This window comes from Polaromonas sp. UC242_47, assembly GCF_044452385.1.
Taxonomy (GTDB): Bacteria; Pseudomonadota; Gammaproteobacteria; order Burkholderiales; family Burkholderiaceae_C; genus Polaromonas.
Genome location: NZ_JBIOAO010000001.1, coordinates 3214483 through 3440010, shown reverse-complemented (window position 1 = coordinate 3440010; position 225528 = coordinate 3214483). Strand labels below are relative to the sequence as shown.

The 225528-nt window shown below is 62.1% G+C and carries 199 protein-coding genes, 2 tRNA genes, 8 pseudogenes and 1 riboswitch (2 of these 210 cut by a window edge); of the genes and pseudogenes, 96 read left to right on the top strand and 113 right to left on the bottom strand.

Going from position 1 to position 225528, the window contains the following annotated elements:
• Nucleotides 1-547, top strand: the 3' portion of a protein-coding gene (gene trmD, locus ACHMXK_RS16600; protein ID WP_397441635.1) for a tRNA (guanosine(37)-N1)-methyltransferase TrmD. The gene continues 233 nt to the left of window position 1, outside the view; 547 of the gene's 780 nt are visible here — the last part of the coding sequence; the start codon falls outside the window, past its left edge; its stop codon occupies nucleotides 545-547.
• A gap of 280 nt (nucleotides 548-827) precedes the next feature.
• Complete coding sequence (rplS, locus tag ACHMXK_RS16595) at nucleotides 828-1193, top strand: 50S ribosomal protein L19 (protein ID WP_397441634.1); 366 nt, start codon at nucleotides 828-830, stop codon at nucleotides 1191-1193.
• A gap of 139 nt (nucleotides 1194-1332) precedes the next feature.
• On the opposite strand, the gene ACHMXK_RS16590 is transcribed toward rplS, so the two are convergent.
• The gene (locus ACHMXK_RS16590) at nucleotides 1333-1779 is read right to left on the bottom strand and encodes a winged helix-turn-helix transcriptional regulator (protein WP_397441633.1); all 447 of its coding nucleotides are present in this window, start codon (nucleotides 1777-1779) and stop codon (nucleotides 1333-1335) included.
• Between the two features lie 96 nt (nucleotides 1780-1875).
• Between ACHMXK_RS16590 and ACHMXK_RS16585 the strand changes: the two genes are divergently transcribed.
• From ACHMXK_RS16585 to hisC, 4 genes are all read left to right on the top strand, one after another.
• A complete protein-coding gene (locus tag ACHMXK_RS16585; RefSeq protein ID WP_397441632.1) occupies nucleotides 1876-3141 on the top strand; it encodes an MFS transporter in 1266 nt (421 codons plus the stop codon).
• 39 nt (nucleotides 3142-3180) lie between these two features.
• On the top strand, nucleotides 3181-3885 hold the full coding sequence (locus ACHMXK_RS16580; RefSeq protein WP_397441631.1) for a CoA pyrophosphatase: 705 nt from the start codon (nucleotides 3181-3183) through the stop codon (nucleotides 3883-3885).
• Between the two features lie 135 nt (nucleotides 3886-4020).
• Nucleotides 4021-5022, top strand: a complete 1002-nt coding sequence (locus ACHMXK_RS16575; RefSeq protein ID WP_397441630.1) for a CobD/CbiB family protein — start codon at nucleotides 4021-4023, stop codon at nucleotides 5020-5022.
• A 22-nt stretch (nucleotides 5023-5044) separates the two neighbouring features.
• A complete protein-coding gene (gene hisC, locus ACHMXK_RS16570) occupies nucleotides 5045-6106 on the top strand; it encodes a histidinol-phosphate transaminase (RefSeq protein ID WP_397441629.1) in 1062 nt (353 codons plus the stop codon).
• A 7-nt stretch (nucleotides 6107-6113) separates the two neighbouring features.
• Here the strand turns inward: hisC and rsgA are convergent, their stop codons facing one another.
• The 3 genes and pseudogenes from rsgA to ACHMXK_RS16555 form a co-directional block, all read right to left on the bottom strand.
• The gene (rsgA, locus tag ACHMXK_RS16565; protein WP_397441628.1) at nucleotides 6114-7061 is read right to left on the bottom strand and encodes a ribosome small subunit-dependent GTPase A; all 948 of its coding nucleotides are present in this window, start codon (nucleotides 7059-7061) and stop codon (nucleotides 6114-6116) included.
• Nucleotides 7058-7378 carry a 4a-hydroxytetrahydrobiopterin dehydratase gene (locus ACHMXK_RS16560; protein ID WP_397442547.1) on the bottom strand — a complete coding sequence of 107 codons (321 nt, stop codon included), beginning with the start codon at nucleotides 7376-7378 and terminating at the stop codon, nucleotides 7058-7060. The genes rsgA and ACHMXK_RS16560 overlap by 4 nt, the downstream gene beginning before the upstream one ends.
• Before the next feature lie 18 nt (nucleotides 7379-7396).
• Nucleotides 7397-8662 (bottom strand): annotated as a pseudogene (locus ACHMXK_RS16555) (M48 family metallopeptidase); the annotation flags it as partial.
• A 35-nt stretch (nucleotides 8663-8697) separates the two neighbouring features.
• On the opposite strand from ACHMXK_RS16555, the gene orn reads away from it, so the two are divergent.
• On the top strand, nucleotides 8698-9261 hold the full coding sequence (orn, locus tag ACHMXK_RS16550) for an oligoribonuclease (RefSeq protein WP_397441627.1): 564 nt from the start codon (nucleotides 8698-8700) through the stop codon (nucleotides 9259-9261).
• 387 nt (nucleotides 9262-9648) lie between these two features.
• Complete coding sequence (locus ACHMXK_RS16545; RefSeq protein ID WP_397441626.1) at nucleotides 9649-11586, top strand: DEAD/DEAH box helicase; 1938 nt, start codon at nucleotides 9649-9651, stop codon at nucleotides 11584-11586.
• Nucleotides 11587-11653: 67 nt separating this feature from the next.
• On the opposite strand, the gene ACHMXK_RS16540 is transcribed toward ACHMXK_RS16545, so the two are convergent.
• The 4 genes from ACHMXK_RS16540 to ACHMXK_RS16525 form a co-directional block, all read right to left on the bottom strand.
• Nucleotides 11654-12550 (bottom strand): NAD(P)-dependent oxidoreductase, encoded by an 897-nt coding sequence (locus ACHMXK_RS16540; protein ID WP_397441625.1) that lies wholly within the window; start codon nucleotides 12548-12550, stop codon nucleotides 11654-11656.
• 61 nt (nucleotides 12551-12611) lie between these two features.
• Nucleotides 12612-13970, bottom strand: a complete 1359-nt coding sequence (locus ACHMXK_RS16535; protein ID WP_397441624.1) for an NAD(P)H-dependent oxidoreductase — start codon at nucleotides 13968-13970, stop codon at nucleotides 12612-12614.
• Between the two features lie 19 nt (nucleotides 13971-13989).
• Nucleotides 13990-14871 carry a phytanoyl-CoA dioxygenase family protein gene (locus tag ACHMXK_RS16530; RefSeq protein ID WP_397441623.1) on the bottom strand — a complete coding sequence of 294 codons (882 nt, stop codon included), beginning with the start codon at nucleotides 14869-14871 and terminating at the stop codon, nucleotides 13990-13992.
• A complete protein-coding gene (locus tag ACHMXK_RS16525; RefSeq protein ID WP_397441622.1) occupies nucleotides 14868-15554 on the bottom strand; it encodes a GntR family transcriptional regulator in 687 nt (228 codons plus the stop codon). Before ACHMXK_RS16525 ends, ACHMXK_RS16530 begins: the two co-directional genes overlap by 4 nt.
• 147 nt (nucleotides 15555-15701) lie before the next feature.
• Here ACHMXK_RS16525 and ACHMXK_RS16520 point away from each other — a divergent pair, with 147 nt between their 5' ends.
• On the top strand, nucleotides 15702-16568 hold the full coding sequence (locus ACHMXK_RS16520) for an alpha/beta hydrolase (protein ID WP_397441621.1): 867 nt from the start codon (nucleotides 15702-15704) through the stop codon (nucleotides 16566-16568).
• A 4-nt stretch (nucleotides 16569-16572) separates the two neighbouring features.
• On the opposite strand, the gene ACHMXK_RS16515 is transcribed toward ACHMXK_RS16520, so the two are convergent.
• The 5 genes from ACHMXK_RS16515 to ACHMXK_RS16495 all read right to left on the bottom strand — a co-directional run bounded on the left by ACHMXK_RS16515 (nucleotide 16573) and on the right by ACHMXK_RS16495 (nucleotide 24717).
• Nucleotides 16573-17550 (bottom strand): GMP reductase, encoded by a 978-nt coding sequence (locus ACHMXK_RS16515; protein ID WP_397441620.1) that lies wholly within the window; start codon nucleotides 17548-17550, stop codon nucleotides 16573-16575.
• Nucleotides 17551-17889: 339 nt separating this feature from the next.
• Entirely contained in the window at nucleotides 17890-20979 is a 3090-nt protein-coding gene (locus ACHMXK_RS16510; protein WP_397441619.1) for an efflux RND transporter permease subunit, read from the bottom strand.
• A gap of 10 nt (nucleotides 20980-20989) precedes the next feature.
• Nucleotides 20990-22162, bottom strand: coding sequence for an efflux RND transporter periplasmic adaptor subunit (locus ACHMXK_RS16505; protein WP_397441618.1), 1173 nt, complete (start codon nucleotides 22160-22162; stop codon nucleotides 20990-20992).
• Between the two features lie 34 nt (nucleotides 22163-22196).
• The gene (locus ACHMXK_RS16500) at nucleotides 22197-23780 is read right to left on the bottom strand and encodes an efflux transporter outer membrane subunit (protein WP_397441617.1); all 1584 of its coding nucleotides are present in this window, start codon (nucleotides 23778-23780) and stop codon (nucleotides 22197-22199) included.
• A gap of 214 nt (nucleotides 23781-23994) precedes the next feature.
• Entirely contained in the window at nucleotides 23995-24717 is a 723-nt protein-coding gene (locus tag ACHMXK_RS16495; RefSeq protein ID WP_397441616.1) for a hypothetical protein, read from the bottom strand.
• A gap of 22 nt (nucleotides 24718-24739) precedes the next feature.
• On the opposite strand from ACHMXK_RS16495, the gene ACHMXK_RS16490 reads away from it, so the two are divergent.
• Nucleotides 24740-27175, top strand: coding sequence for a UvrD-helicase domain-containing protein (locus ACHMXK_RS16490; protein WP_397441615.1), 2436 nt, complete (start codon nucleotides 24740-24742; stop codon nucleotides 27173-27175).
• 80 nt (nucleotides 27176-27255) lie between these two features.
• On the top strand, nucleotides 27256-27615 hold the full coding sequence (locus ACHMXK_RS16485; RefSeq protein WP_397441614.1) for a hypothetical protein: 360 nt from the start codon (nucleotides 27256-27258) through the stop codon (nucleotides 27613-27615).
• A gap of 19 nt (nucleotides 27616-27634) precedes the next feature.
• Here the strand turns inward: ACHMXK_RS16485 and ACHMXK_RS16480 are convergent, their stop codons facing one another.
• The 3 genes from ACHMXK_RS16480 to ACHMXK_RS16470 all read right to left on the bottom strand — a co-directional run bounded on the left by ACHMXK_RS16480 (nucleotide 27635) and on the right by ACHMXK_RS16470 (nucleotide 29959).
• Nucleotides 27635-28408, bottom strand: coding sequence for a BPSS1780 family membrane protein (locus tag ACHMXK_RS16480; RefSeq protein ID WP_397441613.1), 774 nt, complete (start codon nucleotides 28406-28408; stop codon nucleotides 27635-27637).
• A gap of 159 nt (nucleotides 28409-28567) precedes the next feature.
• The gene (locus ACHMXK_RS16475) at nucleotides 28568-29554 is read right to left on the bottom strand and encodes a homoserine kinase (RefSeq protein ID WP_397441612.1); all 987 of its coding nucleotides are present in this window, start codon (nucleotides 29552-29554) and stop codon (nucleotides 28568-28570) included.
• 33 nt (nucleotides 29555-29587) lie between these two features.
• Nucleotides 29588-29959 carry a hypothetical protein gene (locus ACHMXK_RS16470; protein ID WP_397441611.1) on the bottom strand — a complete coding sequence of 124 codons (372 nt, stop codon included), beginning with the start codon at nucleotides 29957-29959 and terminating at the stop codon, nucleotides 29588-29590.
• A 214-nt stretch (nucleotides 29960-30173) separates the two neighbouring features.
• Between ACHMXK_RS16470 and polA the strand changes: the two genes are divergently transcribed.
• The 5 genes from polA (at nucleotide 30174) to ACHMXK_RS16445 (ending at nucleotide 36881) form a co-directional block, all read left to right on the top strand.
• Nucleotides 30174-33008 carry a DNA polymerase I gene (gene polA / locus ACHMXK_RS16465; protein WP_397441610.1) on the top strand — a complete coding sequence of 945 codons (2835 nt, stop codon included), beginning with the start codon at nucleotides 30174-30176 and terminating at the stop codon, nucleotides 33006-33008.
• A 21-nt stretch (nucleotides 33009-33029) separates the two neighbouring features.
• Nucleotides 33030-33968 (top strand): helix-turn-helix transcriptional regulator, encoded by a 939-nt coding sequence (locus ACHMXK_RS16460; RefSeq protein WP_397441609.1) that lies wholly within the window; start codon nucleotides 33030-33032, stop codon nucleotides 33966-33968.
• 98 nt (nucleotides 33969-34066) lie between these two features.
• Nucleotides 34067-34861 carry a fumarylacetoacetate hydrolase family protein gene (locus tag ACHMXK_RS16455; RefSeq protein ID WP_397441608.1) on the top strand — a complete coding sequence of 265 codons (795 nt, stop codon included), beginning with the start codon at nucleotides 34067-34069 and terminating at the stop codon, nucleotides 34859-34861.
• A 108-nt stretch (nucleotides 34862-34969) separates the two neighbouring features.
• On the top strand, nucleotides 34970-35869 hold the full coding sequence (locus tag ACHMXK_RS16450) for a dienelactone hydrolase family protein (RefSeq protein WP_397441607.1): 900 nt from the start codon (nucleotides 34970-34972) through the stop codon (nucleotides 35867-35869).
• 127 nt (nucleotides 35870-35996) lie between these two features.
• Nucleotides 35997-36881 carry a ZIP family metal transporter gene (locus ACHMXK_RS16445; protein ID WP_397441606.1) on the top strand — a complete coding sequence of 295 codons (885 nt, stop codon included), beginning with the start codon at nucleotides 35997-35999 and terminating at the stop codon, nucleotides 36879-36881.
• An 80-nt stretch (nucleotides 36882-36961) separates the two neighbouring features.
• Here the strand turns inward: ACHMXK_RS16445 and ACHMXK_RS16440 are convergent, their stop codons facing one another.
• The 10 genes and pseudogenes from ACHMXK_RS16440 to ACHMXK_RS16395 all read right to left on the bottom strand — a co-directional run bounded on the left by ACHMXK_RS16440 (nucleotide 36962) and on the right by ACHMXK_RS16395 (nucleotide 46180).
• On the bottom strand, nucleotides 36962-38026 hold the full coding sequence (locus ACHMXK_RS16440) for a threonine aldolase family protein (protein WP_397442546.1): 1065 nt from the start codon (nucleotides 38024-38026) through the stop codon (nucleotides 36962-36964).
• The gene (locus ACHMXK_RS16435; RefSeq protein WP_397441605.1) at nucleotides 38023-39000 is read right to left on the bottom strand and encodes a tripartite tricarboxylate transporter substrate binding protein; all 978 of its coding nucleotides are present in this window, start codon (nucleotides 38998-39000) and stop codon (nucleotides 38023-38025) included. Before ACHMXK_RS16435 ends, ACHMXK_RS16440 begins: the two co-directional genes overlap by 4 nt.
• Before the next feature lie 45 nt (nucleotides 39001-39045).
• On the bottom strand, nucleotides 39046-39717 hold the full coding sequence (locus tag ACHMXK_RS16430) for a GntR family transcriptional regulator (RefSeq protein ID WP_397441604.1): 672 nt from the start codon (nucleotides 39715-39717) through the stop codon (nucleotides 39046-39048).
• A gap of 235 nt (nucleotides 39718-39952) precedes the next feature.
• Nucleotides 39953-40936 (bottom strand): 2-hydroxyacid dehydrogenase, encoded by a 984-nt coding sequence (locus tag ACHMXK_RS16425; RefSeq protein ID WP_397441603.1) that lies wholly within the window; start codon nucleotides 40934-40936, stop codon nucleotides 39953-39955.
• 17 nt (nucleotides 40937-40953) lie between these two features.
• Nucleotides 40954-41889, bottom strand: a complete 936-nt coding sequence (locus ACHMXK_RS16420; RefSeq protein WP_397441602.1) for a sugar kinase — start codon at nucleotides 41887-41889, stop codon at nucleotides 40954-40956.
• A 22-nt stretch (nucleotides 41890-41911) separates the two neighbouring features.
• Complete coding sequence (locus ACHMXK_RS16415; protein ID WP_397441601.1) at nucleotides 41912-42694, bottom strand: amino acid ABC transporter ATP-binding protein; 783 nt, start codon at nucleotides 42692-42694, stop codon at nucleotides 41912-41914.
• Between the two features lie 44 nt (nucleotides 42695-42738).
• Complete coding sequence (locus ACHMXK_RS16410; RefSeq protein ID WP_397441600.1) at nucleotides 42739-43545, bottom strand: transporter substrate-binding domain-containing protein; 807 nt, start codon at nucleotides 43543-43545, stop codon at nucleotides 42739-42741.
• Between the two features lie 55 nt (nucleotides 43546-43600).
• Nucleotides 43601-44254: an amino acid ABC transporter permease gene (locus ACHMXK_RS16405; RefSeq protein ID WP_397441599.1), complete on the bottom strand. Its 654-nt coding sequence runs from the start codon at nucleotides 44252-44254 to the stop codon at nucleotides 43601-43603.
• Nucleotides 44254-44926, bottom strand: a pseudogene (locus ACHMXK_RS16400) (amino acid ABC transporter permease). Before ACHMXK_RS16400 ends, ACHMXK_RS16405 begins: the two are co-directional and overlap by 1 nt.
• Before the next feature lie 180 nt (nucleotides 44927-45106).
• Nucleotides 45107-46180, bottom strand: a complete 1074-nt coding sequence (locus ACHMXK_RS16395; protein ID WP_397441598.1) for a LacI family DNA-binding transcriptional regulator — start codon at nucleotides 46178-46180, stop codon at nucleotides 45107-45109.
• A gap of 221 nt (nucleotides 46181-46401) precedes the next feature.
• Here ACHMXK_RS16395 and ACHMXK_RS16390 point away from each other — a divergent pair, with 221 nt between their 5' ends.
• Nucleotides 46402-47637 carry an FAD-dependent oxidoreductase gene (locus ACHMXK_RS16390; RefSeq protein WP_397441597.1) on the top strand — a complete coding sequence of 412 codons (1236 nt, stop codon included), beginning with the start codon at nucleotides 46402-46404 and terminating at the stop codon, nucleotides 47635-47637.
• Here ACHMXK_RS16390 and ACHMXK_RS16385 read toward each other — a convergent pair.
• Nucleotides 47623-48594 (bottom strand): LysR family transcriptional regulator, encoded by a 972-nt coding sequence (locus tag ACHMXK_RS16385; protein ID WP_397441596.1) that lies wholly within the window; start codon nucleotides 48592-48594, stop codon nucleotides 47623-47625. The genes ACHMXK_RS16390 and ACHMXK_RS16385 overlap by 15 nt on opposite strands.
• A 69-nt stretch (nucleotides 48595-48663) precedes the next feature.
• Between ACHMXK_RS16385 and add the strand changes: the two are divergent.
• Together add and ACHMXK_RS16375 are read left to right on the top strand one after the other, a co-directional pair.
• Nucleotides 48664-49735, top strand: a pseudogene (gene add, locus ACHMXK_RS16380) (adenosine deaminase).
• A 2-nt stretch (nucleotides 49736-49737) separates the two neighbouring features.
• Nucleotides 49738-50719, top strand: a pseudogene (locus ACHMXK_RS16375) (Bug family tripartite tricarboxylate transporter substrate binding protein).
• Between the two features lie 187 nt (nucleotides 50720-50906).
• On the opposite strand, the gene ACHMXK_RS16370 reads toward ACHMXK_RS16375, so the two are convergent.
• The 4 genes from ACHMXK_RS16370 to ACHMXK_RS16355 all read right to left on the bottom strand — a co-directional run bounded on the left by ACHMXK_RS16370 (nucleotide 50907) and on the right by ACHMXK_RS16355 (nucleotide 56817).
• Nucleotides 50907-53507 carry a PAS domain S-box protein gene (locus tag ACHMXK_RS16370; RefSeq protein ID WP_397441595.1) on the bottom strand — a complete coding sequence of 867 codons (2601 nt, stop codon included), beginning with the start codon at nucleotides 53505-53507 and terminating at the stop codon, nucleotides 50907-50909.
• A gap of 41 nt (nucleotides 53508-53548) precedes the next feature.
• On the bottom strand, nucleotides 53549-54445 hold the full coding sequence (locus tag ACHMXK_RS16365) for a sulfurtransferase (RefSeq protein WP_397441593.1): 897 nt from the start codon (nucleotides 54443-54445) through the stop codon (nucleotides 53549-53551).
• Between the two features lie 117 nt (nucleotides 54446-54562).
• Nucleotides 54563-55594, bottom strand: a complete 1032-nt coding sequence (locus tag ACHMXK_RS16360) for a DMT family transporter (protein ID WP_397441592.1) — start codon at nucleotides 55592-55594, stop codon at nucleotides 54563-54565.
• A gap of 104 nt (nucleotides 55595-55698) precedes the next feature.
• Nucleotides 55699-56817, bottom strand: a complete 1119-nt coding sequence (locus ACHMXK_RS16355) for an aromatic ring-hydroxylating dioxygenase subunit alpha (RefSeq protein ID WP_397441591.1) — start codon at nucleotides 56815-56817, stop codon at nucleotides 55699-55701.
• Between the two features lie 219 nt (nucleotides 56818-57036).
• On the opposite strand from ACHMXK_RS16355, the gene ACHMXK_RS16350 reads away from it, so the two are divergent.
• From ACHMXK_RS16350 to ACHMXK_RS16330, 5 genes and pseudogenes are all read left to right on the top strand, one after another.
• Nucleotides 57037-57276: an exodeoxyribonuclease VII small subunit gene (locus tag ACHMXK_RS16350; RefSeq protein ID WP_318406586.1), complete on the top strand. Its 240-nt coding sequence runs from the start codon at nucleotides 57037-57039 to the stop codon at nucleotides 57274-57276.
• Between the two features lie 5 nt (nucleotides 57277-57281).
• The gene (locus ACHMXK_RS16345; protein ID WP_397441590.1) at nucleotides 57282-58193 is read left to right on the top strand and encodes a polyprenyl synthetase family protein; all 912 of its coding nucleotides are present in this window, start codon (nucleotides 57282-57284) and stop codon (nucleotides 58191-58193) included.
• Nucleotides 58194-58252: 59 nt separating this feature from the next.
• Entirely contained in the window at nucleotides 58253-60148 is a 1896-nt protein-coding gene (gene dxs, locus ACHMXK_RS16340) for a 1-deoxy-D-xylulose-5-phosphate synthase (protein WP_397441589.1), read from the top strand.
• A gap of 187 nt (nucleotides 60149-60335) precedes the next feature.
• Nucleotides 60336-61416: pseudogene (locus ACHMXK_RS16335) on the top strand (TRAP transporter substrate-binding protein).
• Nucleotides 61417-61604: 188 nt separating this feature from the next.
• Nucleotides 61605-62687: a TRAP transporter substrate-binding protein gene (locus tag ACHMXK_RS16330; protein ID WP_397441588.1), complete on the top strand. Its 1083-nt coding sequence runs from the start codon at nucleotides 61605-61607 to the stop codon at nucleotides 62685-62687.
• Between the two features lie 100 nt (nucleotides 62688-62787).
• Here ACHMXK_RS16330 and ACHMXK_RS16325 read toward each other — a convergent pair whose 3' ends face one another.
• The 4 genes from ACHMXK_RS16325 to senB all read right to left on the bottom strand — a co-directional run bounded on the left by ACHMXK_RS16325 (nucleotide 62788) and on the right by senB (nucleotide 67594).
• The gene (locus ACHMXK_RS16325) at nucleotides 62788-64620 is read right to left on the bottom strand and encodes a TRAP transporter large permease subunit (RefSeq protein WP_397441587.1); all 1833 of its coding nucleotides are present in this window, start codon (nucleotides 64618-64620) and stop codon (nucleotides 62788-62790) included.
• A gap of 19 nt (nucleotides 64621-64639) precedes the next feature.
• Complete coding sequence (locus ACHMXK_RS16320; protein ID WP_397441586.1) at nucleotides 64640-65278, bottom strand: TRAP transporter small permease subunit; 639 nt, start codon at nucleotides 65276-65278, stop codon at nucleotides 64640-64642.
• A gap of 182 nt (nucleotides 65279-65460) precedes the next feature.
• Entirely contained in the window at nucleotides 65461-66534 is a 1074-nt protein-coding gene (gene selD / locus ACHMXK_RS16315; protein WP_397441585.1) for a selenide, water dikinase SelD, read from the bottom strand.
• A 22-nt stretch (nucleotides 66535-66556) separates the two neighbouring features.
• On the bottom strand, nucleotides 66557-67594 hold the full coding sequence (senB, locus tag ACHMXK_RS16310; protein WP_397441584.1) for a selenoneine biosynthesis selenosugar synthase SenB: 1038 nt from the start codon (nucleotides 67592-67594) through the stop codon (nucleotides 66557-66559).
• Nucleotides 67595-67622: 28 nt separating this feature from the next.
• Between senB and senA the strand changes: the two genes are divergently transcribed.
• A complete protein-coding gene (senA, locus tag ACHMXK_RS16305; protein WP_397442545.1) occupies nucleotides 67623-68852 on the top strand; it encodes a selenoneine synthase SenA in 1230 nt (409 codons plus the stop codon).
• Nucleotides 68853-69485: 633 nt separating this feature from the next.
• On the opposite strand, the gene ACHMXK_RS16300 is transcribed toward senA, so the two are convergent.
• A complete protein-coding gene (locus tag ACHMXK_RS16300) occupies nucleotides 69486-70592 on the bottom strand; it encodes a substrate-binding domain-containing protein (RefSeq protein ID WP_397441583.1) in 1107 nt (368 codons plus the stop codon).
• A 157-nt stretch (nucleotides 70593-70749) separates the two neighbouring features.
• Between ACHMXK_RS16300 and ACHMXK_RS16295 the strand changes: the two genes are divergently transcribed.
• From ACHMXK_RS16295 to ACHMXK_RS16285, 3 genes are read left to right on the top strand one after another with little or no spacing between them, the layout of a single operon-like run.
• Nucleotides 70750-71511 carry an ABC transporter permease gene (locus ACHMXK_RS16295; RefSeq protein WP_397441582.1) on the top strand — a complete coding sequence of 254 codons (762 nt, stop codon included), beginning with the start codon at nucleotides 70750-70752 and terminating at the stop codon, nucleotides 71509-71511.
• On the top strand, nucleotides 71508-72197 hold the full coding sequence (locus ACHMXK_RS16290) for a phosphate ABC transporter ATP-binding protein (protein ID WP_397441581.1): 690 nt from the start codon (nucleotides 71508-71510) through the stop codon (nucleotides 72195-72197). Before ACHMXK_RS16295 ends, ACHMXK_RS16290 begins: the two co-directional genes overlap by 4 nt.
• Nucleotides 72194-73030 (top strand): substrate-binding domain-containing protein, encoded by an 837-nt coding sequence (locus ACHMXK_RS16285; protein WP_397441580.1) that lies wholly within the window; start codon nucleotides 72194-72196, stop codon nucleotides 73028-73030. The genes ACHMXK_RS16290 and ACHMXK_RS16285 overlap by 4 nt, the downstream gene beginning before the upstream one ends.
• A gap of 6 nt (nucleotides 73031-73036) precedes the next feature.
• Here the strand turns inward: ACHMXK_RS16285 and ACHMXK_RS16280 are convergent, their stop codons facing one another.
• Nucleotides 73037-73942 carry an AEC family transporter gene (locus ACHMXK_RS16280; RefSeq protein WP_397441579.1) on the bottom strand — a complete coding sequence of 302 codons (906 nt, stop codon included), beginning with the start codon at nucleotides 73940-73942 and terminating at the stop codon, nucleotides 73037-73039.
• Nucleotides 73943-74064: 122 nt separating this feature from the next.
• Between ACHMXK_RS16280 and ACHMXK_RS16275 the strand changes: the two genes are divergently transcribed.
• From ACHMXK_RS16275 to ACHMXK_RS16260, 4 genes are all read left to right on the top strand, one after another.
• On the top strand, nucleotides 74065-75039 hold the full coding sequence (locus ACHMXK_RS16275) for a tripartite tricarboxylate transporter substrate binding protein BugE (RefSeq protein ID WP_397441578.1): 975 nt from the start codon (nucleotides 74065-74067) through the stop codon (nucleotides 75037-75039).
• Nucleotides 75040-75146: 107 nt separating this feature from the next.
• Complete coding sequence (xerD, locus tag ACHMXK_RS16270; protein ID WP_397441577.1) at nucleotides 75147-76049, top strand: site-specific tyrosine recombinase XerD; 903 nt, start codon at nucleotides 75147-75149, stop codon at nucleotides 76047-76049.
• Nucleotides 76050-76243: 194 nt separating this feature from the next.
• Nucleotides 76244-77233 carry a Bug family tripartite tricarboxylate transporter substrate binding protein gene (locus ACHMXK_RS16265; RefSeq protein ID WP_397441576.1) on the top strand — a complete coding sequence of 330 codons (990 nt, stop codon included), beginning with the start codon at nucleotides 76244-76246 and terminating at the stop codon, nucleotides 77231-77233.
• A gap of 48 nt (nucleotides 77234-77281) precedes the next feature.
• Entirely contained in the window at nucleotides 77282-78259 is a 978-nt protein-coding gene (locus tag ACHMXK_RS16260) for a Bug family tripartite tricarboxylate transporter substrate binding protein (protein ID WP_397441575.1), read from the top strand.
• Nucleotides 78260-78286: 27 nt separating this feature from the next.
• On the opposite strand, the gene ACHMXK_RS16255 is transcribed toward ACHMXK_RS16260, so the two are convergent.
• Together ACHMXK_RS16255 and ACHMXK_RS16250 are read right to left on the bottom strand one after the other, a co-directional pair.
• Nucleotides 78287-79552, bottom strand: coding sequence for a class I SAM-dependent methyltransferase (locus tag ACHMXK_RS16255; protein WP_397441574.1), 1266 nt, complete (start codon nucleotides 79550-79552; stop codon nucleotides 78287-78289).
• A 188-nt stretch (nucleotides 79553-79740) separates the two neighbouring features.
• Nucleotides 79741-80526: a ferritin-like domain-containing protein gene (locus ACHMXK_RS16250; protein ID WP_397441573.1), complete on the bottom strand. Its 786-nt coding sequence runs from the start codon at nucleotides 80524-80526 to the stop codon at nucleotides 79741-79743.
• A gap of 220 nt (nucleotides 80527-80746) precedes the next feature.
• On the opposite strand from ACHMXK_RS16250, the gene ACHMXK_RS16245 reads away from it, so the two are divergent.
• Together ACHMXK_RS16245 and ACHMXK_RS16240 are read left to right on the top strand one after the other, a co-directional pair.
• Entirely contained in the window at nucleotides 80747-81271 is a 525-nt protein-coding gene (locus tag ACHMXK_RS16245; RefSeq protein WP_397441572.1) for a gamma carbonic anhydrase family protein, read from the top strand.
• 139 nt (nucleotides 81272-81410) lie between these two features.
• A complete protein-coding gene (locus ACHMXK_RS16240; protein ID WP_397441571.1) occupies nucleotides 81411-82379 on the top strand; it encodes an Hsp33 family molecular chaperone HslO in 969 nt (322 codons plus the stop codon).
• Between the two features lie 37 nt (nucleotides 82380-82416).
• Here ACHMXK_RS16240 and ACHMXK_RS16235 read toward each other — a convergent pair whose 3' ends face one another.
• The 6 genes and pseudogenes from ACHMXK_RS16235 to ACHMXK_RS16210 all read right to left on the bottom strand — a co-directional run bounded on the left by ACHMXK_RS16235 (nucleotide 82417) and on the right by ACHMXK_RS16210 (nucleotide 87665).
• Nucleotides 82417-83070 carry an AAA family ATPase gene (locus tag ACHMXK_RS16235; RefSeq protein WP_397441570.1) on the bottom strand — a complete coding sequence of 218 codons (654 nt, stop codon included), beginning with the start codon at nucleotides 83068-83070 and terminating at the stop codon, nucleotides 82417-82419.
• 53 nt (nucleotides 83071-83123) lie between these two features.
• Nucleotides 83124-83400: pseudogene (locus ACHMXK_RS16230) on the bottom strand (septum formation initiator family protein).
• A gap of 18 nt (nucleotides 83401-83418) precedes the next feature.
• A complete protein-coding gene (gene eno, locus ACHMXK_RS16225) occupies nucleotides 83419-84705 on the bottom strand; it encodes a phosphopyruvate hydratase (protein WP_397441569.1) in 1287 nt (428 codons plus the stop codon).
• A gap of 42 nt (nucleotides 84706-84747) precedes the next feature.
• Nucleotides 84748-85038, bottom strand: coding sequence for a DUF1330 domain-containing protein (locus ACHMXK_RS16220; protein ID WP_397441568.1), 291 nt, complete (start codon nucleotides 85036-85038; stop codon nucleotides 84748-84750).
• 4 nt (nucleotides 85039-85042) lie between these two features.
• A complete protein-coding gene (gene kdsA, locus ACHMXK_RS16215; RefSeq protein ID WP_397441567.1) occupies nucleotides 85043-85900 on the bottom strand; it encodes a 3-deoxy-8-phosphooctulonate synthase in 858 nt (285 codons plus the stop codon).
• Between the two features lie 81 nt (nucleotides 85901-85981).
• A pseudogene (locus tag ACHMXK_RS16210) lies at nucleotides 85982-87665 on the bottom strand (CTP synthase).
• A 117-nt stretch (nucleotides 87666-87782) separates the two neighbouring features.
• Between ACHMXK_RS16210 and coaBC the strand changes: the two are divergent.
• The 4 genes from coaBC (at nucleotide 87783) to ACHMXK_RS16190 (ending at nucleotide 90634) form a co-directional block, all read left to right on the top strand.
• Complete coding sequence (gene coaBC, locus ACHMXK_RS16205; protein ID WP_397441566.1) at nucleotides 87783-89051, top strand: bifunctional phosphopantothenoylcysteine decarboxylase/phosphopantothenate--cysteine ligase CoaBC; 1269 nt, start codon at nucleotides 87783-87785, stop codon at nucleotides 89049-89051.
• 5 nt (nucleotides 89052-89056) lie between these two features.
• Nucleotides 89057-89449 (top strand): hypothetical protein, encoded by a 393-nt coding sequence (locus tag ACHMXK_RS16200; protein ID WP_397441565.1) that lies wholly within the window; start codon nucleotides 89057-89059, stop codon nucleotides 89447-89449.
• A gap of 1 nt (nucleotide 89450) precedes the next feature.
• Nucleotides 89451-89897, top strand: coding sequence for a dUTP diphosphatase (dut, locus tag ACHMXK_RS16195; protein ID WP_397441564.1), 447 nt, complete (start codon nucleotides 89451-89453; stop codon nucleotides 89895-89897).
• 203 nt (nucleotides 89898-90100) lie between these two features.
• Complete coding sequence (locus ACHMXK_RS16190) at nucleotides 90101-90634, top strand: glycine zipper 2TM domain-containing protein (protein ID WP_397441563.1); 534 nt, start codon at nucleotides 90101-90103, stop codon at nucleotides 90632-90634.
• A 73-nt stretch (nucleotides 90635-90707) separates the two neighbouring features.
• On the opposite strand, the gene ACHMXK_RS16185 is transcribed toward ACHMXK_RS16190, so the two are convergent.
• Entirely contained in the window at nucleotides 90708-91232 is a 525-nt protein-coding gene (locus ACHMXK_RS16185; protein WP_397441562.1) for a peptidylprolyl isomerase, read from the bottom strand.
• 14 nt (nucleotides 91233-91246) lie between these two features.
• Here ACHMXK_RS16185 and ACHMXK_RS16180 point away from each other — a divergent pair, with 14 nt between their 5' ends.
• Complete coding sequence (locus tag ACHMXK_RS16180; protein WP_397441561.1) at nucleotides 91247-92422, top strand: JmjC domain-containing protein; 1176 nt, start codon at nucleotides 91247-91249, stop codon at nucleotides 92420-92422.
• Between the two features lie 49 nt (nucleotides 92423-92471).
• Entirely contained in the window at nucleotides 92472-92975 is a 504-nt protein-coding gene (locus tag ACHMXK_RS16175) for a hypothetical protein (protein WP_397441560.1), read from the top strand.
• On the opposite strand, the gene ACHMXK_RS16170 is transcribed toward ACHMXK_RS16175, so the two are convergent.
• From ACHMXK_RS16170 to ACHMXK_RS16150, 5 genes are all read right to left on the bottom strand, one after another.
• Nucleotides 92972-93463 carry a hypothetical protein gene (locus ACHMXK_RS16170; protein WP_397441559.1) on the bottom strand — a complete coding sequence of 164 codons (492 nt, stop codon included), beginning with the start codon at nucleotides 93461-93463 and terminating at the stop codon, nucleotides 92972-92974. The genes ACHMXK_RS16175 and ACHMXK_RS16170 overlap by 4 nt on opposite strands.
• Before the next feature lie 63 nt (nucleotides 93464-93526).
• Nucleotides 93527-94300 carry an MBL fold metallo-hydrolase gene (locus ACHMXK_RS16165; protein ID WP_397441558.1) on the bottom strand — a complete coding sequence of 258 codons (774 nt, stop codon included), beginning with the start codon at nucleotides 94298-94300 and terminating at the stop codon, nucleotides 93527-93529.
• Between the two features lie 24 nt (nucleotides 94301-94324).
• Nucleotides 94325-95452 carry an outer membrane protein assembly factor BamC gene (gene bamC, locus ACHMXK_RS16160; RefSeq protein WP_397441557.1) on the bottom strand — a complete coding sequence of 376 codons (1128 nt, stop codon included), beginning with the start codon at nucleotides 95450-95452 and terminating at the stop codon, nucleotides 94325-94327.
• A 36-nt stretch (nucleotides 95453-95488) separates the two neighbouring features.
• On the bottom strand, nucleotides 95489-96382 hold the full coding sequence (dapA, locus tag ACHMXK_RS16155) for a 4-hydroxy-tetrahydrodipicolinate synthase (protein WP_397441556.1): 894 nt from the start codon (nucleotides 96380-96382) through the stop codon (nucleotides 95489-95491).
• Between the two features lie 91 nt (nucleotides 96383-96473).
• On the bottom strand, nucleotides 96474-97154 hold the full coding sequence (locus ACHMXK_RS16150; protein ID WP_397441555.1) for a GntR family transcriptional regulator: 681 nt from the start codon (nucleotides 97152-97154) through the stop codon (nucleotides 96474-96476).
• 186 nt (nucleotides 97155-97340) lie between these two features.
• Between ACHMXK_RS16150 and ACHMXK_RS16145 the strand changes: the two genes are divergently transcribed.
• The 4 genes from ACHMXK_RS16145 to ACHMXK_RS16130 are packed head-to-tail and all read left to right on the top strand — an operon-like array spanning nucleotide 97341 to nucleotide 101384.
• Nucleotides 97341-98531 (top strand): CaiB/BaiF CoA transferase family protein, encoded by a 1191-nt coding sequence (locus tag ACHMXK_RS16145; RefSeq protein ID WP_397441554.1) that lies wholly within the window; start codon nucleotides 97341-97343, stop codon nucleotides 98529-98531.
• The gene (locus ACHMXK_RS16140; protein ID WP_397441553.1) at nucleotides 98532-99341 is read left to right on the top strand and encodes an enoyl-CoA hydratase; all 810 of its coding nucleotides are present in this window, start codon (nucleotides 98532-98534) and stop codon (nucleotides 99339-99341) included.
• A gap of 44 nt (nucleotides 99342-99385) precedes the next feature.
• Entirely contained in the window at nucleotides 99386-100372 is a 987-nt protein-coding gene (locus ACHMXK_RS16135) for a zinc-binding dehydrogenase (RefSeq protein ID WP_397441552.1), read from the top strand.
• A 40-nt stretch (nucleotides 100373-100412) separates the two neighbouring features.
• The gene (locus ACHMXK_RS16130; protein ID WP_397441551.1) at nucleotides 100413-101384 is read left to right on the top strand and encodes a tripartite tricarboxylate transporter substrate binding protein; all 972 of its coding nucleotides are present in this window, start codon (nucleotides 100413-100415) and stop codon (nucleotides 101382-101384) included.
• 21 nt (nucleotides 101385-101405) lie between these two features.
• Here ACHMXK_RS16130 and ACHMXK_RS16125 read toward each other — a convergent pair whose 3' ends face one another.
• Both ACHMXK_RS16125 and ACHMXK_RS16120 read right to left on the bottom strand, forming a co-directional pair.
• Nucleotides 101406-101963: a class I SAM-dependent methyltransferase gene (locus ACHMXK_RS16125; protein WP_397442544.1), complete on the bottom strand. Its 558-nt coding sequence runs from the start codon at nucleotides 101961-101963 to the stop codon at nucleotides 101406-101408.
• Between the two features lie 17 nt (nucleotides 101964-101980).
• A complete protein-coding gene (locus ACHMXK_RS16120) occupies nucleotides 101981-102793 on the bottom strand; it encodes an SDR family oxidoreductase (RefSeq protein ID WP_397441550.1) in 813 nt (270 codons plus the stop codon).
• A gap of 160 nt (nucleotides 102794-102953) precedes the next feature.
• On the opposite strand from ACHMXK_RS16120, the gene fusA reads away from it, so the two are divergent.
• Nucleotides 102954-105005: an elongation factor G gene (fusA, locus tag ACHMXK_RS16115; protein WP_397441549.1), complete on the top strand. Its 2052-nt coding sequence runs from the start codon at nucleotides 102954-102956 to the stop codon at nucleotides 105003-105005.
• A gap of 4 nt (nucleotides 105006-105009) precedes the next feature.
• Here fusA and ACHMXK_RS16110 read toward each other — a convergent pair whose 3' ends face one another.
• Nucleotides 105010-105132 carry a hypothetical protein gene (locus ACHMXK_RS16110; protein WP_397442583.1) on the bottom strand — a complete coding sequence of 41 codons (123 nt, stop codon included), beginning with the start codon at nucleotides 105130-105132 and terminating at the stop codon, nucleotides 105010-105012.
• 1 nt (nucleotide 105133) lies between these two features.
• Entirely contained in the window at nucleotides 105134-106360 is a 1227-nt protein-coding gene (locus ACHMXK_RS16105) for an MFS transporter (RefSeq protein WP_397441548.1), read from the bottom strand.
• A gap of 145 nt (nucleotides 106361-106505) precedes the next feature.
• Between ACHMXK_RS16105 and ACHMXK_RS16100 the strand changes: the two genes are divergently transcribed.
• Genes ACHMXK_RS16100 through parC form a run of 3 tightly spaced genes read left to right on the top strand, consistent with a single transcriptional unit; the run spans nucleotide 106506 to nucleotide 111775 of the window.
• Nucleotides 106506-108476 carry a DNA topoisomerase IV subunit B gene (locus ACHMXK_RS16100; RefSeq protein ID WP_397441547.1) on the top strand — a complete coding sequence of 657 codons (1971 nt, stop codon included), beginning with the start codon at nucleotides 106506-106508 and terminating at the stop codon, nucleotides 108474-108476.
• 46 nt (nucleotides 108477-108522) lie between these two features.
• The gene (locus ACHMXK_RS16095) at nucleotides 108523-109362 is read left to right on the top strand and encodes a lytic transglycosylase domain-containing protein (RefSeq protein ID WP_397441546.1); all 840 of its coding nucleotides are present in this window, start codon (nucleotides 108523-108525) and stop codon (nucleotides 109360-109362) included.
• 55 nt (nucleotides 109363-109417) lie between these two features.
• The gene (gene parC / locus ACHMXK_RS16090; protein WP_397441545.1) at nucleotides 109418-111775 is read left to right on the top strand and encodes a DNA topoisomerase IV subunit A; all 2358 of its coding nucleotides are present in this window, start codon (nucleotides 109418-109420) and stop codon (nucleotides 111773-111775) included.
• A gap of 627 nt (nucleotides 111776-112402) precedes the next feature.
• Here parC and egtD read toward each other — a convergent pair.
• Nucleotides 112403-113422: an L-histidine N(alpha)-methyltransferase gene (gene egtD / locus ACHMXK_RS16085; RefSeq protein WP_397441544.1), complete on the bottom strand. Its 1020-nt coding sequence runs from the start codon at nucleotides 113420-113422 to the stop codon at nucleotides 112403-112405.
• A 161-nt stretch (nucleotides 113423-113583) separates the two neighbouring features.
• Between egtD and ACHMXK_RS16080 the strand changes: the two genes are divergently transcribed.
• A complete protein-coding gene (locus ACHMXK_RS16080) occupies nucleotides 113584-114135 on the top strand; it encodes a TlpA family protein disulfide reductase (RefSeq protein ID WP_397441543.1) in 552 nt (183 codons plus the stop codon).
• A 17-nt stretch (nucleotides 114136-114152) separates the two neighbouring features.
• On the opposite strand, the gene ACHMXK_RS16075 is transcribed toward ACHMXK_RS16080, so the two are convergent.
• Complete coding sequence (locus tag ACHMXK_RS16075) at nucleotides 114153-115229, bottom strand: hypothetical protein (protein ID WP_397441542.1); 1077 nt, start codon at nucleotides 115227-115229, stop codon at nucleotides 114153-114155.
• Between the two features lie 341 nt (nucleotides 115230-115570).
• Here ACHMXK_RS16075 and ACHMXK_RS16070 point away from each other — a divergent pair, with 341 nt between their 5' ends.
• A complete protein-coding gene (locus ACHMXK_RS16070; RefSeq protein ID WP_397441541.1) occupies nucleotides 115571-116674 on the top strand; it encodes a transglutaminase-like domain-containing protein in 1104 nt (367 codons plus the stop codon).
• Nucleotides 116675-116796: 122 nt separating this feature from the next.
• Here the strand turns inward: ACHMXK_RS16070 and ACHMXK_RS16065 are convergent, their stop codons facing one another.
• The 5 genes from ACHMXK_RS16065 to ACHMXK_RS16045 form a co-directional block, all read right to left on the bottom strand.
• The gene (locus tag ACHMXK_RS16065) at nucleotides 116797-117705 is read right to left on the bottom strand and encodes a pseudouridine synthase (protein ID WP_397441540.1); all 909 of its coding nucleotides are present in this window, start codon (nucleotides 117703-117705) and stop codon (nucleotides 116797-116799) included.
• Nucleotides 117702-118433 carry a tRNA (guanosine(46)-N7)-methyltransferase TrmB gene (gene trmB / locus ACHMXK_RS16060; protein ID WP_397441539.1) on the bottom strand — a complete coding sequence of 244 codons (732 nt, stop codon included), beginning with the start codon at nucleotides 118431-118433 and terminating at the stop codon, nucleotides 117702-117704. Before trmB ends, ACHMXK_RS16065 begins: the two co-directional genes overlap by 4 nt.
• A 10-nt stretch (nucleotides 118434-118443) precedes the next feature.
• Nucleotides 118444-119406, bottom strand: coding sequence for a tRNA glutamyl-Q(34) synthetase GluQRS (gene gluQRS, locus ACHMXK_RS16055; RefSeq protein ID WP_397441538.1), 963 nt, complete (start codon nucleotides 119404-119406; stop codon nucleotides 118444-118446).
• 161 nt (nucleotides 119407-119567) lie between these two features.
• Nucleotides 119568-120701 (bottom strand): NAD(P)/FAD-dependent oxidoreductase, encoded by a 1134-nt coding sequence (locus tag ACHMXK_RS16050; protein WP_397441537.1) that lies wholly within the window; start codon nucleotides 120699-120701, stop codon nucleotides 119568-119570.
• Nucleotides 120702-120710: 9 nt separating this feature from the next.
• Nucleotides 120711-121709 (bottom strand): LysR family transcriptional regulator, encoded by a 999-nt coding sequence (locus ACHMXK_RS16045; RefSeq protein ID WP_397441536.1) that lies wholly within the window; start codon nucleotides 121707-121709, stop codon nucleotides 120711-120713.
• 115 nt (nucleotides 121710-121824) lie between these two features.
• On the opposite strand from ACHMXK_RS16045, the gene ACHMXK_RS16040 reads away from it, so the two are divergent.
• The 6 genes from ACHMXK_RS16040 to ACHMXK_RS16015 all read left to right on the top strand — a co-directional run bounded on the left by ACHMXK_RS16040 (nucleotide 121825) and on the right by ACHMXK_RS16015 (nucleotide 125768).
• Nucleotides 121825-122526, top strand: a complete 702-nt coding sequence (locus ACHMXK_RS16040) for a pirin family protein (RefSeq protein WP_397441535.1) — start codon at nucleotides 121825-121827, stop codon at nucleotides 122524-122526.
• 109 nt (nucleotides 122527-122635) lie between these two features.
• Nucleotides 122636-123046: a DoxX family protein gene (locus tag ACHMXK_RS16035; protein ID WP_397441534.1), complete on the top strand. Its 411-nt coding sequence runs from the start codon at nucleotides 122636-122638 to the stop codon at nucleotides 123044-123046.
• Between the two features lie 97 nt (nucleotides 123047-123143).
• Nucleotides 123144-123698 carry a flavodoxin family protein gene (locus ACHMXK_RS16030; RefSeq protein WP_397441533.1) on the top strand — a complete coding sequence of 185 codons (555 nt, stop codon included), beginning with the start codon at nucleotides 123144-123146 and terminating at the stop codon, nucleotides 123696-123698.
• 56 nt (nucleotides 123699-123754) lie between these two features.
• On the top strand, nucleotides 123755-124162 hold the full coding sequence (locus ACHMXK_RS16025; RefSeq protein ID WP_397441531.1) for an OsmC family protein: 408 nt from the start codon (nucleotides 123755-123757) through the stop codon (nucleotides 124160-124162).
• On the top strand, nucleotides 124159-125043 hold the full coding sequence (locus ACHMXK_RS16020; protein ID WP_397441530.1) for a pirin family protein: 885 nt from the start codon (nucleotides 124159-124161) through the stop codon (nucleotides 125041-125043). The genes ACHMXK_RS16025 and ACHMXK_RS16020 overlap by 4 nt, the downstream gene beginning before the upstream one ends.
• A gap of 29 nt (nucleotides 125044-125072) precedes the next feature.
• Nucleotides 125073-125768, top strand: a complete 696-nt coding sequence (locus tag ACHMXK_RS16015) for a DUF599 domain-containing protein (protein ID WP_397441529.1) — start codon at nucleotides 125073-125075, stop codon at nucleotides 125766-125768.
• A gap of 21 nt (nucleotides 125769-125789) precedes the next feature.
• On the opposite strand, the gene egtB is transcribed toward ACHMXK_RS16015, so the two are convergent.
• The 3 genes from egtB to ACHMXK_RS16000 all read right to left on the bottom strand — a co-directional run bounded on the left by egtB (nucleotide 125790) and on the right by ACHMXK_RS16000 (nucleotide 128313).
• The gene (egtB, locus tag ACHMXK_RS16010) at nucleotides 125790-127118 is read right to left on the bottom strand and encodes an ergothioneine biosynthesis protein EgtB (RefSeq protein ID WP_397441528.1); all 1329 of its coding nucleotides are present in this window, start codon (nucleotides 127116-127118) and stop codon (nucleotides 125790-125792) included.
• A gap of 73 nt (nucleotides 127119-127191) precedes the next feature.
• The gene (locus ACHMXK_RS16005; protein ID WP_397441527.1) at nucleotides 127192-127947 is read right to left on the bottom strand and encodes a sulfurtransferase; all 756 of its coding nucleotides are present in this window, start codon (nucleotides 127945-127947) and stop codon (nucleotides 127192-127194) included.
• Nucleotides 127948-128004: 57 nt separating this feature from the next.
• Nucleotides 128005-128313, bottom strand: a complete 309-nt coding sequence (locus ACHMXK_RS16000) for a hypothetical protein (protein WP_397441526.1) — start codon at nucleotides 128311-128313, stop codon at nucleotides 128005-128007.
• Between ACHMXK_RS16000 and dnaE the strand changes: the two genes are divergently transcribed.
• Nucleotides 128302-131817 carry a DNA polymerase III subunit alpha gene (gene dnaE, locus ACHMXK_RS15995; protein ID WP_397441525.1) on the top strand — a complete coding sequence of 1172 codons (3516 nt, stop codon included), beginning with the start codon at nucleotides 128302-128304 and terminating at the stop codon, nucleotides 131815-131817. The two genes, ACHMXK_RS16000 and dnaE, sit on opposite strands and share 12 nt — an antisense overlap.
• 103 nt (nucleotides 131818-131920) lie before the next feature.
• On the opposite strand, the gene ACHMXK_RS15990 is transcribed toward dnaE, so the two are convergent.
• From ACHMXK_RS15990 to ACHMXK_RS15900, 19 genes and pseudogenes are all read right to left on the bottom strand, one after another.
• Nucleotides 131921-132835 (bottom strand): TonB C-terminal domain-containing protein, encoded by a 915-nt coding sequence (locus ACHMXK_RS15990; protein ID WP_397441524.1) that lies wholly within the window; start codon nucleotides 132833-132835, stop codon nucleotides 131921-131923.
• Between the two features lie 14 nt (nucleotides 132836-132849).
• Nucleotides 132850-133281 carry a biopolymer transporter ExbD gene (locus tag ACHMXK_RS15985; RefSeq protein WP_397441523.1) on the bottom strand — a complete coding sequence of 144 codons (432 nt, stop codon included), beginning with the start codon at nucleotides 133279-133281 and terminating at the stop codon, nucleotides 132850-132852.
• A gap of 14 nt (nucleotides 133282-133295) precedes the next feature.
• Complete coding sequence (gene tolQ, locus ACHMXK_RS15980; protein ID WP_397441522.1) at nucleotides 133296-133988, bottom strand: protein TolQ; 693 nt, start codon at nucleotides 133986-133988, stop codon at nucleotides 133296-133298.
• The gene (ybgC, locus tag ACHMXK_RS15975) at nucleotides 133985-134473 is read right to left on the bottom strand and encodes a tol-pal system-associated acyl-CoA thioesterase (RefSeq protein WP_397442543.1); all 489 of its coding nucleotides are present in this window, start codon (nucleotides 134471-134473) and stop codon (nucleotides 133985-133987) included. Before ybgC ends, tolQ begins: the two co-directional genes overlap by 4 nt.
• 34 nt (nucleotides 134474-134507) lie before the next feature.
• Complete coding sequence (locus tag ACHMXK_RS15970; RefSeq protein WP_397442542.1) at nucleotides 134508-135716, bottom strand: pyridoxal phosphate-dependent aminotransferase; 1209 nt, start codon at nucleotides 135714-135716, stop codon at nucleotides 134508-134510.
• Nucleotides 135717-135739: 23 nt separating this feature from the next.
• A complete protein-coding gene (gene nusB, locus ACHMXK_RS15965) occupies nucleotides 135740-136255 on the bottom strand; it encodes a transcription antitermination factor NusB (RefSeq protein ID WP_397441521.1) in 516 nt (171 codons plus the stop codon).
• Nucleotides 136256-136289: 34 nt separating this feature from the next.
• Nucleotides 136290-136753, bottom strand: a pseudogene (gene ribH, locus ACHMXK_RS15960) (6,7-dimethyl-8-ribityllumazine synthase).
• 3 nt (nucleotides 136754-136756) lie between these two features.
• Complete coding sequence (gene ribBA / locus ACHMXK_RS15955) at nucleotides 136757-137869, bottom strand: bifunctional 3,4-dihydroxy-2-butanone-4-phosphate synthase/GTP cyclohydrolase II (protein WP_397441520.1); 1113 nt, start codon at nucleotides 137867-137869, stop codon at nucleotides 136757-136759.
• A gap of 3 nt (nucleotides 137870-137872) precedes the next feature.
• Entirely contained in the window at nucleotides 137873-138508 is a 636-nt protein-coding gene (locus ACHMXK_RS15950) for a riboflavin synthase (RefSeq protein WP_397441519.1), read from the bottom strand.
• A 57-nt stretch (nucleotides 138509-138565) separates the two neighbouring features.
• Complete coding sequence (gene ribD, locus ACHMXK_RS15945; RefSeq protein ID WP_397441518.1) at nucleotides 138566-139663, bottom strand: bifunctional diaminohydroxyphosphoribosylaminopyrimidine deaminase/5-amino-6-(5-phosphoribosylamino)uracil reductase RibD; 1098 nt, start codon at nucleotides 139661-139663, stop codon at nucleotides 138566-138568.
• A gap of 36 nt (nucleotides 139664-139699) precedes the next feature.
• Nucleotides 139700-140275: a GspH/FimT family pseudopilin gene (locus tag ACHMXK_RS15940; protein WP_397441517.1), complete on the bottom strand. Its 576-nt coding sequence runs from the start codon at nucleotides 140273-140275 to the stop codon at nucleotides 139700-139702.
• The gene (locus ACHMXK_RS15935; RefSeq protein WP_397441516.1) at nucleotides 140272-140775 is read right to left on the bottom strand and encodes a type IV pilin protein; all 504 of its coding nucleotides are present in this window, start codon (nucleotides 140773-140775) and stop codon (nucleotides 140272-140274) included. Before ACHMXK_RS15935 ends, ACHMXK_RS15940 begins: the two co-directional genes overlap by 4 nt.
• Nucleotides 140772-145430, bottom strand: coding sequence for a pilus assembly protein (locus ACHMXK_RS15930; RefSeq protein WP_397441515.1), 4659 nt, complete (start codon nucleotides 145428-145430; stop codon nucleotides 140772-140774). Before ACHMXK_RS15930 ends, ACHMXK_RS15935 begins: the two co-directional genes overlap by 4 nt.
• A 15-nt stretch (nucleotides 145431-145445) precedes the next feature.
• A complete protein-coding gene (locus tag ACHMXK_RS15925) occupies nucleotides 145446-146081 on the bottom strand; it encodes a PilX N-terminal domain-containing pilus assembly protein (RefSeq protein ID WP_397441514.1) in 636 nt (211 codons plus the stop codon).
• Nucleotides 146065-147081 (bottom strand): PilW family protein, encoded by a 1017-nt coding sequence (locus tag ACHMXK_RS15920; RefSeq protein ID WP_397442541.1) that lies wholly within the window; start codon nucleotides 147079-147081, stop codon nucleotides 146065-146067. Before ACHMXK_RS15920 ends, ACHMXK_RS15925 begins: the two co-directional genes overlap by 17 nt.
• Before the next feature lie 46 nt (nucleotides 147082-147127).
• A complete protein-coding gene (pilV, locus tag ACHMXK_RS15915; RefSeq protein WP_397441513.1) occupies nucleotides 147128-147781 on the bottom strand; it encodes a type IV pilus modification protein PilV in 654 nt (217 codons plus the stop codon).
• A 100-nt stretch (nucleotides 147782-147881) separates the two neighbouring features.
• Nucleotides 147882-148331 carry a transcriptional regulator NrdR gene (gene nrdR / locus ACHMXK_RS15910; RefSeq protein ID WP_397441512.1) on the bottom strand — a complete coding sequence of 150 codons (450 nt, stop codon included), beginning with the start codon at nucleotides 148329-148331 and terminating at the stop codon, nucleotides 147882-147884.
• Nucleotides 148332-148429: 98 nt separating this feature from the next.
• On the bottom strand, nucleotides 148430-149674 hold the full coding sequence (gene glyA, locus ACHMXK_RS15905; protein WP_397441511.1) for a serine hydroxymethyltransferase: 1245 nt from the start codon (nucleotides 149672-149674) through the stop codon (nucleotides 148430-148432).
• A 45-nt stretch (nucleotides 149675-149719) separates the two neighbouring features.
• Nucleotides 149720-149856: riboswitch (ZMP/ZTP riboswitch) on the bottom strand.
• A gap of 50 nt (nucleotides 149857-149906) precedes the next feature.
• Nucleotides 149907-150731 (bottom strand): transglycosylase SLT domain-containing protein, encoded by an 825-nt coding sequence (locus ACHMXK_RS15900; protein ID WP_397441510.1) that lies wholly within the window; start codon nucleotides 150729-150731, stop codon nucleotides 149907-149909.
• 407 nt (nucleotides 150732-151138) lie between these two features.
• Here ACHMXK_RS15900 and ACHMXK_RS15895 point away from each other — a divergent pair, with 407 nt between their 5' ends.
• From ACHMXK_RS15895 to ACHMXK_RS15880, 4 genes are all read left to right on the top strand, one after another.
• Complete coding sequence (locus ACHMXK_RS15895; protein WP_397441509.1) at nucleotides 151139-151336, top strand: hypothetical protein; 198 nt, start codon at nucleotides 151139-151141, stop codon at nucleotides 151334-151336.
• 246 nt (nucleotides 151337-151582) lie between these two features.
• Nucleotides 151583-155503 (top strand): DUF748 domain-containing protein, encoded by a 3921-nt coding sequence (locus ACHMXK_RS15890; RefSeq protein ID WP_397441508.1) that lies wholly within the window; start codon nucleotides 151583-151585, stop codon nucleotides 155501-155503.
• A 143-nt stretch (nucleotides 155504-155646) separates the two neighbouring features.
• The gene (locus ACHMXK_RS15885) at nucleotides 155647-158430 is read left to right on the top strand and encodes a DUF349 domain-containing protein (RefSeq protein ID WP_397441507.1); all 2784 of its coding nucleotides are present in this window, start codon (nucleotides 155647-155649) and stop codon (nucleotides 158428-158430) included.
• A 173-nt stretch (nucleotides 158431-158603) separates the two neighbouring features.
• Nucleotides 158604-159251, top strand: a complete 648-nt coding sequence (locus ACHMXK_RS15880; RefSeq protein ID WP_397441506.1) for a hemolysin III family protein — start codon at nucleotides 158604-158606, stop codon at nucleotides 159249-159251.
• A 55-nt stretch (nucleotides 159252-159306) separates the two neighbouring features.
• On the opposite strand, the gene ACHMXK_RS15875 is transcribed toward ACHMXK_RS15880, so the two are convergent.
• The 6 genes from ACHMXK_RS15875 to ACHMXK_RS15850 form a co-directional block, all read right to left on the bottom strand.
• On the bottom strand, nucleotides 159307-160089 hold the full coding sequence (locus tag ACHMXK_RS15875; protein WP_397441505.1) for a zinc-dependent peptidase: 783 nt from the start codon (nucleotides 160087-160089) through the stop codon (nucleotides 159307-159309).
• 9 nt (nucleotides 160090-160098) lie between these two features.
• Nucleotides 160099-160905 carry a UDP-2,3-diacylglucosamine diphosphatase gene (locus ACHMXK_RS15870; RefSeq protein WP_397441504.1) on the bottom strand — a complete coding sequence of 269 codons (807 nt, stop codon included), beginning with the start codon at nucleotides 160903-160905 and terminating at the stop codon, nucleotides 160099-160101.
• A gap of 28 nt (nucleotides 160906-160933) precedes the next feature.
• Nucleotides 160934-161440 carry a peptidylprolyl isomerase gene (locus tag ACHMXK_RS15865; RefSeq protein ID WP_397441503.1) on the bottom strand — a complete coding sequence of 169 codons (507 nt, stop codon included), beginning with the start codon at nucleotides 161438-161440 and terminating at the stop codon, nucleotides 160934-160936.
• A gap of 6 nt (nucleotides 161441-161446) precedes the next feature.
• On the bottom strand, nucleotides 161447-162142 hold the full coding sequence (locus tag ACHMXK_RS15860) for a peptidylprolyl isomerase (protein WP_397441502.1): 696 nt from the start codon (nucleotides 162140-162142) through the stop codon (nucleotides 161447-161449).
• The gene (locus ACHMXK_RS15855) at nucleotides 162139-163407 is read right to left on the bottom strand and encodes a L,D-transpeptidase family protein (RefSeq protein WP_397441501.1); all 1269 of its coding nucleotides are present in this window, start codon (nucleotides 163405-163407) and stop codon (nucleotides 162139-162141) included. Before ACHMXK_RS15855 ends, ACHMXK_RS15860 begins: the two co-directional genes overlap by 4 nt.
• 68 nt (nucleotides 163408-163475) lie before the next feature.
• A complete protein-coding gene (locus ACHMXK_RS15850) occupies nucleotides 163476-164504 on the bottom strand; it encodes a tetratricopeptide repeat protein (RefSeq protein ID WP_397441500.1) in 1029 nt (342 codons plus the stop codon).
• 204 nt (nucleotides 164505-164708) lie between these two features.
• On the opposite strand from ACHMXK_RS15850, the gene cysS reads away from it, so the two are divergent.
• From cysS to ACHMXK_RS15820, 6 genes are all read left to right on the top strand, one after another.
• Nucleotides 164709-166085, top strand: a complete 1377-nt coding sequence (cysS, locus tag ACHMXK_RS15845) for a cysteine--tRNA ligase (protein ID WP_397441499.1) — start codon at nucleotides 164709-164711, stop codon at nucleotides 166083-166085.
• 55 nt (nucleotides 166086-166140) lie between these two features.
• Nucleotides 166141-166839 carry a DNA-3-methyladenine glycosylase family protein gene (locus tag ACHMXK_RS15840; RefSeq protein WP_397441498.1) on the top strand — a complete coding sequence of 233 codons (699 nt, stop codon included), beginning with the start codon at nucleotides 166141-166143 and terminating at the stop codon, nucleotides 166837-166839.
• Between the two features lie 30 nt (nucleotides 166840-166869).
• Nucleotides 166870-167847, top strand: a complete 978-nt coding sequence (locus tag ACHMXK_RS15835; protein ID WP_318406999.1) for an acetyl-CoA carboxylase carboxyltransferase subunit alpha — start codon at nucleotides 166870-166872, stop codon at nucleotides 167845-167847.
• A complete protein-coding gene (gene tilS, locus ACHMXK_RS15830; RefSeq protein ID WP_397441497.1) occupies nucleotides 167810-168823 on the top strand; it encodes a tRNA lysidine(34) synthetase TilS in 1014 nt (337 codons plus the stop codon). The genes ACHMXK_RS15835 and tilS overlap by 38 nt, the downstream gene beginning before the upstream one ends.
• Before the next feature lie 204 nt (nucleotides 168824-169027).
• Nucleotides 169028-170296, top strand: a complete 1269-nt coding sequence (locus ACHMXK_RS15825) for an aspartate kinase (RefSeq protein WP_397441496.1) — start codon at nucleotides 169028-169030, stop codon at nucleotides 170294-170296.
• A 62-nt stretch (nucleotides 170297-170358) separates the two neighbouring features.
• A tRNA-Ser gene (locus ACHMXK_RS15820) sits at nucleotides 170359-170451 on the top strand.
• 167 nt (nucleotides 170452-170618) lie between these two features.
• Here the strand turns inward: ACHMXK_RS15820 and ACHMXK_RS15815 are convergent.
• The 3 genes from ACHMXK_RS15815 to ACHMXK_RS15805 form a co-directional block, all read right to left on the bottom strand.
• Nucleotides 170619-171983 (bottom strand): serine hydrolase domain-containing protein, encoded by a 1365-nt coding sequence (locus ACHMXK_RS15815; protein ID WP_397441495.1) that lies wholly within the window; start codon nucleotides 171981-171983, stop codon nucleotides 170619-170621.
• 65 nt (nucleotides 171984-172048) lie between these two features.
• Nucleotides 172049-173491, bottom strand: coding sequence for an alginate export family protein (locus ACHMXK_RS15810; RefSeq protein WP_397441494.1), 1443 nt, complete (start codon nucleotides 173489-173491; stop codon nucleotides 172049-172051).
• A gap of 358 nt (nucleotides 173492-173849) precedes the next feature.
• On the bottom strand, nucleotides 173850-174161 hold the full coding sequence (locus ACHMXK_RS15805; RefSeq protein ID WP_397441493.1) for a hypothetical protein: 312 nt from the start codon (nucleotides 174159-174161) through the stop codon (nucleotides 173850-173852).
• A 179-nt stretch (nucleotides 174162-174340) separates the two neighbouring features.
• Between ACHMXK_RS15805 and ACHMXK_RS15800 the strand changes: the two genes are divergently transcribed.
• The 5 genes from ACHMXK_RS15800 to ACHMXK_RS15780 all read left to right on the top strand — a co-directional run bounded on the left by ACHMXK_RS15800 (nucleotide 174341) and on the right by ACHMXK_RS15780 (nucleotide 180735).
• Nucleotides 174341-174658 carry an I78 family peptidase inhibitor gene (locus ACHMXK_RS15800; protein WP_397441492.1) on the top strand — a complete coding sequence of 106 codons (318 nt, stop codon included), beginning with the start codon at nucleotides 174341-174343 and terminating at the stop codon, nucleotides 174656-174658.
• A 112-nt stretch (nucleotides 174659-174770) separates the two neighbouring features.
• On the top strand, nucleotides 174771-175682 hold the full coding sequence (locus tag ACHMXK_RS15795) for a MurR/RpiR family transcriptional regulator (protein ID WP_397441491.1): 912 nt from the start codon (nucleotides 174771-174773) through the stop codon (nucleotides 175680-175682).
• A 5-nt stretch (nucleotides 175683-175687) separates the two neighbouring features.
• Complete coding sequence (locus tag ACHMXK_RS15790; protein ID WP_397441490.1) at nucleotides 175688-177031, top strand: aspartate aminotransferase family protein; 1344 nt, start codon at nucleotides 175688-175690, stop codon at nucleotides 177029-177031.
• A 29-nt stretch (nucleotides 177032-177060) separates the two neighbouring features.
• Nucleotides 177061-178038, top strand: a complete 978-nt coding sequence (locus ACHMXK_RS15785) for a TAXI family TRAP transporter solute-binding subunit (RefSeq protein ID WP_397441489.1) — start codon at nucleotides 177061-177063, stop codon at nucleotides 178036-178038.
• A gap of 93 nt (nucleotides 178039-178131) precedes the next feature.
• Nucleotides 178132-180735 carry a TRAP transporter permease gene (locus tag ACHMXK_RS15780; RefSeq protein ID WP_397441488.1) on the top strand — a complete coding sequence of 868 codons (2604 nt, stop codon included), beginning with the start codon at nucleotides 178132-178134 and terminating at the stop codon, nucleotides 180733-180735.
• A gap of 100 nt (nucleotides 180736-180835) precedes the next feature.
• On the opposite strand, the gene ACHMXK_RS15775 is transcribed toward ACHMXK_RS15780, so the two are convergent.
• The 4 genes from ACHMXK_RS15775 to ACHMXK_RS15760 all read right to left on the bottom strand — a co-directional run bounded on the left by ACHMXK_RS15775 (nucleotide 180836) and on the right by ACHMXK_RS15760 (nucleotide 184827).
• Nucleotides 180836-182038, bottom strand: coding sequence for a multidrug effflux MFS transporter (locus tag ACHMXK_RS15775; RefSeq protein ID WP_397441487.1), 1203 nt, complete (start codon nucleotides 182036-182038; stop codon nucleotides 180836-180838).
• Between the two features lie 202 nt (nucleotides 182039-182240).
• Complete coding sequence (locus ACHMXK_RS15770) at nucleotides 182241-182648, bottom strand: RNA-binding S4 domain-containing protein (RefSeq protein ID WP_397441486.1); 408 nt, start codon at nucleotides 182646-182648, stop codon at nucleotides 182241-182243.
• Nucleotides 182649-182711: 63 nt separating this feature from the next.
• Nucleotides 182712-184109, bottom strand: coding sequence for a sensor histidine kinase (locus ACHMXK_RS15765; protein ID WP_397441485.1), 1398 nt, complete (start codon nucleotides 184107-184109; stop codon nucleotides 182712-182714).
• 37 nt (nucleotides 184110-184146) lie between these two features.
• Nucleotides 184147-184827 carry a response regulator gene (locus tag ACHMXK_RS15760; protein WP_397441484.1) on the bottom strand — a complete coding sequence of 227 codons (681 nt, stop codon included), beginning with the start codon at nucleotides 184825-184827 and terminating at the stop codon, nucleotides 184147-184149.
• A 97-nt stretch (nucleotides 184828-184924) separates the two neighbouring features.
• Here ACHMXK_RS15760 and ACHMXK_RS15755 point away from each other — a divergent pair, with 97 nt between their 5' ends.
• The 11 genes from ACHMXK_RS15755 to ACHMXK_RS15705 all read left to right on the top strand — a co-directional run bounded on the left by ACHMXK_RS15755 (nucleotide 184925) and on the right by ACHMXK_RS15705 (nucleotide 196741).
• Entirely contained in the window at nucleotides 184925-185884 is a 960-nt protein-coding gene (locus tag ACHMXK_RS15755; protein WP_397441483.1) for a Bug family tripartite tricarboxylate transporter substrate binding protein, read from the top strand.
• A 126-nt stretch (nucleotides 185885-186010) separates the two neighbouring features.
• On the top strand, nucleotides 186011-186532 hold the full coding sequence (locus tag ACHMXK_RS15750; protein ID WP_397441482.1) for a tripartite tricarboxylate transporter TctB family protein: 522 nt from the start codon (nucleotides 186011-186013) through the stop codon (nucleotides 186530-186532).
• Nucleotides 186533-188041, top strand: coding sequence for a tripartite tricarboxylate transporter permease (locus ACHMXK_RS15745; protein WP_397441481.1), 1509 nt, complete (start codon nucleotides 186533-186535; stop codon nucleotides 188039-188041).
• Nucleotides 188042-188069: 28 nt separating this feature from the next.
• The gene (locus tag ACHMXK_RS15740) at nucleotides 188070-189569 is read left to right on the top strand and encodes a sigma-54 interaction domain-containing protein (protein ID WP_397441480.1); all 1500 of its coding nucleotides are present in this window, start codon (nucleotides 188070-188072) and stop codon (nucleotides 189567-189569) included.
• A 145-nt stretch (nucleotides 189570-189714) separates the two neighbouring features.
• Nucleotides 189715-190905 carry a substrate-binding domain-containing protein gene (locus ACHMXK_RS15735; RefSeq protein ID WP_397441479.1) on the top strand — a complete coding sequence of 397 codons (1191 nt, stop codon included), beginning with the start codon at nucleotides 189715-189717 and terminating at the stop codon, nucleotides 190903-190905.
• Nucleotides 190906-191060: 155 nt separating this feature from the next.
• Nucleotides 191061-191837 carry an ABC transporter ATP-binding protein gene (locus tag ACHMXK_RS15730; protein WP_397441478.1) on the top strand — a complete coding sequence of 259 codons (777 nt, stop codon included), beginning with the start codon at nucleotides 191061-191063 and terminating at the stop codon, nucleotides 191835-191837.
• A complete protein-coding gene (locus tag ACHMXK_RS15725) occupies nucleotides 191834-192556 on the top strand; it encodes an ABC transporter ATP-binding protein (protein ID WP_397441477.1) in 723 nt (240 codons plus the stop codon). Before ACHMXK_RS15730 ends, ACHMXK_RS15725 begins: the two co-directional genes overlap by 4 nt.
• A complete protein-coding gene (locus tag ACHMXK_RS15720) occupies nucleotides 192553-193533 on the top strand; it encodes a branched-chain amino acid ABC transporter permease (RefSeq protein ID WP_397441476.1) in 981 nt (326 codons plus the stop codon). The genes ACHMXK_RS15725 and ACHMXK_RS15720 overlap by 4 nt, the downstream gene beginning before the upstream one ends.
• A 10-nt stretch (nucleotides 193534-193543) precedes the next feature.
• Nucleotides 193544-194620: a branched-chain amino acid ABC transporter permease gene (locus ACHMXK_RS15715; protein WP_397441475.1), complete on the top strand. Its 1077-nt coding sequence runs from the start codon at nucleotides 193544-193546 to the stop codon at nucleotides 194618-194620.
• Nucleotides 194621-194678: 58 nt separating this feature from the next.
• Complete coding sequence (locus ACHMXK_RS15710) at nucleotides 194679-195821, top strand: ABC transporter substrate-binding protein (protein WP_397441474.1); 1143 nt, start codon at nucleotides 194679-194681, stop codon at nucleotides 195819-195821.
• 47 nt (nucleotides 195822-195868) lie between these two features.
• Nucleotides 195869-196741, top strand: coding sequence for an alpha/beta fold hydrolase (locus ACHMXK_RS15705; protein WP_397441473.1), 873 nt, complete (start codon nucleotides 195869-195871; stop codon nucleotides 196739-196741).
• A 104-nt stretch (nucleotides 196742-196845) separates the two neighbouring features.
• Here the strand turns inward: ACHMXK_RS15705 and ACHMXK_RS15700 are convergent, their stop codons facing one another.
• The 6 genes from ACHMXK_RS15700 to hemH form a co-directional block, all read right to left on the bottom strand.
• Complete coding sequence (locus ACHMXK_RS15700; RefSeq protein WP_397441472.1) at nucleotides 196846-197277, bottom strand: GNAT family N-acetyltransferase; 432 nt, start codon at nucleotides 197275-197277, stop codon at nucleotides 196846-196848.
• Nucleotides 197278-197318: 41 nt separating this feature from the next.
• Complete coding sequence (locus ACHMXK_RS15695; protein WP_397441471.1) at nucleotides 197319-197510, bottom strand: hypothetical protein; 192 nt, start codon at nucleotides 197508-197510, stop codon at nucleotides 197319-197321.
• Nucleotides 197511-197628: 118 nt separating this feature from the next.
• Nucleotides 197629-197949 (bottom strand): SGNH/GDSL hydrolase family protein, encoded by a 321-nt coding sequence (locus ACHMXK_RS15690; protein WP_397441470.1) that lies wholly within the window; start codon nucleotides 197947-197949, stop codon nucleotides 197629-197631.
• A gap of 214 nt (nucleotides 197950-198163) precedes the next feature.
• Nucleotides 198164-198385 carry a SlyX family protein gene (locus ACHMXK_RS15685; RefSeq protein WP_397441469.1) on the bottom strand — a complete coding sequence of 74 codons (222 nt, stop codon included), beginning with the start codon at nucleotides 198383-198385 and terminating at the stop codon, nucleotides 198164-198166.
• A gap of 20 nt (nucleotides 198386-198405) precedes the next feature.
• Nucleotides 198406-198639 (bottom strand): hypothetical protein, encoded by a 234-nt coding sequence (locus ACHMXK_RS15680; protein ID WP_397441468.1) that lies wholly within the window; start codon nucleotides 198637-198639, stop codon nucleotides 198406-198408.
• A 19-nt stretch (nucleotides 198640-198658) separates the two neighbouring features.
• Nucleotides 198659-199762 (bottom strand): ferrochelatase, encoded by a 1104-nt coding sequence (gene hemH, locus ACHMXK_RS15675; RefSeq protein WP_397441467.1) that lies wholly within the window; start codon nucleotides 199760-199762, stop codon nucleotides 198659-198661.
• A 19-nt stretch (nucleotides 199763-199781) separates the two neighbouring features.
• Here hemH and ACHMXK_RS15670 point away from each other — a divergent pair, with 19 nt between their 5' ends.
• Together ACHMXK_RS15670 and ACHMXK_RS15665 are read left to right on the top strand one after the other, a co-directional pair.
• A complete protein-coding gene (locus ACHMXK_RS15670) occupies nucleotides 199782-200492 on the top strand; it encodes an HAD family hydrolase (protein WP_397441466.1) in 711 nt (236 codons plus the stop codon).
• Nucleotides 200489-201127 carry a glutathione S-transferase family protein gene (locus ACHMXK_RS15665; RefSeq protein WP_397441465.1) on the top strand — a complete coding sequence of 213 codons (639 nt, stop codon included), beginning with the start codon at nucleotides 200489-200491 and terminating at the stop codon, nucleotides 201125-201127. The genes ACHMXK_RS15670 and ACHMXK_RS15665 overlap by 4 nt, the downstream gene beginning before the upstream one ends.
• 76 nt (nucleotides 201128-201203) lie before the next feature.
• Here the strand turns inward: ACHMXK_RS15665 and ACHMXK_RS15660 are convergent, their stop codons facing one another.
• The 4 genes from ACHMXK_RS15660 to ACHMXK_RS15645 all read right to left on the bottom strand — a co-directional run bounded on the left by ACHMXK_RS15660 (nucleotide 201204) and on the right by ACHMXK_RS15645 (nucleotide 204468).
• Nucleotides 201204-201713, bottom strand: coding sequence for a hypothetical protein (locus ACHMXK_RS15660; protein ID WP_397441464.1), 510 nt, complete (start codon nucleotides 201711-201713; stop codon nucleotides 201204-201206).
• A complete protein-coding gene (locus ACHMXK_RS15655) occupies nucleotides 201713-202393 on the bottom strand; it encodes a C39 family peptidase (protein WP_397441463.1) in 681 nt (226 codons plus the stop codon). Before ACHMXK_RS15655 ends, ACHMXK_RS15660 begins: the two co-directional genes overlap by 1 nt.
• 11 nt (nucleotides 202394-202404) lie before the next feature.
• Entirely contained in the window at nucleotides 202405-202773 is a 369-nt protein-coding gene (locus ACHMXK_RS15650) for a hypothetical protein (RefSeq protein ID WP_397441462.1), read from the bottom strand.
• An 81-nt stretch (nucleotides 202774-202854) separates the two neighbouring features.
• The gene (locus tag ACHMXK_RS15645; protein ID WP_397441461.1) at nucleotides 202855-204468 is read right to left on the bottom strand and encodes a hypothetical protein; all 1614 of its coding nucleotides are present in this window, start codon (nucleotides 204466-204468) and stop codon (nucleotides 202855-202857) included.
• Nucleotides 204469-205087: 619 nt separating this feature from the next.
• Between ACHMXK_RS15645 and ACHMXK_RS15640 the strand changes: the two genes are divergently transcribed.
• Complete coding sequence (locus tag ACHMXK_RS15640; RefSeq protein ID WP_397441460.1) at nucleotides 205088-206407, top strand: acetate kinase; 1320 nt, start codon at nucleotides 205088-205090, stop codon at nucleotides 206405-206407.
• Nucleotides 206408-206417: 10 nt separating this feature from the next.
• A complete protein-coding gene (locus tag ACHMXK_RS15635; protein WP_397441459.1) occupies nucleotides 206418-207758 on the top strand; it encodes a sigma-54 interaction domain-containing protein in 1341 nt (446 codons plus the stop codon).
• A 4-nt stretch (nucleotides 207759-207762) separates the two neighbouring features.
• Here the strand turns inward: ACHMXK_RS15635 and hpnE are convergent, their stop codons facing one another.
• The 5 genes from hpnE to ACHMXK_RS15610 form a co-directional block, all read right to left on the bottom strand.
• Nucleotides 207763-209040, bottom strand: coding sequence for a hydroxysqualene dehydroxylase HpnE (gene hpnE, locus ACHMXK_RS15630; RefSeq protein WP_397441458.1), 1278 nt, complete (start codon nucleotides 209038-209040; stop codon nucleotides 207763-207765).
• Nucleotides 209037-209879 (bottom strand): presqualene diphosphate synthase HpnD, encoded by an 843-nt coding sequence (gene hpnD / locus ACHMXK_RS15625; RefSeq protein ID WP_397441457.1) that lies wholly within the window; start codon nucleotides 209877-209879, stop codon nucleotides 209037-209039. The genes hpnE and hpnD overlap by 4 nt, the downstream gene beginning before the upstream one ends.
• Nucleotides 209880-209975: 96 nt before the next feature.
• Nucleotides 209976-210959, bottom strand: a complete 984-nt coding sequence (locus ACHMXK_RS15620; RefSeq protein WP_318406911.1) for an ABC transporter substrate-binding protein — start codon at nucleotides 210957-210959, stop codon at nucleotides 209976-209978.
• Between the two features lie 37 nt (nucleotides 210960-210996).
• Nucleotides 210997-212643 (bottom strand): ABC transporter permease, encoded by a 1647-nt coding sequence (locus ACHMXK_RS15615; RefSeq protein ID WP_397441456.1) that lies wholly within the window; start codon nucleotides 212641-212643, stop codon nucleotides 210997-210999.
• Nucleotides 212644-212654: 11 nt separating this feature from the next.
• Nucleotides 212655-213740, bottom strand: a complete 1086-nt coding sequence (locus tag ACHMXK_RS15610) for an ABC transporter ATP-binding protein (RefSeq protein WP_397441455.1) — start codon at nucleotides 213738-213740, stop codon at nucleotides 212655-212657.
• A 284-nt stretch (nucleotides 213741-214024) separates the two neighbouring features.
• Here ACHMXK_RS15610 and ACHMXK_RS15605 point away from each other — a divergent pair, with 284 nt between their 5' ends.
• Both ACHMXK_RS15605 and serB read left to right on the top strand, forming a co-directional pair.
• On the top strand, nucleotides 214025-214936 hold the full coding sequence (locus tag ACHMXK_RS15605) for a LysR substrate-binding domain-containing protein (protein WP_397441454.1): 912 nt from the start codon (nucleotides 214025-214027) through the stop codon (nucleotides 214934-214936).
• Entirely contained in the window at nucleotides 214936-215646 is a 711-nt protein-coding gene (gene serB, locus ACHMXK_RS15600) for a phosphoserine phosphatase SerB (protein ID WP_397441453.1), read from the top strand. Before ACHMXK_RS15605 ends, serB begins: the two co-directional genes overlap by 1 nt.
• 31 nt (nucleotides 215647-215677) lie before the next feature.
• Here the strand turns inward: serB and hpnC are convergent, their stop codons facing one another.
• Nucleotides 215678-216538: a squalene synthase HpnC gene (hpnC, locus tag ACHMXK_RS15595; RefSeq protein WP_397441452.1), complete on the bottom strand. Its 861-nt coding sequence runs from the start codon at nucleotides 216536-216538 to the stop codon at nucleotides 215678-215680.
• A 122-nt stretch (nucleotides 216539-216660) separates the two neighbouring features.
• Between hpnC and ACHMXK_RS15590 the strand changes: the two genes are divergently transcribed.
• The 7 genes from ACHMXK_RS15590 to lon form a co-directional block, all read left to right on the top strand.
• Nucleotides 216661-217809: an efflux RND transporter periplasmic adaptor subunit gene (locus tag ACHMXK_RS15590; RefSeq protein WP_397441451.1), complete on the top strand. Its 1149-nt coding sequence runs from the start codon at nucleotides 216661-216663 to the stop codon at nucleotides 217807-217809.
• Between the two features lie 7 nt (nucleotides 217810-217816).
• Complete coding sequence (locus tag ACHMXK_RS15585) at nucleotides 217817-220981, top strand: efflux RND transporter permease subunit (RefSeq protein WP_397441450.1); 3165 nt, start codon at nucleotides 217817-217819, stop codon at nucleotides 220979-220981.
• 124 nt (nucleotides 220982-221105) lie between these two features.
• Nucleotides 221106-221192 (top strand) — tRNA-Leu (locus tag ACHMXK_RS15580).
• A gap of 90 nt (nucleotides 221193-221282) precedes the next feature.
• Nucleotides 221283-222593 carry a trigger factor gene (gene tig / locus ACHMXK_RS15575; RefSeq protein ID WP_397441449.1) on the top strand — a complete coding sequence of 437 codons (1311 nt, stop codon included), beginning with the start codon at nucleotides 221283-221285 and terminating at the stop codon, nucleotides 222591-222593.
• A 116-nt stretch (nucleotides 222594-222709) separates the two neighbouring features.
• Nucleotides 222710-223330 (top strand): ATP-dependent Clp endopeptidase proteolytic subunit ClpP, encoded by a 621-nt coding sequence (gene clpP / locus ACHMXK_RS15570; RefSeq protein WP_318406897.1) that lies wholly within the window; start codon nucleotides 222710-222712, stop codon nucleotides 223328-223330.
• A gap of 124 nt (nucleotides 223331-223454) precedes the next feature.
• Complete coding sequence (gene clpX / locus ACHMXK_RS15565) at nucleotides 223455-224720, top strand: ATP-dependent Clp protease ATP-binding subunit ClpX (protein ID WP_397441448.1); 1266 nt, start codon at nucleotides 223455-223457, stop codon at nucleotides 224718-224720.
• Nucleotides 224721-224902: 182 nt separating this feature from the next.
• On the top strand, nucleotides 224903-225528 hold the start of the coding sequence (lon, locus tag ACHMXK_RS15560) for an endopeptidase La (RefSeq protein ID WP_397441447.1). The gene runs 1804 nt beyond the window's last position; 626 of the gene's 2430 nt are visible here — the first part of the coding sequence; it begins with the start codon at nucleotides 224903-224905; the stop codon falls past the right edge of the window.

Sequence of the window (225528 nt, the reverse complement as noted above, 5' to 3'; positions counted from 1 at the left end):
CGCCGAGCCTGCCGGCCAGCAGGCCCCGGTGGTGCTGTTTTCGCCGATCGGCCGTGCGCTGGACCACAGCGGGGTGGAAGCCTGGTCGGCCAGCAGCGGCGCGGTGCTGATTTGCGGCCGTTACGAAGGCCTGGACCAGCGTTTTATCGACACCTATGTGGACCAGCAAATCAGCCTGGGCGACTTTGTGCTGTCGGGCGGCGAAATTGTGGCCATGGCCTTGCTGGACGCGGTGGCGCGGCTGCAGCCGGGTGTGCTCAATGACGAAGGCAGCCACCAGTTCGACAGCTTCAACCCGGCCCTGGACGGCCTGCTCGATTGCCCGCATTACACACGGCCCGAGACCTGGCGTGAGCAAGCCGTGCCGGACAAACTTTTGTCGGGCAACCATGCGCATATCGAGCGCTGGCGCCGCGAGCAGCGGCTGGCCCTGACCCAGCGCCATCGCCCGGAACTGGTACAAAAAGCGCGAATTGCCGGCCATTTGAGCGCCAGCGATGAGGTTTTTCTGGCTGATTTGATCGAAGACCCCGAGCAAGACGCGTGAATTGCCTCGTGGCATTTCCAGAAATTCAGGGTTTCGGGATGAAGTGCTAGGCGCACGGAGCGCAGCACCCGGAATGTACTTGGGTACATGAGGATTGCGAGCACCGCGCAACGACGCAATTCGCCCGAAAAATGGATTTATGGAAGTGCCATATAATCAAAGGCTTTTCGGTCCTCTGGCGGCCACTGCAACCATCTTGACCATCAACGATGTGTCCATGGATTTGCGGTCTTTAGTGCAGCGCGTGTATGAACGAAAAAACAAGTGAGATGGAATTTTTATGAATCTGATCGAAACTCTTGAGTTGGAAGAAATTGCCCGCTTGAACAAGACCATCCCTGTGTACGCCCCCGGCGACACCGTGATTGTCAGCGTCAATGTGGTTGAAGGTACACGCAAGCGTGTGCAGGCCTTTGAAGGCGTCGTGATTGCCAAGCGCAACCGCGGTCTGAACTCCAGCTTCATCGTGCGCAAAATCTCCAATGGCGAAGGCGTCGAGCGGACCTTCCAGGTCTACAGCCCCCTGATCGCCAAGATCGAAGTCAAACGTCGTGGTGACGTGCGTCGCGCCAAGTTGTACTACCTGCGCGAGCGCAGCGGCAAGTCGGCACGTATCAAGGAAAAGCTGGGCGCCAAGGCTGCGTAAAAGCAGTTCTGCCCTCGAAAAGCCGCTCATCCGAGCGGCTTTTTTGTGCCCGCTCGCAGGGCGGCTCGCCATGGCGAGTTCCCGGAGAGATCACCGCAGGCCGGCGTTTTCCTCGCCGTTCCTTATGCGCTGGCCGCCATTACTGAACTTTTCTCACGCTCACTGCGCCCGGCGCAATAACACGACCGTCCGCCGCCATGGGCTGCATCCAGCCTAGAGGTTTTCCTGAGCTTGTTTCGACCAATTGCGAATGCGCTTGGCCAGGCTCGAACAAATGTTGTTCACCCCATTGCCGAAGCGCGACCACGACCGGGAAAAGCTGCTCGCCCTGGGGCGTCAGAACGTATTCCTGGTAGGACGTCCCATCGGACGCCGGCTGCACTTCGAAAATACCGGCCTCGACCAGACCGCGCAAGCGATCCGCCAGGATGCTGCGCGCCACGCCCAAGCCGCGTTGGAAATCGCTGAACCGGCGCGTGCCATCGAAGGCGTCACGCACCAGCAGCAAGGACCAGCGATCCCCCACAAGATCGACTGCGCGCGCCACGGGGCAGGTTTCGTCTGGCTTGTCTTGACGTTTGGCCATATAAGCACCTTTTTTGTGATTGGTTTCATTTTAAGACTGGTTTGGCTACAATCAAACTGGTCTTTATTTGAAACTAGATGAATGAAAGGATGGCTCATGCGTGCCCATCAAGACGCACGGTCCGGTGCGGCGGCCGCCATGCCGTTTTTTCTGGTCGCCCTGTTGGCCTGCGCCAGTGGCCTGAGCGTGGCGAATGTTTATTACGCCCAGCCACTGCTGGATACACTGGCCGCAGACTTTGCCATCAGCCATGCGGCCGTCGGCGGCGTCATCACGGCCACCCAGGTCGGTTGCGGGCTGGCCCTGCTGTTGTTGGTGCCGCTGGGGGATCGGATGGATAGGCGGCGCCTGATGCTGATGCAGTTGGCGGCGCTGGTGGTGGCACTGGTGGGCGTCGGTTTGGCGAGCTCATCCATGACCTTGTTGATGGGCATGTTGGCCGTCGGCCTGCTGGGTACGGCGATGACGCAAGGGTTGATCGCCTACGCCGCCACCGCCGCCGCACCGTCCGAGCGCGGTCGGGTGGTGGGTGTCGCCCAGGGTGGCGTGGTCATCGGCTTGTTGCTGGCGCGTGTGCAGGCTGGGGTGATCGCCGATCTGGCCGGATGGCGCGGGGTCTATTTTTTCTCGGCCGTCGTGATGCTGGTGCTGGGTGTGATGTTGTGGCGGGTGTTGCCCGCGCAGCTTCCGCCTTCGCGGCGGCTGTCCTATGGACAGTTGATTCTGTCGATGTTCACGCTGCTGCGCCATGAACGGGTGCTGCAAATCCGTGGCTTGATCGCCTTGTTGATGTTTGCGGCGTTCAGCGTTTTCTGGAGTGCATTGGTTTTGCCCTTGCGCGCGCCGCCTTATGCGTTCTCGTACACGCTCATCGGGGCGTTCGGACTGGTGGGTGTGGTGGGGGCCTTGGCCGCGGCGCGGGCAGGGCACTGGGCCGATCGCGGTCTGGGTCAGCGAACCAGTGGCATGGCGTTGTTGCTGCTGCTGGCCTCCTGGCTGCCGCTGTGGTTCGGCACCCACTCGCTGTGGTGGCTGGTGATCGGCATCGTCGCGCTGGACTTGGGCGGCCAAGCCATCCATGTGACCAACCAGAGCATGATTTTCAGGACGCAGCCGCAAGCCCATAGCCGGCTGGTGGCTGGCTACATGCTGTTTTATTCGGTCGGCAGCGGTCTCGGGGCCATGGCTTCGACCGCCGCCTATGCGGCTTTCGGTTGGACGGGCGTCTGCCTGCTGGGCGCGGGAGTGAGCGGACTGGCGCTGGCGCTCTGGGCGCTGACCTTGCGTTACATGCCGAAGGCGGGTGTGCCCCCATCCGCACACATGGGGGCGCCACACGATGCCCTGGAAGGTGCCCACTAGCGCGCAGGGGATTCATACACTGTTACCCTTGGATTCTGTATGAGCAGCACCCCCTTCACCAAGCCTCTGCCCGCCTTCGATCCCCGCAGCATCCCGGTGATCGGCATTGACACGCATTTGTCTGGCGTGCCGGCAGAGGCGCTGACGCCGCAGGCCTTGCGCCAGCGTTTTCGGCACCCGCCGTTCTGGACGCCGGAGCACAGCGTCGAGAAAAAGTTTTCCAACCGCGAGCCGGCGCTGGCGGCGGTACTGATTCCGCTGGTGATGCGCGATGAACTCACGCTGCTGCTGACCGAACGGGCCGGCCACATGACAACCCACGCCGGCCAGGTTGCGTTCCCCGGCGGCAAGACCGACGCGACCGACCACGATGCCGTGGACACGGCCTTGCGCGAGGCGCATGAGGAAATCGGTCTGATCCGCGAACATGTGGAAGTGCTGGGCATACTCCCGACCTACGTCACCGGCACCGCCTTCATCATCACGCCGGTGGTCGCGCTGGTGCAGCCTGGCTTTGTCTTGCAGCCCAACCCGGCCGAGGTGGCCGATGTTTTTGAGGTGCCCCTGCGTTACCTGATGAACCCTGCTAATCACCAGCGTCACGAGTTCGAGTTTGATGGCAGCACCCGCCAGTGGCTGTCCATGCCCTACACCGGCACGGACGTCGGCGACAGCAAGGAGCGTTACATCTGGGGCGCCACCGCCGGCATGTTGCGCAACCTCTACCGCTTCCTAAGCGCCTGAAGATCGGATGATGAGGGGCTCTCCCCTTCAAGCAGGGGTCGCGGGACTGGCTCCGCCAGACCGCAGGCGCAGCGGCCCCCTAGGGGGGCAGGGAGCGACACGCAGTGCGCGACCGTGGGGGCGTTATGATTTGGCATGAGTTTTTTCGCCGTTTTGCTCGCTCTCATCATTGAACAGGCCAGGCCGCTGGCCCGTGGCAATGTCATCCACGCCAGTTTGCGCCGCTGGGTGCGTTGGGCCAGCCGCAGCCTGGACGCCGGTCAGCCGCAGCATGGCTGGTTGGTCTGGACCATGGCGGTGGTGGTGCCGTCAGTGCTCACACTGGCGATTCACTGGCTGCTGTGGAGCGTCAACGTGGTGCTGGCCTTGGCCTGGAGCGTGGGCGTGCTTTATGTCACCCTGGGTTTTCGCCAGTTCAGCCACTATTTCACCGACATACGCGACGCGCTGGACGACGGCGACGAGGACAGTGCACGCGAGTTGCTGGCGCAGTGGCGCCAGGTCGATGCCAGCGAGTTGCCGCGCAGCGAAATTGTCCGCCACGTGATCGAGTATTCGGTGCTGGCCGCACACCGCCATGTGTTTGGCGTGCTGGCCTGGTTCTCGGTGCTGGCCGCGCTGGGCCTGGGGCCGGCCGGCGCGGTCTTGTACCGCCTGAGCGAGTTTGTGTCCCGGTATTGGGCCTACAAAAGCAAATCGACCGGCGAGGGCGCCAGTCCGGCCCTGCAACATGCCGCGGCGCAAGCCTGGCAGGTGATCGACTATGTGCCGGCCCGCCTGACCTCGCTGGGTTTTGCGGTGGTGGGCAGTTTTGAAGACGCGATCGACGGCTGGCGCAATTACGCGCAACGTTTGCCGGCCGATGCGGGCAATCGCAACGACGGCGTGATCCTGGCCGCGACCTCCGGCGCGGTCAATGTGCGGCTGGGCGGCGAAGCCTTGAAAACCACGTTTGCGACCGATACCGCCCAGGGTTTTCAGGCCAACGGTGATGCCGGCCCTGCCGCCACCGAAAGCACCCCCGGCCGCGAGCCCGAAGTGGCCCATTTGCGTAGCATTGTGGGCCTGGTCTGGCGCTCCGTGGTGCTCTGGATGGTGTTGCTGGCCTTGCTGACCCTGGCGCGCCTGCTGGGTTGAGCGTGCCTCCCGCCTGCTGACCATGTCCTCGTTCTGGAGTCCCTCGGTTCGGGAACTGGTGCCTTACACACCGGGCGAGCAGCCCGCCATCGCTGGCCTGATCAAGCTCAACACCAACGAAAATCCTTACCTGCCCTCGCCCCGGGTCATAGCCGCCATCACGGCGGCAGCGCAAGACGGTTTGCAACTCTATCCCGATCCGCAGGCCAAGGCCTTCCGGCAGGCGGTGGCAAGCTGCCATGGTCTGGATATGGGCCAGGTGTTTGCAGGCAACGGCTCGGACGAAGTGCTGGCGCACGCCTTCTTTGCGTTTTTCCGCCAGGACTTGCCCCTCCTGATGCCGGACATCAGCTACAGCTTTTACAAGGTCTACTGCGGGCTGTACGACATAGCGGTGACGCAGGTCCCGCTGGATGCGGCCATGGGTATTGATGTGACGCAGTATCAGGCGGCTTGCGGCGGTGTGGTGATCGCGAACCCGAATGCGCCCACCGGCTGCGGTTTGCCGCTGGCGCAGATCGAGTTGTTGCTGCAGCTGCAGCCCAATCGGGTGGTGCTGGTGGACGAAGCGTATGTGGATTTTGGCGGCGAGAGCGCCTTGGGTCTGATTCAGCGTTACCCCAACCTGCTGGTGGTCCAGACCTTGTCCAAGTCGCGTTCGCTGGCGGGTTTGCGGGTGGGTTTTGCTGCCGGCCAGCGCCATTTGATTGAGGCGCTGGAGCGGGTCAAAGACAGCTTCAACTCCTACCCGCTGGACCGGCTGGCGCTGACCGGCGCGGTGGCGGCTTACGAAGACAGCGCTTATTTTGAAACCACCCGGGCGGCCGTGATCGCGTCCCGCGAGTTGTTGCGCCAGCAACTGCAGGCCCTGGGTTTTGAGGTCTTGCCTTCGCAGACCAATTTCCTGATGGTGCGCCATCCTGACCATGATGCGGCGACCCTGGCCGCGGGCCTGCGGGTACAACGTATTTTGGTGCGTCATTTCAGGCTGCCGCGTATCGAGCAGCACCTGCGCATCAGCATAGGCACACCGGCACAATGCGCGGCGCTGGTGGACGCTTGCCGCAGCTTGCTGGGCGCCTGATCGTTTTTTAGTAGCGCCGCTCTTGCGACAATTCGGCAAACAGATCGCTATACAAACGATAGCGGCTTGCGCTGATACTACCTGGGCCAGAGGCCGATTTGACCTCTGAAATAACGCCGCAGCCGGGTTCGTGCAGATGGGTGCAGTTGTAGAACTTGCAATCCTGCGCATGGGCTTTGAGGTCCGGCATGTAGTTGGCCAGGTGCATGGGGTCTATGTGGTGCAGGCCAAACTCCTGGAAGCCCGGCGAGTCGATCAGCGCGGTGGTTCGTTCGGCGTCTATCCAGTACAAGGTGGTGCTGGTGGTTGTGTGTTTGCCCGAGTTCAGCGCTTGCGAGATTTCGGCCGTCAGCACTTGGGCGTCGGGCACCAACAGATTGGTCAAGCTGCTTTTGCCGGCGCCCGAGGGCCCGAGCACTAATGTCTTTTTGCCGCGCAGCAGCGCCTGCAGTTGCTGGTACTGCGCATCGTTGGCCACCGGCGTATCGGTTTTGGGTTTGATGGCCAGCGGCAAGACCTGATAACCCATGGCGCGGTAAGGCGCCAGCTTGGTCCAGGCGCGGCCAAAAGGTTCGACCAGGTCGCTTTTGTTCAGCGCAATGATGGGCGTGATACGTTCGGCTTCGGCGGCAATCAGCGCCCGCGTGAGCTGGGTTTCCGAAAACTCGGGCTCGGCGGCAATCAGGATCAGCACCTGGTCCAGGTTGGCGGCGAAGGACTTGGTGCGCATTTCGTCCTGCCGGTAAAACAGGTTGCTGCGCGGCTCGACTTTTTCGACCGTGCCTTCGTCTTGCGAGGGCAACCACTGGATACGGTCACCGACCACGACCTGGCTTTTTTTGCCACGGGGGTGGCAGATGATGCGTTCGCCGCTGGGTGTTTCCACCAGGCAATGCCGGCCAAAACCGGCAACCACCAGGCCGGGCAAGGTCCCGGCGGATGACACAGTGGTCAAGCGAGCAAGGCGTCGACTTTGGACGCGCAGAAAAAGTCACTGATCGAAATACCGTTCACGTCGTGCGTGTTGAAACGCACCGTGCATTTGCCGTAACTCAGGGCCAGGTCCGGGTGGTGATCCTCGGCATTGGCGATAAACGCCACGGCATTGGCGAAACCCATGGTCTCGTGGAAGTTTTTGAAGGTATAGGTTTTTTCCAGCGAACCGTCGATCAGCCGCCAGCCCAGGGCTTGTTCGCCGTTGAGCTGGCTCAGTTGCGTGACGATTTCGGTGGCACTCAAGGCGCGCCGGTTTTGGTGGATGGGGTTGCTCATGCGGAGGCTCCAGTGGGGGGCACCCATGCGGGCCAGTCTTTCGGAGGCCGGTGGGTGGGAATAATAAAATTTCACAAACACCGGGTCGGGCGTCAGCGTGCTGGCATTGTCCTGGTAGAGCTTGAGCAGGGCGCTTTGCAAGTCCTTGCCATCGGTCTGCGCCACGGCGTAGGCATCGGCCTCGAACTCATGTTTGCGCGAGAACTGGGCAAACAGCGGCGAGATGAAAAAGCTGAAGACCGGCACCACCAGCAGGAACAGCAGCAGGGCCAGCGCGTCGTTGCTGCCTTGCAGGTTGGGGCGCACGCCCAGGCCGGTGTAAAACCAGACCTGCGTCGACAGCCAGCCCAGCAGCGCGAAGCCGGCCAGGCTCATGGCAAACATCGAGACAATACGTTTGATGATGTGTTTGTGTTTGAAGTGGCCCAGCTCATGGGCCAGCACGGCATCGACTTCGGCCGGGCTCAACTGCTTGAGCAGGGTGTCGTAAAAAACCACACGTTTGGACGCGCCAAAACCGGTGAAATAGGCGTTGGCATGGGCCGACCGTTTGCTGCCGTCCATCACGAACAGGCCCTTGGCGGCAAAGCCGCAACGCTGCATCAGCGCCGTGACACGCGCCTTGAGGGTTTCATCTTCCAGTGGCTGGAACTTGTTGAACAGCGGCGCAATCACCGTGGGATAGAGCACCAGGATCAGCAGGTTGAAACCCATCCAGGTGCCCCAGGCCCAGAGCCACCACCAACTGCCGGTGCTGCCCATGATCCAGAGGATCAGCGCCACGATGGGCAAGCCGATCAACACGCCGACCAGGGTGGATTTCAGCAGGTCCGTCAGCCACAGCTTGAAGGTCATTTTGTTGAAGCCAAAACGTTCTTCGATGCGGAAGGTGCTGTACAGCGTGAAGGGCAAATCCAGCAGGCCGCTGATCAGACCAAAAGCGGCGAGCAGGGCCAGTTGCGGCACCAGGCTGCCGTAGCGGTCCAGGCCGCTGCCGGCCAGGGCCTGGTTCAAGGTGTCGATGCCGCCCAGCAGGGTCCAGCCCAGCAGCAGGGCGGTGCCATAAGCCAGTTCCAGCAGACCGAAACGGGCCTTGGTGAGGGTGTAGTCGGCGGCCTTCTGGTGGGCGTCCAGCGAAATGGTCGCGGCGAAGGCCGCCGGCACTGCGTTGCGGTGCCGCGCCACGTGACGGATCTGGCGCGACGCTAGGTAAAACTTCAGCACCACGCCCAGCACCAGCGCGGCACAGAAGACGAGGGTGAAAACCAGGGAATAGTCGTTCATCTGGGGAAGTTTAGGCGATCAGCGAGAATCGCAAGATGTCTGACCTTGAAACCACACTCAAAAAATCCGACCAGAACCTGATCTGGCTCGACTGCGAAATGACCGGCCTGGACCCGGAAAAAGAACGCCTGCTGGAAATCGCCGTGATCGTGACCGGCCCGCAACTCACGCCGCGCATCGAAGGCCCGGTGCTGGTGATTCATCAATCGGATGAGTTGCTGGACAAAATGGACAACTGGAACAAAGGCACACATGGCCGCAGCGGCCTGATCGACAAGGTCAAGGCCAGTTCGGTGACCGAAGAAGATGCGGAAAAGCAGTTGCTGGCTTTCATGGCCAAATACGTGCCCAAAGGCGTCACGCCCATGTGTGGCAACACCATCAGCCAGGACCGGCGTTTCCTGGTGAAATACATGCCCAAGCTGGAGGCGTATTTTCATTACCGCAATGTCGATGTCAGCACCTTCAAGGAGCTGGCCAAACGCTGGCGCCCCGAGGTGTACAGCGCTTTCAAGAAGCGGCAAAGTCACACGGCGCTGGCCGACGTGCACGAGTCGATCGACGAGCTGGAACACTACCGCACGCATTTTCTCAAGTGATTTTGGCCCCTGGCCCATGTCTCATGGGCGTAAGCAGCTATCAAAAATAGAGCGAATGAACAAGCTCCCAAGCCAGTTCCGGCGCAGTTTGGGGTCTTTCGTTCACGGGGGACTGGTAGAAACCCGTAAGCCGTGGCATAATTGAAGGCTTGACGGATGCACAGGGTGTGCACCGCATTTGTACATCTACCTCACACTTTTGGGCTCTACCAACAGAGTCATCGCTTCAGGCACCGGTTTTTCCGCCTGAGCCGAAATATTCGTTTGATGGTTGATGTTTTATTAACCATGAACGAAGCCTTCCGCTACGCGGCAGGTGGTAGTTTCTTGTTCGCCAGCCCACACCACAAGCGTGGCGGCGTGGACAAGTGTTTAGTGAGAAAAAACATGACTGACTCTTTTGAGGCTCGCGGCGACTTTATGGCCGAAGCAAACACCGATACCGACACCAACCTCGTTCCGGATTTTTCCGAAGCGACCGCCGCGCCTGAAAGCTCGCTGGAAGCCATTGTTGCGGAGCCCAACGGTTTCGTGACACTGGGCCTGGCCAAGGAACTGCTGCAAGCCGTGGCCGACATGGGTTTCACCAAGCCGACCGCCGTGCAGATGGCCACCATCCCCAAAGCCATGCAGGCCCTGGATGCAGACCCGAAAGCCACCAAATTCACCGACTTGCTGGTTTCCAGCCAGACCGGTAGCGGCAAAACCGCCGCCTTCCTGTTGCCCGTGTTGCACACCCTGCTCAAGCAGCAGGAAGAAAACGAGCGCAGCGAACGTGCCGAGTTTGAGCGTCAAAGCGCTGAAGCCGTGGCCCGTGGCGAAGCCCCGCTGAAAAAACCCAAGCGCAAAGACCCGACCAGCCCACGCAACTTCAAGGCCGCCACCCCTGGCGCCCTGATCCTGTGCCCGACCCGCGAGTTGGCCCAGCAGGTTTGCGCCGACGCGATCGATCTGGTACGCCATTGCCGCGGCCTGCGCGTGGCCAACGTGGTGGGTGGTATTCCTTACCAGCTGCAAATTGCCAAGCTGCAAAACGCCGACCTCGTCGTGGCGACGCCCGGCCGTCTGCTGGACTTGCAGCGCAGCATGCAGATCAAACTGGACCAGGTCCAGTTCCTGGTGGTGGACGAAGCCGACCGTATGTTGGACCTCGGCTTTGCCGACGACCTGACCGAAGTCAACCAGCTCACCATCGAGCGCAAGCAGACCATGATGTTCAGCGCGACTTTTGCGCCCCGCATCATGCAACTGGCGACCCGTGTGATGCGTACGCCGCAGCGTGTCGAGATCGACTCACCGCACGAAAAACACACGTCCATCACGCAGTCCCTGCTGTGGGCCGACAACATGAGCCACAAGCGCAAGCTGCTGGACCACATGCTGCGCGACACCACCATCAACCAGGCCATCGTGTTTGCGAGCACCCAGGTTGAATGTGACGGTCTGGCCAACGATCTGGTGCAAGAAGGCTTTAGCGCCGTGGCACTGCATGGTGCCCTGGGTCAAGGCCTGCGCAATCGCCGCCTGATGGCTTTCCGTGATGGCCGCGTGCAGATTCTGGTCGCCACCGACGTGGCCGCCCGTGGTCTGGACGTGCCGCACATCACCCACGTGATCAACTATGGTCTGCCCATGAAAGCCGAAGACTATGTGCACCGCATTGGCCGTACCGGCCGTGCTGGCCGCACCGGTCAGGCTATGACCATTGCCGAGTTCCGCGATCGCCGCAAGATCCAGGACATCGAGTTCTACATGAAGCAAAGCCTCAAGCCCAGCGTGATCGCCGGTCTGGAGCCGCAGCAACGTTTTGCACCTACCTCCGATCGCCCCCGTGGCAATTTCGGTGGCGGTCGTGACGACCGTGGTGGTGGCCGCAGTTTCGGCGGCGGCGGTGGTGGCTATGCAGGCCGCAAGCCTGCCGGTGGTGGCGGCTTCGGCGGCAACCGCGACGACCGTGGTGGCTTCGGCGGTGGTAACCGTGATGACCGCGGTGCTGGCGGTGGTTTTGGTGGCGGCAATCGCGATGACCGCGGTGGCTCCTTCCAGGGTCGTCCTCCTGCGCCTCAAGGCAACAACTATGCAGACCGTTCCGGTTTTAATGACCGCGGTCCGCGTCGTCAGGATGACCGTGGCTTCGGCAATAACAACAACGCTGGTTTCGCACCGCGTGAAGACCGCAACTTTGGTGGTGGCGCGCCGCGCAACGAAGGTTTTGCACCACGCCCTGACTTCGCCAACCGCAAGCCTGCTGGTTTTGCCAAGCCGGCCGGCAAGGTGTTTGTTCCCCGTGATGCCCAAAAGCGTCCGGCACGCCCCGCACGTTAAATCGTGCTGAGGTAAAAAAGAAACCCGCGCAAGCGGGTTTTTTTATGGGCGCTGAAAGCTTGATCGATCAGCTCATGCCGTTGCGGCTGGCCAATTCGACAAACAGGCCGGAATGGTCGAGGTCGCTCAGGCCGTGCTTGATGCCGTCGGCGTAGAGCTGCTCAAACAAGGCCGTCACAGGCGCCTCAAATCCGATTTCTTCGGCCGTGGCCAGGGCATTGCGCATGTCCTTCAGCTGTATCGACAGGCGGGCACGCGGCGCAAAATCGCGTTCCACCATGCGCTGGCCGTGCAGCTGCAGGACGCGGCTGTCGGCAAACCCGCCGCCGATGGCTTCCCTGACCTTGGCCATGTCGGCGCCGCCCTTGCTGGCAAATAGCAAAGCCTCGGCGACCGCGCCTATGGTGATGCCGACAATCATCTGGTTGGCCAATTTGGTCAGTTGGCCCGCGCCGTGCGAGCCCACGTGGGTGGCGCGCCCGAAGATCTGAAAAATGGGCAGGGCGCGTTCAAAAGCGGGCGCCTTGCCGCCGGCCATGATGGCCAGCGTGCCCTGTTCGGCGCCCACCGTGCCGCCCGAAACCGGGGCATCCAGATGCGCAATGCCCAAGGCTCCCAGGCGCGCGGCGTGGTCGCGTGCCTCACGCGGCTTGATCGATGCCATGTCTATCCACAGCGCGCCCGGTTTCATCGCGGCGGCAACGCCTTGTACAAACAACACGTCTTCCACCACGGCGCCGTTTTCCAGCATGCCGATCACGATGTCTGCCTCGGCGACGGCCGCATTGGCTTGTGTATGGAGTACAGCCCCCAGCGCCGTCAGTGAAGCGGCTTTGGCCGCTGTGCGGTTCCAGACCTGCAAGGCATGACCGGCTTCACACAGTCGTTTGGCCATGGGCAGGCCCATGCTGCCTGTGCCCAGAAAGGCGATGCGGGGGGCGGGTGGCTTGGGGGTCAAACTCATTCAAATTCCAGGGAGAGGGTGGTATTGCCACCATCATGCGGCACGCCGCAAAAAAAAGCTGTCAGGCAGCTTGCTTCATGGCCGGTGCGAACAGGGTTTCCATTTCGTTGCGCACCTTGTAGGCCGGGGTGGTGATGTCCATCGCCACATCGGCCCAGCTCAGGCTTTGGCCTTTTTTGACCGCACGCACGACCTTGACGTTGTGCGCCAGGCCCAAAGGCAGGCCGCCCATTTTCAGCGAGGTGTGCGCCGGCAGCAGCTTGCCCCACACGGTGTAACCGCCTTCGCCGTCCAGCATGTCGCCGGGTTTCAGGTCACGTTTGGCGGTGGCCACCACGTCGGCGTTCCAGCAGGTGGCCACACCGGTCGGTTCGCCGCGCAAGGCGACGCTGGCCACCGACACGCCGACTTCGAGACCGATCAGGTGCCAGCGTTTGTAGAGTGTGAAATAACGCCCGCTGGGGTCGGTGTGGGCGTTGTATTCTTCAAAACAGTTCTTGATGTAGTCGGTTTCGGCTTCTACCGTGACCCAGACGCCCATACGGATGTCGTAGGGAATTTTTCGGCCATCGGCTTCCAGCGAAGAAATGACTTCGACCATGCCTTTGCGTTCCAGCACGCCGCCCTCAGACATGGGCCGGGTCACAAACGGAATGTCTTCCACACTGGCCGGCGGGTAAAGCAGACCGTTGCTGGGCACGGTCAGGCCGGTGGCATTGGCCACGGCGGTGGACTCTATGGAGGGTTTGGAGCCGTCGAGGAAACTGTTGAACATCTTGGGGTTGAGCCCGCCGCGCGCGGCCTGCTCGGGACTCAAGCCGTAATTGGCCCAGACCGTTTCGGGTGTGGATTCGCAAAAATGCGGCAACCATTTGTGGCCACGGCCTGCCGCCACCACGGGAAAACCGCAGGTGCGCGCCCAGTCCACCAGATCGCAGATCAGGGCCGGCTGGTCGCCGAAAGCCAGGGAGTAAACAACGCCGGCCTCGGCCGCCTTGCGTGCCAGCAGCGGGCCACAAAAGGCATCGGCCTCCACCGTGACGTTGACCACGTGTTTGCCGTGCGCAAAAGCCTGCAGGCAATGTTCGACCGCAGCCACAGGGTTGCCGGTGCATTCCACAATGATGTCGATTTGCGGGTGGGTGACCACCGCCTGCCAGTCCTCGGTGATCCAGGTTGCTCCTGTTTTAATAGCTGCTTGCGCAGATTTCGCCTGGGTCAAGGCCGGATTCCATCCCACACGTGCGAGGTTGGTGCGGGCCGCAGCGGGCGACAGGTCGGCTATCGCCACCAGGTGCACACCGGGCGTCTTGGGAATCTGCGCCAGGTACATGGAACCGAATTTGCCCGCGCCTATCAGGCCGATGCGAATGGGATTGCCGTCGGCGGCGCGTTGCTGGAGTTTGGTAAAGAGATTCATGAGAATGGTTTTGTGTAGGTCAGGCCGCTCTGCGCTCAGGCGCGATTTCTTCCATCGAGGTTTGCAAGGCCGTCGCCGGCACACCGTCTTTCCACGGCAGGTCCACCGGGTAGTTGTTCAGCAGGCAATCGTCCGGCAGGCAGGTGATGGGGGTGAAGTCGCGGTGGGCGATGTATTCGGGGCGTTTGTGGCAGCGGATGTGGTTGCTGACCGCGCACAGGCTCAGGTAGACACTGACGCGGTTGAAGGGCGAGAGGTTGCTGCCCGAGGCATGGACCAGGCAGGAGTGAAACAAAATCATGGAGCCGGCCGGACCCTTGGGGCTGACGATGCCGCCCAGTTTGCCGCCGGCGCGCTGCACCAGTTGACGGATCAGGTCGTTGTCCACGGTCCACAGCGGGTAGCTGGTGGTGGTGAGGTCGTGTTTCGCATCGACCACCCCTTTTTTGTGGCTGCCGGGAATAAACATCAGCGGGCCGTTGTGTTCGTTCACGTCGTCGAGAAAAATCGCCACGTTCATCGCGCGTTCGGTCGGCATCAGGTCGTCGTTGAGCCAGGTGCCGTAATCCTGGTGCCATTGCCAGACGTCGCCTTCAAACGCCATCTTGCCGTTGATTTTGAACTGGTGCATGTAGAGCTGCTCGCCCAGCAGGTCTTGCACCGGTTCTATCATGCGCGGATGGCGCGCCAGTTTGGCGAAAGGTGTGCTGTACATGTGGGCGGCGAAGTTGGTGCGCACCGCGTCCTTGCCTTTTTCGCGCACGTTGTAGTCCTCGCGCCGGTTGTACAGGGCAGGGACTTCATCGTTCAGGGTTTGGGTTTCTTCCGGCGTGAACAGGCCGGGAAAAAACAGATAACCATCGCGCTCAAATTGGGCGAGTTGTTCGGGGCTCAGGTTCATGCTTTGTCTCCAGTCTTTTTTTGATTCAAGGCACTGGACAGCAGGCTGGCCAGGTTGCGGTTGGCGTCTTCGCCGTGCTGGCGGATCAGGGTCTCGGCCCGGTCTTCATCCCCTGCGCTGATGGCCTGGGCAATGGCTTCGTGTTCGTCCCAGATGGATTCACGCATGGTGGACACTTGCAGCACCGCCCCCATGGCGCGGCGTATGTGTTGCCAGTGCAGTTGCGCGCTTTGTGCAATCAAGGGGTTGCCCGAGGCGGCGTAAATGGCCGCATGAAACTGCGCGTCGGCCGCCATCATGGCCTTGATCTTGTGGCTGCGTGTGGCGGCGCGGCCCTGGCTGATCAGCCGCGGGTCCATCTTGTAACGGTTGCGCGCAGCCAGCCGGGCGGCCAGCCCATCCAGCGCGCTGCGCACCTGGTAAATCTGCGCCAGCCGGTCCACGTCCAGCGGCGCCACCAGCACGCCGCGGCCGGGCGCGTCCAGCACAAAACCGTCTTTTTTCAACAGGCGCAACGCCTGCAGCACCGGCTGACGCGACACCGCCAGTTGTTCGGCAATGTCTTCCTGCATGATGCGTTCGCCTGGCGCCATGGCCCCTTCGCTGATGGCGTCCAGCAGGCTGCGGTAGACCTGATCGACCAGGTCAGGTGTGGACTCGATTTTGATGAGTTGGGGTGGCATGTGTGTACTCTGTATACAGAATACTCTGATGTGGTTTTCTTGTATTCCGGGTTTTCCCGATGCTGACGGGTGTGACGCCAGGTACGGGTCTGACTGTGCCAAGATGGCAGCCGTTTGACGATGGCATTCATATTTTCAGGAGCAAGCATGAGCCGACCCGATCCCGCCTGGCTGGACCGCATGTACAACAACCGCGCGTTGGTGCCCGACCATCCCGCATTTTTCAGCCGCTGGGCGGCCTTGTCCGCGCAGGTCCGGGCCACGCAGCCTTGTACCGTGGACATCCCCTATGGGCCTAGTGCTCTCCAGACCCTGGATGTTTTTCCGGCTACCAAGGCCGCCAAGGCAGGTGCCCCGGTGGTGGTGTTTATTCACGGCGGGTATTGGCGCGGACTGGACAAGTCCGAACATTCTTTTCTGGCGCCGGCTTTCAGCGCTTCAGGTGCTTGTGTGGTGGTGCCGAATTACGATTTGTGCCCGGCCGTGACGATTCCCGAGATCACCGCGCAAATGGTCAAGGCGCTGGCCTGGACTTATCGCAACATCGCACGTTTCGGCGGCGACCCCGGTCGCATCACAGTGGTCGGCCATTCCGCCGGCGGCCACCTGGCGGCCATGCTGCTGGCCTGTTTGTGGCCAGTCTATGCCCAAGATCTGCCGGCCGACCTGGTGAAAAACGCGCTGTCAATTTCCGGCCTGTATGAGCTCGACTCCGTCATGCACACGCCGTTTCTCAAAGATGCGCTGCGTCTGACGCCGGCGCAGGTGGCGCAGGCCAGCCCGGCCTGGTTGCCGGCGCCCCAACAAGGCCAGTTGTACAGCGTGGCTGGCGGCGAGGAAAGCCCGGAGTTTTTACGCCAGAACGCGCTGATCGCCCAGGTCTGGGGCCAACGCGTGGTGCCGGTGTGTGAGGACTTGCCGGGGCTGAACCACTTCAGCATCGTGGATGCCTTGGCCCAGCCCGGCCACCGGCTGAACCAGTTGGCGCTGCAACTGGTCGCCGGTACCGCCTAGTTTTTTACATCAGCAGGTGTTCGCCGGCGTTGTCGCCGCCCAGGATGACGTAGTTGACCTTGCGGATGTCCATCAGTTTTTTGCCGCCTGAATAACTGATGGCGCTTTGCACGTCTTCTTCCATCTCGCGCAAGGTGTCCTTGAGGCTGCCCTTGACCGGCTCCAGGATACGTTTGCCTTCGACGTGTTTGTATTCGCCCTTGTTGAAGTCCGAGGCGCTGCCGTAATACTCCTTGAAGAGTTTGCCGTCGACCTCCACGGTTTTGCCGGGGCTTTCTTCCAGGCCGGCCAGCATGGAGCCAATCATCACCATGGTGGCGCCAAAACGGATGGACTTGGCAATGTCACCGTGTTCGCGGATGCCGCCGTCGGCAATGATGGGTTTGGTCGCCACACGGGCGCACCACTTGAGCGCCGACAACTGCCAGCCGCCGGTGCCAAAACCGGTTTTCATCTTGGTGATACAAACCTTGCCCGGGCCGATGCCGACCTTGGTCGCGTCCGCGCCCCAGTTTTCCAGGTCGATGATGGCCTCGGGTGTGCCGACGTTGCCGGCAATCACAAACGAGGACGGCAGTTTTTCTTTCAGGCAGGCAATCATGCGCTGCACCGTGTCGGCATGGCCGTGGGCGATGTCGATGGTGATGTAGTCGGGCACCAGGCCCTCGGCGACCAGTTTGTCCACCGTGTCGTAGTCGGCTTGTTTGACGCCCAGCGAGATCGAGGAGTACACGCCCTGGGCCGCCATGCGTTTGACGAAGGCGACGTTGTCCAGGTCGAAGCGGTGCATCACGTAGAAATAACCGTTTTGCGCCATCCAGACGCAGATTTCTTCGTTGATCACGGTTTTCATGTTGGCCGGCACCACCGGGATGCGGAAGGTGCGGCCGCCCAGCGTGACGCCGGCGTCACACTCGGAGCGGCTTTCCACGCGGCATTTGCGTGGCAGCAGCAAGACATTGTCGTAGTCGAAGATTTCCATGATTCCCAAGCTCCTCAAAAAAACTGCTGATGAACAGAAGGCGCTTGGATTGAACCCGGTCTTGTTGGCCGGCTGAGGCCGGCCGTCACGGCGATGGTGACGCTGAAAACAAAAAACCGGGCGCAATTGCTTGGGCCCGGTGACTGATTCTAAGCGCTCTGGCAGGGCGCCGGAATGGTGCCGCGCATATAGCCGTTATATGCGCAGGTTAATGGCGCTGCGAGGACGAAACAGGCCATGGCCATCGCTCGAAATTCAAGGAAATGGTTTTGCTCTTCTTTTGATAGCTCCTTGCGCTTTGCCCATAAGCGCTTGAGACTGTTTTTGCCCTATATTGACTCAGGGCCGTTGCGCGCCGGCGATCGGGCCAGGGTCGGTCGCTGGCGGCACCGCCGGTTGGGCGGGCTCGGCCTGGTGTTCGCTGGCCAGCAGCATGTACATGGCCGGCACCACGAACAGGGTGAACAGGGTGCCGATCGACAGGCCGGTGAAGATCACCAGGCCCATGGCCTGGCGGCCGGCCGCGCCGGCGCCCGAGGCGATCACCAGCGGCACCACGCCGAACACCATGGCGGCGGTCGTCATCAGGATAGGCCGCAGGCGCAGCGACGTGGCTTCCTGGATCGCCTCGAGCTTGCCCAGGCCGCGTTTGCGCGCCTGGTTGGCGACTTCAACGATCAGAATGCCGTGTTTGCTGATCAGCCCCATCAGGGTCACGAGACCGACCTCGGTGTAGATGTTCATGGACGCGAAACCGAGGAAGATGAAGATCAGCGCGCCGAACAGCGCCAGCGGCACCGACACCAGGATCACCACCGGGTCGCGGAAGCTCTCGAACTGCGCCGCCAGCGCCAGGAACACGATGATCACCGCGAACATCATGGTCACCAGAAAGCCGCCCGACTCCTGGATGTACTGGCGCGACTGGCCCGCGTAGTCGACGGTGTAGCCACTGGGCGCGACCTCCTGCACGGCATTGCGCATGAAGGCCAGCACCTCGCCCTGCGAGGCACCCGACACGCCCGAAAGCGTGGCCGAGTTGAGCTGCTGGAAGCGCGTGATGGATTCGGGCACCACGTCGTACTTGATGCTGGCCACGGTGTTCGCCGGGATCATCACGCCGCTGGGCGTGCGGATGTGGAAATTGAGCACTTCCGACGGGTTGAGCCGGTCGACCTGCAGCACCTGCGGGATCACCTTGTAGGAGCGGCCGGCAATTGAGAAGTAATTGACGTAGCCGCCGCCCAGCGCCGCGCCCAGGGCGTTGCCCACGTCCTGCTGCGTCATACCGAGCGCGGCGATTTTGTCGCGGTCGACCACCACGGTGGCCTGCGGCTTGTCGATCTTGAGGTCGGCGTCAACGAAGTAAAACATGTTGGCCGCCCGCGCCTTGTCCAGCACCTGCTGCGCCACCGTGTTGAGGTTCTCGAACGGCTCGGTGGTGGTGATCACGAATTGCACCGGCAGGCCCGACGAACCCGGCAGCGACGGGAACTGGAAGGCCGCCACGCGCGCGCCGGCTATTCTGTTCCACTGGGCCTGCAGGTCCTGCTGGATCTGATGGGCGCTGCGGCTGCGCTCGCCCCAGTTTTTCAGCAACACGCCGCCTATGCCCTGATTCACCGTCGGCACGCCGGTGATCTGGAACATCTGCTTGTACTCGGGGAAAGCTTTGGCGACCTGGAAGGCCTGGTCGGCGTAGGTCTGCATCTGGTCGGAGGTGGCCGTGGGCGGGCCGACGACCTGTGCCAGAACCAGGCCCTGGTCTTCCTCGGGCGCCAGCTCGGACTTGGACATCTTGAACATCACGCCCAGCAGACAGATCAGGATGAAGGCCATCACGATCAGCACCGGGTAGGTGATGAGCAGCTTGTGCAACACGTGCTGGTAGCTGTGGCGCACCTTCTCGAAGACATGGTCGATGGCCTGCGCGAAGCGGCCGGTGTCCTGCGAGGGCTTGAAAAAGCGCGAGCACATCATGGGCGACAAGGTCAGCGCGACCACACCCGACACCGCGACCGCGCTGGCCAGGGTGAAGGCGAACTCGGTGAACAGCGCGCCGGTCAGACCGCCCTGGAAGCCGATCGGCACGTAGACCGCGATCAGCACCACTGTCATCGCCAGGATAGGGCTGCCGAGCTCGCGCGCCGCCAGCAACGCCGCCTCCATGGGCGCTCGGCCTTCCTCCTTCATGTGGCGGTCGACGTTTTCGACCACGATGATGGCGTCGTCGACCACCAATCCGATGGCCAGCACCAGCGCGAGCAGGGTCAGCAGGTTGATCGAGTAGCCCAGCATCAGCATCATGAAGAAGGTGCCGATCAGCGACAAGGGCATGGCGATCACCGGCACCACCACGGCGCGCAAGCTGCCGAGGAACAGGTAGATCACCACCGTCACAATCACCAGCGCCTCGAGCAGCGTCTTCACCACTTCGGAGATCGAGGTGTTGATGAAATCGGTCGAGTCGTAGACGATCTCGCCGACCAGGCCGGTGGGCAACTGGCTGCGGATGTCCGGGAAGGCCTCACGCACGCGCTTGGCCACGTCGAGGATGTTGGCCTCGGGTGCGACCTTGATGCCGATGAAAACCGAACGCACGCCGCTGAAGGCCACGTTGAACTCGTAGTTCTCGGAGCCCAGCGTGACGGTTGCGACGTCTTCGAGCCGCACAATCGCATCGCCTTTTTGTTTGACCGCGAGCTTCTTGAATTCCTCCACCGAATGCAGGTCGGTGCCGGCGGTGAGCGGCACCGTGACCATCTGGCCCTTGGTCGCGCCCAGCGCGGCCAGGTAGTTGTTGGCGGCCAGCGCCTGGCTCACGTCGGCGGCGGTGACGCCGTGCGCCGCGAGCTTGCCGACATCGAGCCAGGCGCGCAGCGCAAACAGGCGCGCGCCCAGCAGCTCGGCGGTCTGTACGCCCTGGATGGCATCGAGCTTGGGCTTGACCGCGCGCGCCAGGAAGTCGGTGACGTTGTTGGTCGGCAGCGTGTCGCTGTAAAAGCCCATGTACATCGCATCGGTGGTCTGGCCGGTGGCCACCGTCAGCACCGGCGTCTGGGCCTGCGCCGGCAACTGGTTTTTGACCGAGTTGACCTGCGTGTTGATCTCGGTCAGCGCGCGGTTGCCGTCGTAGTTCAGGCGCAGCGTGGCGGTGATGACCGAGACGCCGCTGGCGCTTGACGACGACAGGTAGTCGATGCCCTGGGCCTGCGCGATCGCCGATTCAAGCGGTTGCGTGATGAAGCCGGCCACGGTTTGCGCGTCGGCGCCGTAGTAGGTGGTCGAGATCGTGACCACCGCGTTCTGCGTTTTCGGGAACTGGTTGACCGGCAGGCCAAAGAGCGAGCGCAGCCCCAGCACCACCAGCAGCAGGCTCACCACCATGGCCAGCACCGGACGGCGGATGAAGATGTCGGTGAATTTCATGGCCGGGCCTTCACTTTTCCTGCGGCGTCGGGTTAGCGCTGTTGGCCGGCTGTACCCGGTTGTCGACCACCACCGGCGTGCCGTTTTTCAGCTTGAGCTGGCCGCTGGTGACAACCTCCTGGCCTTCGACGACGCCTTTGAGGATCGCGACCTGGTCGCCGCGCGTTTCGCCGGTGGTCACGAACACCTGTTGCGCGACGAGCGAGCCCGCCGGCGCGGCCGGGGCCGCGGGCTTGGCGTTTTTCTCATCCTTGCCGCCCGGCGCGGGCTGGGCCTCGGCGGGTTTCAGGATGAACACGGTGGCGCCGTAGGGGTTGTAGGTGATCGCGGTCTGCGGCAAGGTCAGGTAGCGCTGCTTCTGGCCGACGTCGACATTGGCGCGCGCGAACATGCCGGGCAGCAGCCGGCGCTGCGGGTTGGCGATCGTGGCCTGGAGCGACACGTTGCGCGTGCTCGGGTCGACCTTGGGGCTGATGGCGTTGATCTTGCCCGGGAACAGCTCACCGGCAAAAGCATCGGTGGCCACGTTCACGACCTGACCCACCGACAGGCTGGCAATCTGTTTTTGCGGCGCCGAGAAGTTGGCGTAGATCGGGTCTATGGTCTGCAGCGTGACGATGGTGTCGCCCGGATTCAGGTACTGGCCCGGGTTCACCGTCGTGATGCCGAGCCGCCCGGCGAAGGGTGCGCGTATGGTCTTCTTCGCCACCAGCGCCTGTTGCTGGGCCACCAGCGCGCGGCGGCTCTTGAGGTCGGCCAGGTCGTTGTCGACCAGCGCCTGGCTCACCGCCTGGCCGGCCAGCTGCGCCTGGTCACGCTTGAGTGTGACGGCCGACAGCTCGGCCGCGGCCTGCAGCGAGTTGAGCTGGGCCACGTCGGAGTCGGCATTGAGCTGCACCAGCAATTCGCCGGCCTTGACGTCCTGGCCCGATTTGAAATTGACGCTGCGCACCAAGCCCGCGATTTCGGTCGTCACATCGACGCCGCGCACCGCGACCAGCGTGCCGACGGAGGGGATCTGGGGCTGCCATTCGAGCACCTGGGCCTTGATGGTCGAGACGGTCTGTGGCCCTGGCTTGGGCGAGTTGGCGATGATGCTGCGGATGTGCAGGAAAAAGCCAAGCGCCAGCACGGCCACCAGCACCAGTACGCCTCCGATCATGATGAGCATTCGCTTGGTCATGAGATCCCCTGTTCCTGTTGGGTGGCTTGTTCCATCAGCGTACCGGCGCGAGGGCTGGACGTTCCATGACGGCTGTCGTGCTTGGCCGCGAGGCATCGGCCAGGGCTGGTGCGTTCCACCAGCCGCCCAAGGCCTGGAACAGCGCGGCCGTGTCGGCGTAGCGAGCCGCCTGGGCCTGTACCAGGCTGATCCGGGTTTGCTGGTAGGTGCGTTGTGCATCGAGCAGTTGCAAATAGCTGACCGCGCCCAGCTTGTATTGGTCATTCGTCAGGGTCAGCGCCTCGCGCGCCAGCGCCTCGGCCTGCGCCTGGGCGCTCAGCGCTTCTGCGTCGGACTCGATCGCCCGCAGCGCATCGGCCACGTTCTGGAAGGCGCCCAGCACCGTCGCCTGGTATTGCGCCTGGGCCTGGTCGTAGGCCGCCACGGCCGCCCGCTTCTTGGCGCTCAGCGCGCCGCCATTGAAAATCGGCAGGGTCAGTCCCGCGGCCAGGCTCCAGAGTACGGAGGCAGGCGTGAAGAGCTGGCTGGCCTCGAAGGCGCTGGTACCGTAGCTGGCACTCAGGTTGAGTTGCGGGTACTGCGCCGCGGTGGCCACGCCAACCTGCGCGCTGGCCTGGTGCAGCAGCGCTTCGCTGGCGCGAATGTCGGGGCGCTGGCGCACCAGCGATGACGGCAACGTGACCGGCAATTCCTGAGGCAGTTGCAGCGAATCAAGCTGGAACTCGGGCAAGCCCAACTCGCTCGGCAGCTTGCCGGCGTAGACCGAGAGCTGATGCCGCGTCTGCGCCAGCGCTTTTTCGAGCGGCGGGATGGTCGCACGCGTTTGTGTCACCTGCGTGCGCTGCGTCAACACCGCCGAACGCGCCACCGCCCCGGCGTTGAACTGCACATCCACCACCGAGAGTTGTTTTTCCTGCAGCGCCAGCACCTCGCGCGTGGCCTGCAGTTGCGCACGCAGCGAGGCCTCGCGGATCGCCGTGGTGACCAGGTTGGACGTCAGCGCCAGATGGGCCGCCTCGACCTGGAAGCGCTGGTAGTCGACGGCGGCCGCCAGGCCCTCCAGCGCGCGGCGATTGCCGCCGAACAGGTCCAGCGTGTAGCTCACATTGACGGAGGCGTTGTACAGGTTGAAGTCGGCCACGCCGGCGCTTGTGTAGGTGTTCGCACGCTCTCGCTGCGCGCCGAGTTGCAGTCCGACGTTCGGGTACTGCAGCGCGCCGGTCTGCGCCCTGAGCGTTTCCTGGGCCTGACGCAGCGCCGCCTGCGCCGCCGCAAGGTTAGGGCTTTGCACAAGCGCGGCACGGATCAACTGGTCCAGCGCGTCGGAGTGAAACAGCGACCACCACTGCGCCGGGATGTCCTGCCCGGCCAGCAGGCGCTGCGACGCGCCTCCGGGGCCTGGCGCCGACACGGTTTCTGGCGCCACCGGTGTGGGTGTGTAGGTGTTGCCGCTGGCCGCAGCGGGTGGTTGGGGTGATTGGAAGTCGGGTCCGACCGCGCAGCCGCCCAACAGCAAGGCGGTGGCGAGGCCCAGCCGCAGGCTGGCGGGCCTGGGCGCCGCTGCGGGAATGGCATGAATGCCGGCTTTGGACATGGCGATCCTCTGCGAGAGTGACATGGCGAATCCACCCTGGCCTATCCCATCCCAGCCCAGCCCTACACGCAATACGTCTCCACAACGCATTTGCGATGCAGCGGGGTACAACAGGCCAAAGGCGCATGATAAGACCAAGCCGCAAAAAACGCGAAAACGGGATTGTTCTTTACAGTGGCGCGGCGTCCACAAGACCGCTGGTCCGGCGCACACGCGCCTCTGGGCACGCCTGCGCGGCTTATTTGAACGGGGTTTTGCAGCGCGATTGTGCTGCCGCCACAACCTGGCCGGTTTCGTCCTCGACCCAGCCGATCACGCGCAGGCGCTTCGGGTTGGCCGCCGGGGGGGTGTTCATGGGACGTGTCTCGAAAAACCTGTCTTGCTCTGTTTTTGATAGCTTCTTGCGCCCGTCCCAATTGGACTGGAGCAGGTTTCTGACCAGATTCCGCTCCGTTGGCGAACCTTCGGTGCCGGCCGGCAAGGTTTCCACCAGTGCCAGCCAGGAGGTCCACGTCTGCTGTCTGGCGGCCGCCGGAATTGGTTTGAGTTCTATGGAGGCGCCTATGTAATCGGCAACGGCCAGGCCGTGCGCCACGCGCAGGCTGGCGCCCTTGAGCGCCTTCACAGGATGGCTGCGGCTGCTGGCTGTGGCGGGAACAGGCCCGCCCAGGGCCTGCAGCCGGACCAGTGCATCTCGCGTGGCCACGGCCGACAGCGGCGCGTCTTCGCCCAGGCCGCCTGGGGTGACCCAGTCCAGCGCCACCGTGCCGCGCCGCAGGCGGGGTGTGGCCGGGTCGGTCCAGCAATCGGCGCAGTCGGCGTTGATAAAACGCTCGACCAGGGCCGTGGGCACGGGCTGGCCGTCACTGGCGCAGGACGACTGCGCCTGGGCGAGCTGCACCAGGCACAACAGCGCAACAGGCGCCCAAAAGGTTACCCGGAATGGAAACAAACGATACATCTGGGGCTTTCTACAATGAGGGATGTTCTCAGACGCCGCATCAAGCTCCCCTCTTTTACAAAATCTTAATCCGGAGCAACTGGCTGCGGTCACTTTACCCGCGACCCACGCGCTGATTCTGGCCGGTGCCGGTTCCGGCAAGACCCGGGTGCTGACCACGCGTATCGCCTGGCTGCTGCAAACCGGGCAGGTCTCGCCTGGCGGCATCCTGGCCGTGACCTTCACCAACAAGGCCGCCAAGGAGATGCTGGCGCGGCTCTCGGCCATGTTGCCGGTGAATGTGCGCGGCATGTGGATAGGCACCTTCCACGGCCTGTGCAACCGTTTTTTGCGCGCGCATTACAAGCTGGCGAATCTGCCCTCGACCTTCCAGATTCTGGACACGCAGGATCAGCTGTCGGCCATCAAACGCCTGTGCAAGCAGTTCAACATCGACGACGAGCGTTTTCCACCCAAGCAGTTGCAGTGGTTTATTGCCGCCTGCAAGGAAGACGGTCAGCGCGCCAAGGACCTGACGGTGCGCGACGAGGAAAGCCGCAAGAAGGCCGAGATTTACGCGCTCTATGAAGAGCAGTGCCAGCGTGAAGGTGTGGTCGATTTCGGCGAGCTGATGCTGCGCAGCTACGAACTGCTGCGTGACAACGCCCCGGTGCGCGAGCATTACCAGCGGCGTTTTCGCCACATCCTGATCGACGAGTTCCAGGACACCAACAAGCTGCAATACGCCTGGATCAAGATGCTGGCCGGGCAGGGCGATGAGGCCGGTGCCGGCGCCCTACCCGGTGGTTCGGTCGTGGCCGTGGGTGACGACGACCAGAGCATTTACGCCTTTCGCGGTGCCCGTGTCGGCAACATGACCGACTTTGTGCGCGAATTCAATGTGACGCACCAGATCAAGCTGGAGCGCAACTACCGCAGCTTCGGCAACATCCTGGATTCGGCCAACGAACTCATCAGCCACAACAGCAAACGCCTGGGCAAAAACCTGAGCACCGAAGCCGGCCCGGGCGAACCGGTGCGGGTGTATGAATCAACCAGCGATTTTGCCGAAGCCCAGTGGTTTGTCGACGAGGTCAAACAACTGGTGCGCGAAGGCACCGAACGCAAAGAAATTGCGCTGCTGTACCGCAGCAATGCGCAAAGCCGGGTCATGGAAACCGCGCTGTTCAACGCCGGTGTGCCTTACCGCGTGTATGGCGGCCTGCGTTTTTTCGAGCGCGCCGAAATCAAACATGCGCTGGCCTATCTGCGTCTGCTGGAGAACCCGAACGACGACACCAGTTTCATGCGTGTCGTCAATTTTCCGCCGCGCGGCATTGGCGCACGCACGGTCGAGCAGTTGCAGGACGTGGCGCGCGCCGCGGGTTGCTCCCTGCATGACGGCGTGAGCGCGGTGCCGGGCAAGGCCGGTGCGAATCTGGGCGCTTTTGTGGCCAAGCTCGATGTGTTGCGCGAGCAGACGGCGGGTTTGACCTTGCGTGAAATCATCGAACTGGTGTTGCAGCACAGCGGCCTTGAAGAACATTACAAGCTGGAAAAAGAAGGCGAGGATCGACTGGAGAATCTGGCCGAACTGGTCAACGCCGCCGAGTCTTTTGTGAGCCAGGAAGGGTTTGGCCGCGACGCCGTGGCCTTGCCGGTGGATGAACTCGGTGCCGCTCTGCGCCAGTCGCCGGCCAGCCAGGGCCTGGACCCGTCGGCATTCTTGCTGGATGAACCTTTGCCAGAGGCCTTGGCGCCCGACAGCGAAACCGGCGAGACCTTGTCGCCGCTGGCCGCCTTTTTGACCCACGCCGCGCTGGAGGCCGGCGACAACCAGGCGAAGGCTGGCCAGGATGCCGTGCAACTGATGACGGTGCATTCGTCCAAGGGCCTGGAGTTTGACTGCGTGTTTATCACCGGGCTGGAAGACGGCATTTTTCCGCACGAAAACTCGCTGAGCGACGCCGGCGGCATCGAGGAAGAACGCCGCCTGATGTATGTGGCCATCACGCGCGCGCGCAAGCGCCTGTACCTGAGCCACTCGCAGACCCGCATGTTGCACGGCCAGACGCGTTACAACCTGAAGAGCCGCTTTTTCGACGAACTGCCGGAAAGCGCGCTCAAGTGGATCACGCCGAAAAACCAGGGTTTGGCGCAGGCCTATGGCGGTCATTCGGGTGGCTGGCAAGGTGCTAGCAATTCAGGAGCTGGTGGCGCCCGTGGCGATTGGGCGGCAGCTGCTTTTTCCTCAAGAAATGCGGGCGGCGAGCGATTTGCCAATCCGCCGGTGCCGCCGCAGCGCAACACACCTTCACATGGCCTGAAAAGCGGTATGGCGGTGTTCCACGCCAAGTTTGGCGAAGGCAAGGTCTTGATGCTGGAAGGCAGCGGTGATGACGCCCGGGCCCAGATCAACTTCCCGCGCCATGGCGTGAAATGGCTGGCGCTGAGTGTGGCCAAACTGACCATCGTCTAGCGCCGTCAGCGTCTGGTTAAGATAGGCCCAACGCAAGGCATCAGCCTGCGGCTCATGGACCTGCAGCCAGCGAGACAACAATGAACGAGACCGAGACAAGCGCTGAATCTTTAGCTACCGAGGTGGCGCACCAGGAATTTCGCACCGGCGTGCCCGCTGGCCGTTTCCGCCTGATCGTGAACCCCGAGCGCGCCCAGAAATACGTCAAACACCGCTTGTTTGTGGTGGGTATCTCGTTGCCCCTGCTGGGCATAGGCACGGCCTTAGGCCTGTCGGGTTACCCGTGGATCGGTTTGCCGCTGGTGGTGGTGGGTGCCTTGTTGCACCGTGTCGTGAAAGCCCATGCCACGAAAATTTTGCTGCACCTGGCGCTGCATGACGCCAAGGTCTACCGGGAAGCGCTGGACTACGAAATCCTGGAAGTGCGCCGCGCGGCCTGAGCTTGGCGCAGGGCTTGGTTTACGGCGTATCTCCGGCGGGGGGCAGGGCCTCGTCCTCGGGTGACGCGGCAAAACTGCCCTCGAAGGTGAAATAAATCGAGGTCGAAAACATGGCCGCCATCAGCAGGGCGACGGGCATGATCAGCGCGGCCGCGGCTTCCGGACTGCCCAGCAGGCCGGCCACCAGCGTGACCAAGACCCCGACCACCATCAGCACCACCATCCAGGCGATGCCGAACACGGCGTAGGCGCCGGCATTCCTGAAACACACGACGGCGCTGAAAAACAGGCTTTTGACCGGCGGCACGCCATGCCAGTGCACCAGCGCGGGTGCATGCCAGAACAAGATCGAGATCGGCAGGTAAAACGCCATGACCACCAGCATCGTGCCCTGCATTCCGGGTGACAGCGCACTTTCGCGGCTGACCGGGGCATCAAAAAACAGCGGCACCACGGACACCACCAGCAGGCAAGCCGCCGCATACAAAAAACCCAGGATCAGCATGGCCCGGCCGCGCTGCTGGCCGGCCCGGAAGGCGGAGACCAGGATGGTGGGCATGGGGAATTTCCCTTTGGTGGCCTCCAGCGTGGCAGCCATCAGGCCCAGTGTGGCGGCCGGCACGATGGCCAGTGCCAGCACCACGCCGACCACGGGAATCAGCGAGGCCAGCGTCGCGGTCGCCATGTAGAGGAAAAACAGGCCCGACAAGGCCAGCGGTTGTTTGAAAAATGTCTGGATGCCGAGCTTGACCCATGTGATGCCGGTGCGTGCGGGAACGATGTTGAGTTTCATGGCGAGGCTTGCATGTTGAGAGGTTCAGGGCGGTCCGGGTTCACTTGCGCGGGGAAATGCGGCGATGGGATGAACAATTTAACGCCTGCGGAGAAGTTTGCTTCAAAAATCGGGGTCGGCAGCCATTTTCTGACGCTGCCGGCATCACGGGCACCGGCCTCAGTCTTGCAGGCTGTAAGGATGGGCAATACGCTGGCGCAATACACGCTCGAAATGGCCGGGATCGTGCGCCTGCAACACCGCGGCTTCGCGCGGCAGGTGTAAGTCCCACAAGCGTGAAATCCAGAAACGAAGGGCGCCGGCGCGTTGCATGGCCGGCAGCAAGTTGCGCTCCTGCGGGCTCAGGCGGCGCACCGCCTGGTAGGCGGCCATGAAGGCCCGGGCGCGTTCGGCATCGTGTGCGCCTGTGGCCAGGTCCACACACCAGTCGTTCAGGGTGACGCCTATGTCGAACAGGAAAGCGTCCCAGCCGGCAAAATAAAAGTCAAAAAAGCCGGTCAGCTCCAGGCTGTCGCCTTGGCGGTCGAACATCACGTTGTCGCGAAACAGGTCGGCATGCACCGGCCCGCGCGGCAAGGCCTGGCAGGCCGAAGAGGCCGCCACATGGTTCTGGTAAGCCAGCTCGGACAGGATCAGGCGGTTTTGCGCCGGGTCCAGATGGGGCAGAACCACGGGCACGGTCTCATTCCACCAGGCCAGGCCGCGCAGATTGGGCTGCTGGCGCGGGTAGTCGAGCCCGGCCAGGTGCATACGCGCCAGCATGTCGCCGACGGCCGCACAGTGGGCTGGCGTGGGCGCGAGTTCGCTGCGGCCGCGCAGGCGGTCCACCACGGCGGCGGGTTTGCCTTTGAGCTTGAGCAGGATGTCGCCGGGTTTGCCGGCCTTGCCATTCACCAGGGCATGCGGCTCGGGCACGGGAATGCCGTGCTGCGCCAGGTGTTGCATCAAATACAGGTAAAACGGCAACTGCTCAAATGACAGGCGCTCGAACAGCGTCAACACGTAGCGACCCTGGTCGGTGTCGACAAAGTAGTTGGTGTTTTCTATGCCACCCGCGCAAGCGGTGATGGTTTGGAGCTGCCCCAGCCCGAGAGATAGCAAAAGGGGAGCGGCCTCGTCGAACGAGACTTCGGTGTAAACGGCCATGCCTGAAACTGAAACCTGAAACTAAAGCAAAAATTAAAACTTGAACACGTTCCAGACACGGCTGCCGGTCGCGCCCACACCGCTCGATTTGGCGGGGGCCGTGCCGCCACCCTTGGCGTCGTCGGAGGGCAAGACTTCGTAGGCCGGTACATTGGCCTTGGACTGCACGGTGATGTTTTGCGTCTCACCGCCCACCCGCAATTCGTCAATGCGCGAACCAGCGTCTTCGACGTGGATGCGCTGGATGGCGGGCTCCGGCCGGCGGCTGACCGGGTTGGTGCCGGGCTCCAGGGCAGGCGCGGGAGCGAGCGACTGTGCCGGCGTCGCTGTCTGGGCCCAAGCCGGGACGGCTGTCCATGCCGCAGCGGCGCCAACGAGCAGGAGGGAGCAAATAGGGTGTTGCATGGGTCCATTGTAGGACGCTGGCGCCCGGGATGCTATGCCCAACTTCCGCCATGCGCGGCGGGGCTTTTGCGGGCGATCCGCTTTGTTACAAAACCAGGCCAGGCGGCCAGCCTTGCCTTGGGTTTTGTGCCTCACGGCGTATCCCGCGAAAGCCCCGCCGCGCGCGGCGTGAAGTCAGGCAGAGCCTCCCAGGATATAGCTGACAATCAGGCCCATGAGCACCGACAAAAAAACACTTCTGCTGGTGGACGGCTCCAGCTACCTGTACCGCGCTTTCCACGCCATGCCCGACCTGCGCGCCGACCCGGGCGACCCCAACAGCCCGGCCACGGGCGCCATACGCGGCATGATCAACATGATGCAAAAGCTGCGCAAGGATGTGCGGGCCGATTACGCCGTGTGTGTGTTTGATGCCAAAGGCCCGACGTTTCGCGATGACATTTACGCCGAATACAAGGCCCAGCGTTCGCCCATGCCGGACGATTTGCGCAGCCAGGTGGAGTCGATCCATGAGGTGGTGCAGCTGCTGGGCTGGAAGGTGCTGGCCGTGCCCGGCGTGGAAGCCGATGACGTCATCGGTACGCTGGCCTGCCTGGGCTCGCAGCAGGGCATTGAAGTCATCATTTCCAGCGGCGACAAGGACTTGAGCCAGTTGGTTGATGAACACATCACCGTCATCGACACCATGAACGACAGGCGCCGCGACCTGGCCGGCGTCGAGGCCGAGTTTGGCGTGCCGCCGCGCCTGATGGTGGACTACCAGACCCTGGTCGGCGACACGGTGGACAACGTGCCGGGCGTGCCCAAGGTCGGCCCCAAGACCGCCGTCAAGTGGCTGCAGGAATACGGCTCGCTCGATGCCCTGGTGGCGCGCGCCGGCGAGATCAAGGGTGTGGTTGGCGAGAACCTGCGCAATTCGCTGGACTGGCTGCCCACGGGCCGGGCGCTGGTGACCATCAAGAAGGACTGCGAGTTGTCCGACTACATCGCCGGCCTGCCTGCGATGGATGCCATCGCCATGGGCGAGCAGCAGACCGAGGCCTTGAAGTCTTTTTATGAAAAATACGGCTTCAAGGGCCTTGTCCGTTCTATAGGCGGCGACTCGGCTGCCAGCACCGATGCGGCAGCAACCCCCAAGGCTGCCAAGCCCGCCAAGCCCAAGAGCGACACCGATACCAGCGACATGTTCGCGTCCGAGCCGGAAGAGGCGCCGGGCGAGGGGACCGAAGCCAGCGCACCGGCCAGCAACGTGCACTACGACACGATTTTTACCTGGGAGGCGTTTGACGCCTGGCTGGCCAAAATCGAAGCCGCCGAGCTGGTGGCGCTGGACACCGAAACCACCTCGCTCGACGAAATGTTGGCCAGCATTGTGGGCCTGAGTTTTAGCGTCACACCCGGTGAGGCCGCCTACATTCCGCTGACCCACGACTACCCCGATGCGCCGGCGCAACTGCCGCGTGACGAGGTGCTGGCACGCCTCAAGCCCTGGTTGGAAAACGGCGCCAGGAAAAAACTCGGCCAGCATGTCAAATACGACCGCCATGTGTTTGCCAACCACGGCATCGAGGTCCAGGGCTACGCCCACGACACCATGCTGCAAAGTTATGTGCTGGAGGTGAACAAACCGCACGGCCTGGCCAGCCTGGCCGATCGTCATCTGGGGCGCAGCGGCATCAACTACGAAGACCTGTGCGGCAAGGGTGTGCACCAGATCAAGTTCAACCAGGTCGATATTGCCAAGGCCGCCGAATATTCGTGCGAAGACTCCGACCAGACGCTGGACGTGCACCGCGTCTTGTGGCCGCAGTTGCAGGCCAATGACAAGCTGCGTTTTATTTACGAACTGGAAATGCAGAGCAGCGAAACGCTGTACCGCATTGAGCGCAACGGCGTGTTGATAGACGCGCCCATGCTGGCCAAACAAAGCGGCGAACTGGGCACGCGCATTTTGCAGCTGGAAGCCGAGGCCTACGAGATCGCCGGCCAGCCCTTCAACCTGGGCAGTCCCAAACAGCTGGGCGAAATTTTCTTTGACAAGCTGGGCATGCCGGTGGTCAAGAAAACGCCTAGCGGCGCGCGCAGCACCGACGAAGAAGTGCTGGAGAAACTTGCCGAAGACTACCCGCTGCCGGCCAAGCTGCTGGAGCACCGCTCGCTCAGCAAGCTCAAAAGCACTTACACCGACAAGCTGGCGCAACTGGCCCATCCGCGCACGGGCCGGGTCCACACCCACTACGCGCAGGCCGTGGCCGTCACCGGCCGTCTCTCCAGCAACGACCCGAATCTGCAGAACATCCCGGTGCGCACCGCCGAGGGCAGGCGCGTACGCGAGGCCTTTGTGGCACCCGCCGGCAGCGTGATTGCCAGCGCCGACTATTCGCAAATCGAGCTGCGCATCATGGCCCACATCAGTGGCGACGAAGCGCTGCTGCGCGCCTTCACCGACGGCCTGGACGTGCACCGTGCCACCGCCGCCGAAGTGTTTGGCGTGGCGCTCGATCAGGTCAGCAGCGAGCAACGCCGCTACGCCAAGGTCATCAACTTCGGCCTGATCTACGGCATGAGCAGTTTTGGCCTGGCGAAGAATCTGGGCATTGAAACCAAGGCCGCAGCGGCCTACATAGACCGCTATTTCCAGCGTTATCCTGGCGTGAAAACTTACATGGAGGAAACCGTGCTGTTTGCCCAGCAGCACCGTTATGTCGAGACCGTGTTTGGCCGCCGCCTGCAGTTGCCCGAGATCGCCGGCGGCAACGGGCCGCGCAAAAAGGCCGCCGAGCGCCAGGCCATCAACGCGCCCATGCAGGGCACGGCCGCTGACCTGATCAAGCTCAGCATGAACAAGGTGCAGCAGGTGCTGGACGCCGAAAATCGTGCCACCAAAATGATTATGCAGGTGCATGACGAACTGGTGTTCGAGGTGCCCGAGGCCGAGGTCGAATGGGTGCGCACCGAGATTCCCCGCCTGATGGCCGGCGTGGCCGAACTCAAGGTGCCGCTGCTGGCCGAGATCGGCTTTGGGCCGAATTGGGAAAAGGCGCACTGAGGCCGGCCTGCCGCAACGCGTATGACGGGCATCAAAACCTACGGCATGTCGGAGCGGGCCGACCACCTGGACTTTGACATCCGTTCGCAACTGGTGCGGCCGCCGTTGGTGCGTCCGCACCGGCACGAATATTTCCAGATCCAGATCAGCCTGCAGGGCGACACCGAACAAAACGTGGCCGGCACGGTGCGGCCTTTCAAGCGCGGCTACCTGAGTTTTATCCTGCCTTACCGCGTGCATGTGATCCCGCACCCCGAAGGCTCGCGTTACGTCATCATCAACATGGCGCAGCAGTTCTTGCGTCCCGGGCTGGACGTGGACCCGCTGGACCTGGAAGACGTGCCGCTGAGCCGGGCGCCCGAACTCGCGCCTTTTTTGTTCCAGGAATACGCCGACTTTTATTTCGACGAAGACGAGTTTCCCGAAGTCGAAGTACTGCTGGAAAAACTCGCCGATGAAAATACCAGGCGCCGCTTCGGCTCGATCGAGATGATTCGCGGCCTGATGCTGCAACTGATCGCGCTGACCTGTCGCAAGTTTGAAGCCGACCTGCTGCGCCTGTCCGCCAGCCAGGCCCAGCAAGGTAGCCGGCGCGCCAGCCTGCAGCGCGCGGTGCGTTATATACGCGACCATCTGGCGAGCGAGATCACGCTGGCTGACGCGGCGGCCGCGGCGTTTTTGTCGCCCAATTACCTGGCGCATCTGCTGAAAAAAGAAATCGGCAAAACCTTCACCGAACTGGTGACCGAGCGGCGCCTGGAGTTTGCGCAGGAGTTGCTGGCGCACAGCAGCCAGCGGATTGCCGGTGTGGCCCATGCCTCGGGTTTTGCCGACGAGGCTTATTTCGCCCGCCGCTTTCGCCAACGGTTTGGCCAGACACCCAAGGCATACCGCGACAGCGTGCGCGCGAAAAATTTCCGGCGCCTGAACTTCTGCTGCGCTGCAACATGGCTGCATTGAATCGTCCGGTAAATGCGTAAGTGTGTCTGGCCGCGGCCCGCCAGGGCGGCTTATGCTGCTGCTTGCGAACCAACCTGCACACACTTCTGGAGAGAGACATGACGGATATGAACAAACGCGGCATTTTGCAAACCGGCGCCTTGATGACGGCCGGTGCTATGGTGGGTTGCGCCACGCCCGGCACGGCGGCCAATGCGCCCGCCACACCGTTTGCCGTGGCCGACACCTATGTGCCCATCGCCGGCAGCAGCGAGATGTTTCCGGTGCGGCGGATTTATTGCATAGGCCGCAATTACGCCGCCCACGCGATCGAAATGGGCTCGGACCCGACACGCGAGCCGCCTTTCTTTTTCCAGAAACCGACCGACGCCATTCAGGTCGTGCCGCCCGGCAAGATCGCCGACCATGCTTATCCCTCCCTGACCAAAAACTACCATTACGAAGTGGAGCTGGTGGCGGCCTTGTCCAAGGGCGGGCGCAACATTCCCATGGACAAGGCGCTGGACCTGGTCTACGGCTACGCCTTGGGCCTGGACATGACACGCCGCGATTTGCAGCGCGGCATGGGCGACCAGAAAAAACCCTGGGAGATTGGCAAAAGTTTTGACCAATCAGCGCCCATAGGCCCCATCCACAAGGTGGCGCAGACCGGCCACTACACCAAAGGTGCGATCTGGCTCAAGGTCAACGGCCAGGTCAAACAGCAGGCCACCTTGAACCACATGATCTGGTCGGTGGCCGAACAAATCTCCAAACTGTCCGAAGCCTTTGAACTCTTTCCCGGCGACATCATTTATTCGGGCACGCCGGAAAACGTCGGGCCTGTCGTCAAGGGCGACGTGATCGAATGCCACATCGATGGCCTGCCTGAACTCAGCGTCAGGATTGTTTGAGGGCAGGGCAGGGGCGGGGCGCACCTTGGTAGTCCCCGCACTGGCAAGAATGTCGGCGAGCACATAGACTCGGGCGGTTTGTTTCAACCACTCATCCAGAAAGCCGCCATGCTCAACAACGATCAGAAAACCGAGTTCGATGCCCTGCTGCCCGGCCACAGCACGGAAAACGGCGCCACCCGCCGCACCGCGCTAAAAGCCGCGCTGGGCGTCGGGTATGCGGCCACGGCCCTGCCCATCATGGCGCAGACCGCCATCAAGACCTCGTCAGACGGCCTGAAAACCGGCGAGACCACGGTGGAGGTCAACGGCTTCAAGGTGCCGGTGTTTTACGCCGCACCGGCCGGCAAAACCAACCTGCCGGTGGTCCTGGTGATCCAGGAAATTTTTGGTGTGCACGAATACATTGCCGACACCGCCCGCCGCTTCGCCCAGGCCGGCTACCTGGCGATTGCGCCCGAGCTGTTTGCGCGCCAGGGCGACCCGACCCAATACGGCGAGATGGCCAAACTCATGGCCGAAGTGGTTTCCAAGGTGCCCGATGCCCAGGTCATGGCCGACCTCGATGGCGCCGTGAAATGGGCCGGCGCCAATGGCGGCAACACCGCCAAGGTCGGCATCACCGGCTTTTGTTGGGGTGGCCGCGTGAGCTGGCTGTATGCCGCACACAGCCCCAACGTCAAGGCCGCGGTGGCCTGGTACGGCCGCCTGGTTGGCGCCAACACCGCCCTCACGCCGAAAAACCCGATCGACCTGACCCCCATCCTGAACGGCCCGGTGCTGGGCCTGTACGGCGGGCAGGACAGCGGCATCCCGCTTGACACGGTTGATAAGATGAAAGCTGCTCTTGCTGCCGGTAGCCCGGCGGCGAAGGCCTCGCAGTTTGTGGTGTACCCTGATGCCCCGCACGCTTTCCATGCCGACTACCGCCCTAGCTTTCGCAAGGAGCCGGCAGAAGATGGCTGGAAACGCGCTCTGGCGTGGTTCAAGGCCAACGGCGTCGCTTAAACTCTAGGCATGCCCCAGCCAAGCCGCCCCACAGCAATGTGTGGCGGCTTTTTAGCGTGGCTTTCTTTTTGGCAAATTTATTCAACCTTTTAGGGTTCTAGCCCTTATAGATAGGTCGCAAGCAGCTATGACATTGATAGCAATTTTGGTCGGAACCCTGGCCGCCGGCATCGGCAGCGTGTGGCTGGCGGCCTTGCTCAGCTTCGGCATGCTGGCGCGTTACACCGCCCACATGCTCAGCCTGGCGGCCGGCGCCTTGCTGGCCACCGCCTTCATGCACCTGCTGCCCGAAGCCTTCGAGAGCCAGGCCGGCGCCCAAGAGCTGTTCGCCACCTTGCTGGTGGGCCTGGTGTTTTTCTTTTTGCTCGACAAGGCCGAGCTTTACCACCACGGCCACGAACACCATGACCCCAAAGGCCAGGATGCTGGCCTGGGCTACATATTGGCACCGATACGTACCACTAATTCCCTGGAAGCCGAACATGTGGAAACCGCGCCCGGTGCGCTGGAGCACGGCCATGGGCACCACCACCATCATCATCACCACGGCGATCCGGCCCGACCCGGCAGCTGGGCCGTGCTGACCGGCGACAGCGTGCACGCTTTTGGCGACGGCATCCTGATTGCCTCGGCCTTTGTCGCCGACATGCGCCTGGGTGTGATCACCGCACTCGCCGTGCTGGCGCACGAAATTCCGCACCACATGGGCGACCTGATGGTGCTGCGTCAGAGCTCCAGCAACCAGCGTATTGCGCTGGTCAAGGTCTCCCTGGCCGGCGCGGTGACCGCGCTGGGCGGCTTGGTCGGTTACGCGCTGGTGGACATGTTGCACGACTGGCTGCCGTATTTCCTCGTTGTAGCGTCCAGCAGTTTTGTCTACGTCGCGCTGGCCGACCTGATTCCGCAACTGCAAAAACGCCTGAGCGCCCGCGAAACTTTTGCGCAAATCGCCTGGCTGGCGGTGGGCATTGCGCTGGTGACGGTGGTGAGCGGGCTGGCGCATTCTCACTGAATCCAGAAGGCTGACCTCTTGCGCCTTTGCTATTGAATCAATAGCTTCTTACGCCCACTGAGTATGGGCTGTAGGCCGATTTAATGTTGGATTCTGCGAAGCGCCTCGAACACCCGCAAGGTGGCCGCCACAGCCTCATCGTCGATATGCCTGTGCGTGACCAGGCGCAAGCTGCCGGCACCGCTGGCACGCACCAGCACACCGTGCTGGGCCAACTGCTGTTCCCATAACTGGCCGTCGGCTGCGCTGGCGCCTACGCGTACCCGCACGATGTTGGTCTGTGGCTCGGCCGGGTCGCACCAGGCCGCATCCATGGCCTGGAGTCCGCGGTAAAGGGCGCGGGCGCGCCGGTGGTCGTCGGCCAGGCGATCGATCATGTGTTCCAGCGCCACCAGCCCGGCGGCCGCCAGTACGCCGGCCTGGCGCATGGTGCCGCCCAGCATGCGGCGTATGTTGCGCGCGCGTTTTATGAAGTCAGCCGAGCCCATCAGCACGGAGCCGACGGGCGCGGACAAACCTTTGGACAGGCAGACCGTGAGCGAGTCCGTGTGTTCGGCCAATTGGTGCAGGGGCAGCCCAAGCGCGACCGCGGCATTGAACAAACGCGCGCCGTCGGTGTGCACCGGCACGCCCTGGGCGGCGGCCAGCGCATACAACGCTGCCAGCGCAGGTGGCGCGGCGACCGTGCCGCCTTGTGCGTTGTGGGTGTTTTCCACGCTGACCAGGGCGCTGGGGCAGCGCGCCCCGGCGTCGGTATCCAGCGCGGCGGCGAGTGCGTCCAGGCTGATCAGTCCGGCGGTGCCGGGCAGGCTGCGGTAATGCATGCCGGTCAGGCCGGCGGCGGCGCGTTCAGAGTTCAGCAGGTGGCTGGAGGCTTCGGCCAGCACCTCGCCGGGCACACGGGCATGCGCCAGCACCGCCACCAGGTTGCCCATGGTGCCGCTCACCACAAACAGGCCGGCGGCCTTGTGGAAGCGGGCGGCGCTCACTTCCTCCAGCTGGCGCACCGTGGGGTCGCCGTCCAGGCCGTCATCGCCCAGCGGGGCGCGGCACATGGCCTCCAGCATGGCGGCGGTGGGTTGGGTGACGGTGTCGCTGCGCAGGTCTATGAGTTGAGCGGGGGGCAGTGGGTGCATGGAACTCAGTCGGCCTTGATGTTGCGTTCTTTGACGATTTTGGCCCAGCGGATGGTGTCCGCTTCCATCAGTGTCGCGAATTGCGCCGATGTCTGGGGCGTGATGTCCATACCCAGGGATTCGAGTTTGCTCTGCAGTGCGGGCGCCTTCAGGGCGCGTGTCACGGCGTCGTGCAGTGCGGTCTGCACGCTGGCCGGCATTTTGGCCGGGCCCAAGAGGCCGAACCAGTGCGACACCGTCAGGCCTTTCAGACCACTTTCTTCAAAGGTCGGCACATTCGGCAGGGCCGTCATGCGTTTGGCGCCGGTGGTGGCCAGCGCGCGCAGGGAGCCGCTTTTGACATGCGGCACCACGGTGGGTGCGGAGGTGAACATGCTTTCGGTGTGGCCGGCAACCACGTCGGCGATGGCCTGGCCCGAACCTTTGTAAGGGATGTGGGTGATGAAAACGCCGGTTTGCAGCTTCATCAGCTCGCCCATCAGATGGGTGGCCGTGCCATTGCCGCCGGAGGCGAGGTTGAGCTTGCCGGGGCTGGCCTTGGCCATGGCCAGGTACTCCTGCACGGTTTGCGCCTTGAGTTTGGGGTTGACGGCGAGTATCAGCGGCGAGGAGCCAACCATGGCGACGGCGGTGAAATCCTTGAGCGCGTCGTAAGGCGTTTTGTACAGGCTGGGCGTGATGGTGTGCGGCATGTCCGCCAGCAGCAGGGTGTAACCATCGGGCGCGGCCCGCGCCACCATTTCAGCGCCCAGCATGGCGGAGGCGCCGGGTTTGTTGTCGACGATGACGGGCTGGCCCAGTTCACGCGAGAGCTCCGTGCCGAGGGCGCGGGCGATGTTGTCCGAGCCGCCGCCTGCCGTGTAAGGCACGATGATGCGAATCGGCTGGGCCGGCCATTTTTGCGCCAGCGCGATCTGCGGCAAGGCGGTGGTGGCCAGGGCGAGCATGGCCGAGCAGAGAAGACGACGCTGAGGATTTCGCATGGGGGCTCCTTGGTGTGATGAATGAAAGGGTGGGGGTGGCGGCCGCTACAAGGCGGCGGGCCGGCCCGGGTTGGGCGCGAGCGATTGCAGCCGGCCCTGCAGCGCATGGCTCAGGTGATCCCAGACGGCGCGCTGGGCCCGTGTCGCGTCGCGCGCTTCAATGGCCGCATAAATTTCCAGGTGTTCATCGATCGCCAGACGCAGGCGCCCGGCATCGTAATGTTCCAGTTGCTGCAGGGCCAGGCCGCTTTGCGCGCGCAGGTTGAGGTACAGCGACAGCAGCCGCTGGTTGCCGGTGGTCTGGAACATGGCCTCGTGAAAACGCCAGCCGATTTTTTGTGTCTCCAGCACGTCGAGCGCGGTGTGTTGCGCCATCTCGCGCAGCTGTTGCGCGCACAGGCGCAGGGCCTCGCTGGCGCCCTGTTGCGCCGCCAGCACGGCAGCAATACCTTCCAGGCCGAGGCGCACCTCGTGGATTTCGCGCATGTCCTCCACCGTCAGCTGGCGCACAAAGGTGCCGCGCGCCGGAATCACTTCGAGCAAGCCTTCCTGGGCCAAAGTCCTGATGGCTTCGCGCACCGGCGTGCGGCCCAGGCCCAAGGTCTCCGACAGGCCGCGCTCCGAAATCGAGGTGCCAGCGGCCAGTTCGCGCGACAGGATCAGCGCCCGAACCCGGGTGTAGGCCGTGTCGCTTTCCATGTGAAGTTCAGGTTTCATATCTGGTATACCAGTGGTGTGGCGGAATGATAGCAGACGTCAAATGATTTGAGGCGTGCGCAGAAAAGCCGCCTGTCGGCCGGCAGAAAGGGAGGGTGAGACAGGCGCGCCAACGCGCACCCGGCTCAGGCGGGCGTGATGAAAAAAGCGAGGAAAGGGTGAGCGGCCGTCACCCGGTCGCTATTGAATCAATAGCTTCTTGCGCCCGAAGGCTATGGGCTAGAGGCCGATTTGGTCAATAAGCCGCGGTGTCAAACACCGCTGCCGGCCGTTCACCGGCCAAAGCCTGCAGCAGGCTGGTCGTGGCCAGTTCCGCCATCGCGTGCCGGGTCTCAAACGTGGCCGAGCCGATGTGCGGCAGGGCGGTGACCTTGGGATGCGTGCGCAGCGGCGAGTCCATGGGCAGCGGCTCGGTGGCAAACACGTCCAGGCCGGCGGCGCGCAAGGTGCCGTGGTCCAGCGCCTGCAGTAACGCGTCTTCCTGCACTGTCGCGCCGCGTCCGCCGTTGATAAAAATCGCGCCCGGCTTCATGGCGCCGAAGACGCTGGTATCAATCATGCCGCGCGTACTGCTAGAAAGCGGCAACATGGCAACCACGATGTCGGCACGCGCCAGCAATTCGTTCATGGGGGTGTGCAAGGCGCGGCCTTGTAATTCGGGCGCTTGTGTGGCGAGGTCGACAGCCCGGCGTGCGTGGTAGAGCACCGGCATGCCAAAACCCAGCGCCGCACGGCGTGCAATCGCCTGGCCGATGCGGCCAAAACCCAGCAGGCCCAGCGTCTTGCCATGCACGTCGAAGCCGAACAGGTCTTCGCCTATGTTTTTGGTCCAGCGGCCTTCGCGCACCAGGTTGGAGAGTTCAACGATGCGGCGGCTGCTGGCCATGAGCAGGGCAAACACGGTGTCGGCCACGGTTTCGTCGAGCACGCCGGGCGTGTGGCACAACATGACATCACGTGCCGCCAGGGCGCTCAGCGCGTAGTTGTCGACACCGACGGAGACGCTGGAAATCACCTTGAGTTGCGGCGCGGCGGCGAGCAAGGCCTCATCCACCGGGTAGCTGGAACCTATCATGCCGACGGCCGTGGCCAGGGCGGCCTGAAACGCCGGCAACTGCGCGGGTACACGCGGGTTGGCGACGGTGACGTCGTGCACGGCTTGCAGGCGCGCCAGCTGATCGGGAGGCAGTTCGCGAAAGACCAGGATGTGTTGGCGCATGGCAGCAGTTCTCAGGGTTAAAGGTTGGCGGCGGCTAGTTCGGTACGTGTCGGCAGGCCTTCGCTGTCGCCCAGCACCTGCACGGCGCGTGCGCCTATCCAGGCGCCGCGTTTCACGGCCTCGGACACGGACAGGCCATCGAGCAGGGCGCTGATCACGCCGCAGGCAAAACCGTCGCCGGCGCCTACGGTGTCTATGACTTTTTCCACAGGGAAGCCGGCCACATGGCCGGTGCCTGCGCTGTCGCTGTCAAAGTAAGCGCCTGCTGCGCCCAGTTTGACGACCACCAGCTTGGCGCCGCGTTCGCGGTAAAAGCGCGCCACGCCTTCCGGCGTGGATGCACCAGTCAGGAACAGCCCTTCTTCCATGCCGGGCAAGACCCAGTCGGCATGGGTCGCCAGCTCGTTGATGGAGTCACGCATCAGCTCGGGCGTGGCCCAGAGGGTGGGGCGCAGGTTCGGGTCGAAGGACACCGTGCGGCCGGCGGCACGCATCAGTGTCATGGTTTGGCGCGCGGCGGGCAGGGTGCTGGCCGAGATCGCGGCAAACACGCCGGTCGCATGTAAATGCCGGGCCGAGAGCAGCCAGGCTGTATCGATGTCAGCGGCACTCATGTGGCTGGCGGCCGAACCTTTGCGGTGGTATTCCACCGGCGGGTCGCTGCCGTCCGTGACCTTGCCCTTGAACTGGAAACCGGTTTTCTGGCTGGCGTCACAGATCACGTGCGAGCAATCTATGCCTTCGCCCGACATGGCTTTGATCAGGTAACGGCCCATGGAGTCGGTGCCCAGGCGGCTGGCCCAGCCGACCTTCAGGCCCAGGCGGGCCAGGCCGATGGCGACATTGGTTTCGGCACCGGCCGTGCGTTTGTGGAAAAACTCCGCGTCTTCGAGCGGGCCGGGCCGGTCGGCAACCAGCAACAACATGGCTTCGCCAAAGGTGACGACGTCCATTGCGGAGGGTGTTACGCCCGACTCAATGTGCATGCTGATTCGAGCTCAGGATCTGGCCCAAAAAGTTGCGTGTTTTTTCGTTCTGCGGGTTGCTGAAGAACTGCTGCGGCGGGGCTTGTTCGATGATTTTGCCGTCGGCCATGAAAATCACGCGGTCGGCCACGCTGCGCGCAAAACCCATTTCGTGGGTGACACACAACATGGTCATGCCGTCGTCGGCCAGGCTGATCATGGTGTCCAGCACTTCCTTGACCATCTCCGGGTCCAGCGCCGAGGTGGGCTCGTCAAACAACATGATTTTGGGTGTCATGCACAAGGCGCGTGCAATCGCCACGCGTTGCTGCTGGCCGCCCGAGAGCTGGCTCGGGTATTTTTGTGCCTGCTCGGGAATCCGCACACGCGTGAGGTATTTCATCGCGATGGTTTCGGCTTCTTCCTTGCTCAGGCCGCGCGAACGCATGGGCGCCAGCATGCAGTTTTGCAAAATTGTCAGGTGCGGAAACAGGTTGAACTGCTGGAACACCATGCCGACTTCCTGGCGCACGGAATCGACATTTTTACCACCGGCCGTCAGATCAATGCCGTCGACCACAATGCGGCCTTTTTGCACGGTCTCCAGCCGGTTGATGCAGCGGATCAGGGTGGACTTGCCCGAGCCCGAAGGCCCGCAGACCACAATGCGTTCCCCAGCGGCCACGCTCAGGTTGATGTCGGTCAGTACCTGGAACTTGCCAAACCATTTGTCCACCGCTTCGATGCGGATGATGGCTTGGTCGCCGCTGGCGGCGGCGTGGGGGGAGGGCATTGTGTCTGTCATGAAAGCACCGTGGTCAGCAACTCGAATCGGGTTTATTGCAGTTTTGGCAGGTCGGTTTCCAGCCACTTGCGGTACAGCTTGTTGAGCTCGCCGTTGGCCGTGTTGCGGGCGACAAAGTCATCCACGGTTTTCAGCAGCTCGGCCTGGCCCGGACGCATGGCAACCGCCATGACCTGCTGGCGCAGCAAGAACTTGTTTTCGTAGGTGTTGGCAGGGGCGCGTTTGTCGATTTGCGCGGCCACCGTGGTGGAGCAACCGATGGCATCGACCTGGCCGGACATCAGGGCCTGCATGGCCGAAGCGTCGTCGTCAAAACGGCGGATTTCCGTGCCTTCAGGCGCCACGGCGGTCAGCGCCACGTCCTGCGTGCTGGCGCGGGCCACACCCACACGTTTGCCTTTGAGGTCGGCTGGGGCCTTGATGTCGGCCTTTTTGCTGCCGTACATCACGATGCTGGCGGCGGCGTAAGGCTTGGAGAATTGCACCTGTTTGGCGCGCTCGGGCGTGATCGCCAGCGAAGCCACCAGCAGGTCGACCTTGTTGGTCAGCAGGAAAGGAATGCGGTTAGGGCCGGTCACAGGCACCAGGTTGAGCTTGACGCCCAGGTCCTTGGCCATCAGGCGCGCCACGTCGGCATCGTAGCCGTCAGGCTGGTTGCTGCTGTTGGTCGTGCCATAGGGCGGAAAGTCGACCAGCATGCCTATGGTCAGTTCGCCTTTTTTCTTGATGTCCGCGACGGTTTGTGCGCTGGCGGCCGGCGCCCAGGTCGACAGGGTGGCGGCCAGGCCGAGGGCCAGAGCCGTGCCGGTGAAAACGCGGCGTTGCAGGGATTTGATCATGGTGATGTCTCCGTTGATAAAAAGGAAAAGACGAATGCTGCGAAGCGTTTGCCTGTCAGCGTGCCAGCGCTGCGGCTTGCCGGCGCTCCATTCGTGCGGCCAGCAAGGACAGCGGCCAGCACAACACGAAATAAATGGCCGCCACCACACTGAACACGATGAGCGGCTGAAAGGTGGCGTTGTTGATGATCTGGCCGGCACGTGTCACCTCGGTAAAACCGATGATTGCGGCCAGCGAGGTGCCCTTGATGATTTGCACCAGGTAACCCACGGTCGGTGCCAGCGCGATCTTGGCGGCCTGCGGCAGGATCACGTCACGCATGCGAGCGGTGTAGGACAGGCTGAGCGCATGTGCGGCTTCCGCCTGGCCGGCCGGGATCGCCTGGATGCAGCCGCGCCAGATTTCACCGAGGAAAGCGCTGCTGTTCAGAATCAGGGCCACACCGGCGGCGAGCCAGGGGTTGATGTCAAAACCCAGCACCGGCGCGCCGAAAAACACCAGGAACAATTGCAGCAGCAGCGGTGTGCCCTGGAAAATCTGGATGAAAGCGCCGGAGAGCAACAGCGCGACGCGGTTCTCCGAGGTGCGCGCCAGCGCAATGATGAGCCCGCCTATGGCGCCGCCAATAAAAGCGATCAGCGACAGGGCCACCGTCCACTGCGCAGCCTGCAGGATGAAGAAAAATTCAGGGGTGCCGAAAGTACGCATTACCGACGATCCGGGTAGTTGAGGCTGGTTTTGTAGATCAGGCGGAACAGCGCTGAAAACGCCAGCGCCAGCAGCAGGTAAATCACCGCCACCACGATGTAGATCTCAAAACTGCGAAAGGTTTGCGACTGCAGGTTGGCAGCGATCGAAGTCAGGTCGTCGGCGGAAATCGCCGAAAACCACGGCCGAACTCAACATCAGCAGGATGAACTGGCTGGTCAGGGCCGGGTAAATCGCCTTGAGCGCGGGTTTGATGATGACAAAGCGGAAAATTTCGTGGCGCTTGAGGTTGAGCGCCAGGCCGGCTTCGATCTGGCCCTTGGGAATGGACTCGATGCCGGCGCGGATGATTTCGGTGGCGTAGGCGCCGAGGTTGATCACCATGGCCGTCAGTGCCGCGGTATAGGCCGACCAGCGCAGGCCCAAAGCCGGCAGTGCAAAAAAGAAAAAGAACAGCTGCACCAGAAAAGGCGTGTTGCGGATCAGCTCGATGTAGACATTGATGACAAAACGCAGTGGCTTGGGGCCGGCGGTTTTGCCCCAGGCGCAGACGATGGCGACGATCAGCCCGAAGAACATCGCCAGCAGCGACAGCTCGATGGTGTTCCAGGTGCCTTTGAGCAGCAGCGGCCAGGCTGCAAAGACGTCACCGAATTGAAATGTGTAGTTCATGAGCGGGCGCTGGCACCGGAAGGGGCGCAGACGCTGGGGTCATTGTTGCAGTTAAAGGATTTCCTGAATAGAAGCGATTCAGGACTGTGATGGCAGATTCTGAAACCGGTTTCAGGAAATTATAGAAGAATATTTCTTTGCGTCATAAGCAGGGATAACCCTAGCTCTTGGGTCCGGAAATCAGGTTGTGGTGGGCACGGAAGAGCCCCGCGCAATGAGCTGGCCGGGCAGCAAGATTTGCCGCGCCGGCAAGACCACACCGCGCAGGCGCTCCAGCAGGCAGCCGGCCGCCACACGGCCCAGGTCGTCGGTGGGCTGGGCAATGGTGGACAGGCCAGGCCCGATGTAAGGTGACCATTCGGTCTCGTCAAAACCCACGAGCCCGAGGTCTTTGCCAAAACGCCAGCCGAGTCGAGCCATGGCGGCGGCCACACGCAAGGTGATCACCGCGTTGCTGGAGAACACGCCCGGCGGCCGACCGCCGGCCCGTTGGCGCAACTCGCGCAGCGCCTGGTCCAGCGCGTCGGTGTTGTCGAGGCTGCTCTCAAAGGTCTGGCCCTGGACTGCGGGCTGGCTGGCCGCGTTGTCGCTGATGAAGGTGCGGAAAGCGGCTTCGCGCTCCAGCCGTGAACTGACGTCCTTGATCGGCTCGGAGATAAACAGCAGTTCGCGGTAACCGGCCTCGACCAGGTGGCCGGCGCCCAGGCGCACGGCGCCGGCGTTGTCCAGCGAGACAAAGTCGGCCTGCATGCCCTGGTGGCGCCTGTCCACCAGCACCACCGGTTTGCCGTGGCGCGCGGCGGCTGCGGCGGCGCCGGCGTCGCGGCCCAGGGTGTTGAGGATGAAACCTTCGACCTGGTAGGCGGTCAGCGCCTCGATGGCTTCCCGTTCACGTGCGCCGTCGTTGCCGAGGTTGAACAGCATCAGCAGGTAGCCGGCTTCCTGGCAGGCTTTTTCGGCACCGCGCAACACGGCCACCGAGAAGGGGTTGGTCACGTCGGCCACGACCAGACCGATCAGCCGCGAACGTCCGCGTTTGAGGGCCTGCGCCATCGGGCTGGGCACATAAGCCAACGCGGCGACGGCGACCTCGACCCGGGTGGCGATGTCGGGTGTGAGCAGTTCTTCGCGGTGGTTCAGAAAACGCGAGACGGTGGCTTTGGACACGCCGGCCGCACGTGCCACATCGGCAATGGTCGCGCGGCCCGCAGGTCGGGGCAGGGGGGCGGCAGGGGGCTTGGGGATGGCAGGCATGGCGGAAAAGAAGCCCGTGACAAGCGGGTGAAACCAGTTTCAGTGAATAGTAGCATTCCTGTTATTCGCTATTGTTTTGCTAGCTGCTTGTGACCGTACTGAATGGGCTGGAGGTCGATTTGATGCGATAAGAAGCCTGAGGGTGTCTTGGGTGCATGTGATTGCGGTAGCGCCGCCCACGGGCTAAGCTGATCGGGTCTTCACCTTCCTCCAGGCCCGCGATGAACGAAGTACACACGCGTTGCTGTATTGCCGGCGGCGGCCCGGCCGGCATGATGCTGGGCTTGTTGCTGGCGCGCGCCGGCGTGGCTGTGCTGGTGCTGGAGAAACACGCCGACTTTTTGCGCGACTTTCGCGGCGACACCGTGCACCCGTCCACCCTGCAGGTGATGTTTGAACTGGGCCTGCTGGAGAAGTTTCTGGCGCGGCCGCACGAGGAGGTCAGCGAATTACGCGCCGTGGTGGGTAACACCGAGCTGGGGCTGGCCAGCTTCAAGCACCTGCGTACGCGCTGCAAGTTCATCGCGATGATGCCGCAGTGGGAGTTTCTGGATTTTCTGCGCGACGAGGCCGAGTTGTTCCCCAGCTTTCGCCTGATGCAAAACGCCGAGGTGACGGGCGTCTTGCAAAGCGGCGATGTGGTGACCGGTCTGCAGGTGTTGGCACCGGACGGTCCGCTGCAGGTCAGGGCCGATCTGGTCGTAGGCGCGGACGGCCGGCATTCGGTGGTGCGGGCGGCGGCGGGTCTGGTGGTGCGTGATCTGGGCGCGCCCATCGATGTGCTCTGGATGCGGCTGCCCAAACTGCCGGGTGATCCCTCCACCACGGGCGGGCGCATCACGCCGGGCGCCTTTTTCGTCATGATTGACCGCCGGACTTACTGGCAATGCGCTTATGTGATTCCCAAAGGCGGGATTGAGACGGTGCGTGCGCGCGGCCTGGAGGCTTTTCGGGCGGACCTGGTGAAAGCGGCGCCGCTGCTGGTCAACGGTATGGAGGCGTTGGCCAACTGGGACGACATCAAGCTGCTGAGTGTGACGGTGGACAGGCTGGAGCGCTGGTACAAGCCGGGGCTGCTGTGCCTGGGCGATGCGGCGCACGCCATGTCGCCGGTGGGCGGTGTCGGTATCAACCTGGCGATCCAGGACGCCGTGGCGGCGGCCAACATCCTGGTGGCAGCGCTGGCAAATCCGCAGTTTGATTCCGCTGCCTTGACACCCTTGCTGGCACGGGTGGAAAAACGCAGGCTGTTCCCGGCGCGCGTGGTACAGGCGGCGCAGGTGGCCGTGCAAAACCGCTTGTTGAGCCCGGTGCTGGCGGCCCGCCCTGCGGACGCACCCATGGCTGTGCCCTGGCCCTTGAAGCTGCTGAACCGCTGGCCCTGGCTGCAGGCGCTGCCGGCCTATGCGGTGGGCATAGGCGTGCGGCCCGAACATGTGAAGTCACCGCGGGCTTGAGCTACGCGCACGCGCCGGTTTGGGTGGCGCACGCAGGGCCTGCGTCAGCCAGGCCAGGCAATCCGCCACGGCCGGGCGGTGTAACTCCGCCGGGCCGCGCACCATCAACGCAATACGCCGCGTGATGGCCGGCGCACCGAGCGGGCGCACCACCAGTCCCTGGCTGGGCATGCCCTTTGTGTACAGGCGGGCGATCACCCCCACCGCCAGGCCGCTGCGCACCAGGCTGTAAAGCGATTCGCTGTACAACAGGCGGTCGGCTTCTTCCAGCGCCACGCCTTGCTGGCGCAAGGTGGCCAGCGCCAGGTCGTAGGTGCTGCCGCTGGCAAACAAGGCCAGGCGTTCGCCCTGCAAATCGCGCCAGCGCAGGGTGCTGTCGGGTGCCGACTGGGCGAGACGGTGTCCGCGCGGCAACACCGCGACCAGCTCGTCGGTGGCCACGGGAATCGCCGTGATGCCGGCCGGCAGATCCAGTTCGGTGCCCAGCGCAATGTCGACCTCGCCGGTGTGCAGGGCGGCGATTAACGCGTCGTTGAGCGGGTCGCGCACCGTGAGGGTCACTTCCGGGTGCAGGCGCTGCCATTGCGCCAGCGGCGGCGCCAGCAGGTGCATGGTCGAGGGCAGAGCCGCCAGCCGCAGGCTGCTTGCCTGACTCGTCAGCGCTCTGTGCATGTCGCTGACACCCAGGCTGAAACTGTTGAGCAACCAGGCCACTTGCGGCTGCAGCGCCGCGCCTGCCGCGGTCAGCGCCACGTGGTGGGTGCTGCGCTCCAGCAGGGTCACGTCCAGCAAGCGTTCCAGGTCGCGGATGGTGGCCGACAGCGCGGGCTGGGTCAGCGCCAGCGCCTCGGCCGCGCGGCTGAAGCTGCCGTGTTGCGCCACGGCCTGAAAACCCTTGAGCTGCCTGAGCGTGGGCTGGCGCAGTCGGGCGGCGGGTTCCGGGTCGGGTTTGGTCATAGATTTCTTTGATGAACTTATCAAATTAAATCATTTCCCTTATGAGCAGTCCATGGCTAGGATGAAAGCATGTTGAATTCCGTCCTGTCTGAACCTTCCCTGCGCGCCATGCCCAAGGCCGAGTTGCACTGCCATTTGCTGGGCACGGTGCGACGTGACACCTTTGTTGATCTGGCCCAGCGCGCCAAGGCGCCGCTGAGCAGCGAAGACATCGAAGCCTTTTACACCCGGGGTGAAAAACCGGTGGGTGTGTTGCGCGTGTTGCGTGCGCTCGATGCCTGGCTGCTGAAAACGCCCGACGACCTGCACCGCATCAGCTACGAATACCTGCAGGATGCGGCGGCGCACCAAGTGTGTTATGCCGAGTTTTTTCTGGAACCCGACCGGCACCGTGCGTGATTCCGGCATTCCTTATGCCCAGGCCCAGGCCGCCATCGTGCGTGCCATCGCCGACGCGCAAGCTGATTGCGGCATCATAGGCCGCCTGCTGCCGTCCATAGACCGCGAAGCCACGCCGGCCGAAGCGCTGCAGATGGTGCAGTGGATGATCGAACACCGGCACCCCGATGTGCCGGGCATAGGCATCGACTACCGCGAGGTGGACCGGCCGCCAGAATTGTTTGTGGAAGCCTATGCGGCGGCCCGTCGCGCCGGCCTCAAGACCACGGCCCATGCCGGTGAGTTCGGCATGCCTTGGCTCAATGTGCAGACGGCGGTGGAGTTGCTCAAAGTCGATCGCATAGACCACGGCTACACCATCGTCGACAACCCGGCTTTCGCCGCGCAATGCGCCGAACGCGGCATTGTGTTCACCGTGGTGCCGACCAACTCTTATTACCTGCGCACCCTGGCGCCCGAGCGCTGGGCGCTGGACCACCCGATACGTCAGATGCCCAAGCTGGGCCTGCGTATTCACCCGAACACCGACGACCCGACCCTGCACCATGTGACGCCGACCCAGGCCTGGGCCATGATGCAACGTGACTTCGGTTTTGGCGCCGACGACTTGCGTGGTTTCATGCTCAACGGCCTGGACGCGGCCTGGATAGACGACAGCACACGCCGCCAGTGGCGCAGCGAATGGAGCGCCGCCTTTGATGCGCTGCGCCTGAATGACACCGACTCTGTACAAGGAAACTGACCATGTTGAAACCTCTTGCGTTTTCCCTCGCCGCCGTGGCGAGCCTGACCCTGGCGGGCGCCGTGCAGGCGCAAGCCGCCTGGCCTGCGGCCAAACCCATCACCGTGATCGTGCCGTTTGGCGCCGGCGGCAGTGTGGATGTGACGGCGCGCCTGGTGGCGCAAAAACTCGGTGAACGGCTCAAGCAGTCGGTGGTGATTGAAAACGTGTCGGGCGCCGGCGGTGCCATAGGCGTGGCCAAGGCCGTGGCTGCCGCGCCCGATGGTTACACCCTGGTGATGGGTGCCGACAGCCCGGTCGCGATCGCCCGCCTGATCAACCCGGCGGCGGTCAAGTACGACGCGCTGAAAGACCTGGCACCTGTGGGCATGGTCAACACCGCCACCCATGGTGCTGGTGGCTCGGCCCGGCCTGCCGGCCAACAACCTGGCCGAGGTGCTGAAACTCGCGCGGGACAAACCCGGCCAGCTCAGCTACGCGACTTCGGGTGTGGGCACGGTGCTGCAACTGGCCATGGAAACCATCAAGGACCAGGCCAAGGTCTTCATCACGCATGTGCCATACCGCGGCGGTGCGCAGATTGCCACCGACGTGATCGGCAACCAGGTCGATCTGGCGATGATGATCAGCATCAGTGCCACGCCGCACATCCTGAGCAAAAAAATGAAAGGCATTGCGGTGACCAGCGACAAGCGCCTGCCGACCTTGCCGGGTGTGCCGACCATGGCCGAGTCGCCCGGCTTCAAGGGTTTTGACTTCGTCTCCTGGACCGGCCTGTTTGCCCCGGCGCAGACACCACCCGCCGTGATCGAACGCCTGAACCGCGAACTCAACGAAGTGCTGAAGTCCGACGACGTACGCGCCAAACTGCTGGAGCAGGGCGCGCTCAGCGGCAGTGGCAGCCCGGCCGACCTCGGACGTTTTGTGCAGCGCGAGCAGACCCGTTACGCCCGCATTGTGCAGGCTGCCAACATCAAGGAGTAAGACGCGGAGCGAAGGGCGAGGGCCCCGCGCAGCGGGATCGACCAGCGCAGCGTCTGGCGAGTCAAGGGCCTCAATGGCCCGCCGACGAGGCGCGGCCCGCGGCTTAGCCCTGTCCGCCAGCCGCAATTTGCAGGCGCTGTTATTTTGATAGCTAATTTCGCCCATCCCCATTGGGCTAGATGCCAATTTAACTGCTGCTCAAGCCAAAACGCGGGTCAAACGAGAAATAAAAGCAGGCGCCGTCGCCTTCGGCCGACTCGCCGCGTATCACGCCGCCGTGGCGTTCCAGAATGCGGTGCACCGTCGCCAGGCCAATGCCGCTGCCTTCGAATTCGTTTTCGTGGTGCAGGCGGTGAAAAGGCTTGAACAGGCTGCCCGAATAAGCCATGTTGAAGCCGGCGCCGTTGTCGCGCACAAACAGCATCTTGCGTCCGCCTTCGCGGCCCGCCAGGGCGCCGAACTCGATCTGTGCATCCGCCCGTTCACGCGAATATTTCCAGGCATTGCCGAGCAGGTTTTCCAGCATGATGCGGGCCAGCTTGCGGTCGCAGCGCGCGCTCAGGCCGGGTTCTATCGTGACCAACACCTGGCGCTGCGGGTCACGCAGTTGTTCCTGAACAATCACCTGCTGGGCCATGGCGCTGAGGTTGACCTGATCCAGCACCAGTTTGCCCTGGCTGACCCGGGCCAGGGCCAGCAAGTCATTGATCAACTCGTGCATACGCACGACATTGACCCGGATCCGGTCGAACAGGCGCTCTTCTTCCTCGCTGAGCCGACCCTTGAGGCGGCGCGCCAGCAACACGCTGAACCCTTCGATGCTGCGCAGCGGCGACTGCAAATCGTGCGAGACCGAATAACCGAAGGACTCCAGCTCGGCATTGGTCGCCTTGAGTTGTTCGGTGCGTTTGTGGACACGCTGCTCCAGCGTTTCCTGCAAGCGCGCGATTTCGCGGTCGCCGCGCAGGCGCACCAGTTCGGCCGAAATGCGGCTGGCATAAATCTGCATCAGGGCGTCGCGGTCCGCTGACGGTGGTTGCGGCGCTCGCCACAAGGCGTTGACAATGCCGATAGGCTCGCCGTCCGCATTGCGCAGCGCCGCACCGATGTAAGCGTTGTAGCCGCTGTCCGCCAAAAATTGGTCTTGCGGGAACAGCTGCTGGATGCCGTCACCGTACACACACAGGTCGGGGTGGTGCAGGGCCATGTCGCACGGGCTGCCTTCCAGCGCATAACGGCTATTGGGCAGCAGCAGGCCGTCCTGCACCATGGCCAGCGACATGACGCCGCGGTCCGGCGTGGTTTCTCCCACCAGCACCAGGTCGGCGCCCAGGGCCTGGCCCAGGTGCTGCACCACGGTGCGGAAAAAAGCCTCCCCGGTTTCCGTCGACAATCCTCTGGCCACATCGATCAGCAGGGCCTCGCGTTTTTTCTGCTCGCTGATGTTGATGGTCGAGTTGAGCAGGCAGGGTTCGCCGGCGATGGTAACAATCACCGACCAGAGCTGGCAGTCGACCAGGTGGCCGTTTTTGTGGCGCATCTGTACCTGGCGGCTGACCACCTGTCCCCCCATGCGCAGCTCTTCAATAAACTGTCGGCGCTCCGCGCTATCGCGCCAGACACCGGCGTCCACCGACGTGAGTTGCAGCAGTTCTTCCGCGGAAAACCCCAGGACCCGCTCATCGAGGGCGTTGGCGGCCAGAAAGGTGCCGTCGGAGACCCGGGTGATGCTCATGGCGATGGGGCTGAAATAAAAAGCCTTGGAGAACAACTCCGCCGACTGGCGTGCCGCCTGCCGGGCCTGTATTTCGGCGGTGCTGTCCGTGATGGTGGTGACGACGATGGCCCCAGGGCCTCTGCCCTCGATTTCCGCTGACAGCAGGACATGGATCAGGTGGCCGTCCTTGGTGCGGGCCGCCAGCGGCAGGTTGATCAGGCGCTCGGCGCTATCGAGCTGGCGCAGAAAGGCTTTGCGCTGCTGTGGCTCATGCCAGAGTGCCGCATCGGTGCTGCCCAGGAATTCGGCACGCGAGTAGCCGAACAGGCGCTCGAAGGCCGGATTGGTGTCCAGCACCGTCATGCCCTCGACCGCCTGCACGATGATGGCGGCCGGACTGCTGCGAAAAATGCGGCTGAAGCGGTCTTCGCTCAGGCGCAACGCATGTTCGGCCTCTTCGCGCCGCCGCAGTTCCTTGTGCTGGTCGCGCAGCGCCCGCAACACCATCTGGTGGTTGGCATAGACGCTGCCGGTGAGGCCTGCCAGCAGCAGGATATGGATCAGCCAGAACCTCAGGTCTACCGTGAGGTCGGCCTTGGTGAGTAATGCGCCCGAGACGTCGGCCCAGGTCAGGGCTGTCAGGGCGGCTGCGCTGAAGAGAGCGGCCAGCAGCAGGGCGCGCCGGTTCAGGGTCATGCCGGCGGTCACAATGGCGGCGGCAAAACCCGCGGTCAAGGCGCTGCGGACCGAGCCATAGGCATAGATGCCGGCCGTCGAGCCGGCGATCAGGATAAACACCAGCAGGTAGTTCGCATGGCGGTGGTGGCCGCGCAGCAGCAGTCCGTAGGCCAGGGCCGCGAGCAGAAAGGCCGTGCTGGCAATCGCGAGCTGGGGGCCTGCGCCGTTGGTCACAAAGGTCAGGCCCAGCAAGAGCGACATGCCCAGCAGCAAAAGTTGCAGGGAAAAGCGCAGCCCGCGCAGGCGCCGGGTCCGAATCAACTCCTCCGCCTGCAAATAAGCGGATTCAGAACGGGAGAGGCTGCTGTCGAGCACAGCGATGGACGGTTTCATTTCAATGCGTGAGCACCGCGGCGCGCCTCAGTTTGGATGTCCTAGCCCTGGGCCACGGGCCGGTTCGGGTCGCTGCACCAGTCACTCCAGCTGCCCGCGTACAGGCCGGCGCGGCCCAGGCCGGCAATTTCCATGGCCAGCAGGTTGGGCACGGCACTGACGCCGCTGCCGCAGTGGTGGACCACGCTGGCCGGGTCGCGGCTGCCCAGCAGCGCCTCAAACTCGGCCTTGAGCTGTGCTGCGGGCTTGAACTTGCCGTCCGCGCCGAGGTTCTGGCTGAAGGGGCGGTTCAGTGCGCCGGGGATGTGGCCGGCCACCGGGTCCAGCGGCTCGACCTCGCCGCGAAAACGCGCCGGGGCCCGTGCATCGATCAGGGTCTGGCTGGGCCGGCCCAGCTGGCTGACGATGGTGGGGGCCGAGACCAGCCGTGTTTTTTCAGGGCCGGGGAAAAAGGTCGACTGGAAGTGCGAGGCTTCTTCACCGCCGGTCACCGCGCCGCCGGCCGCTTGCCAGGCCTGCAAGCCGCCGTCGAGCACCGCCACCGCCTCATGGCCGGCCCACTTGAGCATCCACCACAGGCGGCCGCAGTAGTTGGCACCGTTGCGGTCATACACCACCGCCTGCATGTCGTTGGTAAAACCGACGCTGGACAGCCAGATGGCGAATTTTTCACGGTTGGGCAGCGGGTGGCGCCCGCCCGAGGCCGGCTGGTCGGCGCCGCCGGCGGTCACCACACCATGCGTGCCGGGCACGCCATGTTTGGCGCTCAGGTCGGTGTCCAGGTTGGCGTAGACGGCGCCCGGGATGTGCGCTTCGAGGTAGTGCTGTTTGCCGGTCTGGGGCTGCATCAGGTCAAAGCTGCAGTCGAAAATCCGCAGGGGCCGCTGGCTGGCTTGCAGGGCCTGCAGTTGTTCGGCGGAGATCAGGGTGGTGTACATGGCGGTTCCTGTCCAAAAAAGCGCAAAGATCGGGCGGGGAGGGCTAGGGGGATAACAATACTAGGGTGTGTCCGGGCGAGAGCTGGCAAGGGATTTCAGCGGAGATCGGCGGCAGCCTCAGTGTTCTTCGGCCGGGGCGTCCGGCGCGGCACGGGCGCGCAAGACCGTGGCCGTGATGCCGCTGGCCATGATCAGCGCCATGCCGGCCCAGCCGATCAGCGGAATCTGGTCGCCAAACAGCACCAGGCTGTAGATGGCGCCGAACACAATGCCTGAATACTGCAAATTGGCCACCATCAGGGTCGCGCTGCGGGTTTTGGCCAGGCTGTAGGCGCGTGTCATGCAGAGTTGGCCCAGCGAGGCCAGCAGGCCCAGGGGAATCAGCCAGAGTGCCGGTTGCCAGTGCCAGTCGGAGACGCCGGCCACCCCCATGCCCAGCGCGCCAGCGACGGCCGAGCCCACCGCAAAATAAAACACCGTGCGGGTTTCGGGCTCACCAACACGGGCCAGGGCCATCACCTGCATGTAGGCAAAGGCCGCCAGCAGGCCGGACAGCAGGCCGATCAGGCCGGCAAAAGCCTGGTTTTGCTCCATGGTCGGGCGCAACATCATGACCACGCCGACAAAACCGGCGAGCACCGTCAAGACCAAGGGTCCTTGCGAGGATATGACCCCCACGCTTGTCGCTTCGCGTACTGCGCTGCCCCCCGAGGGGGCTAATTTTCCTAGGGGCGGCCCGTCGGAAAATTGCCCCGCCTTCGCGTCCATCGTTGTTCCTGGCGCGCCATTGGCCTTGCCACGCGTCGGCAGCAGGCCCATCAACATCGCGCCGCCGACCAGGAAGGCGGCAATCCAGACGCTGCTCATGTAGTTCAGCGTCATCGCCGTGGCCAGCGGCAGGTGCGCGATGGCGTAAAACCAGGAGCCCAGCGAGATCACGCCGACCAGGCTGCGCCACATGTGCATGCCGGGAAAACGTGTGACCAGGCTGATACCGCGCGCCCTGGCCAGCGCCCACATAAAAAACATGCCCAGCAGGCCGCGGTAAAAAACCAGTTCCGCGCTGTTGAAATGCTCCGAGGCCACCTTCACGCAAACCGCCATCGACGCAAAGAAAAAGGCGGCGGCTAACATCCAGAGGGCTTGCATGGGGTGGCGGATCAGGTTAAGGGTGAAATAGGGCTCCAGCCCAGGAAGGGCGGGCGCAAGAAGCTATAAATTTGGTAGCGATTGGTGGAGGTGACGAAGGCATGTCAAAGCATTTGGGTGGTTTTGCTGGCGCCCATTTCGCGGCGATACCACTCATGAAAATGCTGCATGCCGTCTTCCATCGGGCTCTGGTAAGGACCGAATTCGTTGTCGCCGCGTTGCATCAAGGCCTTGCGGCCGGCGTCCATGCTGAGCGCAATTTCGTCGTCCTCGACGCAGGTTTCCATGTAGGCGGCCTGCTGCGCCTCGATGAACTCGCGCTCAAAAGCGCAGATTTCCTCGGGGTAGAAAAACTCCACCACGTTCAGGGTTTTGTCCGGCCCTTGCGGATGTAGGGTGCTGACCACCAGCACATGCGGGTACCACTCGATCATCACGTGTGGGTAATAGGTCAGCCAGATCGCGCCGTATTTGGGCGGCACGCCGTTGCGGTACTGCAGCACCACGTCGTGCCACTTCTTGTAGGTGTCGGTGCCGGGTTTGCCCAGCTTGTCGGAGACCCCCACGGTCTGCACCGAATAACTGGGCGCCAGCTCCCAGCGCAAGTCGTCGGTGGTGACAAAACCGCCCAGGCCGGGGTGGTAGGGGCCGACGTGGTAATCCTCCAGATAAACCTCGATGAAGGTTTTCCAGTTGTAGTTGCACTCATGCAGGTGGATTTTGTCGAGCTGGTAGCCGGAAAAGTCGAGGTCGGCCATATGACCCAGCGAGGCCATGTCGGCGGCGATATTGCGGCCATTGTCTTCAAACACCAGGCCGTTCCAGCTGCTGGTTTTGTAGCGGTTCAGGTTCAGACAGGGGTCGACCTCGAAGTGCGGCGCGCCTATCAGCTCGCCGCTGGTGTCGTAAGTCCAGCGGTGCAGCGGGCAGACAATGTTGTTGCCGGTGTTGCCGCGGCCCTGCAGCATGGTGGACTGGCGGTGCCGGCAGACGTTGGAGATCAGCTCCACACCGTTGGCGTTACGCACCAGCGCGCGGCCGCCCAGCTCTTGCGGCAGCGCGTAATAGTCACCCAACGCGGGCACGGCCAACTCATGCCCCACATAACGCGGGCCACGCGCGAAGAGCTTTTGTTGTTCCCGCTGGTACACGCTGGGATCAAAATAGCTATAGATGGGGAGCTGGCTGGTCGCCTGCAGCAGGCGAAGGCTTAAATCAGGCATGCAGTTTCCGAAACAGGCGATTTCGGGGGTAGGTGAGCGGGCAGGCAACCCTGCCAGGACAGGCGGGGCGCCAAGACGAGAAGTAGCTTTAATTGTAACGCCCAGCCCTGAAACCTCGTGTGCGCGACTCGAAACGAGGGGGCTGACTGTCCGCAGGCAAACGCTGGCGGGGAAAAGTGGTTTCACAACGGCCTAAAATCAGGCCTCAACCAAATAACCATGGCTAAAACCTCCCCATCCCCTGCACCCACGGCCCCCGCCAGCTACGAAGCTGCCCTTGATGAGCTCGAAACCCTGGTGGCCAGGCTCGAATCCGGCCAGTTGCCGCTGGACCAATTGCTGACCGGCTACCAGCGCGGCGCCGAACTGCTCAAGTTCTGCCGTGGCAAGCTCGAGGCTGTTGAAACCCAGATCAAGGTGCTGGAGGGCAATGAGCTCAAGCCCTGGAACCAAGAGTAAGCCCAGTGACCGAACACAAATCTTTTGCGCTGGACGCCTGGAGCGCCCGGCAACTCGCAGCCGTGGAGCAGGCCTTGATGCGTTGGGTGGCGCCGCCCGAACCCACACCGGCGCCGGCCGGGCTGGGCGACGCGATGCGTTATGCCGTGCTCGACGGCGGCAAACGCCTGCGTCCGTTGCTGGTCCTGGCGGCCTGCGAGGCCGTGGGCGGCAACCCGGCGGCGGCACTGCGTGTGGCCTGCGCCGTGGAGTTGATCCACGCCTATTCGCTGGTGCACGACGACATGCCTTGTATGGACAACGACATCCTGCGCCGCGGCAAACCGACGGTGCATGTCAAGTTTGGCGAGGCGCAGGCCCTGCTGGCCGGCGATGCCTTGCAGGCGCTGGCCTTTGAATTGTTGACGCCCGAAGACGGCTCTGTGGATGCCGCGACCCAGGCGGCCTTGTGCCGCATGCTGGCGCAGGCCGCCGGTTACCAGGGCATGGCCGGTGGCCAGGCGATAGATCTGGCCAGTGTCGGCAAAGCCCTGAGTTCGGAGCAGTTGCACGACATGCACAGTCTGAAAACCGGGGCCCTGCTGCAGGCCAGCGTGATGATGGGCGCGGCCTGTGGCGCGCCCTCCACGGCGGCGAAAAACGCCTTGCGTGATTACGGTGCGGCGGTGGGTCTGGCTTTTCAGGTGGTCGACGATATTCTGGATGTGACCGCCGATTCGGCGACCCTGGGCAAGACGGCCGGCAAGGACGCGGCCCAGGACAAACCCACGTTTGTGTCGCTGATGGGCTTGTCCGCGTCGCGCAATTACGCGCAGGAGTTGCTGTCGCAGGCGCATCACAGTTTGAAGGCCAGTGAGCTGAAACACACGGACGCGCTGAGTGCGCTGGCCGACATGCTGGTCAATCGTAAAACTTGAGGCCAGGCTGATCCAGGGATGAGGCGCTCAGCGCCCGAGAAAAACAAGGCAACACCACGATGTACCCATTGCTTGAAACCATCAACAGCCCCGCAGACCTGCGGCTGCTGCCGCGAGCCCAGCTGAAAACGCTGGCCGATGAATTACGCGCCTATGTCTTGCACAGCGTGTCGCAAACCGGCGGGCATTTGAGTTCCAACCTCGGGACGGTGGAGTTGACCGTCGCCCTGCACTATGTGTTCAACACGCCGGACGACCGGCTGGTGTGGGATGTGGGCCATCAGACCTACCCGCACAAAATCCTGACGGGACGGCGCGAACGCATGGGCAGCCTGCGCCAGCTAGGCGGCCTCAGCGGGTTTCCGCGCCGCGACGAAAGCAACTACGACACCTTCGGCACGGCGCATTCCTCGACCTCGATTTCCGCCGCGCTGGGCATGGCGATGGCGGCCAAACAAAAAGGCGAGGACCGCCGCGCGGTGGCCATCATCGGCGACGGTGCCATGAGCGCCGGCATGGCCTTCGAAGCGCTGAACAACGCTGGTGTGTGCGACTGCAACCTGCTGGTGGTGCTGAACGATAACGACATGAGTATCAGTCCGCCGGTGGGCGCGCTGAACCGTTACCTGGCGCAACTCATGAGCGGGCAGTTTTATGCCTCGGCGAAAAATGTGGGCAAACATGTGCTCAAGGTGGCGCCGCCGCTGTTCGAACTGGCCAAACGCCTGGAGACCCATGCCAAAGGCATGGTGGTGCCGGCCACCTTGTTTGAAAATTTCGGCTTCAACTACATCGGGCCCATCGACGGCCACGATCTGGAGTCGCTGATCCCGACGCTGGAAAACATCAAACACCTCAAGGGCCCGCAGTTCCTGCATGTGGTGACCAAAAAAGGCCAGGGCTACAAACTGGCCGAGGCCGACCCGGTGGCCTACCACGGCCCCGGCAAGTTCGACCCGGCCATGGGCCTGCAAAAGTCCAGCACGCCCGCCAAACAAACCTTCACCCAGGTGTTTGGTCACTGGCTATGCGATATGGCGGAAAAAGACAGCCGTCTGGTCGGCATCACACCGGCCATGCGTGAAGGTTCGGGCATGGTGGAGTTTCACCAGCGTTTCCCCGAGCGTTATTACGACGTGGGCATTGCCGAACAACACGCGGTGACCTTTGCCGCCGGCATGGCCTGCGAAGGCCTGAAACCGGTGGTGGCGATTTATTCGACCTTTTTGCAGCGGGCTTATGACCAGTTGATCCACGACGTGGCGATTCAAAATCTGCCTGTGGTGTTTGCGCTGGACCGTGCCGGCCTGGTCGGCGCCGACGGCGCCACCCATGCTGGCGCCTACGACATTGCTTTCTTGCGTTGCATCCCGAACATGAGTGTGGCTTGTCCGGCCGACGAAAACGAATGCCGCATGTTGTTGAGCAGTGCTTATGAACAGAACCACCCGGTGGCCGTACGTTACCCGCGCGGCGCGGGTGCCGGCGTGGCCACACAGGCCGGGCTGGAGGCCTTGCCTTTCGCCAAGGGCGAAGTGCGTCGTCAGGGCGCGGGGCTGGCCATTCTGGCCTTTGGCACCTTGTTATACCCGGCGCTGCAGGCCGCTGAAAAACTAGGCGTCACCGTGGTCAACATGCGTTGGGCCAAACCGCTGGATGTGGCTTTGTTGTTGCAAGTGGCGGCCAGCCACGACGCGCTGGTCACGCTGGAAGAAGGCTGCATCATGGGCGGCGCCGGCAGTGCTGTTGCCGAGGCGCTGGCCGAAGCAGGTATCAGCAAACCTATGCTGCACCTGGGCCTGCGTGATGAATTCACAGAACATGGCGACCCCGCCAAGTTGCTGGCCCAGCAGGGGCTGGATGCGGCGGGCATCGAACAAGCCATCAGCACGCGTTTTGCGGAGGTGCTGTTGGCCGCCAAAGCCGCCAAGCCGGCGCTGAAATCGGTGGCGTAAAAACCTGACGGGGCTAGCGGCGTATGGCGACCCTGCGCCTGGTGGACTGACGAAAGCCTGCGCCGGTTTTACGGGAAAACCCATGCGAAGGCGCTGCCACAGGTTTTTACAATGGCGCAGCTAGCTGCTGTGCCTGCGGCTTGTCCTGATCCCCCACAAACCGGCTTCCTGGCATTCGGAGTTTTTCATGAATCGTCGCGCCCTGATCAAACATGCTGGTATTGCCGGTGTGCTGGCGGCCGGCGTGGCGCCTGCCGTGCATGCGCAGGTTGCCGTGCGCTGGCGCCTGGCGTCGAGTTTCCCCAAGTCGCTGGACACCATTTATGGCGCTGCGGAAACCTTTGCCCAACATGTCAAAGCGGTGTCGGGCGGCAGGTTTGAGGTGTCGGTGCATGCGGCCGGCGAGTTGATGCCGGCCTTTGATGTGGTGGACGGCGTGCAGCGCGGCCACATCGAAGCGGCACATACGGCGGCCTATTATTTTTTTCGACAAGGACGAAACCTTTGCCATCGGCGCCTCGATTCCTTTTGGCTTGAACAGCCGCCAGATGAGTGCCTGGACCTTCGAGGGCAACGGCCTGAAGCTGATGCGCGAGTTTTATGCCCGCTACAACATCATCAACTTTGCCTGCGGCAACACCGGCGCGCAAATGGGCGGCTGGTTCCGCAAGGAGATCAAGTCGATCGCCGACATGAAGGGCCTGAAATTCCGGGTCGGCGGTTTTGCCGGCCAGGTGATAGAACGCCTGGGCGGGCTGCCGCAAAACCTGCCTGGTGGGGACATTTACCAGGCGCTGGAAAAAGGCGTGATTGATGCCGCGGAATGGATAGGCCCTTACGACGACCTGAAGCTGGGCTTTAACAAGGTTGCGCCCAATTATTACTACCCGGGTTGGTGGGAGGGCGGCTTGCAACTCGATCTGTACATCAACCAGAAAGCCTACGACGCCTTGACGCCGACGTTCAAAGCCATGGTCAGAATTGCCAGTGCGGCGGCGCATGTCGAGATGCAGGCCAAATACGATGCCAGAAACCCGGCCGCCCTCAAGCAGCTGGTAAGCGACGGCGCCAAACTGCGGCCTTTTCCCCCCGATGTCATGAACGTGGCCTTTCGGGAGTCCATGAAGCTGTATGGCGAGTTGTCGGCGAAAAACGAAAACTGGCGCAAGGTGTATGCCGATTACGCCAAGTTCCGTGGCGACCAGAACCTCTGGTTCCGCTTCACCGAATCCACGTTTGACCGCTTCATGCAAAGTCAGAAGCTTTAATCCCTGCTGTGATTTGCATCGACCATAAAACGGGCTGACGACAGACGGATTGAGGCGCTTGTCAGAGGCATTCCGCAGGGAAAACCCCCCCTAGTCCGCAGGTCAGCCAGTTTTACAATCGTAACTACCTAAAAGTTGGTGGCCCGGTCACAAGCCGCGTTTTTTTCAATGCACTTGGAGTGAATTTAATGGATCGTCGTTCCCTAATTAAAAATGCCGGCATTGCCGGTGTGCTCGCGGCAGGTATTGCCCCGGCCGTACATGCCCAAGCCGCCGTTCGCTGGCGCCTGGCTTCCAGTTTCCCCCGCTCGCTCGACACGATTTTCGGAAGTGCCGAAATGTTGGCCAAGACCGTCAAGGCCTTGTCTGGCGGCAAGTTCGAAATCACGACCCATCCCGCAGGTGAACTGATGCCGGCATTCGGCGTGGTTGACGCGCTGCAGGGCGACACACTCGAGATGGCGCAGTCAGCCGCCTACTATTTCACCGGCAAGGATCCGATCTTCGCCTTCAGCTGCGCTGTGCCTTTTGGCCTGACCGCACGCCAGAACGATTCCTGGAAACAATACGGCAACGGTCGCAAGCTGCTGGACGCCTTCTTCGCGCAGTACAACTTCCACACCGCCACCGCCGGCAACACCGGCACACAGATGGGCGGCTGGTATCGCAAGGAAATCAAGACGGTCGCCGACCTCAAGGGTCTCAAGATGCGCATGGGTGGCGGCGTGTTCGGCGAGGCCATGGCCAAGCTGGGCGTGGTATCGCAGAACATGCCAGGCGGCGATGTGTACCAGGCGCTCGAAAAGGGCACGCTGGACGCTGCCGAGTTCGTCGGTCCCTACGACGACGAGAAGCTGGGCTTCAACAAGGTGGCCCCGTACTACTACTACCCAGGCTGGTGGGAAGGCGGCGCCGACCTTGAGTTCTTCATCAACAACAAGGCTTTTGCCAAGCTGTCGGACGAGAACAAGGCCATCCTCAACGCGGCCACCAATGTTGCAGCGCGCGACATGACCGCCAAGTACGATGCCTACAACCCCATCGCCTTGAAGCGCCTGGTCGCCGCCAAGACCCAGCTCAAGCCTTTCCCCAAGGCCGTGATGGACGCGGGTTTCAAGGCCTGTATGGAAGTGTTCGCCGAGCACGAAGCCAAGTCGCCCGAGTTCAAGAAGATCCATCAGGACATGCGCGCCTTCCAGCGTGACCAGATCTTGTGGAACCGTTTCTCCGAGTATCCGTTCAACCAGTACATGAACTCGGTCAAGGTCTGACGATCCGCTAGTTCACAAGCAAAAAGGCCGGCCTGTTTCGACAGGCCGGCCTTTTTTCATGGGGCTCCTCCGCAGAGGAGCCCGGAGCAGGACCCGGAGATCAGGGCTTCTTGGGCTTGAGTGCGTCCTGCATGGCCTTCATGGGATCGCTTTCGGTGCTTTCCGTCGAGGGCTCCGGCGTGGCCGGTGCGGCGCCTTCGGCGCCGGGCTCGGCCTTTGGTTCCACGCCCGGCGCGGTTTCTTCCGGCGCACCGTAGGGGTCGGCCGCGGGGCCGCCATCCTCAGGCTTCAGGCTGTCGCGCATCTGTGCGCCCACGTCTTCCAGGTTGACATTCACCGCCTTGTCGAGGGCCCCTGTCACGATCTGCGGGAAGGCGATCAGCACGCCCACCATGGTCAACTGGATCAGCACGAACGGAATCGCGCCCCTGTAGATCTGCATCGTGGTCACCGGCTCCATGACCTTCTGCGTCACGCGGTCCACGTACTGCTTTTCGGGCGCAACGGAACGCAGGAAGAACAGCGCGAAGCCAAAAGGCGGGTGCATGAACGAGGTCTGCATGTTCACCGCCAGCAGCACGCCGAACCAGATCAGGTCTATGCCCAGCTTGTGCGCGACCGGCGCCAGCAGCGGCACCACGATGAAGGACAGCTCGAAGTAGTCCAGGAAGAACGCCAGGAAAAACACCAGCACGTTCACCGCGATCAGGAAGCCCACCGGGCCACCTGGCAACGACGTCAGCAGGTGCTCGACCCAGATCGGGCCGTCGGCGGCCTGGAACACCAGGCTGAAGGTCGTGGCGCCGATCAGGATGAACATCACGAAGCTCGACAGCTTGGTGGTCGAAGCCAGCGCCTGCTTCATCAGCGAGAAACTCATGCGACGGCGCACCCAGGCCATGATCAGCGCACCCATGGCGCCCATGGCACCGCCTTCGGTAGGCGTGGCCACGCCGAGGAAAATGGTGCCCAGCACCAGGAAGATCAGCAGCAGCGGCGGGATCAGCACAAAGGTGACGCGTTCGGCCAGCCGCGACAGCAGGTTGAGTTTCAGGCCCTTGTTGATCAGCGCGATGACCAGGGCCACGAACACGCCGCCGCACATGGCGACCACGACCTTTTCGTCGGTGGCCACAAAGGTCACGGCCTCGTCCTGGAACCACGAGTGCACAGCCTCCATGTTGCGCGCCAGGAAGACCGCCACAACCGCCGACAGTGCGGTGATGCCCACCAGGGAGATGTAACCGCCGCTGCCGTTGGGTTCGCGGAAGGTGCGCGCCTCGGGCGGCAGTGCCGGCACTTGCGCGGGCTTGAAGATCGCCAGGAACACGACGTAGACCACGTACAGGCCCATCAGCATGAAGCCGGGCAGGAAGGCGCCCTTGTACATGTCGCCGACGCTTTTACCGAGCTGGTCGGCCATGATGATCAGCACCAGGGAGGGCGGGATGATCTGCGCCAGCGTGCCGGAGGCCGCGATCACGCCGCTGGAGAGGCGCCGATCGTAGCCGTAACGCAGCATGATGGGCAGCGAGATCAGGCCCATGGAGATGACCGATGCCGCCACCACGCCGGTGGTGGCGGCCAGCAGGGCGCCGACGAAGATCACGGCGAGGGCCAGGCCGCCACGCATGGGGCCGAAGACCTGGCCGACGGTGTCAAGCAGGTCCTCCGCCATGCCGCTGCGCTCCAGGATCAGCCCCATGAGCGTGAAGAAGGGCACTGCCAGCAGCGTGTCGTTGGACATGATGCCAATCAGCCGTTGCGGCAGCCAGGCCATCACCGACGACTGGAACACGCCGAGCTCTATGCCGAGCAAACCGAAAAAGAGGCCGCAGGCCCCGAGACTGAAGGCCACGGGAAAGCCTAGCAGCAGGAAGCAGATCAGCCCGGCGAACATGATCGGGGCGAAGTTGGCAACAATGAATTCCATGGTGTTTTTTCCGCCTCGGTCAGTGTTGTGGTTTTGGTGTGCTGCCGGACGTGGCGCCGGCCTCTTGGGCGGCCTTCGCTTCGGCTTCGCGGCGCAGGGCTTCGATCAGCTCGGCTTCAGCCGTCTTGTCGGTCAGACGGCCCATGGGGTCGGGGCCCTGGCCGCGCAGGAAGGCGATGCGCTTGATCAGCTCCGACCAGCCCTGCAACAGCAGCAGCGTGAAGCCGATAGGCAGCGCTGCCCACACAGGCCAGCGGATCAGCCCGCCGGAATTGCCGGACATTTCACCCGACTGGTACATCTGGATCACCACGGGCATGGACAGGTAAAGCACCGTCAGGCACAGCGGCGTCAGGAAGAATGCGAAGCCGATGATGTCGATCCAGACCTGTGCGCGCTTGGACATGCGGCTGTTCACGACGTCGATGCGCACATGCTCACGGTGCAGCAGCGTGAAGCCGGCGGCGATCAGGAAGGACCAGGCGAACAGGTACCACTGCACTTCGAGGAAGGCGTTGGAGCTGGTGTTGAAAACCTTGCGCACAACGGCGTTGAGCGCACTGATGACCGTGGCGGCCAGGATGAGCCAGATGACGGATTTGCCGATCTGGGCATTGAGCCAGTCCACGGCCTTGGAAAACTTCAAGAGGGCGTGCATTTTTTTGTCTCCGATAGGAATGATTCAGCGTCATGACAAACCTCCGGCAAGCCCTCAAAAGGTCAGGGCCGGATGCACGTCAGCGCGGTGGGGATTTTATAGAGACTATAAGGGACAAGCTGACGAATGAATGACGCTGCTCGCTGGTATCAGGCGCTGACTGTGCGTGAGCAGACCAAGCGTCAGATCACCTGGACACCCTGGCCCTCGCTCATGCGGCCTATGACCCGGGCGTCGGGGAAGCCCTGGCTGTGGAAGCAGGCCAGCACCTGGTCGGCACTGTCGGGGCTGCAGGACACCAGCAAGCCGCCGCTGGTCTGCGGATCGCTGAGCAGGGCCTGCTGCGCCGGTGTGATGCCGGCCGGCAGGGTGACTTCAGGGCCATAACTGGCCCAGTTGCGCCCCGACGCGCCTGTGACCATGCCTTGTTCCGCCAGCTCCAGCACACCGGGCAGCAGCGGGATCTGGTCCAGGCGTATTTCCATTTTGAGTTTGGCGCCGCGTGCCAGCTCCAGCCCGTGGCCGGCCAGGCCAAAACCGGTGATGTCGGTCAGGGCATGTACCCCGTCCATTTGCGCCAGCGCGATGCCGGGCTTGTTGAGCTGGGTGGTCACGGCAATCATGCGGGCATAACCGGCGTCGCTGAGCTGGTCTTTTTTGAGTGCCGCCGACAAGATGCCGACACCCAGCGGTTTGCCCAGGATCAACATGTCACCCGCCTTGGCGCCGGAGTTTTTCTTGACGCGCGAAGGATGGACCAGCCCGAGCACCACCAGGCCGTAAATCGGCTCGACCGAATCAATCGTGTGGCCGCCGGCAATCGGGATGCCGGCATCCCGGCAGACGTCCTGGCCGCCGCGCAGGATGGCGCCTATGGTTTCCAACGGCAACACGTTGATGGGCATGCCCACCAGACCCAGCGCCATGATGGGTGTGCCGCCCATGGCGTAGACGTCGCTGATGGCATTGGTCGCGGCGATGCGGCCGAAGTCATACGGGTCATCGACGATGGGCATGAAAAAGTCGGTGGTGGCGATCAGCGCCTGCTCGTCGTTGAGCAGGTAAACCGCGGCATCGTCGGCGGTTTCTATACCCACCAGCAATTCTTTCGGGATCGGCAGGTTGCTGGAGTTTTTGAGAATTTCGCTCAGGATGCCGGGCGCGATTTTGCAGCCGCAGCCGCCACCGTGCGACAGGCTGCTCAGGCGGGGCACGGCCGGTTTGGCGGCGGGGGTGAGGGGCGTGGGGGTGGTCATGGCAAAACTTTCGAAAGTCGTCTCAGTCGGGCTGGTCGTCGGGGCGGGTTGCGCTGGGATTCAGTGCGCTGTGTATCAAGTTTAAAACACGGCGGTTTTCTTCGGGCGGGTTGAACAGATGGGCGCGTTGGCGGCATTGTTCCTGGAGCAGCGCCAGAAAGCCGGGCTCGGCCGCACAACGCTGCAGCAGCGCTGCCAGTGCGGCGTCGTCACCCAGCGCGAAGTAGCCGGCGTAATCGGCGCCCAGCATGCCGATGTTGCCGCTGATGGCCGATGCCAGCACCGGCGTGCCGGACTGCACGGCCTCCAGAATCACCTGGGCGCCACCTTCCATGCGTGAGCTGTTGACCAGCACATGGGCACGCTTGATGTGTTGGCGGGTTTGCGCACGCGGCAGGCCACCCAGCCAGCGGTAGCCGGGGGTGCTGCGTTCCGCCGCACGCGCCGCCTGTTCCAGTTCCGGCTGCAGCGCCTCGCCAATGTGCTCAAACAGCATGCGGCCTGCGAAAGACCTCGCGGCCGCCCGGAGGTAGGTCAGCGGGTCTTTTTCATCACGCAGATGGCCAACCATCAGCGCGCGAAACTGGCGTGTTGATTTGACGGCGGGGCGAAGGGCCCGGGCCGACTGGTAAATCACCCGGGTTTTGTGGCGTAAATCGGGCGGCACCTGCTGCAGGCCGGCTTCCTGCAAGACCACCAGATGGCTAGCCAGTCGCAGCGATTTTTGTGCGTCGGCATCCACCCCGATGTCGCGGTACAGGTCGGTGCCCGTCAAAACGAGGATCAGTGGTTTGCCGGGACACTGCCGCGCCCAGGCGTGGATCGAAGGCGCCGAGCGCCGCGCATGCAGGGCAATCATGGCGTCGGCGGTAGGGGCGCTCAAGGACGCAGGCCAGGCGGGCAGCAACGCGATGTCACAATGACTGGACAGAAATTGCGCCCAGCGATGCGCGGTGTGCCAGTTGCCGTTGTTGGCCTCCTGCATCGCCGGGCTTACCAGGACCACTGTTTTGGCTTCAGACGCTACACCCAATTCATCACCCCATTCATCTTCAACCACGGTGAGCGGTTTGATTGATTCGCCCCTGATGCGCAGTGCAGGCCGGGATGTCCTGTCGCTGGCCCTGATGGATGCGCGCAATCATACGCTGCGGCTTTTTGGCCAGTACCAGCAGGCGCTGGAGGCGCTTGATTTTGTGGTGCCGATGTTGCCGACCCTCAACCCGCCGCTGTGGGAGCTGGGTCATGTGGCCTGGTTCCAGGAGTGGTGGATAGGCCGCAACATGCAGCGGACCCGGGGCGTGCGTTGTGACGCGGCGCACACGCGGCTGGCCTCCATCGAACCCCGGGCCGACCGCTGGTGGGACTCGGCGAATGTGCCGCATGCCCAGCGCTGGTCATTGGATCTGCCCAGCGTGGCCAACTGCCGCGCCTACCTGCTCGACACCTTGGAAAGCACGCTGGAGTTGCTGGAAAAAGCCGGCGACGATGACGACGCCTTGTATTTTTACCGCCTGTGCCTGTTCCATGAAGACATGCATGCCGAAGCCCTGACCTACACCGCGCAAACGCTGGGGCTGACCCTGGACAAGGCTTTGTCGCAAGCCTTCACCCCGCCCACCATGTTTCTGCGCGAGCCCTTGTTGATCCCGGCCACGGTCTGGAAGCAGGGCAGTGCCGATGCGGGCCATGCCATGGGTTTTGTCTTCGACAACGAACAGGCGCAGCATGAGGTCCAGGTGCCCGAGTTCGAGATCGACGCCCAGCCGGTGAGCTGGGCCCAGTTCGTCGAGTTTGTCGATGACGGCGGTTACGACCAGCCCGAGTTCTGGCTGCCGGAAGGCTGGGACTGGCTGCAAGCCACGGCGGCCAGCGAAGGCCGGCGTGGTCCGCGTTACGTCGAGCAGATCGGCGTGGCCAGCGGCGCGGTGATGCAAACCCGTTTCGGCAAAGCCATGCGTATGCTGGGCAACCAGCCGGCCATGCACATGAGCTGGTGGGAAGCCGACGCCTGGTGCCGTTGGGCCGGACGCCGCCTGCCGGCCGAGGTCGAGTGGGAAGTGGCAGCACACACGGCGGTGCGCCGGGGTTTTCGCTGGGGTGATGTCTGGGAGTGGACAGGCAGCAGCTTCCGGCCTTACCCGGGGTTCACACCTGGCCCTTATGCCGATTATTCCCAGCCCTGGTTTGGCACGCACAAGGTGTTGCGCGGTGCCTCGATGGCGACCCGGGCGCGCATGAAACACCCGAAATTCCGCAATTTTTATTTGCCTGGGCGCGACGATATCTTCTGCGGGTTTCGGTCGTGCTCGCTGTAGGTGCTATGACATTGATAGCTGCTTGCGACCGTTGCATATGGACTAGAGGCTGATTCCGTTCGAAAACTAGTGGCATCACGCTGCGCTTTCGGTCTGCTTTGGACAGTAGGCCGGACTCCCCACTCCCACCCCTAACCCCTCCCTCGCCCCGCTGGGCGATGGAGGGGGACTTCATTTGGCCTTGTGTGCTGCGCCCGCGTGCATGAGTAACAGTTTCTTGAACTAACGTTGACGCGCAACGCGCGTCAACGTCTCTCTGCATCCGTTCCCGGTCCTGTTTCTCAACCCCTTCTGTATGCGCCGAGGAGCGCAGGGCCAGTCGGATCAGGGCGAGCGATTGTCTGAGCCGAAGGCGAGTTCGAGCTCGACCCCGACTGGACCGAGCACCGCAGGTTGCCCGGAGCGAAGCGCAGGGACGCAGACAGCGGGGTCACCTTTTCTTTGCTTACTTATCTTTTGGCGAAGCAAAAGAAAGTAAGTCGGCCGCCGGGCCGAGACCCGGCCTGCAGGCACACCACATGAAGCGGCATCGACGATGGCGTCAACGCTCTCAACTCAAGTGGAATTTCGCTATAAATTAAATAGCTGCTTACGCACGCAGATAAAGGGCTAGAGCCTATTTTTACTTAAGGATCAAGGCTTGGCCTTGGCCGTGCGGTAATTCCACCAAGGCAACATGGCCCGCAGCGACAAGACCTGCCCACTTTGCGCGTCAGCACCGCTGTAACCGGGCAGGCCGGCCAAGGTGGTTTGCCAGTCATCACTTTGCAACTCGGCCAGCAGCGCCTGCACCGGTGCCTGCGGCAGCGCGGACTTCAGGCAGACCAGGTGATACCGCTCCTGCACCAGTGGCACAAAGTCCAGGCCCTTGTCGCGGGCGGCGGCTTCAATGCCCAGGCCGGCATCGGCAGCGCCGCTGGCCACGGCCTGCGCGACGGCCGTGTGGGATGGTTCCTGGGAGTCGTAGCCGGAGATGCTGTCGGGGCCGAGCCCGGCCTGCGCCAGCAACTCATCGAGCAACACACGTGTGCCCGTGCCTTGCGCGCGATTCACATAACGCAACCCCGGTTGCTGCAGGTCGGCCAGTTGGGTGAGCCGGCGCGGGTTGTGTTTGGCAACAATCAGGCCCTGGCTGCGGTGGGCAAAACCAATCAGTTTGTGTTGACCGGGTTTGAGCAGATGACGGTAGGTCTGCGCCGGCACCGAGTGCAGGCCGGGCCGGTCCAGCGTGTGGAAGCCGGCCATCATGCAGCGCCCGGCATTCAGTGCCGCAATCGCGTCCACGCTGCCCATGAAACGGATGTCCAGGTGCAGCCGACGCGCCGCGGCCTGGTCGCGCAAGGCGCTTAACGCGGCGTCGTGGCTGGCGTACAGCGTCAACACGTGGGCGTCATCGTCAAAGGCGGTGGAAAAGGCCCGCTCGATGTCGCCGCGCAGCGCTTCAATTTGCGGCGCGAGCCTGGCCTGGGCCTGGCGTTCGGACCACAGCAGTTTTTCGCCGAACTCGGTCAGTTGCGCACGCTGGCCCTTGTCCCAGACGATCAGGGTGCGTCCCAGGGTCTGCTCCCATTTTTTCAGTGCGCCCCAGACATGGCGGTAAGACAAATCGAGTGCCCGCGACGCTTTCGAGATCGACCCCTGCTCGCGCACGGCATGGAGCAAGTCCATCAGCGGGTTGCGGATCAGCGCGTCTTTGCCGCGTTCGGGCGACAACAGGTAGGAGAGTTCGACTTTGTGCATGGTGCTTAAGAAGTTTGCTGATTATGGGTGCGCGGTCAGCCGCACCTGGCGCAAGGCTGTTTGGCATCCATCCTATGCACCTTTGTTCATAGCTCGTGATTCCCGATAAGCACGCCCAAGCTTAGACCCTAGGATAGGGGCTCACCATTTTGACGGCATGAACACTTTCTCCAGCAGCATCAGCACGGCTTTTTCGCTCATCGCCTCCTTCGATCCCATGCTCGGCAGCATTGTCTTCAGGTCGCTGGCCGTCAGTGCCTGCGCCTGTTTGCTGGCCTGCAGCGCCGGCCTGGTGCTGGGCGCCTGGCTGGGGGTGGCGCGGTTTCGCGGCCGCGACGTGGTGTTGACCCTGCTCAATACCCTGCTGGCCTTGCCCTCGGTGGTGGTGGGGTTGGTGGTCTACCTGCTGCTTTCGCGTTCCGGCCCGCTGGGTTTTCTCGGCTGGCTGTTTTCTTTCAAGGCCATGGTGCTGGCGCAGGCCGTGCTGGTACTGCCCATGGTGACGGCGCTGGTGCGCCAGACGATTGAAGACGCCGACCGCCTGCACGGCGAGCAGTTCCAGTCGCTGGGTGCCGGCCGGGGTATGCGCAGCCTGCTGCTGCTCTGGGATGAGCGTTATACCTTGCTCACCGTGCTGATCGCCGCCTTTGGCCGCGCGATTTCCGAGGTCGGTGCGGTGATGGTGGTGGGCGGCAACATCGATGGTTTCACCCGTGTCATGACCACGGCGATTGCGCTGGAGACCAGCAAGGGTGATTTGCCGCTGGCGCTGGCGCTGGGTGTGTTGTTGCTGGCCGTGGTCTTGTTGCTCAATGTGCTGATTGCACTGGTGCGGCGCTGGCGCGAACGCATCGACGAGGACGTGCCGGCGGGCGCGCTGAAACGGCTGGCGCCGCAACAGCAGGGGAGCCGGCCATGAAGCCGCTTTTTGACATGACGTCGGTCGCCGTGTTTTACGGCAAGGTGCAGGCCCTGAAGTCTTGTGGGCTGCGCATCCATGCCGGCGAACGTGTGGCGCTGGTCGGCTCCAACGGCAGCGGCAAAAGCACCTTGCTGCGCACCTTGCACGGCCTGGTCCGACCCACCCTGGGCCGTCTGCAATTTGATGCGACGGCGCGCCAGGCCATGTTGTTCCAGCACCCCTATATGTTGCGCGCCAGCGCCCAGAGCAATGTGGCGCTCGGGCTGTGGCTGCAAGGCATGCCCTGGAAAGAGGCCAAGACCCATGCCTTGCGGGCGCTGGAGCGTGTCGGCCTGCTGGCGCTGGCGCCGCGCAATGCCAAGGCCTTGTCGGGCGGCCAGCAGCAGCGGCTGGCCCTGGCACGCGCCTGGGCCATGCAGCCCCAGGTCTTGCTGTTGGACGAGCCGACCGCCAGCCTGGACCCCGGCGCCAAACGCGAGGTCGAAGCCTTGATGGCCGAGTTTGCAGACGCCGGCATGACCCTGATTTTCAGCAGCCACAACCTGGGCCAGGTCAAACGCCTGGCCAGCCGTGTGATTTACCTGGAGCACGGCCGCCTGCTGGCGGACTTGCCGGCGCATGATTTTTTCAACGGCCCGCTGCCGCTGGAAGCAGAGATTTTTGTCAAAGGAGAACTTGTATGAACGCCTCACCTCTCGCCTTGCGTGTTTTTAAGGGTTTTAGGGCCGTAGCCCTTATCCCACTTGCGCTGGCAGCTACTGTTTCAATAGCGCAAACCAACACCATCGTGATGGCCTCGACCACCTCGACCGAACAGTCCGGTTTGTTCAGTTCCTTGCTGCCGGCCTTCAAACAGGCCAGCGGCATAGATATCAAGGTGGTGGCGCTGGGCACCGGCCAGGCCATCGACATGGGTCGCCGCGGCGATGCCGACGTGTTGTTTGTGCATGACCAGGTCGCCGAAGAAAAAGTGGTGGCCGAAGGTTTTGCGATCAAACGTTTTCCGGTGATGTACAACGACTTTGTGCTGGTGGGCCCGGCCGCCGATCCGGCAAAAACCAAGGGCAAGGACATTGTTGAAGCGCTGAAAAAACTCAGCGCCAGCAACGCCAGTTTTGTCTCGCGCGGCGACAAAAGCGGCACCCATGCCGCCGAGTTGCGTTACTGGAAAACGGCCGGCGTCGACAACCCGCAGTTTGCCGGCTACAAGGCCTGCGGTTGCGGCATGGGCCCGGCGCTCAACATCGGTTCCTCGTCCAACGCCTATGTGTTGACCGACCGCGGCACCTGGCTCAGCTTCAAGAACCGCGGTGAGCTGGTGGTGCTGGTCGAAGGCGACACCCGCTTGTTCAACCAGTACGGCGTGATGGTGGTCAACCCGGCCAAACACCCGCAGGTCAAGGCCGCCGAAGCGCAGAAGTTTGTCGACTGGGTGATTTCACCCGCCGGCCAGGCCGTGGTGGCGAGTTACAAGATTGGCGGCGAGCAGCTGTTTTTCCCCAACGCCACGCGTTAACAGAGCCTACCTCAATATCCCTAGCGCAAACGGCAGGCTGACAATGCCCAGCAAGGTCGACAAGGTGACCAGGCCCGCCACAAAAGCGCCGTCGTAACCCATGCGGGCCGCCAGCACGTAACAACTGGAGGCGGTCGGCAGGGCTGAAAACGACAGCAGCACCGTGGTTTGCACCGTCGACAGGCCAAAGACCCAGCACAGGCCCAGCGCGATCAGCGGCATGAAGAAGTGGCGAATCGCCAGCAAGGAGACGGCCAGGGTTTTGGCCGCGGCCAGCGAGCGGAATTGCAGGCCGGCGCCCGCCGCCATCAGGCCTAAGGCCAAAGAAGCCGCGCCTATGCGGGTCACCGTGGGCTCCAGCCAGACCGGGATATGAAAGCCCATCAGGTTGGCGCTCAAGCCGAGGGCGGTGGCGATGATCAGCGGATTGCGAACCAGGGCGTGCAAAAAACCGGTCTTGGCGTGCCGCGCCATCGGCCAGACCGCGCCGACATTGAGCAGCGGCACACAGACACCGATCAAAATCGCAATCAGCAACAGGCCTTCGGCGCCGGCCAGACGTTCGGCCAGTGCCAGCGCAATAAAGGAGTTGAAGCGGAAAGCCACTTGTGCGCTGGCCGCATGTTCACGCGCATCAATGTGTTTTCCCAGCCAGGGCAGGTAGGGGAGGGCATAGGCCAGGCCAATGCCCAGCAGACACATGCTCAGTCCGGCGGCGATCAGGCTGGAGGCCGCGCCCAGATCCAGCGGACTTCTGACGATGGACTGGAACAGCAGGACCGGGAACAGAAAGTAATAAACCAGGCTTTCCACCTGCTGCCAGACGTTGCGGTTCAACGCGGTGTAACGGCAGACCAGGTAGCCACACAGGATGAGGGAGAAGTCGGGGAAGAGGAGTTGGGCGTAATTCACCCACTGAGAATAACCGCAAATTTTCAGGCAAATCGGGGTTTGCCCTTATGCGTAATCCACAAGAAGCGGACACATGGCTTGCGCTTAGGATAGGCGCTGTAATCTTTTCAAGGAAATCCGTCATGCAACGTCGTTATCTGCTTACCCTTTCTGCGCTGACGCTGGCAACTGCCGCCGCAGGGTCCGCATTCGCCCAGGCTTATCCCAACAAGGTCATCAAACTGCAAGTGCCTTTCGCGCCAGGCGGCACCACCGACATCGTCGGTCGTGTGATTGCCGAGCCCTTGGGCAAGGCGCTGGGCCAGAGCGTGATCATTGAAAACAAGGCCGGCGGCGGCGGCGTGGTGGGGGCCACCGAAACGGCGCGCGCCATCCCCGATGGTTATACGCTGGGTGTCGCGACCGTGTCGACCACGGCGGCCAATCCGGCCATCAACCCCAAAATTCCGTACAACCCGCTGACGGACTTCACGCCCATCATCAACATTGCGGCCACACCCAACATCATTGCGGTGCACCCCAGTTTTCCAGCGCGCAACTACAAGGAGTTTGTTGCCGAGCTCAAGAAAAACCCGGGCAAATATTCGTACTCCTCGTCGGGCACGGGTGGCATCGGCCACCTGCAGATGGAGTTGTATAAAAACCTGAGCGGCACGTTTATAACGCACATTCCCTACCGCGGTGCCGGCCCGGCTCTGAACGACACGGTGGCAGGCCAGGTGCCCATGATTTTTGACAACCTGCCTTCTGCTTTACCTTTCATCCAGCAAAAGCGCCTGATTCCCATCGTCGTCGCCGCACCGCAGCGCCTGGCAGCGCTGCCTGATGTGCCGACCTTCAAGGAGCTGGGCCTGGAGCCTGTGAATCGCATGGCTTATTACGGCATCGTCGGCCCCAAAGGCTTGCCGAAAGAGGTGGTCGACAAGGTCAGTGCCGGCACCTTGAAGGCACTGCAAGACCCGGCGGTGCGCAAACGCATCGAAGACACCGGTTCCCTGATCGTCGGCAACACGCCGGAGCAGTTCGCGGCGCAGATCAAGGCCGAATACGAGGTTTATAAAAAGGTGGTCACCACCGCCGGGCTCAAGCTCGATTAAGTTTGCCGGCTGCGGAGTCCGCAGCCAGGCCCCCCATACCCTGCAGGCAGTGCGCCTGGCAGGGTATTTTTTTGCGTGTCTGTTTTTCATTTTGTTATCGTTCCGGTATGAATTCCCAGAGCCAGTCCAGCATGGACGCCTTTATCGATGCCTTGTGGCTGGAAGACGGTCTGTCCAAAAACACGCTGGAGGCCTACCGGCGCGACCTGTCGCTGTACGCCGTCTGGCTGGGCGCCGCTGAGCAGGGCGCCCGGGCGCTGGATGCCACGCTGGAGAGCGATATCCAGGCTTATTTCTCGGCGCGCCACACCACAACCAAGGCCACGACGGCCAACCGCCGGCTGACCGTGTTCAAGCGTTATTTCCATTGGGCTTTGCGTGAACGTCTGATCACGGTTGACCCCACGCTCAAGCTGCAGTCGGCGCGCCAAGCCTTGCGTGTGCCCAAACTTTTGTCGGAAGCGCAGGTCGAATCGCTGCTGAACGCACCCAGCGAAGACACGGCGCTGGGCTTGCGTGACCGCGCGATGCTGGAGTTGATGTACGCCAGCGGCCTGCGTGTCAGTGAGCTGGTCGGGCTCAAGACCTTTCACACCAGCATGAATGACGGTGTGCTGCGGGTCATGGGCAAGGGCAGCAAGGAGCGCCTGGTGCCTTTCGGCCAAGTCGCCAGGGAGGCGATTGTGCGTTACCTCGCCGAGGCCAGACCCGAAATACTGGGCGGACAGCAGACCGACGATTTGTTCGTCACCGCGCGCGGCAGCGGCATGAGCCGGGTGATGTTCTGGATGCTGGTCAAGAAATACGCGCTGCGGGCGGGCATTCACTCGCCGCTGTCACCACATACCTTGCGCCACGCTTTTGCCACCCATTTGTTAAACCACGGCGCCGACCTGCGTGCGGTGCAGATGTTGCTGGGCCATGCCGATATTTCCACGACCACCATTTACACCCATGTGGCTAGAGAGCGCCTGAAAAACCTGCATGCGGCGCATCATCCTCGCGGATGATGTGTGCCCCATGGTCGCTCACTGCGTGTAGCTCCCTGCCCCCTAGGGGGCCGCTGCGCCTGCGGCCCGGCGAAGCCGGTTCCGCGGCCCTTGCTGGTATCGGCGCCGCCAAGTCTGCTTAACCCCGTCGACGGGACTGGTGCTTGCCCAACGCAGGGCAAAATAGCACCAACTTTTATTCTTGGAAAATTTGCATGTCACGTCTGACCCCGCGCCGCAGCCTGCTCGCCTTGCCTTTGCTGGCCTTGTGCGCTGCCGCCCTGCCTGTTGCCGCCACCGCCCAGGCCTGGCCGGCACGCCCCATCCGCATCGTGGTGGCCTATCCGCCGGGCGGCATCAGCGACAACGTCGCGCGGGCGCTGGCCGACAAGCTGACGCTGCAACTGGCCACGCCGGTGATCATCGAAAACCGTGCCGGTGCCGGCGGCAGCATTGGCATGGACATGGTGGCCAAGGCGGCACCCGACGGCTACACGATTGGTTTTTCATCGATCAGCCCGCTGGCGCTGAACCCGCACCTGGGCAAGCTGCCTTTTGACCCGGTCAAGGACATTGCCCCGGTGGCCAGCGTGATGTATTCGCCGGTGGTGCTGCTTGCCACCTCCACCTTTGCCGGCAAGGACTTCAAGGACATGCTGACCGCCTCGAAAGCCAAACCCGGCAGCGTGCGCTGGTCCACCTCGGGGCTGGCCACGGTCGGCCACATCGTGCTGGAGCAGGTTCAGCACAGCGCAAAAATAGAGATCACCCACATCCCCTACAAGGGCGGCGGCCAGCAACTCACCGATGCGCTGAGCGGGCAGTTTGAAGTGATCACCACCAACCTCAGCGGGGCGGTGATGCCACACATCCAGTCGGGCAAGCTGCGCCCGCTGGCCGTGGGGGCGCCGGCGCGGGTGGATGCCTTGCCGCAGGTGCCGACCTTTGCCGAACTTGGTTTTGCGCCGGCCAACCTGAGCTCCCTGTTCGGGATGTTTGCCCCGGCCAAAACACCCGAAGCGGTGTTGCAACGCCTCAACACCGAGATCAACCTGGCCTTGCAGACGCCCGAGCTGCGCAAGCGCCTGCTGAGTGCCGACAACGTGCCGGCGATCGGCAGTGCCGCAGAGTTTGCCCGCCAGATCGCGCAGGAGTCCGCGAGCAACGCCCGCATCATCAAGGCGGCGCAGATCAAGGCCGACTGACGCCTGGCGAACGGATCATCGATACATAACAAAACACGGAGACAACTTGTGAAAAAAATCATCGCCGCCTTCACCTTGCTGGGCCTGGCCAGCCTGACCCTGGCGCAGACACCATCAAAAGCGCCCTGGCCCACGGCCAAACCGATACGCCTGATCGTGGGTTACCCGCCAGGCGGCGGCATTGACTTTGCGGCGCGCACGGTGCAGGTGGCGCTGCAGGAGGCGCTGAAACAGCAGATTGTGGTGGACTACAAACCCGGTGCCGGCGGCATGCTGGCAGCCGGGGAACTGACACGTGCCGTACCCGACGGCTACACCATCCTGCTGGCCAACACCGGGCCGTTTGCGATTGCGCCCTATCTTCAGCAAAAGATGCCTTACGACCCGGTGCGGCAGTTCACCTACATCGGGCAGATCAGCCAGGGCAGTTATATCGCGGTCACACAAATGGATCACCCGGCGAAAGACCTCAAGGAATTTGTGGCCTGGGCACGTGCCAATCCCGGCAAGGTGAATTTCGCCTCGGGCGGCGCCGGCACCTCCACGCATCTGAACGGCGAGCTGATGAACCAGGCCACAGGTTTGAACATGACCCATGTGCCCTACAAAGGCAGTGCGCCTGCGGTGCAGGACCTGATAGGCGGGCAGACCCAGTTGCTGATTGACGCCGGCAGCGTGTTGCTGCCGCAACTCAAGGGCAGCAAACTCAAGGCGCTGGCGGTGACGGGTGCCAGGCGTGACCCGGCCGCGCCGGATGTGCCTTCGGTCCGTGAACTCGGCCTGAGCGGCATGGAGTCTGTGGGTTTTCAGGGCCTGGTCGGTCCGGCCGGCATGCCCAAGGACATCGTGGACACACTCGCGGCGGAACTGGCCAAGGTCCTGGCCCAGCCGGAGATCAAGGCCAAGTTTGCGGCGGTGGGTGCCGAGGTGCACAGCAGCGGCCCGGCGGAGTTTGCCGCTTTTGTCAAAGGCGACAATGAGAAGTGGTCCAAACTGATACGCGAGCGCAAGCTTCAGCTGGATTGAGGCCTGACCGCGCTCAGCGGTACATATTCAGCGGTACATGTAGTCGCGCCGGAACGGGTAGCGGGCCTGCGCGCCCTTGATGGCTTCGTCCTTGACCTCGCCGGAAGGCCGGGTTGCCAGCATCTGGTGCAGCCCCAGCCAGCCCTGCTCGAAACTCATGGCGCTGCCGGCCAGGTAGAGCCGGTAGGCGCGCAGGGTTTTTTCGGCCCGCGCCTCGCCGGCCGTGGCGCTCAGCACTTGTTGCGCCTCGCCGAGTTTGGCCTCCAGCGTATCCGACCAGTCCCACAAGGTGCGTGCATAGTGCGGCCGCAGGTTTTCGGTGTCCACCATTTCCAGCCCGGAGCGGGCCAGGTGGGTCAGGACATCGCTGACATGCAGCAATTCGCCGCCCGGAAAAATGTATTTTTCGATGAAATCGCCCATGCCGGCGCCTAATTGCATGTTGTCCAGCCCGCCGGCCGTGATGCCGTGGTTCAGGACCAGCCCGCCAGGCGCCAGCAAGCGATGGATCTTGCTGAAATACCCCGTCATGTTGGCGCGGCCCACATGTTCGAACATGCCGACCGAGGAAATTTTGTCGAAAGGCCGGCTCTCGTCCTGCTCTCGGTAGTCGCGCAGCTCGATACGAACGCGGTTTTGCAGCCCTTTTTCCTTGATCAGGCGCTGCACATGGGCATGCTGGTTTTTCGACAAGGTGATACCGGTGGCATCCACGCCGTAATGTTCGGCCGCCCACAGCAGCAAGCCGCCCCAGCCCGCGCCGATGTCCAGAAAACGTTCACCGGGCTGCAGCATCAGCTTGCGGCAGATGTGGTCCAGCTTGGCTTCCTGCGCCTGGGCCAGCGTCATGTCGCTGCTGCGGTAATAGGCGCATGAATACACCCGGCGCGGGTCCAGCCAGAGCGCATAAAAATCGTCCGAGACGTCGTAGTGAAACTGGATTTGCTGGGCGTCTTTTTCGGGCGAATCGGGCCGTAAGGAGCGAATCTGGCGCAGCAGGTGGGACCAGCCGCTGGCGCTGGTGGCCACCGGGTTGTCCGGCAGCAGGCCGGCCGCCACGGCCATCACATCACGCATGCGGCCTTCCAGCTTGAGCTGGCCTTCGACAAAATCCTCGGCCAGTGCGCCAATTTGCCCGGCCTTCAGGCGGGCCAGGCTGGACCAGTGCGAAAACGACATTTTGACCGGCGCACCGGGCGGGCCCAGCACCTGGCCCTCCGGCAATTGAACGGCAACCGGCGCCGGCAAGCGCACGATTTGGGACTCAATGAGAGGAACGAGATGCCGGATCATGTGCACACTCCTGTTCGACGTTTCAGTCTGGACCGATGAGGACAGTTTAAGTGTTCAGCCGCCATTTGTCCGGCGAGCTCTTTTCGCCGGCCACCCTTCAGCCTAGCGCCGCGCGGGTGCCTGGGTTGTGCGGCAAATCTGACAATCCGTGTCAGACAGCCCAAGTTTTTCGATGGGCTGCGGGCGGTTTAAAGCGCCAGTTGGGCCAGTTCGGCCTCGTCAAAACCAGCGGCGCGCCGGGCCGGCAGGTTGAACGGGCCTTTGAGTTTGGGCGCCTGGTAGGTGATGGCCAGCGCGGCATAGGTGTTGATCACGTCCAGCCCACGTTGCTCGCACAGGTAACGGTACCAGTGGTTGCCGATGGCGACATGGCCGATTTCGTCGCGCAGGATGATGTCCAGAATCTCGCCGCCGCGCCGGTCGCCGACCGAAATCAGCTTGTTGCGAATGGCCGGCGAGGCGTCCAGGCCGCGCGCCTCCAGCGTGCGCGGCACCAGGGCCAGCCGGGCCAACAGGTCGCCCTTGGTTTTTTCGGCCATTTCCCACAGGCCGTTGTGGGCCGGGAAGTCGCCATAAGCAAACCCCATGTCCGTCAGGTGGGCGTTGAGCAACTGGAAATGCAGCGCCTCTTCCCTGGCCACGCGGGCCCAGTCGCGGTAAAAACGCGCCGGCATGCCCTCAAAGCGCCACAACACGTCCAGCGCCAGGTCGATGGCGTTGGACTCGATATGCGCCAGCGCGTGGATCAAGGCCGCGCGGCCTTCCAGCGTGCCGACGGCGCGGTTTTTCATCTGCGCGGGCGGCAGCAACACCGGTCGCTCGGGCCGGCCCGGGATACCAGGCACGGCGGCCATGGCCAGGTCGGCGCCCAGGTCTGCTGCTTGCGTGTCCAGCGCGCGAGCCGCCAGCGCCTTGTGTGCCGGATCGCAGATCACGATGATGTCCTGGGCGAGTTGTCGGAGAGAAGTCGTCATGGGGTGATTTTCCGCTACCCGGGGCTGGCCAAGTGGGTGGGATTTGTGTTGCTGTAAAAATAATAGCAATCTGCGACCTCAACATAAGGGTGGCAGGCTGTTTTTCCTTAAGAAAAACCTAATTCCCGGTGCCGGCACAGGTCGCCCCGGCCGTCCGCAACCGGCGGGAAGGGCGCTCTTTACAATGGGGTGTATCAAGAGACAACAAAGGAAACACACGATGGCGGTTTACCAATTGGACGATCTGGCTCCCAAAATGCACGAATCCGCGTGGGTCGCCGACAGCGCCCAGGTCATTGGCGATGTCGAGCTGGCGGCCGATGTCAGCGTCTGGTTTGGCACGGTGATACGCGGCGACACGGAAACCATCACCATAGGCCGCGGTTCCAACATCCAGGACGCCAGCGTCTTGCATGCCGATTTGGGCGTGCCCCTGACGATTGGTGAAAACGTGTCCATCGGCCACCAAGTCATGTTGCATGGCTGCACCATTGGCGACGGCTCCCTGATCGGCATAGGCGCGGTGGTGCTGAACAACGCAAAAATTGGCAAAAACTGCCTGGTGGGTGCGGGTTCGCTGGTGACCGAAGGCAAGGAGTTTCCCGATGGCTCCATGATCCTCGGCAGCCCGGCCAAAGCCGTGCGGCAGTTGTCGCCCGAGCAGATCGCGGGTTTAAAAATGATCGCGCAGCACTATATAGACAATGCCCGGCGCTACCAGTCCGGGCTGAAAAAGATTGATTGAACAGTATTGAGACCATGACCCCATCCAAGCAAACCACACACCAGCCCGCCAGGGCCGCGGGAACCGGCTTCGCCGGGCCGCAGGCGCAGCGCCCCCTCGGGGGACAGCGCATTACGCGAAGCGAAAAGCGTGGGGGCCTATGTCTGAACTCCATAAATTTATCTTTGACGGCCTGCCGGTGCGCGGCATGCTGGTGCGCCTGACCGATGCCTGGCAGGAAATCCTCAAGCGCCGCGAGGCCGGTGGCGGTTACCCGCCCGAGGTCCTGCAGCTGCTGGGCGAAATGACGGCCGCCGGCGCGCTGATGCAAAGCAACATCAAGTTCAACGGTGCGCTGGTGCTGCAGATTTTTGGTGATGGCCCGGTCAAACTCGCGGTGGCGGAAGTGCAGCCCGACCTGAGCCTGCGCGCCACCGCCACACTGACCGGCGATGTGCAGCCGGGTGACAGCCTGAGCCACCTGGTCAATGTCAACAACCAGGGGCGTTGCGCGATCACGCTGGACCCGAAAGACAAGTTTCCGGGCCAGCAGCCCTACCAGGGCGTGGTGCCGCTGTTTGGCGACAAGCACGAAAAGCTTGAAAAACTCAGCGAGGTACTGGAGCACTACATGCTGCAAAGCGAACAGCTGGATACCAAGCTGATTCTGGCGGCCGACGGCGAAGTGGCGGCCGGTCTGCTGATCCAGCGCCTGCCGGTGAAGGGGCAGGGCAACCTGGAAGGCCAGATTGACCGCGATGCCAACGAGGACCAGATTGGTGTCAATGAAGATTACCAGCGTATCGCCATGCTGGCCGGCACGCTGAAACGCGAAGAGTTGCTCACGCTGGACGCCGACACGATTTTGCGCCGCCTGTTCTGGGAAGAGCCGATCACACGCTTTGAGGTCCTGACGCCGAGTTTTGCCTGCAGCTGTTCACGTGAACGCGTGGGCAATATGTTGCACAGCCTGGGCACGGCAGAGATTGAAAGCATCATTGAAGAGAGCGGCCAGGTGGCGGTGGCCTGCGAATTCTGCGGTGCGCAATACGCGTTCGACCCGGTGGATGCGGCGCATATCTTTGTCGAGCAAAGCAAGCAGCCGCCTGTGAGCCCCACGGTCCAGTAAGTCCGGTGCGTCCGTGCCGAGTCAGGTGGCGGCGAGGTTAGCGGGTTTTGCCCATTTTCGACGTGAACAGGTGGCGTTCGCAGTCCGGGTCGCTGCATTTGTCGCAAGACCAGGTCCAGGGCTGATTTTTTAAGGAAATCAGGCCTGTAGCCCCCGTGTATCCTGCGCTGATAGCTATTGAATTCATAGCGATCAGCGCATTGGCCAGGCGCTCTTCGCCTTGGCCGTAGACCACCTGGTAGCTCACACCGGCGCGTGTGAGGGCGGCGCGCACCAGCGCATCCACCGGCTCGCGCACCTGCGGGCCCACACGCTGCAGACCGTCGGCCACCCAGGGCAGGTCCAGCCCGGTCACCAGGGTCAGGTCGTAGCTGCGCTGGCGCTGCAAGGCAAAGTTGTACAAGGCGCTGTCGTCGAACAACATGGCGCTGTAGATGGCGACCATCAGGGCCGTGGTGTCGGCGATCACCCAGTTGGCCTGGGCGGCCGCGGCATCGACACGGCGCTCCTGTTCCTGCGCGATCGGCATTTGTTCGTCTGGCCGCGGCGTGCGGCCTTCGCGTTCGCACCATTCGCGCAGCACCTCAGTCACCACCAGCACCGACTGATGTTGCCCGCTCAGATGCGCGGCCAGATCACGCGCGAGCCGGGTTTTACCGGTGCTTTCGGCGCCTAGCAGGGCAATTTTCATGGGGAGGTCTACACGCGCCGGGCCCGCTTGTGCAGCGACGTTTCGACGCGGTTTTATTTGGAAATCTGGACGAAAATTTCATTGGGCTTGACCATGCCCAACTCCTGGCGCGCTTTTTTCTTCCACCATGTCCAGGCCTTCCTTGAGGTCTTTGACCTCGGCGGCCAGGCGTTCGTTGTCGGCTTGCGCCTGCGCGTTGTGGACGGTTTTTTCGTTCAGCTTGCGCTGCATCTCGTTGACACTCGGGATGCTGCCCCGGCCCACCCAGAGCTGCGCGTGCACGATGGCCAGCAGCGCGATCAGTAGGGCGGGGACGATGCGGTTTCCCACAGGCGCAGTGTCCGCGGTTTAACGAAGGTTGTAGAAAGCGTCGCGGCCGGGGTAGGTCGCGATGTCACCCAGGTCTTCTTCGATACGCAGCAACTGGTTGTACTTGGCCATGCGGTCGGAGCGGCTGAGCGAACCGGTTTTGATCTGGCCGGCGTTGGTGCCGACGGCGATGTCGGAAATTGTCGAATCTTCGGTTTCGCCGGAACGGTGTGAAATCACCGCGGTGTAACCCGCGCGTTTCGCCATTTCAATGGCGGCAAAGGTTTCCGTCAGGGTGCCGATCTGGTTGATCTTGATCAGGATGGAATTGGCAATGTTTTTGTCAATGCCTTCCTTGAGGATCTTGGTGTTGGTGACAAACAGGTCGTCGCCGACCAGCTGTACCTTTTTGCCCAGGCGTTCGGTCAGGATTTTCCAGCCATCCCAGTCGCCTTCGTGCATGCCGTCTTCGATGCTGATGATGGGGTACTTGTCACACCAGGTGGCCAGCATGTCGGTCCATTGCTGGGCCGAGAGGCGCAGGCCGCCTTCGCCTTCCAGCACGTATTGGCCGTCCTTGTAGAACTCGCTGGCGGCGCAGTCCAGGGCCAGGGCGATCTGCTCGCCGGCGGTGTAACCGGCCTTGTCGATGGCTTCCAGGATCAGCTGAATCGCGGCTTCGTGGTTCTCGACGCTGGGCGCAAAGCCGCCTTCGTCGCCCACGGCGGTGCTGATGCCTTTGTCGTGAAGAATTTTCTTCAGGGCGTGGAAGACCTCGGCACCCCAGCGCAGGGCTTCGCGAAAGCTGGGCGCGCCCACGGGCACGATCATGAGTTCTTGCAGGTCCAGGCTGTTGTTGGCGTGGGCGCCGCCGTTGATCACGTTCATCATGGGCACGGGCATCTGCATCGCGCCCATGCCGCCGAAGTAGCGGTACAGCGGCAGGCCGGCTTCTTCAGCGGCGGCGCGCGCCACGGCCATGCTGACGGCCAGCATGGCGTTGGCGCCCAGGCGTGATTTGTTCTCGGTGCCGTCGAGGTCGATCAGCGTGCGGTCCAGAAAAGCCTGTTCGCTGGCGTCCAGGCCCAACACGGCTTCGGAGATTTCGGTATTGATGTGTTCGACGGCCTTGAGCACGCCTTTGCCCAGGTAACGGGCCTGGTCGCCGTCGCGTAGCTCGATGGCTTCGCGTGAACCGGTGGAGGCGCCCGAAGGCACGGCCGCGCGGCCCATGACGCCGGACTCCAGCAAGACGTCGCATTCGACGGTGGGGTTGCCACGGCTGTCCAGGATTTCGCGGCCGACGATATCAACAATTGCGCTCATTTAGGCTCTTTCAAATCAAAAAACAAAAATCAAACAAGAGGGTTAAACACCTTCGACGATGACCATGCGCATGATGGCTGCGCCCTGACGCGCCGCACGGGCTTTGCCGTATTCGGGGGAGGCATCAAAGGCCTTGGCCGCTTCGACGCTGGCGAACTTCAGCAGCACCAGGCGGTCTGGTGTCCAGTCGCCTTCCAGAACTTCAACTTTGCCGCCGCGCACGCAGACTTCCGCGCCGTGGGCCTGCATCGCCGCAGACGACCACTTTTTGTACTCTTCGTATTGTTCGGGGTTGGTGACGGCAACGTTGGCAAGGATGTAGGCACTGGTCATGGGGTCAGGCTTCGAAGTTGTTTTCAAGGTAACCGTTTTTCTTGGTCACGCGGTCCAGCGCCAACAGGGTTTCCAGCAGCGCCTTCATGTGTTTGAGCGGCACGGCGTTGGGGCCGTCGCTCATGGCTTTGGCCGGATCGGGGTGGGTTTCCATGAACAGGCCGGCCACACCGACGGCCACGGCCGCACGAGCCAGCACCGGCACCATTTCACGCTGGCCGCCACTGCTGGTGCCCTGGCCGCCCGGCAACTGCACCGAATGGGTGGCATCAAAAACGACAGGGGCTGCTGTTTCGCGCATGATGGCCAGGCTGCGCATGTCGCTCACCAGGTTGTTGTAGCCAAAACTGGCGCCGCGTTCGCAGGCCATGAAGTTGTCTTCGTTCAGACCTTTTTCGCGCGCGGCGGCTCTGGCCTTGTCGATGACGTTTTTCATGTCATGGGGCGCGAGGAACTGGCCCTTCTTGATGTTCACCGGCTTGCCCGACTGGGCCACGGCGCGGATAAAGTCGGTCTGCCGACACAGGAAGGCGGGCGTCTGCAACACGTCAACCACGCTGCAGACCTGAGCGATCTGCGATTCGTCGTGGATGTCGGTGAGTACAGGCAGGCCCAGTTCGCGTTTGACCTTGGCCAGAATCTCCATGCCCTTGTCCAGGCCCGGGCCGCGAAATGTGCTGCCCGAGGACCGGTTGGCCTTGTCAAAGCTGCTCTTGAAGATGAAGGGGATGCCCAGCGCAGACGTGATTTCCTTCAGCGTGCCGGCGGTGTCCATTTGCAATTGTTCGGACTCGATCACACAGGGTCCGGCAATCAGGAAGAAGGGCTGGTTCAGCCCGATATCGAATCCGCAAAGTTTCATAAGACCTTCTTCTGGCTGGTCAGGGAGGAGGCCGCGCCGCCTGCAGCAGGCATGGCGGCGAGGCGGCGGGCGAGGGTCATGTCAGGCCACGACTTTCAGGGGCTTGGTTTCCGGCGTGGCCATCAGCGCACGCCGCTTCAGGGCCGCCGCGATGAAGGCATTGAACAGCGGGTGGCCATTCCAGGGCGTGGACTTGAATTCAGGGTGAAATTGCACACCCATGTACCAGGGGTGCACATCCTGGGGCAGCTCCACGATTTCGGTCAGCTGTTCGCGTTGTGTCAGCGCGGAAATCACCAGACCGGCTTTGCGCAGCGAGTCCAGGTAATGCACATTGGCCTCGTAGCGGTGGCGGTGACGTTCTGTCACCACGTCGCCGTAGATCTGGTGCGCCAGGGTGTTGGGTTCCACGTCCGAGCTTTGCGCGCCCAGGCGCATGGTGCCGCCCAGGTCTGAGTTGGCATCACGCACCTGGATCGTGCCGTCGGCGTCTTTCCACTCGTTGATCAGGGCGATCACGGGGTGCGGCGTCTCGGGGGTTGAACTCGGTGCTGTTGGCGTCTTTCAGGCCGGCCACGTGGCGAGCGTATTCGATGGTGGCGACCTGCATGCCCAGGCAGATGCCCAGGTAGGGCACTTTGTGCTCGCGGGCGTAGCGGGCGGTGCAAATTTTGCCTTCGACACCGCGCGATCCAAAGCCGCCTGGCACCAGAATGCCGTCGTACTGGGCCAGGCTGGCCACGTGTTCAGGGGTGATGGTTTCGGAGTCGATGTGGTCGATCTTCACGCGCACATGGTTGCGCATGCCGGCGTGGCGCAAGGCCTCGTTGACCGACTTGTAGCTGTCCGACAGGTCCACGTATTTGCCAACCATGGCAATGCGCACTTCGCCTTGCGGGTGCTCGGTCTCATGGACCAGGTCATCCCAGCGCTTGAGGCTGGTGGGTGGTGTGTTCAGGCGCAGCTTGTCGCAGATCAGGCCGTCCAGGCCCTGCTCGTGCAACATGCGCGGCACCTTGTAAATGGTGTCCACGTCCCACATGGAGATCACGCCCCATTCATGGACGTTGGTGAACAGCGATATCTTGTCGCGTTCCTCGTCGGGAATGCGGCGATCGGCACGGCACAGCAAGGCGTCGGGCTGGATACCGATCTCGCGCAGCTTTTGCACCGTGTGCTGGGTCGGCTTGGTTTTGAGCTCGCCGGCGGCCGCAATCCAGGGCACGTAGGTCAGGTGCACAAAGGCCGTGTTGTTGGGTCCCATGCGCAGGCTCAGCTGGCGCACGGCTTCGAGGAAGGGCAGGGACTCGATGTCACCCACGGTGCCGCCGATTTCCACGATGGCGACGTCGACCGCGTCATCGGTGCCTATGCCGGCGCCACGCTTGACGTATTCCTGGATTTCATTGGTCACGTGCGGAATGACCTGCACGGTTTTGCCGAGGTAGTCGCCGCGACGCTCTTTTTCCAGCACCGACTGGTAAATCCGGCCGGTGGTGAAATTATTGGTTTTTTTCATGCGCGTTTCGATGAAACGCTCATAGTGGCCCAAGTCGAGGTCAGTTTCTGCGCCGTCGTCGGTCACAAACACTTCACCGTGCTGGAAAGGCGACATCGTGCCGGGATCGACGTTGATGTACGGATCAAGCTTGATGAGGGTGACTTTGAGGCCGCGCGATTCGAGTAGCGCAGCCAGGGAGGCTGAGGCGATTCCCTTACCCAGGGAAGACACCACACCGCCGGTGACGAAGACAAATTTGGTCATGTCAGGTACGAACCGCAAGTTCGCATAGGTGGTAAACGGGGATTATACGGGTTGGGCACTTGCCGGAGCTGACTCTGAGGTCAAATCCGTACGGCAAACTGAGATACATTGCGGAACATGACGAAGCAAGCAAATCATCAAGAGGGCCAAGCCGGCCAAAGCGCCGGCGGCGATCTGGCCGGCAAACACGTGGTGCTGGGTTTGTCCGGCGGCATCGCCTGTTACAAGGCGGCGGAGTTGTGCCGCGCCCTGATCAAGGAGGGGGCGACCGTGCAAGTGGTGATGACCGAGGCGGCCGAGCAGTTCATCACGGCCGTGACCCTGCAAGCGCTCAGCGGCCGGCCGGTTTACACCAGCCAGTGGGACAGCCGCGAAGGCAACAACATGGCGCACATCAACCTGAGCCGCGAAGCCGATGCGATTGTGATTGCGCCCTGCAGCGCCGACTTCATGGCCAAACTTTTGCATGGCCGCGCAGACGACCTGCTGAGCCTGATGTGCCTGGCCCGGCCGATGGACAAAGTGCCCTTGCTGATCGCGCCGGCCATGAACCGCGAGATGTGGGCGCATCCGGCGACGCAGCGCAATATGGCCCAGCTGTCCGCCGATGGCGCGACCATTCTCGGTGTGGGTTCCGGCTTTCAGGCCTGCGGCGAAACCGGCGACGGCCGCATGCTGGAGCCGCCTGAACTGCTGGAAGACATCATTGCCTTTTTCCGTCCCAAGTCGCTGGCCGGCCAGCAGGTGCTGGTCACGGCCGGGCCGACCTACGAAGCGATTGACCCGGTGCGCGGCATCACCAATTTGTCGAGCGGGAAGATGGGTTTTGCCATCGCCCGCGCCGCACGTGAGGCGGGCGCGGACGTCACCCTGGTGGCCGGGCCGGTCAGCCTGCCCACGCCGCGTGGCGTCACCCGCATCGATGTCAGATCTGCAAAAAATATGCTTGAGGCCGCCGTGAAATATGCGCCAGCAGCTACTGTTTTTATAGCAACGGCGGCGGTGGCAGACTGGCGGCCCGCCAGCGCGACGGACCGCAAGATCAAGAAAGACGGTTCCGGTCAGGCGCCGCAACTGAGTTTTGCCGAGAACCCCGACATCCTGGCGACTTTGGCCCAGTCGCCCCAAGCCCAAAGTGGCAAATTGTTTTGTGTTGGTTTTGCCGCTGAAAGCCATGACCTCGAAGACAACGCGCAGGCCAAACGCATACGCAAGGGTGTGCCGCTGCTGGTTGGCAACATCGGTCCGGCCACCTTTGGTCGCGATGACAATGCCTTGCTGCTGGTCGATGCACAAGGCAGCCGGGAACTGCCGCGCGCCTCCAAACTGTCGCTGGCGCGGCAACTGGTGGCCGACATCGCCAGCCGCTTGAAGCCCGCAGGTTAAGGTCCATGGACCGGATGCCCGACACCCCGCCGAATGGCGACTTTGCCCGTTATGTCGAACAACTGAGTGCCCAGTCGGCGGCAGCCTTACTGAACCAGCAGGCCGCTGCTAACCCTGCGCCAGAGGCGGCGGTTGTTGTCACGGAAAAGGTGCTCACATCCAGGCCGCCTGCCGAGTTCTCCTTGCGGGCCGTGGGAAAATGGCTGTTGATCGCCTGGTTGGCGGTCCAGTTGGCCGCGGTGCTGCTGCCGCGTGCGGGGTTGTTCTCCATCCCGTTGCTGATAGCAGGGGCCGCCTGGCTGGTGTTCAAATTCAAAAAAGCGTCGTCCCGGCTGTTGCTGGGACGCATGCGTCAACTGGCCGAACAGGCCGCCAAAGAACTCAAACAACGGAAGTGACATGAAAATCGACGTCAAAATCATAGACGCCCGCCTGCGCGACAACCTGCCTGCGTATGCAACACCCGGCAGCGCCGGGCTGGACCTGCGTGCCTGCCTCAACGAGCCGCTGACCCTGCAGCCCAACGCCTGGCAACTGGTGCCGGCCGGCATTGCCATCTATCTGCACAACCCCAGCTACGCGGCCATGATCCTGCCGCGTTCGGGTCTGGGCCACAAACACGGCATTGTGCTGGGCAACCTGGTCGGGCTGATCGACAGCGACTACCAGGGCCAACTGATGGTCAGCGCCTGGAATCGCAGCGATGTGGCTTTCACCATCGAGCCCCTGGAGCGGATTGCACAACTGGTGATCGTGCCGGTGATGCAGGCCGAGTTCAATGTGGTCGACGAGTTCACCGCCAGCCAGCGCGGCGAGGGAGGTTACGGCTCGACCGGCAAGGGCTGAGCCGCCGCTTCTGAAGCGGCCGTCGTCAGGTTTTTCCTACACCCCCCGAGACCGGCCTCCCACGACTGAACAGCTTGGGTCCCCACCTTGGGGTTGGGGTCTGTGCGCATGTAATAAGCCATGAGTGCCGAAGGCAATCTGTCCACTGATTGAAAGCGGGGCGATTGTGCAGGCCCCATGTACTTTGTTCACAGGAGATTTTCATGCGCAAGACTTCACGTTTTCTTTCCATCACGGCTTCAACGCTGGTGTTGGCCGGTTTGGCTGCCTGCAGCAGCCCCCCCATGTACTCGCAGCCACCGGCGGCGTCGTATCCGGCCGCCACTTATCCCGCGGCGTCTTATCCTGCCTCGTCTTATCCGGTCCAGAATCAGCCAAACAACAATGTTGCGTATGGTCGCGTCAGCAATGTCGAGGTCCTGAGGACACAGGAGCCGGGCAAGAGCGGTGGGCTGGGGGCGGTGTTAGGTGGTGTGGCCGGTGCGATTGTGGGTCATCAGATTGGTAACGGCGGCGGTCGTGATGCGGCCACGGTGGTGGGTGCGGTGGGCGGCGCCGTCGCCGGCAATGCGATTGAGAAAAACCGCAGCGCCAATGCCAATGTTCGCGAAACCTATCGCGTGTCAGTTCAACTCGACAACGGGGCTGTCCGCGCTTATGACGTGCCGTCTTATGGCGAATTGCGCATCGGTGACCGCGTGAAGGTTGAAAACAACCAGCTCTACCGCATCATGTAAACGATTGAGAAATGTATGAAAAAAGCCGGCAACGCTTGAGCGCTGCCGGCTTTTTTCATGGTGGGTGGCCGCCTCAGTGCAGTGTGTTGTTGCCAGGGGCTTGTGTTTCGAGTTTGAAAAAACCGGTGCCCATGGTGCCCTGGCCGATTTCTGCTTCGCTGGCTTCGCGCACAGCTTCGACTTTCAGGCTCAGGCGAATGGCAATGCCTGCCAGTGGGTGGTTGCCGTCCAGCACCACATGTTCGGGATAAATTTCGGTGACGGTGTAAATCAGCGCGGCCGTCATGTCGGGGCTGCAGCCGGCGGGCAGGGCCGCGCCGTCAAAGGTCATGCCTTCTTCCAGTTCGGCCGGAAACAGCTTGCGGGCTTCCAGGAAAACGTGGTTTTCATCGTAGTCGCCAAAAGCCTCTTCAGGCTCCAGGTGCAGCTCGATGGTGTCGCCGGCCTCGTGGCCTTGCAGGCTTTCTTCAATTTTGGCGAGCAGATCGTCGCCGCCGAGCAAAAACTCAACCGGTTCATCCAGTTCGTCCAGGATTTCGCCCAAAGTATCTTTCAGCGTCCAGGTCAGGGCGACGACGCATTGCGGGGTGATTTTCATCCGACAATTGTCCCATGGATGTCAATCAAGCCCTTACCCTCCTCGGCGGCCTCACGCCGCAGCAATTCATGCGCCGCCACTGGCAAAAAAAGCCGCTGCTGGTGCGCCAAGCCATGCCGGGCTTCAAGCCGGTACTCAGTCGCAGCGAACTTTTCAAGCTGGCCGCGCAGCAGGAGGTCGAGTCGCGCCTGGTGCAACACCAGGCCAAAGGCTGGCGCATGAAGCAGGGCCCCTTCGGGCCGCGCAGCCTGCCATCTTTGGCCGCGGCGGCCTGGACCTTGCTGGTGCAAGGGGTAGACCTGCACGACACACGTGCGCACGCGCTGTTGCAGAACTTTCGTTTTGTCCCCGATGCCCGGCTGGACGATTTGATGATTTCGTTCGCCACGGCAGGCGGTGGCGTGGGCCCGCACTTTGACAGTTACGACGTCTTTTTGCTGCAGGCCAGCGGCCGCCGCCGCTGGAAAATCAGCAAGCAAAAAGACCTGAGCTTGCAGGAAGGTGTGCCGCTGAAAATTCTGCAGAACTTCGAGTCCGAGCAAGAGTTTGTGCTGGAAGCTGGCGACATGTTGTACTTGCCGCCGCGTTATGCCCATGACGGCCTGGCCGAGTCCTGTGCCGGCGAGGATGGCAAGGCGCAAGACTGCATGACTTATTCCATCGGTTTTCGCGCGCCCAAACAAGCCGAGCTTGCCGGCGAGCTGCTGCAGCGACTGGCGGATTTTCATGGCGATGAAGAAAACCCTGGTCACCAGTTGCTGTACCGTGACCCGTCCCAGGCGGCAACCGAAACGCCCGCCGCCTTGCCGTCCAGCCTGCTTGAATTTGCACACCAGGCAGTGCACGATGCCTTGAAGGACCCGTCGGCCCTGGCCTGTGTGTTGGGCGAATACTTGACCGAACCCAAGGCCTCGGTGTGGTTTGAAGAGGCCAGCCAGCCCTGGGTCGCGCGTCACGCGGGCGGTGTCTGCCTGGATACCCGCACGCGCATGATGTATGACAGCGAGCATGTCTTTATCAATGGGGAGAGCTACCGCGCCAAGGGGGCGGACGCCTTGCTGATGCGACGGCTGGCTGACCAGCGGGGGCTGGCGCTGGCCGATTTGCGCAAAGCCAGTGTATCGGCCCAGCAATTGCTGGCGGACTGGCATGAGGCCGGTTGGCTGTTTCATCCGGCCACTCCAGGATGAAGGGGCTAGGTGATGTGTTTGAGGTGGCAATCCACGCAGGAGGTCGAGAATGGGCAACAAACAATCATCCATACCATCCCAGGCTTTGCTACAGGGCCGGTTTGAAGGCCGATCCGAGTTTGCCGAACTGGTGCGTCAGGCTTTTGTAACGGCTGCCGCCCAGGGTTGGCGCGAAATCATTCTGTGTGATGCCAACTTCGAGGACTGGCCGTTGGGCGAACGTGTGGTGGCGCAGGCCCTGAATGGCTGGGCCAAAACAGGGCGCAAGCTGACCATGTTGGCCCAGCGTTATGACGAAGTGAGCAGTCGGCATGCGCGTTTTGTGAACTGGCGCCGCACCTGGTCGCACATTGTCGAGTGTCGCGGTCATGCCGCAGCCGACTTGCCCAGTGTGTTCTGGAGCCCGGCCTGGGCCTTCGAGCGGCTGGACCTGGTTCACAGCGCCGGTGTCGCGGGTTCGGAGCCCGCGCGGCGAATTGCCCTGAAAGAACGCCTGGCGGAAAAACTGTTGCGGAGCAGCCCGGCTTTTGCTGCGACGACCTTGGGTCTTTAGGGCGAGTTGCTGAGGGGCGGTGCCCGGGGTTTGCGTGATGCTTTGATGTTGTATTTTGCGGATTCGGGGTTTCTATGGCCGTAAAAACCCGCATATAATCGCGGGCTGGGGAGAAAGAGCTCGAGACCTTTCACCCGGTCAACCAAAACTCGGATCGTTTGATTTGGGTTTTTTTTTGACGATTTCCGGAAATTGTTTTTCTCATTTTCATCAAGGATCATTTCAAATGAACAAGTCCCTCGTTTTGGCCGCCATCGTTGCTGCTGTTGCTCTGGCTGCCTGCGGTAAAAAAGAAGAAGCGCCTGCACCTGCACCAGCTCCCGTGGAAGCACCTGCCGCTGCACCCGCGCCTGCTGCTGCACCCGCACCTGCTGCTGACGCATCCGCACCTGCTGCACCAGCCGCTGCTGCGCCTGCTGCCGCTGCTTCTGACGTGCTGGCTCCAGCCGCTGCTGAGGCTGCGAAGAAGTAATTCTTCCGCTTGTCATGAAAAAAGCCGCCTTCGGGCGGCTTTTTTCATGGGCGTTTGAACGGGCTTGGGTCCCAGGGGTTTACAGCGCCAGCCAGGGTGTTCCGCTGCTTGCGTCGGCCACCACAATGTCGGCGCGGCTGCAGCCCAGGGCCTGGGACAGCAGGTGCTGTACCAGGTCTGGTCGGTTGTTTTGCTGGCTCAGATGGGCCGCCACCAGGTGTTTCAGTCCGGTGTGATGAACGGCTTGGGCGATCTGTGCCGCAGCATCGTTGGACAAATGGCCAAGCTGGCCGCTCACACGCCGCTTTAGAAAAGACGGGTAGCTGGATGCGGCCAGCAGATCGCTGTCGTGGTTGGACTCCAGCAGCAGCGCATCGCATTGCTGCAGATGTGCCAGCACATGCGCCGTGGCATGGCCCAGGTCGGTCATGATGCCCAGCTTGGCCGCGCCGTCGGTGCAGGTCAGCTGCAGGGGCTCGCGCGCATCGTGCGGGACGGTGAAGGGGGTGAGCTGCAGGCCGCCCAGATCGATGGCCACGCCATCCTGGGCGGTGCGTAGCCAGCCTTCAAAATCAGGGCTGTCCAGTGCGGTATAGGTGCCGTGGCTCATCCAGACCGGAATGCCGTGGCGCCGCGCCAGCTGGCGTGCGCACCCGATGTGGTCGCTGTGTTCGTGGGTGATGAAGATGGCGTCGATGTCGCCTTCGGTCAGACCCGCTTGGGCCAGCCGCAGCGAGAGCTGCCTCAGTCCCAGGCCGCAGTCGACCAGCAGCCGGAACGCGGGAGGGCCCCCGGCTTCGATCAGCGTGGCGTTGCCGGTGCTGCCGCTGCCCAGGCTCTTGAATCGCAACACCTTGGCAAGGGCTCCGGCAAGGCCTTATTTCAGGTCGTCGGCAATGACTTGCACAATGCGCTGGGCATTGGCAGAGGCTTCCGGTGCGCCTTGGGCATTGAGCACGGACACGGTGGTTGCCTCGCCTTCGCTGCGCACGGCAATCCGATACTTGAGCGGAGGTGCACCAGCCGACGAGCCGCTGAACAGCTTGCTGAAGAAGCCGGGTTCTTTTTTGTCGGAGGTCGGCTCGACGTAACGCACGAAATAAGTGCCTTGTGTGCGGTCGCGGTCTTCCACGGTGAAGCCGGTGCGGTCCAGCGCCAGACCGACACGGCGCCAGGCGCGCTCAAAACCTTCATCGATCTGAACGACCGGCATGTTGTTGACCTTGGCCACACGTGCGCTTTGTCGGGCAGTGCCGCTGGCAATCAGGGCTTTGGATTGTTCCTGGCTGACGCCCAGCTTGACCATCAGCCGGCGCAGGAATTCCGCTTCGAGTTCGGGGTCGGCTGGGCGGGGCTGCCAGATCGTGCCATCGCCAGATTTCACGGGGCCGGTGGTGCGGCTGTCCGTGACGGTTTCGACCATGCCGCGGTGGCTGATGTAAATCTCGGTGCCGCCGGTGGGTGTGCGTTCCAGGCGTGTGCGGAACTTGTCGCGTTCACCGGTGGAGTACAGGCTGTCGAGCAGTTTGCCCAAGGTCGCGCGGATGAAGTCTTGCGGAAGTTTGGCGCGGTTTTCCGCCCAGTCGGTTTCCATGATGCCCAGGTTTTCCTGGTCCATGGCCAGCAAAAAGCCGCTTTCCTGCCAGAACTCGCGTGTCGGGCCCCAGAGTTTGTCAGCAGGGCGGTTCACCACCAGCCAGCGCTGGTTGCCCGCGCGTTCAATCCGGACATCGCCCACGGTGGTCGCTGCCGTTGTGACGGACTGGGTGGTCTGGCCAACCTGATAACCGCTGGCGGTAACGGCGCTGCCTGGCACCACGTAACGGGTGTCGCGCGAGAGCTGGGTCAAATCGGGAGGCACATCCAGCGAGGTTCCTTTGGCGGCGGATTTGTAGTCCACCTTGTCACCCTGCAGGGTTTCACCCAGGGATGAGCAGCCGGACAGGATCAAGGCGGCAACCAGTGTCAGCACGGGCGCTGCCACAAAACGGGAGGCGGTCGGCATGGGCAATGTCTTCTTCACTTGGGGGTCCCTTAAAAATTAGATCAGGCCGGAAACGCGCAGTGCGTTTTCCACCGTGGCTTCGTTGGCTGTTTCGAGCGGCGTCATCGGCAGGCGCAAGGTGCCGCCGCAAAGTCCCATGCGGGCCATGGCCCACTTGACCGGAATCGGGTTGGCTTCTACAAACAGGTTTTTGTGCAGCGGCAGCAACTGAAACTGAATTTTCATCGCGGCCCGGGTGTCGCCGGCGATCGCGGCCACACACAGTTCATGCATCAGCCGTGGCGCCACATTGGCGGTGACGCTGATATTGCCCTGGCCGCCGCACAACATCAGCGCCACGGCAGTTGGGTCGTCACCGGAATAAACCGCAAAACCGGTTGGCACGTCCTTGATCAGCCACTGGGCGCGTTCGATGTTGCCGGTTGCTTCCTTGATGCCGACAATGCCGGGCACCTGCGCCAGGCGCAGCACGGTCGCGTGCTGCATGTCGGCGACCGTGCGACCGGGGACGTTGTACAGCACCATGGGCAGGTCCACCGATTCGGCGATGGCCTGGAAGTGCCGGTACTGCCCTTCCTGTGTGGGCTTGTTGTAATAAGGCACAACCTGCAACTGGCAGTCGGCGCCGACTTTTTTGGCAAAACGGGCCAGCTCTATCGCCTCCGATGTGGAGTTGGCGCCGCAGCCGGCCATGATGGGCACGGCCTTGGCGCCGTGTTTTTTGGCCTGCTCAACCGAGACGCGGATGATTTCGCAGTGTTCTTCGACGTTGACGGTGGGCGACTCGCCGGTGGTGCCGACCACACCGATGCAATCGGTGCCCTCGGCAATGTGCCAGTCCACCAGTTTGCGCAAGGTCGGGTAGTCAACGCTGCCGTCTTCATGCAGGGGAGTGGCCAGTGCAACAATGCTGCCGGTAATGGTTTTCATGTCTTTGTGTCAGGTTGAGGGCTTTTGGGTACTGGCGCTCAAGCCAGCTTGGCAAGCCAATTCCGCATTCTACTCAGTGCGCCAGGTGGGGTTATTGGGTGGACAGAGGGCTGCTGTCGTCGATGCTGGCCAGCAGACGTTGCCGGCCCGACAGTACGTGGCGTTCGGCGGCTGATTTTGCCCGGGCCTTGGCGCCCTTGATGATGGCTTCGTAAATCGCCCGGTGTTCGATATTGGAGCGGCGCATGTTCCCGGGCGAATTGAAATAACGGCGCCGGAACAGGTGTAATTCCTTGACGTAGTCGTCATAAGTCTCATGGGCGCGCTGGTTGTTCGACAGGCGCAGGATCAGGGCGTGGAATTGCAGGTTCAGATCGTAATAACGGTCCGCGTCTTCGGCATCGCAGGCCGCATCCATCTGCGCCAGCAGCAGCTCGAATTGCTGTTTGTGTTCTTCATTGATGTGTTCGGTCGCGCGTTCAGCGGCAAAACCGAAGACCAGGGCGCGTAATTCGTAGATCTCCAGCATCTCGCGCACCGAGATTTGCCGCACAAACACCCCGCGATTGACCACGGCCTTGACGATGCCCAGGCCCGTGAGCATGCGAATGGCCTCGCGGATCGGCCCACGGCTGGTGCCCATGCGCAGCGCCAGCGCCGCCTCGTTGAGGCGTTCGCCGGGTTTGAGTGCTCCCGTGTAAATCAGGTGCTTGAGTTGGTCCGCAATAAAGAGCGGCAATCCCTGCTCGGGCTTTTCTTTCGGTGGTGGCATGGCGGAAGGGGCCGGTGGCGCACGAGGTGGCGCATGAAACAGGTGTTGGCATGGTAACTGAAAAAGCGATCTGCTCAGGCATTCAGGCTGGATAGTGTTATCACTTATTAAAAAAGTGTTGACACTTTAATATTCAAAAGATGACACTTGCGTTTCATTTTTTGTGTCTTTTTCTGGACTTTACCCATGCCACACATGCCTGCTTCCTCCGCACTCCAGCGTTTTCGCGTGGTGGACCTGACCCAGGTCCGGGCCGGTCCGACGGCTTGCCGCCAGTTGGCCGACTGGGGGGCTGATGTGATCCAAGTGCAGATGCCCGAACACATGCGCGGCGATGACACCCTGGGCGGGCAGGAAGGCTCGGATTACCAATACACCCACCGCAACAAACGTTCGATCACCCTGAACCTGAAAGAGGACGAAGGCATCCGCGTGCTCAAGCGCCTGATCGCCGGGGCCGACGTGGTGGTGGAGAACTTCCGGCCCGACGTCAAGTTCCGCCTGGGCATTGATTACGACAGCCTGAGTGTGGACAACCCGGGTCTGGTCTATGCCAGCATTTCCGGTTTTGGCCAGACCGGTCCGCTGGCCGCCCGCCCTGGCTTCGATCAGATTGCCCAGGGCATGGGCGGGCTGATGTCGGTGACCGGGATGGCCGAGCAAGGGCCCATGCGTGTGGGTATTCCTATCGCCGATTTATGCGCCGGCATTTTTGCGGCCCAGGGCATTCTGGTGGCCTTGCTGGAGCGCGAGGCTTCGGGCAAAGGCCAGTGGTTGCACACCTCGCTGCTGGAGTCCATGGTTTACATGATGGACTTCCAGACCTCGCGCTGGCTGATCGATGGTGAAGTGGCGACCCAGGCCGGTAACTTTCACCCCACCAGCATCCCGACCGGGGTGTACAAGGCGCGCGACGGCTACATGAACATCGCCGTGTTTGGCTCCAAGATCTGGGAGCGGTTTTGCGACATCCTGGGTGCGCCCGAGTGGGTCAGCGACGAGCGTTACCACGACAAGCGGGGGCGTTCGGTCAACCGCGATTCGCTCAACGCCGAGATCAACCGGCGCCTGGCCGCGCAAGACCGCGCTTACTGGATAGAACGCCTGAACGCGGGTGGCGTGGCCTGCGGCCACATCAACAGTGTGAAAGAGGTGTTCGAGGAGCCGCAGATCCAGCACCTGGCCATGGTCAAGGACGTGGTGTCCCAACACCTGGGCGCGCAACGCCTGGTGGGCCAGCCCATGCAGCTGGAACGCACGCCCAGCAGCATAACCCGCGCCGCGCCGCGCCGCGGCGAACATAGCGAAGAAATCCTGGCCGAACTGGGCTGGGGCGCCGAAGACCTGGCGCGTATGAAATCAACCGGAGTGTATTGAATGTCAACGATCAACTATGAATCCCCGACCGAACGTGTGCAGACCTGGCTGGATGCCGCCACGCTGCATATTCGTTTCAACAACCCGGCACGGCACAACGCCTTGTCGGTGGACATGTGGGAGGCTGTGCCGGCGCTTTTGACGCTGGCGGAAACCGACGATCGCGTGCGGCTGGTGGTGTTTTCGGGTGCCGGCGAAAAATCATTTGTGTCCGGTGCCGACATTTCGCAGTTTGAAGACATGCGTGCCGCACGCGAAGCCGTGACGCGTTACGAACACATGGCGGAAACCGCACTGATGAGCATCTACCACTTCAGCAAACCCACGCTCTCCTGTATTCGCGGTTATTGCATAGGCGGCGGCGTGAATGTGGCGATCAGTTGCGACATCCGTATCGCCTCGACCGACTCGGTGTTTTCGATTCCCGCCGCCCGCCTGGGCCTGGGCTACCGTTATTCGGCCATGAAAAACCTGGTCGATCTGATAGGCGCCGGCGCCGCCAAAGACCTGTTTTTCACGGCCCGCAAGATAGACGCCCGGGAAGCCCAGGCGCTGGGTCTGATCTCACGCGTGTGTGAGCCCGAGCAGTTGTCCGCTTTGCTGGCGGAATACACCTTGGCCATGGCCGTCAATGCACCCTTGACCATACGTGCGGCCAAGGCGATCACGGCGGAAATTCTCAAGCCCTCGCCCGAACTCGACATGGCGCTGTGCCAGCAACTGATACGCGGCTGTTTTGACAGCGCGGACTATGCCGAGGGCCGCAAGGCCTTCATGGAAAAACGCAAACCCGTCTTTGTCGGCAAATAAGCCAACCCTCATTTCGGCCTCACCCACCTGGAAAGAAAACACCCATGCAGTCTTACTGGATGCACATGAGCGAGCAACACGCCACGCTGGAATTGCGCAAGCTGCCCCAGCCCGAACCCGGTCCGCAACAGGTGCTGGTGCGCCTGCACGCGGCCAGTCTGAACCGGGGCGAATTTATTGCCGGCCATGGGCTGCACGGCAAACCCGGCAGCGCCAAAGCCGTGGGCATGGAAGGTGCGGGCGAGGTGGTCAAGCTGGGCGCGGGCGTGAGCCACCTGAAGCTGGGCGACCGCGTCATGGGGCGTTGTCCCGGGGCTTTTTCCGAATACGCGCTGATGGATGTGCGCGAAGTCATGGCCATGCCCGCCAATTTGTCCTGGGAAGAAGCGGCCAGTGTGCCGCTGACCTTTCTGGTGGTCTACGACATGCTGGTCTTGCAGGGCCGGCTGGCGGCCGATGAGTGGCTGCTGATCAACGGCGTGTCGTCGGGCGTAGGGGTGGCGGCCTTGCAGACCGCCAAGGCCTTGGGGGCAAAAGTGATAGGCACCTCCGGCTCGGCCGACAAACTTGCGCGCCTCCAGCCGTTGGGGCTGGATGTTGGCCTGTGTACACGCGCCGCTGATTTTCACGACGCCGTGATGCAGGCCAGCGGCGGTAAAGGGGTGAATCTGGTGGTCAACACCGTGGGTGGTTCGGTGTTTGCCGAAGGTCTGCGTTGCCTGGCCTTTCAGGGGCGGCATGCCACGGTGGGTTATGTCGATGGTGTGCTCAAGGCCGAGATCGATCTCGAAACCCTGCACGCCAAACGCCTGACGCTGTTTGGTGTGTCCAACAAGCAGCGCACGCCCGAACAACGCGCCCAGGCGGTGCCGGGTTTTGTGGCCGACATGTTGCCGGCCCTGGCGGCGGGCCGCATCCAGCCGCTGGTGGACCGGGTGTTCCCCTTCGATCAGTTGGCCGCCGCCAAGGCCTGCATGGAAGCCAGCCAGCACCTAGGCAAGATTGTGCTGGCCATGCCGGGCAGGCGCTAGACCGCGTTGCGAACAATTCAAAAAGAAGGAGACAAACATCATGAAGAAACTGGGACTTATTTCAGCCTTGGTTCTCGGCAGCCTGAGTTTGGGCGCTGCGGCCCAGGCGCCGGCTTATCCGGCCAAGCCGATCCGGCTGCTGGTGGGGTTTGCGCCTGGCGGCGCGGCCGACTATGTGGCGCGCGCCATGAGCGATGCACTGGGCAAAGCCATGGGCCAGCCCATCGTGATCGAAAACCGCGCCGGTGCCGGCTCCAGCATCGCGGCTGAAGCGGCGGCCAAGGCCGCGCCGGACGGCTACACCCTTCTGATCGCCAGCCCCAGCAGCATCTCCGTGAACCCGGCCCTCAACAGCAAGCTGGGTTACAGCGCGCGCGACCTGATGCCCATCACCAAAGTGACCACCTCCCCGCTGGTGATTGCGGCCAACCCGGCCACAGGCATCAACTCCGTGCAGGAGTTGATCGCCAGGGCCAAAAAATCTCCGGGCACACTGAACTACGCCACCTCGGGCAATGGCTCGGCCCCGCACTTGGGCGCGGCCTTGTTCCTGCAAATCACCGGCGTGCAGATGACACATATTCCGTTTCGCGGCGGCAGTCCGGCGATCCAGTCGGTGATCGCCGGCGACACACAACTGACCTTCGGCACACCGCCTTCGGTGCTGCCCATGGTTCAGGGCGGCCGTTTGCGAGGTCTGGCGGTCAGCACACGTGAACGTACGCCGCTGGTCCCCGGCGTGCCGGGCATGGTTGAGGCGGGTTTGCCGGAGTACGGCATTGAATTTTGGTACGGTTTTTTTGTGCCAGTGGGCACACCACCGGCCATTGTCAAAAAAATCTTTGACGCCACCACCATTGCCATGCAGCAACCTGCGGTGAAGGCGGCGCTGGCGCGTGAAGGCACGGATGTGGCCTTGTCATCCTCGCCCGAACAATTTGCGGCGTTTCTGAACGAAGACGCGAAGTTCTGGGTCAAGCTGGTCAAGGACGCGGGCGTCAAGCTTGATTGACCCGGCGCCTGCGCTGTTCCGTTAAGCCAGGGGATAACGCGGTACGGTTCCCGGCGAAGCCATTTCCCGGACCGCTGCAATTCGCTGCACAAAGCGGGCCGGTGTGTCCTGGTAGCCGTCCTCAAAAGCCACCACGCGCAAGTCGCGGCACAGCTCCAGCAACTCCCCCGGGCGCAGCAAAAAATCCGGCCGCGAGGGTTTGCCCACGGTTTCATTGCCTTGGGCAAAGGTTTCGTAAATCAGCACACCGCCTGGCGCCAGGCTGGCCAGCAGCGTGGGCAGCAGCGGGCGCCACAGGTAATTGGTGACCACCACGGCGTCAAACTGGCGGCCGGCAAAAGGCCAGGGCCCCGCTTCGATATCGGCCACCACCGCTTCGCAGGACGCGGCTGGAATCGCTATGGATTCGATAGCTGCTTGCGACCGGTCCACAAGGGCTAGAGGGTGATTTCTCTTATAAAACCAATAAGCATGGCGGCCCTGGCCGCAGGCCACGTCGAGCACCGTGCCCTGGGGACGTACCAGATGGGACCAACGTTGTACCCAGGGAGAGGGCGCTTCGCTGCCGTGCGGACTTATCGTTGGTGATTCAGTGTTCAATGGGGTTTGACCTCGTCTTTGAGGGCGGCCAGCGCCATGTTTTCAACGGCGCCGGGTGCCAGCAGCTTGAGCCAGCGGCCCAGCTTGCCTTTGGCCGTCATCACGACCTCGCGCTCGCGGCGCGCCATGCCTTCAATGATCAGGCGGGCGCAGGTTTCCACGCTCATGGCATCGTCTTCCTTGAGTCCGCTGGCGCCGGCTGCTCTCCCCGCGGCGTTGAAGCCGCGGTAGCGGATCTGGGTGGCGACCACGCCGGGGTAGGCGGTGGTGACGCTGACGCCGGCCGTTTTCAGCTCGGCGCGCAAGGCTTCAAAAAAACCGGTCATGGCAAATTTGGTGGCGCTGTAGGCGGTGCGGCCGGGCACGCCGATCAGGCCGGCCAGGCTGGACACCGCCACGATGCTGCCGCGGCTTTGCTTGAGCCAGGGCAGGGCGGCATGGGTGCACCAGATACTGCCCCAGAGGTTGATACGCATCAACTGCTCGTACCAGGCCAGGTCTTCGGCTTTCACGTCTTCAAACAGGGCTTGGGCCGACATGCCGGCGTTGTTGATCAGGGCGTCAATGTGTCCGAAACGCTCGGCGGCGGCTGCAATGAGCGCGCGGCACTGGGCCTGCTCGGCCACGTCGGTGGGCACCACCAACGTGGCCGCGCCGCTGGCCTGGCACTGGGTGGCCACGACGTTCAGCGCGTCTTTGTTGCGGGCGGCCAGCACCAGCGCGGCCTGCGCGCCATGGCGTTGCGCCAGTTGGCGCGCGATTTCTGCGCCTATGCCGTCCGAGGCGCCGGTGATCACGATGGTTTTCATGGTCTTGTCACTTTTTGCAGGTCTGGTGTTGCGTTCACCCGAAAGCCTACCATCGAATGAAGGGCCCCAGCCCCTTGCCCTGAGGCGCACTATCCCTTACGCTGTGTAGCCAAGTCATGCCATCGGGCGCAGGCGCTGCGTCCGGCACCAAGGAGCGCTTATGCCTTCCTCGATTTCTCCGGCCGTCACTGCCTTGCGCACGCTGGCCTTTGTCGGTGCCGCCGCCAGCGGCAAGACCAGCCTGGTCGAGGCCTTGTTGCACAAGGCCGGTGCGATCGGTGCGACTGGCAGCCTGGAGCGCGGCACCACGGTCAGCGACTTTGACCCGCTGGAGCGACGGGCGCAACACTCGCTGAACGCGGCGCTGGTGCACCTGCAGCATGAAGACACCCTGATTCACCTGATCGACACCCCGGGCGCGCCGGATTTTCTGGGCCAGTCCTTGCCCGCGCTGGAGGCGGTGGAGACCGCGGCCCTGGTGGTCAGCGCCTCCAGCGGCCTGGAACTGATGAGTGGCCGCATGATGGACTGGGCGGCGCAGCGTGAGTTGTGCCGCATGGTCATCATCAACAAGATAGACGCGCTGGGGATTGATTTGCCGGGTTTGCTCGCGGCCATCCAGACAGCTTTTGGCAAGGAGTGTCTGCCGCTGAACCTGCCCGCGGCCGGTGGCACACGGGTGGTGGACTGCTTTTTCAACCCGGCCGGCGAGGCCGATTTTTCCAGCGTGGCGCTGGCGCACCGTGCGCTGGTCGAGCAGGTGGTCGAGGTGGATCCGGCCCTGGTCGAGCGTTACCTGAACGACGGCGATGTGGACCCGAGCGAATTACATGCGCCGCTGGAGCAGGCGCTGCGCGAAGGCCACCTGATACCGGTCTGTTTTGTCTCGGCACGCAACGGCGCCGGCGTGGCCGAGTTGCTGGATGTGATGGTCAGGCTGCTGCCCAATCCGGCCGAGGGCAACCCACCGCGATTTTTGCGCGGCGAAGGCGCCGCCGCTACGCCGGTGCGGGCCGAGCCGGATCCGGCGCGCCATGTGCTGGCGCATGTGTTCAAGGTCACGGTCGACCCTTATGTCGGCAAGATGGGCATTTTCCGGGTGCACCAGGGCACGGTCACCCGCGACAGTCTGCTGTATATCGGTGATGGCAGGCGGCCCTTCAAGGTCGGCCACCTGTTCCGGCTGCAGGGCAAGGACCACACCGAAATCGCCAGCGCCGGGCCGGGCGAGTTGTGTGCCGTGGCCAAGGTTGATGAGATTCATTTCGACGCGGTCTTGCACGATGCGGCGGAGGACGAACACATCCACCTCAAACCGTTGGACTTCCCCGTGCCTGTGCACGGGCTGGCGATAGAGCCCAAACGCCGCGGTGACGAACAACGCATGTGGGATCTGGTGCAAAGGCTGGTGGACGAAGACCCCTGCCTGCGGCTGGAACATGTGACGACGACCAACGAAACCGTGGTCTACGGGCTGGGCGAGTTGCACCTGCGGGCGCTGCTGGAGCGCCTGAGCGAGGTCTACAAATGTGAGGTCAACACCCGGCCGCCGCGTATTGCCTACCGCGAAACCATCACCGTGGCGGCGGCCGGCCACCACCGCCACAAAAAACAAAGTGGCGGCGCCGGCCAGTTTGGCGAGGTTTTTTTGCGCATCGAACCTTTGGCCCGCGGCGCCGGCATCGAGTTTGTCGATCAGGTCAAGGGCGGCACCATTCCCGGCCAGTACCTGCCGGCGGTGGAGAAAGGTGTGCGCCAGGCGCTGGAAAGCGGCGTGATTGCGGGTTTTCCGGTGCGGGATGTGCGGGTGGTGGTCTATGACGGCAAGTACCACAGCGTGGACAGCAAGGACATCGCGTTTGCGACGGCCGGACGCAAGGCGGTGATCGAAGCCGTGCGTGCCGCCGTGCCCATCGTGCTGGAGCCCATCGTCAATGTCGAGATCACCGCGCCCGAGGCCAATATGGGCGACATCACCGGCGACCTGTCGGCGCGCCGCGGCCAGGTCAGCGGCACACGCGGGCTGCAACTGGGGATTTTGGCGGTGTTGGGCCAGGTGCCGCTGTCGGAGTTGAGCAGCTACCAGTCACGGCTCAATGCGCTGACTGGCGGGCAGGGCCGTTACACCTTGGCCTTCAGCCACTACGAGGCCGTGCCGCCACCGGTGCAGCAGCAACTGGCCGGTCAGTTCAAGGTGCGTGACGAGGATTGAGCTGTTAGAAACAAGCCCATATCTGGTCGGCCAGGGTCAGCAGGAAGTCGGGCCGGGTGTAGAGCGCAAACACGCCCAGCACGGCCGCCAAGGCCAGCGTGTACAGCGCGATTTTGCGGGCCATCATTTCAGGCACCTTGCAATTGGCCAGTCCGGGGTCGCTGGATCGCGGTTTCACGCACCGGCAGGTTGACCAGCGCCGCAAACACGCCCAGGCCGATGGCGATGTACCAGACGATGTCGTAACTGCCGGTACGGTCGTACAGGTAGCCGCCCAGCCAGACGCCCAGGAAGGAGCCGATCTGGTGGCTGAAAAACACAAAACCGCTGAGCATGGACAAATGTTGGATGCCGAAAATCTGCGCCACCACCGCGTTGGTCGGTGGAATCGTGGACAGCCACAACAGCCCCATCAGGCTGGCAAAAATATAGACGCTGGTCGGGCTCAGCGGTGCCGCCAGGAACACCGCAATCACCACGGCCCGGGCGAAATAAATAAAGGCCAGGATTTTTCGTTTGGCCAGCCGTTGGCCCAGGGTGCCGGCCGCGTAGGTGCCAAACACATTGAACAGGCCGATCAGGGCCAGCGCGTAACTCGCCACTTGCGGCGACAGCCCTTTGTCGCGCAAGTAGCTGGGCATGTGCACACCGATAAACACGACCTGGAAACCACACACAAAATAACCGGCCATCAGCAACTGGAAGCTCGGGTACTTGAAGGCCTCCTTCAAGGCTTGCAGAATGGTTTGTTCACGCGCGGACGCCTGGCCGGCACCGAAACGGGTCTCGCGCAGGCCCAAGGCCAGCGGCATGATCAGCAAAACCGCGCCGCTGAGCACCAGCAGCGCTTCTTTCCAGCCCAGGCCGCTGATCAGAAAACCTTCCACCGGCACCATCAGGAACTGCCCGAAGGAGCCGGCCGCCGCCGCCACGCCCATGGCCCAGGAACGTTTTTCGGCCGGGATGTTGCGGCCAATCACGCCGTAAATCACGGCATAGGTGGTGCCCGCCTGGGCCGCACCAATCAGGATGCCCGTGGTCAGCGTGAACAGCAGCCCGCTGGTGGACAGCGCCATGCCCACCAATCCCAGCGCATACAAAACGGCACCGCCCATGATCACGCGGGCCGCGCCAAAACGGTCGGCCAGCATGCCGGCAAAAATGCCGAACACGCCCCAGGACAGGTTTTGCACGGCAAGCGCCAGCGCAAAGGTCTGGCGTGTCCAGCCCTGCTCTTGGGTGATGGGCAGCAGCCACAGGCCGAAGCCGTGGCGTATGCCCATGGACAGGGTGACAATGGCGGCGCCGCAGATCAACACCTGCAGCATGGATAGGTTTCGACTCGAAGAATGCATGCGGTGAATGTACCCAAACACGCGTGTTTCTGCTTTTCAAAATGTTCAGCGCATTGATGCGTGCCAGGCATGAATGCCGGCGCAGCTCGAAAGGCTGTATATTTATCCAGCTTTAGAATCATCCAGGTCTACAATCCACCCTCCCATGGCGACCAAACTACCCAACGAATATTCCGAAGGCTCGATCCGCGTGCTCAAAGGCCTGGAGCCTGTCAAGCAGCGCCCGGGCATGTACACCCGCACCGACAACCCGCTGCACATCATCCAGGAAGTGCTGGACAACTCGGCCGACGAGGCGCTGGCCGGTCACGGCAAGAAGATCAAGGTCACCTTGCACAGCGACGGCTCGGTCAGCATCGAAGACGATGGCCGCGGCATTCCCTACGGCCTGCATCCGGAGGAAAACGCCCCAGTGATCGAGCTGGTGTTCACCCAGTTACATGCCGGCGGCAAGTTCGACAAGGGCAAGGGCGGCGCCTACAGCTTTTCCGGCGGCCTGCACGGTGTCGGTGTCAGCGTGACCAATGCCTTGTCCAAGCGCCTGGAAGCCACCTCCTACCGCGACGGCATGGTCGCCTCCCTGGTGTTTTCGGGCGGCGATGTGACCGAGGCTTTGCAACTGCGCAAGGCCGGCGAAGGTGACCGCAAGTCGGGCACCACGGTGCGGGCCTGGCCGGACGCCAAATATTTTGAAAGTTCGGCCCTGCCCATGGCCGAACTCACCCATCTGCTGCGCAGCAAGGCCGTGCTGATGCCCGGCGTCACCGTGACGCTGGTGGTGGAAAAAACCAAGGAAGTGCAGACCTGGATTTACAAGGGCGGCCTGCGCGACTACCTGATGCAGACCCTGAGCGCCGATCCGGTGATCCCGCTGTTCGAGGGCGAAGGTTTTGCCGACGCCGCGCACGACAGTTTTGCCGAAGGCGAGGGTGCGCAGTGGTGTTTGGCCTTCACCGAAGACGGCCAGCCGGTGCGTGAAAGTTATGTCAACCTGATTCCGACCAGCGCCGGTGGCACGCATGAAAGCGGCCTGCGCGACGGCGTGTTTCAGGCCGTTAAGAGTTTCATCGAGCTGCATTCGCTGCTGCCCAAAGGTGTCAAGCTGCTGCCCGAGGACGTGTTTGCGCGTGCCAGTTATGTGCTTTCGGCCAAGGTGCTGGACCCGCAGTTCCAGGGCCAGATCAAGGAACGCCTGAACTCGCGTGATGCGGTGCGCCTGGTCTCCAGCTTTGTGCGGCCCACGCTGGAAGTCTGGCTCAACCACCATGTCGACTACGGCAAAAAGCTGGCCGAACTGGCCATCAAGGCCGCCCAGACGCGGCAAAAGGCCGGCCAGAAAGTTGAAAAACGCAAAGGTTCGGGCGTGGCTGTGTTGCCGGGCAAACTCACCGACTGCGAAAGCAAGGACCTGGCGCACAACGAGATGTTCTTGGTCGAGGGCGACTCCGCCGGCGGCAGCGCCAAGATGGGCCGCGACAAGGAAAGCCAGGCCATTCTGCCGCTGCGCGGCAAGGTGCTCAACACCTGGGAGGTCGAGCGCGACCGGCTGTTTGCCAACAACGAGATCCATGACATTTCGGTGGCCATCGGTGTCGACCCGCACGGCCCCAACGACTCCCCGGACCTCTCCGGCCTGCGTTACGGCAAGATTTGCATCCTCAGCGATGCCGACGTGGACGGCTCACACATCCAGGTCTTGCTGCTGACCCTGTTTTTCCGGCATTTCCCCAAACTGATAGAAACCGGCCATGTGTTTGTGGCTCGGCCGCCCTTGTACCGGGTGGATGCGCCGGCGCGCGGCAAGAAGCCGGCGTCCAAGGCTTATGCGCTGGACGAAGGCGAGTTGAACGCCATTCTGGACAAGCTGCGCAAGGAAGGCGTGCGTGAAGGCGCCTGGGCCATCAGCCGCTTCAAAGGCCTGGGTGAGATGAACGCGGAGCAACTCTGGGAAACCACCTTGAACCCCGACACCCGGCGTCTGCTGCCGGTGCAACTGGGCAATATGGACTTTGCACAGACCGAAAGCCTGGTCACCAAACTGATGGGCAAGGGCGAAGCCGCGGCACGCCGCGAGCTCATGGAACTTCACGGCGATGCTGTGGAGATCGATATCTGAAAAACACCATGTTTCAGCCCGGATATCGCGCCGCATGACCAGGTTTATGCGTCAAAAGTGGCTCCAGCCCTTATGGGACGGGCGCAAGCAGCTATCGTTTTTGATAGCCGCTGCCGCCTTGCTGCTGACTGGCGCACCGGCCCGGGCCGATGTCTGGGGTTATGTGGATCAGGCCGGCGTGGCGCATTTTTCAGCCGAGCGGCTGGATGAGCGTTACCAGCTGTTTTTCCGTGGCGGCGAAAGTTTTGACACCAACCGGGGCGCTGGCGCACCGGGCAAAGGCATGCCGGGCGCACCGCCCAAGCTGCTGGCTTTTTTCGATGTGTCGCCCAATTACAAGGCGGTCCGGCATTTGCTGCGCGAAGCCTCGGTCACACACAACATCGACTACGCCTTGTTGCAGGCGCTGATCGCCACCGAGTCCGGCTTCAACACCTATGCCGTATCGCCCAAAGGCGCGGTCGGCCTGATGCAGCTGATGCCGCCCACGGCCCAGCGTTATGGTGTGCGGGCCGAAAAAAACGCGACCATAGAGAAAAAACTGACCGACCCGAAAACCAATATTCGCGCCGGTGCACGTTATCTGCGCGACCTGATCGATTTGTTTCCCGGCCAGCTGGAGCTGGCGATCGCGGCCTACAACGCCGGTGAAGGCGCGGTGCAGCGGGCCGGCAACAAAATCCCCAATTACGCCGAAACCCAGAATTACGTCAAAACCGTGATGCAGCTTTACGGCCACCTCCAGCCGCCGCCCCTGCTGGCGGACGCACGCCGCGGGCGCGTCCGGCTGGAAATGATGGGCGGCGCCAGCGGGCGCGGCAACCAGGTCCCCACCTTGGGGGTCCAGACACCCGCAGTCCCTGAGTTCCAGGTCGAGCGTGAATAAATTCCTGCGGATGCGCCCTGTTTTTACACCCCTTATTTTTGTAGTTTGAACCCCGATGGACGATCTTTTTACACCGCCTCCGCCTGCCAGCCCTGAATTGCCCGACCAGGAGTCGCTGGCCGCTTACGCCCAGCGCGCCTACCTTGAATATGCGCTCAGCGTGGTCAAGGGCCGGGCCTTGCCCGATGTCTGTGACGGCCAGAAACCGGTGCAGCGGCGCATCATGTACAGCATGGCGCGCATGGGCCTGGGTTTCTCAGGCGCCAACGGTGCCAAGCCGGTCAAAAGCGCCCGTGTGGTGGGTGACGTGCTGGGTAAATACCATCCGCACGGCGACCAGGCCGCGTATGACGCGATGGTGCGTATGGCCCAGGACTTTTCCCAGCGTTACCCGCTGATTGACGGGCAGGGCAATTTCGGATCACGCGATGGCGATGGCGCCGCGGCGATGCGCTACACCGAAGCACGCTTGTCGAAAATCACGACCCTGCTGCTCGACGAGCTCGACGAAGGCACGGTCGACTTTGTCGCGAATTACGACGGCTCCTTTGAAGAGCCGCGCCAGTTGCCGGCGCGTTTGCCCTTCACCCTGCTCAATGGCGCGAGCGGTATTGCCGTGGGCCTGGCCACCGAAATCCCCAGCCACAACCTGCGCGAAGTGGCCGACGCCTGCGTGGCGCTGATCAAGACGCCCAAGCTCAGCGACGACGAGTTGTACGGCCTGATTGCCGGTCCCGACTACCCGGGCGGCGGCCAGATCATCTCCAGCGCGGCCGAGATCGCCGCGGCTTACAGCACCGGGCGCGGCTCGCTCAAGGTGCGCGCGCGCTGGAAGATCGAAGACCTCGCACGCGGCCAGTGGCAACTGGTGGTGCAGGAATTGCCGCCAGGTGTCAGCACCCAGCGTGTGCTGGAAGAAATCGAGGAAATCACCAACCCGAAAATCAAGACAGGTAAAAAAGCCTTGAGCCTGGACCAGGTGCAGCTCAAACAAACGGTCTTGTCCGTGCTCGACGTGGTGCGCGACGAATCGAGCAAGGACGCCGCCGTGCGCCTGGTGTTCGAGCCCAAAACCAGCCGCATCGAGCAGTCCGAACTCATCACCACCTTGCTGGCGCACACCAGCCTGGAAAGTTCGTCCAGCATCAACCTGACCATGGTCGGGCTGGACGGCCGGCCGACGCAGAAAAACCTGCGGCAGATGCTCAACGAGTGGATCAGCTTTCGCCAGACCACGATAGAGCGGCGCTCGCAGCACCGCCTGGACAAGGTGCTGGACCGCATCCACATCCTCGAAGGCCGGCAACTGGTGTTGCTCAACATCGATGAAGTGATTGCCATCATTCGCCAGGCCGAAGAGCCCAAGGTCGCGCTGATTGCGCGGTTTAATCTCAGCGACCGCCAGGCCGAAGACATTCTCGAAATCCGCCTGCGCCAGCTTGCACGCCTGGAGGCCATCAAGATCGAGCAGGAGCTGAAAAACCTGCGCGAAGAGCAGGGCAAGCTCGAAGAAATCCTCGGCAGCCCGGCCGCCTTGCGCCGCCTGATGATCAAGGAAATCGAAGCCGACGCCAAACAGTTTGCCGATCCGCGCCGCACCCTGATCCAGGCCGAGAAAAAAGCCGTGCTCGAAGTCAAAGTGCTGGACGAACCGGTGACCGTGGTGGTTAGCGCCAAAGGCTGGGTGCGTGCGCGCACCGGCCATGGCCACGACGCGGCCAGCTTCGCCTTCAAGTCGGGTGACGGCTTGTACGGCACCTTTGAATGCCGCACGGTGGACAGCCTGCTGGTGTTCGGCACGGCAGCCAAAGGCACGGGCCGCGTGTATTCGATCCCGGTCGCCATGTTGCCGGGCGCACGCGGCGATGGGCAGCCGGTCACGACCTTGATCGAACTCGAATCCGGCACCCAACCCGCGCATTATTTTGCCGGGCCATCAACGGCCACCTTGCTGCTCAGCGGCAGCGGTGGTTACGGTTTCCTGGCGACGGTCGACAACATGACCTCGCGGCTCAAGGCCGGCAAGGCCTTCATCAGTTGCGGCGAAGGCGAAACGATTTGCAAACCTTCCCATGTCTCTGGCAGCAGCGGATCGCTGCCACTGAATCCTGCGACCCATGTGGCTTGCGCGTCCACCGGCGGCCGCATCCTGACCTTTGAAATCAGCGAACTCAAGACGCAGGCCGCAGGCGGCCGCGGCCTGATGCTGATCGACCTGGACGCCAAGGACACCTTGGCCGGCGCCGCAGCCTACACCCGCAGCGTGAAAATCGAAGGCATTGGCCGCGGCGGCAAGGTTCGCGAAGAAACCCTGGAGATACGCAGCCTGAACAACGCCCGGGCGGCACGTGCGCGCAAAGGCAAAGCGGCGGATCTGGGCTTTAAACCGGGGTCTATCACCCGGGTGGAGTAAAGTTTTTTCGCTATTTATTTGATAGCTGCTTGCGCTTATGGGGATTGGGCTGGAGGCTGATTTCTTATAAATTTTCGTGAGATCAGCCTGCCGACGCATCGCTGGCTCCGAATACATGACCGGCATCACGCTGCGTTTGCGGCTTGCCTTTGACAGTAGGCCTGACTCCCCACTCCCACCCCTAACCCCTCCCTCGCCCCGCTGGGCGATGGAGGGGGACTTCATTTGGCTATGTGTGTTGCGCTCGCGTGCATGAATGGCAGTCTCTTGGAAATATCCGACAAGGACGCGCTTGCGCGTCCTTGTCTCCCCGCATCCGTTTCCGATCCTGCCCCCACCCCTTCTGTCTGCGCCGAGGAGCGCAGGGCCAGTCGGATCAGGGCGAGCGATTGTCTGAGCGTAGCGAGTTCGAGCTCGACCCCGACTGGACCGAGCACCGCAGGTTGCCCGGAGCGAAGCGCAGGGACGCAGACAGTGGGGTCGCCTTTTCTTTGCTTACTTATCTTTTGGCGAAGCAAAAGAAAGTAAGTCGGCCGCCGGGCCGAGACCCGGCTTGCTTGAAGCAACGGCACAAGTCATGCTGGCACGGCTCCCAACAGGCTTAGCCGCACAGCAAGAGAAGTTCGCCTAAACCGAAGCCCAGAACACTGCAAACCAGTCTTCAGGATCCGTCCAATAACTGATCCGCGTAAACCCCGCACGCCGCAGTAAAGCCGACATGGACGCCACCGTGTATTTGTAAGAGCTTTCGGTGTGTATCCGCTCACCGCCCCGAAATACCCGTTCACCCCCCGGCCATCGCACGGTCAGGTTGCGCTGCGCCTGCAAGTGCATTTCTATGCGTGATTCGGCTTCGTTGAAAAGGGCGAGATGGCGCCATTGGCGCACATCAAAATCAGCGCCCAGCAGGGTATTGACATGGCGCAGCAGGTTTTTGTTAAAGGCCGCGGTCACGCCCAGCGCATCGTCATAGGCGGCTTCCAGCGTGGCTTTGTCCTTGACCAGGTCTATGCCTAACAACAGGCCGCGGGCTTGCCCCTGGGCCGGGTCGGCAATGTGTTGCAGAAAAGCCAGCGCCTGTTCGGTTGAAAAATTGCCCAGGCTGGAGCCGGGGTAAAAAAACACGCGGTCGCGTTGTTGCACCTCGGGCGGCAAGACCAGGCCGGCTGAAAAATCCATGCCGACACCAATGATGTCCAGCGCCGGGAAACTGCTTTGCAGTTGCTCCGCCGCATCCCGCAGAAAGTCCACCGAAATATCCACCGGCACATATTGCCGCGGCTGCAGGTGCGGGATCAGGCGACTGGCCTTGGCGCAGTTGCCGGCGCCCAGGTCGATCAGGCAGGGGTGGGTGATGCCGGCCTCGGCCAGCGCCCCGGCGATCTGGGTATGGGCCGCTTCAAAAATGCCGGCTTCGGTGCGTGTCGGGTAATACTCGTCCAGGCGGGTGATGGCCTCGAACAGCTTGGAGCCCAGCGCGTTGTAGAAATATTTGGGCGAGACACTGGCGGCCGCCGCGCTCAGGCCCTCGGCCAGCTCGCGCACCGCGCTTTGCGCCTGTCCCTGCGAGGATTGGCTGTAGCGGTTGATGAACTGCGGGGAGGCCGGTGGCAGGGCCAGGGCTGGGAGTTTGAGCGCTAGGTTCAAAATAATTGTTGTTCGTGGGCTAGCTGAGATTTAAAAGCAATCGGGCCCCCACCTTTGTAGGACTGTTTCGCTTTGCGTGCAAGCGGGTGACTGCGGGTTGATGGCCGGGAGGCCCTGTGCGAGGACTTGGTACTGGCTTCCTGATAACCTTGTTCACCAGCATGAAACCGTTCTTACATTCCCAACAACTTAGGCGCCAATTTTTACAAATGACGCTGCTGGCGGCCGGCAGCTCTCTGCTGGGGCGCCATGCCCTGGCCGCCGACGACGTGGCGTACACGGTCTCGCCCTGGCAAGGTGTCACGCCGGCTTTCCAGGCGGTGGACACCACGGGCAAAACCTGGCGCCTGGCCGACCTGAAAGGCCGCGCGGTCCTGATCAATTTCTGGGCCAGCTGGTGTGAACCTTGCCGTGCCGAGATGCCCACCTTGCAGCAGATCGCCGATCTTTATGGCCCCGACAAGCTGCTGGTGCTGGCCCTCAACTTCAAGGAACACCCGACACGCGCCATGCAGTTTGCGGCGAGCACAGGTCTGAATCTGCCGGTGCTGCTGGACCCGCAGGGCCAGAATGCACGCGCCTGGGGCGTCAAGGTGTTTCCCACAACCTTGCTGATAGACCGCCAGGGTCGGCCGCGCCAGCGTGTGCAGGGCGAGATGGACTGGACCGGTCCGCGGGCTACGCAGCTGATTGAAACCTTGCTAAAAAGCTAGAGGCAGCGCCCCGGGTTTTATTGCAGCGGCAACACCAGATCCGTGGTCCCGGGATGAACCCAGCGCGAAAATTCGCGGGTGGTGTCCATGCAGCCGCCGTCTTGGTAAACCCCGCGCGGTTCGCGGTAACGCTGCATCAAGCGCAGGATGCGTTCAACCTCCGCCGCATTCTGCTGCGTGGCCGCCACCAGCGCCTCCACAATGTCTTCGTCGATACGTTCGTTCCCCTGTGCATCCCGATACAAGGCATGGCGCCAGTGGTAAATCTCCAGGCACTTGTCGCTCAGCGTGTAGGGCTTGTGGCGTTTCCAGAAATTGCTGAACAGGCCGCCGCCCAGGTAGATCACCCAGGAGCCTTCGTAACCCGAGGCCTCTGACGAGGCGGCATCGGGATTGCGAAACCAGATTCTGTCGCCGGGCACAAAATAACGCGGCGGCAGGGGTTGCTCCATGGAGCCCTGCTCGCGCAAAAAAACCTCGTGAAATTCGCCCGACATGATGGGCCGCTCGGTCCAGAGTTGCTGCAGTTGTCTGAACAACACGGGGTTGCAATGCACCAGTTCTTCCGCAATACCCAGCAGCATCACGTATTCGGTGGCGCGGTAACAGGAGAAGGCATACAGCGCGCCCGACACCTCGGGCTGGGTCGCCTTGGCCAGGGCTGACAGCAGCGGCACGCCGGGCAGGATCACAAAACCGCAGTCTTCCTTGTAGGTCCAGCAGTCTTCCGGCCGTTCCGCCTGGCTGGTGTGAAAGGCCAAGGTGGTTTTGCGGGCCGCCTGCACGATGTTGTGCCGGATACGCACGGCCGACACCAGTTCGGCGAGGCCGGGAAAGGCCACTACCACCGGCCCCATCAACAAGGCCAGCACGATTTCACGCGTCAGGTCAGCCGGCCGGTGTTCGGTGTCGAGTTGCAGCCTTTGGCTCAGGCCCAGGGTGTTTTGCCCCGGCGCCCAGGCGGCGGTCTGAATCGCGCTCAAGCTGAACTGCATATAGGGGCCGGCCTCATCCATGCCCTGACGGCCGACGACCCAAGGCGCCAGATCCGTCGCGTCCAGTTGCGTCAGCAGCACCTGCTGCGTGGCCGCCAAGTTCTGGTCCGCGCCTCCCCGAAGCAGGACCCCGCCCAACGGCCCTGTTGTGATGTCCCATGCGTCCATGCGCGCTCTTGCCTCCCGCGTTATCTCATCGTTGTTGTAGGCCGCTCTGGCCGTGTCATCGGCGGCGGCTGCGAGATAAATATAACCCAGCCTTTTCTAGGGATTTACCCGTCCATGTGGGAGCGGAAGAGGTGCTGGCCGGGCGGTGCTGCCAAGGGAAAACGACGATAATTGCGCCCTCGGCCCAGGGCTTTTCCCTGGGCCGCACGGACACCCCGGCGCACCTTGTCATGCCCGGTCACGTCGCCCCACCACCACCCGGAGTTCTCTTGATGACCACCGTACGCCGCACTTTCCTGAAAAATACCGCTGCAGCCGCCATGGCTGCTGCATTTCCTGCTATCAATTTTGCACAGACCCCAACGCGCGGCAACTTTGCACCGCAAAGCGGCGCCTGGCGCACCTTCGAGGTGACGACCCGTGTCGACATCATCAAGCCGCAGGGCGTGACCAGGGTCTGGTTGCCGATTCCCTCGGTCAACAGCGACTACCAGCGTTCGCAGGGCAACAGCTTCACCAGCAATGGCAAAACCGACCTGACCGACGACGGTGTGGACGGCGCCAAAATGTTGTACGCCGAGTTCGCCGCCGGCCAGGCCCAGCCCTTTGTCGAGTTGACCAGCAAGGTGCAGACCCAGGGCCGCGCCATCGACTGGGCGCAGAAAACCGCGGTGCGTGAAGACGCGGACACCTTGCGTTATTTCACCCGCCCGACCAAATTTTTGCCGACCGACGGCATCGTGCGCACCACGGCCCAGCAGGCGATTCGCGGCGCCAAAACCGACGTTGAAAAAACCCAGAAACTCTACGACTGGATTGTGGCCAACACCTACCGCGACCCCAAGGTGCGCGGTTGCGGCGAAGGCGACATCAAGACCATGCTGGAGACCGGCAACCTGGGTGGCAAATGCGCCGACCTGAACGCCTTGTTTGTTGGCCTGTGCCGCTCGGTCGGCATTCCGGCGCGCGACGTTTACGGCATCCGCCTCGTGCCTTCGGCATTTGGCTACAAGGAATTGAGCGGCAACCCGGCCAGCCTCAAGGGCGCGCAACATTGCCGCTCCGAAGTGTTCCTCAAGGGTTATGGTTGGGTGGCGATGGACCCGGCCGACGTGGCCAAGGTCATGCGCCTGGAAACCGCCGACTGGATCAAAAACACCACCAACCCGGTGGTCGCGCCTGTCAACAAGGCTTTGTTCGGCGGCTGGGAAGGCAACTGGATGGGTTACAACACCGCACACGATATCGCGCTGCCCAACTCAAACCAGGAAAAGCTAGGCTTCTTCATGTACCCGGTGGCCGAAAATGCGGCAGAGCGTTTTGATTCCTACGCCCCTGATGATTTCAAGTACCAGATCACGGCCAAAGAGATCTGAGCCCCCACGCTTGCTCACTGCGTGTAGCCGCTGCCCCACTAGGGGGCCGCTGCGCCTGCGGACTGGCAAAGCCAGATCCGCGGCCCCGGCTTGAATAGATACGGCCCGGCAAACGGTGTTGCTCAAGGCAACTCCAACTGGCGCTTGCTGCTGAACTGCCGGCGCTTGCCGGTGAAGGGGTCCTCAAACTCAATGCTCTGCGCCAGCAACTGCAGCGGGTAGCGGTAATCGTCGTCGGGTGTCGGGTCCAGCGGTGGGTAGACGCGGTCGTTGACGATGGGCAGGCCTAACGCGTACATGTGTACCCGCAACTGGTGTTTTTTGCCCGTCACCGGACTCAGGCCGTAACGCGCCAGCGGCTCGCTGACTTCCAGCACCTTGATATGGGTTTCGCTGTTGGGCAGGCCAGGCACTTCGGCCTGGCGAAAAAAGGGTTGGCCTTCGACGATGCGGCTGCGGCTGATACGCGGAAACGTCAGATCGGCGCGCCAGGGCGCGATGGCTTCATAGGCCTTGTCGACCTCGCGCTGCCGGAACAAGTCCTGGTAAGCGGCGCGCTCCTGCGGCTGCACCGAAAACAACACCACGCCGGCGGTCTCCCGGTCAATCCGGTGGATGGGGCTCAGACCGTCCAGGCCCAGCCGGTTTTTCAGGCGCACCAGCAGGGTTTCCTGCAGGTAGTGGCCCGAGGGGGTGACCGGCAGAAAATGTGGCTTGTCGACCGCCACCAGGTGTTCGTCCTGGAACAGCAGTTCTTCCTCAAACGGGATGCGGGTTTCGGGCGGCAGGGCGCGGTAGTAATACAGCCGCATGTGGCCCCGGTAAGGACGCTCCGGCGTGACGGGTTGGCCGAACTCGTCCATCACCTCGCCGCCGGCCATACGTGCCAGCCAGACCGCACGCGAAATCGCCGGAAAACGTTCTACCAGGAACTCGGTCAAGGTGGGCCAGTCGCCGCCGGGCAGGCTGACACAACTGGGGCTCACACCTGCGCGGATAGGCAGGCCGCCGAGCGCGAGCCGTTCTTTCACACGCGTTCGAAGACCAGGTCCCAGACGCCGTGCCCGAGCTTGATGCCGCGGTTCTCGAACTTGGTCAGTGGGCGGTAGTGGGGCTTGGCGGCGTAGCCGTCACTGGATACGTCGGCGGTGTTTTTCAGCAGGGGCTGCGCGCTCAGGACTTCCAGAATCTGCTCGGCATAAGGCTGCCAGTCGGTGGCGCAATGCAGGTAGCCACCGGGTTTGATGCGGGTGGCCAGTTGCGCAATCAGCGGCGGCTGGATCAGGCGGCGCTTGTTGTGTTTTTTCTTGTGCCAGGGGTCGGGGAAAAAGATGTGCACGCCGTCCAGGCTGTGCAGCGGCAACATGTGCTCCAGCACTTCCACCGCGTCGTGTTGCAGGATGCGGATATTGCTCAGGTTCTGCTCGGCGATGCGTTTGAGCAGCGCGCCCACGCCCGGGGTGTGGACTTCGCAGCAGAGAAAATTTTTCTCCGGCATCAGCGCCGCAATGTGCGCCGTGGCCTCGCCCATGCCAAAACCGATTTCAAGAATGACAGGCGCGGAGCGGCCGTAGGTCGCCGCAAAATCAATCGCGCCTGGCGTGTAGGGCAGCAGGTATGTCGGACCCACATCCTCAAAGGCCTTGGCCTGGCCGAGCGTGGTGCGGCCGGTGCGGCGTACAAAGCTGCGGATGGTGCGGTGGTGGGCGGTATCCGGCGCGGGGGCGGCCGGGTCGCTGGGGGGAGTAGTTTCAGTCACAGCCGTGATTTTACGGGTGAGCAGTTTCCGTACGCCCGTGAAGGGCTGCCCACTGCGGCACGGCCTGGGCCAGCCAGTCGGCAACGCTGCCGGCGGCGGCCACCTGCAGGCCCAGCACCAGGCCGGCGGCGGCCAGGCTGGCCAAGGGTTGGTCGGTGTTGAGGGGTTGGGCGCCGTTCTGTTTGGACAACTTTTCACCGTTGGCGCCGCGTACCAGCGGCACATGCAGGTAACGCGGCGTGGGCAAACCCAGCGCGCCTTGCAGCAGGATCTGGCGGGCGGTGTTGTCGGCCAGGTCTTCGCCGCGCACCACGTCGCTGATGCCTTGCGCGCCGTCATCCACCACCACGGCCAGCTGGTAAGCCCACAAGCCGTCCGCGCGTTTGAGCACGAAGTCGCCCACCGCTTGCGCGACGTTTTGTTGCTGCGCGCCCAGGCGGCGGTCATGCCAGATCATGTTTGAATTTGCTATCAAATCCGTAGCTGTATGCGCCCGTCCTGTCTGGGCGACAGGCCTATTTTCCTTAAGAATTTCGGTCAGCAAGCGCCAGGCCCGTGCGGGGCGGCCCTGCAAGCCTTGGCGGCAGGTGCCGGGGTAGACCAGCTCGGCATGGCGCGAACGGGTTTGTCCGCTGGCAGCGAGTGCCAACGCGATGTCCTGCCGGGTGCAGCCGCAGGGATAGGCAAGTTGCCCGGCGATCAAGGCATCGAGAGCCGTTTGGTACAAGGCGTTGCGCTGCGACTGGTACAGCGGCGGCGCGTCGGGCTGCAGGCCGCAGGCGGCCAGTTGTTGCAGGATGAGCGCATCAGCGCCGGGCACGCAGCGCGGCGTGTCCACGTCTTCGATACGCACCAGCCAGGTGCCGCCATGGGCGCGGGCGTCCAGCCAGCTGGCGAGCGCAGCGACCAGCGAGCCCGCATGCAAGGGACCCGTGGGTGAGGGCGCGAATCGGCCGATGTATGTGGCCCCCACGCTTGTCGCTTCGCGTACTACGCTGCCCCCCGAGGGGGCGCTGCGCCTGCGGCCCGGCGAAGCCGGTTCCGCGGCCCCTGCTGGTGAAGAGCCAGTCCCCCCGCTTGTCACTTCATTTACCCGTTCGTCCTGAGCCTGTCGAAGGATGCTCGCCAGCCGGGCTAGCAGATGTTCAGGGCCATTTCCAAGCCGGAAAGAAAACCGTCTTCCACCCGGTGGCCCAGACACCAGTCGCCGCAGCTGCCTATGCGCGATTTGGCGTCCCACAAATGCGACTTGCCCAGGGTCTGGGTGGTTTGGGCATGGCGCCAGCGGTGCACCGCGGCGTGGTGCGGCTGGGCGCGTATGCCGGTGACTTCGGTGAAGGCCTTGAGCAACTTGGCTTTGACACGTTCGGCGTCGTCCTCCAGGTGGCGCTCGGACCACTCGGGGCTGGCCTGCACCGTCCAGCGTTCGATGGGGCTGCGTCCGGGCTTGGAGGATTCCCGCGCCAGCCAGGCGATGCGGTGATGGGTGCTGCGGGCGGCGTTCCACTGCGGGCCCAGGTGCGGCAGTGTGGGCTGCAGCGCTTGTGGAAAGGCCAGCATCAGGGTCCAGCAAGGGGCGATGCCGACGTCGCTGAGGGCCGGCATCAGGGGCTGGCCCTGCTGCGAGTTCAGCAGCAAGGCATGGGCCTGCGGCGAGGGCACGGCCATCACCACGGCGTCGAAACCGGAGTACACGCGGCTGCGTGCGCCCGGGCCGTCGGTCTGCAGTTGCCAGAGTTCGGGATGCAGCTTGTCGGCTTCCATGCGGATCACCTGGGTTTCCAGGGTCAGGGCACCGCTGGCGGCCAGCGGCTGGGCCCAGTGTTTGACCAGCGCATTCATGCCCGGTGTGGCGACCCAATGGGCTTCCTTGGATGGCAGCGAGGACGCCACCACGCGGCCGGCTTCGTCCAGAATACGCACGGTGTTGGCGCTCCAGGGCCGGACCAGGCCGGGGGTCGTGGCCAGCGCTTTTTCGAAGCGTGCATCACGCACCGTGAAATACTGGGTGCCGTGGTCAAAATCGCCAAAATTGGTGTGGTGTGTGGCCATGCGACCGCCGGGACCGGCGTTTTGTTCAAACACCGTCACGCGGTGGCCGGCCTGCACCAGCGTGCGTGCGCAGGCCACACCCGCAATGCCCGCACCCACCACGGCATAGTGCCGCGGCGCCGCTCGCCTGGCCGGGGATGCCGCTGCGGCCCGCTTCGCGGCCGGCGCCGAAGCGCTTTTGGAGGGTTTCTTGGCGGGTTTTGATTTTGCGGTCATGTCTGCACTCTACACGTTGTGATGGCGCTCCAGCAATGCCAAGCGTGTTTGCGGTCGGGACAGTTGCTCCAGCCACCAGCTCAGCGCGCGGCCGTTTTGCGGCGGCCGGCTCGGCTCGGTAGCGGTTTTTCCGCTTTTTTTGGCGGGTGTCGCCACTGCACTGCTGTGACCGCGCCAGGCGTAACTCATGGAAACCACACGGCGCGGTCGGTCCACCAGCTTGACCACCAGACGGCCGGTATCGATGTAAGGGCGCGCCAGGTAGTCGGGCAAAAAACCACAGCCCAGGCCACGCAACTGGGCTTCCAGCTTGTATTGCATGGTCGGAACCGTCAGCACATCCTGGCCGCCCAGCAAACCGATGCTGATGCCGCTGCCGCGCAGGGTGGTATCGGCCACGGCCACCGCCCGGTGTTGCTGCAACTGCGCGTCACTGATGCTGCCGCTGATCTTGGCCAGCGGGTGGTGTGGCGCCACCACAAACACAAAAGGCACATCGCCCATGGGCTGGTTCAGGATGCCGCTGGACTGGGTGACTTCCACCACACAGCCGATGGCCAGGTCGGCCTGGCCCAGCACCAGGGTTTCCCAGGTGCCGGACAGCGTTTCGGCGCGTATACGCAGCCGGGTCGGCGGGTTCAGGGCATAAAAAGCCTCGCACAATTCAAACAGCGCGGTGCTGGAGATCAGGCCGTCGGCGGTGATGGTGAGTTGCGGCTCCCAGCCGGTGGCGACCCGTTTCACGCGATGCGCCACGGCGTCGAGTTCGATCAGCAGGCGATTGCCTTCACGCAGCAATTCGTGGCCGGCTTCGGTCAACCGGGCCTGGCGCGAGGAGCGGTCAAACAGCAACACGTCCAGCGCGTCCTCGACTTGCCGCACACGGTAGGTCAGCGCGCTGGGCACCACACCGAGTTCGCGTGCGGCCGCGGCCAGACTGCCGGTGCGGTGCACGGTTTCAATCAGGCGAAGCGCTTCGGGGGTCAGGACATCACGGCCGCTGTGCATGGTAGTTATTCAAATAATTTGAATGATGCCATCAATTGGCAACAAGTATCAACCGGGTCAGAAGACCTACATTGGAGTCATTGAAGCAGCATTTCATTCCCGAAAGGACAGAACCATGTTGACATTGCGAACTTCCGCCGAACGCGGTTATGCCGACCACGGCTGGCTCAAGTCTTACCACTCGTTTTCGTTTGCCGGTTACCACGACCCGGCCCACATGGGTTTTGGCAATCTGCGTGTCATCAACGAAGACCGCATTGCCCCGGGCACCGGTTTTGGCACCCATGGCCACCGGGACATGGAGATCATCAGCTATGTGTTGAGCGGCGCGATCGGGCACCAGGACAGCATAGGCAACGGCGCCTCCATTCCGCCCGGCGACGTGCAACGCATGAGCGCCGGCACCGGCATCCAGCACAGCGAGTTCAACCACGCCAAAGATGAAACCACACATTTCCTGCAAATCTGGATCGAGCCCAACGTCGAGGGCATACGGCCCGGCTACGAGCAAAAAACATTTGAGGCCAGTGAAAAACGCGGCAAGCTGCGGCTGGTCGCCTCTAACGATGGCGCTGAGGGCTCGGTGACCGTGCATGCGGATGCCAAGTTGTATGCCGGTTTGTTTGACGGCCAGGAGGCCGCCGAATTGCCGCTGAACCCGCGACGCAAGACTTATGTGCATCTGGTGCGCGGAGAACTCCAGGTCAACGGGCAGACCCTGCATGCAGGCGATGCCGCCAAGCTCGAAGGTGAAGCGCTGTTGACGCTCTCAGGCGGCAATGCGGCCGAGGTACTGGTGTTTGATCTCGCGTCCTGAGGCGCCGTCAGCTTCCGTGCATGGGATGGGCGTTGCTTCTTCGTGCTTGCCCATCCTTATTTTTTAATTCATCATTTCCCCGTTTACTTTTTTTAACAAAGGACTCTTCATGCTTGACTCTCTCAAAAACCCCCTGTCGCTTATTGGCCGACTGTTGATTGCCTTGATGTTTTTGCCTGCGGGCTGGGGCAAGTTGACGGCCTTTGCGGGAAGCGTCGGCTACACCGCCTCCGGCGGCGTACCGATGCCCGAAGTCGCCACGGCAATTGCGCTGATCATCGAGATCGTCGGCTCACTGGCGCTGATTTTTGGTTTTGGCACGCGTTGGGCCGCACTGGCACTGGCCTTGTTCACGCTGGTGGCCAGCTTTTTCTTCCACAAGTATTGGGCTGTGCCCGCCGAGCAGGTCATGATCCAGCAACTGATGTTCTTCAAGAACATGGCCATCGTGGGCGGCTTGCTGACCCTGGCGGCCTGGGGTGCTGGTGCGTGGAGTCTTGACGCCAAGCGCGGCAACTGAATCACTGTCTGATAATGTCGCTCAACAGCGCCCGGGCGTTGTTGAGCGATTTTTTTTGGCGATGACTTTCCACACCTTTGACTCAAGGAACATGAAGATGGCAGAAGTGGTCGTGGTTTACCACTCGGGTTATGGCCATACCCAGCGCATGGCGCAGGTCGTTGCCGAAGGTGCCGGCGCGGAGATTCTGGCGATTGATGCCGATGGCAACCTGCCCGGCGGCGGCTGGGATAGCCTGGCCGCGGCCGACGCCATCATCATGGGTTCGCCCACCTACATGGGCAATGTCAGCTGGCAGTTCAAGAAATTTGCCGAGGCCTCGTCCAAGCTCTGGTTCACGCAGGCCTGGCAAGACAAGCTGTTTGCGGGATTTACGCACAGCGCGGCGATCAATGGCGACAAGTCCTCGACCTTGAATTACCTGTTCACGCTGGCCATGCAACACGGCGGCCTCTGGGTCAGCCAGGGTGTGTTGCCCAGCAGCAGCAAGGCGGCGCAACGCAACGACCCGAACTACCTGGGCGCCTACAGCGGCGCCATGGCCCAATCGCCGTCTGATGCGGGCGCCCATGAAATGTGGCCGGGCGACCTGGCGTCCGCCCGCGCCTTTGGGCAGCGTGTGGCCGAAGTGGCGGGTCGTTTTCGGCGTTAAAGTCAGTAGCGCACTGCCGCCGTTTATGGTTTCTTCTTTGCACCAAGGAGTTTGTCATGTCGATTGAATTAAAACGCGAGCGCTCGGCGGCCATGGCCCAGACCTTGACCATACGCAGCCATGTCTCGCTCGTCGATGGCACTGAAGCCGAAGGCGGTGCCGACCTCGGCCCCAGCCCGCACGATTTGTACGATGCCGCGTTGGGTGCGTGCAAGGCCCTGACGGTGATGTGGTACGCCCGCAAAAAAGGCATACCAGTTGACGACATCCACACCGTGGTGGAACGTGACGACTCGGGTGAGCGCAGCGGGGTGTACCGACTGGCAACCAAACTTCGGATACAAGGCGCGTTGAGCGATGCCCAGTTGCAGGAGCTGCAGATGGTCGCGCACAAATGCCCGGTGCACAAACTCATGAGCACGGTTACCACCGAAATCACCACGCAGGTGGAGCGTCTGTCATGAGCGCCCAACTGCAAATGCGAGGCCACGACAAGGACCTGGGTGGCGGCTTCATGGTGCGCCGCCTCCTGCCTTCGGCGCAGCGCCAGTCGATTGGACCTTTCCTCTTTTTTGACCACTTCGGCCCGGTCACCGTGTTGCCGGGCGCGGCCCATGACGTGCGGCCACACCCGCACATCGGGTTGGCCACCGTGAGCTACCTGTTTGAAGGCGCGATCATGCACCGCGACAGCGTGGGATCGGTCCAGCGTATCGAACCCGGTGCGATCAACTGGATGACGGCCGGGCGCGGCATTGTGCATTCCGAACGCGGCCCGGAAGATTTGCGCGGCACTGCCTATGTCAACCATGGTCTGCAACTGTGGGCGGCTTTGCCCCAAGCCTTTGAAGAGGTGGCGCCCGAGTTTTCGCACACCCCGGCCGAAGCGATTCCCGTGGTGACGCTTGGTGGCGCCGAGGTGCGGGTGTTGATTGGTGAGGCCTTTGGACAGACTTCGCCGGTCAAGACTTTTTCCAAAACCATTTACCTGGACGTCAAGCTGGCCGCCGGTGCAACGCTGGCGCTGCCGGCCCTGGCCGACGAGTTGGCGGTGTACGCGGTGGACGGCGATTTGACGCTGGATGGTGAGCCCGTGGCAGCGCACACCTTGGCCACATTGACACCGGGTGTGGTCACGCAGATTGGCGGCAGCGGGCCGACACGCTGGGTCGTGATCGGTGGTGATGCGCTGGATGGGCACCGCTTTATCTGGTGGAATTTTGTCTCCAGCCGCAAGGAGCGGATTGTGCAGGCCAGCGATGACTGGGCAGCCCAAGCCATGGGGCAGGTTGAAGGCGACACGGAGTGGATTCCCTTGCCTGAGCGAAAGTTTGTAGCGGGTTGAGTCATGCGCGTGAAGATTGAGATCTGGCCATGAAAATCTTCACGCTGCTTCCCTGGACCGACTGGCTGGCCATGCTCTGGTTTTTTTCGGGCTGGTTGGGCTATGCCTGGTTCGCGCGGCATTACGGGGCCAGGCGCGCATCCCTGTTGCACACCACCAACCGCTACCGGCATCTCTGGCTGATGCAGACCACCGCCCGTGACCCGCGCGTGATCGACGGCATCATCACGCAAAACCTGTCCAGCACGCCGGCCTTTTTTTCATCGACCACCATCATCATCATCGGCGGTTTGTTTGCCTTGCTGGGCACCACCGACAAGGCCGCGGAACTGGTGCGGGAGATTCCGTTTGCCGTGCGCACCTCGGTGCTGATTTTTGACCTCAAGGTCTTGTTGATGGTGGGCGTGTTTGTCTACGCTTTTTTCCGCTTCAGCTGGTCCATGCGCCAGTACACCTTTGTGGCGCTGCTGATCGGTTCCATGCCTTCGCCGAAAGAGTTCGAAGAGAAAAAATTTGACCGCGAAGTGTTTGCCACCCGGGCCAGCCGCATGGTGAGCCTGGCCGCTGAAACCTTTAACGACGGACTGCGTGCCTACTATTTCAGCTTTGCCATCATGGCCTGGTTTTTCTCCACCATCGCCTTTGTCATCGCCACTGCTGTGGTGGTCCTGATTCTTTACAACCGCGAGTTCAATTCCGACGTGCTCGGTGTTCTGCGGGAATAACTGTCACAGGTACCACGTACATCAGGACATGTCGCGCGCCAGCCGCAGACCGCTGAATTGCCACTGCGCGTCAGGCGGAAAAAAATTGCGGTAGCTGGCCCGGATATGGCTCTGCGGCGTTGCGCAGGAGCCACCGCGCAGCACAAACTGGTTGCACATGAATTTTCCGTTGTATTCGCCGACCAGGCCTTCCCACGGTTTGTAGCCGGGGTAGGGGTTGTAGTTGGATTGGGTCCATTCCCACACATCCCCAAACATCTGCACCGGGCTGCCGCTGCTTTGTTGCTGCAGCGCAATCGGGTGGTAGGCGGCGCTTTCGACGAAGTTGCCTGGTGCCGCGGAGGAGGTGGGCACGCTGCGCGCGGCGTGTTCCCATTCGAATTCGGTCGGCAGACGCGCGCCGGCCCAGCGCGCATACGCGTCGGCTTCAAAATAATTGAGGTGGCAGACCGGCGTGTGCGGGTCGACCTGCACCAGGCCTTGCAACGTGAAATGGCGATAGCCCTCACCCGCGGTGTTTGTTTGCCAGTACAACGGCATCATCGCCTGCCTGGCTTGCACCCAGTCCCAACCCAGGGACAGCCATAAATCCGGCCGCCGGTAAGCGCCGTCGGCGATAAACGCCATCATCTCGCCATTGGTGACCAGGCGGCTGCCGAGCTCAAACGGCGCCAGATAAACCTGGTGGCGCGGGCTTTCATTGTCGAAGGCAAAGCCGCCATCAGCGGCGCTATCAAACCCATGCGCCAGTAAACCGCCGTCAAAACCTATCCAGCGCAGGGGCTGGGGGCTGATGCCGGCCAGCGGCCAGTGGCGGGCATAGGCCGGCCGTGACGGGTTGAAGGACAGTGCGTGTTTGATGTCCGTGAGCAGCAACTCCTGATGCTGCTGTTCGTGCTGCAGGCCCAGGGTGATCAGCGTGTTGATCTCCGCGTCGTTCGGCGCATCGGAACTGGCTTGCTGGCTCTGGATCAGTTGCAACACACGTTCATCCACCTGCGCCCGGTAGGCCAGCACCTCTTGCAGGTTCGGGCGGCTGATCAGGCCGCGTTGGGGCCGCGGGTATTTGTCGCCCACGCCGTTGTAATAACTGTTGAACAAGACCCGGAAGCTGGCATCAAAGGGTTTGAAGCCGGCTTCAAACCGTTCCAGGATAAAGGTTTCAAAAAACCAGGTCAGGTGGGCCAGATGCCACTTGGCCGGGCTGGCATCGGGCATGGACTGCAACTGGCAATCTTCGGCGCTGAGCGGCTGGATCAGGGCTTCGGTCTGCCCACGGACTTGCTGAAAACGTTGCGCCAGGCTGGAAGCCCGCAGGCCGGCGTGTCGGGCAGGGTGGGGTGAACGCATGATGATGAACCGGTTGAGACGGGCTGTTGACGGGATGTCGGCGGGTCTAACAGCTTTTCACGGTTTGAGTGCTTCAGCTGTCAGACAAGGCGCCGACATCCACCTTGGGCGCCAGCGCCGGATCCAGCGCCCGGCGCTCGTCGAAGACAAAACACTCACCGTCAAAATGGTCGTGGCCATTGACTTCAAAATATTTCAGGATGCCGCCATCGAGCTGATACACATGCTGCAGGCCAGCCTCTTGCATAAAAATCGCGGCCTTTTCGCAGCGTATGCCGCCGGTGCAAAAACTCACCACGGTTTTTTCGCGCAGTTCGTCGCGGTGGTCCAGCAAGGCTTGGGGAAACTCGGTGAACTTGGTGATGCGCCAGTCGATGGCCTGCTGGAAGGTGCCGACATCGACCTCAAAGTCATTGCGTGTGTCCAGGGTGACAACGGGCCGGCCGTCATCGTCATGCCCGTCATTCAGCCAGCGTTTGAGTGTGGCCGCATCCACCGACGGTGCGCGTCCCGCCGAGGGCCGGATGGCCGGATGGTTCATGCGGATGATCTCCGGCTTGATCTTGACCAGCAATTTGCGAAAAGGCTGGGCCGTGGACCAGCTTTCCTTCACCTCCAGGTCCTGGAAACGGACATCGGTGCGCAGCCATGCCAAAAAATCATGAATGTCGCTGCTGCTGGCGGCCAGAAACAGGTTGATGCCTTCTTCCGCGAGCAGCACGGTGCCCCGCAGGGCGCGGGTTTGCGCCGCCTCCAGAACCGCCGCTTGCAAGTCGGCAAGGTGGTCCAGGGCGATGAATTTATAGGCTGCGATGTTCAGAATCTGCATGATGTGCCTGATTGTAGGCAAGGCCGCGGTGACAGGCGGCTTGCTGGGAGAAGGGCTTTAGAGCCTGTTCACGATCTCGATGGGGCCGCGCAGGTGACTTTTCGGGATGGGCTGCAAGGCGCGGTGCGCCGCCAATAGCTGGCTATTGGCAAGCGCCGCAACGCCGCAGACCGCCCGAAAAGCCACCTGCCCTTCGGGTTGGGACGAAATCGGGCGATTTGCCCACCAAATCCCTTGCATGGGCATCAGCCCATGCTGCGTGATCTTGGCGACCAACTCATCCCGATTGCGACCCAACGTGACCCTATCGAGATTGTGAACAGGCTCTTGCAGCCTCAGCCCTAAAATGAAGCCATGTTTGTCCATTTACGTATTCACACCGAGTTTTCAGTCGTCGATGGCACCAACCGCATCGATGAAATCGTGGCGGCCTCTGCCGCCGACCGCCAGCCCGCGCTGGCCATCACCGACCTGAACAACCTGTTTGGCGCGGTGAAGTTTTACAAGAAAACCCGAGGCGCCGGTGTCAAACCGCTGATAGGGGCGGATGTGTGGGTACAGATTCCGGGCAAAGAGGCTGGCACCGCGCCGGCCAGGCTGCTGCTGCTGGTGCAAAGCCGCCAGGGTTACCTGAACCTGTCGGAGCTGCTGACACGGGCCTGGACCCGGGGCCTGGTGCGCGACCAGCCCGTCATCAGCCTGGAATGGCTGCAGGAACTCAATGAAGGCCTGATTGCACTCTCAGGTGCGCAGGGCGGCGCCGTGGGGCAGGCCTTGCTGCAAGGTGATGACCCGCGTGCAATCGAGTGTGCCTTGTATCTGGCGGGACTTTTTCCGCACCGTTTTTACATCGAGTTGCAACGTGCGCAACGTGTCGACGACGAACGCCATGTCGCGGCCGCCGTGCAACTGGCGGCCCGGCTCAATCTGCCGGTGGTGGCCACCCATCCGGTGCAGTTTTTGGGTTACGACGATTACGAGGCCCACGAAGCCCGTGTCTGTATTGCCGAAGGCGAAATCCTGGGCAATGCGCGGCGTGTGCGCAAGTTCACGCGCGAGCAATATTTCAAATCTTCGGCCCAGATGGCCACGCTGTTTGCCGATCTGCCGTCGGCCCTGGCCAACACCCTGGAAATTGCCAAACGTTGCAATCTGAAGCTTGATCTTGGCAAACCCATGTTGCCGGACTACCCGACGCCCGAGGTCAACGGCGTGCGTATGCCTATCGACGACTACTTCCGCCATGCCTCGTTTGAAGGGCTGGAAGAACGCCTGGCGCATCTCTACCCCGATGAAAAGCTGCGCGACGACAAACGTCCGGCTTATGTGGAGCGGCTGGAGTTCGAGATCAACACGATTTTGAAGATGGGCTTTCCGGGCTACTTCCTGATCGTGGGTGACTTCATCAACTGGGCCAAAAACAATGGCTGCCCGGTGGGGCCGGGCCGGGGTTCGGGCGCCGGCTCGCTGGTGGCCTATGCGCTGAAGATCACCGATCTGGACCCGCTGCAATACAACCTGCTGTTCGAGCGGTTCTTGAACCCGGAGCGGGTGTCCATGCCCGACTTCGATATTGACTTCTGCCAGACCAACCGCGACCGGGTGATCGACTACGTCAAGGCCAAATACGGCAAGGAGGCGGTCAGCCAGATCGTCACCTTCGGCACCATGGCGGCCCGCGCGGCGATCCGCGACGTGGGCCGTGTGCTCGATTTTTCCTACGGCTTTTGCGACGGCATCTCCAAGCTGATCCCCAACAAACCCGGCCAGGCCGTGACCTTGCAGTTGCCGCCGCCCGGCCATGACGCCAAAAACGACAAGCTGGTGTATGCGCTGGAAGCCGAACCCATCCTGGCCGAGCGTGAGAGCAAGGAAGAAGACGTGCGCACCCTGCTGGAGTTGGCGCGCAAGCTTGAAGGCCTGACCCGCAACGTCGGCATGCATGCCGGCGGGGTCTTGATTGCCCCCGGCAAGTTGACCGACTTTTGCCCGCTCTACCAGCAGCCGGGCAGCGACTCGGCGGTCAGCCAGTACGACAAAAATGACGTGGAAGCCATCGGCCTGGTGAAGTTTGACTTCTTGGGTCTGGCCACGCTGACGATTCTCGAAGTCGCCCGGGAATTCATCATCAAGCGCCACCCGGGCCAGCAGAACTTTCGTTACGAAGACCTGGCGATCGACGACCCGCGCGTCTACCGGCTTTTTTCGGAAGGCAAGACCGAGGCGGTGTTCCAGTTTGAAAGTCGCGGCATGCAAGGCATGCTCAAGGACGCCAGGCCGACGCGCCTGGAAGACCTGATTGCGCTCAACGCCCTGTACCGGCCGGGTCCGATGGACCTGATCCCCAGCTTCGTGGCGCGTAAACACGGCCGCGAGGAAGTGATTTACCCGCACCCGCTGGTGGCCGACATGCTCAGCGAGACCTACGGCATCATGGTCTACCAGGAGCAGGTGATGCAGACCGCCCAGATCCTGGGGGGGTATTCACTGGGCGGCGCGGACATGTTGCGCCGCGCGATGGGTAAAAAAGACGCGGACGAAATGGCCAAGCACCGGCAGATTTTTCGCGACGGTGCGGCCAAGAACGATCTCAACGAGGCCCAGGCCGACGAGGTGTTCGACCTGATGGAAAAGTTCGCGGGCTACGGCTTCAACAAGTCGCATGCCGCCGCGTATTCCCTGCTGGCCTACCACACGGCCTGGATCAAGGTCCATTACACGGCCGAGTTTTTCTGCGCCAACATGACGGTTGAAATGGGCGACACCGACAAGCTCAAGATCTTGTTCGGTGATGCGATGAAGATGGGCCTGACGTTTGAGTCGCCCGACGTGAACCGCGGCAACTACCGCTTCGAGCCGATCAGCAACACCAGCATTCGTTACGGTCTGGGCGCGGTCAAGGGCACAGGCCAGCAGGCAATTGCCGCCATCGTGGCTGCGCGTGAAGAGGGCGGGCCCTTCACTTCGCTGTACGACTTCTGCGTACGCGTCGACAAGTCCAAACTGAACAAACGCACGGTCGAGGCCCTGATCAAGGCCGGCGCCTTTGACAACCTGCAGCTCAACCGTGCCTCGCTGCTGGCCTCGGTGGACCGGGCTTTTGAGTTTTCCGCCGCCACCCAGGCCAATGCCAACCAGGGCGGCTTGTTCGACATGTCGGACTCGCATGCGGCCAGCACCCAGGAGCCGCCGCTGGTCGAGGCCTTGCCGTTTGGGATCAAGGCGCGCTTGATGCTGGAAAAAACCGCGATTGGTTTTTACTTGTCAGGCCATTTGTTCGATGCGGTCGAACGCGAAGTGCGCCAGTTCGCCAGGCGCAAGATCGACGACCTGATCGACTCGCGCGACCCGCAACTGCTGGCCGCCATCGTGACCGATTTCCGCGTCATCAACGGCCAGCGCGGCAAGCTGGCGCTGTTCAAGCTTGATGACAAATCGGCGCTGCTGGAAGCCACCGCCGACGAAACCCTGATCAACGCCAACCGCAATGTGTTGAAAGACGATGAACTGGTGGTGGTGCAAGGCATTTTGCAGCAGGACCGTTTTTCCGGCGGGCTGCGGCTCAAGGTCACGCAAATCTGGGACCTGGACGCGGCGCGTTGCCGTTTCGGCAAATACCTGCGCGTGGCGGTGAATGGCATGGCGCCCGATGTGCAGCGCATGGTCAAGGACTTCCCACCGCGCCGCGAGATGACCGAGCAGGGCGAAGAAGTTAACCGCGGCTTGCCGGTGCGTCTGAGCCTCACGCGCGAGGACGTGGTGGCCGAGCTGCAGCTAGGCGAGGCGGCGAAGTTTTTCCCGACCGACGCGGCGCTGGCCAGCTGGATGGCCCAGGCCGACCAGGGCCAGGCGCAGATTGTTTATGAATGAAATAGGGCGCTAGCCCATATCTGTCGGGCGCAGACAGCTATTTTATTGATAGCGTCTGTGCTGTCCTCGTCAAACGGGGCCCATCGTCCCTTGGCTTCGCGGCTTAGTCCTTGGGCCGGAACTCCAGGATCATGGGGGTTGGCACGCGGCCATCCACGTCGCGCGGCATGGTTTCGGTGCGGATGATGGCCTTGATCACGGCGTCGTCCCAGGCCTTGTTGCCGCTGGACTTGATCAGGCGCTGGCTGATGATGCTGCCGTCCAGCGCGGTGCGCACTTCCACCTCGGCCGTCGGGTTGCCGGCGATGTCTTCGGTGAACACGATGTTGGGTTTGACCTTGGCGCGCACCTTGCCGCCATAACTGGCCGACGGGCCGCTGGCTTTGAGCGCCGTGCCCTTGGCGTCGGCGCCGCCCGTGGCACCGGCCAGGCCCATGGCCCGCTTGATGTTGTCCTGACGCTGCTTTTCGGCGGCGGCGTCCGCCTGTTTTTTCTTGTCCGCGTCTTTCGCGTCCTGCTTTTTATCTTCGGCTTTTTTGGCTTCGATCTTTTTGGCGTCTTCCGCCTTGCGCTTGGCCAGCTCTTCCTTGGCCTTTTGTTCTTTTTCTTTTTTGGCCTGAAGTTCTTTCAGCCGATCCTGCTCTTTCTGCGCCTTCAGCAGCTCGGCCTCTTTTTTCTGCAGTTCCAGCTTGCGTTTTTTCTCGCGCTCCAGCGCGATGTCCGCGTCCGGCGCAGGAGGGGGCGGTGGTGGGGCTTTGACCGCGGGTTCAGGTGCCGGCGGCGTAGGAGGTGGGGGCGGCGGCGGTGGTGCTTCCACGAGTTTGGGCGCGGCCTCCTGCGGCAGGCTGGACCACAACTCGGCCTCAAAAGAAATATCGGGGGTGCTGCGTTTCCAGTGCACGCCCCAGGTCAAGGCCCCCAGCAACAGCAGATGGACCAGCAAGGCCAGGCTGTAAGAGCGCAGCGCACCAGGCTCGCGGTGCGGGGCAAAGTCGGGGCGATCGCCGGCGCTGTGCATGGGGCGTGACTGGCTCAGTTGCCGGTTTGCACGGACAGGCCGACACGGGCCACGCCGGCTTTATTCAGCGCGTCCATGACCTTGACCACGGTTTCGTATTTGATGGATTTGTCGGCGCTGATCACCACCGGGGTGAGCTGTTCGCCGGCGGGCACAGTAGGCTGCAGGCGCTTGACGGCGGGACCGACCTCGCTGAGTCTGGCCGGCACCGATTGGCCTTCCGACTTGATCTGGATCAGCTCTTCCTTGCTGATCTCGATCTGGATAGGCTTGGGCGGCTGGCCAGGCGCCTTGCCGACACGCGGCAGGGCAATCATGCTGGGCGTGATTAAGGGCGCCGTCACCATGAAGATGATCAGCAGCACCAGCATCACGTCGATGAACGGCACCATGTTGATTTCATTGATGGTGCGGCGACCTCGGCCGCGCGAGTTGATGGCTGGCATCGTGAACTCCAGGTCTAGTGGCCAGAAGGCGACTGCACGCCCAGGTTGCGTTGCAGGATGTTGGAGAACTCTTCGATGAAGGTCTCCAGCTTGTTGGCGACGCGGTCGATGTCGTGCGCAAAACGGTTGTAGGCCACCACCGCCGGAATGGCGGCGAACAGGCCGATGGCCGTGGCCACCAGCGCTTCGGCAATGCCGGGCGCCACGGTGGACAAGGTGACCTGCTCCAGTGCGGCCAGGCCGGTGAAGGCGTGCATGATGCCCCAGACCGTGCCGAACAGGCCGACATAAGGCGAGACCGACGCCACCGTGGCCAGGAAGGACAGGTTGGACTCGACCGCATCGACTTCGCGCTGGTAGCTGGCGCGCATGGCGCGGCGGGCGCCGTCGAGCAGGATGTTGGCGTCGTCCATGCGGCGCTCGCGCAGCTTCTGGAACTCGCGCATGCCGCTGGCAAAAATACGTTCCATCGGACCGCTGTGTTTTGCATTCTGGTTGGCGGCGGCGTACAGGTCATTCAGGCTGGTGCCGGACCAGAACTCACGGTCAAACTCGTCGTTGAGCGACTGCACACGTTTGAGCGAAATGATTTTCCGGAAGATGGCAGCCCAGCTCGCAATCGACACACCGGCCAGCAAAAGCACAACGGCCTGGACCACCCAGCTGGCGTTGAGGATAAGGCTGACGATGGATAAATCCTGATTCATGTTGTGGTTTCCAGACGGTCAAGGAGGTGAGCGGGAATTCTTGCAGGTTTCAGGCTGGCGGCGTCCACCCAGCCGATACGCACCGTGCCTTCACACAGCAGGGTAGGCGTTTGCTCTGATTTTAATAGCGCCTGCTGTCCGATTATCAAGGACGCGCGGCCTTTTTCTATCAAGCCTGCAGTAACAATCAGTTCATCGTCGAGGCGGGCAGGGCGGTGATAACGCAAGGTGGTATCGGTGACGACAAAGATGCCGCCTGTGGTTTCGCGCAGTTGCTGCTGCGCTATGCCCAGTGATCGGAGCCACTCGGTGCGCGCGCGTTCAAAAAATTTCAGGTAGTTGGCGTAAAACACGATGCCGCCGGCATCGGTGTCTTCCCAGTAAACGCGTAGCGGCCAACTGAAATGGCTCTTTGGCGAAGCCGTAGGCGGCTGGCCATTTTCCGACGGGCCGCCCCTAGGAAAATCAGCCCCCTCGGGGGGCAGCGCAGTACGCGAAGCGACAAGCGTGGGGGCCACCTTAGCCAAGCACCGCCTCCAGCCTGGCAACGGCTTCTTTCAATTCCGCCATCGAACTTGCCGTCGAAAAACGGATGTAACGTTCTGGCGCATCGGTGCCGAAATCGCGGCCCGGCGTGACCGCCAGGTGAGCGCGTTTCATCAGCTCAAAGGCAAATTCCCAGCTGCCGCCTTTGGCCGGGTCCACGCCCAGCTTGTGTGCCACCGCCGAGCAGTCGGCATAGGCATAAAAAGCGCCGTCAGGCATGACGGGCACGGTCAGGCCGAGGCGGTTCAGCTCGGGGATGAAGTAGTCGCGCCTGGCTTTGAACTCGGCGCGGCGGCGTTCGTATTCCGCCAGGCTCTCGGCTTCAAAACAGGCGAGCGCGGCATGCTGGGCAATGGTGCTGGCGCAGATGAACAGGTTTTGCGCAATACGTTCGACCACCGGTGCCAGGGCTTCGGGCACCACCAGCCAGCCCAGACGCCAGCCTGTCATGTTGAAATATTTGCTGAAGCTGTTGATGCTGACGATGCTTTCGCCCAGGCCATCGCCCATGGCCAGCGCGGTGTGGCCGAAGTGTTCTTCGTAACTCAGGCCGAGGTAGATTTCGTCAATCAGCGTGATGCCGCCACGGCTGTGCACAAACTCATGGATGCTGCGCAGTTCTTCAGGCGCAATCGACGTGCCGGTCGGATTGGACGGCGAGGCCAGCAAGACACCACGAGTTTTTTCTGTCCAGGCAGCCTCAACCTTGGCGCGGCTGAGCTGGAAACGTTCTGCGGCCGTGGTGGGCAGCAAGACCGCCGTGCCTTCGGCGGCGCTGACAAAGTGCCGGTTGCAGGGGTAGCTGGGGTCCGGCATCAAAATTTCGTCGCCGGCCTCGATCAAGGCCAGGCAGGCCAGTTGCAGGGCGGCGGAGGCGCCAGCGGTGATGATGATGCAGCTGGGCGCCACCTCGGCCTGGAAACGCGTGGCGTACCAGTCGCTGATGCGTTCCCGCAAGGGCTGCAGGCCGGTGGCCTGGGTGTACTGGGTGTTGCCGTCCTGGATGGCGCGGGCAGCGGCCTGTTGCACCAGCGGCGGCGCGGTGAAGTCGGGCTCGCCAATGTTCAGGAAAATCATTGGCTGCGCGGTGTGGGCGACCTCTTTGGCCATGGCCGCCGCCGCTTTGGCCACTTCCATCACATAAAAAGGCTCAATGCGCTGGGCACGCCGGGCGATGCGCAATGAATTCGATGAACTCACCGGGTTCACGCCTTGTCTGCGGCGACTTCGGCGGCCCGAAATGTCGGTGCCAGCTTGTGCAACACGCCATTGACGTATTTGTGGCCGTCGGTGCCGCCAAAGGCCTTGGTCAGCTCGATACATTCGTTGATGACCACGCGGTAGGGCACGTCCAGGCAGTGTTTGAACTCATAAATGCCAATCCACATGACCGCGTGTTCGACCGGCGAGATTTCCGCCATCTTGCGGTCCAGCAACGGCGTCACGCTGGCGTCCAGCGCCACGGCTTCGCTGATGCAGCCGTGCAGCAGCGCGTCGTAATGCGCCGAGTCGGCCTTGTGAAAACCCACCAGGTCGCGCGTGAAGGCGTCGATGGAGCTCGCTTCATTGCGGCCCACCAGGTGCTGGTACAGGGCTTGCAGGGCGAACTCGCGTGCGCGTGTGCGCGGCGACTTGTCGGCCGCTTTTTTCACGCCGGTGTCGGTCAGGCCGGTGCGGGTCTGCGGCGGGCGTTTGGGTTTTGTGGTGTTTGTGTCGGACATGGCGCGTTTGTTCGGGAGGGTTGGCAGGGAGTGCTCAGGCAAGTTCGTTCAGCAGGTTGGCCATTTCCACAGCAACACGCGCCGCATCGCGGCCTTTGTCGACCTGGCGCGCCTCGGCCTGTGCGACGTTTTCCACCGTCAGGATGGCATTGGCGATGGGCAACTGGTAGTCCAGGGCCAGTCGGCTGACGGCGGCGCCGCTTTCATTGGCGACCAGTTCAAAGTGATAGGTTTCACCGCGAATAATGCAACCCAGGGCGATCAGCGCGTCGTATTCGTCGCGCTCGGCCAGGGCTTGCAGGGCAGCAGGGATTTCCAGTGCGCCCGGCACCTTGACGTGGTGGATGTTTTTTCTTCAACACCCAGGGCCAGCAACTCCTGCCAGCAGGCTTGCGCCAGGGTGTTGGTGATTGTTTCGTTAAAACGCGCCTGGACAATGCCAATTGCCAGTTTTTTGCCGTCCAGCTTGTCGGCTGAGCCTTTTTCTGCACCAAACACAATTCAATCCTTTTTGTTGGCGATATAGCCGGTGATTTCCAGGCCGTAACCCGTCATGCTGGGCATGCGGCGCGGATTGCCCATCAACATCATTTTGTGGACGCCGCATTCGCGCAGGATCTGTGCGCCCACGCCATAGGTGCGCAGGTCCATGCGGCCGCGTTCGGGCGCCTGGCTGGGCCTGGCCGTGCCGTCAAACTGCGCCAGCAACTGGGCCGCGCTTTCGCCGCAATTGAGGAACACGGCCACGCCTTTGCCTTCTTTGGCAATATGCGCCAGGCTCTGGTCCAGGCTCCAGGAGTGCATGGAACGACCGGTTTCCAGCAGGTCAAACACCGACAGCGGCTCGTGGACCCGTGCCGCGACAGTGTCGTCGGGTGCCCACTGGCCTTTGACCAGGGCCAGGTGCAGGCCCTGGCTGGGTTTGTCCTTGAAGGCATGCGCCGTGAACTCGCCAAACGCGGTCTGGATGGTGCGCGCGCCGATTTTTTCAATCAATGATTCGTTGCGGCTGCGGTGTTCGATCAGGTCGGCAATCGTGCCAATCTTTAGGCCGTGTTCGGCGGCAAAGACCTGCAGGTCCGGCAGGCGCGCCATGGTGCCGTCGTCCTTCATGATCTCGCAGATCACCGCAGACGGGGAGCAGCCGGCCATGCCGGCCAGGTCGCAGCCGGCTTCGGTGTGGCCGGCGCGCATCAGCACACCGCCGTCCACCGCCTGCAGCGGGAAGATATGGCCGGGCTGCACCAGGTCGCTGACTTTCGCGTCCTTGGCCACAGCGGCCTGCACGGTGCGGGCGCGGTCCGCCGCCGAGATGCCGGTGGTCACACCTTCGGCCGCTTCAATCGACACCGTGAAGGCGGTTCCCATCTTGGTGCCGTTGCGCGCCACCATGGGCGGCAGTTGCAGCATTTCGCAACGCTCGCGTGTCAGGGTCAGGCAGATCAGGCCGCGGCCGTAACGCGCCATGAAATTGATGGCTTCGGCGCTGACATGGTCGGCGGCCAGTACCAGGTCGCCTTCGTTTTCGCGGTCTTCTTCGTCGACCAGGATGACCATGCGGCCGGCCCGCATGTCGGCGACGATGTCTTCAACGGGGGAGATGGTTACGGTCATGGTTCAGGTTTTCTTTCCGTCTTGGAGCATGCGCTCGACGTATCGTGCGATCAAGTCAATTTCGAGGTTGACTTGCGATTGTGGGTGCAGATGTCCCAGGGCGGTGTTCTGGACCGTGTGGGTTATCAGGTTGATGCTGATCTCGCAGCCGGCCTGGCTGCCTTCGAGGTCGGTCACCCGGTTCACGGTCAGGCTCACGCCGTTGACGGTGATGGAGCCCTTGTAGGCCAGGTATTTGCCGAGTTCGCGCGGCGCCAGGATGCGCAACTCCCAGCTTTCGCCGACCTGGGCGAAATGCGTGACTTCGCCAATGCCGTCCACATGGCCGGCCACGATATGGCCGCCCAGGCGGTCATGCGCGCGTAGTGCTTTTTCGAGGTTGATGGGGCCGGATTCTGCCAGCCCGCTGGTTTTGTCCAGCGATTCGGCGGAAATTTCAATCAAAAACTGCCTGTTTGGCAGGTCCAGCTGGGTCACGGTCATGCAGGCGCCATTGAGGGCGATGCTGTCGCCCAGGCCCACGTCGTCAAGATAGCCAGAGGGCGCCTCAATCGTGAGACGCTTGCCGTGGTCCAAAGAGCTGCCCAGGCGATGGACAGCGACGATGCGCCCCACGCCGGTGATGATTCCGGTAAACATGGGGGTATTTTCGCAGAGATTGGCCGGTCGCAGAGGCGTCGGCGCAGAAACCTTGAGCTAAAACTGGTCGCGCCCCTGGACTCTGGCCACAATCCGCAGGTCCGGCCCGAGCTTGTCGGTCGAGCGAAACTCCAGTTCCACGGCCTGAGACAGTGCGGTGATCGGGCCAAAGTTGGCCATGCCGCGTCCCTGGCCTATCAGTTTGGGCGCCAGGTAAACCACAAACTCGTCCACCAGGCCTTCACGAATCAGCGAGCCATTGAGCTTGTGCCCGGCTTCGACATGCAATTCGTTCACCTCGCGCCTGCCCAGATCGCGCAGCATGGCCGCCAGATCCACCTTGCCGTGGGTATCGGGCAGGTAGACCACCGTGGCGCCGCGTGCTTCGAGCGCCGCTTGTTTTGCATCATTTTTCTCTGCAGCGTAGATGTAGAGCGCGCGACCAGCTATAAAAAGATGAGCGTCCAGCGGCGTCTCCAGACGGCTGTCCACCACCACCAGATGCGGCTGACGTGGTGTGTCGACCTGCCGCACATCCAGACGCGGGTTGTCTTCCAGCACCGTGCCGATGCCGGTCAGCACGGCACAGGACCGAGCCCGCCAGGTATGGCCGTCCGCCCGCGCGGCATCGGAAGTGATCCACTGGCTGGCGCCATTGTCGAGCGCCGTTTTGCCATCCAGCGATGCCGCTACTTTCATGCGTACCCAGGGTGTCTTGCGAATCATGCGGCTGAAAAAACCGATATTGAGTTCGCGAGACTCTTCTGCGCCAGGGCCGACCTCGACTTCAATACCCGCAGCGCGCAAGCGCTCAAACCCTTGACCCGAGACCAGCGGATTGGGGTCCGCGATGGAAGCGACCACTTTTTTGATGCCTGCCGCAATCAACGCGTCACAGCACGGACCGGTGCGGCCGTGGTGGGAGCAGGGTTCTAGGGTGACGTAGGCGGTGGCGTCTCGGGTCGAGTGGCCTTTACTGGCTGCATCGCGTAAAGCCATGATTTCGGCATGAGGGCCTCCAGCGCGCTGAGTATGGCCTTGGCCGATGACGTCTCCATCGGGCGAGATGAAGACGCAGCCTACGCGGGGGTTAGGCGTGGAGAGTAATAGCGACTTGACGGCTTCTGAGGCTGCAAACTTCAATGGTGTACTCACAGTTTTTTAGGGTCCACGCAGTATTTGATTTGCGGGCTACTGGCTGGCGGAACTGGTGCAAGTCGAGTCTACCGAAGGTTTACAACTCCTCACTCTGCCTGTGCTGGAAATGATCACTCGTCGGGTTTCAGAGGCAGTCGAGCCTGAGCCCACATCATTCCTGGCAACACTAAAAGTAAGAGCTCCAAAACTGCCATCTTTCTTTTTCGAATAGCCTGATGCATCAAACATCATGTAGGGTGGCGAATCGGCTGCTGAGCCATTGGCTGTAATTGTTAGGTAGCTGGGTGGCGCTTCACGCGAGAGGACAAGGATGTCATTGGCGACTTCATAGGTCTGTGATCGATCGACATCGACAAAAACTTTCCAGCCACTGCTCCAGTTAGTGCCATCGGCAGGGACTGCCATGGCATACCTGCCACGCTTCATCGCTTCACCCCTAGCCGAGTTGATGGCTGCAATTATGGAGTTGGTGAACGAGGTCAGCTCGGCATTGCGTTGAAAAGATGTGAAGCTTGGGGCGGCGACGGCCATCAATATTGCAACCAAAGCGACCGTCACCAAAAGCTCAATGAGCGTAAAGCCTCGACCATAGGAGCTATGGCGTTTCATTTCCAGCACACCGCGCTTTTGGTCCCGGTACAGTCTTTGGTCCCCGTACTTGTCATTCGCAAGTTGCCCGCTTCTGCATCGGTTTTGATGGGCGTAGCAACTACGCGAACGCAATCGGCTATGGATAGCGTGCCGCTCGCGCCGTCAGGACAAGTATCTGCTGATAGCAGGTAGGCGGAATTGGCCAGCGTATTGCCAGACCAGGTTTTAAAGGGGGCTGAAGTAGCATTGAATCCACCGCAAGCCGTCGATGGTGATGGCGCCGTTGGCGTGGCAACACCGTTTGAACTTGTAGTAAAACCCAAATAACAATTTCTTTGCGTCAGATAGCGCTCTTGCTGTTGCTGCAACTCAGCCAGCGCTGCTCTGCCTTCGGCTCGTTTGCCCTTTAGGATTGAACTGGTATAGGCTGGGTAGGCGACACTCGCGAGAATGCCGACAATGGCAACGACGATCATCAGTTCGATCAGTGAAAATCCGCGGTTTGAGTTGATCTTCATGGTGCGTTTTTCAGGTCTTGGTAGTTATTGATTTGCCGCCAGGTCAATCGTCCGGTGATAACCGTCCTGGTTTTTGTACTACTTGCTGCAACGCCATCTGATCCTTGTTGAAACACTTGGCTGGTGATGGTTTTTATCCTCCGGCCAGTGCTATCGCTCGCTGTCACCAGCGTCGCGCTGCTAATTTCTGCAACTAGCGGTTCACCCAAAATGCCGACACTTGAGCCAACGGAGTTCCCACTACCTCCTAGGATGTCAATAGTGTATTGATTGCCCCCGCCACCAGATGCTGCGCAGGCATTGGTAGCAGTAATCCCGGGGATCAGGCTGCCAAAAATAAGTTTGTCTCCAAACACCGTGGCATTACTGATCTGTCGTTCCCGTGCGTTGGGATAATCAAAATACCACCCTGATCGAAGGGTTTCCGCATCGGTGTTCGTTGTAGCCCGCCCCACCGTGAAGGCCGGCACTGTGACCACACCGCTTGACGCAACGGCGGTACCGGCCTTCAATCGACTACGCCCACTGATGGCGCTGGTAGCGGTGCTGGCCGTGCTATCAAGCGAGGAGGAGGCGTTGTCATACACCATATAGACCGATTGCGCCCCGGTTGTACTTTTGTCTGAAGTTTCAAGGTACTTTCCGGTTCCAAAAAGTATGAGGCTGCTATTCGCAATTGGGCCATAGACAATGCTCGGTGCAACGGTGATTGGCTGCACGTTTCCCGCGCTATCTTTGGCGATAAACATGGGTATCGGATTGTTACTTGTGCCTTGAAGGAAGTAGGATAGCTTGTCAATATTCCAGTCGGTAATGCCCCGCAAAGAAAAGTCAAGCTTCCAAAGATTCCCATGGAGATCTCCCATGAAGATTTGCGTCACCTCTCGTGAGATACCCAGGGCAGCTCGGAAGTTGATCAACCCGGTTGCGTTGTTTGCACTCAATGTGCTGTTGGTTGGTAAAGATATTTTGTAATAGTTGGATCCCAAGGCCCAGGCGGTACCCGCGGGTTTGCTGAGATCCAACAGAAATAGTGCAGGACTTCCGGTAGAGCTAAAAACTCCAGCGCTGTCGGACACGTAGTTGTTGACCCCGCTGCCGAATACAGCGAACCATTTGTAGGTGGCCGATGTTGCGTTTGGCGCGCTCGTGCGCAGTTTCAGGATCTGAGGCCGACCAGTTACGAAACCAAGGTCGGCATCGTCAGCATTGGTGAACTCCCACATCACGTTGGCTTTTGTGAAGGAGGCTGGGGTTGTCACGTCGAGAGCGAAAATACCTCTGCCACCCCCACCCGTGCCAGATACCAAGACTGTCTTCCAGTCACTCCCCACCTGAGCCTCTGCCACTGCTGGCGTGCCGTCCATATAGCTTTGATGACTGTTGGCATAGGTGGTGGCGGTTAAAGCTGATAACTTCGAACCCAACCAGCTGGGAATATAGGCAAACAACTCATCGCCAGTATTTCCGTTGAATGCGTGAAGCATTCCGTCGTTGGCCCCGACAAATACCGCTGGGGTACGGTTCTTGTTGGTGTTGTAAAAGGTTGCATACCCCGTGTCGCCGATACTGGTGGTGGGTGGGCCAGAGTAAATCACACCAGAGTTGATGACATCCCCCATCAGCTTGCTGCGGGATCTAAACGCGCTTCCCTCCTTGCTCTTATCGCCACGAAGGTAGTTCAGACGGTCCTGTCCCAAGCCATCTGCAGTCGCTGTTGGGTTGAGTTTATTGAGTGAGGTTTTCAGCCCGGCTTCGATCGTGGACCAGGTGAAGTCTGCCGCCACAGGGTTTGCGGTTGCCCCGGAATTCCCCACCACAATGTTGCGTGAGGTGGCCGGTGCACTCAACGCGGCGAGACGCGTGGCTGCCGTCCAGTTGTACGTATTGCCAATGCTGACCACGTTGGATGCGCTCACACTCACGGGAATAGCCAACAAATCTCCGCTCCAATCTGCGGTATCAAATGTGCCCTGGTAAATGGTGTCACCAACCTGAGTCAGGTTTTTGGATTGAATCGCTCCACCTGCGATACTTCGCGCCGCAGTCGATGCCCGCGCAAAAATGTCATCGAATGCACTGAGCACCCCCCGTGCATCACTTTGCAGGAAGTATGTGTTGGCCTCGCCTTGACGGGAGGCGCGGGTGTCGGTGTCTTCCCACACATATTTGTTAACGGTCCCATCGTCTTGCTTGAAGGGGTTGCCCCAGGTGTTGTAGGGGTTCTTCGCCGTGTTGGATGGGTCGGATTCAAAGCCGCCGTACTTGGCCGCCATAAATAACTGGTTCGATGATCTCCGCGTTGTGGAATCGTTGGAGCCACCATATTCGTTGACGTCGAAGGTAAAAGTTTTCACACGCAAGCCCGGACGCTGCAAGGCAGTCCCGGCAGTTCCGGCGCTGGTTGCCTTGGTCCATGCGGTACCTCGAATGTCATGGGTACGTGCCCAAGTGGCCGAGCCCATGATCTGGCTCGTTTTCGTGTCAGTGGGCACAGCACTGTTGGCGCCGTTGGGATTGCCTGTGGTGCGGGATACGCCTTGCCCGTCTAAATAATTTGAAGCAACGTTTTTCTCGAAATTTTGAACAATACCTCGCCAGTAACTGATGTCGGGTAGATTGTTCGATGCATCTGCCCACCCTTTAGTTTGGCCGGTTAAAACCGTGGGCAATCTGTTGCCATCATGGGTGTTTTTGTCTCCAATCACCACAATATTGCTTTTAAGACAGGAGTAGTCGCCACTGTTTGATCGCCCACCCCCATAAGGATCGGTCCATGTGGTGAACACAGGAAAGCCGTCATACATGTCCGTGGTAATACTGCTGATGCTCGCCGCGCTTGGCTGAAGGCCTTGAAAGTAGCGCAGGGCTTCGTAATGCAACTCACCGATTGGGTCATATTTTTTATATCGACCGGCGACAGAGCCAGTGCGGCCGAACTGGTTGAGATACGTCACCACCCCACTCAGATAGGCCCCCCGTCCATCGGCCGTTTGCACCGTTGAATTGCTGTCGGGGTTGGCATTGAATACTCCAGTAACCGGGTTCCATTCCTGGTTGGGGTTCCCACCAGAAGGCGTATTGTCAACCCCATTGATGTCAAATGTTTTTGCGCCTACGTATTTGATGGGCGCGCGCAAGACGCCGCCATAACGTCCGCCGGTGTCGTAGCTTGCAGTTTGATCCATCAGGTAACCAAAAGCTGACAAGCGTAGTTGATCGCTGTACTTCTGAACGACTCCTGTGGGTTTGTAGTTGGCCTGCGGGCTGGTCGCGTTGTTATCGGAGTATTTGCTGCAGAGGTTCCAATACCGCTTGTCCTTCAAGGCGTAGGTGGTGGTATCGCGGTCGCAGACCTGAACTCGCGCGTAAAAAAACGGGTCGGATGCCAATGCGGTGGATGCGGGCGGGGTCTGGCCTGTTGTATCTGTACGGACGTAACAGTTGGAACTGCCACTCGTGTTGCCACCCGTAAACGTCGTTTCATTGCATGTAATGACGCCAGATGCGGGCGCGCTTTTCCAATTGCTACCCCGGCCGTAAAGCACTTCCTGAACGCCTGTGAGCGTGATGGTGCTACCGCGTGAATACACGGGCGAGGCAGGCCAGCCACTCGGTTGAGAACCGTAACTGGTGATCGTGCCGATCCAGCTTGTTGGTATGCCCAGGGTATAGCTGCCAAACCCCCCCGAGTTGTTGCCCGATTTGCTCGTCCCAAAGTAAATCCGATTGAGTGTGTTGGCGACCCATATGTCGTTAGTGCCTGCTGCGGTTGCCATAGCACTTGGTACCGCGCCAAAGTAAGGCACACCAGATGTGTATGAGGCGGACGCGTAACCTGTCGCTGTTATCGCGCGTGAAGTCCCTGACTTGTAGAGACGCTTTGCCGGAAAATTGGAACTGTTTCCCATGGAGATGGGGTCACCGTCGGGAAGCATCGCGCGTTGCAAGACGGATAACGTTGCCGTGTCGACGACTCGATCACCACCTGTCAAGGCAAGACGCAGCATGTCGATGGCTGAGCTGGAGGCCCAATTCAGGAAGTTTCCGCTAAAGGCATCGTTGGTCGTGGTACTCGATGTCGGACTGGTGCCGTCGTCCTTGCTATAGCTCTTTGTGCCATCCCAGCACAGGCGTGTAGTCCATGTTGGATTTGCCGTGTTGGGCGTGCCCAGTGGAATGGCCGGTCCCCGGCGTACAAATCGCTTGTAGTTGCTTTCCTGGCCTGACGGCGCCCCAGTACCGACTTTGTCATAGGTGTAGCAACTCTCCGCGTCGTAGTAGCCGAGGTATTCAATGCTGGGCGAGTAGGTTGGGTCTTCTGTCGTGCTGCTATTGTTATTGTCAGGGTCTACATATTGGGCGCCTACCGTGGGGAACTCCACGGACAGCGCAAGTGCAAGTGCTGGTTTGTCTGCCGCTGTGGGGGTATAGAGTGGATCCGCTGACAGATTGATGGCCGGGATGTTGGGAGGAGTCACGGTACCAAAAACAAGAAAGGGAACGGCAACCACCATTGCGGGCGCTGCCAGCCATATCAATTTCTTTCGCCAGGACCATTGCTGACTTTCTCGAAAGGCCTGCACAAAATGCCGAATTTTCAGGGTGGTATGCGTTGACGCTGAGATGGCATGTGTAGGGTCATTGGCGTGCATAAATCACTCCTGTTACTAAATTCTGTAAAGCATTTGGATCATCGACTGAATGTCCACACGGGGACCAAAACCCATTGTGGTCACGCGATATAACACCTCCGGCTCGGGGTTGGCTTTGTCACCCGAAAGTGCCAAAATAGGCTCGATGATGTAGCGGGGGGCTTGGGCCGCTTGGATGCCCACACCACCCGCAGCGAAGGTGCTTGAGGTGAAAGTGCCAAATGCCGTAGTGGGCGCACTGCCACTGGTGGAAGTGAAATCCGTCGTCAACCAGGAGGGTTTTCCTGTTATGGCTATGGCGCACAGTCCTCGGGAGCTTCCCGACGTACCGCAGCCAAAGGGGGGGAACGCTAAAACGGATTTTCCGTCAAAAATGGCCTGGCGCGTGGAGCTGGTATTCCGCATATCAATTTCCGCATCAATCAAGGCGGCCTCCGCTGCTTGCCAGGCCACTTGTTGATCTCGGTCATTACGCGCCCCGCGTTCACTCATCAACGCAATTTGAGCGCCACCCACGCCCAGTAGAGATACCACCACCAAAATCAGTAACACCATGATCAGGGAGAGACCCCTCTGATCGGAACGATCGCGTGCGTTGTTCGCGTGTAGCCTTAATACAGGTTTTTTCATTTTTTCAAAGCCCCTGATCATTTCGCAGATGTATGGTGAAGGTGACGACTTGTCGAAGGCGTCCGTCCACCGCGGGGGTGAAAATGGTGCCAACATCGCTTGCAGATGAAAGGGCCGAGCCCGCTACGCCCGTGGACGATGCTTTTGCCAGGCCGAAAGGGTAAAAGGTTTGCGATACTCTTTCCTGTTGGGAGTTCAGCGGTCCTCGCAGCACCATACCAATGCGAATGCTGCGGACACGCCGCCAGTTGTCATAGGTTGCCTTGGAATCGGTCGCTCCGCCGACCACCATTTGGTCAGCCCGCAAATACTTTTCAGGAACCGAGTCGGGCGTGCCGGTGAACGCTGTATTTGCTGTTGTAAAACCATCTACACCATATAGAACCTGAAAGTTTTCTACGCCTTGAATAATGGGCTGAGAGGTATAGGGGGCCAAGCCGTTTGCTGAGCGGGAGCACATCAAGGACGGCTCGCCATCTGCTCCAAGTCCCACGTGAAAGACACTCACCATGCGATCATTTCGATCTGCAGCAACTGTCGTGATTGGATTACCAGCGCAATCAATCATGGATCCATCAGTCGCATTCGATGAAACGTCATTATTAAGTTTGGCGGTTTGGTATCTGAGAATGAGTACATCACTGCCATAGCCAACCACGCTGGATGATCTCGCTGTAGCAGTCGTTAGATCCGATGTTTTGAAGATTGCGTTGTTGAATCCTGTAATGTTAGAGGCGATAAGTCCTGCCGCATCGTTGGCTATATCTGCCTGACTTGGCGCGCTGGTGACATATGTGGGGTCTTTGAACCCTGTTTGCACAACGATGCGCTGAATCAAGTCAGCAGCGAATCTGCCGTTATCACGCAGCTGGGAAGCCGCATCCACTGTGTTGAAGCCTTGGCGAGTCACAATTAGTGAGGACACCGCGGCCAACGAAATCAGCATGCCAATCACCAAAGCAACAAGTAACTCGACCAAGGTCATTCCTCGCTCGCGTTGATGCAATGGGCTACTCGTCATTGTTGGTTTGGATGTATTGAGACATTTGTACCTATGAAAAAACATGTCAAACACCTGCTGTGACTGGTAATACCAAGGCTGGTTTTGAGTTGGTGTCTGTGGCGCGTTCGACGGCTGCTGAACCTGTTTGAGATTTATTGGTTGAACCTCTGGTCCAGCCAATTTTGATGACGATTACAGCCCCTGCTCCGCCGGTGCAGCCCCATTGTGGAAGGCCGCTTGAGTCAAAAGGTGCCGTGTCGAAACATGAAACTACACGAGCACTCGGAAGTTCCGCATCTACCCGAGCAAGCCACTCCGTCATTTGAGCGTTGGCAATATCTGTTGTGTCTGTACAAGTACCACTCGCGACGTTCAAGCAATAGGATGGAGTTGCTGCAGCCAAGGGCGAGCTGAAGGTTCCCAAATAGGGATTTGCTGTACCGCTGAGCACTCCTATGGCCTTATTGCCGCGGATCATGTCAGCCAATTCTCTGGACAAAACTACTGCTGATGACTGCAGGCGCGCGTCCCTATTGGCATGCAGCGAGGCGGCTTGCATGCCAACCATTCCCAATAGCCCGAATGTCAGAACGACAATAGAAACCAACACTTCAATGAGCGAGAACCCTGAGGACGCACGGAAGTAAGAGTGTCTGTTAGCTGGGAATGGTAATGGTCGTCTCGGCTTGAGCGGGGAGCCAGCGTAAAAGGTATCCATGCTTCGATGGTACTTTCAAGCTGCTCTCAGGACCAGATGATTACGGCCCGTTGGTCTGACCATGAAAACCGTTTAGCGGTTTTCAGTACGTTGGGCTAGGTTATCTTCGCACCTCATCCACCAGCGTCTTGAAGTCATCAATGTCCTCAAAACTCCGGTACACGCTGGCAAAACGCACATAAGCGACTTTGTCGAGTTTCTTGAGTTCGCGCATGACGAGTTCGCCCAGGCGGGTGGAGGGTACTTCTCTGAGGCCCAGGTTCAGCAGCTTTTCTTCGATCCGTTCAATCGCCGAGTCGACCTGCTCGGTGCTGACCGGGCGCTTGCGCAGGGCCAGCTTCATGGAGTCCAGGATTTTGCCGCGTTTGTACTCGATGCGGCGGCCGTCTTTTTTGACGATGGCCGGGAAGTTGACGTCGGGGCGTTCGTAGGTGGTGAAACGTTTTTCACACGCGCCGCACTGGCGGCGGCGGCGTATGAAGTCTGCGTCTTCTGAGACCCGCGTTTCAACGACTTGGGTCTCAAGATGGCCGCAGAAAGGGCATTTCATGGTGTGTTACCTGAAGTTGTAGGCATAAATTGGCCTCCAGCCCTGATGGGGCGGGCGCAAGCAGCTATAAAAAATGTAGCGCCTGCGCCGTACATGGCTTAACGGTAAACCGGGAAGCGGCTGGTCAGGGCATTGACCTTGGCGCGCACCGCTTCGATGTTGGCCGCATCACGCGGCTTGTCCAGCACGTCGGCAATCAGGTTGGCCGTGATGCGGGCTTCTTCGTCCTTGAAGCCGCGTGTGGTCATGGCCGGGGTGCCGATACGCACGCCGCTGGTGACCATGGGTTTTTCCGGGTCGTTGGGAATTGCGTTTTTGTTGATGGTCATGTGGGCACTGCCCAGCACGGCCTCGGCTTCCTTGCCGGTGATGCCCTTGGCGCGCAGGTCGACCAGCATCAAATGGCTTTCGGTGCGGCCGCTGACAATACGCAGGCCGCGCTGGGTCAGCGTCTCGGCGACGATTTGCGCGTTTTTCAACACTTGTTGCTGATAGCTCTTGAACTCGGGTGTCAGCGCTTCCTTGAAGGCCACGGCCTTGGCCGCGATCACATGCATCAGCGGGCCGCCTTGCAGGCCAGGGAAGATGGCGCTGTTGATGGCTTTTTCGTGCTCGGCCTTCATCAAAATGATGCCGCCGCGCGGGCCGCGCAGGCTCTTGTGTGTGGTCGAGGTCACGATGTCCGCGTGTGGCACCGGATTCGGGTAGACACCGGCAGCGATCAGGCCGGCGTAATGCGCCATGTCGACCATGAAAATTGCACCCACGTCTTTCGCCACCTTGGCGAAGCGGGCGAAATCAATGCCGAGCGAGTAGGCCGAGGCACCGGCAATGATGAGTTTGGGTTTGGACTCGTGGGCCTTGCGCTCCATCGCGTCGTAGTCGATTTCTTCCTTGTCGTTCAGGCCGTAGCTGATGACGTTGAACCACTTGCCGCTCATGTTCAGCGCCATGCCGTGGGTCAGGTGGCCGCCTTCGGCCAGGCTCATGCCCATGATGGTGTCGCCGGGCTTCAGAAAGGCCAGGAAGACGGCTTCGTTGGCCGAGGCGCCGCAATGCGGCTGCACGTTGGCGGCTTCGGCACCAAAGATTTGTTTGACGCGGTCTATGGCCAGTTGCTCGGCCACGTCCACATGTTCGCAACCGCCGTAGTAGCGGCGGCCAGGGTAACCCTCGGCGTATTTGTTGGTGAGCTGCGAGCCTTGCGCGGCCATCACGGCGGGCGAGGCGTAGTTCTCGCTGGCGATCAGCTCGATGTGGTGTTCCTGGCGTGCATTTTCAGCCTGGATGGCTGCAAAAAGCTCGGGGTCGGTTTGTTCAACCAGAATGTTGCGGTCGTACATGGCAGTCCTGTAAAGACGTGGTCCCTGTCATCGGGTGGATGGAACAAGGGCTGCCCAGGCGAACGGCTGAACGCTGTGTGGTTTGACAACCGACGCCAGCGGTGCGCTTCCCAGTGGTATCCCACGTCAGCAAATGCCCTCGAATACGGGGGGCTTGCCTATCGCCAGTCGCGCACAAGCGTAGTGTAACGGACTCGGCGCTGCACCCGGTGTCGGGGCGGCGTATATCCCCTCAGGACACAGCCAGGCTGGCGACTTTGTCACCGGCCTTGTCGTCCGGTTGGGCCTGGGCCTTGAGCGGCATCGAGGCCGGGATGGCCAGCGGCGGACGCACGGGCGTGGCATGGCCACCGGCCACGGCTGCCAGCCTGGCGTGTTCGGCCATGACTTTGGCCGCGTAACCGCCGTCGCTTTCCAGGTTGGCGGCGCCAACGTAGTACTTGAGCCCGGCTTCCACCGAACCGGCACGGGCGATACATTCCTGCAGCACCTTGACGCCGACACGCAGGTTGGTCACCGGGTCAAAGGCGGCCAGCTTGCCGCCGAAGTTCTCGTACTTGTCGTGATGGACCTTGGTCATCACCTGCATCAGGCCCTGGGCCCCCACCGGGCTTTGCGCGAAGGGGTTGAAGCCCGACTCGATCGCCATGATGGCCAGGATCAGCGTCGGGTCGAGTTTGGCTTTCTGGCCAATTTCAAACGCTTCCGCCACCAGCACGCTCAAAGGTTCAGGCGCGACGCTGTATTTTTTGCTCAGCCAGAAAGCCACCGCCGCCTGCTGCTTGGGCAGGTCTTTGGGGTTGGCGGCCGTGGCCCGGTCAATCGCTTCCGGCTCGGTATAGCCGATCGCGGCTTCCTGGCGCTGCTGCAACCAGCCCATCAGTTGGGATTCACCGGCCTGACGCAAGTCGGGCCGGGCGGTCAGTGTGATCACTGCAAACACAACGGCCAGGCCGACCAAGGCAAAGCTGTTGTGGGTAATTTCGAAAAAGCCCTGGGCAATGTCGTCTGCAATGTTTGCAAGACTGTTGCCGACGTTTTTTCGCAGGGTCCGCATCGTGGATGCGGAGCTTGATTGTCCTAGCGCTGTCATAGCACTCCTTTCTACGCGCACTGGTTTTGAAGCCGTACGCTTTGATTGGGTCGCCATCAAACCAAGGCCTGGCCTTGCGGGTGTTTCACCTCTCGTTTGACTTAGCCGGGTTCGGCAGCGGATTCGGGTTGTCCCTCGGTTTTCTCTGGAAGGGCGGATTCTATGGGGGGTCTAAATAACTTGTCAATAATATCAAATCGTTTTGATATTCTTATATGTGTATCAAAAGACCTTTTCCAAGCCTGAAACCTCCTGTTTCGGCTGTTTCCCGGACTTTTTGAACGTGGGCTCTAAGTCGGGCCTGTTTCCAAAATTTTCAGAAAAATCTGTATGTTTCACCAGTTTCAGGGTATGGCTCAGGTGTTTGCGGCATGTTTGAAAAAGGCGCTGGAAGCTTGAAACCGGCGCTTGCCGGTGTTGCCAGGCATGGCTTTTTCTGGTCTGCAGGGCAAACGCGCGAGATGAAAAAGCCGTCCCGAAAGTGTCCGGAAAAGCGCCAAGAAAAGTGCAATCGCATGGCCATTTTTGATTACAAATTTCGACTTGCGAAGTGCGAAGCGGCGCGTTAACCTGCAGGTGCTTGAGTACCTCAAGCATTCGCTGGGTAACCAATCCCGGTAAACATGAGAGCAATCACTTGCTTTCATCGCACTGGAGACGATCTTCTCTTCTTTGCGAAGCCCGACGGCATGAGCATCACGCCCGCCGTCAGCCCCGGTCGGCCTTGCTGCCCGGGGTTTTTTATTGCCGCCTCACCTCTGGCACAGGCAAAAAATCATTGACCTTTATCGCCGGACACGAAAGACTCTCCGCCTATGACAAGCAATGATGTGAAGAACAAATGGTCGACTTTCGCGAAAACCTTTCCGGCAAATGCCGTCTCCGTGGTCAAGTCGCCGACATGGCAGCGCCGCCTCGCCTGGGCCGTTGGTGGGTTGCTGCTGCTGTGGGCGTTGGCCTATGTGGCCGTGCCGCCCATCCTGAAATCGCAGCTGGAGAAAATCGCCTCTGACAAACTGGGGCGGCAGGTCACGGTCGGGGCGGTGGACTTCAAGCCCTGGTCGCTGGAACTGACGCTCAGCGACCTGGCGATCGCCAAAAGCGGCGTTGCCACGGCGGCCGCTCCGGCCACCAACCCCATCGCCGCGACCCCGGCCGCGCCCTTGCTTCCCCAGCTGAAAATCAAGCGTCTCTATATAGATGCAGAAATGGAGTCCCTGCTGCGCCTGGCACCCGTGGTGGACGCGATTGCGGTGGACGAGCCCGTGGTGTCGCTGACGCACCTGGGGGACGGGCGTTACGACATCGACGACATCCTGGCCCGCTTGCAGCCCAAGGCCGATGAAGCGCCCGGCAAACCCCAGCGTTTTGCCCTGTACAACCTGGTTCTCTCGGGCGGGCAGTTGGACTTCACCGACCAGACCGTCCACAAGACCCATGAGCTGCGGGAGCTGCATCTGTCCGTGCCTTTCCTGAGCAACCTGGCCTCCAAGCGCGAGGTCAAAACCTCGCCGCACCTGGCTTTCAAACTCAACGGCGGCAGCTTCGACACCGCCGTGGTCGGCACCCCGTTCGCCCAGACCCACAAGACCGATGCCAACATCAAGCTCAGCGATTTTGACTTGAGGCCTTACCTCGGCTATTTGCCGGCCAGCCTGCCGTTCCGGCTGCAGGACGCGGTCTTGCAGGCCGATCTCAAAGTGGCGTTTGAACAGACCCCCGCAACCGTGGTCAAGCTTTCCGGCGTCCTCACGGCGGACAAGGTCCGCCTGCTGGACAAGCCGGCGGCAGGCAGCCAAGTCGGCCAGGACCTGCTGGCATTCGATCGTCTGCAGGTCACCATGGACGAGGTGCGCCCGCTGGAGCAGTTCGTCAAACTCTCTGCGGTAGAACTCACGGCACCCACGCTGCATATCCGGCGTGACCGGGCAGGGCGCCTGAACCTGCTGCCCGAAGCCGCGCCAGTTGCTCCTGAAAAGATAGCTTCCAGCGCCCGTCCGGAAAGGGCAGAAGGCCAAAACAAGGCGCAATCCCAGGCACCGGCCGCTGCCGCGCCCTGGAAAGTCCAGGTCACCAGCGTCGCGGTGCGCGCCGGCGTGCTGAACTGGCTGGATGACAGTCTGCCTTCGCCGGCCCAGATCAAACTGAGCGGCCTCACGCTGGACGCTTCGGCGATTGCCATGCCGTTTGCCGCCGCCTCGCCTTTGCAGTTCAAGGGCACGCTGGGGCTTGATCCCGCAGCGGTGCTCACGCCAGCCTCGCCGGCGGCGCCAGGCAAGGCCAAGGCCAAAGCCAACACGAAAGGGGTCGCCGCAGCGCCGCCAGCCGTCGCCAGCCTGGCGCAACTGAGTTTCAGCGGCACGGCCACCGACCAGGCGGCCCAGGTCGAGGTCAACACCAGCGCCTGGCCGCTGGAGATGGCGGCCAAATACGTGGGCCAGTTTTTGCTGCCGGCCGTGAACGGCCAGCTCGACGCCCAGCTTGCCGTGAACTGGCAGGCCGCCAGCGGGGACAAGGCGCAGGTACTGAACATCAGCGCGCCGCAGATCGCCCTGCGCGAGGTGCAACTGGCGCAAGGCAAGGTGTCGCTGGTGTCGGTCCAGCGCGTCGATCTGGCCGACGTGGCCATCGATGTGGCCGGCCAGTCCTTCAAGGCCGGCAAGCTGCAACTGACCCAGCCCAAGGCCCGGGTCGACCGGGGTGCCGACAAACGCTGGATGTACGAACGCTGGATGGTCAGCCGCACCGCCATGGCACCGCCGCCGCCCACGTCGGCGGCCACGAAAGCCTCAGCGCCGGCCTGGGCCGTGGCGATCAACGAGGTCTTGCTGGACGGCGGCGCCATGTCGTTTTCCGACAAGGCCGGCGCCAAACCCGTGGCGTTTGAAGTCTCGGCGCTCAAGGCGCAACTGCAGGGGCTGGTGCTGGACGACAAAACTTCGGCCAAAGCCATGCCGCTGAGCGCCTCCCTGCGTCTGGCGACCGGGCACTTCGAGCCTGGCAAGCTGGACTTCAAGGGCAGCCTGGGCCTGACACCCATGCAGGCCCAGGGCCGGCTGGTGCTGGAGCGGCTGCCGGTGCAGGCCTTCGAGCCCTATTTCGCCGAGGCGCTGAACATCGAGCTGCTGCGGGCCGACGCCAGCTTCAAGGGCCGGGTCGCCTACCGCCAGACGCCCGCCGGGCCGCAGGCGCAGTTGGCCGGCGATGTGTCATTGGAAGAGTTCCGGGCCAACACCCTGGCGCCCAGCGAAGACCTGCTGGCCTGGAAAGCCTTGAACCTGCGCGGCCTCAACGTGACGCTGGACCCGGCCAAAGCCACACGGGTCGACGTGAAAGAAACCGTGCTGACCGACTTTTTTGCGCGTGTGATTGTGATGCCCGACGGCCGCATCAACCTGCAGGACCTGGTCAAAACAGCGCCGGCCCCGGCGAGCGCCGCAGATGCTAGCAAAACAGGAGCTGCTGACGCCCGACCTGCGGGGGCTACAGGCACAAAAGATACCCAAGCGGCGGCGAAAGCCGGGCCTGACCCGCTGGCGCCCGTCATCAATTTTGGTCCCATGAGCCTGATCAACGGCAAGGTCTTGTTTGCCGACCGTTTCATCAAGCCCAATTATTCGGCCGACCTCAGCGACCTGACCGGCAAACTCAGCGCCTTTTCGTCGGTGTCACCGGCGGGTGCGCCCAACATGGCCGACCTGGAGCTGCGCGGCCGGGCCGAAGGCACGGCCTCGCTGGAGATTCTGGGCAAGCTCAACCCGCTGGCCAAACCGCTGGCGCTGGACATCACCGGCAAGGTGCGCGACCTGGAGTTGCCGCCACTGTCGCCCTACGCGATCAAATATTCCGGCTACGGCATCAACCGCGGCAAGCTCAGTGTGGACGTGAATTACGTGGTGCAGCCCGACGGGCAACTCACGGCCAGCAACAAGCTGGTGCTCAACCAGCTCAGTTTTGGCGACAAGGTGGAAGGCTCCACCGCCAGCCTGCCGGTCAAACTGGCCGTGGCCTTGCTGGCCGACCGCCATGGCGTGATTGACCTGAATCTGCCGATCAGCGGCTCGCTCAACGACCCGCAGTTCAGCCTGGGACCCATCATCATCAAGGTCATTGTCAATGTGATTGTCAAAGCCATCACCGCGCCCTTCAGCCTGCTGGCCAACGCCTTGGGTGGCGGCGGGGATGAACTCAGCAGTGTCGGTTTTGCGCTTGGCAGCGCCCAACTCGCGCCCGAGGCCAAAGCCGGCCTCGACAAGGTCGCCAAGGCCTTGCTGGACCGGCCCGCACTCAAACTCACGGTGGTGGGCGCCAGCAGCGCCGAGGTCGAAAGCGAGGGCTTCAAACGGGAACGCCTGAATGAACTGGTGCGCGCCGAAAAACGCCGCAGCACGGTGAAAGAGGGCGGCACCACCACGGCCGCGGTGACCATCAGCCCGGCCGAATACCCGGCGCTGCTCAAGGAAGTCTACAAACGCGCCGACATGCCCAAGCCGCGCAACCTGGTCGGCATGTCCAAAGACCTGCCGGTGGACGAGATGGAAAAGCTGCTGCTGGCCAACATCAAACTCAGCGACGACGCCTTCCGCGAACTGGCCGTGCAGCGCGGCGTGGCGGTGAAAGACTACCTTGCCAGCAAGGACTTGCCGACCGACCGGCTCTTCCTGGGCGCGGCCAAAACCGGGTCGACGGACGCCAAATGGACCCCGCGCGCCGAGCTTAATTTGGCTGCGCCGTAAAAACAGCGAAAATACACGGATTGCGCTTATTGGGCGCTCCTTCTTTCCTCTCCTTTCTGGCTTCATTCCTTGCCGCCACTCGGCTACTGCTCGAAGCTGGTTTTCCGAACCGATGGTTTTAAATTTTTATGCTGCGCTTTCCCATGTCCAAATCTGCCAAATCCGAAACCACGCCCGTGAGTGCACCCTCCCAAGCCAAAACGGCTGAAGCCCACCCGCTGGACGGCTTGACAGGTGGTGCGTTTTCCGCAGCCACCTCGGGCGAACGCGCGGCGCGTATCCGCCAGTGGTTGACCACCGAACCCACGGCCGAACAAATGGCCGAGGTCTACAAAGACCTGGCCAACCGCGACAAGGGCGCAGCCAAACCGCTGAAAGAAAAACTCGACGAAGTCAAACGCAGCAAGGGCCAGGAAGCCGTGGCCGCCGAGTGGGCCGACAAGGCGAACGCCTTGCTGGGTCTGCCCAAACTGAATCTGGCCGATGCCCTGGCCTGGCAGCGCGACGCCGCCAAAGCCGGCGCGCCCTTGTCCAAAGAGCCGCTGGCCAGCCTCAAGGTGCAACTGGCCGAACGGGTCAAAACCATTGAAGACCTGCAGCACCGCACCCAGGTGCAGCGCGAAGCCGCCGTGCTGATTGCCCAGCGTATCGAGGTCTTGTCCATCAAGCCCTGGCGTGATGCCGAGACCGCGCTGGAAACCCTGCGTGCCGACGTGGCGCACTGGCAAGCCCAGGCCGACGAAATCGCACAAGATAAAAACTGGGCCAGCGTGGACGCCAAGTTCCCGCCACTGCTAGACGCTTCACGCGGCCAGCTGGTCGCCGTCTGGGAGGCTTTCCAGGGTGCGTTGGCCACGGCGGTGAAAGCGGCGGAAGATCCTGCTGCACCGCTGCCCGCCGTGCCGGTCTGGGCCGACGCCTTGCGCGCCGCCCGTGGCCTGCCCGCGCTGGCCAGTGAGCCGACTGCGCGTGCGCCCAAGGCCAAAATCGATCCCGCCGTCCTGAAAGACATGCGCGAAAAAGCCACCACCATCGTGAAGGCCGCACTCGCCAAGCTGGAGCATGAAGTCACCGAAGGCCACGGCAAGGCCACGCCCAAGGTCGCTGCCGATCTGCGCCAGGCCCTCAAAGAAAACATCCGCAACATCGACCACACGCTGGAAGCCGCGGCCCACGCCGCGTTGACGGCCGCCGGTGAACTCGAAGGCTGGCAGCGCTGGCGTGCCGACCAGATCCGTGAAGAACTGGTGGCCAAGGCCGAAGCCCTGGTGGCCAAACCCATGGGCGGCCGCAAGCAGCAGGACGCCTTGCGCGCCATGCGTGAACTCTGGAAAACCAGCGACCAGGGCGGCACACCCAACCACGCGCTGTGGAAACGTTTTGACGACGCCTGCAACGAAGCCCACAAGGTGGTCGAAGCCTGGCTGGAAAAAGCCAAGGAGCAGGCCGAAGTCATCAAGGCCCAGCGCCGCGAACTGATTGAAGAAGTGCAAGCCTGGGCCGAGGCCAACAAGGGCAACACCGACTGGAAACACCAGATCCGCAGCCTCAACGGTTTTGTCGAGAAGTGGACGGCTGCCGGCCACCTCAACGAAAAAACCTTTGCCGAAATCCAGCCGCAGTGGAAAGCCGCGATGGACGCCGCCGATGGTCCGCTCAAGGCCGCACGCGCCGAAAGCCTGGCGCACCGCAAAGCCATGATCGAAGAAGCCCAGGTGTTAGGCGCCGAGCCGCAGTTGCGTATCGACGCGGTCAAACATCTGCAGCAGCGTTGGCAACATGAGGCGCAAGGCGTGCCTATCGAACGCAAACAAGAGCAAAAACTCTGGGATGCTTTCCGCAAACCGATCGACGACGCTTTCCAGCGCAAAACCGCCGAGCGTGAAAAAGCCGCTTCGGCCCTGGGTGAACACGACCGCCTGGTGGTCGAGTTGTCCAAGGCGCTGGACGCCGCCAACGCCAGCGGCGACGTGCAAAAAATCCGTGCCGCCATGGCCGACCTGGAAGCCGGCCTGCGTGGACAATACGTGCCGCCTGCCGCCGCTGCGCCCCAGGCCGAAGCGCCCGCTGTTGCCGAAACGGCACCGGATGCAGAAGAAAATCAGGCGCCAGCCCTTGATACACCTGCGCCAGAAGCTACTGAAACCATAGCGGAACAAGCTGCGCCTGAAGCCACCGAAGCCGAAGCCCCAGCGGAAAATACCGACGCTGAAGTTGCGGTAGCAGTTCCTGCTGCGCCGGCCAAACCCGCCAAGCCCGTGGTGGCCATGCGCGGTGACGACCGTCCCGGCATGAAAAAAGCCGATCCTGTGGCCCCTGGCCGCGGCGGCAAGTTTGGCGACCGCAAGGATGCACGTCCGGGTGGCGGCAAGCCCGACGGACGTGGCAACCGCCCGGCCGACAACAAGTTCGAGCCTTACCGCGCCGAACGTGAAGACCGTGCTCGCCCGGCTTATGAAGAGCGTGGCCCGCGTCTGGGCGACGCCGCCTTCCGCGCCCAGCGTGAAGCTTTCGACCATGCCCAGCACGCCTTGCGCAAACTGGCCGAACAGGCCCATGGCGAAGTGCTGACCCATTTGCTGAGCGCCTGGGAAAAACGTGATCCGGCCCTGCTGCCCAATGCGCAAGAACTGGGCAAACTCGTCACGCCGGCCACCCGCACGGCCTGGATGCAAGCTTTGTCTGCAGCGCCCAAGGGTGATGCGGCCGAGCCTTTGTTGCGTCTGGAAATTGCCGCCGAGTTGCCGACCCCTGCCGAACACCTGAGCGCACGCCGCATGTTGCAACTGGTCTTGTTGACCAAGCGCAACGACCCGGCACCCGCGCAAACCTGGGGGCAGGATGCCGCCAAGGTGTTGGCTGCGTCTTATGACGCCGCCCATGTCCGGCGTTTCCAGAACGTGCTGAAGGCACTGATCAAACGATGAGTGTGGAGGCTGGCGCAGCGGGACGTAGCGCCGGGCCGCCCCAAGCAAGTCCAGCCCCCTCGGGGGGCAGCGCAGTACGCGCAGCGACAAGCGTGGGAGGCCGGGTTTTCGCCGGGCCGCCCCAAGAAAAATCAGCCCCCTCGGGGGGCAGCGTAGTACGCGCAGCGACAAGCGTGGGGGCCCAGTTCGAACGGCCCCAATCGCCGGGCGAAGAAATCGCCAACAGCATCAGCCACGGGGTGGCTTTGCTGGCGGCGGTGGTGGCCTCACCTTTTCTGGTGCTGGCCGCCGCGCAACGCGGCGATACGGCGAGCCTGGTCGGTGTGAGTATTTTTGCCGCGACCATGGTGTTGCTCTACACCACCTCCATGCTGTACCACGCCTTCCCGCCTACACCTGTGAAGAAGGTGTTCCAGGTCCTGGACCATGGTGCGATTTACCTCTTGATTGCCGGCACCTACACCCCCTTCACCCTGGGCGTCTTGCGCGGACCCTGGGGCTGGACCTTGTTCGGCCTGGTCTGGGCGATGGCGCTGGCCGGTGTGGTGCTCAAGGCGGTGGCCGGCATCCGTTATCCCCGGGCCTCGACCGCGCTGTATCTGGCCATGGGCTGGATTGCCATCATCGCCGTCAAACCCATGTGGGAACTGGTGCCGGGCTGGGGCTTGTTCTGGCTGCTGGCCGGCGGCCTGGCCTACACGCTGGGCGTTGTCTTTTTTGTGAGCGACAGCCGCTGGCGCTACGGGCATTTTGTCTGGCACCTGTTTGTGGCCGCCGGCACCGCCTGCCACGTGATGGCGGTGTGGGGCTACGCGGGCTGAGGCGCGAGCATGGTGTTTCAGTCGCTATAAAAGTTATAGCTGCTTGCGCCCGTGTTTAGTGGGCTAGAGCCCTGTTCCTTTTGAAAAACTGGTCAAACAGGGCGGTCAGGCTGGCAAAATCCTCGGTGAAACGCGGCCGGTTCACGAAGTAGGCCTCACAGGTCACGGCAAAAAATTCGGCCGGCGAGGTCGCGCCATAGGCGTCCAGCCAGGGCGGCTCGGCGCCAAACCTTTCGGCCATGACTACCTTCTCGCGGAAGTTGTCGTAAGCGGTTTGCATGACATCGTGCCAGGCGCCGCGCGCCGCGCGCGAGGGCAGGGGCGGGCAGCCGTCGGGCGCGCCGTCACGCATGTCTATCTTGTGGACAAACTCGTGAATCACCACGTTGTAACCGTGACCGGCGGACTGGCCGGCCGCGGCCACATCCTGCCAGCTCAGGGTCACCGGGCCACGCTCCATGGCTTCACCGGCCAGCACCTCGCTGTAGCGGTGCACCACACCGATGTCGTCGGTTTTTTCGCGGCGCGCCAGCATCTGGCCCGGATGCACCACGATGCCGACAAAATCGTCGTACCAGCCCAGCCCCAGGTGCAGCACCGGCAAACAGGCTTGCGCGGCAATGGCGACGGCGATGTCGTCGGTGATCACCATGCCCTGGGCGCCGTGAAATTCTTTTTGCGCGAGAAAGCGGCTGCAGAGGCTGCGCAGATGGGCTTTTTCTACCTCGGTCAGTTTGGCCAGAAAGGGGTAATGCGCCAGGGTGCGCTGCCACAAGGCATCCGGGATGGCGTGCTGCGCCGCCTTGCCTTGGATCAGTCGCCGCAGCCAGTCCAGCATGGTCGGGGTTCAGGCCAGCGCGATGCGCTCAAGGCCGCTCGCGCTCAGGCGCAAGACCTCGCAACGTGCCGGCTGTGCGCTCGCGTCCCAATCACTGAGCACCACACGCCTCAAGCCTTGCCCCAGTTCGTGGGTGGCGGCCTGGTGGGTGTGGCCGTGAATCAGGGTGGGCGCCTGCGCCGCTTGCAGCCATTGGCACACGGCGGCTTGGTTCACATCGACATAAGCTGCGCCCGATTGTTGGCGTTTTTCATGTTGCTGGCGGCTTTGCTGGCGCAGGCCGCGCGCGATGGCCTGGCGCTCCGTGAGCGGCTTGGCGAGAAAGCTTTGTTGCCAGGTGTTGCTGCGCACCTGCTGGCGAAACTGCATGTAGTCCAGGTCGTCCAGGCACAAGGCGTCGCCGTGGCTGAGCAGCCAGCGTTGGCCGGCAAAAGTCAGCACCGTGGGGTCGGCCAGCAGGGTGCTGCGGCACAAGGCCATGAACTGCGCACCGACCAAAAAATCGCGGTTGCCATGCATGAAAAACAAGGCCAGGCGTTCGCCGGTGGTCTGCAACACGCGGGCGCATTGCTCCTCGAAATTCAGCGCGGGTGGGCTGGCGGACAACTCGCTGCGGACTGCGTCGTCACCGACCCAGACGTCAAACAGGTCGCCCAGGATAAACACCGCGTCGGCTTGCGTGGTTTGCAGATACTGCGACCAGGCCTCGAAGGTGGCGGGTTCGGCCGCCTGCAAATGGATGTCGGAAATGAAATCGACCGTGCGCCAGGACGGTGGAGCAACAAGCTCCGCGATCTGGGGCACGGCCGGGCTCATGGGCAGGTCTGAACGGCGTAGGCCGTGTTTAGAGGGCGACCGCTTTTTCGATCACGACATCGGTTTGCGGCACATCGCTGTGGCCGCTTTTGCTGCCGGTCTTGACGGCTTCGATCTTGTCCACGATGTCATTGCCCGACACCACTTTGCCGAACACGGCATAACCCCAGCCGGAAGGCGTGGGCGAGGTGTGGTTCAGGAAACCGTTGTCGGAAGCGTTGATGAAAAACTGGGCCGTGGCCGAATCGGGCACGTTGGTGCGGGCCATGGCGACGGTGTATTTGTCGTTTTTCAGGCCGTTGGCGGCTTCGTTGGCAATCGGTGCGTCCGATGGTTTTTGTTTCATGCCGGGCTCAAAGCCGCCGCCCTGGATCATGAAGCCCGGGATCACGCGGTGGAACACGGTGTTGTCGTAGTGGCCCTTGGCCACGTAGCTCAGGAAGTTGGCGACCGACTTGGGGGCCTTGGCCTGGTCCAGTTCCAGGGTGATGACGCCGAGGCCGGCGATGTGGAGTTCGACTTGAGGATTGCTCATGGTGATTTACCTTACGAGGGTTGCAGAGTTGATAAGAATCGGTGTTTTGGGAACATCGCTGGGGAAAGGGCCGCCTGGGCCGGTGGGTGTGGCCTTGATTTTGCCCACCACATCCATGCCACTCACCACCTTGCCGAACACCGTGTAGCCGAACAGCTGGGGGGCGTTGACCAATTGTGCGCGCGGTGTGTTTTCATACACACGGCCCTGGTATTCAAACTTGGGCACCGGATCACCCGGCGGGATAGGTGTGGGGTTGAGGAAGTCGTTGTTGTTGACGTTGATGAAAAACTGCGCGGTGGCGGAGTTGGGGTCGTTGGTACGTGCCATGGCCAAGGTGCCGACCACGTTTTTGTCGCCGCCCTTGGCCTGCGCTTCACGGCCTTCATGGGCCACAGGCGCGCGGGTTTTTTTCTCTTTGTAGCCGGTGTCGTAACCGCCGCCCTGGACCATGAAGTTTTCGATCACACGGTGAAACACCGTGCCATCGTAATGTTTGTCCTTGACGTATTGCAGGAAATTTTCGACGGTTTTGGGCGCCTTGTCGGGATAAACCTCGACCACAAAATCACCGGCACTGGTCGCAAACTTGACCCGGGGCGCGGGGCTGGTGTTTTGGGCCCAGGCCTGGCTGGCCACCAGGCTCAGGGCGGCCAGCGTCAGGCAGGCGCGGCGTCCAAGGGTTGTTGGGCTGGATGTCATCCGATCACTCCTTCAAAAAATATTTTCCACTGGCTGCCCTGGCGCACCCAGTACTGGCGCCGGGTCGGGCCGGTCAAGGAACCGCTGGGCACCTCGCCAAAAGTGACCACCATGGTATCGGCGCTGTCGGTCCAGCGCAGGTAGGACAGGTCCTTGAGTTGCACCGAACGGCCGCGCATTTTTTCGACCTCGGTGCGTTGCAGCGCGGTCCAGTCGGCCAGGGTCTTGCCGTAGCTGTTGAAATCGCTGGTGTACAAGCTGCTCAGCGTGCTGAGGTCGCCGCCGGATTTGGCCTTGTGCCAGTTGTGCAACGCATCTTCAAACGACTTGCTGTCGGCCTTGACGCTGTGCGGCGCCACCCACTGCAGGCTTTGCGCAATCACCACCGGGGTGGAGCGTACTTCCACGGTGCGGATGATGCGTTCCAGGTCGGGGTTGGCCAGCACCACGCAGCCGTCGGTGGCCAGCGGCGCACGCGAGAACTGGGCCGGCGGTGTGCCGTGCAGCCAGATGCCGCTGCCGGTTTTGCCGCGTTTGACATCCAGCGGGTTGGGGTAGTTGATGGGCAGGGCGCCCGAGCCGTAAAAGTCTTTCAGGGACTTGGGGTCCAGGTTGCTGGTCACAAAATAAATGCCCAGCGGCGTGCGCAAATCCCCTTCGGCATTTTTTTCTATCCCGGATTTGCCCAGCGAGATGTAATAGTCGCCCAGCAGCTTGAGCCCGCTGCTGGTGTTTTCAAACAGGTAAAGCCGGGCCCGTGAGGCATCAATCGCCATCGCATGTTTGTTGCGAGGCGACAGCGCCAGGAATTGCGAGGGAATGGTGCCTGCGGGCGGGCGTTCCCGCAGCGCTTTCAGGCGCAGCAAGGACTCCTGGCGCAGCTCGCCCAACATGCCGGCGCCGGCTTTGGCCGCGCCGTCGGGCACATCGCCCAGCGCGCGCAGGGGGCGCGAACGGGCGGTCAGCAGGTCGCCATAAACGAGTTGTGCGAGCTGGAAGTTGGGGTGGTCCTGGACCAGGCGTTCGGCTTTGGCCAGCGCCTCGCGGCCTTTGGCCTGGCCGGCAAGTTTGTAAATTTCGATCAGGCGGGCTTCGGCTTCGCCATCCTTGACTTCCGGCCGGGCCGGTGTGCGCTGTGAGGCCTTGCGTTTCTCGGCGGCGACGCGTGGAGAGGGCTTTTTCGGGGTGAGGGAGTCGGCCCGGGCTGCGGCGCTGCCCAGCAGCGAAAAAGCGATGACAAGTGAAACTGCGGCGGCCCGTTGCATGGAGTGATCAGGAAAATAGTCAGGTAAGCGCGCAAGGCTGCGCTGGCCGGGGTCGTCGCTGCGGTCCATCAGCCGCCGGTCGATTCCTTGACAATCACCCAGCGTTCGCCGGCCTTGGCCAGGTCCAGGGTTTTGCGGCTGGAGACATTGAGCGCATCGGCGCTGTAGTCCTGCTTGAATTTGGCGGTGGCGGCGTTGCCTTTGACGGCCACGGACAGGTTGCTCAGCTTCACGTTGATGCGGGATTTGCCGACGATGCGGTTGCGGCGTTCTTCTTCCCAGGCCTTGCGCGATTGCTTGCCCGGGGTGTCGAAGTCCTTGCCATACGCGGCGAGGTAAGTCGCCATGTCCTTGGACGACCAGGCATTGGCCCAGGCGCGCACGGCGTTTTCAATGTCTTTTTCAGCGGCGCTGACCGGCGTTGCCGCGGCGGGGGCCGGTGCCGGCGCGGGCGCCACCGGTGCGGCGGCAGGCGCGGCAGGTGGCGCAGCGGCGGGTTTGGCAGGGGCGGCTGGTGGCGGCGTGGCCGGTGCTGCCGCAGCGGCCGGTTTCTGGCCGGCAGACTCGGCGCTGAACAAGGTGCGAATCAAGGCCAGCTTGGGTTGCACGGCGGTGTTGCCGCCATCCAGTTGCAAGGCCTTGCTGTAGGCCTGGCTGGCCAGCTTGGCGTAGACATCGCCCAGGTTTTCGTGGGCGGTGGCGTAGCTCGGGTTGGTGCGTATCGCCATTTCAAGCGCGGCGCGGGCCTTTTCGAACTGGTTTTGACCGGCGTACAACACGGCCAGGTTGTTGTAGGGCTCCGGCAGTTCCGGGTAGTCCTGGGTGATCTTGGTGAAGCTGTTGATCGCGTCGCCCGGTTTGCCGGCCTCGGTCTGGATCACACCCTTGAGAAAACGCATTTGCGGGTCGCGCGGTTTGGCCGCCAGATACTGGTCGGCCTTGGCCATGGCTTCCGTCAGCTTGCCGGAGCGAACCAGGTCGTTCACATCGCTGTAGTCGTCAGCCTGGGCTGCCGACACAAACAAGGCCGCTGACAAAAACAGCCAGCGCAGGGCGGCGGACAGCGGTTTGCTTGAAGGGGAAGCTGACATGGGCATATTTCCTCTGGAAGGCGTTGGGGTGGCTGGCGCGAGACAAGAACCTGCAGGGCAACCGGTATTGCGGCTTGCTGCACGGGGTTCTGACCAGCTGGATATACTGGGCGATTGTATCTGAGGGGTATAGTTTATATCTCCGTCCCCCGTTCCAGCTTTCTCATCCGGTTCCGGCCATTCACGCCGGGCTGACACTCCAGACATTTCATGAGCCTTCGCATTTACAACACGCTGTCGCGTGCCGTAGAAGATTTTTCGCCTTTGGTGCCCGGCCAGGTGCGCATGTACGTGTGCGGCATGACGATTTACGATCTGTGCCACATCGGCCATGCGCGCATGATGATGGCTTTCGACGTGGTCCAGCGCTGGCTCAAGGTCAGCGGCTACGAAGTCGTTTATGTGCGCAACATCACCGATATCGACGACAAAATCATCAAACGTGCGGTCGAACGCGGCATCACCATACGCGCCCTGACCGACGAGATGATTGTGGCCATGCACCAGGACATAGGCGCTTTAGGCATAGAGCCACCGACGCTGGAGCCGCGCGCCACCGAATACGTGCCGCAGATGCTGGGCATGATAGACACGTTGGAGAAAAAAGGCCTGGCCTACCGTTCCGGCAATGGGGATGTCAATTACGCCGTGCGCAAGTTTGCGGGTTACGGCAAGCTGTCTGGCAAGTCGCTGGACGAGTTGCGTGCCGGCGAACGCGTGGCGGTGCTGGACGGCAAGGACGACCCGCTTGATTTTGTATTGTGGAAGTCGGCCAAGGCCAGCGAGCCTGACGACGCCAAATGGGACAGCGATTACGGCCCCGGCCGGCCGGGCTGGCACATTGAGTGTTCGGCCATGAGCTGCCAGACCCTGGGCGAGACCTTCGACATCCACGGCGGCGGCGCCGACCTGCAGTTTCCGCACCACGAAAACGAAATCGCCCAGAGCGAAGGCGCCAATGGCAAGCCGCTGGCCAGGTTCTGGGTGCACAACGGGTTTGTCCGGGTCGACAACGAAAAAATGTCCAAAAGCCTGGGCAACTTCTTCACAATCCGGGAAGTGCTGGCCAAATACGACCCGGAAACCGTGCGTTTTTTCATCGTTCGTGCCCACTACCGCAGCGCGCTGAATTACAGCGACGTCCACCTGGACGACGCCCGGGCCTCGCTCAAACGCCTGTACACCGCGCTGCACCTGGTGCCGCCCGCGGCCGTGGTGGTGGACTGGACCCAGCCTTTTGCCGCCCGTTTCAAGGCGGCCATGGACGAAGACTTTGGCACGCCCGAAGCGGTGGCGGTGCTGTTCGAGCTGGCCGGTGAGATCAACAAGACCCAATCGGCCGAACTGGCGGGTTTGCTGAAAAGCCTGGGCGCTTGCCTGGGCCTGCTGCAAAACGACCCTGGCGCCTTTTTGCAAGCCGGTGCCGGGCTGGACGAGGCCAGCATCGTGGCCCTGATCGCGCAACGTGCCGCGGCCAAACAGGCCAAGGACTTTGCCGCGGCCGACCGCATCCGCCAGGACTTGCTGGCCCAGGGCATTGTGCTGAAGGATGGGCCCGGTGGCACCACCTGGGAAGTCCAGTCTTGATCCCAAATTTAAGCCATTTCGGCCTCCAGCCCTTTACCGATATGCGCGACCAGCTATGAAAAATATAGTAAAAAGCGGCCCTGCCAGCACCGAGCTGGCCGAAGTGGCCGAGCCCGTCGAAACCTCGACGCCTGACTATTGGGCCGATGCCTGCAAACACCTGGTGAAAAAAGACCGGGTGATGAAACGCCTGATCCCGCAGTTTGGTGACGCCTGCCTGCAATCGCGTGGCGATGCGTTCAGCACGCTGGCGCGCAGCATTGTGGGCCAGCAGATTTCGGTCAAGGCGGCACAAACCGTGTGGCATCGGTTTTCCGCGCTGCCGAAAAAAATGACGCCCGGTCATGTGCTCAAGCTCAAGGTGGACGACATGCGCGCGGCCGGCCTGAGCGCCCGCAAGGTGGAGTACCTGGTGGACCTGGCCATCCACTTCGACGCCGGCACCGTGCATGTGAAAGACTGGCAGGCGATGGATGACGAAGCCATCATTGCCGAACTGGTGGACATACGCGGCATAGGCCGCTGGACCGCCGAGATGTTTTTGATCTTTTACCTACGCCGGCCCAACGTGTTGCCGCTGGACGATGTGGGCCTGATCAACGGCATCAGCCAGAATTATTTTTCCGGCGAATCCGTCAGCCGCAGCGATGCCCGCGAGGTGGCTGCCGCCTGGGCGCCGTATTGCAGTGTCGCAACTTGGTATATTTGGCGCTCGCTGGACCCTTTGCCGGTGCTGGGTACCGAGCAGAATTGACGTTTTAAGAATAAGCCTGAGGAGCCCCATATGGCGAAAAAGACCTTCCTCGATTTCGAGCAGCCGATAGCTGAGCTCGAAGGAAAAATTGAAGAGCTGCGTTACGTGCAGACCGAGTCTGCGGTCGATATTTCGGACGAAATCGACCAGTTGGCCAAGAAAAGCCAGCAGCTCACCAAAGACATTTACAGCGACCTGACGCCCTGGCAGATCACCAAGATCGCGCGCCATCCCGAGCGGCCTTACACGCTGGATTACGTCAACGAGTTGTTCACCGACTTTGTCGAGTTGCACGGTGACCGGCATTTTTCCGACGACCTGAGCATCGTCGGCGGCCTGGCCCGTTTCAACGGCACGGCCTGCATGGTGCTGGGTCACCAAAAGGGGCGCGACACCAAGGAACGCGGCCTGCGCAACTTTGGCATGAGCAAACCCGAGGGTTACCGCAAGGCCTTGCGCCTGATGAAAACCGCCGAGAAGTTCAAGCTGCCGGTGTTCACCTTTGTCGACACGCCGGGCGCTTATCCCGGCATCGACGCGGAAGAACGCGGCCAGTCCGAAGCCATCGGCCGCAACATCTTTGAGATGGCTCAGCTTGAAGTGCCCATCATCACCACCATCATCGGCGAAGGCGGCTCCGGCGGCGCGCTGGCGATTTCGGTGGCCGACCAGGTCGTGATGTTGCAATATTCGATTTATTCGGTGATCAGCCCGGAAGGCTGCGCTTCCATTCTCTGGAAAACCTCGGCCAAGGCCGAAGAGGCCGCCGAAGCGCTGGGCATCACCGCCCACCGCCTCAAGGCCTTGGGTGTGATCGACAAGATCGTCAACGAGCCCGTCGGCGGCGCGCACCGCGACCACAAGCAGATGGCGGCGTTTTTGAAGCGTGCCCTGAATGACGCCTTCCGCCAGGTCAGCGATCTGAAGGTCAAGGAATTGCTGGACCGCCGCTACGAGCGCCTGCAAAGTTATGGCCGTTACACCGACACCAAAGCCGACGCCAAATAAGCCGCAGGACGTTTCGACCGCGTCCGCGGGCCTGAACCGTCCCAACCCGGCGCTGGCCGCGCTGGATCAACTTCCTTCTTTGTTGTCGCCCATAGGCGTGGCCTACAGCGGCGGCGCCGATTCCACGGCCTTGTTGCTGGCGGCGGCGGAGCGCTGGCCGGGGCTGGTCCACGCCATTCATATTCACCATGGGCTGCAGGCGGCGGCGGATGATTTTGTGCGCGTGTGTGAAACCACCTGCGCCGGCCTGAAGGTTCCGCTGCAAGTTGTGTATGTTGATGCCGCGCATGCTTCTGGCGAAAGTCCCGAAGATGCGGCGCGGCGCGCGCGTTACAAGGCCCTGGCCGGCGCGGCGACGCAGTTGGGCCTGGCGGGTGTGTTGCTGGGCCAGCATGCCGATGACCAGGTCGAAACCCTGTTGCTGGCCTTGAGCCGCGGCGCCGGTTTGCCCGGCCTGTCGGCCATGGCGGCGCAGTTTGAGCGCGGCGGCATGGTGTTTTACCGGCCGCTGCTGCAGGTACCAGCCGCCAGCCTGCGCCACTGGTTGCTGCAGCAACAACATCCCTTTGTCGACGACCCGACCAATACTGACGAGCGTTACACCCGGAACCGGATTCGCGCCCGCCTGCTGCCCGCGCTGGAAGAGGTATTTCCGCAGTTCCGCGCGACCTTTGCGCGCAGCGCCCAACATGCGGCCCAGGCGCAGGCTGTGCTGCTGGAGGTGGCGCGTGAGGATGTGGCGCGTACCGGGGCACCGCCCGTGATCAAGGTCTTGCAGGGCTTGTCCCGGGCGCGCCAGGCCAATGTGTTGCGGCACTGGCTGCTGGACGTCCATCAGGCCACACCGAGCACGGCGCAACTGGAACAATTGCTGGCCCAGGTGGCGGCCTGCACCACGCGCGGGCACCGAATTCACCTCAAGGTGGCCACCGGCCATGTGACGCGGGCCGGGGACTGTCTGCATTACGCTGCCTAGCGTGCGCAGCGCAGGGCCGCCCCAAGCAAGCACAGCCCCCTCGGGGGCAGAGAGCTACGCGTAGTGAGCGAACGTGGGGGCTCAATAGGTAGTAGTCCTAGGTATAATTGAAGGATTTGCTGGCGACCCAAGCCGTGTTGTACGGGGTGAAATCGGGCCTGCCACGAGCAATCTCCGTAACCAACTCCTGATTGATATCCTGCAATGGCTTTGATCGTTCATAAATACGGCGGCACGTCGATGGGCTCCACCGAGCGCATCCGCAATGTCGCCAAACGCGTCGCCAAGTGGGCTCGCGCCGGCCACCAGATGGTGGTGGTTCCCAGTGCCATGAGTGGTGAGACCAACCGCTTGTTAGGCCTGGCCAAAGAACTGGCACCAGCCCAGGCCCTGGATGCCTATCACCGCGAACTCGACGCGCTGGCGGCGACCGGCGAGCAGGCCTCCAGTGCGCTGCTGGCCATTGCACTGCAAGCCGAAGGCATGCCTTCGGTGAGTTACGCCGGCTGGCAGGTCGCTATCAAAACCGACAGCTCCCACACCAAGGCCCGCATCGAATCGATTGACGATCAAAAAGTGCGTGCCGATCTGGACGCCGGCCGGGTAGTGATCATCACCGGCTTTCAGGGCGTGGATGATGGCGGCAACGTCACCACCCTGGGTCGCGGCGGCTCCGACACCTCGGCGGTGGCGATTGCGGCAGCGCTCAAAGCCCATGAATGTCTGATCTACACCGACGTGGACGGCGTGTACACCACCGACCCGCGTGTGGTGCCCGAAGCGCGGCGCCTGCACACGGTGAGTTTTGAAGAGATGCTGGAGATGGCATCGATGGGCTCCAAGGTGTTGCAGATCCGCTCGGTCGAGTTTGCGGGCAAATACAAGGTGCCCCTGCGCGTGTTGTCCAGCTTCACGCCTTGGGACATCAACATCGACGAAGAGGCCAAGTCCGGCACCCTGATCAGTTTTGAGGAAGACGAAAAAATGGAACAAGCCATCGTATCGGGCATCGCATTCAACCGCGACGAAGCCAAAATCTCCGTGCTCGGCGTGCCGGACACCCCGGGCATCGCCTACCAAATTCTGGGTGCCGTCGCCGACGCCAACATCGAAGTCGATGTGATCATCCAGAACATCAGCAAAGACGGCAAAACCGACTTCAGCTTTACCGTTCATCGCAACGACTACGTGCGCGCGGTGGACCTGCTCAAGGCCAAGGTGTTGCCTGCGCTGGGTGCGCATGAAGTCACCGGCGATGCCAAGATCTGCAAGGTCAGCATCGTCGGCATCGGCATGCGCAGCCATGTCGGCATTGCCAGCAAGATGTTCCGCGTGCTCAGCGAAGAGGGCATCAACATCCAGATGATCTCGACCAGCGAAATCAAGACCTCGGTCGTGATTGACGAAAAATACATGGAACTGGCGGTGCGCGCATTGCACAAAGCCTTTGATCTGGACCAGCCTGTTGGCTAAATAAAACCGGATTGCTCGACAAGGGCTGAAGTCGTGAGATAATTCGCGTTAGCCAGAAATCAGGAAACGTGACCGAGTGGCCGAAGGTGCTCCCCTGCTAAGGGAGTATGGGGTGTAGAGCCTCATCGAGGGTTCGAATCCCTCCGTTTCCGCCAAATGGCTAGGATCAAAGCACCTTTCGAGGTGCTTTTTTTTCGCCTGTCGTATTTCAAAAAACACCTGTTTATGTCGCGTGCAACCGGACTTTGGCCTTACACCATGGCCTGTCGCGTACTTTTGTGAGGACGGGCCTGCGGTTTTGCCAGGCACCGCCCTCAGTACATCACCGTGGCGACGCGATCAGGTACTTGGCCAGCGCGTGGTAGGCCGGCAGCGAGGTCGGGTCGTTCGCCGCATTGCCGGCCACCGGGTTCGAGGCAAAACGGGCGATCACCATTTCGGCTTTTGGATCGACGTACAGCGCCTGGCCGTGCACGCCGCGCGCCATGTAGGCGCCGTGTTCGTTGTGTGTGATCCACCACATGTCGCGGTAGCTCCAGCCCGGTAGCAGCTTGTAGCCGGCCTTGGCAAAGTTGCCTTTGTTGCCGCCTTGCCGGATGTCGTCAATGGCGGCCTTGGGCAGGATTTGCTGGCCGTTGAAAACACCGTCGTTGCGCAACATTTCACCAAAGCGGGCCAGGTCGCGCAGGCCGGCATTCATGCCGCCGCCGGCAAACGGTGTGCCTATGGAGTCCACGGTGTAATAGCCGTCCTGCTCGGCACCCAGGCGTTGCCAGATGCGTTCGGACAGCAGTTGCGCCACCGTACGACCGGTGGCGCGTGCAATGACCCAGCCCAGGGCATCGGTGTTGGCGGTTTTGTAGCCGAAGGCCTCACCGTGGCGGCCCTGGGGTTTCACAGTTTGCAAAAAGTCGTAATAGCTGCGCGGCCCGGTGTAACCCTTGGGTTTGGGCAAGGGGCTGCCGGCGGCCGCATGTTGCCAGACCTCGGCCTTGGGGTCGGCGTAGTCTTCGCTGAAACGGATGCCGGTGGTCATGTCCAGCAACTGGCGCACGGTGGCGCTGCCGAAGGCCGAACGCGACAACTCGGGCACGTAGTCGGCCACACGTTTGTCGGCATCGAGTTTGCCTTCGGCCACCAGCGTGGCACCCAGGGTGCCGGCCAGGGACTTGCTGACCGACATCAGGCCGTGCTGGCCGTCGTCTTTCAACACGCCGAAATAACGTTCGTAAACCACACGTCCGCGGTGCAGCACCACGATGCCGTCGGTGTAGTTGGCCAGCAGCGATTGCGCCCAGCTCATGGGCTGGTTGCCGCCCAACGGCGTGAAACTCACGCTGTCGATATCCTCACGTTCGGCGCGTGGCAGGGGCAAAGGCGCGCCCAGTCCGCGCGAGACATTCATGGTTGGCATCAACTGGCGAAAGTTGGAAACACTCCAGCGCAGGGCCGGAAACTGGAAGTAGCTGCCGTCGTCAAAACGCAGGATGCGGTTGGCTGGCGGCGGAGAACCCACCATCCAGCCGAGTTTGGCCGGATCGCTGGCCACGGCGTCCAGCGGCGCCTTGTTCTTTGCCGCTGATTCAGGCGCCGCAAAAACGCCGGGGACGGTGGTGCTCAGGGCCATGGACAAACCCATCAGCAGGAAGAAACGCGAAGGGCTGCGCGCGTGTACAGGAGGTTGCATAAATGCCTTTCAAGGTTGGCGACCACCGGGCCGCTGCAGATAAACGTCATACCCACTCAATACGATCAGTACATCACCACCAGATTGACGAGCCAGCCGCGCCAGACGGGAGCCGAGCCGCCCATCAACTTGGTCATGCCCTCGCCGGGGCGCGAGAAGCTGACGCCCCCGGTGACGAAGGTGTGTTTGTTGATCACACGTGTGTATTTCAGATACAGGTCGTCGGCCAGATGGGCGGAGGTGACACCGGTGATCACGCTGGGCGCGCCGCCGACCAGGATGAGCCGGGTGGACTGGCCGAACTGCAGGGGGCTGGCGAGCTGATTCGCGTAGATACGGGCGATGTACAGATTCAGGATGTCACGCGGCGTGGGTGACCATTCGACCGCGATCTGGTGCGTCCGCACATTGGTGTTGATGAACACCATGGAGGCCTTGCTGCCTGTGGCCCAGGCACCGGGGTTGCCGTCGTAGAACAGTGGGTCGAAGCGTTCCAGCCGGGGGGTGGTCGGGTCGTCTCCCGAAAGCGTCTGGAACGAGTAGGAAATTTTGGGTTTGCCGGCCAGGGACGTGAAGTTGTAGCCGACCTCGGCCTTGCCGCCCCAGGCCCGCATGTTCACGCGCGGGTTGCGTTCCAGTGCCGCATCGACGCCGACCCAGAGCGTGCCGGTTTTGCGCTCCAGCAGCGGCCAGCGCGTAAAGCCGTAAACAAAGGCCATGCCGTCGCGGGCGCCATCGATGATGCTGGGCGGGCCGAGGCCGCCTAGCGCCGCCTGCGGGTAGGGCGATGAAGAGCGGACGACCTTGCCATAAGACAGTCCCGCAAACTTCTCCGCCGTGGGTTTGTACTGCACCACGGCCCCCGCCAGCCGGGTGCCGGATTCGTTGTCGGGCTGCTCGTTGGGCGCCAGGTAAAAGGCTTCGGTCGACCAGGGGCCCTGGGTGAGACGGGCAATGCCGGTCATCGCAAAAGCCCTGCGCGGACCCAGCTTGAGCGCACCGCGGTCAAAGCCGTTGGAGGCGCCGTTGGACACCAGCATGCCGGTGCCCAGGGTGTAACGCTGCGCGCCCGTCGACAGGTCCAGGCGGGCCGAGGTGCCGGGAACATCCCAGCGCAGGCCGGCAAAGGCGTCCTCAAAGCTGGCGCGACCGGTGTTGCCCGCGTCAAAGGCGTCGCGTCCCAGCGTGCCCGACGCCACCACCGACAGCGCGCCATAAGCCTCCAGACCAGGGCGCAGGCTGCGCGTGGCGGCCACGCCGGGCTTGACGTAAAACTCGCCCCAGCTGCGGTTCGAATTGAAAGCGGCGTGTTGCGCAAAGGTTTCCGACAGATTCCAGAACAGATTGTGTTCGCTGGCGTACTGGATGCCGGCCTCTAGGGAGTAGTTGACTCGGGTGTCGGTGTCGGACGGTGATTCCGCCAGCGCCAGAGAATGCGCCGCTGCAATGGCCAGGGCTGAGGCCAGTGGCAGGCGCCATCGGCCAGCTTGCTGCGGAACGCTGCGCATTGGGGGGAAAGAGCGTAGCCGTTCCATGGTCAGCCTCCGGAGCACCTTGCGGGTTGCAGGCGTGATCATGATAGATCAAGGATAAGACGGACACGCCGATCGGCCAGGCCGTTGGTGCGGTCCCGCACTATGCCGGTGTACTGGGACAGCGAGCCTCCATCCGGCAGCGCTTGCCGGCGGGCTGCGAACAGGCCTTCAACGCGCAGGCTGAGCCCCTGGCCGGCTTGCGGTTGGTGCAGGCCTGTTTTATGAGTGAAATGGGCAGCCAGCCCTTATAGGGTGGTCGCAAGCAGCTATGGATTCAGGAGCGAATCAAGCCCGGCGCAGATCTTTCGCGCCAGTTGCTTGCGACGAGGGCTTAGTTGCGGCTGCGCTGGAGCAGGCTCTCGCCGATGAACTTGGCGCGCTCACGCGACAAGGTGAAAAAGATCCAGCCGAAGCCCAGATGGCGCAAGCCCAGGCTCACATGGCGTTCCGGTGTTTGCGTTTGCGAGATGGCAAAGTCGGCATCGTGCTGCACCAGGACCGGCATGTCGGCCGTGACTTCCATTTGCACGGGCGGCTGCATGAGGTTGCGCGCTTGTGCCAGCTGGTGCATGAGTTCTTCAACCTGGCGTGTGCTCAGTTGCGTGCCAAGTACGGTGAGGGTGCCGTCGGTGTTGGGTGTCATGTTGCCCCTTTCAGTGGCTTTGAGTTGTTGTCAGGGCTGGATTGTCCAGCCTTGGGGCGAGTGCGCTGATTTTATCCCCGCGCTCGCACGGCCTGCTTGACGCAACCAGTCGTAAAAAAGCACACACGGTCATTTTCAGGCGTTAAGGTTGATGTTTTTATCTCATAGGGAACAAGAACATGGCTTTGAAACTCATCCTGGGCAGCGCGACATTGGCGATGGCACTGATAGGCTGCAGCACACCGGGCACCCCTGCGACCGGCACCGGCCCGGCGGCCGGCGGCGCCTCCGAAGGCCTTTGCAATGCCCAGGGCGCCCAGTTCGCCATCGGCAAGGCCGCGGGCGCGAGTGTGGTCGAAAGCGCACGCCAGCGTTCAGGTTCCTATATGGCACGGGTGTTGCGCCCCAACCAGCCGGTGACCATGGATTTCAACGCCCATCGTCTGAATCTGGAGGTGGATGCCGCCGGGGTGATCAAAGCGGCGCGTTGCGGCTAGACATGCCGTCGTGAGCGGCCCAAGTGAGCGCGGCGTGCTCACTTGGGGAATGCCCTGTCTTCTCGGTGAAACACGCGTGCTATATTTTATTTGATATAGATACAAATGTTTCATGACCACTGCTTCACTGTTTGCAAACTTCCCGCTTGAGGGCCTGAGTCCCGAGTTGTTACGCGCCGCGCGCTGGATAGAGGCGCATCCGCGCGAAGTGGCGCTGCATTCGATGCGTGAATGTGCGCGCCGTGCCGGGCTGGCACCCGCCACCTTGAGCCGGCTCGCCCAGGCCCTGGGTTTTCAGGGGTTCGAGGCAATCAAACATTTATGCCAAGAATCTTTTTCCGCGCAGGCCGGTTATGCCGGTCGGGCCGAGGTCTTGCAGGCCAGTGCGCGCCAAACCCCGGACTGGCTGGCGCAGCTCAATGAAACACAACATGCGAATACAGCGTCTGTCGGCGGGCTGAACCAGGCTGCGCAACTGGAGGCCGCGGCCGACGCCATGCTCAAGGCGCGCCGGGTTTATTTTTTGGGTTTGCGTGCCAGCCATGGCCTGGCTTTGCACCTGCATTACACCTATGGCCTGCTGGCGTCCAACGGTGTGTTGGTGCAGGGGCTGGGCGGCACTCTGAGTGACCAAGTCGGCGAGATGGGGCCGGGGGATTTGCTGGTCGCGACCTCGTATGCGTCCTACACCCGGCAGACGGTGGAAGCCGTGGCGCAGGCCAGGGCGCAAGACGTGGACGTGTTGGCGCTGACCGACAGCGCCTTGTCGCCGATTGCGCGCTCGGCCGCACACACCTTGCTGTTCCGTACCGACAGCCCTTCGTATTTTCATTCCATGGTCGGTGCCTTGTCCCTGACCGAGGCGCTGGCCGCCGCCGTGGCGGTACGCGGCGGCCGCAAGGTGCTGGCCCATTTGCAAACCCGCCAGGACCGCCTCGACAGCGAAGGCGCGTATTGGGACGAGCGCAGCGACAAGACCAGCACCGGTCGTTCACTCCATTCTCATTCTTCATCAAGGAAATAAGTTTTATGGCTGCAGCGTCCACCCATGTGTTTCATCGCCAGTTGCAGCGCAAGCCGCCGGTGGCCGTCAGCGGGCAGGGCGTCTACCTGACCGATGCGCAGGGCAAGACTTACATCGATGCCTCGGGTGGCGCGGCCGTGTCCTGCCTGGGCCATGGGCACCCGCACGTGCTGGCCGCCATGCATGCGCAGATCGACAAGCTGGCTTATGCACACACCAGTTTTTTCACCACCGAGGTGGCGGAAGAACTGGCAGACCAGTTGATCCGTACCGCGCCGCAAGGCATGAGTCATGTGTATTTTGTCAGCGGCGGTTCCGAGGCGGTCGAGGCCACACTCAAGATGGCGCGCCAGTATTTTGTCGAGATCGGCCAGCCGCAACGCACCCATTTCATCGCGCGCAAACAGAGTTACCACGGCAACACCCTGGGTGCGCTGGCCATAGGCGGCAACCAGTGGCGGCGTGAACCGTTTGCACCCATTTTGATTCCGGCCACGCATGTGTCGCCGTGTTACCCCTACCGTGAACAGCAGGCCGGTGAGACGCCCGAACAATACGGCTTGCGCCTGGCGAAAGAACTGGAAGACGCGATTCTGGCCAAGGGCGCGGACAGTGTGATTGCCTTCGTGGCGGAAACCGTGGGCGGCGCCACGGCCGGTGTGCTGGCGCCGGTGCCGGGTTATTTCAAGGCGGTGCGCGAGGTCTGCGACCGTTATGGCGTGTTGCTGATTCTGGACGAAGTGATGTGTGGCATGGGCCGTACCGGCACCTTGCATGCGTGCGAGCAGGACGGCGTGTCGCCCGACCTGCTGGCGGTGGCCAAAGGCCTGGGCGGCGGTTACCAGCCGATAGGCGCGGTGCTGGCGCAGAAAAAAATTGTGGATGCCATGCGTGAAGGCTCGGGCTTTTTTCATCATGGCCACACCTACCTGGGCCATGCGATTGCCTGTGCCGCCGCGCTGGCCGTGCAGCAGGTGTTTGAGCGCGACCAGTTGCTGCCGCAGGTGCGGGCACGCGGCGATTTTTTGCAGCAACTCATGCACCACAGCTGGGGCGAACATCCCCATATTGGCGACATTCGTGGGCGTGGTTTGTTCTGGGGCATCGAGCTGGTGCAGGACCGCGCCAAGAAAACACCGTTTGACCCGGCACGCAAACTGCATAGCCGTATCAAGCAGGAGGCGATGGCGCGCGGCTTGATGGTTTACCCGATGGGCGGCACGGTCGATGGTCGTTATGGTGACCATGTCCTGCTGGCGCCACCCTTTATCAGCAGCGAAACGGAGCTGGCGATGGTGGTGGACCGCCTCGGTTCGGCCATGGATGCCGCGATCGCAGCGACTTCATAAAAACAGTTTTACAACCAGGAGACAAAAAAATGAGCAAGAAGTTTGCGTTGAATGTTGCAAGTGCCGGTCTGGCGATGGCGGCGGCCCTGGTGGCCACGCCGGTGATCGCCCAACAAAAGTTTGTGACCATAGGCACAGGCGGTGTGACTGGCGTGTATTACGCCGCGGGTGGCGCGATCTGTCGCCTGGTCAACAAGGACCGCGCCAAACACGGCATCCGCTGCTCGGTCGAGTCCACCGGCGGTTCGGTTTTCAACGTCAACACCATCAAGGCCGGCGAGCTGGATTTCGGCTTCACCCAGTCAGATGTTCAATACAACGCCGTCAAGGGTGCGGGTCAATACAAGGACGCGGCCTACACCGACCTGCGTGCGGTCTTTGCCGTGCACCCTGAACCCTTCACCGTGGTGGCGCGCAAGGAAGCCAGCATCGGCAAGTTCGAGGACTTCAAGGGCAAACGTTTCAACGTCGGCAACCCCGGCTCGGGCACACGTTCGTCCATGGAAGAGTTGCTGGGCGGCATGGGTTGGAAGCTGGGCGATTTTTCGCTGGCCTCCGAGCTGAAAGCCGACGAACATGGCCCGGCCCTGTGTGACGGCAAGATCGACGGGTTTTATTACGCGGTCGGCCATCCCTCGGCCAACATCCAGGACCCGACCACCTCGTGCGGCGCCAAGTTGGTGTCGCTGAGCGGCCCGGTGGTGGACAAGCTGGTGGCCGACAAACCGTATTACGCCAAGGTCACCATCCCCGGCGGCCTGTACCCGAACAACCCGCAGCCGACCAACACCTACGGCGTGCTGGCCACGGTGGTGGCTTCCAGCAAAACACCGGCGGAGACGGTCTATCAGGTCACCAAGTCCCTGTTTGAAAACTTTGACGAGTTCAAGAAGTTGCACCCGGCACTGGCCAACCTGAACCCGCAGAACATGGTCAAGGACGGCCTGAGCGCACCGCTGCATGACGGTGCCGCGCGTTATTACAAGGAAAAAGGCTGGATCAAATAAACACCTTCCGGTGTAGAGGGAAAGGGGTCAGGAGCGTGATGTTGCCTGGCCTTTTTTTTTAGAAGAACAAATAACAACTCTGGAAGGCCTGCGATGGCGCAACTCGAAAAACACTCGGCCCAAGAACTCGACCAGCTGGTCAAGGAAGCTGACCTGGGCGGGCGCGAGCCCGGCGGAAAAATTGGCAAAGGTCTGGCCATGCTGGCCGGCGCCTGGTCGCTGTTCCAGCTTTGGTATGCCTCGCCGCTGCCGTTTATGCTGGGCTTCGGCATCCTCAACGACACCGAGGCGCGCGCCATCCATCTGGCGTTTGCGATCTTCCTGGCCTTTTGCGCGTTTCCGGCCTTCAAACATTCCTCGCGCAGCGTCATTCCCTGGTCGGACTGGCTGCTGGCGCTGGTCGGTGCTTTTTGCGGCGCCTACCTGTTCCTGTTTTACAACCAGCTGGCCCTGCGGCCGGGTGCTCCCACCACGATGGACATCGTGATCGGTGTGACCGGCGTGGCCGTGATGCTGGAGGCCACACGCCGCGCCATGGGTTTTGGCATGTTGGTGACCACCGGCGTGTTCATGGCTTTTGTGTTCCTGGGCCCACACATGCCCGAGGTTTTGCAACACCGCGGCGCCTCGCTGTCGCGTTTTATCTCGCACATGTGGCTGACCACCGAAGGTGTTTATGGCGTGGCGCTGGGTGTGTCGGTGCAGTTTATTTTCCTGTTTGTGTTGTTCGGCACCTTGCTGGATATTGCCGGTGCCGGCAACTACATGTTGCAGGTGTCACTCGCCACCCTGGGTCATTTGCGCGGCGGGCCGGCCAAGGTGGCGGTGGTGTCGTCTGCGCTGAACGGCATTGTGTCGGGCTCGTCGGTGTCCAACGTGGTGTCGGGCGGCATCTTCACGATACCGCTGATGAAACGCACGGGTTATTCGGGCGTGAAAGCCGGGGCGATTGAAGCGGCCTCGTCGGTCAACGGCCAGATCATGCCGCCTGTGATGGGGGCGGCGGCTTTCCTGATGGTCGAATACGTGGGCATTCCGTATTCGGAAATCATCAAACATGCGGCGCTGCCGGCCCTCATTTCTTATGTGGCGCTGTTTTACATCGTGCACCTGGAAGCGCTCAAATACGACCTGAAACCGCTGGTGCGCGAACGCCAGCCGACCTGGCGCGAACGCTTGCTGGGCTGGGCGCTGGGCCTGTCCGGCACCACGATTGCTTGCGCTGCGATTTATTACACGATCACCGCCGTGCAATACCTCGCGGGCGGCGCCGCGGGCTGGGCACTGGCCGTGCTGGCGGCCGTGGCTTATGTGGTGCTGATGGCGTATTCCTCACGATACCCGGACATCGCGGTGGACGACCCGCTGGCCAAGGAGGTCAAGCTGCCGCTGCCCTGGCCCACGGTGCGTGCCGGCCTGCATTTTTTCATTCCGGTCACGGTCTTGTTGTGGTGCCTGATGGCCGAAGAGTTGTCGCCCGGGCTCTCGGCTTTCTGGGCCACGGCCACCGTCATGGTGATGGTGGTGATGCAGCCTTTCATGTTGTCCGTCTTCCGGCCCGACGGCAAGGCCGAGGCGGCCTTGTCTTCGCTCAAGCGTGGTGTGGCCGATCTGTGGCGCGGCCTGGTGCTGGGCGCGCGCAACATGATTGGCATAGGCGTGGCCTGCGCCAGTGCCGGCCTGATCGTTGGTGTCATCACGCTGACCGGCATGGGGCTGATGATGACCGACTTTGTCGAGCTGGTCTCGGCGGGCAATGTGCTGGTGATGCTGCTATTGACGGCGGCGATCTGCCTGGTCATAGGCGCGGGGGTGCCGACCACGGCCAACTACATCCTGGTGGCGACCTTGATGGCGCCGGTGATTGTTGAACTGGGTGCGCGCAGCGGCCTGGTGATTCCGCTGATCGCGGTGCACATGTTTGTGTTTTATTTCGGCATCCTGGCCGACGTGACGCCGCCCGTGGGCCTGGCCTCTTATGCGGCGGCTGCGATTTCGGGCGAAGACCCGAATGCCACCGGCTGGCAGGCCACTTGGTACAGCTTGCGCACCACGGTCCTGCCGTTTGTGTTTATTTTCAACCCGCAGATTTTGCTGATTGGCCTGGGCTCCTGGGTGGATGTGGTGCTGGTCTGCACCACAGCGGTGGCTGCCTCGTTGCTGTTTGCCGCCGCCACCATGAAGTGGTTTCGCACGCGCTGCACCTGGCCCGAGGTGGCGGTGTTGCTGCTGGCCACTTTTCTGTTTTTCCGGCCGGATTGGGTGGTGGACCAGTTCGCGCCCAAATACGTCTCGGCGCCGGCCTCCGACATCTACCAGGTGGCCGACGGACTGCGTGCCGACGAGTGGCTGGTGGTAGGTATTGCCGGCGAAACCCTGAATGGCGAGCCGCAAACCAAAACCGTGGCCTTGCCCATGGGCGAGGGCGCGACCGGCCGCGAGCGTCTGCGCGATGGTGGGGTGACCCTGAGCCAGCTTGGCACAGAGCTGGAAGTGGCGGCCGTCAAGTTTGGCAGCCGCGCGAAAAAGCTGGGTGTCGAGCAGGGTTACAAGGTGGTGGAACTCAAGCTGCCCAATCCGTCGCGGCCTTCGACCCACTGGGTGTTTATTCCGGCAGCGTTGCTGGCCTGGGGCGTGTGGTGGATGCAGGGGTTGCGCCTGCGTCGCCGGCCTGTGAAGTTGTCATTGCGGACCTGACCTACCATCCCGCTGGAGCGGTTGGTGCGGGCTTGGTGCGGGCTTGGTGCGGCCAGGCGCCCGGATCGCGTCCGGAATGAGATCGGTTGAGGTTTGAAAACTATCCGGCCATACAAGGCTGCGCGCGGTGTTTGCCCAGTGTGGCCCAGGTCAACACCCCCGCGATCAGCGCGCCAGCGGCCATGCCCATGACCATGGGCAGGGGTTTGCCGTCGGTGAACAGGCCGACGACGCCCATCATCACGGCACCGATCAACATCTGCAGGGTGCCCAGCAAGGCTGACGCGGTGCCTGCAATGCTGCCGTGTTTTTCCAGCGCCAGCACGGAGGTGGTCGGAATGACCAGGCCCATGAAGGCACTGGCGATGAAATACAGAACGACCAGCACCGACAGCCGGTCGCCGCCCGCCAGGTAATAAGAGAACATCGCCAGCATCACGAGGCCACAGGCACTCACGCCGGCTTTGACCACACGCACGATCCCAAAGCGTTCGCACAAGGCGCTGTTGAGTTGTGCAGCACCGAAGAAGGCTGCCGCGTTGATACCGAAAGCCACGCTGTAAAGCGTTGGCGAGAGACCGTAGTGGTCGATCATCACAAAGGGCGAGTTGGCCAGGTAGATGAAAAATCCGGCCATCGCAAAGCTGCCGATCAGGACCAGGCCCATGTAGTGCCCGTCGCGCAGCAGCAGCGCATAGGCGCGCAAGGCGCTGCCCAGGTTGCTTTCGACGCGCTCTTCGGCCGGTCGCGTTTCCTTGACCATGGTGGCGATCATCGCCAGGCCTGCCAGCGCCGCCAGGGTCACGGCCCAGAACACGCCACGCCAGTTGGTGACGGCAATCACCGCGCTACCGACCAGCGGTGCCAGGATGGGCGACACGCTGAAGACCAGCATCAGCAGGGACATCAGCCGCGTCGCGTCATTGCCGGTGTGCAGGTCGCGCACCACGGCGCGCGGAATCGCCATGCCGGCGGCGGCACCCAGGCCCTGCACGAAGCGCAGCGCGATCAGGGTCTGGATGTCAGTGGCCAGGGCGCAGCCGACGCTGGCCACGGCAAACAGCAGCAGCCCGAAAAACAGCGGCGGCTTGCGCCCCACCATGTCCGATACCGGCCCGTAGAACAGCTGGCCGATGCCGAGCGCAATGAAAAAGGCCGTCAGGCTCATTTGAACGCTGCCAATGTCCGCGCCCAGACTTTGGCCGATGGCCGGCAACGCCGGAAGATACATGTCGATGGCGAACGGGCCGATGGCCGATAACAGGCCCAGCACCAGGGCAATCTTGAAAAAACGGGAGTTCATCGCCGCGATTGTCGCAAGCTTGCGATAACCGTGTTGCGGTGCAGCAATGCTGGCTGTGTTAACTGTGGCGGACAGCGAGGCCGGAGACCAGCTCAAGACGGTGCAAAAGCTTGCCTGGCAAGCTGTGTAGCTGCTTTTATGAGTGAAATCGGCCTCTAGCCCTTGATCGACGGGCGCAAGCAGCTATTAAAAACAGAGCGTTTTATGAATCGACCGAAGCGCTCCAGCGGTCGCCCCAGTTTTTGTCCTGGGCTTTCTCCAGGTCACGGCGGTCGCGTTTGGTCGGGCGGCCGTGTTCTATGCTGCTGGCCGGTTCGTGGTTCAGCCGGCGCTGTTCGGCCGCCGCCTCGCGCAGGCGCAGGCTGTCCGCGGTTTCTTCGTAAAGCTGTTGCGCCACCGGCGCGGCGCCGCGCTGCTGGCTCAAGCCCTTGACCACCACGGTACGCGTGATCGGGCCTTGCCGCATGGCCACGCTGTCACCGACCTTGATGTCGCGGGCCGGTTTGGCCTCCTGGCCGTTGACCGCGACGCGGCCCTTGCTGATTTCCTCGCTGGCAAGTGAGCGGGTTTTGTAAAACCTCGCGGCCCAAAGCCATTTGTCAAGACGCATCCGGGAACTCCCCTGCGGTGCTTTTGCCAGCCCGCAGCTGTTGATCAAGACGTGTTTTTTTCATCAAGCATCATTGTGTACCAGAGGCAAACGCACGATGGCGTCCAGCCCGACGATACGCCCATGGTCTTCGCGGTTTTCCAGGAGAATGGTGCCGCCCAGCGCATGGGTGATTTCGCGGCAGATCGCCAGGCCCAGGCCCGAGCCCTGGCGCACGTCGCCGGCGGAAAAAGGTTCGTACAGGCGCGCGGCCAGCTCGGCGCTGATGCCCGGCCCGCTGTCGCTGACGGTCAACGCCGCGTAGGACGTATCGGTGACCAGACGCACCGTGAGGGTGCCGCCGCGCGGCGTGTATTTGATGGCGTTGTGCAAGAGGTTGCGCGCCAGCTCGCGCAGCATCCAGTCGTGCGCGCGCACCTGGGCCGGCATGGTGCTGATTTCAAAATCCAGGTCCTGTTCGGCCAGCAGCGGGGAGATGTCGATCACGATGGAGCGCAGCAGCTCGGGCCAGTCCTGCGGCTGGGCATCGGTCTGCAGGCGCAGCTGTTCGACCTTGGCCAGCGCCAGCATCTGGTTGGCCAGCAGGGTGGCACGTTCGACCGTGTCGGCGATTTCGCGCAGCGCCTGGCGCGGCGCCACGTCGCCGCGCTGGGCCGACTGCACCTGCGTCTTGAGCACGGCCAACGGCGTGCGCAACTGGTGCGAGGCGTCACGCACAAAACGTTTCTGGTGCCCGATCAGGGCCTGCAGGCGTTGCATCACCTGGTTGGTGGCGTCTATCAGCGGCAACAGCTCGCGCGGCGCGTCGGGCGCGGCCACCGGGGTCAGGTCGCCTTCGGGCCGCGCCTGCAGCTCCTCGCTGAGCCGGCGCACCGGGCGTGTGGCGCGTTGCACCACCACAATCACCACCAGCGCGATCACACCAATCAGCAAGGCCTGGCGCCACAAGGTGTCAAACAAGACCTTGCGCGCCAGGGTCTGGCGCAGCTCCAGGGTTTCGGCGACTTGCACCACCGCCATGCCGCGGCCGCGCGCGCTGGCCACCGGCTGCAGCAAGACCGCCACACGCACCTCGTCGCCGCGGAAAAAGTCGTCGTAAAACGCCACCAACGCGGCATAGGCGCCCTGGTTGGGAATGCTGCCGCGCCAGAAGGGCAACTCGCCAAAACCGGAAATCACCTCGCCCTGCAGGTTGGAGACGCGGTAGACCAGCTGGCTGCGGTTGTCGGCTTCAAAGGCCTCCAGCGCCGAATAAGGGACGGTGGCACGGAGCACCGACGAGTCGTCGTAACCTTCGACATCCAGCTGCTCACCAATGGTTTTGGCCGAGGCCAGTAGTGTGCGGTCGTAAGCGGTGTTGACGGCCGCCAGCGTTTGCCGATAGAGGCTGACGGTGTTGATCACGATCAGCAGGCTGATGGGCAGCAGGATGCCGATCAGCAAATACCTTCTGAGGGACATGACCCCGGCAGGGCGTGCCGTTGCTGCGACGGCGTGCTTAGTCATCGGTCTTGAGCAGGTAGCCCAGGCCGCGCAAGGTCATCAGGGTCACGCCGGTGTGTGCCAGTTTTTTGCGCAGGCGGTAGACCACGACTTCAATCGCTTCGTATTGCACATCGGTCTGGCCGGGAAACACCAGGTCGAACAGTTTTTCCTTGGTCACGGCATGGCCGCGTTTTTCCAGCAGCGCCTTGAGCAAGGCCAGCTCGCGCGGAGGGAGGTCCAGCACCTGGTCCCGGTAGTAGATCGCACCACTCTCTTTTTCATAGCTGATGGCGCCCGCTGAATATGGGCTGGAGGTCGATTCGACCACGGATCCCGGGCGACGCCGATGCAGGGCGCGCAGGCGCGCTTCAAGTTCGTCGAGATCAAACGGCTTGGGCAGGTAGTCGTCAGCGCCGGTGTTCAGGCCGATGATGCGGTCGCCCACGGTGCCGCGCGCGGTCAGGATCAGCACCGGTGTGTCCAGGCCGCTGCGCCTGGCCTGTTCCAGCACCTGCAGGCCATCCAGACCTGGCAGGGTCAGGTCCAGCAGGATCACGTCAAAAGTGGATGCCTGCCATTTTTCCAGCGCCTGCCGGCCGTCGCCGCAGGCCTCGATCTGGAGGCCGCGACGCCCCAGCGACCGGACCAGGGTTGTGCGCATGGCGGCATCGTCTTCGACCAAAAGCAGTTTCATGGGCAGCACATTAGCACTTTCCCCAATGCCTGGGACAGCTGTTTGACAGGCAAGCGGCGCATGATGCACGGGTTAGATAAAACTCCAGGAGACTTTTATGCGTCGTGATACCTTTCTCAAATCCATGGCCGCTCTGGCTGCCGCTGGCGCCTTGCCGCTGTCGGCCCTGGCGGCGGCCAATGTCAAGATGATGATTCCCGCCAACCCCGGCGGCGGCTGGGACACCACCGGCCGCGCCCTGGGCAAGGCGCTGCAGGAGTCCGGCGCGGCCTCCACCGTGACCTACGACAACAAGGGCGGTGCCGCCGGCGCGCTGGGCCTGGCCCAGTTCATCAATGGCAGCAAGAACGACCCGAACGCGCTGATGGTCATGGGCGCCGTGATGCTGGGCGGCATCATCACCGGCAAACCGCCGGTCAACCTGAGCCAGGCCACGCCGATTGCCCGCATCACCAGCGAATACAACGTGTTTGTGTTGCCGGCCAACTCGCCGTTCAAGACCATGGCCGACGTCGTCGCCCAGCTCAAGAAAGACCCCGGCAGTGTCAAGTGGGGCGGCGGTTCACGCGGCTCCACCGAACACATCGCCGCGGCCATGATTGCACGCGAGGTGGGTGTGGACCCGGCCAAGATCAATTACGTGGCCTTCCGTGGCGGCGGTGAGGCGATTGCGGCCATCCTGGGCGGCAACGTCACCATAGGCGGCAGCGGTTACAGCGAGTTTGCCGAATACATTTCCACCGGCAAGATGCGCCCGCTGGCCGTCACGTCCGACACCCGCCTCAAGGGTGTCAACGTTCCCACGCTGAAAGAGCAGGGCATCAACGTCGCCATCGGCAACTGGCGCGGTGTGTATGGCGCGCCCGGCATCACCGCCGCGCAGCGCAAGGAACTGACCGACATGGTGCTCAAGGCCCTGAAGTCCAAGGCCTGGGCCGAGGCGCTGGAGAAAAACAGCTGGACGCCGGCGGTCATCACCGGTGCCGACTTCGAGAAATTCGTTGACGACGATTTCGCCAGCCTGCGCGCCACCATGGTCAAGTCGGGCATGGTCTAAGGACCTCAGCCTGTCATGGCGGGCTGGACCCGCCATGCATGTCTCCGGCTTCAGGGCCGAAATCAACGCGGCATGGATCCCGGACCGGGTCCGGGATGACAGACTGTTTTTAATCGGGAAAAAATAATGACACAACAAGCCCTATCCCCCGCACACAAACGTTCGCAGACCCTGGTCGGCGGCGGTGTGGCGCTGCTGGGCCTTGGCCTGGCCTTTGGTGCGATCAGCATCCCCTCGGCCGCCGGTTATGCCGGTGTCGGCCCCAATTTTTTACCCTGGGTGGTGGCGCTGGCCTTGCTGGTCTGCGGCGGCTTTCTGGTGTGGGAAGCATTGAGCGGCGGCTTCCGTGAGATGGAGCCGGCCAGCGAAGGTGTACAGGCCTACTGGCCGGGTTTTGTCTGGGTCTCGGCCGGCCTGCTGGCCAATGCGGCCCTGATCACCAGCATCGGTTTTATCCTGAGCTGCACCTTGTGTTTTGTGCTGGCGGTGCAGGGTTTGCGCGGCGCCGAAGGCCATGCCGGTGTGGACCCCAAGGTCTGGCTGAAAAACGTCGTGATCGGTTTGCTGATTTCTGCGCCCGTGTACTGGGCATTTACACAATTCCTGGCGATCAACCTGCCGGGCCTGACTTCCACCGGGTGGCTTTAAATGGATATCTTCAACCAGCTCCTGCAGGGCTTTATCACCGCGGCCACACCGATCAACCTGCTCTGGTGTTTTGTCGGTTGCGCCCTGGGCACTGCCGTGGGTGTGTTGCCCGGTATCGGCCCGGCCGTGGCCGTGGCCATGTTGCTGCCCATCACGGTCAAGGTCGAGGCCACGGCCTCCATGATCTTTTTTGCCGGCATTTATTACGGCGCCATGTATGGCGGCTCCACCACCTCGATCTTGCTGAACACGCCGGGTGAAACGGCGAGCATGGTCACGGCCATGGAGGGCAACAAGATGGCCAAAAGCGGGCGCGCCGGTGCGGCGCTGGCCACGGCGGCCATAGGTTCGTTTGTGGCGGGATCAATCGCCACCGTGATCGTCACGCTGTTTGCACCCATCGTGGCGGAATTTGCCGTCAAGCTGGGCCCGCCTGAATATTTCATGCTGATGCTGCTGGCCTTCACCACCGTGAGTGCGGTGCTGGGCAAAAGCGAGGTGCGCGGCCTCACGGCCTTGTTTGTTGGTCTGGCGGCCGGGCTGGTGGGTCTGGATCAGATCACCGGCCAGGCGCGTTACACCGGCGGTGTGCCTGAAATGCTGGACGGCATCGAGATTGTGCTGGTCGCGGTGGGTCTGTTTGCGGTGGCCGAAGCCATGCACGCGGTCTTGTACGAAGGCAAGGTGGATGAGTCGCAGAACAAGCTCAGCAAGGTGCACATGACCAAGCGCGACTGGCGCCGTTCCTGGCCTGCCTGGCTGCGCGGCACGGCGATTGGTGTGCCTTTTGGCTGCATCCCGGCCGGCGGCACCGAGATCCCGACCTTCCTCAGCTACGCGGCCGAGAAAAAACTCGCCAAAGACAATTCAGAGTTCGGCAACCAGGGCGCGATCGAAGGTGTGGCCGGCCCCGAGGCGGCCAATAACGCCACCGTGACGGCGGCCATGATTCCGCTGCTGACGCTGGGCATCCCGACGTCGAACACCACGGCCATTTTGCTCGGTGCTTTCCAGAACTACGGCATCCAGCCGGGGCCGCAACTGTTCACGTCCTCGTCGGCGCTGGTGTGGGCCTTGATTGCGTCGCTTTACATCGGCAACGTCATGCTGCTGGTGCTCAACCTGCCCATGGTGGGCCTGTGGGTCAAGCTGCTGAAAATCCCCAAGCCTTACCTCTACGCCGGCATCCTGATTTTCGCGACCGTCGGTGTGTATGGCATGCGGCAAAGCGCTTTTGATCTGTTCCTGCTCTACGCCATCGGCGTGCTGGGTGTGGTGATGCGGCGTTTTGATTTCCCGACTGCCCCCGTGATTGTCGGCATGATCCTCGGCCCGCTGGCCGAAGCGCAGCTGCGCAACGCGATGTCCATCGGCGAGGGCAGTGCCCTGGTGTTTTTGCAGCGGCCCATGTCGGTGACCTTGCTGGTCATCGTGGTGGCCGTGCTGGTGTTGCCGCGTCTGGTGGCGTCCATGCGCAAGCGGCGCCTGAAGGGCCAGCTGCCCGCCTGAGCGCGCCGCTGCGCGTTACCATCGGCGCATGCACCCCACCGACACCACGCCGCATGGCCTGCCGCGCGATGCCCAGAGTATTCTGGAGCTGGCCGCGCGGTCCATGTTCCAGCTTTTTTCCAGCATCAGCCAGGGCATGTTCCTGGTGGACAGAACCGGCCGCATCGTCTGGGTCAATGAAGGCTACAAGCGGTTTCTGCCGGCGCTTGGATTTTCCTCGGTCGATCAGTTTGTCGGCCACATGGTCGAAGAGGTGATCCCCAACACCCAGATGCGGCGCGTGCTGGAAACCGGCGAGCCTTTCCTGATCGACTTGCTGACCAACCGCGCCGGCACCTTTGTGGTCAGCCGCATTCCCCTGCGTGATGAAAGCGGCGGCGACGTGATTGGCGCCATCGGCATCGTGTTGTTTGACCACCCCGAAACCACCTTGCAGCCGCTGATCAGCAAGTTCGCCTTGTTGCACCGCGACCTGGACGACGCCCGCCGCGAGCTGGCCAGCCAGCGCCTGCAGCAGCCGGGCCAGCGCCAGTCCAAATACACGTTCGCCAGTTTTGTCGGCACCAGCCCGGCCGCGGTCGAGGTCAAGCGCCAGGCGCGGCGCGCCGCACAAACCTCCAGCCCGGTCTTGCTGCTGGGTGAAACCGGTACCGGCAAGGAATTGCTGGCCCATGCCATCCATGCCAGCTCCAGCCGGGCACGCGGCCCCTTCATCAGTGTCAATATCGCGGCCGTGCCCGATACCTTGCTGGAAGCCGAGTTTTTCGGCGTGGCGCCGGGTGCGTATACCGGCGCCGACCGCAAGGGCCGCGACGGCAAGTTCAAGCTGGCCGACGGCGGCACCTTGTTTCTCGACGAGATCGGCGACATGCCGCAGGCGCTGCAGGCCAAGTTGCTGCGCGCCTTGCAGGAGGGCGAGATTGAACCGCTGGGCTCGAACAAGCTGCTGCCGTTTGATGCACGCCTGATCGCCGCAACCTCGCGCGACCTGGCCACGCTGGTGCGCGAAGGCAAATTCCGCGAAGACCTGTTTTACCGGCTCAACGTCCTGCCGGTGCGTGTGCCGCCGCTGCGCGAACGCCGCTCAGATATTCCGGCCCTGCTGGAAATACTGGGTGAAGAAATGGCGTTACGCAGCGGTGATCGGCAGCCCGAACTGGCGCCCGATGCGCTGGCCTTGTTGTCGGCCCAGACCTGGCGCGGCAATATCCGCGAGCTACGCAATGTGCTGGAGCAGGCGGTGATGCGCAGCGATTCCCAAAACATAGGTCGTGCCCAGTTCGAGGAAGTGCTGAAAGAGGCTGGCATCGAACGCATTGCGCCGGAGGCGGCTGAGGCGCTGGATGGCCCCGACGCGGCGGCCTCAGACCCGCTGCGCCCGCTGGCCGAACAGGTGGCGCAGGTCGAGAGGCGCGCGATTGCCGCCGCCATGGCGGCGACCGGCGGCAACAAGCTGGCGGCCTCTCGGCTGCTGGGAATTTCGCGTGCCAAGCTGTATGAACGTCTGGATAACCCTGCATTAAAATAATGCAATTGTCTAAAAACAAGACAATAAAATTGTCTAAAAATAATACAAACCTCCGGAGCTAGTAAAAAAACCTATAGATATCAACAATGTACGGCTGGCACGACATGTGCAATCATGGTGCACAGCCCACAACAGGAGACATTCCATGCATCGTCGCACCTTGATCGCCCTCAGCGCGGTCGCCACCGCCCTGATTTCCACCGCCGCCTTCAGCCAGTCGGCGGGTGAAGTCCGCATCGCCCACATTTACAGCAAGACCGGCCCGCTCGAGGCTTATGGCAAACAAACCGCTACCGGTTTCATGATGGGCCTGGACTACGCCACTGGCGGCACCATGACCGTGGCCGGCAAAAAAATCGTCGTGATTGAAAAAGACGACCAGGGCAAGCCTGACCTGGGCAAGTCGCTGCTGGCCGCCGCTTATTCGGACGACAAGGCGGACATCGCCGTCGGCCCGACCGCTTCCGGTGTGGCGCTGGCCATGTTGCCTGTGGCTGAAGAATACAAAAAAATTCTGCTGGTCGAGCCCGCCGTGGCTGACTCCATCACCGGCGACAAATGGAACAAATACATCTTCCGCACCGGCCGCAACAGCAGCCAGGACGCGATCTCCAACGCCGTGGCGGTGGACAAGGCCGGCGTGACACTGGCCACGCTGGCGCAGGACAATGCTTTCGGCCGTGACGGCGTGAAGGCCTTCAAGGACTCGGTCAAAAAAGCCAAGCTGGTGCACGAAGAATACCTGCCGGCCGCCACCACCGACTTCACCGCCGGTGCGCAGCGCCTGATCGACAAGCTGAAAGACCAGCCGGGCCGCAAGATCATCTGGATCGTCTGGGCCGGTGCCGGCAACCCGTTCAAGATCGCCGACATGGACTTGAAGCGTTATGGCATCGAGATCGCCACGGGCGGCAACATCCTGCCGGCCATGACCAGCTACAAAAACTTCCCCGGCATGGAAGGCGCGGCGTATTACTACTTCGGCATTCCGAAAAATCCGATCAACGACGCCATGGTCGCCCAGCATTACAAGCAGTTCAAGACACCGCCTGACTTCTTCACCGCCGGTGGTTTCTCCGCCGCGATGGCCGTCGTCACCGCGCTGAAAAACAGCAAGGGCGACGCCAGCGCCAACACGCTGATCAAGACCATGGAAGGCATGAGTTTTGACACCCCCAAAGGCAAGATGACTTTCCGCAAGGAAGACCATCAGGCCATGCAAAGCATGTACCACTTCAAGATCAAGGTCGACCCGGCTTTTGCCTGGGGCGTGCCTGAACTGGTGCGCGAGATCAAGCCCGAAGAGATGAACGTTCCTATCCGCAACAAACGCTAAACAGCGTGCTCGGCTACTGCGCGCGCCGATAGCGGCGTTGCGCAGTGCTCGGACTCCTCACGTACCTGAGTACGTTCCGGTTCCTGCGCGCTGTGCGCCTTGCTCTCGACCCGCTCGCTACGCCACTCCCGCTGTTTTAGGGGAGCTCAAGAAATATGCTTCAAACAAACGAACTCACGGTCCGCTTCGGTGGCCATGTGGCGGTGAATGCTGTCAGCTGCAGTTTTGCGCCTGGCACCCTGACCGCCATTGTTGGCCCCAACGGTGCCGGCAAGACCACCTATTTCAACCTGATCTCGGGTCAGTTGCCGGCCAGCAGTGGCACGGTCACGCTCAACGGTGAGGATCTCTCCGGCAAAAGCGCTTCGGCACGTACACGTGCCGGCCTGGGCCGGGCTTTTCAGCTGACCAATCTCTTCCCCAACCTGACAGTGCTGGAAAACGTGCGTCTGGCGGTGCAGGCGACAAGGCATGGCGCACACCGCCATGGCCTGAACCTGTGGAGCATCTGGAGCGACCACAAGGCGCTGGTGCAACGCGCCGAAGAAATCCTGAACGTGGTGGCCATGAACGACAAGGCCGACATGCCGGTGGCCAGCCTGCCGCATGGCGACCAGCGCAAGCTGGAAGTCGCCTTGTTGATGGCGCTGGAGTCGCAGGTTTTTATGTTCGACGAACCCACCGCCGGCATGAGCACCGACGAAGCGCCCGTCATTCTCAATTTGATCCGCCAGCTCAAGCAGGACAAGACCAAAACAATTTTGCTGGTGGAGCACAAGATGGATGTGGTGCGTGAACTGGCCGATCGCATCATCGTGTTGCACAACGGCACGCTGGTGGCCGACGGCGAACCGGCCGAGGTGATTGCCTCGCCGGTGGTGCAAGAGGCTTACCTGGGTGTGGCTCCGGTGCAGGCAGGAGAAGCAGCATGAGTAACCTTTTGACGCTTGAGGGCGTGCACACCCATATTGGCGCGTACCACATCCTGCATGGGGTGGATCTCGCCATCCCGCGCGGGCAACTCACCATGCTGCTGGGCCGCAATGGCGCCGGCAAAACCACCACGCTGCGCACCATCATGGGTTTGTGGCAGGCCTCGCAAGGCCGGGTCAGCTTTGACGGCCGCGACATCACAGCACTGAACACGCCGGATATTGCCGCTCTCAACATCGCCTACGTGCCCGAAAACATGGGCATCTTCTCTGATCTCACGGTCAAGGAAAACATGTTGCTGGCCGCACGCAAAGCCAGCCGGGCCAGCCAGATGGATGAGGCCCGGCTCAAGTGGATTTTTTCGCTGTTTCCCGCAGTCGAAAAATTCTGGAACCACCCGGCCGGCAAACTGTCGGGCGGGCAAAAACAAATGCTGGCCGTGGCTCGAGCCATTGTCGAGCCGCGTGAACTGCTGATTGTGGATGAGCCCAGCAAGGGCCTGGCCCCGGCCATCATCAACAACATGATCGACGCCTTTGCGCAGCTCAAGGCCAGCGGCGCCACGATTTTGCTGGTCGAACAAAACATCAATTTCGCCAAACGCCTGGGTGACACCGTGGCCGTGATGGACAACGGCCGTGTGGTGCATGCCGGGTCCATGAAAGAACTGGCTGAAGACGCGGCGCTTCAGCAATCCCTGCTTGGATTGGCATTATGAAAACAGATTTCGACTGGAAACCCCTGGCCTTGGTGCCTTTGCTGGCCGTGGGCGTGTTGCCCTTTATCGGTTCCGGCTCCACCTGGCTGACACTGACCGTGGCCGGCCTGGCCATGGGCATGATCATCTTCATCATTGCTTCGGGCCTGACCCTGGTCTTTGGCCTGATGGACGTGCTGAATTTCGGCCATGGTGTGTTTATCGCACTGGGCGCTTTTGTGGCCACCAGTGTGTTGGGTGCGATGAGCGACTGGACCGGCTCGCAAGAGTTGTGGCGCAACCTGGTGGCCGTGTTGCCGGCCATGCTGATCGCCATGCTGGTGTCGGCGGCCGTGGGCCTGGCGTTTGAACGTTACATCGTGCGGCCGGTGTATGGCCAGCATTTGAAGCAGATTCTGATCACCATGGGCGGCATGATCATCGGCGAAGAGCTGATCAAGGTGATCTGGGGCCCGGCGCAAATTGCGCTGCCGCTGCCCGAAGCCATGCGTGGCGCGGTGCTGGTCGGTGATGCGGCGATTGAAAAATACCGGCTGATTGCAGTGGTGGTGGGGCTGGTGGTGTTTGCACTGCTGGTCTGGACGCTGAGCCGCACCAAGATTGGCCTTCTGATCCGTGCCGGTGTGCAGGACCGCGAGATGGTCGAGTCGCTGGGTTACCGCATCCGGCGTCTGTTTGTCGGCGTGTTTGTGGTCGGCAGTGCGCTGGCCGGTCTGGGTGGTGTGATGTGGGGCATGTACCAGCAAAACGTGATTCCGCAAATGGGTGCGCAGGTCAACGTGCTGATTTTTATCGTCATCATCATTGGCGGACTGGGTTCCACCGGCGGTGCGCTGATAGGCGCTTTGCTGGTCGGCCTGATGGCCAATTACACCGGCTTTCTGGTGCCCAAGGTGGCGCTGTTTTCCAACATCGTGCTGATGGCCGCCGTCTTGCTCTGGCGGCCCCAGGGCATTTACCCCGTGACCAACCGCTGAGGACAGACCCATGAACAAGATCCTCACCCGTCTGCTGTCCAACGATTTTCCGCGCAACCGCGTGCTGGCCGTGATTTTGATCGGCCTGTTGCTGGCGCTGGCTTTTGCGCCTTTCCTGTTTCCCGGTGTCAAGGCGCTCAATGTGGCGGCCAAGGTGCTGGTGTTTGTGGTGCTGGTGGCCAGTTTTGATTTGCTGCTGGGCTACACCGGCATTGTCAGTTTTGCGCACACCATGTTTTTCGGCATTGGGGCTTACGGCATCGCCATTGCCACCACCCGACTGGGCGCGACCTGGGAGGCGCTGGCCGTGGGCCTGCTGTGTTCACTGGCCTTGTCTTTTGTGTTGTCGCTGGCGGTGGGCCTGTTTTCACTGCGGGTCAAGGCCATCTTTTTTGCCATGATCACGCTGGCCGTGGCCTCGGCCTTCCAGACCCTGGCCTCGCAGCTGTCGGAGTTCACAGGCGGCGAAGACGGTTTGACCTTCAAGGTGCCCGAACTGCTGTCGCCCAGCATGGAGTTTTTCGAGCAGCCTTTCATGGGTGTGTCCATAGACGGCAGGCTGCTGTGTTATTACCTGCTGTTTGTGCTTGCACTGGTGCTGGTGCTGAGCCTGCTGCGCATCGTCAATTCGCCTTTTGGCCGCGTGTTGCAGGCGATTCGTGAAAACGAATTTCGCGCCGAAGCCATCGGTTACCGCGTGGTGGTCTACCGCACCACCTCCAGCATTTTGTCGGCGCTGTTTGCCACGGTGGCCGGTGCCATGCTGGCGCTCTGGTTGCGTTACAACGGGCCGGACACCTCGCTGTCGTTTGAAATCATGATCGATGTGTTGCTGATTGTCGTGATAGGCGGCATGGGCACGATTTACGGCGCGGCCATTGGCGCGGCGCTGTTCCTGGTGGCGCAGAGCTACCTGCAGGACTTGCTGCGTCTGGGCAGCGAAGCTGCCGCCAGCCTGCCGTGGCTGGCCGCCTTGTTGTCGCCGGACCGCTGGCTGCTCTGGCTGGGCCTGCTGTTTGTGTTGTCGGTTTATTACTTTCCCACCGGTGTGGTGGGGCGGCTGCGCGCCGTCAGTGTCAAGGGATAACGAGGGATGCACCGCATTTCAACGCCTGGACACAGGCACCACCAGCAGGAGACAGGACATGAAGAAAATCTTCAGGACATGGACCCGACAGACGGCCGCGGCATTGGTGTGGTGGGGGCTGGCAGGGCTTGCCAACGCGGCTGAGCTGGTGATTGGCCAGGTGGCGCCGCTTTCGGGCGTACTGGCCAGCACCGGGCAACAAATGGTGGTGGGCGGCAAGATTTATTTCGACCACATCAATGCGCAGGGCGGTATCCATGGCGCGAAGATCCGGCACGAGGTGCTGGACGACGGCTACAAAGTGCCTGAGACCGTTCGCCTGACCCGGGAGCTGCTGGCCAGACCCGAGGTGCTGGCGCTGTTCGGTTTTGCCGGCACCGCCAACGTCACGCAGCTGCTGAGCGATGGTGTGCTGGAGGCCGGCGGCGCCGCGCTGGTCGCGCCTTACACCGGCGGCGAGTCCTTACGCAAACCTTTTAATCCCTGGATTTTTCATGTACGTGCCGGTTATGCCGACGAAACCGAACACATGGTCCAGCAGGTCACCACGCTGGGCATGCGCCGCATTGCCGTGATGTACCAGGACGATGGTTTTGGCAAAGCCGGCCTGCTGGGTGTTGAAAACGCCCTGGCCAAACGCAATCTGAAGCTGTCCGTGGCGGCCGGCTATGAACGCAACACCGACAAAGTGGAAGACGCCGTCCAAAAGATCAAGGCCTCGGATGCGCAGGCAATCATCATGATCTCTATCAACAAACCAACGGCCGCGTTTGTGAAGCAGTACCGCGAAAGCGGTGGCGGGGCGCAGTTGTACAACATCTCGGTGGTGGACCCGGCCGAGCTGGTCAAGCTGGCCGGCCTGAAAAATGCCCACGGCCTGGGCATCAGCCAGGTGGTGCCTTACCCCTACCTGCCCAACACGCCGGTGGTGCGTGAGTACCAGGCGCTGCTGAAAAAATACGCGCCCACGGAACTTGTCAACTACACCAGCTTTGAAGAGTTTGTCGGTGCCAAGGTGCTGGTCGAAGCCCTGCGCCGTGCCGGCCCGAACCCGACACGAGCCAAGGTGCTCAAGACCCTGGAAAACATGGGCAGTTACGACACCGGCGGCATCACCCTCAGTTATTCGCCCAGCAACCGCATCGGCTCGCGTTATGTCGAAGTGACGGTGATCGGCAGCACCGGCAAGTTGCTGAAATAAGCGCTGCATCGCCTTCCAAAATAATTCATCACAGAGAGACCCGCTTCATGTCCTTCACATCCCACTACTTGACCTGCGCAGGGCGGGAAATCCATTACACCGAATGGGGTGCTGAGCACAGCGCCACCGTCATCGCCTGGCACGGGCTGGCCCGTACCGGACGTGACATGGATGAACTGGCGGCCCATCTGAGCACGCGTTACCGCGTGATTTGCCCCGACACGATTGGGCGCGGCCTGAGCCAGTGGAGCCCGGACCCGAAAAACGAATACCGGCTGTCGTTTTACGCGCGGATTGCGGCCGATCTCTGCGACCAGCTGAAGATTGCCAAAGCGCACTGGGTGGGCACCTCCATGGGGGGCGCCATAGGCACGGTCTGCGCGTCCGGCCTGTTCGAGCCTTCCATGAAGCCGCGTATCCAGAGCCTGGTGCTGAATGACACGGCGCCCAAAATTGCCGATGCCGCGATAGAACGTATTCGCTCCTACGCCGGCAACCCGCCCGCGTTTCACACCATGCGGGAGCTGGAAGCGTTTCTTAGGCAGGTCTACAAGCCCTATGGCTGGCTCAGCTGCAGCCAATGGCGACGTATGGCGGAGACCTCCATGCGCCGTTTACCCGACGGCCGTGTGACGACACACTATGACCCGGCGATGGTGCAGCAGTTTTCCTACCACCCCGACGACTACCTGATCTGGGACCATTACGACGCGCTCACTGTTCCTGTTTTGTGCCTGCGCGGCGCCGAGTCCGACCTGGTGTTGCGTGAAACCACGGCTGAAATGTTGACACGCGGGCCAGGCGCTGCCGGGTTGACACAGGTGGTCGAGATCGAAGGCTGCGGTCATGCGCCAGCGCTGAATGTGCCGGATCAGCTGGAGCTGGTGGCAGCGTTTATTGATGCCGCACAAGCGGCTTGATTCGCTACTGTATTCATAGCTGGTAGCGACCGATGTATAAGGGCTGGAAGCCGATTTGATGCATAAGTGCGAGGGAAAGCCTGGTTTTGCCTTGCCCTGGCGGCTCAGGCTTCGTCGATGTAGCCTCGCTTGAAAGCCAGCGCCTGGTCTTCAAAAATCGCCATGGCGGTGCTCATGCGCTTGAAGCCGAACTTGCGATAAAAAGGCTCTTTGCCTGGCACGGCGTAGAGGATGATTTTTTTGTGGCCGCGGGACAGCTCCACCAGCCGGTTGACGATCTCTTTGCCCAAGCCTATGCCCTGGTGACTGGGCAACACGGCCACATCGCAGATGTAAGAACAATCCACGCCATCGGCCAGTGCCCGGCCCACACCAACCAGCTTGCCGTCTTCGTAAGCGAAACACTTGAACAGGCTGTTGGTGAATGCGGTTTTCAGCCCGGCAGGGTTTTTTTTGCCAAGGGGCGCTGCGTGGTAGAGGGCGGTGAGTTCGTCCCAGTCAATGTTGTCGAGCTGGTGGGTCCAGGTGAGCGGCATGTTGTTCTTTTGACGGAGTTAAGCCATATCAAGGAATGAGTTCAGGGGCGCGAGCCGCTGCTCGGCGAAGCGTCCCCTGGAACCTTGGATTGGGCATCATTTGTCCGTACCTTTTCCAGAAGTTCCTTGACCACCGGTAGCATTCTCTCGGCCGCGATTTTGTAGCCTTTGGCGGTGAGATGCATGTCATCGTTTTGACTGTCATCGGGCGCCATTCGGTAGATTGGCATCATGGTCCGTATCCCAAATTTTTTCGCATATTCGCGCTGTGCGGCATTTCCGGACAACAAGACGAGTATTTTTCTATCGAGCAATGTTTGTACGATTGTTTCGATATTCTCTTTGCTATCGTTAAATTGGATGGCCTTTTTTTTTGTTGACTACATCATTTCCACCTGGCTGAAAAATGACAATTCGCGTCCCATTTGGAATAGCTGAGTTAAGGTGACTGAGTTCCTCAGAGGTCGTCTGTCCATTGGTCCCTTCATTCTTGATCACTACGTCGTATCCAGCAGCTCTTAGCATGACCTCCAGTTGAGCGGGATAAGCTTCTGAGCGGCTCAAATTCTTGCCGAAGGTATTGCTGCCACCAAAGGCAACAATTTGAATAGGTTCAGCTTGGGACACGCCGAAAAACAGTGTGCCAACAAGGAAAATAGCGATGCGGATCATGATGGGCTCCAAACTAAGATGATGATGTCCAACGTCATGTATAGCTCACACTCTGAGGGCATAATTTGGCTCCCCAAGATGGGGTGGAGTCTTTGTCAGGCGTGCGTTTTTTTGTGCATGGTGGATTCGTTTCAGTTCAATAAATTAACCGCCAAAACACCGAACGATACTAGGTCGCAAGCGGATCTCATAACATATTCCAAATGGGTGGATGTCAGAAATGCGGCGGAAGATCATCCCGCAAGCTGCGGACCACGCCGCCTCCGCCATCCGCAGGTGCTTGTTGTTTCAGGTCGGTAATCTCGCGAATCAGGGCATCGATTTGTTGCTGTTGCCGCACGATGACGCTGTCGAGTTTGTCCAGCAGGTCTTCGGTGAAGCTGGCTTTGATTTCCAGCTCGGTCAGGCGATGTTCGGTGTTGTGAGCTTGTTCCATGGCGCTATTGGACATGAATCTCAGGACCGGGTCAGCGTGGCGGCGATCAGGGCTTCGTCGAGCACGGCGAAGCTCGTGTTGTGCCTGTCGGTCAGCGGGCCACCGCCGGGCATCAGTTCACCGTTGGGGCCGTAACCAATCGCCTTGAATTTCCAGACCCCGTTGATCAGTTTCAGGTTGCCCACGTGGCCGCCCTGGCGGTCCAGCACTTGGTAGACACCCGCGTTGAGCGGGCTGAGGCTTAGTTCTGGCAAGAGCTGCAACCTTCAAAAATCATTGCTGGGCACCCAGCGTCAACGCCGCCGAACGCGAGGCGGCCAGCGCCTGCGCATCGGGCGCCGCTAGTGTGGGCCAGCCGGCCAGGTGTTGCTGTGCGATGTCATTGAGCGCGCGCAGCCAGTCGGGGCTGTCGTTCAGGCACTCGATGTAATTGAAGGTTTTGCCGCCCGCGCTCATAAAGGCGTGGCGTGCTTCCATGTTGATTTCTTCCAGCGTCTCCAGGCAGTCGCCGGTAAACCCCGGGCACATCACGTCGACACTGTGGGTGCCGGCCCGCGCCATGGCCACCAGCGTGGGTTCGGTGTAGGGCTCCAGCCACTTGGCCTTGCCGAAGCGCGATTGAAAAGTCACAACGTATTGTTCTTTGGCCAGGCCCAGTTGTTCGGCCAGCAGGCGCGCGGTTTTGTGGCATTCGCAGTGGTAGGGGTCGCCCAGGTGCAGGGTGCGTTCGGGCACGCCGTGAAAACTCATCAGCAATTTGTCGGCACGGCCGTTGGCTGCCCAGTGAGCGCGCACACGGGCCGCCAGCGCTGCGATGTAGCCCGGGTGGTCGTGGTAATGGTTGACAAAACGCAGCTCGGGCAGGCGGCGTACCTTGGCTGCCCAGCGGTAGACCGCGTCGAACACGCTGGCGGTGCTGGTGCCGCTGTATTGCGGGTAGGCGGGCAGGATCAGGATGCGGGTGGCGCCTTCGGCCTTGAGCGCGTCGAGTTGCGAGGCGATGGAGGGCTGGCCGTAACGCATGGCGTAACGCACGGCCACCGCATGGCCGCGCTCGCCGAGGTAACCGCGCAGCAGCAGCGCCTGTTTGGCGGTCCAGACTTTCAGCGGTGAGCCTTCCGGCGTCCAGATGCTGGCGTATTTGGCGGCCGACTTTTTGGGGCGGGTGCGCAGGATGATGCCGTGCAGGATCAGCCACCAGATGGCCTTGGGGATTTCAATCACGCGGTGGTCGCTCAGAAACTGTGCGAGGTAGGGGCGCAGCGCCGCGGCGGTGGGGACGTCGGGTGTGCCGAGGTTGCAATACAACACGGCGGTCGCGCTGGCGGCTTGGGCTGGTTGACCGTGTGTAAAGGTGGGTTCGGGAGAAAAAGACATGGGTTATTCTCCCCTACCTATGCTTGACCTGACAATTATTAAAGCCGTCTCGATTGACCTGGACGACACCCTGTGGCCGGTCTGGCCCGCCATCGAGCGGGCCGAAGTGGCCCTGAATGCCTGGCTGGGGCGCCACGCGCCCATGACCGCTGCGCTGTTCGCCAACCCGTCGGCGCGCCATGACATCCGGGAGCAGATTCTGCGCACCCGGCCCGAACTCAAACACAACCTCAGCGCGATACGCCGCGAGGCGATCCGACTGGCCTTGTACCGATCCAAGGAAAACCCGCTGCTGGCCGAGCAAGCCTTTGAAGTTTTTTTTGAGGTCCGAAACCAGGTCACGCTGTATGACGACGCCTTGCAGGCGCTGGAATTTTTGTCCACGCGTTACCCGGTAGTGGCGCTGTCCAACGGCAATGCCGATATCGCGCGTATCGGGCTCAGCCCCTATTTCCGCGCCTCCATCAGCGCGCAGGCTTTTGGCGTGGGCAAGCCGGACCCGCGGATTTTTCATGCGGCGGCCGGTGCGGTGGACGTGGCGCCCGAAAACGTGTTGCATGTGGGGGACGACGCCACGCTGGATGTGCTGGGCGGGCTCAACGCCGGCATGCAGACCGCCTGGGTCAACCGGGCCGACCATCTCTGGACCCACGAAGTTTTGCCGCACGAAACCGTGGCCAGCCTGGCCGAGTTGTGCGACCTGTTCCGCACTGCGGAGACCCGGTCATGAGCTTGAAAATCTACGGCATCGCGGCCTCGCGCGCATCACGTCCCTTGTGGGTGGCGCAAGAGCTGGGCCTGGACTATGAACATGTGGCCCAGCCTTACCAGGACGGCGCCACACGCACACCGGCTTTCCTCGCGCTCAACCCCAACGGCCATATCCCCGTGGTCGACGACGGCGGCGTGCTGGTCTGGGAGTCCATGGCTTGCGCCTTGTACCTGGCCGAACGTTTCAAGGGCGATGCAAATATTTCTTTGGCCGCGCACAACCACGCCGAACAGGCCGAGATTTTGCGCTGGAGTTTCTGGACCGTGACCGAGTGCGAAAAAGACGCACTGACCTTTTTGATGCACCGCGTGGCCATGCCCGAAGCGCGGCGCAAGCCCGAGCTGGCGCTGCAGGCCGAGCAGCGCCTGGCGCCGGCGCTGCGTGTGCTGGAGCAGCACTTGCAGACCCGCCGCTATATCGCGGGGGAGCGTTTCAGCGTCGCCGACATCTGCGTGGCGTCGGTGCTGGCCTGGGTGCAACGTGCCGAGGCCATGACGCAGTGCCCGCGGCTCGCCGACTGGCTGCAGCGTTGCCTGGCGCGGCCCGCGCAGATGCAGGTGCGGTCTATGGCGCGGCGCGAGGTCAAGGCCTGAAATCGACGGTTTCTTAGGAAAAATAGGGCTGCAGCCCAGGCAGGACGGGCGCAAGAAGCTATCTATTTGATAGCGTTTAACGTCCGCCGATGGCGCGGGCCAAGGCGTCATTCATCGTCGCCTGCGTGTTCATGTTCTTGATCAGGCCCAGCGCGTTGCTGCTGGCGTTGATCACCGTCTGCTGAATGATTTGCTGGTTGTTCAGGCTGTTCTGGATGATGGTGGCAAAAGTCGTCCCCATGGCGTCTGGCGCGATGCTGTTGCCCGGACCGTTTTGCACCACCAGGTTCAAGGCCCCGAGCTGACGGCCCAATTGAGCCGCTTGCGCCGAGTTCAGTCCGGCGAGCTGGCCGAAGTTCAAGCTGGTCTGGGCGCTCAGCTCGCCGTTGAGATAAACACTGCGTGTGATACCGAAACTCACCATCAAGCCGGACCCCAGGTCAAAACCGCCGCGCAGGCCGTCCAGGGTGCGGTCGCTGACGGTTTGCCAGAGCTCGCCGGGCGGCGTCTGCTCAGTGGCTTGCACTGCGCCAGGGACACTGGTCAGCAGTGCCAGCAACAGGCCCAGGGCAGGTCCGGTGTTCATCAGAAATCTCCCGGACCCAGCTTGGGCAGGGCGATGCCGGCCAGGCCGTCCCGGCCGACGCCGCTGGCCAATGGCGCACGCGGCGCCACGCGCCAGTCAACGGCCAGGTTGAAACGGGCCGCCTCCATGCGGTTGTGCACCACAAACAGCAGGCGGTTGCTCCAGAGGGCCTCAAAATCCCGGCGCGGCAGGGCACGTGTGCCCTGGGACGGATCACCGATCAGCACCCGGTCGGCCTGCACGCCCTTGACCACCACAAAATGGTGGTAACCCTTGTCATTGATTAGCACGATGGCGGGCACATGCGCCTCGTTGAGTTTGTCCAGCGGTTGCTCGAAACCATCGGCCTCGAAGCCGCGCGAGGCCAGAAAACGTTTCATGTCCAGCAGTGAAAATCCTTCGCTCTGGATCTTGCGCTGGTCACCATGGTCATACATTTCTTCGAACACCGTTTGTTCGCTGACGGGCTGGCCGTAGTGATGTGTCAGCAGCGTGGCAATCGCCGCCGAGCCGCAACTGAAGTCGTACTGCTGGATCAGGGTGCTGGCCAGGCGCGACTGCTTCAGGCTGGTGACCGGCACGGTCACGTCGCCCATGGGGATGGCCGGCAGGTAGGCGGTCTGGGCCGGCGACTGGCCGGCCCCCGCCAGCAGCGCGAAGCAGAGCAGCAGGCCGCGCATGGTGCTCACCTTCAGTTCATTTGCAGATGCAGGATCACGGCGCTCTGGATCAGCACATTCGCGCCGGAGTTCTGGATCACGATCGGCATGCCGCTCATGTTGGCAAAAGCGCCGGCGCTGATGGCGTTGGTGCCGGTGGTGACATTTCGGGCCGTGTTATCGGCCGTGGTGCCGGTCAGCGTCATGTCGTTGCGCACCAACTGGCTGCCGCCCCGAAAAGTGTCGAGCACGGCGGGGTCAACCGGTGTGGCGAAGACCGCCCCGCTCGGGGGGGCGGTGTTCACACTGTCTTTGGTAAGTGCTGTTTGCGCGAGCACAGGGGTCGCCAGTGCGAACAGCAGGACCAGGCCTGTGGCCTGGCTACGTGTGTGCGATGTCATCGACTCTCCCTTCGGTCTGGGTCGCGGCACACCGTGCGGCCTGCCATCCCGGCAGGCCGCACGGTGGTGACCGACGAGACCTTAATGAACAGCCAGGTTGGCCTGCACATTCACACTTTGCTGAACCAGCGAGGAAATACCGCTGTTCTGGTTCGCAAGCATGATGCCGGCCGCCGATTGTCCGACGCTGGTCATGGTGTTGGCCATGCTGAACGTTCCGGCATTGACGGAGTTCATGCCGCCCGCACCGCCGGTGCCGCCCATGCCAGTGCCGCCCGTGCCGCCCTGGGCCGTGTTGGTGCCGCCGTTGCCGGAGCCACCCGCGCCACCGGTGCCGCTGCCACCGGCGCCGCCATTGCCAGCGGTGTTGCTGCCATTGCTGGCGCTACCGTTGGTGGCGCTGCCGTTCATGCTCGAGCCGCCTGCGCCGCCCGTGCCTGCGCCGCCTGTGCGGGTTCCGCCGGAAGTGCTGGTGGCCACGCCGCCTGCACCGCCTGCACCGCCTGCGCCGCCTGCGCCGCCTGCGCCGCTAGCACCACCTGCGCCAGCTGTGCTGGTACCGGAGCCTGCGCCGCCTGCGCCGCTTGCGCCGCCCATAGACGTGCTGGTCCCGGTGCCTGCGCCGCCTGCGCCACTAGCACCACCTGCGCCAGCCGTGCTGGTACCGGAGCCCGCGCCGCCTGCGCCGCTAGCACCACCTGCACCTGCCGTGCCGCTGGAACCCGTTCCGCCACCGGCACCGCCTGCGCCACCTGAGGACAGGCCACCGGCGCCACCGTTGCCGCCGTTACCTGCGTCACCGCCGCCGGAACTGCCGCCGCCGCCGGCACCACCGCTCCTGCCGCCCAGACCCGCAGCCAGACTGCCGCTGCCGCCGCCGCGGCCGCTATTGCCGCCGTCGCCTGCAGCCAGACTGCCGCTACTGCCGCCGCGGCCGCTATCGCCGCCCACACCTGCAGCCAGACTGCCGCTGCCGCCGCCGCGACCGCTATCGCCGCCGGAACCGCCGCGTCCGCCGTCTGCGCCATTGGCTGTGGCCCTGCCACTTTCGCTCGAGCCGTTGGCGCTACCGCCCGTGCCGCGACCGCCGTTACCTGCGTCGCCGGCGCTGCCATTGCTGGCGCTGCCGTGATTGATGGCGCCGTTGGAGGCGCTGCCGCCAGCTGAACCCACCGCGCCATTGCCGGTGCCGCCTGGGCCGCCTGTGCCCGAGCCGGAGGCCTGGCCACCCTTGCCGGTTCCGCCGTAACCACCGTAGGCTTTGCCGCCGTTGGCATTGCCGGTGTTGTAAGCGTTGTTACCGATGTCATGCACCCGGTTGCCCGAGACCACGCCATTGAGCGTGCTGAGGGCCGTGACCTTTGTCACGTTGAAGGCATTGCTGAAGCTGGAGGTGGCCGTTGAGCCGTTGTTGGCTGCGGCGGTGCCGTAATCCCGGGCAGTGGCTTCGCCTTCGGCAGCCTTGTAGCTGCTGCTGTCCGTTTTGGTAATCGTCTTCGTTCTCTGACTACTGTCTTGCCACGCCGTGGAGTTTTCATTCGCATTGGGGCCGGCACCTGTTTGTGTGGAGGTGGCCGTCGCGGTTTGGTTTCCGGTCGTTGCGGTCGTCGTGCCGTCGGTTCCGTTGTTGGTCGGATTGGCCCATGCGGAAACGAATGCAAGGGCCATGGCCGAAGCCAGGAGTGTCTTCTTCATAAATCCTCCGGAGGTTGCTGTTGGAAAGTTACAAGATCTTGGGTTGATTCGCGTTGCCGCAAACCGGCCGCAGCGTGAGCAACTTCGATGCCAGCGCTTTCACGCCGCATGTGTGAAGGCCTTGTGTCCGGCAGCAGGGCTGGTTTAGCGGGGTTGTTTCAAGGTGTGCGGGTGACCGGGAAGGCGTCGTTCAAGCCAGTTGTGGGCGCAAAGTGTCACAGGGGGTTGACGGTGGCAGGGAGTTTGCGCGGGCCGCCGTGTTCGTTCACCGCTGTGCAGGCCGACCAGCCATGAGCGCCAGGCGTCTCATTCCTGTGACAGATCCTCCGTGGCGGGCACGGCTGAACGCGGCGCTCCGGTTCGCGCTATGCGCGGCCACACCTTGTCGGGCCTGTACTTCAAAGGCTCCACAACCGCTGAGGATCAGACTGCCACATTCCTGAGACAGTGTCTCCGTCTGCCTGCGCGGAATTACTGGTTGTTGCAACTTGCAGCTTGCCACTCGCGGCTCGGTGGCCTTACGCTGCTGCGGAGTCCGACGAAAAAAGCAAACAAAAGTACAAGCAAAACAGAAGCAACGCGGAGCAACAACATGAGGCATCTGAGGGAGTTTTCCGTCATGAGCAGCCTTGGCCAGCGCAAGGCGTGGACCTTGTTGGCCTGCTCCTCTCTGGTGATGTCCGGCGCGCTCGCGCAGACCCAGGGGACAGCTGCGTCCAGGAACGCGAACAAGCGTATCGAGTTGTTGCAGCAGCAGGTGTCGGAGCAGGGGCGGCAGATCGAGGCCCTGCAGCAGCAGGTCATGGAGCAGGAGAACCGCTACCGCGACCAGCAACGTGTCGAGAAGGAACGCCAGGAAGCCCTGGCCGCCGCGCGTCCCGAAGGCCAAGGGCCGAACGACAAAAAGCAGGCCGCAAGCCCCGAGCCGCCCGATGGCTCCACCCGTTCGGTGCATGTCGGCGTGGCGCCTGCCGCGGAAGCCGCGCCGCCTGCCATGGCGCAACTGTTCGAGCAGCCCGGCATTCTCACGCCTCCTGGCCATTACGTGCTGGAACCTTCGCTGCAGTACGGTTACTCGTCGAGCAACCGGGTGGCGTTGGTCGGCTACACCATCATCCCGGCCTTGCTGGTCGGCCTGATCGATGTGCGTGAGGTCAAACGCAGCACCTTGACCGCGGCAGTCACCGGTCGCTGGGGGCTGACCAACCGGCTGGAGGTCGAAGCCAAGCTGCCTTACGTTTACCGCTCCGATGCCACCATCAGCCGCGAGTTGTTCACCGGCACCGCGTCCGAAAGAGTCTTTAACGCCAACGGCAGTGCGATAGGCGACATCGAGCTGGCCGCACGTTACCAGTTGAACCAGCCGCAGCCCAATTCGCCCTACATGATCGGTTCGCTGCGTTTCAAGACCCGCACCGGCAAGGGTCCGTTCGACGTGGTGACCGATTGCGTGACGCGTTGCCTGGGCAACACCACGGGCACCGGCCTGCCATTGGACTTGCCGACGGGCTCGGGATTTTATTCGCTGCAAACCGGGCTGACCTGGTTGTTTCCGTCGGATCCGGCAGTGTTTTTTGGTGGCATCAGCTACACGCGCAATTTTGGGCGCGACAACGTCAGCCGCCTGGTGTTGAATGGTGAGAGGGAATTCCTAGGCTCGGTCAAACCGGGCGATGTTTTGGGCTTCAATTTCGGCATGGGACTGGCGCTCAATGAGCGATCTTCCTTCAGCATAGGCGTGGACCTGAACTCCATAGGCCGAACCCGGCAGAACGGCGTGCCGGTGGAGACTTCGGTGCGTACCCAGCTGGCGTCGCTGCTGCTTGGGTATTCCTACCGCTACAGCCCCAAGACCACCCTGAACGTGACGGTGGGGACCGGGCTGACGCGAGACACGCCCGATTTGACGCTGACGGTCAGGATCCCCATGATGTATTAGCGAGCAGGTCATGCCGATCCGAAACATCCTGTGTGTGACCCTGGGTGAGGACGCGGGTGGTGTGGCGCAACACCTGCTGGGCGGGGGCTGGCAGGTGGTGCAGGCGGCAGACCTGGCGGTAGCCAGCCGGATTCAAACGCATCAACATTTCCCTGTCAGCCTGCTGGTCATGGGCAAGGCGCGGGCCGTGCCGGATCGGCTGCTGGAGGCCTGCGTCAAGGCTTCGAACGGCTCCGAATGGGTGGCTGTGTGTGAGGCCCAGGCGCTGGAGTCGCCGGGTTTTCGTGACCTGGTGCTCAACTGTTTTTTCGACCATCAAATCCTGCCGCTGGACTGGCATGACCTGGCACTGATCCTGGAACACGCCGGCCAGCGTGCCATGTTGCGCAGCCAGCACCAGACCCACCTGCATGCGGCGGACACCCTGGGTATGGTGGGGCAGGGGCCGGCCATCACACGTCTGCGCGAGCAGATTCGCAAGGTGGCGGCGACGGAGGCGCCGGTGCTGATAGGTGGGGAGAGCGGCAGCGGCAAGGAGTTGGCTGCACGCGCGATTCACCAGTGTTCACACCGGGCGGCGGGGCCGTTTGTGGCCGTCAACTGCGGTGCCATCGCGCCCACCCTGATTCATTCCGAACTGTTTGGCCACGAGCGTGGGGCGTTCACCGGGGCGTCGGCGCAGCGGCACGGGCTGATAGAGACGGCCAATGGCGGCACGGTTTTTCTCGATGAAATCGGCGACCTGCCGCTGGAGTTGCAGACGAATTTACTGCGTTTTTTGCAGGAGAAGACCATCAGCCGCGTGGGGGCGGTGCGCAGCCTGCCGGTCGATGCCCGTGTGGTGGCGGCCTCGCATGTGGACCTGGCCGAAGCCGTGGCCATCGGGCGTTTCCGCGAAGACCTGTTCTACCGCTTGAACGTGTTGCCCATCGAGGTGCCGCCGTTACGCCGCCGCATGGAGGATGTGCCTATCCTGGCGGAACATTTTTTCCAGTCCTGCGTCGGGGAAAGCGCGAGCCGGGTCAAGGGTTTTACCCGGCAGGCGCTGGCAGCGCTGACAGCACACAGCTGGCCCGGCAATGTGCGCGAGTTGTACAACCGCGTGCAGCGGGCGGTCATCATGACCGATCAGCGGCTGATCGCGCCCGCCGACCTGGGCCTGGCGGAGTCGGAGCATGCCGTGGGCATAGGGCTGGACGCGGCTCGCACCATGGCCGAGCGGGATGCGATCTGCCTGACGCTGACACGTGTGGGTCGCAACATCACCCACGCGGCGCGTGAGCTGGGGATTTCACGCATGACCTTGTACCGTCTGATGGACAAACACAGCATCAGCCAGAGCGCCGAATGAGCCTTCAAGCGTGTGCCAGGACGGCCGCGTCCCGGCCATTGCGCACAGCGCCTTCCAGCGTGGCCGGGTAAGGCCCGGCGATGTAGTCGCCGCAAGCCAGCAGCCCGGGCAATACCTGGCTTGCTGGCCGCAACATGCCGGGCAAGCAGGCGAAGGTGGCGCGTTTTTCGACAATCGTTTGCACGGCGACTGGCTGCACCAAGCCCAGTTGTTGCGCGCCTTGCCGCAACACGCGTTGTGTCAGCGCGGCACTGTCGCCGGTGCTGGCGCTGACCACAAACGCCAGCAGGCCAGCCGGGCCACCCAGTTGGCCACGGTCAAACACAAACTGCGCCGGCGCTTCACTGTCCGGTGCGCTCGCGCGCAGCGCCAGCATGGGCTGGACCAGCCGTGAGCCGGACGCGGAGACGTACACCGTGGTGATGGCTTCAAATTGCAGGGCGCGGGCCTGCGCCTGCCAGTCCTCGCAGGGCAGGCCGCTGGATTGCGCCAGCCGCGCCGCTTCGCCCGGCGGGCAGGCCAGGATCACCCGGTCAAAGGCCACACCATCGACCTGCCAGCCGCTGCCTGTGGTGGCCAGCGTCTGAACGCGGGCGCCGAGCTGAAGCTCGCCGCCGCGTTGCGTCACCCAGGCCAGCGCCGCCTCCGGCAGCAGCGCGCTCAAATCGGTGCGCGGCAGCAGCAGGTTGGAGCCGCCGGACTGCGAAAACAAGGCATCACGCAAGACCCGCAAAAAGACCTGGGCGCTGGCGCGATCGGCCGGCGTGTTCAGCGCCGCCACACACAAGGGTTCGATCAAGGTGGCCATCACGGTTCGCTGGACGTTGCGGCACAGCTGCGCGACCGACAATTGCGGTGCGCAGCGAAAACCGGCGGCTTGCCAGCGCAGGGCGGCCAAGAGCAAGGACCCCTTGTCGCGCCACGACCAGCCGCGCGCACCCAGGATGCCGGCCAGCGCGTCCAGCGGTGTGGGCAGGGCGGGCAGGCGCATGCCCGCACCGTCGGGGAATTGCAGCGTCAGCGGCAGGCGCAGCATCAAGCTGTCGGCGTCCAGCTCCAGTTCGCTCATCAGGCGCAAGGTTTCGCTGTAAGCCCCAATCAGGATGTGTTGGCCGTTGTCCAGTGGCAGAGCGCTGCCGTCAGGCCACTGGCCATCGACGCGCCTGGCGCGGCCGCCGGGGATACGCGCCGCTTCAAACACCGTGACCTGCTGGCCCCGCTGCGTGGCTTCCACCGCCGCCGCGCAACCGGCCCAGCCGGCGCCGATGACGGCAATCTTCACTGGACTTTTCCGAAGGCCTGCGTTTTCCAGGCCAGCCAGAACTTGCGCAGCGGCGTCAGGCTGACACGCTGGTGCAAGACCTGGTAGTTGTCGCGTGCAATCTCGCGCAACAGGGTGCGGTAGATGCTGGCCATCATGAGACCGGGTTTTTGCGCCCGCCTGTCGGCTTCGGGCAGCAGAGCCAGGGCTTCGTCGTAGAGGCCCAGCGCGCGATCCGTCTGGAACTTCATCAGTGCGGTAAAACGATCAGAATATTGGCGCTTCAAAATTTCATGCGCCTTCACATCAAACTGCTGCAGCTCGCTGACCGGCAGGTAGATGCGGCCGCGCAAGGCGTCTTCGCCGACGTCGCGGATGATGTTGGTCATCTGAAAAGCCAGGCCCAGCTTGTGGGCGTAGGCCGTGGTTGCTTCCTCGGTCTGGCCAAAAATACGCGCTGCCACTTCGCCGACGATGCCGGCCACCAGGTGGCAATAGGTTTTCAGGTTGGGAAAGTCGAGATAACGGTTTTGCGCCAGGTCCATCTGGCAGCCTTCGATCACGGCTTGCAGGTGGCGCGCCTCGATGCGGTAAGTAGGTGCCAGCGGCATCAGCGCTTTCATCACCGGATGGGTGGGCGTGTCGGCGTAGGCTTTGGCCACTTCGGCCTGCCACCAGGCCAGCTTGGTGTGTGCGACGCCGGGGTCCATCACTTCGTCAACAACGTCGTCGATCTCGCGGCAAAAGGCGTAAAAAGCGGTGATGGCCGCGCGCCTTTCCTTGGGTAAAAACAGGAAGGCGTAATAAAAACTGCTGCCGGATGCGGCGGCTTTTTGCTGGACGTACTGCTCAGGAGTCATGCGGCGATTGTCCCATGGGACTTGGCGCCTGCCAGGCGCCTGGGTCAGACCGCCAGCGTCATCAGCATTTGACGCTGGCGCTTGCAGCCCGGGCGCTTAGCGGGTCTTGCTCACGGCGATGTTCCACAAGGCCACAAGCTGCTCGTACTCCGCAGAGGCGGCTTCCTGGCTGAGCGGGAAGATCTTGATTGCGCTCAGGTCGGGCAACGAGGTGAGTTTGGACACCGGGATGTCGTTGCGGGTCGGGCGGCGGAAGTTTTTGACCAGCAGTTCCTGCTGCGTTTCCTTGCTCAGCAGCCCGTTGTACAAGGCCTTGGCGGCGTCCTGGTTCTTGGCGCCCTTGATGATGAACATGCCTTCTGGCGCGAGGTAGCTGCCTTCGCTGGGGTAGACCAGCTTGATTTCCTTCTGGCCGCCGGCCACGTATTCCTGAGCGGCGTATTCGATGGTCAGGCCGACCGGGTATTCACCGGCGGCCACACCTTTGTAGGTGGTGCCCGAGGACGATGTGATGACGGCATTGGTGGCGATTTTTTCCAGACCATCCTTGCCGAACTGCTTGAGCAGGCCGTAGACCAGCATGTAGGCGGTGGCGCTTTTGCTCGGATCGGTGATGGCGAACTTGCCTTTCCATTCGGGTTTCATCAGGTCAGACCAGGTCTTGGGTGCGGCCAGGCCCTTGAGCTGGCGCTGGTTGACCATCAAAACCATGACATGGACGTTGGTGCCGACCCAGAGGTTGTTGGGGCCGCGGAACTCGGCCGGAATGGCCGCCAGTTCGGGTGCCTTGTAGGGCTCGAGCAGGTCTTTGTACGCGCCCAGCGTGCCGAAACCGCCGCTCCACAACACATCGCCGCGCGGGCTTTTGGCTTCGGCCTGGATGCGTTTCATCAGGGAGCCGGTGCCGCCTGTGACCTGCTGCACCGTCAGCGACGGTGTTTTTTTCTTCACCACGTTGAGTGCGGTTTCAATCGTCTCGGTGTTGTTGGACGAATACAGCACCACGGTCTGGGCCTGCGCCAGGCCGGCGATCAGGCCTAAGGTGGCCAGCGAGCATTGCAGAAGGGACTTGATGTTCATGGAGAGCCTCTTGAGTTGAAAAGAACGACGAGTTGATTTACTTGGCGGAAAACAGGTTGATGCGGAAGACCTTGATGGCCACGACGATGGGCAGCAGGATGACGCTGACGAGTGCCGCGCCATAGGCCGAAGCCAGGCCCAGACGCCCGCCGTCGACCTGGCGGAAGATCGCAATAGGCATGGTTTCCAGCCCGCCGGTGTAGACCACGACCGAGGCCGACAGCTCGGAAATGGTGGTCACCCACATCAGGATGGCTGCCGAAATGATGGAGGCCTTCATGGCCGGCAGGATCACCTTGAAGAAGGTTTTCAGCGGCGACACGCCCAGGCTGATCGAGGCCTCCTCGATGGAGTCGGGGATATTGAACAGGGTGGACGAGGCATTACGTACCGCAAACGGCAGGCGGCGCACCGTGTAGCACAAGACCATGATGCCCGAACTGCCGGCCAGCACCAGCCAGCCGGTGTTGAAGGTCTGTACCAGCGCGATGCCCAGCACCGTGCCTGAGATGGTCAGCGGCAGCACCACGATGTAGTCCAGCGTTTGGGTGAAGATGTTTTTCTTCTTGATGGTCAGGTAGCTCACCAGGATGGCGAAGGCCACCCCGACCAGCGTCGCCATGGAGGCAAACTTCAGCGAGTTCAGGATGGGCTCGGGCGCGCCCTGCAGCGCACGCTGCAGGCTGGACAGCGACCACTGGCCCCAACGCATGACCGGGCCGCTGGTTTCCGTTAGGGCCGCCACAAACACGATGACCAGCGGCAACATCGACAACAGGATCACCAGGCCCACGGCGCAGGTGAAGAGCAGCGCAGCACCGGATCGCACACGAATTGGCGCCGGCGCGCGGCCTTGCGTCATGGTGTAAATCTTGCGCTCGACCACACGTTTCTGAAGGAAAAGCACCACGGCGACGATGCCTATGGACACCACCGACATGGCGCTTTGCAACATGGCGCTGCCGCCCATTTCACTGACAAAGGTGTTGTAAGTCATGACGGACAGCAGTGGCACGCGGCTGCCCAGCAGCATGGACAGCGCGAAGTTGCCCACCACCAGGGTGAAAACCACCAGCGCATTGACCAGCACCGCCGGCAGCAGCACAGGTACCAGCACGCGGAACTTGGTCAGCAGCGGCGAGGTGCCTAGGCTCAGGCCGGCCTCTTCGAGCTGGCTGTCAAAGCCGCGCAGCGCCGCCAGCACCCCCAGGTAGATATAGGTGTAGTAGACCAGCGTCATGGAAAACACCATGCCGGTCCAGCCGTAAAACGTCGGCAGTTCTATGCCCCAGTCGGCCATGAGATTGGTGATCAACCCGTTGTTGCCCAGCAGCAGCAGCCAGGATTGGCCGACGATGATTTCCGGAATCACGATGGTCATGATGGGCAAGACGGCGACCAGGTTTTTCAGCGGAAACTCGTAACGCGCCACCATGTAGGCAAAAGGCACACCCACCGCCACGGTGCAGGCGGTAACTGCCACACCCAGCACCAGCGTGTTGCGAAAGGCTTCTACATACTGGCTGTCGTTCAGCAGGGTGATGAAGCCGGCCAGCGAGAGCGCGCCCGACTCATCCTGCACGCTGTTGATGAACAACACGCCCAGCGGGTAAAACACAAAGAAAAGGAGCAGGACCAGGCTGATCAGCGTCAGAAAGCCCCAGGGCCACCATTTGATGTTCATGGCTGACTTTCTTAGGATGAAACAACGCGGCTGTGCGCGGGCACCAGCACCTGCACGGCATCGCCGGCCTGGAAGTCGGCCACGGTGTTGCCGGCATGCAGTTCGACCCGGATTTCGGAGCTGTCGTGCAGCTTGATGCGGTAGGCGGTCTTGAAGCCCAGGTACTGGCGGCGCAGCACTTCGCCGAAGATGGCATTGGGCACATGCGGAGCGGGTGCCATCAGCGACAGGTCTTCCGGGCGCGCGATCAACATGCCTTGCTCGCCCAGCGTCTCGCTGCCCTGCACGCCGTCAAAAGGCCGTCCGCCCCACTGAAAGCGCACATGGCGAGGTGCGCCGCTGGCACTGTCGCCCGACATGTATTGCGCGGGCACAGGGATCACATTGGCCGAGCCTATGAAGTCGGCCACGTAGGCGTTGACCGGCGTGCCATACAGCTCTTCGGGCGTGCCGAGCTGGGCAATGTTGCCGCGGTCCATGATGGCAATGCGGTCCGACATGGCCAGGGCCTCTTCCTGGTCGTGGGTGACAAACACCGTGGTGATGCCGGCTTCGCGCACCAGGTCCAGGATCACGTCGCGCATCTGCAGCCGCATCTTGGCGTCCAGGTTGGACAGCGGCTCGTCCATCAGCAGCACGCGCGGGCGAATCACCAGCGCCCGGGCCAAGGCGACGCGCTGGCGCTGGCCGCCACTCATCTGGGCCGGGTAGCGGTCGGCCAGCGCCAGCAGGCTGACCTTGTCCAGCGCCTCATGGACCCGGCGCTTGATCTCGTCCTTGCTCACCTTGCGCGCGCGCAGCCCGTAGGCCACGTTGTCAAAGGCCGACTTGTCGGGGAAAAGGGCGTAGTCCTGGAACACCATGCCGATGTCGCGGTGGTGGGTGGACACCCGCGTCACGTCGTCCTGGTCGAACAGGATGCGGCCGCCATCGGGCTCGTGAAAACCCGCGATGCAGCGCAGCAACGTGGTCTTGCCGCAGCCGCTGGGGCCTAACAGCGTGTAGAAAGCACCGTCGGGAATGTGCAGGGACAGGTTTTGCAAGACCGTCTGGCCGGCAAACTGCTTCACGATGTTGTCTATGCTGATGGACGCCATGTTGGATCTTTGGGGATGAATGTGGCGCGATGATAGGAGTTGCGCCCATCCCCCACCAGCCGTTTTTTATAAGGCGTGCCATTAGTTTTTCTAAGGGCTTGCTGGTCTAAGATGGCCCGCAACTGATGCGCCGGCTTTTTCTTTTCCAGGCAGGGCCGCGCTGGTGTTCATCACAGAGAAAAAACAAAGATTCCTTTCACGCATGAGCGACAAGAATTTGCTGGCCGAAAAAGCAAGCTGCGGCAGCGCCAGGGGCTGGGGCCGCATGGCGGTCAGGGGCTGAGATGGCGCGCCGCTTGCCGCCCTTGAAAGCCTTGCGCGCGTTTGAAGCGGCGGCACGCCACGCCAATTTCACGGCGGCGGCCGAAGAGCTGAGCATCACCCACAGCGCGGTCAGCCAGCAGATACGCTTGCTGGAAGAATACGTCGGGCAGCCTCTTTTTACCCGCGAAGCACGCGGCGTGAGCTTGCTGCCGCAAGCCCGTGACTATTTCACCGAGGTGCAGGCCAGCCTGGACCGCATCGCCAGCGCCACGACTTTGCTGAAGTCGCCCGGCCAGCGCCGCAGCCTGCGTGTCTGCAGCACGCCTTCGCTGGCGATGAAATGGCTGATCCCGCGGCTGGCCGGCTTTCAGGCGCTGGTGCCGGATACCGATGTGCAGCTGTCCACCCTGGGCCGGCAGTTTTTCGAGCAGGCCGAGGCCAGCAGCGACGTGTTGATACGCCGCATGCCCATGCAGCGGCCTGAACACAGTTGCGTGCGTTGCCTGGACGACTACCTTGTGCCCGTGGCCTCGCCGCGTTTTATCAAGCGCAACCGGATTTATGCCGTCGCCGACTGCCTGGGCCACCCCTTGCTGCAGGCGGCCAGTGGCCAACACGACTGGTCGCGCTGGTTTGAGCTGGCGGGGCTGCAGGTGCCGCCCAAGTTGCCCGGCCCGGTGTTTGACCACCAGTTTTTGTGCCTGCAGGCGGCCATGAACGACCTGGGCCTGGCGCTGGCGCCCTGGTGTTTGCTGGAAGAAGACATTCGCGCCGACCGCTTGCGCCCGCTGTTTGCCCAGCCGCGTTTGCCCGGCCCGGGTGTTTACGCGCTGTATCGCAGCGAAAGCCCGGTGGCCGGGCTGGCGCGGCAATTCATAGACTGGCTGGGCCTGCAAGGCCATGCCGCATCGGCCCCGCAAGGAATCAAGTGATGACAGACAAACTTCCCGGATCGGGTTTGCAACTGCGCGGCGTCGCACCTGGCTTGCGGCTGGCCGATTTCCGGCTGATCGCCTTCGACATGGACTCGACCCTGATCAACATCGAGACGCTGGATGAAGTGGCCGAGGCCGCCGGCTGCAAGGCCCAGGTCGCGGCGCTCACAGAAGCCGCGATGCGCGGCGACATCACGGACTACAAGGACAGCCTGCGCCAGCGCGTGGCCTTGTTGCGCGGCGTGCCCGTGTCGGCGCTGCAAGCCGTGTATGACCAGCGCCTGCAGCTCAACCCCGGCGTGGAAACGCTGATCGCAGCCTGCCAACGCGCCGGGCTGCGCTGCATTCTGGTCAGCGGCGGCTTCACCTTTTTTACCGACCGGCTGCAGCAACGCCTTGGCCTGGACGACACCCGATCCAATGTGCTGGAGATTGAAAACGGCCGCCTGACCGGGCGTTTGTTGCCCCAGCCCTGGGGCGACATTTGTGATGGTGAGCAAAAGCGGATCAAGCTGCTGGAGTGTTGCGCCGCCCTGGGCATCACGCCGGCGCAGGCGATTGCCGTGGGTGATGGGGCCAACGACCTGGCCATGATGCAGGTCGCTGGCCTGTCGGTGGCTTATCACGCCAAACCTCTGGTGCGGCAGCAGGCCATGGTGGCCATCAACGAGGGTGGGCTGGACCGCTTGCTGGAAGTTTTGCGCTAAGCCGCTGGTCGGGCGGTGTTTGGCAGGGTGCCTACATCCAGAGCGCACGCCAGCCCATCACCAGCACATCCCAGGCGTTCAGCTTGGGCCGTCGCCGCAGCGTGGCGAAGTCCATGGCTTCGATTTTGTCCAGAATCCGCAGCCCACCTTGCACCACCAGGCGCAACTCCCAACCGGCGCGGCCTGGCACTTTTTTCACCAGTGGAGAGCCTTTTAGCATCCTGGCCCTTGCTGCATGGGCGCGGGCAGCTATTAATTTGGTAGTGGCTGGATTCACCTCCAGGCGCAGCAGTTGGTCCTCGTCAACCCCTTGGGCGGCCCACACATCCTGCGGCAAGTAGATCCGGCCGCGCGGGATGTCCACGCTGAGGTCTTGCCAGAAATTGATGAGCTGCAGGGCGCTGCAGATGTCGTCGCTCTGGACCAGGGATTCGGCATCCTTCACGCCATACAAGTGCAGCAGCAGGCGGCCGACCGGGTTGGCGGAGCGGCGGCAATAATCCAGCAACTCGGCCTCGCTGGCATAACGCTGCTTGACCACATCCTGTTCAAACGCGCTGAGCAGGTCGGCCAGCAACGGCACCGGCAACTGGAACTGCAGCAGCACCGGCTGCAGCGTGGCAAACACGGTCGGCCAGCGACCCGAGGGTGGCCGGCCTTCGGACACCGCCAGCAGGTCGGCGCGGTAGGCTGCCAGGTCTTGCAGGCGTTGGGCGGGCAGGGCGTCGCCTTCATCGGCGATGTCGTCGGCGGTGCGGGCGAACCAGTAAATCGCAGCGACCGCCGGGCGCAGCCGCGGCGGGCAGAGCAGTGAGGCGACCGGAAAGTTTTCGTAATGCTGGGACGGGGGCTGCAGCGCCTGTGGCGTGCCGGAATCAAGGCCTGGGTTCATGGCCGGGATTGTCGCTTGACAAGCCTGCGTAATTACCCTAGATTACTAACCGATCAGTCAGTAACTGGGTTTCTCCCGGGTACTTTCTGGCTTTTCCAGCCACCGCTTTTGCCCATCACACCATGAATAAAACCGCCTTTGCCGTTCTTTGCGGCGCCCTGTTGCTGAGCGCCTGTTCCCGGCCCACGCCCCCCGAGGAACCGGTGCGGGCCGTCAAGGTGATGACGGTGGGTGTCGACTCGCTGCAAGCCGGCCATGAGTTTGCCGGCGAGGTCAGGGCGCGGGTCGAGTCGCGCCTGGGTTTTCGGGTGGGTGGAAAAATCATCAAACGCCAGGCCGAGCTGGGTCAACATGTGAAGGCCGGCCAGGTGCTGGCCCAGCTGGACCCGCAAGATTTCCAACTGGCCGCCGATGCAGCGCGTGCCCAGGTGGCGGCCGCTCGTACCAACCGCGACCTCGCGGCCGCCGATTACAAGCGTTACAAAGAGCTGAAGGATCAGAGTTTCATCAGCGGCGCCGAACTGGAGCGCCGCGACACCACGTTCAAGGCGGCGCAGGCCCAGCTGGAGCAGGCGCAGTCGCAGCTGGCGGTGCAGGGCAACCAGGCCCATTACGCGGTACTGGTCGCCGATGTGTCGGGCGTGGTGACGGCGGTCGAGGCCGAAGTCGGGCAGGTGGTCAGCGCCGGCACGCCGGTGTTGCGGATAGCCGCCGACGGCCCGCGCGATGTGGTGTTTTCCGTGCCGGAAGACAAGGTCGCCGCGCTCCAGGTGGGCCAGCCGGTCAAGGTGCGTGCCTGGGCGCAAAACACCGAGCTGGCCGGCAAGGTGCGCGAAGTTTCCGCCAGCGCCGACCCGGCCACGCGCACCTACCCGGTCAAGGTGGCGCTGGACACGACAGAGCCGCCGGCGCTGGGCGCCACCGTGTATGTGTTGCCGCAAGGCCTGGCCGCCGGCGGCCAACAGGCCATCAAGCTGCCGACCAGTGCCCTGCGCCAGGACGGCAAGGCCAGCGCCGTCTGGGTGCTGGACCCGGCCAGCATGACGGTGCGTTCACAAATCATCCAGATCGCCACCGCCGACGGCAACGAGGCGGTGGTGGCCGCCGGTTTGCAGCCCGGCATGCTGGTGGTCAGCGCCGGCGTGCATGTGCTTTCGCCCGGCCAGAAGGTCACGATTTATAAGCCAAAAGTGGATGTGGCCCCCGTCCCTCCTGCGCAACCAGCTATGAATTCCGTAGCGAATGCGCCTGCCGTCCCGGCAGCGAAGTGAGGACGGCATGACCCAAGTACAACCGAAAGACAGTTTCAACCTGTCCAAATGGGCGCTGGACCATCCGGCGCTGACGCGTTACCTGATGGTGGTGCTGATGCTGCTCGGCTTTGCCGCGTATTTCCAGCTTGGCCAGGACGAAGACCCGCCATTCACCTTTCGCGCGATGGTGGTGCGTACTTACTGGCCGGGCGCCACGGCGCAGCAGGTGGCCGAGCAGGTGACCGACAAGCTGGAGCGCACCTTGCAGGAGGTGCCTTACGCCGACAAGATACGCAGTTACTCCAAGCCGGGCGAGTCGCAGATCATTTTCCAGATCAAGGATTCCTCCAAGGCGGCCGACGTGCCCGGTGTCTGGTACGCCGTGCGCAAAAAGATAGGTGACATGCGCGGCACTTTACCGGCGGGTGTGCAGGGACCGTTTTTCAACGATGATTTCGGCGACGTGTATGGCGTGATCTACGCCCTGCAGTCCGACGGCTTCAGCTATGCCGAGCTGAAAACCTTTGCCGATGACGTGCGCCAGCAACTGCTGCGTGTGCCTGATGTCGCCAAGGTCGAGCAGTTTGGCGTGCAGGACGAAAAACTCTATATCGAGATTTCGCAAAAACGTCTGGCCCAACTCGGGCTGGACTTCAACCAGGTGCTGAACCAGCTGGGCCAGCAAAACGCGGTCGAATCCGCTGGCGCCGTGCAGACGCCGCTGGACGTGGTGCAGGTGCGGGTGGCTGGCCAGTTTGCAGCGGTGGAGCAATTGCGCGCCATGCCGATACGCGGCGCCTCGGGCAACCAGCTGCGTCTGGGCGACATCGCCGAGATCAAACGTGGCTACGTGGACCCGCCGGCCGTCAAGGTGCGGCACCAGGGCCGGGAAGTGATCGCGCTCGGTGTGTCCATGGCCAAGGGCGGCGACATCATCGCGCTGGGCAAGGCCTTGCAGGCGACCACGGGCCGGATCAAGACGGCGCTGCCGGCCGGTGTCGAGCTGGTGCAAATCCAGGACCAGCCCACCGCCGTGACAAGCTCGGTCAATGAATTTGTCAAGGTGTTGATCGAAGCGGTGGTGATTGTGTTGGCCGTGAGTTTTATCGCGCTGGGTTTTCACCGCCGTCCCGGCCAGCACCCCTGGTGGAAACGTTATTACATCGATATGCGGCCCGGGCTGGTGGTGGGTATCACCATCCCGCTGGTGCTGGCCGTGACCTTTCTGGCGATGAATTATTTCGGCATCGGCCTGCACAAAATTTCGCTGGGTTCGCTGATCATTGCGCTGGGTTTGCTGGTGGATGACGCCATCATTGCGGTGGAAATGATGGTGCGCAAGATGGAAGAGGGTTACGACAAGGTGCGCGCCGCGACCTTTGCCTATGAAATCACCGCCATGCCCATGTTGACCGGTACCCTGATCACGGCCGTCGGTTTTTTGCCGATTGGCCTGGCCAAATCGACGGTGGGCGAGTACACCTTCGCTATCTTCGCCGTCACGGTGATCGCGCTGGTGCTGAGCTGGTTTGTTTCGGTCTATTTTGTGCCTTACCTGGGCACCTTGCTGCTCAAGCCGCCACCACATGTGCAAGAAGTGGCTGCGGAGCTGGACAGCCCGCACGAGATGTTCGACTCGCCTTTCTACAATACCTTTCGCAAAACCGTGAACTGGTGTGTGGAGCACCGCTGGCTCACCATAGGCGCGACCATTCTGGTGTTTGCGCTCGGCATTGTGGGCATGGGCAAGGTACAGCAGCAGTTTTTCCCCGACTCCAGCCGGCCCGAGATCATGGTGGATATCTGGTTCCCGGAAGGCACCTCGTTTGCCGCCAATGAAGAGACGGCCAAACGGGTCGAGGCGCGCCTGCTCAAGGAAGAGGGCGTGAGTTCGGTGAGCGCCTGGGTCGGTTCCGGCGTGCCGCGTTTTTATTTGCCGCTGGACCAGGTGTTTCCACAAACCAATGTGTCGCAATTCATCGTCTTGTCCAAAGACCTGAAGGTGCGCGAGTCGCTGCGCATCAAGTTGCCGAGCTTGCTGGCCCAGGAGTTCCCTGAAGTGCGCGGTCGTATCAAGCTGCTGCCCAACGGCCCGCCCGTGCCTTACCCGGTGCAGTTCCGGGTGGTCGGCATCGACCCGCTGGTGCTGCGTGAACGCGCCGACGAGGTCAAGGCCGTGTTGCGCGAAAGTCCCAACACCCGCGGCGTCAACGACAACTGGAACGAGTCGGTCAAGGTCTTGCGCCTGGAAGTGGACCAGTCCAAGGCGCGTGCGCTGGGGGTCACCAGCCAGTCCATCGCGCAGGCCTCCAAAACCATTCTAAGCGGCAGCACGGTGGGGCAGTTCCGCGAAGGCGACAATCTGATCGACATCGTGTTGCGCCAGCCGCTGGACGAGCGCAACGCCATCACCGACATCGCCAACGCCTACCTGCCAACGGCTTCGGGTCAGTCGATTCCGTTGACACAAATCGCCAAGCCGGTGTTCACCTGGGAGCCGGGTGTGATGTGGCGCGAAAACCGCGACTACGCCATCACGGTGCAAAGCGACATCGTCGAAGGCCTGCAGGGCGCCACGGTCACCGGCGAGTTGTTGCCGCGCCTGAAAGCGCTGGAAGCCCAATGGCTGAAAAATGGCATGGGTGGTTACCGCATCGAAGTGGCCGGCGCCGTCGAGGAAAGCAGCAAGGGTTCGGCCTCCATCGTGGCGGGCATTCCCATCATGCTGTTTTTGACCTTCACCTTGTTGATGTTGCAGCTGCACAGCTTCAGCCGCGCGATGCTGGTGTTCCTGACCGGGCCGCTGGGTATTGCCGGCGTGGCCGGTGCCTTGCTGCTGCTGGGTCGCCCCTTCGGTTTTGTGGCCTTGCTCGGGGTGATTGCCCTGATGGGCATGATCCAGCGCAACTCGGTGATCCTGATTGACCAGATCGAGCAGGACCGCGCGGCGGGCATTCCGGCCTGGGACGCGATTGTGGAATCGGCCGTGCGGCGCCTGCGCCCCATCGTGCTGACCGCCGCCGCCGCCGTGCTGGCCATGATTCCGCTGTCGCGCAGCGTGTTCTGGGGGCCCATGGCGGTTGCCATCATGGGCGGGCTGATTGTGGCCACGGTGCTGACCCTGCTGGCCTTGCCGGCGATGTACGCCGCCTGGTTCCGGGTCAAACGTGAAACACCGGCCGTGGCATAAATTAGCCCTTGTGGACGGCGGCCGGCTAAACCGGCGGCCGATACAGGTTAAAATAGAAAGTTGACCGATTTCAGGCGGGGGTCCGTAAGGCTAAAAGCTGAGGATTCCCGTTTTTATTTCAGGAGCGCGGGTGGCGAAATTGGTAGACGCACCAGGTTTAGGTCCTGACGGTAGCAATACTGTGCGGGTTCGAGTCCCGCCCCGCGCACCACTAGTGAGATTTTCAGGACGATTGCCTCAGGGCTTGGAGTGCCGTGGGCACAGTCTGTCTTTTACACATTCTGGATATTAGGAGTAGACCATGGCCGTGACTGTTGAAACCCTTGAAAAGCTGGAACGCAAAATGACGTTGACCTTGCCCGTCAACACCATCCAGTCTGAAGTCGATTCACGCCTGAAACGCCTGGCCCGCACGGTCAAGATGGACGGTTTCCGTCCCGGCAAGGTGCCGATGAATGTGGTTGCCCAGCGTTATGGCTACTCGGTGCATTACGAAGTCATGAACGACAAGGTTGGCGAAGCTTTCTCCGTCGCCGCCAACGAAGCCAAGCTGCGTGTGGCCGGCCAGCCGCGTATCAGCGAAAAAGAAGGCGCGCCCGAGGGCGAGCTGGCATTTGACGCCATTTTCGAGGTCTATCCCGAAGTCAAGATCGGTGATTTGTCCCAGGCTGAAGTTGAAAAACTCACCGCCGAAGTGACCGACGAAGCCATAGACAAGACTGTGGACATCCTGCGCAAGCAGCGCCGCACCTTCGCACAGCGCGCCCAGGATGCGGCTGCGCAAGATGGCGACCGCGTGACCATCGATTTCGAAGGCAAGATGGACGGCGAAACCTTTGCCGGCGGCAAGGCCGAAGACTTCCAGTTCCTGGTCGGCGAAGGCCAGATGCTCAAGGAATTCGAAGATGCCGTGCGTGGCATGAAAAGCGGCGAAAGCAAGACTTTCCCCCTGAATTTCCCTGCCGATTACCACGGCAAAGACGTGGCCGGCAAACAGGCCGACTTCCTGGTCACGGTCAAGAAAATCGAAGCCGCCCACCTGCCTGAAGTCAACGAAGCCCTGGCCAAGTCCCTGGGTATCGCCGACGCATCGGTGGAAGGCCTGCGTGCCGACATCAAGAAAAACCTGGAGCGTGAAGTCAAGTTCCGCTTGCTGGCCCGCAACAAAAACGCCGTGATGGACGCTCTGCTGGCCAACGCCGAGCTCGACCTGCCGCAAGCCATTGTCCAGGCCGAGCTGGAGCGCATGGTGGAAGGCGCACGTGCCGACCTCAAGCAGCGCGGCATCAAGGACGCCGACAAGGCGCCGATTCCCGACGACATCTTCCGTCCGCAAGCCGAGCGCCGTGTGCGCCTGGGCTTGGTGGTGGCCGAATTGACCCGAGCCAACGACCTGTTCCCCAAGGCCGAGCAGGTCAAGGCCCACGTGGAAGAGCTGGCCTCCAGCTACGAAAAACCGGAAGATGTGGTGCGTTGGTACTTCGGTGACCAAAAACGCATGGCGGAAGTCGAATCCGTGGTGATTGAAAACAATGTCACGAACTTTGTGCTGAGCAAGGCCAAAGTGGTTGAAAAACCAGTGGCTTTTGACGAATTGATGAGCCAGAACTAATGGTTCGGCGGGCCTGCCGCCTGCCGTGTATCCAATTTCTGGCGCAGGGGCTTGCGGCTACGGCTTCAAGCCCCATTTATTTTGGGTAAAGTACAACCCAACAACTGGAGTTACACATGAGCGCATATAGCAGTGCACAGGACATTCAAGGCCTCGGCATGGTGCCGATGGTGATTGAACAGTCCGGCCGTGGTGAGCGGTCCTACGACATTTATTCGCGTCTGCTCAAGGATCGCGTCATTTTTCTGGTGGGCCCGGTCAACGACCAGACGGCCAACCTGGTGGTGGCGCAGTTGCTGTTCCTCGAAAGCGAAAATCCGGACAAGGATATTTCCTTCTACATCAACTCCCCGGGCGGCTCGGTGACGGCTGGCATGGCCATTTACGACACCATGCAGTTCATCAAACCCGACGTGTCCACGCTGTGCACCGGCATGGCCGCCAGCATGGGCGCTTTTTTGCTCGCCGCCGGCGCCAAGGGCAAGCGGTTTTCGCTGCCCAACTCGCGTGTGATGATTCACCAGCCTTCGGGCGGCGCGCAAGGCCAGGCCACCGACATTGAAATTCACGCCCGTGACATTCTCAAGACGCGTGCTCAGCTGAACCGCATCCTGGCAGAAAACACCGGCCAGTCCGTGGAGAAAATCGAGCGCGATACCGAGCGCGATTACTTCATGTTTGCCGACGAGGCAAAGGCTTACGGCGTGGTTGATCAGGTGATTGCCAAGCGACCGTAAGCTCGGCAAGCAATAAACCTGTCAGTTACACCACGAAACGGCGTTTTCTGTAACAGAGGACGCCGTTTTTATTTGGTTATCATTAGCTAACAACTCCTCCGGGCACCCAAAAGGCACCACACCAATGGCCGAAAAAAAAGGCTCTTCCAGCGAAAAGACCCTGTATTGCTCCTTCTGCGGCAAAAGCCAGCACGAGGTCAAAAAGCTCATTGCAGGGCCTTCGGTCTTCATCTGCGATGAATGTATAGACCTGTGCAACGAAATCATCCGTGACGAGTTGCCCGCCGGGGAAGATGTGCGTGAAACGCGTGGCGACCTGCCGACGCCGCTGGAGATCAAGACCACGCTGGACGGTTATGTGATTGGCCAGGAACCGGCCAAACGCACGCTGGCCGTGGCGGTCTACAACCACTACAAACGCCTGCGTCACAAGGACAAAGCCAAAAAAGACGACGTTGAGCTGACCAAGAGCAATATCTTGCTGATCGGCCCGACGGGCTCCGGCAAGACCTTGCTGGCCCAGACCCTGGCCCGCACGCTCAACGTTCCTTTTGTGATGGCCGATGCCACCACCTTGACCGAAGCCGGTTATGTGGGTGAAGACGTTGAAAACATCATTCAGAAACTGCTGCAAAGCTGCAACTACGAAGTCGAGCGCGCGCAGCAGGGCATTGTCTACATCGACGAAATCGACAAGATTTCGCGAAAGTCCGACAACCCGTCCATCACGCGTGACGTGTCGGGCGAGGGTGTGCAGCAGGCGCTGCTCAAGCTGATCGAGGGCACCATGGCCTCTGTGCCGCCGCAGGGCGGGCGCAAGCACCCGAATCAGGACTTCCTGCAGGTGGACACCACCAACATCTTGTTTATCTGCGGTGGCGCGTTCTCGGGGTTGGAAAAAGTCATCGAAAACCGCACCGAGGCATCGGGTATTGGTTTTGGTGCCATCGTCAAAAGCAAAAAATCCCGTAGTCTGACCGAGTCGTTCAAGGATGTGGAGCCGGAAGACCTGATCAAGTTTGGCCTGATCCCCGAGCTGGTGGGTCGTATGCCCGTCGTGGCGACCCTGGCAGAACTGACCGAAGACGCCCTGGTGCAGATCCTGACCGAGCCGAAAAACGCGGTCGTTAAGCAGTTCAGCAAGCTTTTGTCCATGGAAGGTGTGGACCTGGAAATTCGCCCCTCGGCGCTCAAGGCGATTGCCCGCAAGGCGCTGGCCCGCAAGACGGGGGCGCGTGGTTTGCGTTCGATTCTGGAGCAGTCCCTGATCGACACCATGTTTGACCTGCCCAACACCAGCAACGTGGAAAAGGTGGTGGTTGACGAGTCGACGATTGAAGAAAACAAGGCACCATTGCTGGTGTACCGTGAAGCCGCCAAACAGGCGTGAAGCCGTCAACGCGGCGAGTTGCGACGATATTGGTGATGCCTGGCGCGGCATAAATCTGCGCCAGGCTTGAAAACCAGCCGCGGCTCCCCACGTTGGAGTTGATTGTTTTCACCCAACCATGAAAGCCCGTTCACGAGATCGCGGGGCGGGGCTTTCATTCAAGGTCTACCTTTAAGGTTCATATGTCCGCACAAACTACATTGCCTTCCAGCCCGATCGAGCTGCCGCTTTTACCCCTGCGCGATGTGGTGGTGTTTCCCCACATGGTGATCCCGCTGTTTGTGGGGCGTCCGAAAAGCATCAAGGCCCTGGAATCCGCGATGGAAGCCGAGCGCCGCATCATGCTGGTGGCCCAGAAAGCCGCCGCCAAGGACGAGCCTTCCGTGGAAGACATGTTCGAGGTCGGTTGTGTCGCCACGATTTTGCAGATGCTCAAACTGCCGGACGGCACGGTCAAGGTCCTGGTGGAAGGCCAGCAACGCGCCAGGGTCAACAAGATCGACGAAGGCGAGTTTCACTTCACGGCCAACGTGACACCGGCCGAGCCCGCCGTGGCCGAGCCTGGCGACAAGTCCAGCGAAATTGAAGCCTTGCGCCGGGCCGTGATGCAGCAGTTTGACCACTACGTCAAACTGAACAAAAAAATTCCGCCTGAAATCCTCACCTCGATTTCCAGCATCGATGATGCCGGCCGCCTGGCAGACACCATTGCCGCGCACTTGCCGCTCAAGCTTGACGCCAAACAGGTCATTCTGGACCTGGACAATGTCAAGGCCAGGCTGGAAAACCTGTACGAACAACTCGAGCG

Excerpts from the sequence above, each read along its gene's own strand:
- rplS (WP_397441634.1), top strand. The coding sequence starts at position 828 with ATGAATCTGATCGAAACTCTTGAGTTGGAAGAAATTGCCCGCTTGAAC.
- ACHMXK_RS16590 (WP_397441633.1), bottom strand. The coding sequence starts at position 1,779 with ATGGCCAAACGTCAAGACAAGCCAGACGAAACCTGCCCCGTGGCGCGC.
- ACHMXK_RS16585 (WP_397441632.1), top strand. The coding sequence starts at position 1,876 with ATGCGTGCCCATCAAGACGCACGGTCCGGTGCGGCGGCCGCCATGCCG.
- ACHMXK_RS16580 (WP_397441631.1), top strand. The coding sequence starts at position 3,181 with ATGAGCAGCACCCCCTTCACCAAGCCTCTGCCCGCCTTCGATCCCCGC.
- ACHMXK_RS16575 (WP_397441630.1), top strand. The coding sequence starts at position 4,021 with ATGAGTTTTTTCGCCGTTTTGCTCGCTCTCATCATTGAACAGGCCAGG.
- hisC (WP_397441629.1), top strand. The coding sequence starts at position 5,045 with ATGTCCTCGTTCTGGAGTCCCTCGGTTCGGGAACTGGTGCCTTACACA.
- ACHMXK_RS16560 (WP_397442547.1), bottom strand. The coding sequence starts at position 7,378 with ATGAGCAACCCCATCCACCAAAACCGGCGCGCCTTGAGTGCCACCGAA.
- orn (WP_397441627.1), top strand. The coding sequence starts at position 8,698 with ATGTCTGACCTTGAAACCACACTCAAAAAATCCGACCAGAACCTGATC.
- ACHMXK_RS16545 (WP_397441626.1), top strand. The coding sequence starts at position 9,649 with ATGACTGACTCTTTTGAGGCTCGCGGCGACTTTATGGCCGAAGCAAAC.
- ACHMXK_RS16540 (WP_397441625.1), bottom strand. The coding sequence starts at position 12,550 with ATGAGTTTGACCCCCAAGCCACCCGCCCCCCGCATCGCCTTTCTGGGC.
- ACHMXK_RS16535 (WP_397441624.1), bottom strand. The coding sequence starts at position 13,970 with ATGAATCTCTTTACCAAACTCCAGCAACGCGCCGCCGACGGCAATCCC.
- ACHMXK_RS16530 (WP_397441623.1), bottom strand. The coding sequence starts at position 14,871 with ATGAACCTGAGCCCCGAACAACTCGCCCAATTTGAGCGCGATGGTTAT.
- ACHMXK_RS16525 (WP_397441622.1), bottom strand. The coding sequence starts at position 15,554 with ATGCCACCCCAACTCATCAAAATCGAGTCCACACCTGACCTGGTCGAT.
- ACHMXK_RS16520 (WP_397441621.1), top strand. The coding sequence starts at position 15,702 with ATGAGCCGACCCGATCCCGCCTGGCTGGACCGCATGTACAACAACCGC.
- ACHMXK_RS16515 (WP_397441620.1), bottom strand. The coding sequence starts at position 17,550 with ATGGAAATCTTCGACTACGACAATGTCTTGCTGCTGCCACGCAAATGC.
- ACHMXK_RS16510 (WP_397441619.1), bottom strand. The coding sequence starts at position 20,979 with ATGAAATTCACCGACATCTTCATCCGCCGTCCGGTGCTGGCCATGGTG.
- ACHMXK_RS16505 (WP_397441618.1), bottom strand. The coding sequence starts at position 22,162 with ATGACCAAGCGAATGCTCATCATGATCGGAGGCGTACTGGTGCTGGTG.
- ACHMXK_RS16500 (WP_397441617.1), bottom strand. The coding sequence starts at position 23,780 with ATGTCACTCTCGCAGAGGATCGCCATGTCCAAAGCCGGCATTCATGCC.
- ACHMXK_RS16495 (WP_397441616.1), bottom strand. The coding sequence starts at position 24,717 with ATGTATCGTTTGTTTCCATTCCGGGTAACCTTTTGGGCGCCTGTTGCG.
- ACHMXK_RS16490 (WP_397441615.1), top strand. The coding sequence starts at position 24,740 with ATGTTCTCAGACGCCGCATCAAGCTCCCCTCTTTTACAAAATCTTAAT.
- ACHMXK_RS16485 (WP_397441614.1), top strand. The coding sequence starts at position 27,256 with ATGAACGAGACCGAGACAAGCGCTGAATCTTTAGCTACCGAGGTGGCG.
- ACHMXK_RS16480 (WP_397441613.1), bottom strand. The coding sequence starts at position 28,408 with ATGAAACTCAACATCGTTCCCGCACGCACCGGCATCACATGGGTCAAG.
- ACHMXK_RS16475 (WP_397441612.1), bottom strand. The coding sequence starts at position 29,554 with ATGGCCGTTTACACCGAAGTCTCGTTCGACGAGGCCGCTCCCCTTTTG.
- ACHMXK_RS16470 (WP_397441611.1), bottom strand. The coding sequence starts at position 29,959 with ATGCAACACCCTATTTGCTCCCTCCTGCTCGTTGGCGCCGCTGCGGCA.
- polA (WP_397441610.1), top strand. The coding sequence starts at position 30,174 with ATGAGCACCGACAAAAAAACACTTCTGCTGGTGGACGGCTCCAGCTAC.
- ACHMXK_RS16460 (WP_397441609.1), top strand. The coding sequence starts at position 33,030 with ATGACGGGCATCAAAACCTACGGCATGTCGGAGCGGGCCGACCACCTG.
- ACHMXK_RS16455 (WP_397441608.1), top strand. The coding sequence starts at position 34,067 with ATGACGGATATGAACAAACGCGGCATTTTGCAAACCGGCGCCTTGATG.
- ACHMXK_RS16450 (WP_397441607.1), top strand. The coding sequence starts at position 34,970 with ATGCTCAACAACGATCAGAAAACCGAGTTCGATGCCCTGCTGCCCGGC.
- ACHMXK_RS16445 (WP_397441606.1), top strand. The coding sequence starts at position 35,997 with ATGACATTGATAGCAATTTTGGTCGGAACCCTGGCCGCCGGCATCGGC.
- ACHMXK_RS16435 (WP_397441605.1), bottom strand. The coding sequence starts at position 39,000 with ATGCGAAATCCTCAGCGTCGTCTTCTCTGCTCGGCCATGCTCGCCCTG.
- ACHMXK_RS16430 (WP_397441604.1), bottom strand. The coding sequence starts at position 39,717 with ATGAAACCTGAACTTCACATGGAAAGCGACACGGCCTACACCCGGGTT.
- ACHMXK_RS16425 (WP_397441603.1), bottom strand. The coding sequence starts at position 40,936 with ATGCGCCAACACATCCTGGTCTTTCGCGAACTGCCTCCCGATCAGCTG.
- ACHMXK_RS16420 (WP_397441602.1), bottom strand. The coding sequence starts at position 41,889 with ATGGACGTCGTCACCTTTGGCGAAGCCATGTTGTTGCTGGTTGCCGAC.
- ACHMXK_RS16415 (WP_397441601.1), bottom strand. The coding sequence starts at position 42,694 with ATGCCCTCCCCCCACGCCGCCGCCAGCGGCGACCAAGCCATCATCCGC.
- ACHMXK_RS16410 (WP_397441600.1), bottom strand. The coding sequence starts at position 43,545 with ATGATCAAATCCCTGCAACGCCGCGTTTTCACCGGCACGGCTCTGGCC.
- ACHMXK_RS16405 (WP_397441599.1), bottom strand. The coding sequence starts at position 44,254 with ATGCGTACTTTCGGCACCCCTGAATTTTTCTTCATCCTGCAGGCTGCG.
- ACHMXK_RS16395 (WP_397441598.1), bottom strand. The coding sequence starts at position 46,180 with ATGCCTGCCATCCCCAAGCCCCCTGCCGCCCCCCTGCCCCGACCTGCG.
- ACHMXK_RS16390 (WP_397441597.1), top strand. The coding sequence starts at position 46,402 with ATGAACGAAGTACACACGCGTTGCTGTATTGCCGGCGGCGGCCCGGCC.
- ACHMXK_RS16385 (WP_397441596.1), bottom strand. The coding sequence starts at position 48,594 with ATGACCAAACCCGACCCGGAACCCGCCGCCCGACTGCGCCAGCCCACG.
- ACHMXK_RS16370 (WP_397441595.1), bottom strand. The coding sequence starts at position 53,507 with ATGAAACCGTCCATCGCTGTGCTCGACAGCAGCCTCTCCCGTTCTGAA.
- ACHMXK_RS16365 (WP_397441593.1), bottom strand. The coding sequence starts at position 54,445 with ATGTACACCACCCTGATCTCCGCCGAACAACTGCAGGCCCTGCAAGCC.
- ACHMXK_RS16360 (WP_397441592.1), bottom strand. The coding sequence starts at position 55,594 with ATGCAAGCCCTCTGGATGTTAGCCGCCGCCTTTTTCTTTGCGTCGATG.
- ACHMXK_RS16355 (WP_397441591.1), bottom strand. The coding sequence starts at position 56,817 with ATGCCTGATTTAAGCCTTCGCCTGCTGCAGGCGACCAGCCAGCTCCCC.
- ACHMXK_RS16350 (WP_318406586.1), top strand. The coding sequence starts at position 57,037 with ATGGCTAAAACCTCCCCATCCCCTGCACCCACGGCCCCCGCCAGCTAC.
- dxs (WP_397441589.1), top strand. The coding sequence starts at position 58,253 with ATGTACCCATTGCTTGAAACCATCAACAGCCCCGCAGACCTGCGGCTG.
- ACHMXK_RS16330 (WP_397441588.1), top strand. The coding sequence starts at position 61,605 with ATGGATCGTCGTTCCCTAATTAAAAATGCCGGCATTGCCGGTGTGCTC.
- ACHMXK_RS16325 (WP_397441587.1), bottom strand. The coding sequence starts at position 64,620 with ATGGAATTCATTGTTGCCAACTTCGCCCCGATCATGTTCGCCGGGCTG.
- ACHMXK_RS16320 (WP_397441586.1), bottom strand. The coding sequence starts at position 65,278 with ATGCACGCCCTCTTGAAGTTTTCCAAGGCCGTGGACTGGCTCAATGCC.
- selD (WP_397441585.1), bottom strand. The coding sequence starts at position 66,534 with ATGACCACCCCCACGCCCCTCACCCCCGCCGCCAAACCGGCCGTGCCC.
- senA (WP_397442545.1), top strand. The coding sequence starts at position 67,623 with ATGCGCAGTGCAGGCCGGGATGTCCTGTCGCTGGCCCTGATGGATGCG.
- ACHMXK_RS16300 (WP_397441583.1), bottom strand. The coding sequence starts at position 70,592 with ATGCACAAAGTCGAACTCTCCTACCTGTTGTCGCCCGAACGCGGCAAA.
- ACHMXK_RS16295 (WP_397441582.1), top strand. The coding sequence starts at position 70,750 with ATGAACACTTTCTCCAGCAGCATCAGCACGGCTTTTTCGCTCATCGCC.
- ACHMXK_RS16290 (WP_397441581.1), top strand. The coding sequence starts at position 71,508 with ATGAAGCCGCTTTTTGACATGACGTCGGTCGCCGTGTTTTACGGCAAG.
- ACHMXK_RS16285 (WP_397441580.1), top strand. The coding sequence starts at position 72,194 with ATGAACGCCTCACCTCTCGCCTTGCGTGTTTTTAAGGGTTTTAGGGCC.
- ACHMXK_RS16275 (WP_397441578.1), top strand. The coding sequence starts at position 74,065 with ATGCAACGTCGTTATCTGCTTACCCTTTCTGCGCTGACGCTGGCAACT.
- xerD (WP_397441577.1), top strand. The coding sequence starts at position 75,147 with ATGAATTCCCAGAGCCAGTCCAGCATGGACGCCTTTATCGATGCCTTG.
- ACHMXK_RS16265 (WP_397441576.1), top strand. The coding sequence starts at position 76,244 with ATGTCACGTCTGACCCCGCGCCGCAGCCTGCTCGCCTTGCCTTTGCTG.
- ACHMXK_RS16255 (WP_397441574.1), bottom strand. The coding sequence starts at position 79,552 with ATGATCCGGCATCTCGTTCCTCTCATTGAGTCCCAAATCGTGCGCTTG.
- ACHMXK_RS16250 (WP_397441573.1), bottom strand. The coding sequence starts at position 80,526 with ATGACGACTTCTCTCCGACAACTCGCCCAGGACATCATCGTGATCTGC.
- ACHMXK_RS16245 (WP_397441572.1), top strand. The coding sequence starts at position 80,747 with ATGGCGGTTTACCAATTGGACGATCTGGCTCCCAAAATGCACGAATCC.
- ACHMXK_RS16240 (WP_397441571.1), top strand. The coding sequence starts at position 81,411 with ATGTCTGAACTCCATAAATTTATCTTTGACGGCCTGCCGGTGCGCGGC.
- ACHMXK_RS16235 (WP_397441570.1), bottom strand. The coding sequence starts at position 83,070 with ATGAAAATTGCCCTGCTAGGCGCCGAAAGCACCGGTAAAACCCGGCTC.
- eno (WP_397441569.1), bottom strand. The coding sequence starts at position 84,705 with ATGAGCGCAATTGTTGATATCGTCGGCCGCGAAATCCTGGACAGCCGT.
- ACHMXK_RS16220 (WP_397441568.1), bottom strand. The coding sequence starts at position 85,038 with ATGACCAGTGCCTACATCCTTGCCAACGTTGCCGTCACCAACCCCGAA.
- kdsA (WP_397441567.1), bottom strand. The coding sequence starts at position 85,900 with ATGAAACTTTGCGGATTCGATATCGGGCTGAACCAGCCCTTCTTCCTG.
- coaBC (WP_397441566.1), top strand. The coding sequence starts at position 87,783 with ATGACGAAGCAAGCAAATCATCAAGAGGGCCAAGCCGGCCAAAGCGCC.
- ACHMXK_RS16200 (WP_397441565.1), top strand. The coding sequence starts at position 89,057 with ATGGACCGGATGCCCGACACCCCGCCGAATGGCGACTTTGCCCGTTAT.
- dut (WP_397441564.1), top strand. The coding sequence starts at position 89,451 with ATGAAAATCGACGTCAAAATCATAGACGCCCGCCTGCGCGACAACCTG.
- ACHMXK_RS16190 (WP_397441563.1), top strand. The coding sequence starts at position 90,101 with ATGCGCAAGACTTCACGTTTTCTTTCCATCACGGCTTCAACGCTGGTG.
- ACHMXK_RS16185 (WP_397441562.1), bottom strand. The coding sequence starts at position 91,232 with ATGAAAATCACCCCGCAATGCGTCGTCGCCCTGACCTGGACGCTGAAA.
- ACHMXK_RS16180 (WP_397441561.1), top strand. The coding sequence starts at position 91,247 with ATGGATGTCAATCAAGCCCTTACCCTCCTCGGCGGCCTCACGCCGCAG.
- ACHMXK_RS16175 (WP_397441560.1), top strand. The coding sequence starts at position 92,472 with ATGGGCAACAAACAATCATCCATACCATCCCAGGCTTTGCTACAGGGC.
- ACHMXK_RS16170 (WP_397441559.1), bottom strand. The coding sequence starts at position 93,463 with ATGACAAGCGGAAGAATTACTTCTTCGCAGCCTCAGCAGCGGCTGGAG.
- bamC (WP_397441557.1), bottom strand. The coding sequence starts at position 95,452 with ATGCCGACCGCCTCCCGTTTTGTGGCAGCGCCCGTGCTGACACTGGTT.
- dapA (WP_397441556.1), bottom strand. The coding sequence starts at position 96,382 with ATGAAAACCATTACCGGCAGCATTGTTGCACTGGCCACTCCCCTGCAT.
- ACHMXK_RS16150 (WP_397441555.1), bottom strand. The coding sequence starts at position 97,154 with ATGCCACCACCGAAAGAAAAGCCCGAGCAGGGATTGCCGCTCTTTATT.
- ACHMXK_RS16145 (WP_397441554.1), top strand. The coding sequence starts at position 97,341 with ATGCCACACATGCCTGCTTCCTCCGCACTCCAGCGTTTTCGCGTGGTG.
- ACHMXK_RS16140 (WP_397441553.1), top strand. The coding sequence starts at position 98,532 with ATGTCAACGATCAACTATGAATCCCCGACCGAACGTGTGCAGACCTGG.
- ACHMXK_RS16135 (WP_397441552.1), top strand. The coding sequence starts at position 99,386 with ATGCAGTCTTACTGGATGCACATGAGCGAGCAACACGCCACGCTGGAA.
- ACHMXK_RS16130 (WP_397441551.1), top strand. The coding sequence starts at position 100,413 with ATGAAGAAACTGGGACTTATTTCAGCCTTGGTTCTCGGCAGCCTGAGT.
- ACHMXK_RS16120 (WP_397441550.1), bottom strand. The coding sequence starts at position 102,793 with ATGAAAACCATCGTGATCACCGGCGCCTCGGACGGCATAGGCGCAGAA.
- fusA (WP_397441549.1), top strand. The coding sequence starts at position 102,954 with ATGCCTTCCTCGATTTCTCCGGCCGTCACTGCCTTGCGCACGCTGGCC.
- ACHMXK_RS16110 (WP_397442583.1), bottom strand. The coding sequence starts at position 105,132 with ATGATGGCCCGCAAAATCGCGCTGTACACGCTGGCCTTGGCGGCCGTG.
- ACHMXK_RS16105 (WP_397441548.1), bottom strand. The coding sequence starts at position 106,360 with ATGCATTCTTCGAGTCGAAACCTATCCATGCTGCAGGTGTTGATCTGC.
- ACHMXK_RS16100 (WP_397441547.1), top strand. The coding sequence starts at position 106,506 with ATGGCGACCAAACTACCCAACGAATATTCCGAAGGCTCGATCCGCGTG.
- ACHMXK_RS16095 (WP_397441546.1), top strand. The coding sequence starts at position 108,523 with ATGCGTCAAAAGTGGCTCCAGCCCTTATGGGACGGGCGCAAGCAGCTA.
- parC (WP_397441545.1), top strand. The coding sequence starts at position 109,418 with ATGGACGATCTTTTTACACCGCCTCCGCCTGCCAGCCCTGAATTGCCC.
- ACHMXK_RS16080 (WP_397441543.1), top strand. The coding sequence starts at position 113,584 with ATGAAACCGTTCTTACATTCCCAACAACTTAGGCGCCAATTTTTACAA.
- ACHMXK_RS16070 (WP_397441541.1), top strand. The coding sequence starts at position 115,571 with ATGACCACCGTACGCCGCACTTTCCTGAAAAATACCGCTGCAGCCGCC.
- ACHMXK_RS16050 (WP_397441537.1), bottom strand. The coding sequence starts at position 120,701 with ATGACCGCAAAATCAAAACCCGCCAAGAAACCCTCCAAAAGCGCTTCG.
- ACHMXK_RS16045 (WP_397441536.1), bottom strand. The coding sequence starts at position 121,709 with ATGCACAGCGGCCGTGATGTCCTGACCCCCGAAGCGCTTCGCCTGATT.
- ACHMXK_RS16040 (WP_397441535.1), top strand. The coding sequence starts at position 121,825 with ATGTTGACATTGCGAACTTCCGCCGAACGCGGTTATGCCGACCACGGC.
- ACHMXK_RS16035 (WP_397441534.1), top strand. The coding sequence starts at position 122,636 with ATGCTTGACTCTCTCAAAAACCCCCTGTCGCTTATTGGCCGACTGTTG.
- ACHMXK_RS16030 (WP_397441533.1), top strand. The coding sequence starts at position 123,144 with ATGGCAGAAGTGGTCGTGGTTTACCACTCGGGTTATGGCCATACCCAG.
- ACHMXK_RS16025 (WP_397441531.1), top strand. The coding sequence starts at position 123,755 with ATGTCGATTGAATTAAAACGCGAGCGCTCGGCGGCCATGGCCCAGACC.
- ACHMXK_RS16020 (WP_397441530.1), top strand. The coding sequence starts at position 124,159 with ATGAGCGCCCAACTGCAAATGCGAGGCCACGACAAGGACCTGGGTGGC.
- ACHMXK_RS16015 (WP_397441529.1), top strand. The coding sequence starts at position 125,073 with ATGAAAATCTTCACGCTGCTTCCCTGGACCGACTGGCTGGCCATGCTC.
- egtB (WP_397441528.1), bottom strand. The coding sequence starts at position 127,118 with ATGCGTTCACCCCACCCTGCCCGACACGCCGGCCTGCGGGCTTCCAGC.
- ACHMXK_RS16005 (WP_397441527.1), bottom strand. The coding sequence starts at position 127,947 with ATGCAGATTCTGAACATCGCAGCCTATAAATTCATCGCCCTGGACCAC.
- dnaE (WP_397441525.1), top strand. The coding sequence starts at position 128,302 with ATGTTTGTCCATTTACGTATTCACACCGAGTTTTCAGTCGTCGATGGC.
- ACHMXK_RS16000 (WP_397441526.1), bottom strand. The coding sequence starts at position 128,313 with ATGGACAAACATGGCTTCATTTTAGGGCTGAGGCTGCAAGAGCCTGTT.
- ACHMXK_RS15990 (WP_397441524.1), bottom strand. The coding sequence starts at position 132,835 with ATGCACAGCGCCGGCGATCGCCCCGACTTTGCCCCGCACCGCGAGCCT.
- ACHMXK_RS15985 (WP_397441523.1), bottom strand. The coding sequence starts at position 133,281 with ATGCCAGCCATCAACTCGCGCGGCCGAGGTCGCCGCACCATCAATGAA.
- tolQ (WP_397441522.1), bottom strand. The coding sequence starts at position 133,988 with ATGAATCAGGATTTATCCATCGTCAGCCTTATCCTCAACGCCAGCTGG.
- nusB (WP_397441521.1), bottom strand. The coding sequence starts at position 136,255 with ATGTCCGACACAAACACCACAAAACCCAAACGCCCGCCGCAGACCCGC.
- ribBA (WP_397441520.1), bottom strand. The coding sequence starts at position 137,869 with ATGACCGTAACCATCTCCCCCGTTGAAGACATCGTCGCCGACATGCGG.
- ACHMXK_RS15950 (WP_397441519.1), bottom strand. The coding sequence starts at position 138,508 with ATGTTTACCGGAATCATCACCGGCGTGGGGCGCATCGTCGCTGTCCAT.
- ACHMXK_RS15940 (WP_397441517.1), bottom strand. The coding sequence starts at position 140,275 with ATGAAACGCCATAGCTCCTATGGTCGAGGCTTTACGCTCATTGAGCTT.
- ACHMXK_RS15935 (WP_397441516.1), bottom strand. The coding sequence starts at position 140,775 with ATGAAGATCAACTCAAACCGCGGATTTTCACTGATCGAACTGATGATC.
- ACHMXK_RS15930 (WP_397441515.1), bottom strand. The coding sequence starts at position 145,430 with ATGCACGCCAATGACCCTACACATGCCATCTCAGCGTCAACGCATACC.
- ACHMXK_RS15925 (WP_397441514.1), bottom strand. The coding sequence starts at position 146,081 with ATGATCAGGGGCTTTGAAAAAATGAAAAAACCTGTATTAAGGCTACAC.
- ACHMXK_RS15920 (WP_397442541.1), bottom strand. The coding sequence starts at position 147,081 with ATGACGAGTAGCCCATTGCATCAACGCGAGCGAGGAATGACCTTGGTC.
- pilV (WP_397441513.1), bottom strand. The coding sequence starts at position 147,781 with ATGGATACCTTTTACGCTGGCTCCCCGCTCAAGCCGAGACGACCATTA.
- nrdR (WP_397441512.1), bottom strand. The coding sequence starts at position 148,331 with ATGAAATGCCCTTTCTGCGGCCATCTTGAGACCCAAGTCGTTGAAACG.
- glyA (WP_397441511.1), bottom strand. The coding sequence starts at position 149,674 with ATGTACGACCGCAACATTCTGGTTGAACAAACCGACCCCGAGCTTTTT.
- ACHMXK_RS15900 (WP_397441510.1), bottom strand. The coding sequence starts at position 150,731 with ATGCGGACCCTGCGAAAAAACGTCGGCAACAGTCTTGCAAACATTGCA.
- ACHMXK_RS15895 (WP_397441509.1), top strand. The coding sequence starts at position 151,139 with ATGTTTGAAAAAGGCGCTGGAAGCTTGAAACCGGCGCTTGCCGGTGTT.
- ACHMXK_RS15890 (WP_397441508.1), top strand. The coding sequence starts at position 151,583 with ATGACAAGCAATGATGTGAAGAACAAATGGTCGACTTTCGCGAAAACC.
- ACHMXK_RS15885 (WP_397441507.1), top strand. The coding sequence starts at position 155,647 with ATGTCCAAATCTGCCAAATCCGAAACCACGCCCGTGAGTGCACCCTCC.
- ACHMXK_RS15875 (WP_397441505.1), bottom strand. The coding sequence starts at position 160,089 with ATGCTGGACTGGCTGCGGCGACTGATCCAAGGCAAGGCGGCGCAGCAC.
- ACHMXK_RS15870 (WP_397441504.1), bottom strand. The coding sequence starts at position 160,905 with ATGAGCCCGGCCGTGCCCCAGATCGCGGAGCTTGTTGCTCCACCGTCC.
- ACHMXK_RS15865 (WP_397441503.1), bottom strand. The coding sequence starts at position 161,440 with ATGAGCAATCCTCAAGTCGAACTCCACATCGCCGGCCTCGGCGTCATC.
- ACHMXK_RS15860 (WP_397441502.1), bottom strand. The coding sequence starts at position 162,142 with ATGACATCCAGCCCAACAACCCTTGGACGCCGCGCCTGCCTGACGCTG.
- ACHMXK_RS15855 (WP_397441501.1), bottom strand. The coding sequence starts at position 163,407 with ATGCAACGGGCCGCCGCAGTTTCACTTGTCATCGCTTTTTCGCTGCTG.
- ACHMXK_RS15850 (WP_397441500.1), bottom strand. The coding sequence starts at position 164,504 with ATGCCCATGTCAGCTTCCCCTTCAAGCAAACCGCTGTCCGCCGCCCTG.
- cysS (WP_397441499.1), top strand. The coding sequence starts at position 164,709 with ATGAGCCTTCGCATTTACAACACGCTGTCGCGTGCCGTAGAAGATTTT.
- ACHMXK_RS15840 (WP_397441498.1), top strand. The coding sequence starts at position 166,141 with ATGAAAAATATAGTAAAAAGCGGCCCTGCCAGCACCGAGCTGGCCGAA.
- ACHMXK_RS15835 (WP_318406999.1), top strand. The coding sequence starts at position 166,870 with ATGGCGAAAAAGACCTTCCTCGATTTCGAGCAGCCGATAGCTGAGCTC.
- tilS (WP_397441497.1), top strand. The coding sequence starts at position 167,810 with ATGGCCGTTACACCGACACCAAAGCCGACGCCAAATAAGCCGCAGGAC.
- ACHMXK_RS15825 (WP_397441496.1), top strand. The coding sequence starts at position 169,028 with ATGGCTTTGATCGTTCATAAATACGGCGGCACGTCGATGGGCTCCACC.
- ACHMXK_RS15815 (WP_397441495.1), bottom strand. The coding sequence starts at position 171,983 with ATGCAACCTCCTGTACACGCGCGCAGCCCTTCGCGTTTCTTCCTGCTG.
- ACHMXK_RS15810 (WP_397441494.1), bottom strand. The coding sequence starts at position 173,491 with ATGCGCAGCGTTCCGCAGCAAGCTGGCCGATGGCGCCTGCCACTGGCC.
- ACHMXK_RS15805 (WP_397441493.1), bottom strand. The coding sequence starts at position 174,161 with ATGACACCCAACACCGACGGCACCCTCACCGTACTTGGCACGCAACTG.
- ACHMXK_RS15800 (WP_397441492.1), top strand. The coding sequence starts at position 174,341 with ATGGCTTTGAAACTCATCCTGGGCAGCGCGACATTGGCGATGGCACTG.
- ACHMXK_RS15795 (WP_397441491.1), top strand. The coding sequence starts at position 174,771 with ATGACCACTGCTTCACTGTTTGCAAACTTCCCGCTTGAGGGCCTGAGT.
- ACHMXK_RS15790 (WP_397441490.1), top strand. The coding sequence starts at position 175,688 with ATGGCTGCAGCGTCCACCCATGTGTTTCATCGCCAGTTGCAGCGCAAG.
- ACHMXK_RS15785 (WP_397441489.1), top strand. The coding sequence starts at position 177,061 with ATGAGCAAGAAGTTTGCGTTGAATGTTGCAAGTGCCGGTCTGGCGATG.
- ACHMXK_RS15780 (WP_397441488.1), top strand. The coding sequence starts at position 178,132 with ATGGCGCAACTCGAAAAACACTCGGCCCAAGAACTCGACCAGCTGGTC.
- ACHMXK_RS15775 (WP_397441487.1), bottom strand. The coding sequence starts at position 182,038 with ATGAACTCCCGTTTTTTCAAGATTGCCCTGGTGCTGGGCCTGTTATCG.
- ACHMXK_RS15770 (WP_397441486.1), bottom strand. The coding sequence starts at position 182,648 with ATGCGTCTTGACAAATGGCTTTGGGCCGCGAGGTTTTACAAAACCCGC.
- ACHMXK_RS15765 (WP_397441485.1), bottom strand. The coding sequence starts at position 184,109 with ATGTCCCTCAGAAGGTATTTGCTGATCGGCATCCTGCTGCCCATCAGC.
- ACHMXK_RS15760 (WP_397441484.1), bottom strand. The coding sequence starts at position 184,827 with ATGAAACTGCTTTTGGTCGAAGACGATGCCGCCATGCGCACAACCCTG.
- ACHMXK_RS15755 (WP_397441483.1), top strand. The coding sequence starts at position 184,925 with ATGCGTCGTGATACCTTTCTCAAATCCATGGCCGCTCTGGCTGCCGCT.
- ACHMXK_RS15750 (WP_397441482.1), top strand. The coding sequence starts at position 186,011 with ATGACACAACAAGCCCTATCCCCCGCACACAAACGTTCGCAGACCCTG.
- ACHMXK_RS15745 (WP_397441481.1), top strand. The coding sequence starts at position 186,533 with ATGGATATCTTCAACCAGCTCCTGCAGGGCTTTATCACCGCGGCCACA.
- ACHMXK_RS15740 (WP_397441480.1), top strand. The coding sequence starts at position 188,070 with ATGCACCCCACCGACACCACGCCGCATGGCCTGCCGCGCGATGCCCAG.
- ACHMXK_RS15735 (WP_397441479.1), top strand. The coding sequence starts at position 189,715 with ATGCATCGTCGCACCTTGATCGCCCTCAGCGCGGTCGCCACCGCCCTG.
- ACHMXK_RS15730 (WP_397441478.1), top strand. The coding sequence starts at position 191,061 with ATGCTTCAAACAAACGAACTCACGGTCCGCTTCGGTGGCCATGTGGCG.
- ACHMXK_RS15725 (WP_397441477.1), top strand. The coding sequence starts at position 191,834 with ATGAGTAACCTTTTGACGCTTGAGGGCGTGCACACCCATATTGGCGCG.
- ACHMXK_RS15720 (WP_397441476.1), top strand. The coding sequence starts at position 192,553 with ATGAAAACAGATTTCGACTGGAAACCCCTGGCCTTGGTGCCTTTGCTG.
- ACHMXK_RS15715 (WP_397441475.1), top strand. The coding sequence starts at position 193,544 with ATGAACAAGATCCTCACCCGTCTGCTGTCCAACGATTTTCCGCGCAAC.
- ACHMXK_RS15710 (WP_397441474.1), top strand. The coding sequence starts at position 194,679 with ATGAAGAAAATCTTCAGGACATGGACCCGACAGACGGCCGCGGCATTG.
- ACHMXK_RS15705 (WP_397441473.1), top strand. The coding sequence starts at position 195,869 with ATGTCCTTCACATCCCACTACTTGACCTGCGCAGGGCGGGAAATCCAT.
- ACHMXK_RS15700 (WP_397441472.1), bottom strand. The coding sequence starts at position 197,277 with ATGCCGCTCACCTGGACCCACCAGCTCGACAACATTGACTGGGACGAA.
- ACHMXK_RS15695 (WP_397441471.1), bottom strand. The coding sequence starts at position 197,510 with ATGATGCCAATCTACCGAATGGCGCCCGATGACAGTCAAAACGATGAC.
- ACHMXK_RS15690 (WP_397441470.1), bottom strand. The coding sequence starts at position 197,949 with ATGATCCGCATCGCTATTTTCCTTGTTGGCACACTGTTTTTCGGCGTG.
- ACHMXK_RS15685 (WP_397441469.1), bottom strand. The coding sequence starts at position 198,385 with ATGGAACAAGCTCACAACACCGAACATCGCCTGACCGAGCTGGAAATC.
- hemH (WP_397441467.1), bottom strand. The coding sequence starts at position 199,762 with ATGTCTTTTTCTCCCGAACCCACCTTTACACACGGTCAACCAGCCCAA.
- ACHMXK_RS15670 (WP_397441466.1), top strand. The coding sequence starts at position 199,782 with ATGCTTGACCTGACAATTATTAAAGCCGTCTCGATTGACCTGGACGAC.
- ACHMXK_RS15665 (WP_397441465.1), top strand. The coding sequence starts at position 200,489 with ATGAGCTTGAAAATCTACGGCATCGCGGCCTCGCGCGCATCACGTCCC.
- ACHMXK_RS15660 (WP_397441464.1), bottom strand. The coding sequence starts at position 201,713 with ATGAACACCGGACCTGCCCTGGGCCTGTTGCTGGCACTGCTGACCAGT.
- ACHMXK_RS15655 (WP_397441463.1), bottom strand. The coding sequence starts at position 202,393 with ATGCGCGGCCTGCTGCTCTGCTTCGCGCTGCTGGCGGGGGCCGGCCAG.
- ACHMXK_RS15650 (WP_397441462.1), bottom strand. The coding sequence starts at position 202,773 with ATGACATCGCACACACGTAGCCAGGCCACAGGCCTGGTCCTGCTGTTC.
- ACHMXK_RS15645 (WP_397441461.1), bottom strand. The coding sequence starts at position 204,468 with ATGAAGAAGACACTCCTGGCTTCGGCCATGGCCCTTGCATTCGTTTCC.
- ACHMXK_RS15640 (WP_397441460.1), top strand. The coding sequence starts at position 205,088 with ATGAGCAGCCTTGGCCAGCGCAAGGCGTGGACCTTGTTGGCCTGCTCC.
- ACHMXK_RS15635 (WP_397441459.1), top strand. The coding sequence starts at position 206,418 with ATGCCGATCCGAAACATCCTGTGTGTGACCCTGGGTGAGGACGCGGGT.
- hpnD (WP_397441457.1), bottom strand. The coding sequence starts at position 209,879 with ATGACTCCTGAGCAGTACGTCCAGCAAAAAGCCGCCGCATCCGGCAGC.
- ACHMXK_RS15620 (WP_318406911.1), bottom strand. The coding sequence starts at position 210,959 with ATGAACATCAAGTCCCTTCTGCAATGCTCGCTGGCCACCTTAGGCCTG.
- ACHMXK_RS15615 (WP_397441456.1), bottom strand. The coding sequence starts at position 212,643 with ATGAACATCAAATGGTGGCCCTGGGGCTTTCTGACGCTGATCAGCCTG.
- ACHMXK_RS15610 (WP_397441455.1), bottom strand. The coding sequence starts at position 213,740 with ATGGCGTCCATCAGCATAGACAACATCGTGAAGCAGTTTGCCGGCCAG.
- ACHMXK_RS15605 (WP_397441454.1), top strand. The coding sequence starts at position 214,025 with ATGGCGCGCCGCTTGCCGCCCTTGAAAGCCTTGCGCGCGTTTGAAGCG.
- serB (WP_397441453.1), top strand. The coding sequence starts at position 214,936 with ATGACAGACAAACTTCCCGGATCGGGTTTGCAACTGCGCGGCGTCGCA.
- hpnC (WP_397441452.1), bottom strand. The coding sequence starts at position 216,538 with ATGAACCCAGGCCTTGATTCCGGCACGCCACAGGCGCTGCAGCCCCCG.
- ACHMXK_RS15590 (WP_397441451.1), top strand. The coding sequence starts at position 216,661 with ATGAATAAAACCGCCTTTGCCGTTCTTTGCGGCGCCCTGTTGCTGAGC.
- ACHMXK_RS15585 (WP_397441450.1), top strand. The coding sequence starts at position 217,817 with ATGACCCAAGTACAACCGAAAGACAGTTTCAACCTGTCCAAATGGGCG.
- tig (WP_397441449.1), top strand. The coding sequence starts at position 221,283 with ATGGCCGTGACTGTTGAAACCCTTGAAAAGCTGGAACGCAAAATGACG.
- clpP (WP_318406897.1), top strand. The coding sequence starts at position 222,710 with ATGAGCGCATATAGCAGTGCACAGGACATTCAAGGCCTCGGCATGGTG.
- clpX (WP_397441448.1), top strand. The coding sequence starts at position 223,455 with ATGGCCGAAAAAAAAGGCTCTTCCAGCGAAAAGACCCTGTATTGCTCC.